This is a genomic window from Sphaerisporangium fuscum (assembly GCF_018531465.1).
Taxonomy (GTDB): Bacteria; Actinomycetota; Actinomycetes; order Streptosporangiales; family Streptosporangiaceae; genus Sphaerisporangium; species Sphaerisporangium fuscum.
Window position 1 is genome coordinate 1 of record NZ_JAHDTF010000015.1, and the last position, 225,419, is coordinate 225,419.

General features: G+C 71.4%; 210 protein-coding genes, 1 tRNA gene, 2 pseudogenes and 1 riboswitch (1 of these 214 running past the window's edge). Of the genes and pseudogenes, 110 read left to right on the forward strand and 103 right to left on the reverse strand.

Features of this window, described 5'->3' with window-relative positions:
• From groL to KIK05_RS19080, 4 genes are all read left to right on the forward strand, one after another.
• Nucleotides 1-1,290: chaperonin GroEL (gene groL, locus KIK05_RS19065; RefSeq protein ID WP_214412104.1), on the forward strand; the 1,290-nt coding region annotated here is incomplete at its 5' end.
• Nucleotides 1,291-1,537: 247 nt separating this feature from the next.
• A complete protein-coding gene (locus tag KIK05_RS19070; protein ID WP_214412105.1) occupies nucleotides 1,538-2,029 on the forward strand; it encodes an Lrp/AsnC family transcriptional regulator in 492 nt (163 codons plus the stop codon).
• Nucleotides 2,030-2,138: 109 nt separating this feature from the next.
• Nucleotides 2,139-3,053, forward strand: coding sequence for a DMT family transporter (locus KIK05_RS19075; protein ID WP_214412106.1), 915 nt, complete (start codon nucleotides 2,139-2,141; stop codon nucleotides 3,051-3,053).
• Between the two features lie 45 nt (nucleotides 3,054-3,098).
• Nucleotides 3,099-3,596, forward strand: a complete 498-nt coding sequence (locus tag KIK05_RS19080) for a tetratricopeptide repeat protein (protein WP_214412107.1) — start codon at nucleotides 3,099-3,101, stop codon at nucleotides 3,594-3,596.
• Between the two features lie 28 nt (nucleotides 3,597-3,624).
• On the opposite strand, the gene KIK05_RS19085 is transcribed toward KIK05_RS19080, so the two are convergent.
• Nucleotides 3,625-4,101: an anthrone oxygenase family protein gene (locus tag KIK05_RS19085; RefSeq protein ID WP_214412108.1), complete on the reverse strand. Its 477-nt coding sequence runs from the start codon at nucleotides 4,099-4,101 to the stop codon at nucleotides 3,625-3,627.
• Nucleotides 4,102-4,212: 111 nt separating this feature from the next.
• Between KIK05_RS19085 and KIK05_RS19090 the strand changes: the two genes are divergently transcribed.
• Entirely contained in the window at nucleotides 4,213-5,214 is a 1,002-nt protein-coding gene (locus KIK05_RS19090; protein ID WP_214412109.1) for an AraC family transcriptional regulator, read from the forward strand.
• Between the two features lie 80 nt (nucleotides 5,215-5,294).
• Here KIK05_RS19090 and KIK05_RS19095 read toward each other — a convergent pair whose 3' ends face one another.
• Both KIK05_RS19095 and KIK05_RS19100 read right to left on the reverse strand, forming a co-directional pair.
• Nucleotides 5,295-5,861 carry an anthrone oxygenase family protein gene (locus KIK05_RS19095; protein WP_250563055.1) on the reverse strand — a complete coding sequence of 189 codons (567 nt, stop codon included), beginning with the start codon at nucleotides 5,859-5,861 and terminating at the stop codon, nucleotides 5,295-5,297.
• 103 nt (nucleotides 5,862-5,964) lie between these two features.
• On the reverse strand, nucleotides 5,965-6,798 hold the full coding sequence (locus KIK05_RS19100) for an NmrA family NAD(P)-binding protein (RefSeq protein WP_214412110.1): 834 nt from the start codon (nucleotides 6,796-6,798) through the stop codon (nucleotides 5,965-5,967).
• 117 nt (nucleotides 6,799-6,915) lie between these two features.
• Between KIK05_RS19100 and KIK05_RS19105 the strand changes: the two genes are divergently transcribed.
• Nucleotides 6,916-7,866, forward strand: coding sequence for an Lrp/AsnC family transcriptional regulator (locus KIK05_RS19105; protein ID WP_214412111.1), 951 nt, complete (start codon nucleotides 6,916-6,918; stop codon nucleotides 7,864-7,866).
• A 99-nt stretch (nucleotides 7,867-7,965) separates the two neighbouring features.
• Here KIK05_RS19105 and KIK05_RS19110 read toward each other — a convergent pair whose 3' ends face one another.
• The gene (locus KIK05_RS19110) at nucleotides 7,966-8,544 is read right to left on the reverse strand and encodes a hypothetical protein (protein WP_214412112.1); all 579 of its coding nucleotides are present in this window, start codon (nucleotides 8,542-8,544) and stop codon (nucleotides 7,966-7,968) included.
• The gene (locus tag KIK05_RS19115) at nucleotides 8,541-10,280 is read right to left on the reverse strand and encodes a PHP domain-containing protein (protein WP_214412113.1); all 1,740 of its coding nucleotides are present in this window, start codon (nucleotides 10,278-10,280) and stop codon (nucleotides 8,541-8,543) included. Before KIK05_RS19115 ends, KIK05_RS19110 begins: the two co-directional genes overlap by 4 nt.
• 207 nt (nucleotides 10,281-10,487) lie before the next feature.
• Here KIK05_RS19115 and KIK05_RS19120 point away from each other — a divergent pair, with 207 nt between their 5' ends.
• The 4 genes from KIK05_RS19120 (at nucleotide 10,488) to KIK05_RS19135 (ending at nucleotide 15,035) form a co-directional block, all read left to right on the forward strand.
• On the forward strand, nucleotides 10,488-11,018 hold the full coding sequence (locus KIK05_RS19120; RefSeq protein WP_308249998.1) for an RNA polymerase sigma factor: 531 nt from the start codon (nucleotides 10,488-10,490) through the stop codon (nucleotides 11,016-11,018).
• Nucleotides 11,015-12,169 carry a CU044_5270 family protein gene (locus KIK05_RS19125; protein ID WP_214412114.1) on the forward strand — a complete coding sequence of 385 codons (1,155 nt, stop codon included), beginning with the start codon at nucleotides 11,015-11,017 and terminating at the stop codon, nucleotides 12,167-12,169. The genes KIK05_RS19120 and KIK05_RS19125 overlap by 4 nt, the downstream gene beginning before the upstream one ends.
• 79 nt (nucleotides 12,170-12,248) lie before the next feature.
• Nucleotides 12,249-12,743, forward strand: coding sequence for a G/U mismatch-specific DNA glycosylase (mug, locus tag KIK05_RS19130; RefSeq protein ID WP_214412115.1), 495 nt, complete (start codon nucleotides 12,249-12,251; stop codon nucleotides 12,741-12,743).
• 267 nt (nucleotides 12,744-13,010) lie between these two features.
• Nucleotides 13,011-15,035, forward strand: a complete 2,025-nt coding sequence (locus KIK05_RS19135) for a glycoside hydrolase family 6 protein (protein ID WP_214412116.1) — start codon at nucleotides 13,011-13,013, stop codon at nucleotides 15,033-15,035.
• Nucleotides 15,036-15,233: 198 nt separating this feature from the next.
• Here the strand turns inward: KIK05_RS19135 and KIK05_RS19140 are convergent.
• Nucleotides 15,234-15,743: pseudogene (locus tag KIK05_RS19140) on the reverse strand (formaldehyde dehydrogenase, glutathione-independent); the annotation flags it as partial.
• Nucleotides 15,744-15,920: 177 nt separating this feature from the next.
• Here KIK05_RS19140 and KIK05_RS19145 point away from each other — a divergent pair.
• Complete coding sequence (locus KIK05_RS19145) at nucleotides 15,921-17,363, forward strand: MFS transporter (RefSeq protein ID WP_214412117.1); 1,443 nt, start codon at nucleotides 15,921-15,923, stop codon at nucleotides 17,361-17,363.
• Nucleotides 17,364-17,604: 241 nt separating this feature from the next.
• Nucleotides 17,605-18,021, forward strand: a complete 417-nt coding sequence (locus KIK05_RS19150; RefSeq protein ID WP_214412118.1) for a MarR family winged helix-turn-helix transcriptional regulator — start codon at nucleotides 17,605-17,607, stop codon at nucleotides 18,019-18,021.
• 18 nt (nucleotides 18,022-18,039) lie between these two features.
• Here the strand turns inward: KIK05_RS19150 and KIK05_RS19155 are convergent, their stop codons facing one another.
• The 3 genes from KIK05_RS19155 to KIK05_RS19165 all read right to left on the reverse strand — a co-directional run bounded on the left by KIK05_RS19155 (nucleotide 18,040) and on the right by KIK05_RS19165 (nucleotide 23,546).
• Nucleotides 18,040-20,379, reverse strand: a complete 2,340-nt coding sequence (locus KIK05_RS19155; RefSeq protein WP_214412119.1) for a M28 family peptidase — start codon at nucleotides 20,377-20,379, stop codon at nucleotides 18,040-18,042.
• 198 nt (nucleotides 20,380-20,577) lie between these two features.
• Nucleotides 20,578-21,822 (reverse strand): family 2 encapsulin nanocompartment cargo protein polyprenyl transferase, encoded by a 1,245-nt coding sequence (locus KIK05_RS47025; protein WP_250563056.1) that lies wholly within the window; start codon nucleotides 21,820-21,822, stop codon nucleotides 20,578-20,580.
• A gap of 314 nt (nucleotides 21,823-22,136) precedes the next feature.
• On the reverse strand, nucleotides 22,137-23,546 hold the full coding sequence (locus KIK05_RS19165) for a family 2B encapsulin nanocompartment shell protein (protein ID WP_308249999.1): 1,410 nt from the start codon (nucleotides 23,544-23,546) through the stop codon (nucleotides 22,137-22,139).
• A gap of 653 nt (nucleotides 23,547-24,199) precedes the next feature.
• Between KIK05_RS19165 and KIK05_RS19170 the strand changes: the two genes are divergently transcribed.
• The 17 genes from KIK05_RS19170 (at nucleotide 24,200) to KIK05_RS19245 (ending at nucleotide 38,015) form a co-directional block, all read left to right on the forward strand.
• The gene (locus KIK05_RS19170) at nucleotides 24,200-26,206 is read left to right on the forward strand and encodes an erythromycin esterase family protein (RefSeq protein ID WP_214412120.1); all 2,007 of its coding nucleotides are present in this window, start codon (nucleotides 24,200-24,202) and stop codon (nucleotides 26,204-26,206) included.
• A 132-nt stretch (nucleotides 26,207-26,338) separates the two neighbouring features.
• On the forward strand, nucleotides 26,339-26,980 hold the full coding sequence (locus tag KIK05_RS19175; RefSeq protein ID WP_214412121.1) for a D-sedoheptulose-7-phosphate isomerase: 642 nt from the start codon (nucleotides 26,339-26,341) through the stop codon (nucleotides 26,978-26,980).
• Nucleotides 26,977-27,210, forward strand: coding sequence for a HypC/HybG/HupF family hydrogenase formation chaperone (locus KIK05_RS19180; protein ID WP_214412122.1), 234 nt, complete (start codon nucleotides 26,977-26,979; stop codon nucleotides 27,208-27,210). Before KIK05_RS19175 ends, KIK05_RS19180 begins: the two co-directional genes overlap by 4 nt.
• A complete protein-coding gene (locus tag KIK05_RS19185) occupies nucleotides 27,197-27,928 on the forward strand; it encodes a D-sedoheptulose-7-phosphate isomerase (protein ID WP_214412123.1) in 732 nt (243 codons plus the stop codon). The genes KIK05_RS19180 and KIK05_RS19185 overlap by 14 nt, the downstream gene beginning before the upstream one ends.
• Nucleotides 27,929-27,995: 67 nt before the next feature.
• Nucleotides 27,996-29,075: an NADH-quinone oxidoreductase subunit B family protein gene (locus tag KIK05_RS19190; RefSeq protein WP_214412124.1), complete on the forward strand. Its 1,080-nt coding sequence runs from the start codon at nucleotides 27,996-27,998 to the stop codon at nucleotides 29,073-29,075.
• A gap of 1 nt (nucleotide 29,076) precedes the next feature.
• On the forward strand, nucleotides 29,077-30,861 hold the full coding sequence (locus tag KIK05_RS19195; protein ID WP_214412125.1) for a nickel-dependent hydrogenase large subunit: 1,785 nt from the start codon (nucleotides 29,077-29,079) through the stop codon (nucleotides 30,859-30,861).
• The gene (locus tag KIK05_RS19200; RefSeq protein ID WP_250563057.1) at nucleotides 30,842-31,423 is read left to right on the forward strand and encodes a NifU family protein; all 582 of its coding nucleotides are present in this window, start codon (nucleotides 30,842-30,844) and stop codon (nucleotides 31,421-31,423) included. The genes KIK05_RS19195 and KIK05_RS19200 overlap by 20 nt, the downstream gene beginning before the upstream one ends.
• Nucleotides 31,420-32,079, forward strand: a complete 660-nt coding sequence (locus tag KIK05_RS19205) for a DUF5947 family protein (RefSeq protein ID WP_214412126.1) — start codon at nucleotides 31,420-31,422, stop codon at nucleotides 32,077-32,079. The genes KIK05_RS19200 and KIK05_RS19205 overlap by 4 nt, the downstream gene beginning before the upstream one ends.
• Nucleotides 32,072-32,704 carry a DUF6084 family protein gene (locus tag KIK05_RS19210; protein WP_214412127.1) on the forward strand — a complete coding sequence of 211 codons (633 nt, stop codon included), beginning with the start codon at nucleotides 32,072-32,074 and terminating at the stop codon, nucleotides 32,702-32,704. The genes KIK05_RS19205 and KIK05_RS19210 overlap by 8 nt, the downstream gene beginning before the upstream one ends.
• On the forward strand, nucleotides 32,701-34,098 hold the full coding sequence (locus tag KIK05_RS19215; protein WP_214412128.1) for a hypothetical protein: 1,398 nt from the start codon (nucleotides 32,701-32,703) through the stop codon (nucleotides 34,096-34,098). The genes KIK05_RS19210 and KIK05_RS19215 overlap by 4 nt, the downstream gene beginning before the upstream one ends.
• On the forward strand, nucleotides 34,095-34,601 hold the full coding sequence (locus KIK05_RS19220; RefSeq protein WP_214412129.1) for a hydrogenase maturation protease: 507 nt from the start codon (nucleotides 34,095-34,097) through the stop codon (nucleotides 34,599-34,601). Before KIK05_RS19215 ends, KIK05_RS19220 begins: the two co-directional genes overlap by 4 nt.
• Nucleotides 34,586-34,690, forward strand: coding sequence for a DUF6893 family small protein (locus tag KIK05_RS49705; protein WP_443729125.1), 105 nt, complete (start codon nucleotides 34,586-34,588; stop codon nucleotides 34,688-34,690). Before KIK05_RS19220 ends, KIK05_RS49705 begins: the two co-directional genes overlap by 16 nt.
• 37 nt (nucleotides 34,691-34,727) lie before the next feature.
• The gene (locus tag KIK05_RS19225; protein WP_214412130.1) at nucleotides 34,728-35,120 is read left to right on the forward strand and encodes a hydrogenase maturation nickel metallochaperone HypA/HybF; all 393 of its coding nucleotides are present in this window, start codon (nucleotides 34,728-34,730) and stop codon (nucleotides 35,118-35,120) included.
• Nucleotides 35,095-35,346 carry a HypC/HybG/HupF family hydrogenase formation chaperone gene (locus KIK05_RS19230; RefSeq protein ID WP_372455600.1) on the forward strand — a complete coding sequence of 84 codons (252 nt, stop codon included), beginning with the start codon at nucleotides 35,095-35,097 and terminating at the stop codon, nucleotides 35,344-35,346. The genes KIK05_RS19225 and KIK05_RS19230 overlap by 26 nt, the downstream gene beginning before the upstream one ends.
• Nucleotides 35,347-35,352: 6 nt before the next feature.
• A complete protein-coding gene (gene hypD / locus KIK05_RS19235; RefSeq protein WP_214412132.1) occupies nucleotides 35,353-36,480 on the forward strand; it encodes a hydrogenase formation protein HypD in 1,128 nt (375 codons plus the stop codon).
• Complete coding sequence (gene hypE, locus KIK05_RS19240) at nucleotides 36,477-37,541, forward strand: hydrogenase expression/formation protein HypE (protein ID WP_308250000.1); 1,065 nt, start codon at nucleotides 36,477-36,479, stop codon at nucleotides 37,539-37,541. The genes hypD and hypE overlap by 4 nt, the downstream gene beginning before the upstream one ends.
• Nucleotides 37,542-37,583: 42 nt before the next feature.
• Nucleotides 37,584-38,015 (forward strand): hypothetical protein, encoded by a 432-nt coding sequence (locus tag KIK05_RS19245; protein ID WP_214412133.1) that lies wholly within the window; start codon nucleotides 37,584-37,586, stop codon nucleotides 38,013-38,015.
• 44 nt (nucleotides 38,016-38,059) lie between these two features.
• Here the strand turns inward: KIK05_RS19245 and KIK05_RS19250 are convergent, their stop codons facing one another.
• On the reverse strand, nucleotides 38,060-38,515 hold the full coding sequence (locus tag KIK05_RS19250; protein ID WP_308250001.1) for an NUDIX hydrolase: 456 nt from the start codon (nucleotides 38,513-38,515) through the stop codon (nucleotides 38,060-38,062).
• Between the two features lie 207 nt (nucleotides 38,516-38,722).
• On the opposite strand from KIK05_RS19250, the gene KIK05_RS19255 reads away from it, so the two are divergent.
• Nucleotides 38,723-39,874 carry an epoxide hydrolase family protein gene (locus KIK05_RS19255; protein WP_214412134.1) on the forward strand — a complete coding sequence of 384 codons (1,152 nt, stop codon included), beginning with the start codon at nucleotides 38,723-38,725 and terminating at the stop codon, nucleotides 39,872-39,874.
• A 78-nt stretch (nucleotides 39,875-39,952) separates the two neighbouring features.
• Here the strand turns inward: KIK05_RS19255 and KIK05_RS19260 are convergent, their stop codons facing one another.
• From KIK05_RS19260 to KIK05_RS19275, 4 genes are all read right to left on the reverse strand, one after another.
• On the reverse strand, nucleotides 39,953-41,323 hold the full coding sequence (locus KIK05_RS19260; RefSeq protein WP_214412135.1) for an aspartyl protease family protein: 1,371 nt from the start codon (nucleotides 41,321-41,323) through the stop codon (nucleotides 39,953-39,955).
• 148 nt (nucleotides 41,324-41,471) lie between these two features.
• Complete coding sequence (locus KIK05_RS19265) at nucleotides 41,472-41,966, reverse strand: GerMN domain-containing protein (protein WP_214412136.1); 495 nt, start codon at nucleotides 41,964-41,966, stop codon at nucleotides 41,472-41,474.
• Complete coding sequence (locus tag KIK05_RS19270) at nucleotides 41,963-43,465, reverse strand: ATP-binding protein (protein ID WP_214412137.1); 1,503 nt, start codon at nucleotides 43,463-43,465, stop codon at nucleotides 41,963-41,965. Before KIK05_RS19270 ends, KIK05_RS19265 begins: the two co-directional genes overlap by 4 nt.
• Nucleotides 43,466-43,472: 7 nt before the next feature.
• Complete coding sequence (locus tag KIK05_RS19275; protein ID WP_214412138.1) at nucleotides 43,473-44,195, reverse strand: response regulator; 723 nt, start codon at nucleotides 44,193-44,195, stop codon at nucleotides 43,473-43,475.
• A 139-nt stretch (nucleotides 44,196-44,334) separates the two neighbouring features.
• Here KIK05_RS19275 and vanY-N point away from each other — a divergent pair, with 139 nt between their 5' ends.
• The 7 genes from vanY-N to KIK05_RS19310 all read left to right on the forward strand — a co-directional run bounded on the left by vanY-N (nucleotide 44,335) and on the right by KIK05_RS19310 (nucleotide 51,049).
• Nucleotides 44,335-45,132 (forward strand): D,D-peptidase/D,D-carboxypeptidase VanY-N, encoded by a 798-nt coding sequence (gene vanY-N / locus KIK05_RS19280; protein ID WP_250563058.1) that lies wholly within the window; start codon nucleotides 44,335-44,337, stop codon nucleotides 45,130-45,132.
• A gap of 30 nt (nucleotides 45,133-45,162) precedes the next feature.
• Entirely contained in the window at nucleotides 45,163-46,320 is a 1,158-nt protein-coding gene (locus tag KIK05_RS19285; protein ID WP_308250002.1) for a sensor histidine kinase, read from the forward strand.
• Complete coding sequence (locus tag KIK05_RS48915) at nucleotides 46,317-46,970, forward strand: response regulator (RefSeq protein WP_214412139.1); 654 nt, start codon at nucleotides 46,317-46,319, stop codon at nucleotides 46,968-46,970. Before KIK05_RS19285 ends, KIK05_RS48915 begins: the two co-directional genes overlap by 4 nt.
• 75 nt (nucleotides 46,971-47,045) lie before the next feature.
• On the forward strand, nucleotides 47,046-48,257 hold the full coding sequence (locus KIK05_RS47030) for a sensor histidine kinase (protein ID WP_214412140.1): 1,212 nt from the start codon (nucleotides 47,046-47,048) through the stop codon (nucleotides 48,255-48,257).
• Nucleotides 48,254-48,907: a response regulator transcription factor gene (locus tag KIK05_RS19300; protein WP_308250003.1), complete on the forward strand. Its 654-nt coding sequence runs from the start codon at nucleotides 48,254-48,256 to the stop codon at nucleotides 48,905-48,907. Before KIK05_RS47030 ends, KIK05_RS19300 begins: the two co-directional genes overlap by 4 nt.
• Before the next feature lie 62 nt (nucleotides 48,908-48,969).
• Entirely contained in the window at nucleotides 48,970-49,992 is a 1,023-nt protein-coding gene (locus KIK05_RS19305; RefSeq protein ID WP_214412142.1) for an LLM class flavin-dependent oxidoreductase, read from the forward strand.
• 391 nt (nucleotides 49,993-50,383) lie between these two features.
• On the forward strand, nucleotides 50,384-51,049 hold the full coding sequence (locus tag KIK05_RS19310; protein WP_214412143.1) for a DUF4328 domain-containing protein: 666 nt from the start codon (nucleotides 50,384-50,386) through the stop codon (nucleotides 51,047-51,049).
• 123 nt (nucleotides 51,050-51,172) lie between these two features.
• Here KIK05_RS19310 and KIK05_RS19315 read toward each other — a convergent pair whose 3' ends face one another.
• From KIK05_RS19315 to KIK05_RS19340, 6 genes are all read right to left on the reverse strand, one after another.
• Nucleotides 51,173-51,544, reverse strand: coding sequence for a hypothetical protein (locus tag KIK05_RS19315; RefSeq protein ID WP_214412144.1), 372 nt, complete (start codon nucleotides 51,542-51,544; stop codon nucleotides 51,173-51,175).
• 16 nt (nucleotides 51,545-51,560) lie between these two features.
• On the reverse strand, nucleotides 51,561-51,962 hold the full coding sequence (locus tag KIK05_RS19320) for a roadblock/LC7 domain-containing protein (protein WP_214412145.1): 402 nt from the start codon (nucleotides 51,960-51,962) through the stop codon (nucleotides 51,561-51,563).
• Nucleotides 51,963-52,020: 58 nt separating this feature from the next.
• The gene (locus tag KIK05_RS19325; protein WP_214412146.1) at nucleotides 52,021-52,866 is read right to left on the reverse strand and encodes a hypothetical protein; all 846 of its coding nucleotides are present in this window, start codon (nucleotides 52,864-52,866) and stop codon (nucleotides 52,021-52,023) included.
• A gap of 3 nt (nucleotides 52,867-52,869) precedes the next feature.
• Nucleotides 52,870-53,250 carry a roadblock/LC7 domain-containing protein gene (locus KIK05_RS19330; protein WP_214412147.1) on the reverse strand — a complete coding sequence of 127 codons (381 nt, stop codon included), beginning with the start codon at nucleotides 53,248-53,250 and terminating at the stop codon, nucleotides 52,870-52,872.
• A gap of 338 nt (nucleotides 53,251-53,588) precedes the next feature.
• Nucleotides 53,589-55,949: a transglycosylase domain-containing protein gene (locus tag KIK05_RS19335; RefSeq protein WP_214412148.1), complete on the reverse strand. Its 2,361-nt coding sequence runs from the start codon at nucleotides 55,947-55,949 to the stop codon at nucleotides 53,589-53,591.
• 51 nt (nucleotides 55,950-56,000) lie between these two features.
• Nucleotides 56,001-56,981 (reverse strand): TetR/AcrR family transcriptional regulator C-terminal domain-containing protein, encoded by a 981-nt coding sequence (locus KIK05_RS19340; protein ID WP_308250004.1) that lies wholly within the window; start codon nucleotides 56,979-56,981, stop codon nucleotides 56,001-56,003.
• Nucleotides 56,982-57,135: 154 nt separating this feature from the next.
• On the opposite strand from KIK05_RS19340, the gene KIK05_RS19345 reads away from it, so the two are divergent.
• Both KIK05_RS19345 and KIK05_RS19350 read left to right on the forward strand, forming a co-directional pair.
• A complete protein-coding gene (locus KIK05_RS19345; RefSeq protein WP_214412150.1) occupies nucleotides 57,136-58,239 on the forward strand; it encodes an FAD-dependent monooxygenase in 1,104 nt (367 codons plus the stop codon).
• A gap of 55 nt (nucleotides 58,240-58,294) precedes the next feature.
• Complete coding sequence (locus KIK05_RS19350; protein WP_214412151.1) at nucleotides 58,295-58,798, forward strand: 2-thiouracil desulfurase family protein; 504 nt, start codon at nucleotides 58,295-58,297, stop codon at nucleotides 58,796-58,798.
• A 3-nt stretch (nucleotides 58,799-58,801) separates the two neighbouring features.
• Here KIK05_RS19350 and KIK05_RS19355 read toward each other — a convergent pair whose 3' ends face one another.
• Both KIK05_RS19355 and KIK05_RS19360 read right to left on the reverse strand, forming a co-directional pair.
• Nucleotides 58,802-59,392: a hypothetical protein gene (locus KIK05_RS19355; protein WP_214412152.1), complete on the reverse strand. Its 591-nt coding sequence runs from the start codon at nucleotides 59,390-59,392 to the stop codon at nucleotides 58,802-58,804.
• 46 nt (nucleotides 59,393-59,438) lie between these two features.
• Nucleotides 59,439-60,659, reverse strand: a complete 1,221-nt coding sequence (locus tag KIK05_RS19360; RefSeq protein WP_250563059.1) for a DUF4032 domain-containing protein — start codon at nucleotides 60,657-60,659, stop codon at nucleotides 59,439-59,441.
• Between the two features lie 476 nt (nucleotides 60,660-61,135).
• On the opposite strand from KIK05_RS19360, the gene ngcE reads away from it, so the two are divergent.
• From ngcE to KIK05_RS19390, 6 genes are all read left to right on the forward strand, one after another.
• Nucleotides 61,136-62,584: an N-acetylglucosamine/diacetylchitobiose ABC transporter substrate-binding protein gene (gene ngcE, locus KIK05_RS19365; RefSeq protein ID WP_214412154.1), complete on the forward strand. Its 1,449-nt coding sequence runs from the start codon at nucleotides 61,136-61,138 to the stop codon at nucleotides 62,582-62,584.
• A gap of 6 nt (nucleotides 62,585-62,590) precedes the next feature.
• Nucleotides 62,591-63,544, forward strand: coding sequence for a carbohydrate ABC transporter permease (locus KIK05_RS19370; protein ID WP_250563060.1), 954 nt, complete (start codon nucleotides 62,591-62,593; stop codon nucleotides 63,542-63,544).
• Between the two features lie 3 nt (nucleotides 63,545-63,547).
• The gene (locus tag KIK05_RS19375) at nucleotides 63,548-64,450 is read left to right on the forward strand and encodes a carbohydrate ABC transporter permease (protein WP_214412155.1); all 903 of its coding nucleotides are present in this window, start codon (nucleotides 63,548-63,550) and stop codon (nucleotides 64,448-64,450) included.
• Nucleotides 64,451-64,595: 145 nt separating this feature from the next.
• Nucleotides 64,596-66,734 carry a M6 family metalloprotease domain-containing protein gene (locus KIK05_RS19380; protein ID WP_308250005.1) on the forward strand — a complete coding sequence of 713 codons (2,139 nt, stop codon included), beginning with the start codon at nucleotides 64,596-64,598 and terminating at the stop codon, nucleotides 66,732-66,734.
• Between the two features lie 98 nt (nucleotides 66,735-66,832).
• On the forward strand, nucleotides 66,833-67,378 hold the full coding sequence (locus KIK05_RS19385) for a carboxymuconolactone decarboxylase family protein (RefSeq protein ID WP_214412156.1): 546 nt from the start codon (nucleotides 66,833-66,835) through the stop codon (nucleotides 67,376-67,378).
• A 105-nt stretch (nucleotides 67,379-67,483) separates the two neighbouring features.
• Nucleotides 67,484-67,777: a 4a-hydroxytetrahydrobiopterin dehydratase gene (locus KIK05_RS19390; protein ID WP_214412157.1), complete on the forward strand. Its 294-nt coding sequence runs from the start codon at nucleotides 67,484-67,486 to the stop codon at nucleotides 67,775-67,777.
• 77 nt (nucleotides 67,778-67,854) lie between these two features.
• On the opposite strand, the gene KIK05_RS19395 is transcribed toward KIK05_RS19390, so the two are convergent.
• The gene (locus KIK05_RS19395) at nucleotides 67,855-68,373 is read right to left on the reverse strand and encodes a GNAT family N-acetyltransferase (protein WP_214412158.1); all 519 of its coding nucleotides are present in this window, start codon (nucleotides 68,371-68,373) and stop codon (nucleotides 67,855-67,857) included.
• 133 nt (nucleotides 68,374-68,506) lie between these two features.
• Here KIK05_RS19395 and KIK05_RS19400 point away from each other — a divergent pair, with 133 nt between their 5' ends.
• On the forward strand, nucleotides 68,507-68,881 hold the full coding sequence (locus tag KIK05_RS19400) for a VOC family protein (RefSeq protein ID WP_250563098.1): 375 nt from the start codon (nucleotides 68,507-68,509) through the stop codon (nucleotides 68,879-68,881).
• 133 nt (nucleotides 68,882-69,014) lie between these two features.
• Here KIK05_RS19400 and KIK05_RS19405 read toward each other — a convergent pair whose 3' ends face one another.
• Complete coding sequence (locus KIK05_RS19405; protein ID WP_214412160.1) at nucleotides 69,015-69,584, reverse strand: hypothetical protein; 570 nt, start codon at nucleotides 69,582-69,584, stop codon at nucleotides 69,015-69,017.
• A 556-nt stretch (nucleotides 69,585-70,140) separates the two neighbouring features.
• On the opposite strand from KIK05_RS19405, the gene KIK05_RS19410 reads away from it, so the two are divergent.
• Nucleotides 70,141-70,932, forward strand: a complete 792-nt coding sequence (locus tag KIK05_RS19410) for a class II aldolase/adducin family protein (protein ID WP_214412161.1) — start codon at nucleotides 70,141-70,143, stop codon at nucleotides 70,930-70,932.
• Nucleotides 70,933-70,940: 8 nt separating this feature from the next.
• On the opposite strand, the gene KIK05_RS19415 is transcribed toward KIK05_RS19410, so the two are convergent.
• Nucleotides 70,941-71,792, reverse strand: coding sequence for a spermidine synthase (locus KIK05_RS19415; RefSeq protein WP_308250006.1), 852 nt, complete (start codon nucleotides 71,790-71,792; stop codon nucleotides 70,941-70,943).
• A 62-nt stretch (nucleotides 71,793-71,854) separates the two neighbouring features.
• On the opposite strand from KIK05_RS19415, the gene KIK05_RS19420 reads away from it, so the two are divergent.
• The gene (locus tag KIK05_RS19420) at nucleotides 71,855-73,189 is read left to right on the forward strand and encodes an NTF2-like N-terminal transpeptidase domain-containing protein (RefSeq protein WP_214412162.1); all 1,335 of its coding nucleotides are present in this window, start codon (nucleotides 71,855-71,857) and stop codon (nucleotides 73,187-73,189) included.
• Nucleotides 73,190-73,436: 247 nt separating this feature from the next.
• On the opposite strand, the gene KIK05_RS19425 is transcribed toward KIK05_RS19420, so the two are convergent.
• Together KIK05_RS19425 and KIK05_RS19430 are read right to left on the reverse strand one after the other, a co-directional pair.
• Nucleotides 73,437-73,898 (reverse strand): hypothetical protein, encoded by a 462-nt coding sequence (locus KIK05_RS19425; RefSeq protein ID WP_214412163.1) that lies wholly within the window; start codon nucleotides 73,896-73,898, stop codon nucleotides 73,437-73,439.
• A complete protein-coding gene (locus KIK05_RS19430; protein ID WP_214412164.1) occupies nucleotides 73,895-74,185 on the reverse strand; it encodes a hypothetical protein in 291 nt (96 codons plus the stop codon). The genes KIK05_RS19425 and KIK05_RS19430 overlap by 4 nt, the downstream gene beginning before the upstream one ends.
• 402 nt (nucleotides 74,186-74,587) lie before the next feature.
• Between KIK05_RS19430 and KIK05_RS19435 the strand changes: the two genes are divergently transcribed.
• The gene (locus KIK05_RS19435; protein WP_308250024.1) at nucleotides 74,588-75,832 is read left to right on the forward strand and encodes a helix-turn-helix domain-containing protein; all 1,245 of its coding nucleotides are present in this window, start codon (nucleotides 74,588-74,590) and stop codon (nucleotides 75,830-75,832) included.
• Between the two features lie 9 nt (nucleotides 75,833-75,841).
• On the opposite strand, the gene KIK05_RS19440 is transcribed toward KIK05_RS19435, so the two are convergent.
• Entirely contained in the window at nucleotides 75,842-77,053 is a 1,212-nt protein-coding gene (locus KIK05_RS19440) for a M20 metallopeptidase family protein (RefSeq protein WP_214412166.1), read from the reverse strand.
• A 225-nt stretch (nucleotides 77,054-77,278) separates the two neighbouring features.
• On the opposite strand from KIK05_RS19440, the gene KIK05_RS19445 reads away from it, so the two are divergent.
• Complete coding sequence (locus tag KIK05_RS19445) at nucleotides 77,279-77,869, forward strand: HdeD family acid-resistance protein (protein ID WP_250563062.1); 591 nt, start codon at nucleotides 77,279-77,281, stop codon at nucleotides 77,867-77,869.
• 349 nt (nucleotides 77,870-78,218) lie between these two features.
• Complete coding sequence (gene lat, locus KIK05_RS19450) at nucleotides 78,219-79,547, forward strand: L-lysine 6-transaminase (protein ID WP_214412167.1); 1,329 nt, start codon at nucleotides 78,219-78,221, stop codon at nucleotides 79,545-79,547.
• A 262-nt stretch (nucleotides 79,548-79,809) separates the two neighbouring features.
• On the opposite strand, the gene KIK05_RS19455 is transcribed toward lat, so the two are convergent.
• The 3 genes from KIK05_RS19455 to KIK05_RS19465 form a co-directional block, all read right to left on the reverse strand.
• Nucleotides 79,810-80,052, reverse strand: a complete 243-nt coding sequence (locus tag KIK05_RS19455; protein WP_214412168.1) for a helix-turn-helix domain-containing protein — start codon at nucleotides 80,050-80,052, stop codon at nucleotides 79,810-79,812.
• Nucleotides 80,053-80,230: 178 nt separating this feature from the next.
• Entirely contained in the window at nucleotides 80,231-80,656 is a 426-nt protein-coding gene (locus KIK05_RS19460) for a MarR family winged helix-turn-helix transcriptional regulator (RefSeq protein WP_214412169.1), read from the reverse strand.
• A 105-nt stretch (nucleotides 80,657-80,761) separates the two neighbouring features.
• A complete protein-coding gene (locus tag KIK05_RS19465) occupies nucleotides 80,762-81,649 on the reverse strand; it encodes an NmrA/HSCARG family protein (RefSeq protein WP_214412170.1) in 888 nt (295 codons plus the stop codon).
• A 106-nt stretch (nucleotides 81,650-81,755) separates the two neighbouring features.
• Between KIK05_RS19465 and KIK05_RS19470 the strand changes: the two genes are divergently transcribed.
• Complete coding sequence (locus tag KIK05_RS19470) at nucleotides 81,756-82,235, forward strand: MarR family winged helix-turn-helix transcriptional regulator (protein ID WP_214412171.1); 480 nt, start codon at nucleotides 81,756-81,758, stop codon at nucleotides 82,233-82,235.
• A 238-nt stretch (nucleotides 82,236-82,473) separates the two neighbouring features.
• Here the strand turns inward: KIK05_RS19470 and KIK05_RS19475 are convergent, their stop codons facing one another.
• From KIK05_RS19475 to KIK05_RS19500, 6 genes are all read right to left on the reverse strand, one after another.
• Nucleotides 82,474-83,517: a CU044_5270 family protein gene (locus KIK05_RS19475; RefSeq protein WP_214412172.1), complete on the reverse strand. Its 1,044-nt coding sequence runs from the start codon at nucleotides 83,515-83,517 to the stop codon at nucleotides 82,474-82,476.
• Complete coding sequence (locus KIK05_RS19480; protein ID WP_214412173.1) at nucleotides 83,510-84,076, reverse strand: RNA polymerase sigma factor; 567 nt, start codon at nucleotides 84,074-84,076, stop codon at nucleotides 83,510-83,512. The genes KIK05_RS19475 and KIK05_RS19480 overlap by 8 nt, the downstream gene beginning before the upstream one ends.
• Nucleotides 84,077-84,235: 159 nt before the next feature.
• The gene (locus tag KIK05_RS19485) at nucleotides 84,236-84,730 is read right to left on the reverse strand and encodes a GNAT family N-acetyltransferase (RefSeq protein ID WP_214412174.1); all 495 of its coding nucleotides are present in this window, start codon (nucleotides 84,728-84,730) and stop codon (nucleotides 84,236-84,238) included.
• 212 nt (nucleotides 84,731-84,942) lie between these two features.
• Nucleotides 84,943-85,018 (reverse strand) — tRNA-His (locus KIK05_RS19490).
• A 73-nt stretch (nucleotides 85,019-85,091) separates the two neighbouring features.
• Entirely contained in the window at nucleotides 85,092-85,688 is a 597-nt protein-coding gene (gene orn, locus KIK05_RS19495; protein ID WP_214412175.1) for an oligoribonuclease, read from the reverse strand.
• Between the two features lie 21 nt (nucleotides 85,689-85,709).
• Nucleotides 85,710-87,302, reverse strand: coding sequence for a DUF2510 domain-containing protein (locus KIK05_RS19500; RefSeq protein WP_214412176.1), 1,593 nt, complete (start codon nucleotides 87,300-87,302; stop codon nucleotides 85,710-85,712).
• A gap of 365 nt (nucleotides 87,303-87,667) precedes the next feature.
• On the opposite strand from KIK05_RS19500, the gene KIK05_RS19505 reads away from it, so the two are divergent.
• Entirely contained in the window at nucleotides 87,668-88,462 is a 795-nt protein-coding gene (locus KIK05_RS19505; protein ID WP_214412177.1) for a hypothetical protein, read from the forward strand.
• Between the two features lie 92 nt (nucleotides 88,463-88,554).
• Nucleotides 88,555-89,187: a hypothetical protein gene (locus KIK05_RS19510; protein WP_214412178.1), complete on the forward strand. Its 633-nt coding sequence runs from the start codon at nucleotides 88,555-88,557 to the stop codon at nucleotides 89,185-89,187.
• A 28-nt stretch (nucleotides 89,188-89,215) separates the two neighbouring features.
• On the opposite strand, the gene KIK05_RS19515 is transcribed toward KIK05_RS19510, so the two are convergent.
• The 3 genes from KIK05_RS19515 to KIK05_RS19525 all read right to left on the reverse strand — a co-directional run bounded on the left by KIK05_RS19515 (nucleotide 89,216) and on the right by KIK05_RS19525 (nucleotide 93,126).
• Nucleotides 89,216-90,673, reverse strand: a complete 1,458-nt coding sequence (locus KIK05_RS19515) for a protein kinase family protein (protein WP_214412179.1) — start codon at nucleotides 90,671-90,673, stop codon at nucleotides 89,216-89,218.
• Nucleotides 90,674-92,302 (reverse strand): serine/threonine-protein kinase, encoded by a 1,629-nt coding sequence (locus KIK05_RS19520; protein WP_214412180.1) that lies wholly within the window; start codon nucleotides 92,300-92,302, stop codon nucleotides 90,674-90,676.
• Nucleotides 92,303-92,481: 179 nt separating this feature from the next.
• Nucleotides 92,482-93,126: a pyridoxamine 5'-phosphate oxidase family protein gene (locus KIK05_RS19525; protein WP_214412181.1), complete on the reverse strand. Its 645-nt coding sequence runs from the start codon at nucleotides 93,124-93,126 to the stop codon at nucleotides 92,482-92,484.
• A 67-nt stretch (nucleotides 93,127-93,193) separates the two neighbouring features.
• On the opposite strand from KIK05_RS19525, the gene pdxR reads away from it, so the two are divergent.
• Complete coding sequence (gene pdxR / locus KIK05_RS19530) at nucleotides 93,194-94,588, forward strand: MocR-like pyridoxine biosynthesis transcription factor PdxR (protein WP_214412182.1); 1,395 nt, start codon at nucleotides 93,194-93,196, stop codon at nucleotides 94,586-94,588.
• Nucleotides 94,589-94,673: 85 nt separating this feature from the next.
• Here pdxR and KIK05_RS19535 read toward each other — a convergent pair whose 3' ends face one another.
• The 3 genes from KIK05_RS19535 to KIK05_RS19545 all read right to left on the reverse strand — a co-directional run bounded on the left by KIK05_RS19535 (nucleotide 94,674) and on the right by KIK05_RS19545 (nucleotide 97,615).
• Complete coding sequence (locus KIK05_RS19535) at nucleotides 94,674-95,828, reverse strand: DegT/DnrJ/EryC1/StrS family aminotransferase (protein WP_214412183.1); 1,155 nt, start codon at nucleotides 95,826-95,828, stop codon at nucleotides 94,674-94,676.
• Nucleotides 95,829-95,891: 63 nt separating this feature from the next.
• Nucleotides 95,892-96,974, reverse strand: coding sequence for a GNAT family N-acetyltransferase (locus KIK05_RS19540; RefSeq protein ID WP_214412184.1), 1,083 nt, complete (start codon nucleotides 96,972-96,974; stop codon nucleotides 95,892-95,894).
• A gap of 116 nt (nucleotides 96,975-97,090) precedes the next feature.
• Complete coding sequence (locus tag KIK05_RS19545) at nucleotides 97,091-97,615, reverse strand: hypothetical protein (RefSeq protein ID WP_308250007.1); 525 nt, start codon at nucleotides 97,613-97,615, stop codon at nucleotides 97,091-97,093.
• A 314-nt stretch (nucleotides 97,616-97,929) separates the two neighbouring features.
• On the opposite strand from KIK05_RS19545, the gene KIK05_RS19550 reads away from it, so the two are divergent.
• A complete protein-coding gene (locus tag KIK05_RS19550) occupies nucleotides 97,930-99,315 on the forward strand; it encodes a GH39 family glycosyl hydrolase (protein WP_308250008.1) in 1,386 nt (461 codons plus the stop codon).
• Between the two features lie 3 nt (nucleotides 99,316-99,318).
• Here KIK05_RS19550 and KIK05_RS19555 read toward each other — a convergent pair whose 3' ends face one another.
• The 11 genes from KIK05_RS19555 to KIK05_RS19605 form a co-directional block, all read right to left on the reverse strand.
• Nucleotides 99,319-99,897 carry a TetR/AcrR family transcriptional regulator gene (locus tag KIK05_RS19555; RefSeq protein WP_214412186.1) on the reverse strand — a complete coding sequence of 193 codons (579 nt, stop codon included), beginning with the start codon at nucleotides 99,895-99,897 and terminating at the stop codon, nucleotides 99,319-99,321.
• 52 nt (nucleotides 99,898-99,949) lie between these two features.
• On the reverse strand, nucleotides 99,950-100,315 hold the full coding sequence (locus tag KIK05_RS19560) for a hypothetical protein (protein WP_214412187.1): 366 nt from the start codon (nucleotides 100,313-100,315) through the stop codon (nucleotides 99,950-99,952).
• Nucleotides 100,316-100,401: 86 nt separating this feature from the next.
• Complete coding sequence (locus KIK05_RS19565; protein WP_214412188.1) at nucleotides 100,402-103,212, reverse strand: hypothetical protein; 2,811 nt, start codon at nucleotides 103,210-103,212, stop codon at nucleotides 100,402-100,404.
• Nucleotides 103,209-104,597, reverse strand: a complete 1,389-nt coding sequence (locus KIK05_RS19570) for a lipopolysaccharide biosynthesis protein (protein ID WP_214412189.1) — start codon at nucleotides 104,595-104,597, stop codon at nucleotides 103,209-103,211. The genes KIK05_RS19565 and KIK05_RS19570 overlap by 4 nt, the downstream gene beginning before the upstream one ends.
• A gap of 48 nt (nucleotides 104,598-104,645) precedes the next feature.
• The gene (locus KIK05_RS19575; RefSeq protein WP_214412190.1) at nucleotides 104,646-105,446 is read right to left on the reverse strand and encodes a polysaccharide deacetylase family protein; all 801 of its coding nucleotides are present in this window, start codon (nucleotides 105,444-105,446) and stop codon (nucleotides 104,646-104,648) included.
• A 4-nt stretch (nucleotides 105,447-105,450) separates the two neighbouring features.
• Nucleotides 105,451-106,425: a glycosyltransferase family 2 protein gene (locus KIK05_RS19580; protein WP_214412191.1), complete on the reverse strand. Its 975-nt coding sequence runs from the start codon at nucleotides 106,423-106,425 to the stop codon at nucleotides 105,451-105,453.
• 5 nt (nucleotides 106,426-106,430) lie between these two features.
• Complete coding sequence (locus tag KIK05_RS19585; RefSeq protein ID WP_214412192.1) at nucleotides 106,431-107,279, reverse strand: glycosyltransferase family 2 protein; 849 nt, start codon at nucleotides 107,277-107,279, stop codon at nucleotides 106,431-106,433.
• A 137-nt stretch (nucleotides 107,280-107,416) separates the two neighbouring features.
• Nucleotides 107,417-108,391 carry a GNAT family N-acetyltransferase gene (locus KIK05_RS19590; protein ID WP_308250009.1) on the reverse strand — a complete coding sequence of 325 codons (975 nt, stop codon included), beginning with the start codon at nucleotides 108,389-108,391 and terminating at the stop codon, nucleotides 107,417-107,419.
• A gap of 774 nt (nucleotides 108,392-109,165) precedes the next feature.
• Nucleotides 109,166-110,896, reverse strand: coding sequence for an RNA polymerase sigma factor (locus tag KIK05_RS19595; protein WP_214412194.1), 1,731 nt, complete (start codon nucleotides 110,894-110,896; stop codon nucleotides 109,166-109,168).
• Between the two features lie 351 nt (nucleotides 110,897-111,247).
• Nucleotides 111,248-113,047: a substrate-binding and VWA domain-containing protein gene (locus KIK05_RS19600; protein WP_214412195.1), complete on the reverse strand. Its 1,800-nt coding sequence runs from the start codon at nucleotides 113,045-113,047 to the stop codon at nucleotides 111,248-111,250.
• A 439-nt stretch (nucleotides 113,048-113,486) separates the two neighbouring features.
• Complete coding sequence (locus KIK05_RS19605; RefSeq protein WP_214412196.1) at nucleotides 113,487-114,128, reverse strand: cation diffusion facilitator family transporter; 642 nt, start codon at nucleotides 114,126-114,128, stop codon at nucleotides 113,487-113,489.
• A 438-nt stretch (nucleotides 114,129-114,566) separates the two neighbouring features.
• On the opposite strand from KIK05_RS19605, the gene KIK05_RS19610 reads away from it, so the two are divergent.
• Both KIK05_RS19610 and KIK05_RS19615 read left to right on the forward strand, forming a co-directional pair.
• Nucleotides 114,567-115,379: a DUF4184 family protein gene (locus tag KIK05_RS19610; protein WP_214412197.1), complete on the forward strand. Its 813-nt coding sequence runs from the start codon at nucleotides 114,567-114,569 to the stop codon at nucleotides 115,377-115,379.
• A complete protein-coding gene (locus KIK05_RS19615) occupies nucleotides 115,372-116,235 on the forward strand; it encodes a TrmH family RNA methyltransferase (RefSeq protein ID WP_214412198.1) in 864 nt (287 codons plus the stop codon). Before KIK05_RS19610 ends, KIK05_RS19615 begins: the two co-directional genes overlap by 8 nt.
• Nucleotides 116,236-116,424: 189 nt before the next feature.
• Here the strand turns inward: KIK05_RS19615 and KIK05_RS19620 are convergent, their stop codons facing one another.
• On the reverse strand, nucleotides 116,425-117,246 hold the full coding sequence (locus KIK05_RS19620; RefSeq protein ID WP_250563065.1) for a D-alanyl-D-alanine carboxypeptidase family protein: 822 nt from the start codon (nucleotides 117,244-117,246) through the stop codon (nucleotides 116,425-116,427).
• 174 nt (nucleotides 117,247-117,420) lie between these two features.
• Here KIK05_RS19620 and KIK05_RS19625 point away from each other — a divergent pair, with 174 nt between their 5' ends.
• Nucleotides 117,421-117,714, forward strand: coding sequence for a hypothetical protein (locus KIK05_RS19625; RefSeq protein WP_214412199.1), 294 nt, complete (start codon nucleotides 117,421-117,423; stop codon nucleotides 117,712-117,714).
• Here KIK05_RS19625 and KIK05_RS19630 read toward each other — a convergent pair.
• The 3 genes from KIK05_RS19630 to KIK05_RS19640 all read right to left on the reverse strand — a co-directional run bounded on the left by KIK05_RS19630 (nucleotide 117,683) and on the right by KIK05_RS19640 (nucleotide 123,346).
• On the reverse strand, nucleotides 117,683-121,048 hold the full coding sequence (locus KIK05_RS19630) for an ATP-binding protein (RefSeq protein WP_214412200.1): 3,366 nt from the start codon (nucleotides 121,046-121,048) through the stop codon (nucleotides 117,683-117,685). The two genes, KIK05_RS19625 and KIK05_RS19630, sit on opposite strands and share 32 nt — an antisense overlap.
• Nucleotides 121,049-121,225: 177 nt before the next feature.
• Complete coding sequence (locus KIK05_RS19635) at nucleotides 121,226-122,287, reverse strand: lysylphosphatidylglycerol synthase domain-containing protein (RefSeq protein WP_214412201.1); 1,062 nt, start codon at nucleotides 122,285-122,287, stop codon at nucleotides 121,226-121,228.
• Between the two features lie 234 nt (nucleotides 122,288-122,521).
• A complete protein-coding gene (locus KIK05_RS19640; RefSeq protein WP_308250010.1) occupies nucleotides 122,522-123,346 on the reverse strand; it encodes a PIG-L deacetylase family protein in 825 nt (274 codons plus the stop codon).
• Nucleotides 123,347-123,530: 184 nt separating this feature from the next.
• On the opposite strand from KIK05_RS19640, the gene KIK05_RS19645 reads away from it, so the two are divergent.
• Complete coding sequence (locus tag KIK05_RS19645) at nucleotides 123,531-124,634, forward strand: glycosyltransferase family 4 protein (protein WP_214412202.1); 1,104 nt, start codon at nucleotides 123,531-123,533, stop codon at nucleotides 124,632-124,634.
• A gap of 98 nt (nucleotides 124,635-124,732) precedes the next feature.
• Here the strand turns inward: KIK05_RS19645 and KIK05_RS19650 are convergent, their stop codons facing one another.
• From KIK05_RS19650 to KIK05_RS19660, 3 genes are all read right to left on the reverse strand, one after another.
• Nucleotides 124,733-125,119 carry a DUF8711 family protein gene (locus KIK05_RS19650; RefSeq protein ID WP_214412203.1) on the reverse strand — a complete coding sequence of 129 codons (387 nt, stop codon included), beginning with the start codon at nucleotides 125,117-125,119 and terminating at the stop codon, nucleotides 124,733-124,735.
• A 609-nt stretch (nucleotides 125,120-125,728) separates the two neighbouring features.
• Nucleotides 125,729-126,286 (reverse strand): Pycsar system effector family protein, encoded by a 558-nt coding sequence (locus KIK05_RS19655; protein ID WP_214412204.1) that lies wholly within the window; start codon nucleotides 126,284-126,286, stop codon nucleotides 125,729-125,731.
• A 123-nt stretch (nucleotides 126,287-126,409) separates the two neighbouring features.
• Nucleotides 126,410-127,291 carry an NAD(P)-dependent oxidoreductase gene (locus tag KIK05_RS19660; protein ID WP_214412205.1) on the reverse strand — a complete coding sequence of 294 codons (882 nt, stop codon included), beginning with the start codon at nucleotides 127,289-127,291 and terminating at the stop codon, nucleotides 126,410-126,412.
• A gap of 97 nt (nucleotides 127,292-127,388) precedes the next feature.
• Between KIK05_RS19660 and KIK05_RS19665 the strand changes: the two genes are divergently transcribed.
• The 3 genes from KIK05_RS19665 to KIK05_RS19675 all read left to right on the forward strand — a co-directional run bounded on the left by KIK05_RS19665 (nucleotide 127,389) and on the right by KIK05_RS19675 (nucleotide 129,743).
• Nucleotides 127,389-127,736: a winged helix-turn-helix transcriptional regulator gene (locus KIK05_RS19665; RefSeq protein ID WP_214412206.1), complete on the forward strand. Its 348-nt coding sequence runs from the start codon at nucleotides 127,389-127,391 to the stop codon at nucleotides 127,734-127,736.
• 54 nt (nucleotides 127,737-127,790) lie between these two features.
• Nucleotides 127,791-129,152: a hypothetical protein gene (locus tag KIK05_RS19670; protein WP_214412207.1), complete on the forward strand. Its 1,362-nt coding sequence runs from the start codon at nucleotides 127,791-127,793 to the stop codon at nucleotides 129,150-129,152.
• Nucleotides 129,153-129,257: 105 nt separating this feature from the next.
• Nucleotides 129,258-129,743 (forward strand): protein kinase domain-containing protein, encoded by a 486-nt coding sequence (locus KIK05_RS19675; protein ID WP_214412208.1) that lies wholly within the window; start codon nucleotides 129,258-129,260, stop codon nucleotides 129,741-129,743.
• Between the two features lie 14 nt (nucleotides 129,744-129,757).
• Here the strand turns inward: KIK05_RS19675 and KIK05_RS19680 are convergent, their stop codons facing one another.
• From KIK05_RS19680 to KIK05_RS19695, 4 genes are all read right to left on the reverse strand, one after another.
• Nucleotides 129,758-130,975, reverse strand: a complete 1,218-nt coding sequence (locus KIK05_RS19680; RefSeq protein WP_214412209.1) for a hypothetical protein — start codon at nucleotides 130,973-130,975, stop codon at nucleotides 129,758-129,760.
• Nucleotides 130,976-131,029: 54 nt separating this feature from the next.
• On the reverse strand, nucleotides 131,030-131,968 hold the full coding sequence (locus KIK05_RS19685) for a nucleoside hydrolase (RefSeq protein WP_214412210.1): 939 nt from the start codon (nucleotides 131,966-131,968) through the stop codon (nucleotides 131,030-131,032).
• Between the two features lie 104 nt (nucleotides 131,969-132,072).
• Nucleotides 132,073-132,492, reverse strand: coding sequence for a type II toxin-antitoxin system VapC family toxin (locus KIK05_RS19690; RefSeq protein ID WP_214412211.1), 420 nt, complete (start codon nucleotides 132,490-132,492; stop codon nucleotides 132,073-132,075).
• Nucleotides 132,492-132,743, reverse strand: coding sequence for a type II toxin-antitoxin system Phd/YefM family antitoxin (locus KIK05_RS19695; protein ID WP_214412212.1), 252 nt, complete (start codon nucleotides 132,741-132,743; stop codon nucleotides 132,492-132,494). Before KIK05_RS19695 ends, KIK05_RS19690 begins: the two co-directional genes overlap by 1 nt.
• Before the next feature lie 119 nt (nucleotides 132,744-132,862).
• Between KIK05_RS19695 and KIK05_RS19700 the strand changes: the two genes are divergently transcribed.
• The gene (locus KIK05_RS19700) at nucleotides 132,863-133,594 is read left to right on the forward strand and encodes a DUF427 domain-containing protein (RefSeq protein WP_214412213.1); all 732 of its coding nucleotides are present in this window, start codon (nucleotides 132,863-132,865) and stop codon (nucleotides 133,592-133,594) included.
• Between the two features lie 97 nt (nucleotides 133,595-133,691).
• Here the strand turns inward: KIK05_RS19700 and KIK05_RS19705 are convergent, their stop codons facing one another.
• Nucleotides 133,692-133,991 carry a hypothetical protein gene (locus KIK05_RS19705; RefSeq protein ID WP_214412214.1) on the reverse strand — a complete coding sequence of 100 codons (300 nt, stop codon included), beginning with the start codon at nucleotides 133,989-133,991 and terminating at the stop codon, nucleotides 133,692-133,694.
• Nucleotides 133,992-134,231: 240 nt separating this feature from the next.
• Between KIK05_RS19705 and KIK05_RS19710 the strand changes: the two genes are divergently transcribed.
• The 5 genes and pseudogenes from KIK05_RS19710 to KIK05_RS49430 all read left to right on the forward strand — a co-directional run.
• Nucleotides 134,232-135,707: a helix-turn-helix domain-containing protein gene (locus KIK05_RS19710; protein WP_214412215.1), complete on the forward strand. Its 1,476-nt coding sequence runs from the start codon at nucleotides 134,232-134,234 to the stop codon at nucleotides 135,705-135,707.
• Nucleotides 135,704-136,600 carry a phosphotransferase enzyme family protein gene (locus KIK05_RS19715; protein WP_214412216.1) on the forward strand — a complete coding sequence of 299 codons (897 nt, stop codon included), beginning with the start codon at nucleotides 135,704-135,706 and terminating at the stop codon, nucleotides 136,598-136,600. The genes KIK05_RS19710 and KIK05_RS19715 overlap by 4 nt, the downstream gene beginning before the upstream one ends.
• 272 nt (nucleotides 136,601-136,872) lie before the next feature.
• On the forward strand, nucleotides 136,873-137,076 hold the full coding sequence (locus KIK05_RS19720) for a cold-shock protein (RefSeq protein WP_214412336.1): 204 nt from the start codon (nucleotides 136,873-136,875) through the stop codon (nucleotides 137,074-137,076).
• 129 nt (nucleotides 137,077-137,205) lie between these two features.
• Nucleotides 137,206-138,936, forward strand: coding sequence for an alpha-amylase family protein (locus tag KIK05_RS19725; protein ID WP_308250011.1), 1,731 nt, complete (start codon nucleotides 137,206-137,208; stop codon nucleotides 138,934-138,936).
• A gap of 378 nt (nucleotides 138,937-139,314) precedes the next feature.
• A pseudogene (locus KIK05_RS49430) lies at nucleotides 139,315-139,746 on the forward strand (DUF998 domain-containing protein); the annotation flags it as partial.
• A gap of 60 nt (nucleotides 139,747-139,806) precedes the next feature.
• Here KIK05_RS49430 and KIK05_RS47045 read toward each other — a convergent pair.
• The 3 genes from KIK05_RS47045 to KIK05_RS19740 all read right to left on the reverse strand — a co-directional run bounded on the left by KIK05_RS47045 (nucleotide 139,807) and on the right by KIK05_RS19740 (nucleotide 144,538).
• Nucleotides 139,807-140,811, reverse strand: a complete 1,005-nt coding sequence (locus KIK05_RS47045) for a WD40 repeat domain-containing protein (RefSeq protein ID WP_250563070.1) — start codon at nucleotides 140,809-140,811, stop codon at nucleotides 139,807-139,809.
• Nucleotides 140,812-140,944: 133 nt separating this feature from the next.
• Complete coding sequence (locus KIK05_RS19735) at nucleotides 140,945-141,931, reverse strand: malate dehydrogenase (RefSeq protein ID WP_214412219.1); 987 nt, start codon at nucleotides 141,929-141,931, stop codon at nucleotides 140,945-140,947.
• Nucleotides 141,932-142,180: 249 nt separating this feature from the next.
• On the reverse strand, nucleotides 142,181-144,538 hold the full coding sequence (locus KIK05_RS19740) for a Tex family protein (protein WP_214412220.1): 2,358 nt from the start codon (nucleotides 144,536-144,538) through the stop codon (nucleotides 142,181-142,183).
• 208 nt (nucleotides 144,539-144,746) lie between these two features.
• Between KIK05_RS19740 and KIK05_RS19745 the strand changes: the two genes are divergently transcribed.
• Nucleotides 144,747-144,947 carry an SHOCT domain-containing protein gene (locus tag KIK05_RS19745; RefSeq protein WP_214412221.1) on the forward strand — a complete coding sequence of 67 codons (201 nt, stop codon included), beginning with the start codon at nucleotides 144,747-144,749 and terminating at the stop codon, nucleotides 144,945-144,947.
• A gap of 118 nt (nucleotides 144,948-145,065) precedes the next feature.
• On the opposite strand, the gene KIK05_RS19750 is transcribed toward KIK05_RS19745, so the two are convergent.
• Nucleotides 145,066-147,042, reverse strand: a complete 1,977-nt coding sequence (locus KIK05_RS19750; protein WP_214412222.1) for a glycosyl hydrolase family 18 protein — start codon at nucleotides 147,040-147,042, stop codon at nucleotides 145,066-145,068.
• A 492-nt stretch (nucleotides 147,043-147,534) separates the two neighbouring features.
• On the opposite strand from KIK05_RS19750, the gene KIK05_RS19755 reads away from it, so the two are divergent.
• On the forward strand, nucleotides 147,535-148,362 hold the full coding sequence (locus KIK05_RS19755) for an alpha/beta fold hydrolase (RefSeq protein WP_214412223.1): 828 nt from the start codon (nucleotides 147,535-147,537) through the stop codon (nucleotides 148,360-148,362).
• 38 nt (nucleotides 148,363-148,400) lie between these two features.
• On the opposite strand, the gene rbsD is transcribed toward KIK05_RS19755, so the two are convergent.
• Genes rbsD through KIK05_RS19780 form a run of 6 tightly spaced genes read right to left on the reverse strand, consistent with a single transcriptional unit; the run spans nucleotide 148,401 to nucleotide 154,346 of the window.
• Nucleotides 148,401-148,790, reverse strand: coding sequence for a D-ribose pyranase (rbsD, locus tag KIK05_RS19760; RefSeq protein WP_214412224.1), 390 nt, complete (start codon nucleotides 148,788-148,790; stop codon nucleotides 148,401-148,403).
• A 52-nt stretch (nucleotides 148,791-148,842) separates the two neighbouring features.
• Nucleotides 148,843-149,835: a ribokinase gene (locus tag KIK05_RS19765; RefSeq protein WP_214412225.1), complete on the reverse strand. Its 993-nt coding sequence runs from the start codon at nucleotides 149,833-149,835 to the stop codon at nucleotides 148,843-148,845.
• 20 nt (nucleotides 149,836-149,855) lie between these two features.
• Entirely contained in the window at nucleotides 149,856-150,818 is a 963-nt protein-coding gene (locus KIK05_RS48920) for a substrate-binding domain-containing protein (RefSeq protein WP_308250012.1), read from the reverse strand.
• 42 nt (nucleotides 150,819-150,860) lie between these two features.
• Nucleotides 150,861-151,829, reverse strand: coding sequence for an ABC transporter permease (locus KIK05_RS48925; RefSeq protein WP_308250013.1), 969 nt, complete (start codon nucleotides 151,827-151,829; stop codon nucleotides 150,861-150,863).
• Nucleotides 151,813-153,321, reverse strand: coding sequence for a sugar ABC transporter ATP-binding protein (locus tag KIK05_RS19775; protein WP_214412226.1), 1,509 nt, complete (start codon nucleotides 153,319-153,321; stop codon nucleotides 151,813-151,815). Before KIK05_RS19775 ends, KIK05_RS48925 begins: the two co-directional genes overlap by 17 nt.
• Nucleotides 153,318-154,346 carry a LacI family DNA-binding transcriptional regulator gene (locus KIK05_RS19780; protein WP_214412227.1) on the reverse strand — a complete coding sequence of 343 codons (1,029 nt, stop codon included), beginning with the start codon at nucleotides 154,344-154,346 and terminating at the stop codon, nucleotides 153,318-153,320. Before KIK05_RS19780 ends, KIK05_RS19775 begins: the two co-directional genes overlap by 4 nt.
• 124 nt (nucleotides 154,347-154,470) lie before the next feature.
• Between KIK05_RS19780 and KIK05_RS19785 the strand changes: the two genes are divergently transcribed.
• Complete coding sequence (locus KIK05_RS19785) at nucleotides 154,471-155,625, forward strand: M20 family metallopeptidase (RefSeq protein ID WP_214412228.1); 1,155 nt, start codon at nucleotides 154,471-154,473, stop codon at nucleotides 155,623-155,625.
• Here KIK05_RS19785 and KIK05_RS19790 read toward each other — a convergent pair.
• From KIK05_RS19790 to KIK05_RS19810, 5 genes are all read right to left on the reverse strand, one after another.
• Nucleotides 155,619-155,804 (reverse strand): hypothetical protein, encoded by a 186-nt coding sequence (locus KIK05_RS19790; RefSeq protein ID WP_214412229.1) that lies wholly within the window; start codon nucleotides 155,802-155,804, stop codon nucleotides 155,619-155,621. The genes KIK05_RS19785 and KIK05_RS19790 overlap by 7 nt on opposite strands.
• Nucleotides 155,805-155,844: 40 nt before the next feature.
• Complete coding sequence (locus KIK05_RS19795) at nucleotides 155,845-156,750, reverse strand: hypothetical protein (protein ID WP_214412230.1); 906 nt, start codon at nucleotides 156,748-156,750, stop codon at nucleotides 155,845-155,847.
• A gap of 39 nt (nucleotides 156,751-156,789) precedes the next feature.
• A complete protein-coding gene (locus KIK05_RS19800) occupies nucleotides 156,790-157,377 on the reverse strand; it encodes a hypothetical protein (RefSeq protein WP_214412231.1) in 588 nt (195 codons plus the stop codon).
• Between the two features lie 63 nt (nucleotides 157,378-157,440).
• A complete protein-coding gene (locus tag KIK05_RS19805; protein ID WP_214412232.1) occupies nucleotides 157,441-158,574 on the reverse strand; it encodes a hypothetical protein in 1,134 nt (377 codons plus the stop codon).
• Nucleotides 158,564-159,148, reverse strand: a complete 585-nt coding sequence (locus KIK05_RS19810; RefSeq protein ID WP_214412233.1) for a hypothetical protein — start codon at nucleotides 159,146-159,148, stop codon at nucleotides 158,564-158,566. The genes KIK05_RS19805 and KIK05_RS19810 overlap by 11 nt, the downstream gene beginning before the upstream one ends.
• A 238-nt stretch (nucleotides 159,149-159,386) precedes the next feature.
• Between KIK05_RS19810 and KIK05_RS19815 the strand changes: the two genes are divergently transcribed.
• A complete protein-coding gene (locus tag KIK05_RS19815) occupies nucleotides 159,387-160,631 on the forward strand; it encodes a serine hydrolase domain-containing protein (RefSeq protein WP_250563071.1) in 1,245 nt (414 codons plus the stop codon).
• Nucleotides 160,632-160,704: 73 nt separating this feature from the next.
• On the opposite strand, the gene KIK05_RS19820 is transcribed toward KIK05_RS19815, so the two are convergent.
• Nucleotides 160,705-161,376 (reverse strand): restriction endonuclease, encoded by a 672-nt coding sequence (locus KIK05_RS19820; protein ID WP_214412234.1) that lies wholly within the window; start codon nucleotides 161,374-161,376, stop codon nucleotides 160,705-160,707.
• Nucleotides 161,377-161,471: 95 nt separating this feature from the next.
• Here KIK05_RS19820 and KIK05_RS19825 point away from each other — a divergent pair, with 95 nt between their 5' ends.
• Nucleotides 161,472-161,795, forward strand: a complete 324-nt coding sequence (locus KIK05_RS19825; RefSeq protein WP_214412235.1) for a YciI family protein — start codon at nucleotides 161,472-161,474, stop codon at nucleotides 161,793-161,795.
• A 13-nt stretch (nucleotides 161,796-161,808) separates the two neighbouring features.
• Here KIK05_RS19825 and KIK05_RS19830 read toward each other — a convergent pair whose 3' ends face one another.
• The 4 genes from KIK05_RS19830 to KIK05_RS48930 form a co-directional block, all read right to left on the reverse strand.
• Entirely contained in the window at nucleotides 161,809-162,564 is a 756-nt protein-coding gene (locus KIK05_RS19830) for a maleylpyruvate isomerase N-terminal domain-containing protein (RefSeq protein WP_214412236.1), read from the reverse strand.
• Between the two features lie 153 nt (nucleotides 162,565-162,717).
• Nucleotides 162,718-163,071, reverse strand: a complete 354-nt coding sequence (locus KIK05_RS19835) for an MmcQ/YjbR family DNA-binding protein (RefSeq protein ID WP_214412237.1) — start codon at nucleotides 163,069-163,071, stop codon at nucleotides 162,718-162,720.
• Nucleotides 163,071-163,235, reverse strand: a complete 165-nt coding sequence (locus KIK05_RS19840; protein ID WP_214412238.1) for a hypothetical protein — start codon at nucleotides 163,233-163,235, stop codon at nucleotides 163,071-163,073. Before KIK05_RS19840 ends, KIK05_RS19835 begins: the two co-directional genes overlap by 1 nt.
• A gap of 51 nt (nucleotides 163,236-163,286) precedes the next feature.
• Entirely contained in the window at nucleotides 163,287-164,999 is a 1,713-nt protein-coding gene (locus tag KIK05_RS48930) for a SpoIIE family protein phosphatase (protein WP_214412239.1), read from the reverse strand.
• Between the two features lie 433 nt (nucleotides 165,000-165,432).
• On the opposite strand from KIK05_RS48930, the gene KIK05_RS19850 reads away from it, so the two are divergent.
• From KIK05_RS19850 to KIK05_RS19860, 3 genes are all read left to right on the forward strand, one after another.
• Nucleotides 165,433-166,392, forward strand: coding sequence for a methionine ABC transporter ATP-binding protein (locus KIK05_RS19850; RefSeq protein WP_214412240.1), 960 nt, complete (start codon nucleotides 165,433-165,435; stop codon nucleotides 166,390-166,392).
• Nucleotides 166,389-167,045: a methionine ABC transporter permease gene (locus KIK05_RS19855; RefSeq protein WP_214412241.1), complete on the forward strand. Its 657-nt coding sequence runs from the start codon at nucleotides 166,389-166,391 to the stop codon at nucleotides 167,043-167,045. Before KIK05_RS19850 ends, KIK05_RS19855 begins: the two co-directional genes overlap by 4 nt.
• 80 nt (nucleotides 167,046-167,125) lie before the next feature.
• Nucleotides 167,126-167,959, forward strand: a complete 834-nt coding sequence (locus KIK05_RS19860; protein WP_214412242.1) for a MetQ/NlpA family ABC transporter substrate-binding protein — start codon at nucleotides 167,126-167,128, stop codon at nucleotides 167,957-167,959.
• A 148-nt stretch (nucleotides 167,960-168,107) separates the two neighbouring features.
• Here KIK05_RS19860 and KIK05_RS19865 read toward each other — a convergent pair whose 3' ends face one another.
• Both KIK05_RS19865 and paaK read right to left on the reverse strand, forming a co-directional pair.
• On the reverse strand, nucleotides 168,108-168,725 hold the full coding sequence (locus tag KIK05_RS19865) for a TetR/AcrR family transcriptional regulator (RefSeq protein ID WP_308250014.1): 618 nt from the start codon (nucleotides 168,723-168,725) through the stop codon (nucleotides 168,108-168,110).
• A gap of 47 nt (nucleotides 168,726-168,772) precedes the next feature.
• Nucleotides 168,773-170,095 (reverse strand): phenylacetate--CoA ligase PaaK, encoded by a 1,323-nt coding sequence (gene paaK / locus KIK05_RS19870; RefSeq protein ID WP_214412243.1) that lies wholly within the window; start codon nucleotides 170,093-170,095, stop codon nucleotides 168,773-168,775.
• A gap of 239 nt (nucleotides 170,096-170,334) precedes the next feature.
• Here paaK and paaZ point away from each other — a divergent pair, with 239 nt between their 5' ends.
• From paaZ to paaE, 6 genes are all read left to right on the forward strand, one after another.
• Entirely contained in the window at nucleotides 170,335-172,368 is a 2,034-nt protein-coding gene (paaZ, locus tag KIK05_RS19875; RefSeq protein WP_214412244.1) for a phenylacetic acid degradation bifunctional protein PaaZ, read from the forward strand.
• An 86-nt stretch (nucleotides 172,369-172,454) separates the two neighbouring features.
• Nucleotides 172,455-173,402 (forward strand): 1,2-phenylacetyl-CoA epoxidase subunit PaaA, encoded by a 948-nt coding sequence (gene paaA / locus KIK05_RS19880; RefSeq protein ID WP_214412245.1) that lies wholly within the window; start codon nucleotides 172,455-172,457, stop codon nucleotides 173,400-173,402.
• Nucleotides 173,399-173,680 carry a 1,2-phenylacetyl-CoA epoxidase subunit PaaB gene (gene paaB, locus KIK05_RS19885; protein ID WP_214412246.1) on the forward strand — a complete coding sequence of 94 codons (282 nt, stop codon included), beginning with the start codon at nucleotides 173,399-173,401 and terminating at the stop codon, nucleotides 173,678-173,680. Before paaA ends, paaB begins: the two co-directional genes overlap by 4 nt.
• 7 nt (nucleotides 173,681-173,687) lie before the next feature.
• Nucleotides 173,688-174,572 carry a 1,2-phenylacetyl-CoA epoxidase subunit PaaC gene (paaC, locus tag KIK05_RS19890; protein ID WP_214412247.1) on the forward strand — a complete coding sequence of 295 codons (885 nt, stop codon included), beginning with the start codon at nucleotides 173,688-173,690 and terminating at the stop codon, nucleotides 174,570-174,572.
• 5 nt (nucleotides 174,573-174,577) lie between these two features.
• Nucleotides 174,578-175,069: a 1,2-phenylacetyl-CoA epoxidase subunit PaaD gene (gene paaD, locus KIK05_RS19895; RefSeq protein ID WP_250563072.1), complete on the forward strand. Its 492-nt coding sequence runs from the start codon at nucleotides 174,578-174,580 to the stop codon at nucleotides 175,067-175,069.
• 36 nt (nucleotides 175,070-175,105) lie between these two features.
• Complete coding sequence (gene paaE, locus KIK05_RS19900; RefSeq protein ID WP_214412249.1) at nucleotides 175,106-176,188, forward strand: 1,2-phenylacetyl-CoA epoxidase subunit PaaE; 1,083 nt, start codon at nucleotides 175,106-175,108, stop codon at nucleotides 176,186-176,188.
• A gap of 34 nt (nucleotides 176,189-176,222) precedes the next feature.
• Here the strand turns inward: paaE and KIK05_RS19905 are convergent, their stop codons facing one another.
• Complete coding sequence (locus KIK05_RS19905; protein ID WP_308250015.1) at nucleotides 176,223-176,861, reverse strand: histidine phosphatase family protein; 639 nt, start codon at nucleotides 176,859-176,861, stop codon at nucleotides 176,223-176,225.
• Nucleotides 176,862-177,090: 229 nt separating this feature from the next.
• Between KIK05_RS19905 and KIK05_RS19910 the strand changes: the two genes are divergently transcribed.
• From KIK05_RS19910 to KIK05_RS19950, 9 genes are all read left to right on the forward strand, one after another.
• Nucleotides 177,091-177,303 (forward strand): CbtB domain-containing protein, encoded by a 213-nt coding sequence (locus KIK05_RS19910; protein ID WP_214412251.1) that lies wholly within the window; start codon nucleotides 177,091-177,093, stop codon nucleotides 177,301-177,303.
• Between the two features lie 17 nt (nucleotides 177,304-177,320).
• Nucleotides 177,321-178,097, forward strand: a complete 777-nt coding sequence (locus KIK05_RS19915) for a CbtA family protein (protein ID WP_214412252.1) — start codon at nucleotides 177,321-177,323, stop codon at nucleotides 178,095-178,097.
• Nucleotides 178,098-178,149: 52 nt separating this feature from the next.
• A complete protein-coding gene (locus KIK05_RS19920; RefSeq protein ID WP_214412253.1) occupies nucleotides 178,150-180,297 on the forward strand; it encodes a putative cobaltochelatase in 2,148 nt (715 codons plus the stop codon).
• Nucleotide 180,298: 1 nt separating this feature from the next.
• Nucleotides 180,299-180,901, forward strand: coding sequence for a cob(I)yrinic acid a,c-diamide adenosyltransferase (gene cobO, locus KIK05_RS19925; protein ID WP_214412254.1), 603 nt, complete (start codon nucleotides 180,299-180,301; stop codon nucleotides 180,899-180,901).
• 360 nt (nucleotides 180,902-181,261) lie between these two features.
• Complete coding sequence (locus tag KIK05_RS19930; RefSeq protein ID WP_308250016.1) at nucleotides 181,262-182,620, forward strand: cobyrinic acid a,c-diamide synthase CobB; 1,359 nt, start codon at nucleotides 181,262-181,264, stop codon at nucleotides 182,618-182,620.
• Between the two features lie 10 nt (nucleotides 182,621-182,630).
• Nucleotides 182,631-183,821 (forward strand): precorrin-6y C5,15-methyltransferase (decarboxylating) subunit CbiE, encoded by a 1,191-nt coding sequence (gene cbiE / locus KIK05_RS19935; protein WP_214412255.1) that lies wholly within the window; start codon nucleotides 182,631-182,633, stop codon nucleotides 183,819-183,821.
• Between the two features lie 462 nt (nucleotides 183,822-184,283).
• Nucleotides 184,284-185,030, forward strand: a complete 747-nt coding sequence (gene cobM, locus KIK05_RS19940) for a precorrin-4 C(11)-methyltransferase (RefSeq protein WP_214412256.1) — start codon at nucleotides 184,284-184,286, stop codon at nucleotides 185,028-185,030.
• A 46-nt stretch (nucleotides 185,031-185,076) separates the two neighbouring features.
• Complete coding sequence (locus KIK05_RS19945) at nucleotides 185,077-185,703, forward strand: precorrin-8X methylmutase (protein ID WP_214412257.1); 627 nt, start codon at nucleotides 185,077-185,079, stop codon at nucleotides 185,701-185,703.
• A gap of 8 nt (nucleotides 185,704-185,711) precedes the next feature.
• Nucleotides 185,712-187,469, forward strand: a complete 1,758-nt coding sequence (locus tag KIK05_RS19950) for a precorrin-2 C(20)-methyltransferase (protein ID WP_250563073.1) — start codon at nucleotides 185,712-185,714, stop codon at nucleotides 187,467-187,469.
• Here the strand turns inward: KIK05_RS19950 and KIK05_RS19955 are convergent.
• Nucleotides 187,457-188,212, reverse strand: a complete 756-nt coding sequence (locus KIK05_RS19955) for a cobalt-precorrin-6A reductase (protein WP_214412258.1) — start codon at nucleotides 188,210-188,212, stop codon at nucleotides 187,457-187,459. The two genes, KIK05_RS19950 and KIK05_RS19955, sit on opposite strands and share 13 nt — an antisense overlap.
• 47 nt (nucleotides 188,213-188,259) lie before the next feature.
• Here KIK05_RS19955 and KIK05_RS19960 point away from each other — a divergent pair, with 47 nt between their 5' ends.
• Nucleotides 188,260-189,336 carry a cobalt-precorrin-5B (C(1))-methyltransferase gene (locus tag KIK05_RS19960; RefSeq protein WP_214412259.1) on the forward strand — a complete coding sequence of 359 codons (1,077 nt, stop codon included), beginning with the start codon at nucleotides 188,260-188,262 and terminating at the stop codon, nucleotides 189,334-189,336.
• A gap of 32 nt (nucleotides 189,337-189,368) precedes the next feature.
• Here KIK05_RS19960 and KIK05_RS19965 read toward each other — a convergent pair whose 3' ends face one another.
• Nucleotides 189,369-190,724 (reverse strand): glutamine synthetase family protein, encoded by a 1,356-nt coding sequence (locus KIK05_RS19965; RefSeq protein WP_214412260.1) that lies wholly within the window; start codon nucleotides 190,722-190,724, stop codon nucleotides 189,369-189,371.
• A gap of 330 nt (nucleotides 190,725-191,054) precedes the next feature.
• Between KIK05_RS19965 and KIK05_RS19970 the strand changes: the two genes are divergently transcribed.
• The 8 genes from KIK05_RS19970 to xynA all read left to right on the forward strand — a co-directional run bounded on the left by KIK05_RS19970 (nucleotide 191,055) and on the right by xynA (nucleotide 200,401).
• Nucleotides 191,055-191,855 (forward strand): acetoacetate decarboxylase family protein, encoded by an 801-nt coding sequence (locus KIK05_RS19970; RefSeq protein WP_214412261.1) that lies wholly within the window; start codon nucleotides 191,055-191,057, stop codon nucleotides 191,853-191,855.
• Nucleotides 191,852-193,324: an aldehyde dehydrogenase gene (locus tag KIK05_RS19975; protein ID WP_214412262.1), complete on the forward strand. Its 1,473-nt coding sequence runs from the start codon at nucleotides 191,852-191,854 to the stop codon at nucleotides 193,322-193,324. The genes KIK05_RS19970 and KIK05_RS19975 overlap by 4 nt, the downstream gene beginning before the upstream one ends.
• Nucleotides 193,317-194,234, forward strand: a complete 918-nt coding sequence (locus KIK05_RS19980; protein ID WP_214412263.1) for a 3,4-dihydroxyphenylacetate 2,3-dioxygenase — start codon at nucleotides 193,317-193,319, stop codon at nucleotides 194,232-194,234. The genes KIK05_RS19975 and KIK05_RS19980 overlap by 8 nt, the downstream gene beginning before the upstream one ends.
• Nucleotides 194,227-195,078, forward strand: coding sequence for a fumarylacetoacetate hydrolase family protein (locus KIK05_RS19985; RefSeq protein WP_214412264.1), 852 nt, complete (start codon nucleotides 194,227-194,229; stop codon nucleotides 195,076-195,078). The genes KIK05_RS19980 and KIK05_RS19985 overlap by 8 nt, the downstream gene beginning before the upstream one ends.
• Before the next feature lie 10 nt (nucleotides 195,079-195,088).
• A complete protein-coding gene (locus KIK05_RS19990; protein ID WP_214412265.1) occupies nucleotides 195,089-196,582 on the forward strand; it encodes an aldehyde dehydrogenase in 1,494 nt (497 codons plus the stop codon).
• Complete coding sequence (locus tag KIK05_RS19995) at nucleotides 196,579-197,304, forward strand: gamma-glutamyl-gamma-aminobutyrate hydrolase family protein (protein ID WP_308250017.1); 726 nt, start codon at nucleotides 196,579-196,581, stop codon at nucleotides 197,302-197,304. The genes KIK05_RS19990 and KIK05_RS19995 overlap by 4 nt, the downstream gene beginning before the upstream one ends.
• Nucleotides 197,305-197,411: 107 nt before the next feature.
• Nucleotides 197,412-199,100, forward strand: a complete 1,689-nt coding sequence (locus KIK05_RS20000) for an amidohydrolase (RefSeq protein WP_214412267.1) — start codon at nucleotides 197,412-197,414, stop codon at nucleotides 199,098-199,100.
• Between the two features lie 311 nt (nucleotides 199,101-199,411).
• On the forward strand, nucleotides 199,412-200,401 hold the full coding sequence (gene xynA, locus KIK05_RS20005) for an endo-1,4-beta-xylanase XynA (RefSeq protein ID WP_214412268.1): 990 nt from the start codon (nucleotides 199,412-199,414) through the stop codon (nucleotides 200,399-200,401).
• 104 nt (nucleotides 200,402-200,505) lie between these two features.
• Here xynA and KIK05_RS20010 read toward each other — a convergent pair whose 3' ends face one another.
• A complete protein-coding gene (locus KIK05_RS20010; protein ID WP_214412269.1) occupies nucleotides 200,506-201,285 on the reverse strand; it encodes an alpha/beta fold hydrolase in 780 nt (259 codons plus the stop codon).
• 82 nt (nucleotides 201,286-201,367) lie between these two features.
• On the opposite strand from KIK05_RS20010, the gene KIK05_RS20015 reads away from it, so the two are divergent.
• Nucleotides 201,368-201,901, forward strand: coding sequence for a PadR family transcriptional regulator (locus KIK05_RS20015; protein WP_214412270.1), 534 nt, complete (start codon nucleotides 201,368-201,370; stop codon nucleotides 201,899-201,901).
• A gap of 34 nt (nucleotides 201,902-201,935) precedes the next feature.
• Here the strand turns inward: KIK05_RS20015 and KIK05_RS20020 are convergent, their stop codons facing one another.
• Entirely contained in the window at nucleotides 201,936-203,612 is a 1,677-nt protein-coding gene (locus KIK05_RS20020; RefSeq protein WP_284681373.1) for a ferredoxin-like domain-containing protein, read from the reverse strand.
• Nucleotides 203,613-203,873: 261 nt separating this feature from the next.
• Nucleotides 203,874-204,072, forward strand: a riboswitch (cobalamin riboswitch).
• A gap of 49 nt (nucleotides 204,073-204,121) precedes the next feature.
• Between KIK05_RS20020 and cobN the strand changes: the two genes are divergently transcribed.
• Complete coding sequence (gene cobN / locus KIK05_RS20025; protein WP_214412341.1) at nucleotides 204,122-207,745, forward strand: cobaltochelatase subunit CobN; 3,624 nt, start codon at nucleotides 204,122-204,124, stop codon at nucleotides 207,743-207,745.
• A gap of 78 nt (nucleotides 207,746-207,823) precedes the next feature.
• The gene (locus KIK05_RS20030; protein ID WP_214412272.1) at nucleotides 207,824-208,444 is read left to right on the forward strand and encodes a nucleotidyltransferase domain-containing protein; all 621 of its coding nucleotides are present in this window, start codon (nucleotides 207,824-207,826) and stop codon (nucleotides 208,442-208,444) included.
• 6 nt (nucleotides 208,445-208,450) lie between these two features.
• Here the strand turns inward: KIK05_RS20030 and KIK05_RS20035 are convergent, their stop codons facing one another.
• Entirely contained in the window at nucleotides 208,451-209,728 is a 1,278-nt protein-coding gene (locus tag KIK05_RS20035; protein ID WP_214412273.1) for an MFS transporter, read from the reverse strand.
• An 81-nt stretch (nucleotides 209,729-209,809) separates the two neighbouring features.
• Here KIK05_RS20035 and KIK05_RS20040 point away from each other — a divergent pair, with 81 nt between their 5' ends.
• Nucleotides 209,810-210,745, forward strand: coding sequence for a LysR family transcriptional regulator (locus KIK05_RS20040; protein WP_214412274.1), 936 nt, complete (start codon nucleotides 209,810-209,812; stop codon nucleotides 210,743-210,745).
• 3 nt (nucleotides 210,746-210,748) lie between these two features.
• The gene (locus KIK05_RS20045) at nucleotides 210,749-211,627 is read left to right on the forward strand and encodes an alpha/beta fold hydrolase (RefSeq protein WP_214412275.1); all 879 of its coding nucleotides are present in this window, start codon (nucleotides 210,749-210,751) and stop codon (nucleotides 211,625-211,627) included.
• 28 nt (nucleotides 211,628-211,655) lie between these two features.
• On the opposite strand, the gene KIK05_RS20050 is transcribed toward KIK05_RS20045, so the two are convergent.
• The 5 genes from KIK05_RS20050 to KIK05_RS20070 form a co-directional block, all read right to left on the reverse strand.
• Nucleotides 211,656-212,570: a transglutaminase-like domain-containing protein gene (locus KIK05_RS20050; protein WP_214412276.1), complete on the reverse strand. Its 915-nt coding sequence runs from the start codon at nucleotides 212,568-212,570 to the stop codon at nucleotides 211,656-211,658.
• 101 nt (nucleotides 212,571-212,671) lie between these two features.
• Nucleotides 212,672-213,742, reverse strand: a complete 1,071-nt coding sequence (locus KIK05_RS20055) for a cation diffusion facilitator family transporter (RefSeq protein WP_250563074.1) — start codon at nucleotides 213,740-213,742, stop codon at nucleotides 212,672-212,674.
• Nucleotides 213,735-214,139: an ArsR/SmtB family transcription factor gene (locus KIK05_RS20060; protein WP_250563075.1), complete on the reverse strand. Its 405-nt coding sequence runs from the start codon at nucleotides 214,137-214,139 to the stop codon at nucleotides 213,735-213,737. Before KIK05_RS20060 ends, KIK05_RS20055 begins: the two co-directional genes overlap by 8 nt.
• 122 nt (nucleotides 214,140-214,261) lie before the next feature.
• Nucleotides 214,262-214,846, reverse strand: a complete 585-nt coding sequence (locus KIK05_RS20065; protein WP_214412277.1) for a carbonic anhydrase — start codon at nucleotides 214,844-214,846, stop codon at nucleotides 214,262-214,264.
• Between the two features lie 192 nt (nucleotides 214,847-215,038).
• Nucleotides 215,039-215,386, reverse strand: a complete 348-nt coding sequence (locus KIK05_RS20070) for a hypothetical protein (protein WP_214412278.1) — start codon at nucleotides 215,384-215,386, stop codon at nucleotides 215,039-215,041.
• Between the two features lie 315 nt (nucleotides 215,387-215,701).
• Between KIK05_RS20070 and KIK05_RS20075 the strand changes: the two genes are divergently transcribed.
• Complete coding sequence (locus KIK05_RS20075) at nucleotides 215,702-216,913, forward strand: esterase-like activity of phytase family protein (protein ID WP_250563076.1); 1,212 nt, start codon at nucleotides 215,702-215,704, stop codon at nucleotides 216,911-216,913.
• Nucleotides 216,914-216,960: 47 nt separating this feature from the next.
• Here KIK05_RS20075 and KIK05_RS20080 read toward each other — a convergent pair whose 3' ends face one another.
• The gene (locus KIK05_RS20080; RefSeq protein WP_214412279.1) at nucleotides 216,961-219,321 is read right to left on the reverse strand and encodes a sialidase family protein; all 2,361 of its coding nucleotides are present in this window, start codon (nucleotides 219,319-219,321) and stop codon (nucleotides 216,961-216,963) included.
• A 207-nt stretch (nucleotides 219,322-219,528) separates the two neighbouring features.
• Between KIK05_RS20080 and KIK05_RS20085 the strand changes: the two genes are divergently transcribed.
• Nucleotides 219,529-220,542, forward strand: coding sequence for an AF_0692 family protein (locus tag KIK05_RS20085; RefSeq protein WP_214412280.1), 1,014 nt, complete (start codon nucleotides 219,529-219,531; stop codon nucleotides 220,540-220,542).
• A gap of 75 nt (nucleotides 220,543-220,617) precedes the next feature.
• On the opposite strand, the gene KIK05_RS20090 is transcribed toward KIK05_RS20085, so the two are convergent.
• Nucleotides 220,618-221,685 (reverse strand): lytic polysaccharide monooxygenase auxiliary activity family 9 protein, encoded by a 1,068-nt coding sequence (locus tag KIK05_RS20090; RefSeq protein ID WP_308250019.1) that lies wholly within the window; start codon nucleotides 221,683-221,685, stop codon nucleotides 220,618-220,620.
• A gap of 230 nt (nucleotides 221,686-221,915) precedes the next feature.
• Between KIK05_RS20090 and KIK05_RS20095 the strand changes: the two genes are divergently transcribed.
• Both KIK05_RS20095 and asnB read left to right on the forward strand, forming a co-directional pair.
• Nucleotides 221,916-222,545: a nucleoside/nucleotide kinase family protein gene (locus KIK05_RS20095; RefSeq protein WP_214412281.1), complete on the forward strand. Its 630-nt coding sequence runs from the start codon at nucleotides 221,916-221,918 to the stop codon at nucleotides 222,543-222,545.
• Nucleotides 222,546-222,650: 105 nt separating this feature from the next.
• On the forward strand, nucleotides 222,651-224,510 hold the full coding sequence (gene asnB / locus KIK05_RS20100; protein ID WP_214412282.1) for an asparagine synthase (glutamine-hydrolyzing): 1,860 nt from the start codon (nucleotides 222,651-222,653) through the stop codon (nucleotides 224,508-224,510).
• Between the two features lie 77 nt (nucleotides 224,511-224,587).
• Here the strand turns inward: asnB and KIK05_RS20105 are convergent, their stop codons facing one another.
• The gene (locus KIK05_RS20105) at nucleotides 224,588-225,031 is read right to left on the reverse strand and encodes a hypothetical protein (protein WP_214412283.1); all 444 of its coding nucleotides are present in this window, start codon (nucleotides 225,029-225,031) and stop codon (nucleotides 224,588-224,590) included.
• 61 nt (nucleotides 225,032-225,092) lie between these two features.
• On the reverse strand, nucleotides 225,093-225,419 hold the 3' portion of the coding sequence (locus tag KIK05_RS20110) for a Fur family transcriptional regulator (RefSeq protein ID WP_214412284.1). The gene runs 123 nt beyond the window's last position; only the last 327 of its 450 coding nucleotides appear in the window; its start codon lies beyond the right edge, outside the window — the gene reads right to left on this strand; its stop codon occupies nucleotides 225,093-225,095.

The window sequence follows — 225,419 nt, forward strand, 5'->3', positions numbered from 1 at the left end:
CCGATGTCGCTGAAGCGGGGCATCGAGGCGGCGGTGGAGCGCGTGAGCGAGGAGCTCTCCAAGATCGCCAAGGATGTGGAGACGAAGGAGCAGATCGCTTCGACCGCCTCCATTTCCGCTGGTGACACCCAGATCGGCGAGATGATCGCCGAGGCCATGGACAAGGTGGGCAAGGAAGGCGTCATCACGGTCGAGGAGAGCAACGCCTTCGGGCTGGAGCTCGAGCTCACCGAGGGCATGCGCTTCGACAAGGGCTACATCGCCCCGCAGTTCATGACCGACCCCGACCGGCTCGAAGCCGTGCTGGAGGACCCGTACATCCTGCTGACCGCGGCCAAGGTCTCGGCGGCCAAGGACCTGCTGCCGGTCCTGGAGGCGGTGATGCAGACGAGCCGGCCACTGCTGATCATCGCCGAGGACGTCGAGACCGAGGCTCTCGCCACCCTGCTGCTCAACAAGGTCCGGGGCATCTTCAAGTCCGTCGCGGTCAAGGCCCCCGGCTTCGGCGACCGGCGCAAGGCGATGCTGCAGGACATCGCCGCGCTGACCGGCGGCCAGGTCATCGCGGAGGAGCTCGGCCTCAGGCTGGAGAACGCCCGGCTCGACCTGCTCGGCCGCGCCCGGAAGGTCGTGGTCACCAAGGACGAGACCACCATCGTGGACGGCGCCGGTGACCCCGGGCAGATCGCGGGCCGGGTCAACCAGATCCGTGCCGAGATCGAGAACACCGACTCCGACTACGACCGCGAGAAGCTGCAGGAGCGCATGGCGAAGCTGGCCGGCGGCGTGGCCGTCATCAAGGCCGGCGCGGCCACCGAGGTCGAGCTCAAGGAGCGCAAGCACCGCATCGAGGACGCCGTCCGCAACGCCAAGGCGGCCGTCGAGGAGGGCATCGTCCCCGGCGGTGGCGTGGCCCTGATCCAGGCCGGCGCCAGGGCCTTCGGCACGCTGGAGCTGGCGGGCGACGAGGCCACCGGCGCGAACATCGTCAGGCGCGCGCTGGAGGAGCCGCTGAAGCAGATCGCCGTCAACGCCGGCCTCGAGGGCGGCGTCGTGGTCGAGCGGGTCCGCAACCTCGAGGTGGGTGTCGGCCTCAACGCCGCCACCGGCGAGTACGTCGACATGCTCGAGGCGGGCATCATCGACCCCGCCAAGGTGACGCGCTCTGCGCTGCAGAACGCCGCCTCCATCGCGGCCCTGTTCCTCACCACCGAGGCCGTCATCGCCGAGAAGCCCGAGAGGACCCCTGCCGCTCCCGCCATGCCCGGCGGCGGCGACATGGACTTCTGACCCTGCGCGCGGCCTGCCGGGGGCCGTCCCGGCGGGCACCGGGGTACGAGCCGCCCCCGTCCCAGGTGCCCTGACCCCGGGCGCGGGGCCGCTCGTCCGGCTGGCGCCGGTGACCGAGGCTCCGCCACCACGCACGCTCTCGCCCGGTTCCGGCCTCTGAGGTTCGGCGAATAAAATTCGGCGAACAGGTCGGATCGGCGACGGGACGCGTACGGTGTTCGTCTCGCCGGAGAGGAGGGGGCCTCGCGTGGACGCGATCGATCAGGCGATCCTGCGACGGTTGCAGCGGGACGGGCGGCAGACCAATCGAGAGCTGGCCGAGGCGGTGGGGATCGCGCCCTCGACCGCCCTCGAACGCACCCGGGCCCTGCGCACCCGCGGAGTGATCACCGGCTTCCACGCCGCGGTGGATCCGGAGACCCTGGGACGTGGCGTGCAGGCCCTGATCTCGATCCGGATCCGGCCGCAGTCGCGGGAGGCCATCGAGTCGACGCGCGACAGCATGGCGGCGCTCCCCGAGACGCTCGGCGTGTTCGTCGTGACGGGCAACGAGGACATCCTGGTCCACGTCGCCGTCCCCAGCACCCAGTACCTTCGTGACTTCGTCCTCGACCGCCTGGCCCGACGCAAGGAGTTCGTGGACGTGCGCACCACCGTGGTGTTCGACTACGTGCAGCCGGTGGAACAGGGCGAACTTCCTACGGCCGAACGCCGCGACCGCCGAACGCCGTACGTCTGACCCGCTCTGGCGCGCGCTGCTGTCGAACGGTCAGCGGTTCGACAGCCGGGAGGCGAACCATCTTCGGTCAAGCGACGGAAACATCGCACGACCGCCTAGCTTTCCGGCCATGAGCCAACCGAAGAACCTCTCCGGCAACCTGAGCGTGCTCGGAGCCGGCGTGCTGTGGGGGACGGTCGGTCCCGCCCAGGTCCTGACCCACTCGTCCGCGGCGCCCGTGACGATCGGCGCGGCGCGGATCCTGTTCGGCGGCGCGCTCCTGGCGGCGTTCGTCCTGCTCGCCGACCGGGCCGCTTTCAGGTCCCTGACCCGCCGCGCCTGGCCGCCGCTGCTGGCCGCGGCCGCTGCCACCGGGATCTTCCAGGCGGCGTTCATGACGTCGGTCTCCCGCACCGGGGCCGCGGTGGCGACCGCCCTGACGTTCGGCATCGCACCGGTCTCCACCGGCCTGTGCCAGCGCGTGGTCCTGAAGGTCCCGCTCACCCGTATGTGGGCCGCCGGCACCGCCGCCGCGGTGACCGGGGTCGCGCTCATGAGCGTGCCGGGCGGCTCCGCGCACGCCGACCCGCTCGGGCTGGCCCTGGGCATCGTCGCGGGCGGATGCTTCGGCGTCTACACCGTCTCGGCCAAGCGGCTCGTCGACGACCGTGTGCCGATGCCCGCGGCGGTGTCGCTGACGTTGCTGGTGGGCTCGCTGATCCTGCTTCCCTGGTTCCTCGCCGGGGCGGCCGGCCTCGCCGAGCCGCGTACGGCCGGCCTGGTCGCCTGGCTCGCCGGGGCCACGACCGCGCTGGCGTACATGCTCTTCGTGACCGGCCTGCGCCGTACGACCGCCGCCACCGCCGCGACGCTCAGCCTCGCCGAGCCGCTCGTGGCGTGCCTGCTGGGTGTCCTGATCCTCGGTGAGCGGATGTCCCCGCCGGTCACCGCGGGCGCGCTGGTCCTGCTCGGCGGGCTCGTCCTCGTCTCCGTCCCCTTCGAGCGCGTGCGCCCCCGGCGGGCCCGCCTGCTGCGCCAGTCGTGACCGGCCGCGTTGCGAGGGGCTTTCCGGCCAGACCAGAATGGCGAAATGGTCGACGACGAGCGTGATGTGGCCCTGGCGCGGGCCGTGCGGCTGCGTGAGGACGGCAGGCGGGAGGAGGCGCGGGAGCGGCTGCTCGACCTGGCGGAGCGGTACCCCGGCGACGCCGAGGTGGCCTACCAGACCGCATGGGTGCACGACACACTGGGCCTGGAGGCCGAGGCGGTGCCGTTCTACGAACGGGCGCTTGCCGGACGCGGGCTGTCGGACGAGGACCGGCTCGGCGCGTTCCACGGCCTGGGGAGCACCTACCGGGTGCTGGGCAGATACCAGGACGCGCTGAAGACCTTCGAGCAGGGGTTGCGGGAGTTTCCCGGCGACCGGGGCCTTCGGGCGTTCCAGGCGATGGCGCTCTACAACGTGGGAGACGCCCGCGAGGCGGTGGCCGGGCTGCTGAAGCTGCTGGTGGAGGGCGAGGTCGTGCCCCAGTACAGCCGGGCGATCTCCTACTACGCCGACAATCTGGACGAGACCGTCCAGCGGTAGGCGCCGCCGGCGGCGGTTCGCCCCTGCCTCAGGCGGAGAGCAGGCCCCAGGACAGGCAGGCGAAGGAGGCCAGGGTGACGAGGCCGCGGATGGTGTTCCAGCGGACCCAGCGGGGTTCGAAGCCGCGGCGGACGGCGGCCGGGTCGGCGATGCCGTCCGGGCTGCCGGCGGCGTCCAGCCGGTTGTTGAGCGGGATGTTGACGCCGAAGGTGATGACCAGCTGCAGCACGTAGAGCGCGAACCCGGCGGCGACCTCCAGCGCGATGCCGTTCCCGCTGCGCAGTTCCGCCACCATCGCGATGACGGCGAAGACGGGGGCGCCGAGGAAGGCGAGCGCGAACCAGCCGTTCTGGATGGAGGTGTTGATCCGCTGCATCACCTCGATGAAGGTGCGATCGCCCGCCTGGCGCAGCGCGAGCATGACGCAGATCGTGAAGCCGTAGAACAGCCCGGCGATCAGCCCCGTGGTGATCGTGGCGAGCACCAGGGTGATGGTGTGCAGCATTTCCAATTCCTTCCGCGCAAGATCGCCTATAGCCACACAATAGGGGCGGTCCTCTAAGACTTTCCATAGTCGAGAAGCTGCGATCCATACGCGGACGTCTAAACTCGGGTCATGAGAACCCTCACCGACGACACGCTGACAGGCATGCTGGAGAGGCCGCGGGCACGTGGCGCGTTCCTGCTCCGCACCGTCCTCAACCCGCCGTGGTCGCTCCGCATCGAGGACCGCGCGCCGCTCTCCCTCGCCACCATGATCTGCGGTGACGCCTGGGTGGTGCCCGACGACGGCGACCCCATCCCGATGCGCCCAGGAGACGTCGCGATCCTGCGCGGCCCCGATCCGTACACCATCGCCGACTCGCCCGACACCCCGCCGCGGATCGTGATCCACCCCGGCCAGCACTGCACCACCCTGGAGGGCGAGCCCCTCGAGGAGGCGATGCACCTCGGCGTCCGCACCTGGGGGGACAGGCCGGACGGCTCGGCCGTCATGCTGAGCGGCACCTACCAGATGCACAGCGAGATCGGCAGGCGGCTGCTCGGCGCGCTGCCCCCGGTGCTGGTCAGGCCGACCGGCGACGGCGACAGCTCGCTCATCGCGCTGCTCGCCGAGGAGACCGGCAAGGCCGAGCCGGGGCAGGAGCTCGTGCTCGACCGCATCCTCGACCTGCTCCTGGTCAGGGTGCTGCGATCCTGGTTCGCCAGTCCCGGCACGGGCGCGCCGGCGTGGTACCGCGCCCAGCACGACCCCGTCGTCGGCTCCGCCCTGCGCATGCTGCACGGCGACCCCGCCCGGCCCTGGACGGTGGCGGAACTGGCCGCCAGGACCGGGGTCTCCCGGGCCGGGCTCGCGCGCCGCTTCACCGAGCTGGTCGGGGAGCCGCCGATGAGCTACCTCACGGGCTGGCGCCTCGCCCTGGCCGCCGACCTGCTGTGCGAGCCCGACACGACGATCGGCACGGTCGCCCGGAAGGTCGGGTACAGCAGCTCGTTCGCCCTGAGCGCCGCCTTCAAGCGGGTGCGCGGGATCAGCCCCCAGGAGTACCGCCGCAACGCCGCCACCTCCGCGCGCAAGCTGGGCGGCGTGCCCGGCATGGCGATGGCCTTCGCCTGAGCCGCGGCCGGGGGCGCGCGTGAAGGGAGCGCGCATGGGTGACCATGGCGCTCCCTCCGCCTCGCCCGCGGGCCCTCCGATCACGCGACCTCGCCCTTGCCCTGGAGCGACAGCGAGCGGCCGAGGCAGGCCAGCGCCAGCGTGCAGGCCAGGGCGCGCACGCCGTTGGTGGTCACCCACACTCCTTCGAAGGCGTCGCGCACCGCGGCCAGGTCGTGGATGTGGTCGACCTTCCCGGCGGCGGCCAGCTTGTTGTTCAGCGGCACGTTGACGCCCATCGTGATGGCGAGGGCCACGATGTAGAGCGCGAGGGCGGCCACCGTCCACCACATGGCGTCGCGCAGGCCCATGCGGTACTGCACGAAGGCCGCCGCGCCGGTGAACACCAACGCGCCGAAGAACGTCCCGAAGAAGACCGGGTTCTCGATCACCTGGTTGATCCGCTGCATGGCGAACACGAACGTGCGGTCGTCCGTACGGGCCAGACCCGGCATGACGGACACGGAGAACGCGTAGAACAGCCCGGCCATCAGGCCCATCGTCACCATGGCGAGCCACAGCACGGGGGTGGCCCACCAGGGGGCCCGGGGACGGAGGGAGCCGGTCAGGACGGGACGCCGGCCGGAGTGCTCGCGGGCGTAAGACATGATCTTTCCTTTTTCTGTCGAGATTTTCGGTAACGCGGCGGGGGGAGGCGCCGGGTCCCGGTACGAGCCCGTGACGACGCGAGCGCCTCCCCGTGGTGGGCCGTCAGCCTGTCCACACGCCGCTCGCCGCCGTCTCCCGGGCGTAGTCGGCGAAGTCGCGAGGTTCCCGGCCCAGGGCTCGCCGCACGCCGTCGCTCAGATAGGCGTTCCGGCCGTCGAGCACCTCGGCGACGAGCTCGGCGAACTCCACCGGGCCGCCGTTCTCGGCCAGCGCGGCGGCGTACTGCTCGGCGCTGATCGGCACGTACCGGACGTCGCGGCCGAGGGCCTTGCCGATCTCCATGGCGGCGTCGCCGAAGGTCAGCAGGCGAGGGCCGGACACCTCGTACACCTGGCCGGCGTGCCTGCCGTCCGTGAGCGCCGCGACGGCGACGTCGGCGAGGTCGTCCGCGTCGATGAACGGCTCGGGCGTGTCACCGGCCGGGAAGGCGATCTCGCCCTGGATCACCGCCGGGAGCAGCATGCCCTCGTCGAAGTTCTGGTTGAACCAGCTGGCCCGCACGATCGTCCACTCGGCGCCGGCGTTCCGTACGACCTCCTCCGCGAGGAGGGCCGCCTCCTCGCCTCTGCCGGACAACAGGACCAGCCGCCGTACCCCTTCACGCACGGCCAGGGCCGAGAACGCCTCGACCTTCTCGGTCGCGCCGGGGAATGCCAGGTCCGGGACATAGGTGACGTAAACCGCCTGCACCTCCTGGAGCGCCGGCTGCCAGGTCGTCTCGTCCTGCCAGTCGAAGGGCGGGGTGCCACCGCGGGAACCCACACGCACCGGCAGTCCTCGCGCCGCCAGCCGCTCCACAACCCGGCGCCCGGTCTTACCGGTGCCGCCCAGGACCAACGTCGTCCCGCCTTCAAGCCCCTGCGTGTCATTTCTCATGGCAGCTAGTGAAACGTGAACGGCTGAGAGGATCCATAGTCAGAAAACTCAGCTTCATACGCCATCGTCTAAGCGACCGCAGCGGAGGCGTGGTCGTACGCGCTCTATCGTGTCGGGATGGATTCTGTCGATCGTGGACTGGTCCACGCCCTGCACATCGACGGCCGGGCGCCGTTCCGCGACATCGCCGAGGTGCTCGGGGTGTCGGAGAACACCGTGGCGCGCCGTTACCGCAAGCTGCGCACGGAGGGCCTGCTACGGGTGGTCGGCACGGTCTTCGGCGCCCGGCTGGGGTATGTGCCCTGGACGGTGCGGCTGCGCTGCACCCCCGACGCCGCGGCGGCCGTGGCCAGGGCGCTGGCCGACCGCGAGGACACCTCCTTCGTCTACCTGCTGTCCGGCGGCACGGAGGTGTCGTGCAACGTGCAGGCCCGCAGCGCGCAGGAGCAGGACGTGCTGCTGCTGCACAAGCTGCCCCGTACCAGCCGGGTGGTGTCGGTCTCGGCCCACCTGCTGCTGCGCGGGTTCGCGCTGCCGATGGGGTGGAAGGGCCTGCACTGGCTGACCCCGGAGCAGGCGGCCCGGCTGGCGCCCGAGCCGGTGGAGCAGTCCACCGACCCGGTCGAGCTGGACGAGGGCGACAAGGCGCTCCTGCACGAGCTCAACCGGGACGGCCGCGCCTCCTACGCCGAACTGTCGGCGGTGACCGGCTGGTCGGACTCCACGGTGCGACGGCGCCTGGCCGCGCTGCGCCGTACCGGCGTCCTGCGCTTCCAGCTCGACCTGCCCCCGGCCGTCATCGGCTTCCCCACTGAGGCCCGGCTGTGGATCAACGCCCAGCCCTCCCGGGTCGTCCAGGTCGCCGAGGCCCTGGCCCGGCAGCCAGAGGTCGCCTTCGCCGCCCTCACCACCGGCCCGACGAACCTCGTGGCCGCCGTCAACTGCCGCGACACGGGCGACCTGGGCCACTTCCTGACCGAGCGGATCGCCGCGCTGGAGGGGATCACCTCCATGGAGACGGCCCCGATCATCCGCACCGTCAAGCGCGCGGGGGCGCTCCTGCTGTGACCGGAGCGTCACCCCCCGCGCGTTTCGAACCGGCCGAGTTCGCCGGCGGCCATTTCCCGCCGACCGGGAGCGGCAGTGGAACCCGAGGTGAACGCCGGGTCAGGCGTGATCCTCGCAGCAAGGGGTGGGGTTGGGGACCTCGGCGGGCATGAGACGGCCGCCGGAGGCCGGCATGGTGAGCAGGACCACGCGCCCGCCGCGCCACTGCGGGCGTACGTGCTCGTTGGTCGTGATCGGTGTGCCCGGGGAGGGGTCCTCGGCCTGGGCGAGGACGGCGACCCGGTCGACGGAGCCGAGGGCCAGGAGTTCGGCGACGGTGAGCGTCCCCGTCATCTCGCTCACGCCGGGGTACACCACCAGCCGGCCGCCCGCCCCGGCCGCGTGCTCGGCCGCCGCGAGCGCCGCCCCCTCCGCCAGTTCGCCCGGCCCGCCGCGGCCGTCGCCGAGGGCGACGCCCGCCTCCGTGACCCCCGCCTCGCCGAGCGCCGCGACCACGTCCGAGACCGTCGTCTCCTCGACGGTCAGGGAGCAGGCGACGTGCGGAGCCGAGGTCGCCGTACGGACGAAATGTGTGCAGCCGACGGCCGACGGCGGCAGGCCGAGCGCCTTCACCGCGTGGTGGAGAAGGTGCTCGGCCTCCGTGACCGTCCGCGAGCCCGCGTCGAGTCCGAGGATCATCCGCGCGGCACGATCCAGATCGGGTTGCTGTAGAACCACAGGTCCTTCCAGGGGTCGGCGTCGCCGAAGACGTCGATCCGGGGACCCGCGGGGTCGATCGCCGCGCCGAGCAGGCCGGGGGCGCTGCGGTTGCCGTCGGTGCCGCGCAGCCGCACGTACACCGGACGGTCGACGGCGCCGGCGTCGTAGGTGAAGGTGACGGTGCCGGTGTTCTTGCCCACCTCGAAGGACTTGACGACCTTCGTGGCCGGGGTCGTGAAGACGTCCTTGTCGGCGACGGGACCGGTCACGTCGCCCTGGATGACGTCCACGCGGGCCAGGGTGGGGATGAACTGCGCCCAGTTCGGCTGGTTCGCCAGGGTGATCTCGATGACCACCTCGACCCTCGCGCCCTTGCGGACGTGCAGGGTGTCGCCGAGGGTGACGCCGCGCTGGCCCGTGCCGGACTGGCGGGCGCGCACGACGAGGCCGCTGATCAGGCCGCCGTGGTCCACCCAGACGCGGCCGTTGCGGATGCCGTCCATGACGGAGGTGTAGGAGAAGTTCCGGGCGCCGACGTGGGTGCGGCTGTAGTAGCCGGGCCAGAAGTCGCCGTTGCTCAGGTTGGGGACGCCCTTGTAGATCGGGTCGTTGTACTTGCCGTTGGCGTTGAAGTCGCTTCCCGGCCCGCGGTCGCTGGTGTCGCCGTAGATGGTGTGGGAGTCGGAGTTGGCGGTGATCCACCAGCTCTTGCCCTCCGCCAGGAGGCTGTCCCACAGGCCGCCGACGGTGGCCGTCATCCAGTCGAAGCCGCCGAAGGTCTTGTAGCTCTCCGCCGGGTAGCCGGGGAAGGAGTCGGCGCTCGGGCTGTTGTCGTAGTAGCCCCGGCCCGAGCCCGGTCCGTTCGGCTTGGGGATGCCCGCCGCCTGGTGGCCGGGCGCACCCTCCATGCCGACCGCGATGCCCGGCTGGGCGTCCCGCCAGCCGCGGATCTCGTGGGGGGAGTCGATTCCCTTACGGGCGGGGTGGTTGGCGAGGAACAGCGCGTCCTCGACGCGACGCCTCTTCACCGCGTCCGCGAGGAAGTTGAGGCCGGCGATGGCGAGGGCCTCGTTCTGCGGGGTGCTGCTCGTCGCGTTCTTGACGGCGCCGTCGAAGGAGTTCTCGAACTCCTTGAGCGTGGCGACCTCGTTGCGGCCCGGCGCCACGAACACCGTGCCGTGCTCGGCGGCCGGGATGTTCCACTCCAGGCCCTGGAAGACGAGGGTGTCCTTGACGATCTGCCGCGCGGCGACGATGTCGGGGTTGACCTTCTCCACGCCGATCTTGGCGTGCTGGACGCTGCCGTGGTCGGTGATGACCATCCAGTCGAGGCCGTAGGCGTTGGCGTGCCGGACGTGGTCGCTCACCTTGTACATGCCGTCGGAGCTGTACTGGGTGTGGATGTGGTGGTCACCGGCGAGCCACAGGTAGCCGTCGCGCGGCTCCGAGCCGTGCCTGGCCCGCTGCGCGGACGCGGCGGCCTCGCCCTGGGCGCCGAGCACGCCGGCGGCGGTCAGGCCCGCGCCGAGCAGGCCGGCCCGGCGGAACATCGAACGCCGCGACAGCTGCCCGGGGGACAGTTCGGCGTCGGGGATCGACATGTCGACGACGGGCGCCATGTCGCCCCGGTCGTGCGCGTGCTCGTGGTCGTGAATGTGGGGGTGTGAGTGGTCGTGAGGGTGACCGTGCCCGTGGCCCATTTCTTGCCTTTCCATCCCGCCGGGGGAGATCTTGCTCCGGCTACGTACGGAACCCTGGCAAGAGCGGCTGAACCGGACATGAACGGATCAAGGCCCACAGAGGGCGAAAGATCGGCGATGCCGGTACGGGGATCGGAGGGAGCAGCACCCGGCCGGAGGTGAGTAAGACCGTCCCGCGTCCGGTCACTACCTGGTGAAGGAATCTTTTGAAGGAGAGCCGGGGTGCTGAACGATGAGGAGTTCGCCGAGATGTTCGACACGTACCGCCCTCGCGTGTACGCGTACGCGGTGAGCAGATGCGGCCGCCACCTTGCCGAGGAGGTCGTCAGCGAGACGTTCATGGTCGCGTGGCGGCGGCGGGGCGACCTGCCGGCCAGGGCCGCGCTGCCCTGGCTGCTGGGCGTGGCGCACAACGTGACACGCGAGCTCTATCGGGGCGAGCTGCGTCGGGCCGCGCTCGACGAGGCGCTGCGGATCTGGGCCGACGAAGCCGGCCCGGACGTGGCCGACGAGGTGACCGAGCGGGCCGCCGTGCTGCGGGCGCTGGCCACGCTGAGCGACCCGGACAAGGAGGTGCTGACGCTGGTGGCGTGGCACGGGCTGACCTCGGCACAGGCCGCCAAGGTGGTGGGCGTCACGCGCTCCACCTTCTTCGTCCGGCTGCACCGGGCCCGACGGCGGCTGGAGGCCGCCATGAACGACCTGATGACGGCTGCCCCGCGGCAGGCGCTCGTTCCCGAGGAGGAGCGGTGAAGCGGAAGAACGTGTTGGAAGTCCTGGCCGCGGCCCGTCCCGCCGATCTCGACCCGCCGGGGATGTCCTCGATCCGGGAGTTCCCGCACCAGGTCAGGCGGCGGCGCCGCGGCTGGATCGGTGCGGTCGCGGCGTCGGTGGCGACGGTGTCGGTCATCGGCCTGGCGACGGTGCCCCGTCTGGTGGGAGGCGACGTCTCCACGGGCCGGTTGCTCGGCGGCCCCGCCGCCCACGCGCTGGACGCGGCGGCCGACCGGGCGGCCGCGCAGCCGGCCCGCTCCGGCCGCTACTGGCACACCAGGGGATACATCCTGGACGAGGAGATCATCGGTCCTCCCGGTGGCCGCTACCGCGTCAAGACCCGCGTCGAGGCGAGCCGATGGGCGCCGCGAGATCCGGCGACGGCGCTGGTGCTCGCCGAAAGCGGCCTGCCGACGACACCCGCGTCGGCCGCGGACACCCGGGCATGGCGTCGGGCGGGCAGCCCCAAGCTCTGTGGCGACGACACCGACTGCGGGAACGACACGGCCCCGCTCGGGCGTACCCGGTACATGTTCATGCAGAGCAACTGGCCCTATCGGGAGGAAGGACTCCCCCTTCCGGTGAACGAACTGCTCGCCCTGCCGCAGGACCCGGTCGCGCTGAAGGAACGCCTGCTGTCGTTCTGGCCGGCCTACCACGCGAGCATGGCCGACTGGCCGTCACCGTTCCCCGGCTACTCGCTGCGGCCGCGGAAGGACGACTGGCTCCGGGACCTCTCGCTGGATCTGCTGCAGTACGGGCCCATCTCACCGGGCACCCGCGCCGCCCTCTATCGGCTGGTGGCCGGTTCGCCCGGCACCCGCTTCCTGGGGCAGGTCCGTGACGTGACGGGCCGCCAGGGCGTCGCCGTCGGGTGGACGACGAACGAGGCGGACGGGCAGAGCGAGCGGCAACTCGTCGTGGACGAGTCCGACGGGAGCCTGCTCGCGGTCCAGAACGTCGTTGTGAAGCCGTTGTCGAAGGACCCACAGGGCCAGCCCGGACTGGCGGGCCTGCCCGCGGGAACCGTCTACCATGCGCTCGTCTACGAGCGGTCGGGCTGGACGGAGAGTCCTCCGAAGCTCCCCGCGCGCTGTGACGCGAAGGCCGGCAAGGAATGCGTCGTCTGACCATGCCGGCCCCGGCGCCCGCCAAGGGGGCGAGATGGGCGCGTCCTTCGTGAGGCGCCCGATCGGCTAGCCTCCTGGTGTGGTGGCGGACGTGCTGGGGCCCTCGCTTGAGGTGCTGTTCTGCGGGATCAATCCGGGGCTGATGACGGAGGCCACCGGCCACCATTTCGCCCGGCCCGGCAACCGGTTCTGGCCGGCCCTTCACCTGTCCGGCTTCACCCCGCGCCGGTTCGCCCCCGCCGAGCAGCATCTGCTGCCGTCCCTGGGGCTGGGGATCACCAACGTCGTCGCCCGGCCCAGCGCGAAGGCGTCGGAGCTGACGCGTGAGGAGCTGGTCGAGGGAGGCGTGCGGCTGACCGCCCTGCTGGAGGAGGTCCGCCCCAAGGTGCTGGCGGTGCTCGGCGTCTCGGCCTTCCGCACGGCGTTCGCCGTACGGAAGGCGCAGGTCGGGCCGCAGGAGACCGAGATCGCCGGCACCCGCGTGTGGCTGCTGCCCAACCCGAGCGGGCTGAACGCGCACTGGACGCTCGCCGGGATCGCCGAAGAGATGGGACGGCTGCGCGACTCGCTGTGAGCACGCCGTGCCTGTGCGCGTGGTGATGAATGTTTCATCGGGGTGTCCGGTGGCCTGCCGGGTACGGCCGCGTGTTTGCCGAGGCCAGCGCCCTTTCCGGACGGTGGGGACTTTCGGGCCGGCCTCCGGGGGCGCCACCTGCTGTACATCCCAGCGAAACGAAACCACGATGGGAGCGCTCCCACCGCCGCTTGTCGAGCGGGGCGCTGCTTTGCCGTCTCAAGAAGGCGGCGGACTCATCGGTTTCGTAAGGGAGAGCAACTGACAATGGGACCCCACAAGAGTTCCTGGCGGAGAGCCCTGACGGGGGCGGCGGTCACGCTGCTGGCCTCCGTCGGGCTCGTCGCCGGCCCGAATTCGGCGAACGCCGCGGTCGCCTGCCAGGTCACCTATCAGAAGGCATGGGACGGCGGCGGCGGCTTCGGCGGCAACATCACCATCAAGAACCTCGGCGACGCCCTCAGCAACTGGACGCTGACCTTCGCCTTCCCTGGTAGCCAGAAGGTCACCAACGGCTGGAGTGCCGACTGGTCGCAGTCGGGCGCGAACGTGACGGCGAAGAGCCTTTCGTACAACGGAAGCCAGGCCAGTGGTGCCTCCTGGAGCATCGGCTTCAACGGCAGCTACAGCGGCTCGAACGCCGACCCGACGAGCTTCGCGATCAACGGCACCACCTGTAACGGGCAGGGACCGGGGAACGGCCAGCAGGCCCTGGTGGTCAGCCCCACTTCGGTGACCGTCCCCGAGGGCGGCACGGCGACCTACAACGTGCACCTGGCCGCCCAGCCGACCGCCGCCGTGACCGTCACCTCGGCCGCCGGCACCGGTGACTCCGACATCACCGTCAGCGGCGGCGGGAGCCTGACCTTCACCACGTCCAACTGGAACACCGACCAGAAGGTCACCCTGGCCGCCGCGCAGGACGCCGACACCACCAACGGGTCCCGCACGATCAACGTGACCTCCGCCGGGCTGACCGGCGTGGCCGTGACCGCGACCGAGTCCGACGACGACACCCCCGGCGGCGGTAACCCCGGCCCCCACGTGGACAACCCGTACGTCGGCGCCACCGGGTACGTGAACTCCGACTGGTCGTCCAAGGCCGCCGCCGAGCCGGGCGGCTCGGCCGTCGCGAACGTCTCCACCGGCATCTGGCTGGACCGTATCGCCGCCATCGCCGGCACCTCCAGCGCCAAGGGCCTGCGGGCGCACCTGGACGCGGCCCTGCAGCAGGACGCCGCCAACGGCAGCGCGCCGCTGACGATCCAGTTCGTGATCTACAACCTGCCGAACCGCGACTGCTCGGCCCTGGCCTCCAACGGTGAGCTCAAGGTCTCGGAGAACGGGCTCAACCGCTACAAGACCGAGTACATCGACCCGATCGCCGCGATCATGAGTGATTCCAAGTACTCGCAGCTCCGGATCGTGACGATCGTCGAGCTCGACTCGCTGCCGAACCTCGTCACCAACGCCAGCCTTCCGGCATGCGCGGAGGCCAAGCAGTCCAACGCCTACGTCGAGGGTGTGCAGTACGCCCTCAACAAGCTGCACGCGATCCCGAACGTCTACACCTACATCGACGCCGCCCACCACGGCTGGCTCGGCTGGGACTCCAACTTTGGACCGTCGGCGGACCTGTTCGCCAGCACCGTCCGCGGCACCACCGCCGGCTTCAACAGCGTCGACGGCTTCATCACCAACACCGCGAACTACTCCGCGCTGCGCGAGCCGTACTTCACGATCGGCACCACGGTCAACGGCCAGACGGTGCGCCAGTCGAAGTGGATCGACTGGAACCAGTACGTCGACGAGCTGACCTACGCCCAGGCGTTCCGCCAGAAGCTGGTCAGCGAGGGCTTCAACTCCAACATCGGCATGCTGATCGACACCTCCCGCAACGGCTGGGGCGGCTCGGCCCGTCCGACCAAGGCCAGCACCTCGACCGACGTGAACACCTTCGTCAACGAGTCGCGCGTCGACCGCCGCATCCACGCCGGCAACTGGTGCAACCAGAGCGGGGCGGGCCTCGGCGAGCGGCCGAAGGCGAGCCCCGAGACCGGGATCGACGCCTACGTCTGGATCAAGCCTCCGGGCGAGTCCGACGGGTCGAGCTCGGCCATCCCGAACGACGAGGGCAAGGGCTTCGACCGGATGTGCGACCCCACCTACACCGGTAACGACCGCAACGGCAACAACATGACCGGCGCGCTGCCCAACGCCCCGATCTCCGGCGCGTGGTTCTCCGCGCAGTTCCGTGAGCTGCTGAAGAACGCCTACCCGCCCTTGTCGTAACCCTCCCACCCACCGACTGCGGGCCCCGCCGCTGCTGAATCGACAGCCGGCGCCGGGGCCCGCGTCCATGGCCACGGTCGTGGCCCCGCCCCCGGACAGGGGTCCTCCGGCGCGGGGCCACGACCGAGCGCCGGAACCATCGGGTGGTGGCCGCCTGCGCGGTGCGCGAGGTGAGCGGAACCGTCGGGTGGCGCGTCCCTACGTGGTGCGCGAGGCGAGCAGACCGTGCGGGACCAAAACGAACTTGCGCGCCACGCCCTTGTTGAAGTCGCGGTACCCCTGCGGCGCGGCGTCCAACGGGATCGGCGTCGCGTTCACCGCCTTGGCGATCTGCACCCTGACGTACAGGATCGCCATCATCAACTGGCGGTTGTAGCGCATCACCGGGCACTGGCCGGTGAAGAACGCGTGCGACCTGGCCCAGCCGAGGCCGAACCTGATCGACAGTGACCCCTCTTCGGCGTTCGGGTCGGCCGCGCCCGGGTCACGGGTGACGTACAGGCCAGGGATGCCGATCGCGCCGCCCGCGCGGGTGAGGTCCATGAGGGTGTTCAGCACGGTCGCGGGCCGCTCGACGCCGGCCTCGGCCCCGTGACCGCGAGCCTCGAACCCGACCGCGTCGACGGAGCAGTCGATCTCGACCTTGCCGGGCCCTCCGTACGCCACCGCCTTGGTGCCAGGCATGATCATTCTCCCTCGCCGAAGCCGGGATGGACGGCGAGCGGCGGCTGGACGTAACGGTGCCCGGTGGCGCTTGTGCGGCCCGCGATGCCGTCCTCCAGGGATATAAGCCATATATCCCCAGCTAGCGGGCATAAAGCACCTTACGGGCATTATTCGTTGTACGGTAGTAACGATTGTACGCCTACAACGTTTTGGAGGGTCATGCCAGAGCTGAGCCGCCGGCGGCGGATCGCAGTGTTGTCGATCTGCTGCATGAGCCTGCTCATCGTCGGCCTCGACAACACCATCGTGAACGTCGCCCTGCCGTCCATCGCACGTGATCTTCACGCCCCCGTCTCCGGCATGCAGTGGACCGTCGACGCCTACACCCTCGTGCTCGCCAGCCTGCTGCTCCTGTCCGGCTCGACCGCCGACCGCATCGGGCGCCGCCGCACGTTCCAGACGGGGCTGGTCGTGTTCGCCGTCGGCTCGCTGCTGTGCGGCCTGGCCCCGAGCCTCGGCTGGCTGGTGGTCTTCCGGGTGATGCAGGCCATCGGTGGATCCATGCTCAACCCCGTCGCCATGTCGATCATCACCAACACCTTCACCGACCGGCGGGAACGTGCCCGCGCGATCGGCGTGTGGGGAGGCGTGGTCGGCATCAGCATGGCGCTCGGCCCGGTGGTCGGCGGAGCCCTCGTCGGGTCGGTCGACTGGCGGGCGATCTTCTGGATCAACGTGCCGGTCGCCGTGGCCGCGCTGGTGCTCACCGCGCTGTTCGTCCCGGAGTCGCGCGCACCCCACCCCCGCCGCATCGACCCCGTCGGACAGGTGCTGGTCATCGTGACGCTGGCCTCGCTGACCTACGCCATCATCGAGGTGCCCAGCAAGGGCTGGGGATCGCCGGTGATCATCGGGTTCGCGGTCGCCGCCGTGGCAGCGCTGGCCGCCCTGATCGTCTACGAACCCCGCCGCCGGGAGCCCCTCATCGACGTGCGGTTCTTCCGCAGCGCGCCCTTCTCCGGGGCCTCGCTCATCGCGATGAGCGCGTTCTCCGCCTTCGGCGGGTTCCTGTTCATCAACACCCTGTACCTCCAGGACGTACGGCACCTGTCCCCGTTCCACGCCGGCTTGTGCACGCTGCCCATCGCCGCCATGGCGGTGGTGTTCGCGCCGCTGTCCGGGCGGCTGGTCGGCGAGCGCGGCCCGCGTCCCTCGCTCCTCATCGCCGGAACGACCATCACCCTCAGCGGCCTGATGCTGACGAGGCTGACCGAGGGCACGCCTCTGTTGTGGCTGCTGGTGAGCTACGCCGTCTTCGGGCTCGGGTTCGCCATGGTCAACGCCCCGATCACCAACACCGCCGTCTCCGGCATGCCGATCGCTCAGGCCGGGGTGGCGGCGGCCGTCGCCTCCACCAGCCGGCAGATCGGCCAGTCGCTCGGCGTCGCCATCGCCGGCTCGGTGCTCGCCACAGGGCTCGCCGCCCATCCTGCCGGGGGGTTCGCGCAGGCCAGCCGTGCGGGGTGGTGGATCGTGGTCGGGTACGGGGCGGCCGTGCTCGTCCTCGGCATCCTCACCACCGGCGGCTGGGCGAAGGCCACCGCGGAACGAACCGCCGCCCGCCTGACGTCCGGCGAGACGAAAGTCCCCGTGGCATCTTGATCCCTTCCCTCCACCCCAGCCCTCCCGCAGCCGGGAACCGCGCCCCCGCCGGGCGCTGCCGGGGCGCGTGGCGGGAAGGCCGGTCGCCCGCTTCCGGCCGCCGTCCCTGTTCTGATGCTCGGTCGGCTTGCGGTGGCGCACGGCCTCGTGTCACCTTGATCCTCTCCCGTCGCCCGATTCTCCAGCCGCTGCGGAGGCCGGGCTTCGGGCGTTCCCGCCCACTCGCACCCGGAGGATCTTGATGAGCCAGGATCCCGAGATGGCCGCCCGCGTATGGCATGGCATGCGCACCCTCGTCCTCGACCGGCACGACCGGCGCAAGGAGGTCTGTGAGGCGCTCGACATGAGCTTCATCAGGGCCAAGGCGCTGCGCTACCTGGTGGACCGCCCGATGACCATGAGGCAGCTGGCGGGCACGCTGGCCACGGACCCGCCGTACACCACACTGGTCGTGGACGACCTCGTGCGGCGCGGGCTGGTGGTACGCGAGGTGCACCCCGAGGACCGCCGTCAGAAGATCGTCGCCATCACGCCGGAAGGCGCGCGGGCCGCGGGGCGCGCCGAGGCCATCCTCCGCGAACCACCCCCGCCCCTGCGCGACCTCGACCCCGCCGACCTGGCGACGCTGGACCGCATCATCGCCATGCTCATGACCTGACCGCTCGCCCCGGAGAGGTCACAGCGGGTAGGTGCGGGTGACGGCGACGAGGCCCCCGTCCTCGCGCGTGCCCGCGACCAGGCCCGGCGGCATAGGGACGAAACCGGGCACCCTGGACAGGCCGTCGGTCTCGGAGATCGCCGTGAGGCGGATCCGCCCGGCGCCCGGCACGCGCAGGGTCACCCGGACGCCCCGGGCGGGGATCCCACGGAAGCGGACCTCGGCGGGCCAGGTCGCGACCCGCGTGCCCGTGACCGGCACGCTCGCCGCGCCGACCCCGGCCACCGACGCCGAGGCCCCGGTGATCGGGCGGTCCACCCGTAGCGTCACCGACCGCGCGCCCCGCCCGGCGGTCACGTGGAACTCGACCGTGTCGCCACGGCGCGACAGCACCGAGACCCGCGGGCCGTCCGCCTCGACGGCCGGGGCGGTGCCCGCCCACAGCGTGCCCCGCGCGTAGCCCGGGGGGAGTCCGCCGACGTCGTGGCCGGACACATACCTCCTGGTCCAGGCGTCCGGGTCGGCGTCGGCGCTGACCCAGTGGGCGGCCCGGGTGTCGGCGTCCATGACGTACGCCAGGTGGGTGCGCCGCGGATGGCCGGCGTCGACCCCGTCCAACAGCAGTCCCGCGCCGACCGGCGCCCCGGCCGCCACCAGCGCCACCGCGACCACCCCGACCTTCCGGGACGCACCCTCGGGTCGCCCGCCGGGGGCCTCCGCCTTCCGGCGGACCTCGGGGAGGAGCAGCTCCACCACCGGGAGCACCGTGAGCCCGAAGATCGCCAGCACCAGCGCGCCCGCCCCACCGAGCGCCAGACCCATCCCGTCGAACACGTTCCGCGCCAGATAGGGCAGCAGCGCCGCCGCCATGACCGAACCCACGGTGATCGCGGCGACCTGTCCCCAGGCCGACCCGCGAACCATGAGAGCGACCAGCCCCCCGAGTGCGCACAGCAGCGCGGGCAGGGTGAACATGAAGGCGGCCCCGGGGGCCACCTGGGCGCACAGCAGACCGAGACCGGCGGGCCACACCAGCGCGCCGGCGGCCGGCGCGGCGGGGCCGAGCCTGCGGCGCAGCGGCAGGTACCAGGCCAGCAACGCCAGCCCGGACAGGACGGCGATGGCGGCCTCGAACGCCTCGGGCCGGTGGAGCAGGCCGCCCATCGCGTCGTAGGCGGGACGTATCGCCACGAGCACCTGCCACAGCGCCTGCGCCAGGACCACCGACCCCAGCAGCGGCACCACGGCGGTGACGGCGCCGGCGAGCAGCCTCGGGAAGGTGAGCAGCTCCCTCCTGCGCGCGAGCAGCGCCAGGCCCGCCACGGCGAGCAGGGACAGCATCGCCAGGGGCCGGACCAGCCAGCCGGGATACGTCACCATCACCCCGAAGATCCGGAAATAGGTGACGTCGTCGTCGGAGGTCAGCGTCGGCAGGTCGGCGGCGCCCAGGGCACGGACCAGCGTGAGCATGTTCGTCCCGTGGTGCTGCAGGCTGCCGCGATCGAGGTGGGCGAGGGAGTCGTCGGCGCTGTGATAGTAGGAGGAGCCTTCGAGGTAGGCGAAGTTCATGCCGGTGAACCCGGCCCTGGTCAGCGGGGTGAAATCGGTGTTGTTCGGCAGCAGCCGGTAGAGCTCCGCCATGGTGGAGTCCCCGCGCGGATGCGGCACCGTCCGCGCGAACAGCTCGACCAGTCGGGCGTTGTCCCGGGAGGTCTCGAACATCAGGGAAGGCCCGCTCACCCCGCGGGCCTCCCAGTTCAGCAGCACACCGCCCTTGCGGCCCAGGGGATGTTCCCGGGCGAACGCCTCGGCGCCCAGGACGCCGTCCTCCTCGCCGTCCGACATCAGCAGCACCAGGTCGTTGCGCAGGCGACCGCCCGCGAGCACCGCGCGGGCGGTCTCCACCATGGCGGCCACCGCCGCGCCGTCATCGGAGGCGCCCGGACCCATGGCGGCCGAGTCATAGTGAGCGGCGACCAGCACCGTGCCGGTCGGGTTCGTGCCGGGCAAGGTGGCCACGATGTTCTCCACCAGCCCGAACGACGCCAGCCCCGCCGCCGGATTCACTCCGACGGCACGCTGGACCTCCACGTGGAGCCCCGCCGCGCGCAGCCGCCCCACGAGGTAGTCCCTGGCCCGGTCACCGGCCGCGCTGCCGAGGGGGCGCGGTGCGGCGGCGATCTTCTCGAGGTGGGTCAGGGCGCGACCGGCGCTGAACTCCCGCGCCGGCGCCGAGGCCGGCAACGGCTGCATGGTGCTGTTCGTCATCGCGGTCAGCATGATCACGGCGGCGAGCACGAGCAGGGCCGACACCCCTGCCGGCGTTCGCCGTGGTACATCGATCAACTTTCCCAACATGCCACGAAAGCTAGATCGCCCCCGCCACCCCTCGTAATGAGGAGCACACCCCGCTACACCTGTGGTTTTCCACAGACCACCCACAACGCCGCCGCTCTCACCACGACCTCCACACCCGCTGCCCCTACCGGGACCTTCGTGCCCTGGTGCTTCTACCGGGACCTTGGACCGGATGGACGGCCAGGGGTGACGGGAAGCTCAGTGGTCGCGGTGGGTCACCAGGTGGGCGAGGGCGTGGAGTTCGGCGGCGGCCTGGGGGGACGGGGTGGCGGAGGTCAGGTGGGTGAGGGCCTCCGCCAGCAGATGATCGGCCCGCTCCTGGCTCCACGCGCGGCCTCCCGCGGCGTCGACCAGCGCGGCCGCTCGTTCGAGCTCGGCCCCGGACGGTGCCTGCTCGCGGCCGTACATCGCGGCGAGCTCCTTTCCGGCCGGCGTGCCGGAGGTCAGGGCGGCCACGACGGGCAGGGACTTCTTGCGGTTACGGAGGTCGGAATAGACGGGTTTGCCGGTGACGGCGGGATTTCCCCAGATGCCGAGAAGGTCGTCGACGAGCTGGAACGCCAGCCCTAATCGGTTGCCGAAACCCCGCAGGTGCTCGATGCGCTCGGCGTCGCCGCCCCCGAACAGCGCGCCCAGTGCGCAGGCGGCGCCGAGGAGGGCGCCGGTCTTGCCCTCGGCCATGGTCACGCACTCCGGCAGGGTGACGTCGTCGCGGGTCTCGAACGCGACGTCCGCGCTCTGGCCCTCGACCAGGTCGAGCACCGCCGCGCCGAGGATCCGCGTCGCCTCCGGCGCGGCCGGGTGGCCGGACGCCGCGAGGACGTCCGAGGCCAGCGCCAGCAGGGCGTCGCCGGCGAGGATCGCCCCGCTGACCCCGAACACCCGCCACGCGGTGGGCCGATGCCGACGGGTGCCGTCACCGTCCATGACGTCGTCGTGGAGGAGGGAGAAGTTGTGCACCAACTCCACCGCCACCGCCGCCGCCATCACCCCGGCGGGCCCCGCGCCGCCCGCCGGAATCACCGGGCCGACCGCACCATCAGCCCCTCCGCCGCCCGCCGTCGTGCCGGCCGGCGTCGTGGGGTGGAGGAGGGCCGCCGCAGCGGACGGTGCGGGGGAGAGATCGAGAGGGCCGGCCGTGTCGCTCGGCGTGCCCTGTGTCGATCCGGTCGGCGTCGTACCGGCGACGGACAGGAACGGCCGGTCGGGGTGGGCGCCGACGGCTTCGGCGGCCAGCAGGACGAGGGCGGGACGCAGGGTCTTCCCCAGAGCGCCCTCCCCGGGGGCGCCGTGCTCGTCCAGCCAGCCGAAGTGGTAACCCACGATCCGCCGCATCGACGGCGGTAGCGTCTCGACCGCCGCACGCAGTGCGGGTTCGACGAGATCACGGCTCCAGGCCAGCACCTCACCTGCCGGCCTGCCCGTGGTCATCACCTTCGCCATACGCCACCCCCTTCTCCTCGGGCCCGGCGTGCCGAGGCGCGCCGTACGCCGGGGACGACCTTCATCGACTTCATCACATTTACCGCGAACAATCCCCACTCCGACGACCGGAACCGGGACTTGACGCCGAGACCCGGACCGCGACGTGCCGCCGTAGCGCCGGCTCGTCCCTTGCCGCGGACGTGGAAGCCTGCCTGCCCGCCACGTCAGCCTGCGAGAACGTGGCTCAGCCCCGGCTGCCCATCGCACAGCGGTGCCGATTCCACCGCCCCGGCGCCGGATCAGCAGCACCGGGGCGGTGGTGATGGCCGGGGTCAGTGGCCGATCTCGACGTTCTCGAGGACGCCCAGGGCGTCGGGGACGAGGACGGCGGCCGAGTAGTAGGCGCTGACCAGGTAGGAAATGACGGCGTGCTCGTTGATGCCCATGAAGCGGACGGAGAGGCTGGGCTCGTATTCGTCGGGGATGCCGGTCTGGTGGAGGCCGATTACGCCCTGGTTGTCCTCACCGGTCCGCAGGACGAGGATCGAGCTCGTGCGGGCCTTGCTGATGGGGATCTTGTTGCACGGCAGCAGCGGGACGCCGCGCCAGGCAGGGACGCTGCGGCCGTTGATCTCGGTGGTGAGGGGGTAGATGCCCCGGCGGCTGCATTCGCGGCCGAACGCCGCGATGGTCTGCGGGTGGGCGAGGAAGAAGTTGGAGTCACGCCGCCGGCACAGGAGCTCGTCGAGGTCGTCGGGGGTGGGCGGGCCGACACGGGTCTGGATGCGCTGCTTGAGGTCGGCGTTGTTGAGCAGCCCGAACGCCGGGTTGTTGATCAGCTCGTGTTCCTGCCGCTCGCGCAGGGCCTCGATGGTGAGCCGGAGCTGCTGCTGGGTCTGGTTCATCGGCTGGTTGTAGAGGTCGGCGACGCGGGTGTGGACGCGCAGGATGGTCTGGGCGACGCTGAGCTCGTACTCGCGGGGACTGGTCTCGTAGTCGACGAAGGTCGTGGGCAGCAGCGGCTCTCCGAAGTGCCCGGAGGTGATGTCGATGCTGGCTTCGCCGTATTTGTTCTGCGAGGGACGGTCGTCGGACTGCCGGCCTTCCAGGTGCGTGCGGAGCGCCTGTGACTGGGCGAGGAGCTCCTGGAAGATCTGCCGGGGGAGCGACAGGGTGATCGTCGGGGTGACGGCGGTGAGGGTGTGCTCCCAGGTGGGCGCCGAGGTCGCTGTCAGGGCCTGGTCGCCGTAGTAGTCGCCGTCGGCCATGACGGAGAGGATCGCCTGCTCGCCGTACTGGCCGACCCCGGTCTTGTTGACCTTGCCGTGGGCGATGAGGATCAGCCGGTCGGCGGGCTGGCCCACCTGGACGATGGCGTCGCCCGGCTCGTGCTGCTGCTGGGTGAAGCGGTTGGCCAGCGCCTCGAGGACGCCGTCGTCGTCGAAGTCGCGCAGCAGGGGAAGCTCGCGGAGCTCCGGCGGGATCACCCGGATGTCGTTGCCCTGGCTGGTGAAGCTCAGCCGTCCGTCGCCGATGGCGTAGCTGAGGCGCCGGTTGACGCGGTAGGCGCCGCCGGGGACGTCGACCCAGGGCAGCATGCGGAGCAGCCATCGAGAGGAGATGTTCTGCATCTGCGGCTGCGACTTGGTCGTCGTGGCCAGATTGCGCGCCGCCGATGTGTCGAGGCTCTGCTGTGGCCGGCCGTTCGCCAAGGCCGTAATCGCGTCGGTTGTCTCGGTCACAACCCACACCACCAATCCCTATAGCGCTGAAGGGGGAACAAGGGCTTACTCCGGCGACTGCCGGTTCGGTGCCGCGCGCAGTGAAGTCGGTGTATCGGGTTCGGTATCGCTGCTCGTCTGTCGGCGATTTCGGGCAAGCGTCACCGAGGCCGGTGAACGGTGAAAGGAAATCGTCTGGAAAAGAGGAATGTCTGCGTCGACGCTGATCGGGGGTATCGGGGGATTCGGATATCGCTGACCGGCGGAGCGGGGCGGCGGCTCCGCCTTCTGAAGTTTTCACGGCCTCTGGACTGGAGCAATTATGGAGGGCCGATCTTGGTGTGTCAATTCCGAGTAATACTCGGGCTCATCTCGGCAAAACAATTCGCCGGAAACGGCGATGGACGTCAGATATTTCGGTACAGCGTGGCATTGTCGCTAATCGCGACTAATAGGTGTTGTTCGCCCTGATTTGCCGGGCTGTGCACACCGCCCGCGGCGATCTCCGTACCACACGTAGCTCCAGAAGCGGGTCAGACCCGTCCAAAGAGCGCGAACAACGGGCAGGCGTAGGCTCAGGGGTAACGGCCCAGGCCCGTCCGTGGTCCGTGCCGGCGGCGGCGTCACCGGTTTCGGCGAGGGCGGTCCATCTCCGAGCACGTTAGGGGGCCGCTGTGTCCGAGTGTCTGTTCCGCGACCGCAGAGACGCCGGTCGTGCGCTCGCCGCCCTGCTCGACCACTACCGGGGCCGGGACGACGTCGTGGTGCTCGCCCTGCCGCGAGGCGGCGTCCCCATCGGCTACGAGGTGGCCAAGGCCCTCGGCGCCCCCCTCGACGTCCAGGTCGTGCGCAACCTCGGCGTCCCCGGGCAGGAAGATCTCGCGATGGGCGCGGTGGCCGCCGACGGCGCCATCGCGCTCAACGACGACGTCGTCAGAGGGCTCGCGATCCCGCCCGAGGTGGTGGAGCACGTCGCCGACTGGGAGGGACGCGAGATCCTCCACTGGGAGCGGCGCTACCGCCCGGACGGCCCGGGGCGGCCGGTCGAGGGCAAGGTGGCGATCCTCGTGGACGACGGGCTGTCGACCGGGGCGGCCATACGGGCGGCGGTCAAGGCCGTGCGCCGCCGGCACCCGGCCCGCGTCGTGATCGCCCTGCCGGCCGCGCCCGAGCCCACGTGCGAGGAGATGGAGAGCGAGGTGGACGAGGTCGTCTCGGCCACCACTCCCTCGGCGTACTTCGCGGTCGACCCGTCCTATTGGGACTACACCGAGGTCACCGTCGACGACGTCCGCGACCTGCTGACCGCGTCCGCCACCTCGATGCCGGCCAAGGCGATCGGGCTGCCCCAGGCGGAGGTCGCGGCCCTGCGGGCCGAGGTGATGCCCGCGGACGACGGCCTGCCGACGCCGGAGGCGCTGTCCGACCTCGTGGGCGACGCACGCCTGGTGCTCATCGGCGGGGCCTCGCACGGCACGCACGAGTTCTACGAGGCCCGCGCGGCGATGACGCGGCAGCTCATCGAGGAGAAGGGCTTCCAGGCCGTCGCCGTGCAGGCCGACTGGCCCGACGCCTACCGCGTCAACCGGTACGTCCAGGGGTACGGCGAGGACGTCACCGCCGAGGAGGCCCTGCGGGGCTTCCAGCGGTTCCCCGCGTGGATGTGGCGCAACACGGTGGTGCTCGACTTCGTGTCGTGGCTGCGCGAGCACAACGACCGGCTGCCGGGGCCGGACGCGGGCAAGGCCGGGTTCTACGGGCTCGACCTGTACGGCGCCCACCGGGCGATGCGCGAGGTGATCACGTGCCTGGAACGCGCCGACCTGACCGCCGCCGCGTGCGCCCGTGAGCACTACGCCTGCTTCGATCATCTGGGAGGCGAGGTCGAGACGCACGGCGTCAAGCCGGCCTGCGGGGTCGGCGAGGCGTGCGAGGGCGAGATCGTCGAGCGGCTCGTCGGCCTGCTGCGGCACGCGGTGGAGGACGCCAGGAAGGAAGGGCTGCTCCCCGAGGACGAGCTCTTCTACGCCCAGCTGAACGCGCGGGCCCTGAAGAAGGCGCGCGAGCACTACCGTTCGATGTTCTGTGGCCGCATCGCGTCCTGGAACATGCGCGACCGGCACATGGCCGACACTTTGGACGCGCTGGCCGACCACCTGGGCGGTCCCGGCGGACCGGCGAAGATGGTCGTGTGGGCCCACAACGCCCATGTGGGCGACTCCAGGGCGACGGAGGCCGCCTGCCGCGGCGAGGTCGACCTCGGCGGGCTCGTGCGTGAGCGCCACGAGGCGGTCTGCCGTCTCATCGGCTTCACCACCTGCACCGGCACGGTCACCGCCGCCCACCACTGGGAGGGGACGGCCGAACGCAAGTGGCTGAGGCCCGCCATGCCCGGCAGCGTCGAGGAACTGTTCCACGAGGTGGAGGTGAAGGCGTTCTTCGTGCCGTTCCAGGGCGCCCCGAGGACGGCGGACATCCTGCGCTCGGCGCGCCTGGAACGGCTGGTCGGCGCGGTGTACCGGCCGGAGTCGGAGCGGCGCAGCCACTACTTCCGGGCACGGCTGAGAGACCAGTTCGACGCGGTGGTCCACATCGACGAGACGCGCGCGCTGGAGCCGCTGGACCCCGGCGACCGCTGGCTGCGGGGCGAGATCCCCGAAACCTCCCCGGTCGCGCACTGAGAGCGCGCGAAACAGGCAAAGCTGGAGCTACCCCCCACGATCAAGCCTTTACTCCTGGTTGTCCCGCCTAGGGTTCGGTTCACCCCGTACGCACCGTAGCCTGTCGACTACGGTACATAACGGAGCGTGCACATGCCTGTGACACCCACCACCCGCCTGGCGGTCGGCGAGGCCTTCGCGCGGCGGGACGACGCGGGCCGCGGCCTCGCGGAGGATTCCGCGCGCATCGCGCAAGCCTGCCGCGACATGGCCGCGCGGTTCCACCGCGGCGGGAAGCTGATCGTCTTCGGCAACGGGGGCGCGGGCACCGACGCCTCGCACGTCGCCGTCGAGTTCATGCATCCGGTGATCGTGGGCAAGCGGGCGCTCCCGGCGATGGCGCTGAGCAACGACGCCGCGACGGTCACCGGTGTGGGCACGCGCGAAGGCCTGGAGGAGGTCTTCGCCCATCAGGTGCGCCACTGGGCGAATCCGGCCGACATCGCCCTCGGCATCTCTCCCGACGGCTGGTGCGCCAACGTCATCCGCGGGCTGGAGACGGCCCGCGGGCTGGGCCTGTACACCATGGCGCTGGTGGGCGGCGACGGTGGGGCCGTAGCGAGCGGCGCGGTGGCCGACCAGGTGCTGATCGCGCGCTCCGCCGATCCCGCCGTGGTCAAGGAGATCCATGTGACGACCTACCACGTGCTGTGGGAGCTGGTGCACGTCTTCTTCGCCCAGACCGGCCCCTGCGGCGTGCCGCAGGAGGCCGTGCGCGAGGAGGCCGCGACGTGAACGACACCCCCGGCTGCACCGCCGGCCACTGCGTGACCTGCTCGGACGAGGCCCTGCCCGCGCGCGTGGTCCGCCTGCTCGGCCGCGACCTCGCGCTGGTCCAGGTGGGCGACGCCCGCGAGGAGGTCAGCGTCGCGCTGGTCGAGGCCGAGGCCGGCGACACCGTGCTCGTGCACGCCAAGGAGGCCATCGCGGTCGTCACGAGAGGGAGCGGCCATGGGCACGCCTGAGGAGACGCCGCCGGAGGGGGCGGGCGCCCCGTCCCCCGAGGCCGAAGGGATCCGGCACCTGTATCCCTTCCTCTACTCGGGCCCCACCGGCCGCGCCGACGACCGCCGGATCATCTGGTCCACCGAGACCAAGGCGGCGGAGATCGTACGGCTGCGCGAGCGCGTGGCCGAGCTGTACGCCGACCGGATCGCCGGGTGCGCGGAGGCGATGGCGGCGCGGTTCGCCGCCGGGGGCCGGCTGTTCACGTTCGGCAACGGCGGGAGCAGCACCGACGCCCAGGAGGTGGCCACGGCCTTCCTCGCCCCCCGCCACGGCACGCCGCTCCCGGCCCTCTCCCTCACCACGGACGTCGCCCTGGTGACCGCCCTGTCCAACGACGCGGGCTTCGAGGTGGTCTTCGCCCGGCAGATCGCCGCGCTCGGCCGGCCGGGCGACATCGCCCTCGGCCTGTCGACCAGCGGCGGCTCCGCCAACCTCGTCCAGGCCTTCGAGGAGGCCGGACGCCGGGGCATGCTCACCGTCGGCCTGGCCGGCTACCAGGGCGGCAGGCTCACCGAGCTCGCGGAGCGCGGCCTTCTGGACCACCTGTTCGTCATCCCGTCGTCGTCGGTGCACCGCATCCAGGAGGCGCAGACGACGCTCTACCACGTGCTGTGGGAGGTCACCCAGTACGCCATGGGTGCCTCGCCGCGCGCGCCCGCCCGAACGGGCGGGTGACGCGGCCTCACGAAGGGAGTGGGGCCGGGCGTCCATCGACGAGCGAACCACCAGCGGGGAGGCGGTTATGTCCACGACGGAAGATCAGGCGGCAGGCGCCGCGGCACTGGGACAGGCGGAGCCGGTCATCCACATTCTGTGGATCAACGCCGGCATGAGCTGTGACGGCGACTCGGTCTCGCTGACCGCGGCGACGCAGCCGCCGATCGAGGACATCGTCCTCGGCGGGCTGCCGGGACTGCCCAAGGTCGACGTGCACTGGCCGCTGATCGACTACCACAGCGGCCCGATGCAGGGCAGCGACGCCATGATCGAGTGGTACTTCCTGGCCGAGGCCGGCGCGCTGGAGCCGTTCGTGCTGGTCGTCGAGGGGTCGGTGCCCAACGAGTCGATCAAGCAGGAGGGCTACTGGTCGGGGTTCGGCAACAACCCGGACACCGGTCAGCCGATCACCCTGCCCGAGTGGATCGACCGGCTGGCGCCCAAGGCGACGGCCGTGATCGCGGCCGGCACCTGCGCGACGTACGGCGGCATCCACGCCATGGCGGGCAATCCGACCGGCTGCATGGGCGTGGCCGACTACCTCGGCTGGGACTGGCGGTCCAAGGCCGGAGTGCCGATCGTCAACGTGCCCGGCTGCCCCATCCAGCCGGACAACATGTCGGAGACCCTCGTCTACCTCCTCTACCAGCTGTCGGGACAGGCTCCGATGATCCCGCTGGACCAGGCGCTGCGTCCCACCTGGCTGTTCGGCCAGACCGTGCACGAGGGGTGCGACCGGGCCGGCTACTACGAGCAGGGGCAGTTCGCCGTCGAGTACGGATCTCCGAAGTGCCTGGTCAAGATCGGGTGCTGGGGGCCCGTCGTCAAGTGCAACGTGCCGAAACGGGGCTGGATGATGGGCCTCGGCGGCTGCCCGAACGTCGGCGGCATCTGCATCGCCTGCACGATGCCCGGCTTCCCGGACAAGTTCATGCCCTTCATGGACGAGCCGCCGGGCGCCCACGTGTCCTCCACCGCCATCTCGGCGTACGGCGCGGTCATCCGCGCGCTGCGGAACATCACCCTCAAGACCGTCGACAAGGAACCCAAGTGGCACGCCAAGGGCCGCGCGCTGCTGACCGGATACAAGGCGCCCTGGAGCTGACATGACGACCTCGAAGGAGCACAACCCCGACCTGGTCGAGATGGCCTGGGACCCGATCACCCGGATCGTCGGCAGCCTGGGCATCTACGCCAAGATCGACTTCGCGAAGAGGGAGGTCGCGGAGTGCTACAGCACGTCCTCGATCTTCCGCGGCTACGCCATCTTCATGAAGGGCAAGGACCCGCGCGACGCGCACTTCATCACCAGCCGCATCTGCGGGATCTGCGGCGACAACCACGCCACCTGCTCGGTCTACAACCAGAACATGGCCTACGGCGTCGCGCCGCCGGCCTTGGCCGAGTGGATCATCAACTGCGGCGAGGCCGCCGAGTACATGTTCGACCACAACATCTACCAGGAGAACCTGGTCGGGGTCGACTACTGCGAGAAGATGGTGCGCGAGACCAACCCGGGCGTGCTGGACCTCGCCGAGCGCACCGAATGCCGACACGCCGGCGAGCACGGCTACCGCACGATCGCCGACATCATGCGCTCGCTCAACCCGATGGAGGGCGAGTTCTACCGCGAGGCGCTGGTGATCAGCCGCCTGGCGCGCGAGATGTTCTGCCTGATGGAAGGCAGGCACGTCCACCCCTCGACGCTGTACCCGGGCGGGGTCGGCACGGTGGCCACGGTGCAGCTGTTCACCGACTACCTGACCCGGCTGATGCGCTACGTCGAGTTCATGAAGAAGGTCGTGCCGATGCACGACGACCTGTTCGACTTCTTCTACGAGGCGCTGCCGGGGTACGAGCAGGTCGGGCGGCGGCGGGTCATGCTGGGCTGCTGGGGCGCGCTCAACGACCCGGAGTACTGCGACTTCACCTACGAGAACATGGACTCCTGGGGTCAGAAGATGTTCATCACCCCGGGCATCATCGTCGACGGGAACCTCGTCACCAACAACCTCGTCGACATCAACCTCGGCATGCGGATCCTGCTCGGCAGCTCCTACTACGACGACTGGGAGGGCCAGGAGCGGTTCGTCACCCACGACCCGCTGGGCAACCCCGTCGACGTCCGCCACCCCTGGAACCAGCACACGATCCCGCGGCCGCAGAAGCGCGACTTCAACGACAAGTACAGCTGGGTGATGTCGCCCCGCTGGTTCGACGGCAAGGACCACCTGCCGCTGGACACCGGCGGCGGCCCTCTCGCCCGGCTGTGGTCCACGGCGCTGTCGCGCAAGGTCGACATCGGGTACGTCCGGTCCACGGGCGACGGCGTCGTCATCAACCTCCCGAAGACCTCCATGACGCCGGAGAAGACGTTCGAGTGGAAGATCCCGCACCACAACGGCGAGCCGCTGTCCAACGCGCTGGAGCGCAACCGGGCCCGTACCTACTTCCAGGCGTACGCGGCCGCGTGCGCGGTGTACTTCGCCGAGCGGGGGCTGGACGAGGTCCGCAACGGCCGCACGCAGACCTGGGAGCCGTTCGAGGTGCCGGACGAGGCCATCAGCTGCGGGTTCACCGAGGCGGTGCGCGGCCTGCTGTCCCACCACATGGTGATCAGGAACGGCAAGATCGCCAACTACCATCCGTACCCGCCGACGCCGTGGAACGCCAGCGTCCGCGACAGCTACGGCACGCCGGGCCCGTACGAGGACGCGGTGATGAACACGCCCATCTTCGAGGAGAACCCTCCGGACAGGTTCAAGGGCATCGACATCATGCGGACCGTCCGCAGCTTCGACCCGTGCCTGCCGTGCGGGGTGCACATGTACCTCGGCCAGGGCAAGGAACTCCGCAAGGTGCACACTCCTCATGCGTTCACCACAGCCTGAGACCCCGCCCGCCCACGACGTGCAGGCGGTCGGCGAACGCGTCGAGGCGCTGATCGGCGACCTCGGCGCGCTCGCCGACCCGAACGCCCGCGCCAAGGCCGAGGAGCTCGTACGCGCCCTGGTCGACCTGTACGGCGCGGGGCTGGAGCGCGTCATGCGGGCCGTGGTCGAGAGCGACGCGGCCGAGGTGCTGCGCCGGCTCGCCGCCGACGAGGTGGTCTCCGGCCTGCTCGTCCTGCACGACCTGCACCCGCTCGGTACGGCCGAGCGGGTCCGCGCGGCGCTCGACACCGTCCGTCCCTACCTCGACCTGCACGAGGGCGGGGTCGAACTGGTCGGCGTGGACGACGACGGGGTCGTGCGGCTGCGCCTGTCGGGCGGCTGCCACGGGTGCGCCTCCTCGCGGGTCACGGTGAACGACACCATCGAGCGGGCGGTGCGCAGGGCCGCCCCCGAGGTCACACGGGTCGAGGTCGACGGGGTGGCGGAGGAGCCCGAACTCCTGCAGATCGGGCGCCGCCCGCCCGGCCCGTGCCCGGTGCCGCAGGAGGCGGCCACATGATCACGGGCAGGCGGTCGACGGGGTTGCGGCGCTTCAGGGAGCCGCCGAGGCCGCGGGCGGAGCGGTGCGAGATGTGCGACGAGCCGCTCGACGAGCGCCACGGCCACGTCGTGAACACCGGCGACCGCGCGCTGCTGTGCACCTGCCGGGGCTGCCACCTGCTGCTGTCCCGGGGGGAGGGGGCGCAGGGGAGGTATCGGGCGGTGCCGGAGCGCTACCTGTACTTCCCCTCGATGCGGCTCGACGAGGCGGACTGGGAGGAGCTCCAGATCCCGGTGCGCACGGCGTTCTTCTTCCGGAACTCCGCGCTCGACCGGTACGTGGCCTTCTATCCCAGCCCGGCCGGGGCGACCGAGTCGCAGCTCCCCCTCGCGTCCTGGGACCGGGTGCTCGCCGCCAACCCCGAGCTGGCGGGCGCGCAGCCGGACGTCGAGGCGTACCTCGTCGACCGCCGGCCGGAGGGATTCGCCTGCCACCTGGTGCCGATCGACGCCTGCTACACGCTGGTCGGGCTCGTGCGCACGCACTGGAAGGGCTTCCACGGGGGTGAGGAGGCGTGGACGGCCATCGACGGCTTCTTCGCCGACCTGCGCCGCCGCAGCGAGCTCGTCCCGAGGGCCGCCGGCACCGCGGAGGAGGGCGGGCACGGTGGCTGACATCCGTTTCGAGTGCCTCGGCGTGCGGGCCGAGCCGTACGCCGTCTTCCCGACGCTCGCCTTCCGCCTGCGCGTCACCGAGCCCGAGGGCCAGGCCGTGCACGCCGTCGCACTGCGCTGCCAGATCCGCGTCGAGCCGCGGCGGCGGTCGTACGGCCCGAGCGAGACCGAGCTGCTCGCCGACCTGTTCGGCCACCCCTCCCGCTGGGGCGAGACCGTGCACCCCCTGCAGTTCGCCAACGTCTCGATGATCGTCCCCCGGTTCGCCGGTTCCACCGAGGTCGACCTGCAGGTGCAGTGCGGCTACGACCTGGAGGTGGCCGCGGGGAAGTACTTCGCCTCGCTGGACGACGGCGAGATCCCGTTGCTGCTGCTGTTCAGCGGCACGGTCTTCGCCAAGGCGGGCGAGGGGTTCACGGTGCGGCCGGTGCCCTGGCACTGCGAGGCCCGCTGCCCGCTACCGGTCGCCGTGTGGCGGGAGATGATCGACCGCTACTTCCCCGGAAGCGGCTGGCTGCGGCTGCACCGCGACACCCTCCGCGCGCTGCAGCGCTTCAAGTCCGAGCACGCCCTGGCCACCTGGGACGAGACCGTGGAGGCGCTGCTGAAGGAGGCACGCCGATGAACCTGGCCATGGACACGGCACGCGAGGTGGCCGACGCCGTGCTGTACGAGGGGTACCTGCTGTACCCCTACCGCGCCTCGGCGGCCAAGAACCGGGTGCGCTGGCAGTTCGGGGTGCTCGTGCCTCCCGGCTACAAGGCCACCGCCGAGCCGTCGGCCAGCGTGACCGAGTGCCTCCTCGAAGGCGCCGCGAACGCGCTGGTACGCCTGCGCCTGCGGTTCCTCCACGTCAAGGAGCGCCGTGTGGAGGAACGGGCGGACGGCGGCGGCTACCGGCCGGTGCGCGAGCTGAGGATCGGCGAGCGGGCCTACCTGACGTTCGACGAGGCCACCCAGCGCGAGGTGGAGGCCGTCCTCGCCATGCCGGCCGTCCTCCGTGGGGAGCGGACGATCGCGCTGACCGTTCCCGGGGACCGCGCCGAGGAGCCCATCCTGGCCGGGGGCGGGGAGCCCCTCGGGCGCGTCGTCGCCGAGCACCGGCCGGTGCACGCGGTGCTGCGCGTCCACGCCGAGCCGTGCCGGGGGACGCGCCCGCTGCTGAAACTGCGCGTCCAGGTGGAGAACGCCGATGACTGGGCGGAGGCGGACGCGCCGCGCGAGCGGGCGTTGCGGCACTCGCTGGTCGCCGCCCACCTGCTCATCGGGGTCACGGCCGGAGGCTTCGTCTCCCTGACCGACCCGCCGGAGTGGGCGCGCCCCGCCGCCGGGACCTGCCACAACGAGAACACCTGGCCGGTGCTGGTCGGCCGGCCCGGGCAGCGCACCGTGGTGCTGTCGTCGCCGATCATCCTGTACGACCACCCTGACATCGCCCCCGAGAGCCCCGGCGACCTGTTCGACGCGACCGAGATAGACGAGCTCCTCCACCTGCGCACCCACACCTTGACGGAGGAGGAGAAACGGGAGGCCCGCGCCACCGACCCGAGGGCCCGCGAGATCATCGACCGGGCCGGTGACCTGCCGCCCGAACTGCTCGAACGCCTCCACGGCGCCGTCCGCCACTTCGGCCGCCCCGCCCGCCGCACGACCCCGCCCGAGGCGGTGGCGGAGGAGCCCGCGCCGGGGGAGGGCGAGGCGCTTCCGACGCCGTGGTGGGACCCGGCGGCCGAGGAGGTGCCGCCGGACCACGGCAGCGTGACCGTGGCGGGCGTCGAGGTCGCCAAGGGCAGCCGTGTGCGGCTGACGCCGGGCAGGCGGCGCGCCGACCCGTACGACATGTTCCTCGCCGGCCGCGCCGCCCGGGTGGAGGCCGTGCTGCTGGACGTCGACGGCGCGCGGTACCTCGCCGTCACCCTGGAGGACGACCAGGCGGCCGACCTGCACCGGTCCCACGGGCGGTTCCTGTACTTCGCGCCGGACGAGGTCGAGCCGCTCGGCGGAGGGGAGGCGCCGTGAGGATCCTGGTCGCGGGTGTCGGGAACGTCTTCCTTGGTGACGACGGCTTCGGCGTGGCCGTCGCGCGGCGCCTGGCCAGGAGGGAGCTGCCCGACGGCGTGGTGGTCACCGACTTCGGCATCCGGGGGGTCCATCTCGCCTACGAGATCGCGGGCGGGGAGTACTCCTGCACGATCATGGTCGACGCGGTGTCACGCGACGGCCCGCCCGGCACCCTGTACGTCCTGCGGCCCTCGCCGGGTGACACCCTCGGCACGTTCGTCGACGCCCACGACATGACGCCCGACGCGGTGCTGGCCTTCGCGAGCACCCTCGGCGGGAACGCCGGTCCGGTCCTGCTCGTCGGCTGCGAGGCCGCCGACGTCTCGCCCGGCATGGAGCTGAGCCCGCCCGTCGCCGAGGCCGTCGGCCGGGCCGAGGAACTCGTCCTCGAACTCATCCGCGAGCGGTGGCCGGCCGCCACCGACCAACAGCAGGAGGGAACAGCATGCTCAAGCGCCTGATCACGCTCGGCATCTTGGTGGCAGTGGGCGTCATGATCTACCAGTCCATACCTGAGCTGCGGAAATACATGTTGATCAGAAAGATGTGACCCCCGGCGCGACACAAGCGGAAGTGAGGTGGGAATGATGCACGAATTCGGGATCGCCGAGTCGATCCTGGCGGCGGTGGAGGGGCGTGCGGACGGCCGGCGGGTACGGCGGGCGCGCGTGCAGGTGGGCGCGCTGCTCCGCGTCGCCGAGCCCTCGATCAACGACGCGTGGGCCATGGTCGCCGAGGGAACGGTGGCCGAGGGCGCGCGCCTCGACCTCGTCACCCTCCCCGTACGGCTCATCTGCCGGGCCTGCGGGAAGACGGCCACCTCGGTGGACCCGTACGCGGTGTGCCCGAGCTGCGGGGCCGCAGATGTCGACAGCGAGGGCGGCGACGATCTCGTCCTCGAATCCATCCAACTGGCGGAGGCGAGTCATGTGCCTGGGGATTCCCGGGGAGATCGTGGAGATTCTCCAGGACCGTCCTGACCTGGCGAAGGTCGACGTGAGCGGCGTCCGCCGCGCCGTCAACATCGGCCTGCTGGAAGGCGAGGAGCTCGCCCCGGGCGACTGGATCCTCATCCACGTGGGCTTCGCCCTGTCCAAGATCGACGAGGTGGAGGCCAGGGCGGCGCTCGACTTCCTCGAGAGCATCGGGCAGGCGTACGAGGACGAGATCGCCGCCCTTCGCGAGTCGATGATCGAACAGGGGTGATGGGCGGTGCGTTTCGTCGACGAGTACCGCGACGCGGCCAAGGCACGGGCGATGGCCGCCCGGATCGCCGGGCTGTGCGAGCCGGGGCGTGTGTACAAGTTCATGGAGGTGTGCGGGGGACACACCCACACGATCTACAAGCACGGCCTGGAGGACCACCTGCCGTCCTCGGTAACGCTGGTGCACGGCCCCGGCTGCCCGGTGTGCGTGATCCCGATGGGGAGGGTGGACGACGCCGTCCACATCGCCGAGCGGCCTGATGTGATCATGACGTCGTTCGGCGACATGATGCGCGTGCCCGGAGGCAGGGGGTCCTTCCTGGACGCCAAGGCCAGGGGCGCGGACATCCGCATGGTGTACTCGCCGCTGGACGCCCTGAAGATCGCTCGGGACAATCCGGACAGGCGGGTCGTCTTCCTGGCCATCGGGTTCGAGACGACCGCGCCTTCCACGGCCATGACGGTGCTGCGGGCGGAGGCCGAGGGGATCACCAACTTCTCGGTCTTCTGCAATCACGTGACGATCATCCCCGCGATCAAGGCGATCCTCGACTCCCCGGACCTGCGGCTCGACGGGTTCATCGGGCCGGGGCACGTGTCGGCGGTCATCGGCTGCCGGCCGTACGAGTTCATCTCCAGGGAGTACGGCAAGCCGCTGGTCGTGGCGGGGTTCGAGCCGCTCGACGTGCTGCACTCGGTGTACCGCAACCTCGTCCAGCTGTCCGAGGGGCGGGCGGCCGTGGAGAACCAGTACGCCCGCGTGGTGCCGTGGGACGGCAACGCCAAGGCGCTGACCGTCATCAACCAGGTGATGGAGCTGCGCCCGCACTTCGAGTGGCGCGGGCTCGGCTTCATCTCGCACTCGGCCCTCGGCATGCGCGAGCGCTACGCGGCCTTCGACGCCGAGCGGATCTTCGACATCCCGGGCGGGCGGGTCGCCGACCCGCAGGCGTGCCAGTGCGGTGAGGTGCTCAAGGGCGTGCTCAAGCCCTGGGAGTGCAAGGTGTTCGGGACGGCCTGCACCCCGGAGACCCCGATCGGCACCTGCATGGTCTCCTCGGAGGGGGCCTGCGCCGCGTACTACAACTTCGGCCGCTTCTCCCGGCCCCAGGTGAGAGAGGCGACCCGCACGTGAACCGTGAGGAGCAGGTGCTGGAGCGGATCGAGCGGGCCCGGCGGCGCAAGGCCAGGGTGCGGGAGGAACTGGTCACCCTCGCGCACGGGGCCGGCGGCAAGGCCGGCCGGACGCTGATCGAGGCGGTGTTCCTGGAGGCGTTCCGCAACCCGCTGCTGGAGCCGCTCGCCGACGGCGCGGTCGCGGGCGGGCTCGCCTTCACCACCGACTCCTACGTGGTCACGCCGCTGTTCTTCCCCGGTGGTGACATCGGTGACCTGGCGGTGAACGGCACGGTGAACGACCTGGCGATGTGCGGGGCGCGGCCGCTGCACCTCTCGGCCGCGTTCATCCTCGAGGAGGGCTTCCCGGTGGCCGACCTGCGCCGTGTCACCGAGACGATGGCGGCGGCGGCGCGCGCGGCGGGCGTGAGCATCGTCACCGGCGACACCAAGGTCGTCCAGAAGGGGAAGGCCGACGGCTGCTACATCACCACGGCGGGCGTCGGCAGCGTCGATCCGGGGGTGAGGCTGGGGGCGCCCCTGACCAGGCCCGGAGACGCGATCATCGTGTCGGGGCCGATCGGGGAGCACGGCGTCACGGTCATGCTGGCACGTGGGGAGCTCGACATCGAGGCCGACCTCGTCTCCGACACCGCGCCGCTGAACGGCCTGGTCGCCCGGCTGCTGGAGGCGTGCGAGCCCGGAGGGGTGCGCTGCCTGCGGGACGCCACCCGGGGCGGGGTCGCCACGGTGCTCAACGAGATCGCCGAGACGTCGGGCACGGCGGTCGTCCTGGACGAGGAGGCGGTCCCCGTACGGCCGGAGGTGCGCGGGGCCTGCGAACTGCTCGGCATCGACCCGCTGTACGTCGCCTGCGAGGGCCGGATGGTCGCGGTGGTGGACGGACGCTCCGCCGGCGCGGCCCTGGACGCGCTCCGGGCACACCCCCTGGGCGCGGGCGCGGCCGTCGTCGGGCGGGTCGCCGAGGATCCGCCCGGCCTGGTCCTGCTGAGGACGGCCTCCGGCGGCACCAGGATCGTGGACGTCCTCGTCGGCGACCCGTTGCCGCGTATTTGCTGAAAAGCCTGGTAAGAGCACTTTGTCCGGGTAGGAGTTCTGTCGATGGCCGTCCGACGGGGGGATGTCATGCCGAAGGCCGCTCAGCCGCGAACAGGGAGCCGTGGCGCCGATCTGGAGCAGATCCGCGCACGGGTCCACCAGCAGGTCGTCCAGGCGGGGAACCGCGCCTTCGACAGCCCCCCGAGAGGTGGCGCGCGGCCGCCGCGCGTGGTCTCCGACGCGGAACGGCACGGCGTGCCCTCCACCGACACCGAAGCCCGGTCACCGCTGGGCGTCGGCGCGAGCCTCACCGGGCGCGCCGAGAAGATGGCCCAGCAGAAGGAAGAGCCCGGACGCCGCAGGAGGGTCGGCGAGGAACACCCCGCCCGCCGCCCGTACGGCGTCTCCGAACCGCACGACGCGACGGGAGTCGGCGATCACCGCCCCATCCACGAGGAAAGCCCCGTCATGCCGAGCGGAGACCAGGGCGGCTGACCACCGGCGGCTGGTCACCGCGGAGAGCGACGTCCTCCGCGGCGCTAGGAAGGCGACCGGCCCTCGATCAGGAGGCGGTGGCCTTCCTGCAGGCCGTCGGGGAGGGCGTCGGGGGAGAACCACCCGGCCTCCAGGATCTCGAAGCGGTCCGGCTCGATGGTCCCCGCGGCGTACTCGGCCTCGTAGGCCGCCTCCACCCGCAGCCGGAAGCCGCTCCGCAGATACACGAGCCCGCGCACGCGCACGTCCAGGCCCGTCTCCTCGCGCACCTCGCGGACGACCGTGTCCTCGAAGGTCTCCCCCTTGTTCGCGTAGCCGGAGGGCAGCCCCCACTGCCGGCCCTCCGGCCAGAAGCGGTGCTTGAGCAGGAGCACGTTGCCGTCGCCGTCGCGGACGATCCCGGTGACGCCGACCATGAACTTCGCGTGACGCAACCACAGGACCCGCCACTGCATCGGCCCCTTGATCATCCGCCACAGCCTCACGGCGAGCCTCTTCACACACCCCTCCAACAGCCCGGATCGCGGTCGCGCACTCGACACAGATCGACCGCGAGATCATGCCGTGTATAGTGAACCGCGAACCACGATGCGAGGAGGTGAGCCCGATGACGACGACCGGTCCTGCTTTCCGGGCACTCCTCGCCGCCGCCCGCGTCTGAGCGCGTCCAGGAGTGCCGTGATCGCACACTCCTGAACGAAGGAAAGATGACAGCGACTCCTTTCACCGTTTCCGTGTCCGACGACGTCCTGGACGACCTGCGCGACCGTCTCCGCCGCACCCGCTTCACCTCGGCGTCCGACGCCGCGTACTGGGCGGCCGGTGTCGACCCCGGCTACCTTCGCGAACTCGTCGCCTACTGGGCCGACGGGTTCGACTGGCGGGCGGCCGAGACGGCCCTCAACGACTTCCCCCACTTCCTCGCGGAGGTGGACGGACGGCGGGTGCACTTCGTCCACCTCCGGGGCAGGCGCCCCGAAGGCGCGCCCGCGCCGTTGCCCCTGGTCCTCACCCACGGGTGGCCGAGCAGCTTCGTGGAGATGCTGCGCGTCGCCCGGCCGCTCGCCGACCCGGCCGCCTACGGCGGCGACCCCGCCGACGCCTTCGACGTGGTCATCCCCTCGCTCCCCGGCTTCCTGTACTCCGAGCCGCCGGACGGGCCGTTCACCCGCAGGCGGGTCGCCGAGACCTGGCACGAACTGATGACCCGGACCCTCGGCTACCGCCGGTTCGGAGCCTTCGGCGGCGACATCGGCGGCGGCGTCACCCAGTGGCTCGGCGCCCTGTATCCCGGGGAGGTCGCCGGCGTCCACGTGACGTCCGCCGTGATCACCTCGGACTTCACCGAGCGTCCCCCGACCGAGCAGGAGCAGGCGTACCTCGACGCCCTGCGCGCCTACGACGAGCGGGACCAGGGATACAGCGAGATCATGTGGACCCGGCCGGACACCCTCGCCGCCGCGCTGACCGACTCGCCGGCCGGGCTCCTCGCCTGGATCATCGACAAGTACCGCGACTGGAGCGACTGCGGCGGCGACCTTCAGTCCCGCTGGGATCGGGACACGATGCTCACCGTCGCGACGCTCTACTGGGCGACCGGCGCCATCGGCTCGTCCTTCCGGCAGTACTACGACTACCCGCACAACCGGCCGGTTCCGCTGATCACCGTCCCCGCGGCGGTCACGCTGAGCCACGAGCCGGCGTTCGCCGGCTTCCCGAGGAGCCTCGCCGAACGGGTGTACGCCGACCTGCGGCACTGGAGCACGCCGGGACGCGGCGGGCACTTCATGGCGCACGAGGAGCCGGAGCAGGTGGTGGACGAGCTGCGGATGTTCTTCCGCCCGCTCAGAACCCCCTAGGCCTGTCACTCGGGTGACGTGATTCCACTGCGGGGCCGGCGCCGGGCGGCTCCCGTGACGCCCGTGCGGTCGCCCTGATCAGGCGGCCTTGCCGCGGGCGATGTAGAGGTTCATGTCGGTGAAGTCGAGGGTGACATTGTAGGGCTTGAAGAAGCAGTGGAAGAAGGCGGTCGGCACGTCGAACCCCAGGGGGGCGAGCTCGGCCTGCGGGTGCGTCTCGCAGTAGATCTCCTTGGCGCCGGCGTCGCCAAGGCGGATCTCCTTCGGGTAGCAGGGGTAGGTGACGGCTGGGTGGCTATGGGCGAAGGTCCCGATCGGGCGGTCGTGATCGCTGCGGATCCCCAACCGCCCGGCCGTGTCCCCGAACACGACCGCGGCCATCTCGCCCCTTCCGCCGAAGTTCACGCCCACCACCCCTGTGGCGGAGCCGGCGACGCCGGCGATGCCGCCCCTGCTGTGCAGGTACTGCTCACGGGCCAGCCACAGCGGCAGGGGCTCCGCGCCCGCCCGCGCGGCGGTGGCGCGTGCCTTCCTGGCCGTTTCAGGGGTTCTGCGGCGCAGGATCAGCGACCGGCCCGCGTAGTCGAAGGTGGTCAGCAAGTGGTAGAAGACCCACGTGCCGATCAGTCCGTCGCTGTCGGTGTCGACATCTTCGCCCGACTCCGTCGACGACCAGCCCACGGGGACGTTGCGCAGTTCGATGCCGCCCAGCTTGAAGGAGTCGAGTATCCCGTAGTACGCCCATATGACGCCGTTCTCGTACTCGATCTTCTGGCTGGTGACGGCGCTCAGCCCGGCCTCCTTGGCCACCGACGCGCGCATGCTCAGACTCGGGGCGCCGGTGTAGAACGTGAAGCGCTTGGGTGGTCCGCCGTTCACCGAGGCCTCAACCAGCGGGATCGGGTCCATCTGCTGGAAAGGCACACGCGCGATGTCGCCGTGGATCTGATAGGGCTCGCCGCGGACGGCCGCGAACCATTTGGCGTAGGCTTCCTCGCCGGCCGCTTTCCAGTGTGGTGCGGCAAGGGAGAATTCGTCCTGCCGGATGTAACAGTCGGCCAGGAAGTAGTTGGCGTCCTTGTCGTCGGGCGCCAGCCTGATCGCCATCTTGAGGTATTTCTCGGCGTCGGGGAACTGGTTGGCCAGCAGCCCGACAAAGCCGCGCCGGCGGGCCGCGTGCAGGTTCTTGGGGTCCGTTTTCAGGATCTGCTCGTACGCGTCGCCGGCCTGCTCGAACTTGCCGGCCTTGAACAGCGCGTCCGCGTCACCGCTGCCGGCCTGCGCCGTGGCCGTCCCGCCCAACAGCGGCGCCGTCGCGGCCGCACCGGCCAGCACCGCGGCGCCCCGCAACACCGAACGCCGATCCCATTCTCGGTCATTCACCAACGCCTGCTCCTTTTCGTGATCGCCTTCGCCGGGAACCCACCCGCGGTTCGCCCGCTGACCCATCCACTGTCGACCGGCCTCGTCCCCGCCTCGTCCCCGCCGTGTCATGGTCGTGTCACAGCCGCGACCACGGTCGCAGCGGAGCTGGAGCGGCGGCTCCGCTGAATCTGGTGGAGAGCACGGCGATCCGCCGGAAGTAGCGGATCGGTCGCTACCGTCGCGCCGGGCAGTTCCGGGGGCCGACGCTCTGCCCGGCACCGACGACGGTGACCTGGACAGGGCGTTCCGGCGTCGTGGCGGCGGCCGTGCACACGATCTGCTCGACGGCCAGTGCGGACAGGTCGCCGGCCGCGGTGGACAGGGTCACCACCAAGTGGCCTGTCGGCTCGGCGGTCACCGAGAACGGGCCGGCTTCGGATGGGACGTCGGTGGTGAGCCCGTGCGCCTGTTCCTCGGGGACGGGGCCGGTCGCCAGCAGCGCGAGCCTGTCCGCCGGGAACAGTGGATGGCCACTGGACCGCCGCGTCACCGCGCTGAGCCGGCCGTCCTTCACGAAGTAGAGGGTGATGGTCGTGGGGGGTGCGACGGGTCCGCTCGGCGGGTCGCCGGCGGGGATGGCGTCGCTGGGGCGCACCCCGCAGCCGGTCACGGCGATGAGCGATACGAGGGCCGCGGCGAGCACGCGGCGGGCGAGTCCGGTCCTCACTCGGGGCCTCCGTCCGGATCATGTGCCCGGCGTGGCAGGCGCAGCGTGAAGATGGCGCCCCCATCCGGGGCGTTGGTGACGGTGAGGTCGCCTCGGTGCAGGTGCGCGTTCTCCCTGGCGATGGCGAGGCCGAGGCCGCTGCCCTGGGACCTGGCCCTGGCCGCGTTGGCCTTGTAGAACCGGTCGAACACCTGCGGCAGCACCGCTTCGTCCAGCCCAGGTCCGTGGTCGCGGACCTCGACAGTGATCCGGTCCGGGTCGGCGGACAGCCGTACCGACACCGGCGGCTCGCCGTGCCGCAGGGCGTTGCCGACCAGGTTCGCGACGATGACGTCCACTCGACGCGGGTCCAGTCGTGCCGTCACCGCAGCCGCGAGCTCGGTGTGCACCAGCTCTGACCAGCCCCGGACACGCAGGGTCGCGCGCACCAGCTCGGCCACGTCGACCTCGTTCAACGCAAGGGTCGCGACGCCGGCGTCGAACCTGCTGATCTCGATAAGATCGTTCACCAGCCGTGTGAGGTTGAGCGTCTCCTGGCTGACCAGCCTCGCGGCCCTGCCGGCGGGCTCTGGCAGCCGGGCCGCCTCCTCGTCCAGGACGTCGGCGACCGCGGTCAGCGCGGCCAGCGGGGTGCGCAGCTCGTGGGACACATCGGCCACGAACCGGCGGGCGTCGGCCTCCATCGCACGCAGCTGCTTGACGTGCCGTTCCAGCTCCGCGGCGGTGTCGTTGAACGTGCGCGCCACGTCGGCCAACTCGTCGGAGCCGCGAACCGCGACCCTGGTCCGCAGCTCGCCCTCGCCCAGCAGGCGTGCCGCCCGACCGAGCTCGCGTACCGGGCGCAGTACGCCACGGGTGGCCAGCAACGCCAGGACGACCGCGAACACCAGGGCCGCCCCGCCGATGAGCCAGGCGCGTACGGTGAGCCGGTCGATGCTGGTCTGTTCGGGACGCAGGCTGCGCACGGTGTAGACCTCGATGCCGGACACCCGGGTCGTCCCGTCCCGCTCCACGATCAGCAACGGCGCGCCGATGATCAGGTAGGGCCCGCCCTGCCACACCACGCGTTGCCATGCGATGACGCCGCCGGCCACCACCCGCCGCAGCTCATTCGGAATCGCCCCGGGACCCGGGATCTGGGGTGGAATCACCCAGGAATCCGGGATCGGCGCGTTCCCGTCCGGTCTCGGGTGCCCCGGCGCCGGTCGGATCGGCGAGTGCACCCCGTGGTAGACGGCGATCGCGCGGCTGTTCCCGTCGGTCATGATGCCGGCGATCCTGTCGAGCTCGTCCGGGCCCGGCGTCGCACTCCGCAACGGGAAGAGCGCCTCCATGCGGCTTCTCATCGCCTGCACCGCGGCGTTCTGGGTTCGCTCCAGGATGTAGGTGCGCGCCTGCACGTACATCCCGCCCGCCACCGCCGCCGCCGTGACCACGGACAGCAGTGCGAACGCCAGCAACAGCCGGGCACGCAGCCCCAGGCTCGGCCGAGGTGCCACCGGCGGCTCAAACCGGCCCGAAGCGGTACCCGAACCCGCGCACCGTCTGCACGTAGACGGGCGCCGCGGAGTCGTCCTCGATCTTCGCGCGCAACCGCTGCACGCACGCGTCCACCAGACGCGAGTCACCGAAATACCCGTGCTCCCACACCGACTCCAGCAGCTGCTGACGGCTGTGCACCCGGCCAGGCGTGCCGGACAGCTCGAGCAGCAGGCGCAGCTCGGTCGGGGCGAGGCCGACCGGCACCCCGCTCTTGGCGACCACCAGCCCGGCCCGATCGATGGTCAGGTCCCCGTGCCGCTCCAGCTCCGCCTGGTCCCGGCCGATCCGCCGGAGCACCGCGCGAATGCGTGCCTCGAGCACCCTGGGCTGCACCGGCTTGACCACGTAGTCGTCGGCGCCCGCCTCCAACCCGGCCACCACGTCCATGTCGTCGCCGCGTGCCGTCACCATGATGATCGGCACCTCCCGGGCGGCCCGAATGCGCCGGCAGACCTCGAACCCATCCATGCCGGGCAACATCAGATCGAGCACGACGACGTCGGGAGGGTCCGCACGCAGCCGCTCCAGCCCCTGCTCGCCGGACTCCACCGCGCGCACCCGGTGCCCATGCAGGGACAGGGCCAGCTCAAGGCCCTCCCGCACGGCCGGGTCATCCTCGATCAACAACACTCGCGACCCGCCGAGTTTCACCGCACGCTCCGTAGCTCGCCCGCCGGTCAACCTCATCCATTGTGGGCCGGCCGTGTCCCCGCCCCGTCAGTACCGTGTCATGGTTGTGTCACGGCGGCCCTGGAGGTGGCCGCCGTCGACAAACGGTGAAATGTGGCGGACAACGCGCGCACATTGGGCGCCGATCGTATTCGTCATGAACGAACCACGCACCGTCCCCCTTCGGCCCCGCGACCGGCTTTACGCCACGGTCACGCTGGTGCTCGCCGTGCTCCTCCTGCCCGCGGCGTTCGTCCGCCGCCCCGGCCGCGCGCGCGAACTGGCCTGCCGCTGGGCGTTGCGGATGCGATTCCCCGCCGAAGACCTCACCGGGCTCACCGACGGCGCCAAGGCGGCGTTCACCGCGGCGCGCACCGAGGCGCTATGGCGTCACGGCCAGCTCATCGGCCTCACCTCGGGATACCGCGATCCCCATGTCCAGCAGCGGATGTTCGACGAGGAGGTGCGCCGCTCCGGCTCCCCGGCCTCGGCGCGCATGCTCGTGTTACCACCGGCGGAATCCAACCACGTCAAGGGCATCGCGCTGGACGTGCGCCCCCACGAAGGCGCCCGCTGGCTGGAGGACCACGGCGCCCGCTACCACCTCTACCGCATCTACGACAACGAGTGGTGGCACTTCGAGTACCGGCCGGACAGCCGCGGCACGCCACCACCGCGGCGACCTCACCCCGGCGTGGGCCACGATTCCACCCTTTGTCCACCCCCGCGTCCACCCTGGAGTGGTGCCGCTCCACCTGGGCTGATTCCTAACGTTCGAGCCATGGACAACAACGAGCTGTTCAGGTTCGTGGCCGGCAAGGCCCAGGAGTCGCTTCGCGGAGGGAAGATGAACGGCAAGGGATTGGCCACGATCGTCGTGGCCGGGATCGTCGTCCTGCTGGGGTTCGTCGCCTACCGGCTCATCCTCATCGAGCTCATCACCCGGCTGCGGTGATCCGGCGGGTGCTCGGGAAGCTGATCGGGTGTGGAAGTGACGGACATGTACGCACGCGGGCGACGGCGGTGGCCGCTGCCGGACACCATCGCGCCCGGCTGGCTGGTCGTGCAGGTCTTCGGCACGCTGTTCATCGCGGCCACCCTGGTCACCGCCCGGGAGCGTTCGGGGTGGGTCTGGGCGCTGTACGGCGCCAGTGCCGCCTGCTGGCTGGTGTTCCTGGCGCTCGACCGCCGCCCGGAGGCGGCGGCCCGGTGGGCCGCGGCCTCGGCGCTGCTCGCGGCCGCGGCCCTGCCGTACGCCGGTGACTCCTCCGCCATCCTCCTCACCGCGATCATCCTCGGACGGTTCTCCGCGCTCGCGGCGCCGTCGGTGCCCTCGATCATGCTGGTCAGCGGGGCCGCGATGGCGCTGTCGACGCTGTCCTGGCCGCTGCGGGGCGACTCTCCGGCCGACACGCTCGGCCAGGCGGCGCTCCTGCTGGCCCTCACGATGATCGGGATCAACCACCGTCAGCACGTGGTGCGGTCCAGGCAGGCCGAACTGCTGCTCCAGCAGACCCGGCTCGCCCAGGCCGAGCACGCGCGGGCCGTGGCCCTGGAGGAACGCGCGCGGATCGCCCGGGAGATCCACGACGTCCTCGCGCACTCACTCGGCGCGCTCGGGGTCCAGCTGGAACTGGCCGAGGCGGTGCTCGCGGAGCGGGCCGACGTGAACGGCGCGCTGCTGACGGTCCGCCGGGCGCGAAGGCTCGCCGTGGACGGTCTCGTCGAGGCCCGGAACGCGGTCGCGGCGCTGCGCCAGGACGTCCCTCCGCTACCGGAGGCGCTGGAGGCGCTGGCGGAGGAGCACCGAAGCCATCACCGGTGCGCGGTGGACTTCCGCGCCGAGGGAGTCCCGCGGCGGGTGTCGTCCGCCGCCACGGTGTCCCTGGCCGGCACCGCCCGGGAGGCGCTGACGAACGCGGCCAAGCACGCGCCCGGCGAGCCGGTGCGGATGTCGCTGGAGTTCGCCGCCGGCGTCGTCCGGCTGCGGGTCCGCAACCGGCTGCGGGACGAGGCCGGTGACGCCGGCCCCGCCGGGTACGGACTGACCGGAATGCGTGAGCGCCTGGCGCTCATCGGTGGCACGCTGACCGCCGGACGGGAGGACGGACGGTGGCAGGTGATCGCGGAGGTGCCGGAGTGATCAAGGTGGTCGTGGTCGACGACCAGCAGGTCGTGCGCGAGGGACTGGCCGCGCTGCTCGGCCTGCTGGAGGACGTCGAGGTGCTCGGCACGGCCGCGGACGGGCGAGAGGCCCTCGACGTCCTCGCCGCCGGTCCCGCCGACGTGGTGCTCATGGACCTGCGGATGCCCGTCATGGACGGCGTCGAGGCGACCAGGCTGATCACGCGCCGGCACCCCGGCACCGCGATCGTCGTGCTCACCACCTACACCGACGACGAGTCGATCGCCGGAGCCCTCAGGGCCGGCGCGCGCGGCTACCTCACCAAGGACGCGGGCCGCACCGAGATCGAGGCGGCCCTCCGCTCGGCCGTCGCGGGACAGTCGACCTTCGACGCCAAGGTCGCGGGCCGGCTGGTGGCCGCGCTGACGGAGGAACGTCCGGTGGCTCGCGCGGGGGCCGAGCTGCCGGACGGGCTGACGGCGCGGGAGGCCGAGGTGCTGGGCCTCATAGCGAGCGGCCTGAGCAACCCGGAGATCGCCGCGAAGCTGTTCATCGGCCACGCGACGGTGAAGACCCACATCAACAACGTCTTCGCGAAGATCGATGCCCGCACGCGCGCCCAGGCCGTCCAGTACGCCTACCGCCACGACCTCGGGGCCCCCGAGTAGCCGGGCGACCTCACGGACGACCTCCTCCTGCGCCGGGAGGAGGTCCCGTACAAGGGGCCCGCCTACCATGGCACCGTGGTGCGACGATGGATCGGGCGGGTCTTCGAGCAGGGGTTCGCGCTGGCGCGGCTCGGGGTGCTCCTGGCCTGCATGGTGGGTGACCTGCTGTTCCTGCACGCGCCGGCGTCCCCGTTCGACTGGGCTCTCGCGCTGTGCGCGCTCGCCGTGAGCGTGGCCGTCCGATGGTCGCCGCTCGGCGTGGTGGTGACCCTGGTCGCGTTCATCGGCGTCGCCGATCTGTACCACTCCAACGCGGTCATCTCGCTCAAGGTGCTGACCTGCGTGACGTTGTTCGAAGTCACCATGCGCGGCTCGCGGCGGCAGATCGCGCTGGGCGCGGGCGCCCTCGCGGCCGTGGTGTGCTTCAACGTGTTCGACACCCTCCCCGCCGCGCTGCCGTCCGTACTGTTCCGGGTGGCGGTCATGGTGGGCGTACCGCTGCTGCTCGGCAGCTACATCAGGCTGCTGCACGAGACCGCCGTGCGCGACCGCGAGCGCGCCGAGGAGCGCCTGCGCGTGGCGCGGGCCGCCGAGCGCACGGTCATCGCCCGCGAGCTGCACGATCTGGTGGCCCACCATGTCTCCTCGATGGTCCTGCGCGTCGGCGTCGCGCGGCACGTGCTGCCCGGCGACGACCCGCGCGTGGGCGAACTGCTGGACGACCTGCACAGCTGCGGCACCGCCGCCATGGCGGACCTGCGCAAGCTCGTTTCCGTCCTGCGGGACCCGGCCAAGGTCGGCGACGACCCCGGCACCTCCTTCGTGGAACCGCAGGGCCTGCCCGCCGCGCTGGAGACGGTCGTGGAGCGGGGCCGCGCCACCGGCATGCGGGTCGACTCCTCGGTGGACGCCGCCGTGGGCGGGCTCGACGCCGTGCGGGGCATCACCGTGCTGCGGCTCGTCCAGGAGGGCCTGGCCAACGCCGCGCGCCACGCCGGTCCGCGGGCCCGGGTCCGGCTCGCCGTGACGGTGGGCGGCGACGGAGCCGTACGGCTGACGATCGAGGACGACGGCGGCTCCGCCCCGCCCGCCGGTCGCGGCGCCACGGCCGGCCGAGGGCCGTCCGCGCCGAACGGTTCCGCTGGAGGCGGCCACGGGCTGGCCGGGATGCGGGAACGGGTCGCGATCCTCGGCGGATCGCTCGAGGCCGGACCGGCCGGTTCCGGATGGCGGCTGTCGGCCCGCCTGCCCGTCTCGCCCCCGGTCACGATGGAGCTGGTCGCGTGATCCGCGTCCTCCTCGTCGACGACCAGCATCTGGTACGGATGGGCCTGCGCATGCTGTGCGAGTCGGCGCCCGACATGCAGATCGTGGGAGAGGCGCCGGGCGGCGCCGAGGCGGTGCGGCTGGTCGAGAGCGAACTGCCGGACGTCGTCCTGATGGACCTTCGCAGGCCCGGCCTGGACGGCATCGCCGCCACCCGCCGCATCCTCGCCTCCAGGCCCTCGACCCGGGTGCTGGCGCTCACCACCTTCGACGACGACGACCACCTCTACCCGGCGCTCGCGGCGGGGGTCTGCGGGTTCCTCGTCAAGGACACCCCGCCCGGTGAGCTGCTGGAGGCGATCCGCATGGCGACCGGCGGCGACCGGGCCTTCAGCCAGGCCGTGCTGGGCCGCCTGGTGGAGCGGGCCGTGCACAGTCACGGCCGCCAGGCGCCCCCCGCCGCCCCTGAGCCGGACGGTCTCACTCCGCGCGAACGGGAGGTGTTCGTCCTGGTGGGGGAGGGGTTGTCCAACAAGCAGATCGCCGACCGGCTCCACCTCGGGGTGACCACGGTGAAGACGCACGTCGCCGGCGCGATGGCCAAGACCGGCTGCGCCAGCCGCATCCACCTCGCCCTGCTCGCCGCCCGTCAGGCGGCCCCGCCCGCCTGACCTGCGCCGCCGCCGCGCGTGTGAGCCGCCTTCCGCCGGCGGGGGCTGGCAGAGTGGGGCGCGTGGGTGACGAGGTACGGATCGGGGTGTTCCTGCCGGCGGCCGGGTTTCCCGGACGGGACCACGGCGAGGTGCTGACGGGGGCCGTGGCGGCGGCGGTGGCCGCCGAGCGGGCCGGGTTCGACGATGTGTGGATGGCCGAGCACCATTTCATGTCCTACGGCATGTGCCCGTCGGCGGTGACGCTCGCCGGGTACGTGCTCGGCCGCACCGAGCGCATCGAGGTCGGCACGGCCGTGAGCGTGCTGTCGTCGCAGCACCCGGTCGCGCTGGCGGAGCAGGCCGCCCTGCTCGACCAGGTGTCCGGCGGCCGCTTCCGCCTGGGCGTCGGGCGTGGCGGCCCCTGGATCGAGCTGGAGGTGTTCGGCACCGGGCTCGACCGCTACGAGCACGGCTTCGCCGAGAGTCTCGACCTGCTGCTCGCCGCCCTGACCAGGGAACGCGTCTCGGCGGACGGCGCGGTCTTCCGGTTCCGAGAGGTGGAGATGGTGCCGCGACCGGGACGGCCGCTGCGCCCGGTGGTCGCGGCCACCTCGCCGGACACCGTCCGGCTCGCGGCGGCACGGGGGCTTCCGCTGATGCTCGGCATGCACGTCGGCGACGCGGACAAGGCCGCGCTGGCGGAGGAGTACGCCCGCGGCGCCGCCGCCCACGGGCACGACCCGGCGGCCGTCGCCCACGTCGCGGCGGGGGTCGCCTACGTCGCCGACACGACGTCCGCCGCCGTCGCCACGATGAAGGAGTCGCTGCCGAGATGGCTCACGCCGGGCCTCGCCGGCTACCGGCCGGTGGACGGCCGGGCGTACGTGCCCAGGGACGCCGGCGACTACGCCGATCTCCTGTGCCGCCTGCACCCCGTGGGCTCGCCCGAGCACTGCGCCGCGACGATGCTGGCCACGATCGAACGCACGGGGATCCGCCACCTGATCTTCATGGTGGAAGGCGCCGGAGACCCCGCCCTCACCCTGCGGAACATCGCCCGCCTGGGCGCCGAAGTGCTACCGACGGTCCGCGGCTCCGCGTGAGGGTGCTTTCCGGGTCGGCATATTTCCGTTCAGCACGCTCACTGACAGGTACGGCCGGGGTTTGCCGTGAATGAACAATTTCGGGCTATAAGTGAGGTGACGGATCGCTCTGCCGCTGATTACCATTGGGCGCCCCCTTTTCTCCTCCCCTATCGGAGTGCCTGTGGCCTGTCCGCGTTGCGGATTCGCGTTGCCGTCCGACCTGCGGCGATGCCCCACCTGTGGACTGCCCGCAGAGGAGAACAGGCCCGGTCCGGCCGAGGCGGTGACCGAGGCCGGCGAGGAGGACGACGGACGCCCCCGCTACTGGAACGGCCGCGAGCAGTGGCACGCCGCGTACTCGACCGCCATCCGCACCCCGAAGCGGGTCCGCGTGCGTCCTGTGCGGATCATGGCCGTCACGGTGGTCGCCCTGCTCGGCGTCTGGGCGGTGGCGGAAGCGTACTTCGCCTGGTGGACCTTCGACGGGCTCGGAGGGATGGATCTCTTCGCCAAGGATGGCGACACGCCGGCCTTCGACGACCTCGCCGACGCGGAAAGCCCCTTCGCCCTCGTGGTGTTCGCCATCCTCGCGACGGGCGTCGCGTTCGTCGTCTGGCTGTTCCGGGTGCGGGCGAACGCCGAAGCGCTCAGCTGGCGCGTACAACGCAACGGGAGGCTCTGGCTCGTCATCGGCTGGCTGGTCCCGATCGGGAACTGGTTCATTCCCAAGCAGATCGTCGATGACGTGTGGCTGGCGAGCAGGCCGGCGGGCGCGGCGGCGTCGCGGAAGGAGCACCGGCCCGTGCTGGTGTACCTCTGGTGGGCCTGCTACCTGCTGTACTTCTGGGGCGTCCGGCTGGTGGAGCATGCGATCGAGCGGCGGTATCGCGGTGAGGTCGCGCCGGGACGGGTGTCGGCGCTGATGGATCTCGTCCAGGCGCCGTTCGGTTTCGCGGCCGCGGCTCTCGCCGTAGCGGTGGTCTGGCGTGTCAGCGGTTTCCAGAAGTGGGGCCTGGCCGTGCCTGATGCTTCCGCATCCAGCGAATCTGCCGATTCTCCTGCATCCGTGGCGTGACAGGTCTCGCTCGTCCCGATACCCGCTGTGGTGCTGAAATTTCACGTGGTCATTCCCGAAAGGTGCATGAGCGCCGCCGCAGCCGCCTCCGTCGCCCGGGACGGAGGCGGCTCGCGCCGCCGGTCACACCTCCAGCTTCTCCTCGATGGCGCGCAGCGAATGCCGGGCCAGGGCCAGGTTGCCGCGGTTGCGGTCGAGCGCGAGGTACAGGAACAGTCCCTTGCCTCCCCGCCCGGTGAGAGGGCGGATGATGTGGTACTGGGAGCCGAGGGTGATGAGGATGTCCTCGATACCGTCGTTGAGCTGCAGCGCCTCCATCGTGCGCAGCTTGGCCTTGATCACCTCGGTGTTGCCGGCGGCCGCCACCTGCAGATCGAGGTCCTTGCCGCCGCCCATCGTGCCGAGCGCCATGCCGCTGCTGTAGTCGACCACGGCGGCTCCGATCGCGCCGTCGACGGCCATCATCTCCTTGAGCGAGACGTCAATGCTGGCCATGTTCTTCCTTCCATGGTCACGGGCGAGCCGGGGGCGCCTGGTCGGCGGCCGACGCGCGTCCGACGATGGCGGCGAGTCTCACCGCCGTTCTCCGTCCCTCCATCCGCAGCAGCCCGAGGTTGGCGCCTCTGGCGGCCAGGACGGTGAGGACGAGCTTGGGGCCGGCGGCGTAGCACGCCGCGTGGCCGCCGGCGCCGGAGATGAGCGTCTCCTCCAGGGCGCCGATCTGGGCCAGTTCGGTCATCCGGCGGCTCATGGCGTGGAGGGCCGAGCTCAGCGCGGCGGTCTGCTCGGCGCCGGAGCGGATGTCCGAGGTCACCAGCATCCCGTCCACCGTGCACACCAGCGCACCGGTCACCTCGTCCATGCGCTTCATGAGCAGGAGCATCTCTTCGTGCACCTCGCGGCGCAGGTCCATCGGCAACCTCCTTCCGGCTCTCCTGAGTGACCGCAATCTCATGGCGTCGCGGCCGGGTTCACAGCAGCCTCTCCAGCGCGTCGCGCAGCCTGATGAGCACCCCGACATCGGTGGCGTCCCCGCTCACCTGCGGGAACGCGGGCGTGACCGTCCGCGCGGCCCCGGCCTCCCGTACGGCGGGTCCCGGTTCTGTCCGCGCGGTGCGCTTGGGCAGCGGGGGAGGGGGCGTGGCGGGTACGGCCTCCGGCGCGGCCGGGGGGTCGAGCAGGAGCCCCGCCGCGCCGAGCTGGCGGACGGCGAGCAGGATGGAGTACGCCGGGCGGCCCAGCCTGCGCGCCAGGTCGAGCGGGGTGGCGGTCGCGTCGGCGCTGACGAGCACCTCCCACTGCACGGCCGTGAGCACGACGCGCTGGGCGGTGATGCGCGGGGCGACGACGACGGGCAGGGAGTCCAGTTCGGGGTGCGGGCACACGCGGTCCAATTCAGCCCTCCTGCGACGGCACTCTCGGACGAGGCAGGACACCTCGAAGTAGCCCTGGTCCCCGAGCCAGTGCCGGTCCCCTTCCTTGAACCTCGGACGGCTCCCGGTCGCGGCGAGCACGAAGAACGCGGCGTCGAGGGTCGCGCCCAGCACGCAGAGCTGCAGCTCGCCGAGGGTGAGCAGTCCCTGCCGTACCAGCGCGTCGGGGGTGGCGGACTGCCGGGCGCCGCGCAACGTGGCGGCGGCGACGCGGCCGGAGCAGGTGAGGATCTCCTCCGCGCCGGGGCTGCTCGGGCTCTCCACGTAGGTCACCCGTCCCTTGGAGAGGTAGACACTGCCCGCGCGGCCGACCCTGAGCGAGCCGGTCGCGCCGTCCTCGGCCAGGCCGGCGAGGACGGCGTCCAGGCGCTGGGTGGGGGACATGGTTCACGCGCTGGTGAGCCGGCCGGAGACGGTACGGAGGCGGTGGCGCGCGAGCGCGAGGTTCGAACGCTCCAGGTCGAGCCGCAGGTACAGCAGGACCGGCCCGGTGAGGGGCGTCTCCAGCGGCCTCAGCAGGTGATGGCCCTTGTCGGAGGTGATGATGATGTCGTCGACCCGGACGGTGCCGTCGGGCGAGGCGAACGCCAGCCCGTCGAGGGTGGCCCGCAGGGCTCGGCTGAGGGCGGCGGCGGACTCCTGCGGGTCGAGGTGCGGCGCGGTCCTGCCGACGGCCAGGGCGGCCCCGCCGGTCTCCTCGATCACGAGCGCGTCGAGTGCGCCGGGAATGGCCAGGATATCGGTGAGACAGTCTTCGATATCGAACACGGTCAGCTCCTCGCCGGACGGTGGTCCCTTCCGTACCTGGCGGCCAACTTTAGAGAGAGCACGGCGAAGGCCGATTAGCTGGTATTCATCCTGAAAGCAGTGAGATATAAGGATCTTTCACCAGGTAGAAGGATTCGCCGACCGGATGCCAAACCGGGTGTAGAACGCAGTTCGGTGCGGCCGGACAACAAACGTCTCGGCCCCGCAAAAGCGGAGCAGTCGTACAAACCGCCTTAACTACGAGAAAAAGCTGGGAACAACGCGCGCCCGGACATGCGACAGCCGGCCCGCCGAATACTGTGGCGGACCGGCTGCGGTGGTCGCGACGAGCCGGGGGATCAGCGGGTGTGCCCGCGAGCCCCCGTGGTCCTGGGCGTGCCCGTGGTCTTCGGCTTCCCTGTGGTGCCGGGAGTGTCGGTGGTCTTCGGGGTCCCCGTGGTGTCGGGGGCGTCCGTTCCCGTCGCCTTCGTCGTGCCGGGTGTGACGCCGCCGTAGCCGCCGTCGTTGTTGCCCGTCTGGTCGCCCCCGCCGTTGTGGTCCTCGCGGGCCGGCGGCCTGGGCGCGCAGTCCGCGCCGCACCCGCCGAAGCGCGAGGTGTTGATCGGCTCGAACTTCGTCTCCTTGGTGCCCTTGAGGGCCGCGATCATGGTGTCCTTCCAGATCGGGCCCGGGATGGTGGCGCCGAAGACCGAGCCGTAGGTCGTGCCGCCGATGCTCACGCCGCTGAGCTTGTGCTGGATGGCGCCGCGCGGGTCACCGATGCTGACCGCCGCGGACAGGTCGGGGGTGAACCCGGCGAACCAGGCGGTGGAGTAGTCGTCGGTGGTGCCGGTCTTGCCCGCCGCGTCCCGTCCGATGCCGCCCACGCCGCTCATCGTGCCCTTGGTCAGCACGCCCGACAGGATGTGGGCCGTGGTGTCGGCGACCTCGGGGTCGATCGCCTGGTGGCACTGCGGCTTGAAGTCGGTCACCTTGCCCTTCTGGTCGGTGATCTGCGTGATGGCCATCGGGGCGCAGTACTTGCCGCGCGCGCCGATGGCGGCGTAGGCGTTGGCGACGGTGACCGGATCCATCTCGTTGATACCGAGGGTGAAGGTCTCGAACTCCTTCAGCGGCGCGCCGTCGGCGCGCTTGATGCCGAGCGACTTGGCGGTCTGGACCGTCTCGCACAGGCCGACGCGCTGCTCCAGCTGGAGGAAGAACGTGTTCACCGAGTGCCAGGTGCCGGTCTGCAGGGTCTCGAAACCGCCGCCCGGCTCGTCGTTACTGATGACGTCGCCAGGGGAGCCGATGGGCTGGCCCTTGCAGTTCTTGAACGCGGAGTAGCTGGGGGCGCGGTAGGAGCTGCCGGCGTTGATGCCGTCGTTGATCTTCATGCCCTTGGTGAGGGCCGTGATCAGAGTGAAGGTCTTGAACGTCGAGCCGGCCTGGAAGCCGCCCAGGCCGCCGTGGGCGTTGTCGGCCACGATGTTGTAGGAGATCGAGTTGCTCTTGCTCTTGCCGCTGTCGTACTTGCGGCTGGCCGCCATGGCCTTGATCATGCCGGTGCCGGGCTGTACCAGGGCCTCCGAGGCGACCGGGTTGTCGGAGGCGAAGACGCGCTTCTCGATGGCCTTGTCGGCCGCCGCCTGCATCTTGGGGTCGATCGTCGTCTTGATCGTCAGGCCGCCGCGGTAGAGGAACCGGGCGCGGTCCTCGGCCGTCTTGCCGAAGGCCCGGTTGCCGAGGATCTCGTCGCGGACGTAGACGCAGAAGTACGGATAGGGGCTGTCCTGGCAGTTGCCGTGCAGGCCCGTGCCCTTGTAGCCCAGCTTGTGGGCCTTGGCCGCAGCGGCCTGCTGTGGAGTGATCTTGCCGAGATTCCGCATGCGGTCGAGCACGACGTTGCGCCGGGCGAGCAGCCGCTGGCGGTTCTTGCGGCCGCCCTCGGGGTCGGTGGCGACGGGCAGCTGCACGGCGCCCGCCAGCGTCGCGGCCTGCCAGAGGTTCAACTGGGAGGCGTGCACGCCGAAGAACCGCTTCGCCGCGGCCTCCACGCCGTTGGCGCCGGCGCCGAAGTAGGCGATGTTGAGGTACTTCTCGAGGATCTGGTCCTTGGTGTACTTCTGCTCGACGCCCATCGCGTAGCGCAGCTCGTTCAGCTTGCGCCCATAGCTGGGGGCCAGGGCCTTCTGCTTCTCCTCTTTGGTGACCGCCATGTTGTAGATCACCTGCTTGACGTACTGCTGGGTGATGCTGGAGCCGCCCTGGCTCACCCCGCCCGACTGCAGGTTGCGCGCCAGCGCCCGCATGGTGCCTTCGAGGTCGATCGCGCCGTGCTCGTAGAAGCGGTAGTCCTCGATCGCCACGATCGCGGTCTTCATCACGTCGGAGATCTGGTCGAACGGCACGACCTCGCGGTTGACGTCCCAGAACTGCGCGATCTGGTGGCCCTTGGCGTCCAGGACGGTGGTCTTCTCAGGTAGCGGGACGTCCGGCAGGTCGGTCGGCTTCAGGTCGAGGTCGTCGGTCGCGGTGACGATCGCCGCGCCCGCGCCCCCGACGGCCGGCATCGCGATCCCTGCGGCCAGCACCCCGGCCGCCACGGCGGCCACGGCCAGCCGCGCCAGTTTGGTGCCGGTGGACGATCGGGCCTCCACCTGGCTCGGGCCGCCTCCGCGCCCTGCGGTGTCGTCCCCCGGTTCGTCGAAGAGGTTCATGCCCCGCCCCTGTTTCGAACAAAAAAGTCTCCCCCAAGCCTATAGGGAAGATCAAGGGTGACTTTCCGGCTTCGGGCCATCGGAATGACCCTCGATGAGGAGGGCCAGGGCGTCCAGCATCGGTTCGAGGCCGAACTCGAAGAGGTCGTCGAGGCGCAGATCATAGCCGCCTTCGAGGGAGCCGATGATCCTGGTGAAGGTGGGGTAGCGGCCGGAGGAGGTGATGGCCTCCAGCATCGGCGTCTGCCTCTCCATCCACTCGTCCTCCGACAGGCCCGTGGTCGCCTCGGCCTGCACCGCCCATTCGAGGTTCACCGCGATGCTCTGCACGTAGCTGTAGAACAGGACGTGCACGTCGAGGGCCGTCTTCGGGTCGAGGCCCTGGCCGTCGAGGACGCGCAGCGCCCATTCGGCGTACACCATCAGGTTCGGCAGCAGCAGCGGGCGGGTGAGCGGGGTGACCTGGGCCAGCCATGGATGCCTTCGGTGCACCGCCCACAGTTTGCGCGCCGCCAGCGCCAGGCTCTCCCGCCAGCCGTGGGGAGGGTCGTCGGGGTAGGACTCCTCGCCGTAGGCGGCGTCGGCCATCAGCAGGACCAGCTCGTCCTTGCCGTCGACGTACCGGTACGGCGTCATGGCGGCGACGCCGAGCCGCGCCGCGACCCCCCGCATGGACAGCGCCGCGAGCCCCTCCGCGTCCGCGATCTCGGTGGCGGCCCGCACCACGCGCTCGCGGGTCAGCTCCTGGTGCTCGGCGGGCCGGGCGGGGCCGACCAGTGCGGAGGTCGTACGGCGCCGGGTGCCCTCCGCGGGCCCGGTCACCACGGTGCCGACGCGGGGCACGGCCTGCACGAGCCCCTGGTGGCGCAGGACGGACAGCGCCTTGGTGGCGGTGGCGAGCGCGACGTCCCACTCGCGGGCGATGCGGCGTGTGGAGGGGACCGGGTCGCCGGGGGCGAGCTCGCCGCTCGCGATGCGCCGCCGGATGTCGTCGACGATGCGCAGATATGGCGGATCGATTTTCTCGGCCACGGACGTCCCTTTCTCCTGTACTAGTACAGAGCTTAGCGGCGACGACGGTGATCGAGACCCTACTGTGCTAGTACAGCCGGGCATTTCCCTGCAGTTGGCAGCCTTGTGCATACGCTGTACATTCAGCCGCGTACAACGTATTCAAGGAGGTTCCGTGAAGACCGTACTGATCTCGGGCGCCGGTGTCGCGGGATGCGCGCTCGCCTACTGGCTCCACCGCCACGGCTTCGCCCCGACCGTGGTGGAGCGGGCGTCCGGCCTCCGGCCTGGCGGGCAGGCGATCGACGTGCGCGGCGTCGCGCTGCGGGTCGTCGACGAGATGGGCGTCGGGAGCGAGATGCGCGCGCTGCGCACCAGGATGCGCGGCATGTCGATGCTCGACGGCGACGGCAACGAGGTCATGCGCACGACGGAGATGACCTACAGCGCCGGCCGCCTCGACGGTGAGGACGTCGAACTGCTCCGCGACGACCTCGTGCGGCTCCTGCACGAGCACACCCGCGAGGCCGTCGAGTACGTCTTCGGCGACTCCATCGTCTCCCTGGAGGAGGACGGCGCCGGTGTGCGGGCCGGGTTCGAGCGTGGCGCGCCCCGCACGTTCGACCTCGTCGTCGGCGCCGACGGACTGCACTCGGCGGTGCGCCGCCTCGTCTTCGGCGAGGAGGGCCGCTTCAGCCGTCCCCTCGGCATGGCCCTTGGCGTCTTCGCCACCGAGAACTTCCTCGGCCTGGAGGACTGGCAGATGTGGCTGCGGGAGGGCGAGGCCGGGTACGGCATCTTCCCCGTGCGCGACAACACCGAGCTGCGGGTCGCGTTCGGCTTCGCGGCCGAGCCGCCCGGTCACGACTACGGCGACGCCGAACGGCAGAAGACACTGGCCGCCGAGCGGCTCGCGGGACTGCGCTGGGAGACGCCGCGGCTGCTCAAGGCCATGCGGGAGGCCTCCGACTTCTACTTCGACGCCATGGCCCAGATCCACATGGACCGCTGGACGCGGGGGAGGGTGGCGCTGGTCGGCGACGCCGGGTACTGCGCGTCGCCGCTGTCGGGCCAGGGCACCAGTCTCGCGCTGGTGGGAGCGTACGTGCTCGCGCGCGAGCTCGGCGCGGCGGGGGACGACCACGGCGCCGCGTTCGCGCGGTACGAGGAGCGCATGCGCCCGTTCGTCGAGGCCAACCAGGCGCTCGCCCTGGAGAACCCCGGTGGGCCGGCCTCCGAGGAGTCGGTCGGGCGCGCGAAGAACGCCATCACCCTCTGAACCCGCGGCCGCCCCGGTCCGGACCGCCTCCCGCGCCGGCCGCTACGGTGAAGGCATGGAGAGGATCCTCGTCAGCTCGTGCCTGCTCGGACGGCCGGTGCGCTACGACGGCCGGGCCAAGACCGTCGACGACGCGCTGCTCGCCCGCTGGCGTGACGAGGGCCGGCTGGTGCCCTTCTGCCCCGAGGTCACGGGCGGGCTGCCGGTGCCGAGGCCGCCGGCGGAGATCGAGGGCGGCGCGGGCGGGGCGGCCGTGCTGGCGGGCGCCGCGCGCATCCTGACGCCCGCCGAGGACGACGTGACGCCCCAGTTCCTCGCCGGAGCCCGGGCCGCGCTCGCCATGGCCGAGTCCAGGGGCGTCCGGATCGCCCTGCTGAAGGAGGGCAGCCCCTCCTGCGGCAGCCTCCAGGTCCACGACGGCACGTTCTCCGGCGGGCGGCTCCCGGGGGCGGGAGTGACGACGGCCCTGCTCGAGGCGCACGGCATCCGCGTCTTCGGCGAGGACCGCATCCCCGACGCGGCCGCGTACCTCGACCGGCTCGAAGCCGCCGGCCGCTAGCCGTCAGAGGCGGGTGAAGCGGAGGTCGGCGACGGTGGTCCAGGGGCCGTTCTTGCGCCTGTCGACCATCGTCAGCGTGGGGCCGGCGCAGGTGAAGGCGGCGTTCTGGACGAGCGGCCCGTCGTAGTACCCCTGCGCCAGGCGCGACCGGACCGTACCGGACGGGCCCTTGACGTAGGGGTCGGTGTAGGTGGTCGCCTCCTTGGCGTCGCCGGTGGCGCCCGTCCGGGAGACGGCGATCCGGCCCTGGCGGTCGCCGGTCACCTTCGCCCGTGCCTTCAGCGCGCCGCTGTACTGGTCCCAGCCGGTGGTGTTGTCGCTCTGCAGTTTGAAGACGACCTTCTTCGAGCCGGTGAAGTCGTAGGTGGCCCCGGTCGCGGTGAGTGTCAGCCTGGTGCCGGCGCCGCCCTTGAGGACGTCGGTGGCGGCCGAGCTCTCCACGGTCGCCCCCTTGGAGACGATCTTCATGGCGGTCAGCTTCCAGGCCCCCTGGTAGCACGCGGCCCTGACCGAGGCCTGGGCCGGAGCGGCGACGGCCGCCGTCCCGGCGATGAGCGCCGTCGCCAGGCCGAGCCCCACAGTCGTACGCAACATGACAAATTCCCCTGATCCACCAGAATCATGATCGTGCGCGGAGAACCTATCGCACGGCATCCTCGGCGGAATCGTCACCGATGACGGCCTTCTCGTCGGGCTTGAAGACCAGCACGTTGTCGATGTACGACCGCAGCGCGGCGTCCAGGCCGACGTCGCGGCCCGCGGCCTCGGACATGAACCAGCGGTGGTCGAGCACCTCGTGGAACAGCTGCGCCGGCTCCAGCTTGCCGCGCAGCTCCGGCGGGATCGCGTTGACGGTCGGCTGGAAGCTCTCGGCGAGCCAGCGGTGGGCGACGATGGCCTCGTCCTCGTGGCGCAGTCCCTTGGCGACCCGGAAGGAGTCGAGGTCGTTGAGCAGGCGCCGTGCCTGGTTCTCCTCGACGTCGAGGCCGGTGAGGCGCAGCAGGCGCCGCTGGTGGTGCCCGGCGTCCACGACCTTCGGCCGGACGATCAGGCGTGCCGTGCCGGCCTTGCGGCGGACCATCATCTCGGCGACGTCGAATCCCAGGTTGTTGAGCCGGCGGATCCGCTGGTCGATGAGGTGCCACTCGACGTCCTCGACGATCTCCTCCTCGGTGAGCTCCTTCCACAGCCGGTGGTAGCGGGCGACGAGCTCCTCGGCGAAGGCGAGGGGGTCGATCGACGGGTGCAGGAAGCCGCCGGCCTCCAGGTCCAGCATCTCGCCGTAGATGTTGACGTGGGCGACCTCGATGTCCTGGCCGCGCTGGCCCTCGCTGAGCACCGGGTGCAGCTCGCCGGTCTCCGCGTCGACGAGGTAGGCCGCGAACGCGCCCGCGTCGCGCCGGAACAGGGTGTTGCTCAGCGAGCAGTCGCCCCAGTAGAACCCGGCCAGGTGCAGGCGCACCAGCAGCACGGCGAGGGCGTCGAGCAGGCGGATGAGCGTGTCGGGCCGCAGCGTGCCCGACAGCATCGCCCGGTACGGCAGCGAGAACTGCAGGTGCCGTGTGATCAGGGCCGAGTCCAGCCGCTCGCCGTCCGCCGTCGTCCGTCCGGTCACCACCGCCACCGGCTCGACCGAGGGGGTGTCGTGGCGCATCAGGTCCCACAGGAGCTGGTACTCCCGCTTGGCGTACCGCTCGCTGATCTCCTTGATGGCGTACACCCGTCCCGACAGCCGGGCGAACCGCACGATGTGCCGGGAGATGCCGCGGGGGAGGCGTACGAGGTGGTGCTCGGGCCAGTCCTCCAGGGGGAGGTCCCAGGGCAGGCGGATGAGGTCCGGATCGCTGGGAGCGCCAGTCATCTGCAGCGGCAACCCTTTGCTCCTCGCAAGTCGGGGATGTTGGTTCCGACGCTAGCCGGTTCGTGCCTTCGACGGCAGCGGGGTCCGCTTGGTGGACGTTCGAGGGGTCTGTTCGGTCATGACCGGGTTTCCGGTGTAAGGCGGCAGAGGTGGAAAGTGACGCCCTTCGTACGAGAACCGACCGGACCTGAGGCGTCACCTGGGAAGGCTCGCGATGGGCTGGTCTAGACCGGCTCAAGGGGGTGTTGTTTTCCCCTCAAGGTGTGCCATAGTCGGCCTGTGACCTGTGATGTTGTTAGGTTACGGAGGGGTCTCCCGAGGTGCCGGTTCCGGCCGTGGGTCGCGGTCTGTTTGCCGATCGGCCACAGGTCGATCACGGGATGGCCCATACCACTTGACGGTGCACGGCGATGGACGTACGTTCCTCGAACATTTAGGAAACTTTCCTGATTGATTCGCCCCACCTGGAGGGTTGCATGTCCAACTCCGCCGGCACGCCGAGAGACATCACCCGGCGGCAGATGCTCCGCCGGATCGGACTCACCGCGCTCGTCGCGGGACCCGCGGCGAACGTCCTCGCCGCCTGCGCGACCAGCGGAGGAGGTTCCGCCTCGTCCCCCACCGCCTCGGCGGCCGCCCCCACCTCGGCGGCCAACCCCTTCGGCGTCAAGGCGGACGCCCCCCTCGAAGTCGTGATCTTCAAGGGTGGTCTCGGTGACGGCTACGCCACCGACGTGCACGAGCCGATGTACAAGAAGGAGTTCCCGAAGGCCTCGGTCAAGCACGTCGCCACCCAGCAGATCTCGCAGACCCTGCAGCCCCGCTTCGCCAGCGGCGACGTCCCCGACTTCATCGCCAACTCCGGCTCCGACCTGATGGACAACGGCGCCCTGCAGAGCGAGGGGCAGCTGCTCGACCTGACCACGCTGTTCGACGCGCCCTCCATCGACGACCCGAGCAAGAAGGTCCGGGACACGCTGATGCCCGGCACCGTCGAGTCCGGCCTGATCGCGGGCAAGCCCTACATCCTGAACTACGTGTTCAGCGGGTACGGCCTGTGGTACAACGCCAAGCTCTTCAAGGAGAAGGGCTGGGCGCCGCCGAAGACGTTCGACGAGTTCAAGACGCTGTGCGAGACCATCAAGAAGGCCGGCATCACGCCGTACGCCTACGCCGGCAAGAACGCGTCGTACTACCAGTACTGGATGATCCTCATCACCGCCGCCAAGGTCGAGGGCAACCAGCTTCTGATCGACATCGACAACCTGGTCGACGGGGTCTGGAAGCGCGACTCGGTCAAGCAGGCCGCCGCGGCGTGGGCCGAGATCGGCAAGTTCATGGACAAGAGCTACGAGGGCCTGATCCACACCGAGGTGCAGACCCGGCAGAACCAGGACAAGGTGGCGCTGTACCCGTCGGGTTCCTGGCTGGAGAACGAGCAGAAGTCCAACACGCCGGGCACCTTCGAGTACGCGGTCACGCCGACCCCCAGCCTGACCTCCTCCGACAAGCTGCCGTTCGAGGCGATCCGCGCCACCGCCGGCGAGCCGTACATCATCCCCGCCAAGGCCAAGAACACCGCCGGCGCCCTCGAGTACGCCCGCATCATGCTCTCCAAGGAAGGCGCGAAGGGCTTCACCGAGAAGTCCGGCAGCCTCACCGTGGTCGTCGGCGGCGCCGAAGGGCTCACGCTCAGCCCGGGCCTGAAGAGCATCAACGACGCCAAGGACGCCGCGGGCAGCAACATCGTCACCTACAGCAGCTTCGAGAACTGGTACAAGGAGCTGGAGACCGAGCTGCGTAAGCAGACCAACTCCCTGATGTTCGGCCGCATCTCCGCCGACGAGTTCTGCGCCAACATGCAGAAGAAGGCCGACGCGGTCAAGGCCGACTCCTCCACCACCAAGCAGAACCGGACGGTGTAGTAGATCATGCGGCATGGCGACGGCGCGGTCACCGCGGGGCGGGTCCCGGCCAAGTTGCGGATGTACGGGTTCGTCCTCTCGTTCCTGGCGATCCCGCTGATCCTCTACGTGGTCTTCGTGATCAGCCCGTACCTACAGGCGTTCTACATCTCGCTGACCAACTGGCGGGGCTTCTCGGCCTCGCCCCAGTTCATCGGGCTGGAGAACTTCGGCCGGCTGCTCGGCGACGACGTGTTCTGGGCGGCGGTCCGCCACCACGTGTTCCTGTTGATCGCCATGCCGCTGATCACCATCGCGATCGCGCTGTTCTTCGCGTTCCTGCTCAACGTCGGCGGCGGCAGCAGCGGCGGGAGGATGACGGGCGTCCGCGGGTCGAAGTTCTACCGCGTGGTCTACTTCTTCCCGCAGGTCCTGGCCGTGGCGGTGGTCGGCGTGCTGTTCCAGGCGATCTACCGCCCCGACGACACCGGTGTGATCAACGGGCTGCTCAAGCTCGTCGGCGTCCAGCCGGTGGGCTGGCTCACCAACACCGATCTGGCCCTGTGGTCGATCATGGCGGTGATCATCTGGCAGTCGGTCGGGTTCTACGTCGTGCTGTTCTCGGCCGGCATGTCCGCCGTCCCGAAGGACGTCTTCGAGGCGGCGGCGCTGGACGGCGCGGGCCGGTTCCGGCTGTTCTTCAGCATCACCCTGCCGCTGATCTGGGACACCATCCAGGTCGGCTGGGTCTATCTCGGCATCGCCGCGTTCGACGGTTTCGCCCTGGTCCAGGTGCTCTCGGTGGACCGCGGCGGGCCCGACAACGCCACCACGGTGCTGCCGCTGGAGATCTGGCGCACGGCCTTCACCTTCTCCAAGTTCGGTTACGCCTCGGCGATGGGTGTGGCCCTGTTCTTCCTGACCATCACGTTCGCGGCGCTGAGCCTGCGCGTGACGCGGCGCGAGAGGATCGAGCTCTAGACCATGGCGACGCAAACCGAAACGCTCCGGGTGGCGAAGGCCCCCGGCGCCGCCGCCCGCGGCAGGAAGAGCGGCGCGGGGCCGTTCACCGCCCTCTCGCACCTGGCTCTCGTCGTCTGGACGATCCTGGTCGTCGGGCCGATCCTGTGGACGTTCCTGGCCTCCTTCAAGACCAACCCCGAGATCGTCGGTGACACGCCCCTGGCGCTGCCGCACAGCTTCAGCTGGGCGGCCTGGGGACGCGCCTGGGACAAGGCCCACATCGGCAGGTACATGCTCAACACGGTGTACGTCGTCGCGGTCAGCACGTTCCTGACGATGCTGTTCGGGTCGATGGCGGCGTACGTGCTGGCCAGGTACCGCTTCTTCGGCAACCGGGTCATCTACTACCTGTTCGTCTCGGGCCTGGCCTTCCCGGTGTTCCTCGCGCTGGTGCCGCTGTTCTTCGTGGTGAAGAACTTCGGCCTGATCGACACCCACGTCGGCGTGATCCTCGTGTACGTGGCGTACTCGCTGCCGTTCACGGTGTTCTTCCTGGCGGCGTTCTTCAAGACGCTGCCCACCTCGGTGGCCGAGGCCGCCCTGATGGACGGCGCGTCGCACACCCGCACGTTCTTCCAGATCATGATGCCGATGGCCCGGCCCGGCCTGATCAGCATCACGATCTTCAACATCCTGGGCCAGTGGAACCAGTACCTGCTCCCGATTGTGCTGCTGTCGGGCAGCGTCGAGGACAAGTGGCTGCTCACCCAGGGCATCGCCAACATCAACGTCAACGCGGGCTACGAGGCCGACTGGCCGGGGCTGTTCGCCGCGCTCAGCATGGCGATCATCCCCATGCTGTTCGTCTACATCATCTTCCAGCGCCAGATCCAGTCGGGCCTGACCGCCGGAGCCGTCAAGTAGCCGCGGGGCCTCCCCGCGACGGGGAGGCCCGTACGTACCACCGCATGGCCGGTCGATCTCTTGACGGAGATCAACGATCAGTTATAGGCAACTCTTGCATGCGTTCGCCCCACAAGGGGGAAGCCGCTGTAGGAAGGGTGATGCCGTGACCGCGCCGTCGGTTCACCGCAGCGAGATCCACCGCACGAAGATCCACCGCAGGAAGCGAACGCTGACCCTGCTCATCGTCGCCGCCGTGCTCGGTCCCCTCGGACTGACCCAGGCCCCGGCCTCGGCCGAACCGCCGCCGCAACCGGCGAACCCCTGGCAGGCCGACCACTGGCCCCAGCGCCAGCCCTGGCAGGAGTCCGAGGGCGCCGCGACCCTCAAGGCCAGGCCGGGGGCGCCGACCCCCATAGACCCGCAGAACTGGAAGAACCCCGACCACATGACGTGGGCGGACTACAAGGCCGTCCCCGGCACCACCTGGGCGGACCCGTCGAAGAAGGGCTCCAAGCGCACCTTCAAGGGCGCGCTCGTCCTGCTCGACTACCCCAACCAGCCGTTCGTGGTGACCCAGCCCGCGCATTCGACCGTCTTCGGCAACCCGAGCGCGCAGGCCCACGACATCCCGCGTGAGCAGGTCGCCCAGTTCTACAAGGACTTCCTCAACACTCCCGGCCCGCTGAACAGCGGCCACACCATCCACGAGTACTGGATGGAGGACTCCGGCGGCAGGTACGGCGTCGACCTGACCGCCTTCGGCCCCTACCGGATGCCGGGCAAGTCGCACGAGTACGCCATGGAGTTCCAGGGCGGCACCGGCTGCCCGGCGGGCGACACGTGCAACCGCAACATCCGCACCGACGGCCGCGCCGCCTGGGCCGCCGACGCCGGCGAGGACACCCTGTCCAAGTTCGACTTCGTCTTCTACCTCAGCGCCGGTCAGGACGAGTCGTCCACCTGGCAGGAGTTCGGGCCCATCAAGTTCCCGACCAAGGAGAACGTCACCGACGCCTTCGGGCCGCCGGACCCGAGCCTGCCCAACTGGGCCAAGACGAGGTACGTCGACTGGACCTCCTGGGCCTCGGCGTCCACCATCTGGCCCAACGCCGGAGGCGGCTCGTCCACCCAGGCCGAGAGCAGCGGCCAGGGCGTGTACGCCCACGAGTTCAGCCACATCCTCGGCATCGGCGACAACTACAACAATCCCTTCGGCGTCCCGCCGCGCCGCGCGTACACCGGCATCTGGGAGATGCTGAGCCGCGGCAGCTTCAACGGCCCCGGCGGCCCGCACAGCCGATGGGTCATCCCGCCGACGGGCGGCGGCTCGATGGGCGCCCAGCACATGCTGCGCAACAAGATCAAGCTGGAGATGGTCGACGAGGCGAACGTCCTGCGGCTCTCGCGGGAGGCGCTCGCCCAGTCGGGCCTGGTCGTGGCGCGGGTCAAGGCGCGGGAGGCGCAGCCCGGCGCGAGCGAGCTGTCGGGAGTGAACATCACGCTCGGCACCGGCGACCTCAGCCCGAAGTGCGACATCCAGACCGACCCGTTCTGTGACGGCGGCGGCTACCAGAACTACACCGTCGAGGTCGTGGACCGCATGGGCTCCGACTCCTTCACCCCCGACGCCGGCGTGCTGCTCGCCAAGACCAAGAACCAGGACCAGGCGCCGTTCGAATGGGTCATCGACGCCAACCCGCAGGACATCGGCATGACCGACTACGTCCTGCCTGACGGCACCCGCGTCCCCATCACCATCGGCGACTACCGGCAGCTGTCGGACGCCCTCTTCCACGCGGGCACCGACTCCGGCAGCGAGGACGAGTACGTCGACCAGGCCAACCGCCTGCACTTCTACATCCTCGACAAGCACCGCGACAAGGCGGGCGTGCTGTCGTACACCGTGGCCGTCCGCTCCCTGGACGGCGCGGGCCCGCAGCGGCGCGGCGTCAAGGTGCTGCCCAGCGCGGCGCTCGCCAAGGGCACCGAATGGGCCACCTGCCGCTTCCCGCTCGCCAACACCGGCAAGGCCGCCACGCCCCAGGGGCAGCACCCCGAGGACGTGAGCGCGTACCTGAAGTCGGACGTCTACCGTCTCACCGCGAGCGTGGACGGCAAGGGCTGGACGACCTGGCTGCCCAACCAGCTGTCCGCCGTGGAGTTCGGCAAGAGCACGCTCGTCCCGGTGTACGCCCAGCGGTCCCAGGGCGGCGACCACGTGGCCAAGCTGAAGCTCACGGCGACCTCCGAGAGCGACCCGACCAAGAAGTCCACCGCGACCTGTCAGCTGGCAGGCATCTGACACCCGTCCACCCGGGTCCGGGCGGCGCCCCGCCGCCCGGACCCGTTCCTTCCTCGCCCGCACGGCTCGCCGCTCCACCCCGTCAATTGGAGGACGCCATGGCGTACATCGAGTTAGGCAACGACGACCCCGGCATCAGGGGCCTGATGCGGTACCGCCCGGAGACGGCGAAGCCGCTCAACGCACTCGCCGAGGTCCTGCTCCGCGGTGACAACACCCTCTCGCGGGGGGAACGCGAGCTCATCGCGTCCTACGTCTCCACCCTCAACCAGTGCAAGTTCTGCTCGGCGTCGCACAAGGCGTTCGCCGCCGCCCAGCTGCCCGGCGGCGCCGACCTCGTCGCCCACGCCTGCGCCGACCCCGACAGCGCCGACATATCCGACAAGCTCAAGGCGCTGCTGCGCGTCGCCGCCGCGGTCCAGCAGAGCGGGCGCGCCGTGACCGAGAAGGACGTCGCCACCGCCCGCGAGGCCGGGGCCACCGACGCCGAGATCCACGACACCGTGCTGATCGCGGCGGCCTTCTGCATGTACAACCGCTACGTCGACGGCCTCGGCACCTTCGCCCCGGACGCCCCGGAGGCCTACACCCGGATGGCCGACCTCATCGTCACCCACGGCTACGGGGCGAGCCTGACGCGGTAGCACCGGCCGTCACCGGCGGACGCGCCCGCCGAGGGGAGCGGGCGCCGACCGTTCCGGCCTTTTCGGTTGGGCGACAATCAGGGCCGCGCGTGGAAAACTGATCGTATGGAGAAGCTGGACGACGCCGCGATATCCACCCGGCTCGCCGAGGTGCCCGATTGGCGGCGCGAGGGCGACGAGATCCGGCGTACGATCGAGGCCCCCGACTTCCGCACTGCCATCGCCATCGTCAACGACGTCGCGGAGCAGGCCGAGCACCTCGACCACCACCCCGACATCGACATCCGCTGGCGACGCCTGCACTTCGTCCTCACCACCCACGCCGCCGGCGGCCTCACCGACCTCGACTTCAGGCTCGCCGCCCGTATCGACGCCATAGCCGCCGACCACACCGCCTGACCACTTCCGCCGCCCGGCGGTGGGGCGGTGGTGCCGGCGCCGTCGTACGGCGGGGAGCCGCTCCTGCCCGCTTGCTCTCAGACCGGCTTCTTCCGGTCCCCGATCTCGGTGCGGTACGGACGGAAACCCCGCCGTTCGTAGTTCGGCAGGGCGTTCGGATGGTCCATCGAAGAGGTGTGCAGCCAGACGCGGCGTACCGGCTCACCGTCCGGACGCGGGAATCGCCAGGCCTGCTGGATGGCGAGGGTGAGGGCGTACCCGCCCAGTCCGCGGCCCACGTACTCCGGCGCCAGCCCGAACGTCGTGATCTCCACTTCACCGCCCGGATGGGGTTCTATGTCGACGATCCCGGCGTCATCCGTGCCGTGCTTGATCAGCCAGTACTTGCGGAGCGGATGCGAAAGCCATTCCGCCCACTCCTCCTCCGACCGCGAGGCGCTCTTCCATCCGTACGGCGCCCCGATCCGGGCCAGCATCACCGGGATCGCCGGGGAGTCCCGATCGACCCACTCCAAGCTCACGCCGTCGACGGCAGGCACCGTCCGCAGCTGTGCAGGGTCGGTCATTTCCAGATAGGTGACGATTTCTTCTTCCACGGCAGCACGTTACGACACCAGGCTGGTCTGCCAGACCTTGCTGGCAGAACTACGCTCACTCTAGGATTCGAACGCAAGTTCGTCTCAAGCCCGGCCGAGGTCGGCCGACCAGGGAGAGGTGCCCGCCGTGGAGATGAAGCTCGAACTCGTGCCGGTCCCGGTCTCGGACGTCGACCGAGCCAAGGACTTCTACGCGAACAAGCTCGGGTTCAACGTCGACCTCGACGAGCGGTTCAGTGAGAAGCTGCGCGTCGTCCAGCTGACGCCTCCGGGGTCGGCGTGCTCGATCTGCATCGGAGAGGGCATCGTCCAGACCTCGCCCGGCTCGGTCCAGGGCCTGCACCTGGTCGTCTCGGACATCCACGCCGCCCGCGCCGAGCTCGTCGAACGCGGCGTCGAGATCCAGCCTGTGGAGGAGCTGACGGCTCCGGGCAAGCCCTCCGTCGCCTACGCCCACTTCGCCGACCCCGACGGCAACACCTGGACCCTCCAGAAGCTGCCCTACTGACCAAGGCGTTCCGCCACTCGCATCGAAAGGTGACGCTCCGCGTGCGCGGAAGTAGGGAGTGCCTTAGGCTCTACGGACGCCGTTCCGGGCGGTTGTTGGAGGCCGCCCGGATGGCGTGCCGGCTTGGTGGTGTTCAGCAGCTCTTGCCAGGACCTCGTTGAACGTCCACCGGGTCTGATATCGCACTACCGGGGGGCATCGTCGGCGATATCCAACTGGATCCGCCGATGGCGCCCCCCACCGATTCCAGGTATTCGGTCAGTTCGGTGGGCAGCACCACCGACCGGATGCGGAACCAGCTGTACTGTGGCCCGTCGAGCGGAACGCTCACGTGCCACTCGTCGCCGACGATCCGTATGTCCGCGAAGAACCTGATCACGGTGTCGGGCCCGTCGATCCGCTGTACCGCGATCACCTGCCTGGCGCCGGCCCCCGCGATGCCGTGCCCTTCCACCCGCAGGCACGGGGCGGCGTCCGCGTGCGACCCCTGTTTCGGCGCGTCGATCGTTATCCGGTCGGCGCTCGACGAAGGTATCCCGACCAGTTGAAGGATCAGGGGCGTCGCCACGGCCACGACGACCGCGCTGGCGATGAGGTGGACCTGCTTCAGGGCCCCTTTCGTGACGCGTTTCCACAGCGGTGCCGGCGGGACGGGCGAAGCCCCCTCCTCGTCGTCGTCCCCGCTCGCTTCGCTCTGCACCATAGCGGATAACTCCCTCCTTTATGGGTGAATATCTCCCCCCTCGATCTTGCGCACAGCGTAGGGCATGGCGGCCTGCTGTACGAACCAAGTCGGTGTTTTCCTGAAAGATCATCTAATTGTGGCTTTGAGCTGGATAGACAGACTGGAACTGGATTCTGGAATGTTGTTCTCGCGTCCCCCTCGAGGCGTCATGTGGCGTTTTGTGGTGATTCGTCGGGTCGGCTCTGATCAGCGGTGACGCGGGCCGTGCCGGCTTCTCGTCGGGCGGTGCATCTGTCGCTGCAAATGCACGTGCAGACGTACGTGACAGCGGCGGTTCTCCGGATCGATTCACCGGAGGCGAATTCTCCGGTTAATTCGCGCCATCCAGAGAAACGGTTCGATAGGATGTTCCGACTGGGTTGAGTCTGGAAAGCCCGCTTACCAGATTGGTCACCCAACCGGGTTTTCCCCTCGGAGCCGTGGATGCCGGTGTGGACGGGTGCTTCCCGGCCGAGGGCTCCGCCGTGCATACTCATCGGTAACCGACAAAAGTTCGGCGATGAGGAGATCCCCCATGAGCCTCTCGGACCTGCGGCCCGTGCCGAAGGACCAACTGGCCTTCCGCCTTCCCCAGAAGTTCGAGGACGTCGCGGACGAGCGGCGTCACCGTCAGGAGCGGCTGGTCGCGGCACTGCGGCTGTTCGGCCGGTTCGGCTTCGAGGAAGGCGTGGCCGGGCACATCACCGCCCGCGACCCCGAACACACCGACCACTTCTGGGTCAACCCGTTCGGCATGAGCTTCAAGCACATCAAGGTGAGCAACCTGATCCTCGTGAACCACGAGGGCGAGGTGGTCGAGGGGCGCTACCACGTCAACCAGGCGGCGTTCGCGATCCACTCGATGGTCCACCAGGCCCGGCCCGACGTCGTGGCCGCCGCGCACAGCCACTCGGTGTACGGCAAGGCGCTGTCGTCACTCGGCCGACCGCTGGAGCCGCTCACCCAGGACGCCTGCGCGTTCTACGAGGACCACGGCCTGTTCGACGACTACACGGGCGTGGTCGTCGAGACCGAGGAGGGCCGCAGGATCGCCCGGGCGCTCGGCTCCCACAAGGCGGTGATCCTGCGCAACCACGGCCTGCTGACCGTCGGCGACTCGGTGGACGCCGCCGCCTGGTGGTTCATCACGATGGAGCGCTCCTGCCAGGCGCAGCTGCTCGCCAAGGCGGCCGGCCAGGTCGTGCCCATCACCCACGAGAACGCCAAGCTCACCCACGGCCAGATCGGCAACGACCTCGTGGGCTGGATCAACTTCCAGCCGCTGTACGACCAGATCACCCGCTCCGAACCCGACCTGTTCGACTGACCCCGCGGCTACTCGAACAGGTCGGGCGGCGGGACGGGCGCGAGGACCGCGTCGCCGTCCTTGATCGGAGCCGCCCCCGCGACGAACTTCTCGAGCTGCTCCTCGTAGACGCACCGCGCCTGGGTCAGCCCGCCCGCCGCCCTCCGGGTGAGGTCCTGCAGGGGCAGCGGCGCGGGCGAGGCGGCGACGATCAGGTTGCCGAACCGGCGCCCGCGCATGATGCCCGGCTCGGCCAGCAGTGCCACGTGCGGGAACGCGCGGCGTACGGTCGCGATGACGCGGCGCGCGAAGGCCAGCCCCTTGCCGTCGGCGATGTTGATCAGCAGGGTGCCGGAGGCCTTCAGGACGCGGGCGACCTCCCCCAGGTACTCGGCGGTGGCGAGCTCCAGCGGCATCGTCGCGCCGCTGAAGGCGTCCAGCACGAACAGGTCGGCCGAGTCGTCCCGCAGCTCCGCGACCCCGCTGCGCCCGTCGGCGATGCGCACCTTCAGCTTCGGCACCGACTTCAGCCGGAGCTGGTCCCGCACGAGCTGCACCAGAGCGGCGTCCGGCTCGACCACGATGTGGCGGGAGCCGGGCCGGGTCGCCGAGATGTACCGGGGGAGGGTGCACGCGCCACCGCCCACGTGGACCGCGTCCAGCGGCCCGTCCTCGATCACGTCGATCACCTCCGCCATCAGGCGGACGTACTCGAAGTCGAGGTAGGTCGGGTCGTCCAGATCGACGTACGACTGAGGGACTCCCGCCATGCTCAGCAGCCAACCGGTGGGCCGGTCAAGATCGCGCAGGAGTTCCACCTCGCCCGAGTCCACCTTGTAGCGGCCCGGCATGGGTGTCTCCTCGGACTTGCGCTTGCCCACACGGCCTCCCCTTGTTCTGGTATATCCGGAGGTGCCCTGCCCGGCACTCCTGGGAGAACCGTATGCGTCGTCGAGGACTGCTCGCTCTCGTCGTGGTGAGCGTCCTCGTCGTCGCCGCGGCACTGACCGCCCTCGCGGTGGAAGCCCGCCGGGTGTCCGGCAGCGCCGAACAGACGGCCACGGCGTACCTCGACGCGTGGGAGGGACAGAACCTCACCGAGATGCGCAAGCTGGTCGCCGCCCCGCCCGCCGACTTCATGGACCAGCACCGCCGTCTCAGCACCGACCTGCAGGTCTTGTCGATCAGGCTGACGCCGGGGAAGGTCGTACGCCGGGGTGAGCGGGCCGCGGACATGCCGTTCGAGGGGGTCAGGCAGATCGGGGAACTCGGCGAGTGGAAGTTCTCCGCCGTGCTGCACCTCGCCGTCCGGGACGGCGCCTGGAAGGTGGTCTGGACCCCCGAGACCCTCCACCCTGGTCTGGCCGCGGGGGAGCGGCTGCGCCTGGCCGAGATCTCCGTGCCCGGCACCGACCTGCTGACCCGGCAGGGGAAGCCGCTTCCGCGCGACAGCGGGGCCGAGGCGTACGTCAAGGCCCTCACCGGCAAGATCGACGAGCTCGGCGGCGCCTCGGCGGGCTGGGCCGTCGAAGCCGTCTCCCCCAACAGGGTACGGAGGCTCGTGGTGTTCCGGCGGCCCGTCGAGCGGACCTACCGCACGACGATCGACTGGTGGACGGAGGCGGCCGCGGCCCGCGCGCTGGACGGCACGGCCCTGCCCGCCGCGATCGTGGCCGTACGGCCGTCGACCGGGGAGGTGCTCGCGGTGGCCGACCGGCTGCCCGGACAGGGCGCCTTCTACACGCCGTACCCACCCGGCTCGGCGTTCAGGATCGTGACGACCGCCGCCCGGCTGTCGAACGGCGGGCTCCGCCAGGAGGCCAAGGAGTTCGGCTTCGGCAAGAGTCTGAAATCCGGCCTCGGCGGCGTGTGCGGGTCGATAGGGAAGCCCCGGGCGGGCTCGGTGGAGGCCACTCCGTTGTGCATGGCGCTCGCCGCGGCGGCCGTCCAGAACGGCACATGGCGGTCACCGCGCCTGATGTCGGAGAAAGCCGTCAAGCGCCTGGAAGGTGGCAAGCTCCCCCCGCCGAGGAAACTGGCCCCGGCGGTGGTGTCAGGCCTCCGGTCGATGATGTCGCCCCAAGGTGGGGACCGGTCGCCGTCCGGCCTCCACAAGGGGATGTCCGGCGAGCCGGGTACGGCCCGGGCCGGCTCCGGCGTCGACCACGCCTGGTACGTGGGCTACCGGGGCGACCTCGCCTTCGCCGTCTTCGTCGAACACGGCGCCACGGCCACAGCGGCCGTCCCCCTCGCAACCCGCTTCCTCGCCGCCCTGTAGAAGAGCGCGCGCTCTGGAAAATGGTGCCTTCGGCGCCGTTTTTTGAGGGCGACGCTCGCCTGGCGGGGCACTCTTCGTTGCGCGGGTGGTCGGCCGGTTGGGTTGGGTGCGGTGGCTCTTTGCTATTGCGCGAACGCCGATCTCACCCGCTCGATCCGGCGCCTTCCCACCGGCGCCGGGTCGGTGGGAGGAAGTACGGCGATATCGGCGCCGCCGTACGGCGGGTGACCGGTCGACGCAGAGGATGTCAGGCACCTCTGCCGCCGGTCTGGTCGCGTAGGGTGATTTTGCCGTCTCGGTCGCGGCGGGCCTGCAGCACAAGGGCTCCGTACTCGTAGCTGGGGTAGGGGTGGGTGTTTCCGTCGAGCCGGGCCTGCCAGACGGCGCCTTTCCCGCTGTCGTACATCCCGCCCATGGCGTCCAGCAGCCGCCTGCGCGCGGTGCCGAGGCCATCCGTTACCCCGCAGGCGCCACGACCACCACCGTCGTCGACGGCGGTCCAGACGTACAGGGTCGGCTCACCAGGACGGTCGGCGAGTCCTGGCAGGTCGCCGCTTACGGAGATTTCCCCTACGGGAGGGGAGGCGTACGGACGGCGAAGTGGAGCGTTGTGCGCGGCAGGGACCGGGTTGTTGGTGACGGTGGCCGCGGGGCGTTCATCCCTGCTCGTGCCGCCGGAGGGACCTGAGGGCTGCTCGTTCGTGTTCACGCCGACCTCACAGCCTGCCAGGCGAACGCCGTGACCAGGCCCAGTTCGGCCTCCCGCATCGATTCCCGCAGCTCTTCCACCGTGCCGGCTTCGAGCAGGATCGGTCGGGGAGCGTTCCAGAGCGCGAACGCGAAGAACCGCCGGCTGCCGATGCCGTAGGTGACCTGCCACGCCGGCTCCATCTGGTCCAACTGCGCCGCCGCGGCCCGCTTCCCCATGTCCCACCGTCGCCGTCCGACCGGCTCGACCGGCGCCCCGGCCCGATGCTTCCCGGATCCTCCGCTCATTCCGCCACCTTCTGCCGGTACGGGGACTTCGCGTGCCACGAGCAGCCCGTCGACGGTGACGTGTGGCCGGCTTGCGATCGAATCCTGATCATCCGGCTGGCTCTGCCCTGAGTCATAGGTCAGGAGGGCCTTCCTGATCGAGGGGCCCGTACGGCGTTTCCGCGCATGCGGGCCCCGTTTTCTTGTATATCACCTTTAACTTCCGGACATGGCAGCATCGCCCGAGATTCGAAAGTCGGCGCTGGATGACTTTGTGACTGGAGTTATCACCGCCGACTCCTGATCCTGCGTCGTTGACCTGCCGCCTTTGTCGCGTCACCATGGTCAGCGTCCGTGTGCGTTCAGTCACTGTTGCGTCGTCGCCGCAATGGTGTTGCCGCAACAGGAAGGGTCTTCTCCGAGGTGATAACGGGTCAGGACTTACGAATGTCACGTCTGAGCCGGGGGGTGAGCCTGGACGGACTGGCGAAGAGCACGGGCATGTCAAAAGGGCATCTCAGCCGTGTGGAGCGCGGCCAGCGGGAAGTCACCCCCGCTGTGGTCCGGAGTTACCAGGAGGCACTGGGTGTTGTCGTTGCGGCAACCCATTGTGTTGCGGCAACGAATACGGAGAGCGGCTTGCCGTCCAATATGGAAGATATGAAGCGCAGGAGCCTCCTTGGGATCATCGCGGCTGCCTCCGTTGGGGCCGCCGCGATGGAACCGCTTTCCCGGCTTTTGGATGGTTTCGAGGGCCGAGGACTGTCTCGCGTCGGTATCGCCGAGGTCCAGGCCATAGAGGCAGCCGCCGATCTCTACACCCGGATGGATCTCGCTCACGGTGGTGGCATGGCGGTAGCCATGGCCCGCGGCTCGCTGGAGTGGGGCCTTGACCTGCTCGACAAGCCGATGAACCAGCCCATCCGTGAGCGCCTGTCGTCGGCGATCGGTCTGCTGGCCGACCGCTTCGGGTGGGCGATCTACGATGCGGGCGACATGTCCACAGCGACGAAGGTTCTCGCTCTCGCGCTGGACAACTCCGCACGAGGCGCTGACCGTGATCTTCGTGCGCACGTCATGCTCGACCTGTCCACCGTCACCACGGACAGCGGCCGTCCGGCTGACGGCGTCGAGATTCTCCGCATGGCGTTGGGCGACGAGCGGGTCAGCTCCGTCGAACGCGCCAACCTTCACGCCGTCGCGGCACGGCACTGCGCCGCCGCTCACGACCGGCGAGCAGGACTACGGCATGTCGAGTTGGCCGAGGAAGCACTGAGCAGGCCTCAGCAGGCCGCAGCGCCCGAGTGGGCACGACGGATCACCGTTTCGCCCGGCCACCACGACAGTGCTCTGGGACTGGCGCTCTTCGCCCTCGATGAGGACCGCCGGGCGCACGAGCGGCTGTCGTCCGCGCTCGCTCGACTCGACACCGGACGCACACGGACCGGACTGCGCTGCCGCACCCGCCTTGCCATCCTGAACATGCGAGCGGGCGACCGGGAGGGCGGCGAGCGGGAATCACGCCGAGCGGTGCAGGACGCCATGGGTGTGCGGTCACGCCGCGTGTCGAGCGACCTGGCGACGATGGTCGAGTGTGCCCGCACTCACGGCATGGGAGAGCTGGCCGACGAACTGGCCCGATCACTGGCCCAGCAGGCGGCGGCTTGAACGAGGTGCTCACGGACTTTGGGGCGTGGGCTCCTGGGTGAGGCGGCGTTCGGCGAGTTCGGCGTACAGGGCGGCTCCGTCGGCCAGGACGGCGTCGTCGAAGGCCGCCTGCGGGGAGTGGTTGTAGGCCGCGCTGGACGGGTCGAGGTCGGCGGGGCAGGCGCCGAGGGCGAGGAACGCCGACGGCACCTCGTCGCAGATGAACGAGAAGTCCTCCGCGCCGGTGAACGGCTGGGGTGCCTTGACGAAGCGGTGCTCGTCGAACACCTCGCGCACGGTCTCACCGGCGAACTCCGCCTCGACGGCGCTGTTCACCGTGACCGGGTAGCTGACGTCGTACTTCGCGTCGACCTCCAGGCCGTGCGCGGCGGCTATGCCGTCGAGGAGCTTCAGGATGCGCTCCTGGACGCGCTCGTGCGCCGAGTGGGAGAACGAGCGTATCGTCGCCTCGAACCGGGCCTCGTCCGGGATGATGTTGTCCGCCGTGCCGGCGTGGAAGCTTCCCACGGTCACCACGACCGGGTCGAAGACGTCGAATCCCCGGGTCACCATGGTCTGCAGCGCGGTCACCATCTCGCACGCGGCCGTGATCGGATCGCGGGCCAGGTGCGGGGTCGAGCCGTGCCCGCCAGCCCCGCGCACGGTGACGAGCAGCCGGTCGGCCGCCGCCATGATGGGGCCGCTGCGGGTGACGAAGACGCCGCGCGGGAGCAGCGAGCTGATCACGTGCAGCGCGTACGCGGCCACGGGGCGCCGCCCGGACGCGTCCAGCACCCCTTCCTCGATCATGATCTTGGCGCCGCCGGCGCCCTCCTCGCCGGGCTGGAACATGAAGACGACGTCGCCGGCGAGCCGGTCGCGCCGGGCGGCGAGCAGGTGGGCGGCTCCGGCCAGCATGGTGGTGTGCAGGTCGTGCCCGCAGGCGTGCATGAGGCCCGGGGACTGCGAGACGACGGGGCCGGTGCCGCGCTCGGTCACCGGGAGCGCGTCCATGTCGCCGCGCAGCAGCACGGTGGGACCGGGGCGCGCGCCGCGCAGAACGGCGGTGACGGAGCTCAGCCGCTTACCGGTGGAGATCTCCAGCGGCAGGCCCTCCAACGCGGTGAGCACCTTCTCCTGGGTCCTCGGGAGGTCCAGTCCCAGCTCGGGTTCCCGGTGCAGCGCGTGGCGCAGCCGTACGAGCTCCTCGCTGATGTCGCGGGCGGCTTCGCGAAGGGACACCGGGCTCCACCTCCAGGTCTGGGTGCCGTTCATGTGTCGATTCACACGATATTGAGGGACTTGATGGGAGACGGCAAGTATTTGACCGTCATGTGGTCTGTTACCAGGTCCTTTCCGGAAAGGAACCGAATCGTGGGGCAGGGGGCGTACGACGGCGGCCGGGTGCCGTGCCGATGGCGCATGTCCTCCTCGTCCCGGATTCCAACCTAGGGGGATGAGGACGACATGCAAGAGCACATGCAGGCCCTGCGCCAGGAAGTGGGCCGTCACTGGTGGGTGCTCGCGATACGGGGCGTCGTCGCGATCGTGTTCGGCGTCCTGGCTCTCGCCTGGCCGCTGATCACGCTTCTCGCGCTGGTGGTCCTGTTCGGGGCCTGGGCGATCGTCAGCGGGATCTTCACGCTGATCGGCGCCTTTCGTGGCGCTCACTCGGCCGAGTTCAGGGCCTGGATGATCGTGTCCGGCGTCCTCGGGATCGTGGCGGGCCTGATCGCGTGGGCCTGGCCGGGGATCACCGCTCTCGCGCTCCTCATGCTCATCGCCGCCTACGCCGTCATCATCGGCGCTGTGGAGATCATCGCCACGGTGCGCAGGCACAGGGCCGGGGAGACCGATTGGATGTACCTCGCCAGCGGAGTGCTCGCCGTGATCTTCGGAATCCTGCTGTTCATCTGGCCCGCGAAGGGCGCACTCGCGGTCACCTGGCTGATCGGCGTCTTCGCGATCGTGTACGGCGTGTCGCTGCTGGTGCTGGCCTACCGCGTCCGCGAGATCGCCCACCGCGGCCCGGCCGGCACGGCGGCCCACGCCGTCTAGCCGCACTCTGGTCGCCATTCGGCCCGGCCGCCGAACGAGGCCCTCTCGGCGAGCGCAGCCGGCTGGGACGGCGACCCCTGACCGCCGGGCTACGCCGCGACGAGGGGCCCTTGGCGTCGGGCGCTGGAAGTCGTCACGGGCCGGTGAGGCGATCGGGCTCGCGGCCCGTCTCCCCGGCCCGGGCGGGTCGATGTGCGGCGAAGCCGGCGGGCGGGTCGCGGCGCTGTCAACCCCTGATGGGGCATAAAAAATCGCGCGGTAAGGGGATACTGCCGAAAGATATCCTATTCTGCGGCCTTGTTTCCGGGAATACTATGGCAGGGAGCGTCTGACTCTACCTGGAGGGCCCATGAGCGTGCTCGACCGTCTCTCCCGTCATCTGCTCGTCGACGGTTTCCGGCTGGAGCTCGACCTGGAACGCAGTCGTGGGTGCTGGATCGTGGACGCGGGATCGGGCCGCCGTTACCTCGACTTCTACTCCTTCTTCGCCTCGGCCCCGCTGGGGCTGAACCCCTTCGACGACGATCCGGACTTCCTGGCCCTGCTCGGCCGGGTCGCCGCCAACAAGCCGGCGAACTCCGACCTGTACACGCGCCACCTCGCCGACTTCGCCGACACCTTCGCCCGCGTGCTCGGCGACCCCGAGCTGCCTCACCTGTTCTTCGTCGAGGGCGGGGCCCTCGCCGTCGAGAACGCTCTGAAGTGCGCCTTCGACTGGAAGAGCCGCCACAACGAGCAGCACGGCCGTCCCCGCGAGCTCGGCACCAAGGTGCTGCACCTCACCAGGGCCTTCCACGGCCGCAGCGGGTACACCCTTTCCCTGACCAACACCGAGCCCGTCAAGACCGACCGCTTCCCGGTCTTCGGCTGGCCGAGGATCGACGTGCCCGCCATCCACTTCGGCGACGTCGAGGCGGCGGAGGAGAGGGCGCTGGCCCAGGCGGCCGCCGCGTTCGACCGCCACCCGCACGACATCGCCTGCTTCATCGCCGAGCCCATCCAGGGGGAGGGCGGCGACAACCACATGCGTCCCGAGTTCCTGCAGGCCGTGCAGCGCCTGTGCCACGAACGGGACGCGCTGTTCGTCATGGACGAGGTGCAGACCGGCGTCGGCCTCACCGGCACCCCGTGGGCGTACCAGCAGCTCGGCCTCGCCCCCGACATCGTGGCCTTCGCCAAGAAGGTGCAGGTCGGCGGCATCATGGCGGGGCGCAGGGTCGACGACGTCCGGGGCAACGTCTTCGAGGTCAGCGGAAGGATCAACTCCACCTGGGGTGGCGGGCTGGTGGACATGGTGCGGTCCCGCCGCATGCTGGAGATCATCGAGCGGGACGGGCTGATACCGCGGGCCGCCGCGCTCGGCGAGACCCTGCTCGCCGGACTGCGTCAGTTGGAGGACGCCTTCCCGGAGCTGGTGAGCAACGCGAGGGGCCGGGGCCTGATGTGCGCCTTCGACGTCGCCCACGGCCGGGACCGCCTGATCGCGTCCCTGCGTGACGATGAGGGCGTGCTCGTCCTGCCGTGCGGCGAACGGTCCGTACGGCTCCGTCCCGCGCTCTCGGTCACGCTGGAGGAGATCCAGATGGGTCTGACGGCCCTGTCGCGCGGTCTGTCCGCTCTCCAGGAATCCCGGGTCTCCCGCTCCGCCGAGACCTCCAAGGCCGCCCAGCCCGCCTGACCCGCCACGGACGATTTCTCCGGACGCCCGCCCATCCGACCGCCGCACGAGCGCGCCGGTCCGGCCGTACGGGGTGCTCGCCGCCGCGGCGCCGGCCGGCCGGCCGGCGTGGTGAGCCGCCGTACGCGGTGCTCGCCCTCGCGGCGCCGGGTGGGGGCCGGGCGGTCGTGGGCGGGCGGCCGGGCGGCGTGGTGAACCGCCGTACGGTGGGGGCGGCTTCGCCGTACGGTCGCGGGACCGGGGAGGAGGCGGCTGGGATGGGTCAGGAGCTCTGCTCTCCGGATGTGCCTGACCTCCACATGCCGATGGCGGTCATCCGGCAGTCGGCGCCCAGCTTGGAGTAGATGCGGTTGACGTGGTTCTTCACGGTCTTCTCGCTCAGGAACAGCCGTTGCGCGATCTCACCGTTGGAGTGACCGGTCGCGATCAGCTCCATGACCTCGGCCTCGCGTTTGCTCAGCCCTGTGTGCGCGTGCTCGTTCCATGTGGCGTCTTCGACACTCATCCGGCCTCCGGTGGCACGAATCATTGTCAGATCGCCGAGCCCCCCGCGCTGGCGGCGTAGCGGTTCTGTGCGAGCATAGCCCGCCGTTTCCGTCTTTGGGGTGCCTGCTCCACGAGAAAGACTCGCATTCAGTGGAAATGTGGGTGGAACGGCGGCGTCGGGGCCGTCCCGGGAGTGGTCATGGGACGGGGTGGGGGGCCGTGGCCGGTTCGAGGTTGCGGGTCATGCGTTCGAGGACGCTGACGGCCGTGCGGTACTCCTCCGGGGAGATGCCGGTCATGGAGAGCTCCCGGAAGGCGCCGACGCGCTGGGCGACCTCGCTCAGGTGCTCGATGCCCTGCGGGGTGAGGGTGAGCCGGGCGGGCGCGGGCCGGGTCGCCCAGCCGGCGGCGAGCACGGCGTCGATGGCGGCGGTCAGGGTGGAGGCGTCGGCGTTGGCGGCGAGGACGGCAAGGACTTCGGCGTCGGTGACATCGGGGGTGTCCTGGACGACGTTGAGGACCTGCCAGGCAAGCCGGGTGAGCCCGAATTCCTGCAGCATGTCGTTCATGTAGCGGGTGAGGGCGTGGTCGGCGCGGTTGAGCCAGTAGCCGATCGGCTTCATCGTGGGTGTTCTCCTGAGCATGGTGGCGGTCCAGGCGGACCGGATCGACGGTGCTTCGACGTCGAGAGGCGGTACGACGGCCGTTCGCGTGTGAGGCGGACGCCTTCAGTGGTGGGCGTTCGCGGTCGTGGCGGTGAGTAGTGCGGACCAGTCCTGGGCGGTGGCCCAGTCGGCGAAGCTCGTCCAGGCGATCTCGGGGTGGTCGCGGCGCAGCGCGGCCACGTCGACGTCGAGGCCGACGGCGGTGAAGTAGCCGAACATGGCCGCCAGGTCCGCCGACCGGCTGCGCACGTACGCCAGGGGCACCTCCTGGTGGGCGATCGGACGGCCGATGGCGGAGGCGAGGATCCGCGCGATCTCGCCGGGCGTGCGCTCGTCGGAGGCGATGTCGATGCGACGGCCGGCGAATCGGTCGCGGTGGTGGAGGGCCAGGGCGGCGAAAGCGCCGATGTCGGCGGCGGGGATGAGGGTGAGCGGCTGGTCGGCGGGCATGGGCCAGGCGAACGTGCCGGTACGCAGGCCGTCGAGGGTCCAGCCACCGGCGTAGTTGTCCATGAACGCCGCCGGCGCGATCACCGTCCACGGCACGCCGGACCCGGCCAGATGCCGCTCGATCAGGTGCTTGCTCTCGTAGTGGGGGACGCCGGTGTCGCGGTCGGCGTGGGCGGCGGAGGTGAACACGATGTGCCCGACGCGGGCGGCCGCCGCGGCGTCGACGAGGGCTTTGCCCTGGCGGACCTCGGTGGCGATGTCGGTGCCGAACGGTGTGGTGACCGCGAACAGGGAGTCGGCGCCGGCGAGCGCGTCATCGAGTGAGGCGCGGTCGTCGAAATCGGCGTGACGCACCTCGGCTCCGAGCTCGCGCAGGGTGCCGGCGGCGGGCGAGCCGGGGTGGCGGGTGAGGGCGCGCACGTGGTGGCCGGCGGCCAGCAGGGCGCGGGCGGTGGCGCCACCCTGGGCTCCGGTGGCTCCGGTGACGGCGACGGTCAGCATGGTCTTCTCCTGCAGCTGTAGTATTGCTGTATGGCGCATTAGTTGCGCCATGCAGAAGACTAGCAGAGGATTGCTGCGCCACGCAGCAATTGGGAGCGTGAGCACGATGACAGGCATGCGTCGGGGCCGGCTGTACGAGGAACTGTCGATGGCGTCGCGCCGCTATCTGGCGTCGTACGTGCTCTTCAACCAGGCCGTCGCCGACCACCTCGGGCTGCACCCGACCGACGTGCAGTTCCTGAGCCTGCTCACGGCCGCGCCCGGGCCGCTGACGGTCAAGCAGATCGCCGAGATGACGGGCCTCACCACGGGCTCGGCGACCCGCCTGGTGGACCGGCTGGAGCGCGGGGGCTACGTGACCCGCACGCCGGACCGGGAGGATCGCCGCCGGGTACTGGTCGCCCCGGTGCCCGAGCGCGTCGCCCGCGTCACCGCGGTGTGGGACGACCTCGGCCAGGGCTGGCAGGCGCTCTACGCCGAGCACTCCGACGAGGAGCTCGAGGTGATCGTCCGGCACATGCGCCGCGCGTACGACCTCAGCCACGACCAGATGGACCGCCTGCGATCCCGGCCGAAACCGGAGTGAGCCCGAACGGGGTCCACGCCTTTTTGAAGCTGTAGCGGCAGGTGGGAGAGGTTTCAGCCGCCGCCTGACCGACTCTCGCGGCGTTCTGCCGTGAACCGCCGCTCCCAGATCCCGCCGCCGCGCGACCTCCGCCCGGGTCCGCTCCAGCGCGATCGCCGCTCTGCTCCTTCACTTGGGCATGCGCAACAGCGGCATGCGGAACAGGACCCCCGGCCGAAAGGCCGGATCGGGGGGAGTCTCAGCAGGGGATCCGCATGCGGGACGCGTTCGGCGACACCTCGGGCAGGCTGGGGACGACGTCGACGGTGAGCACCGCGGTGCCGTTGGTCTTGCCCTTCCTCTCGATGACCTCGCCGAAGGGCAATTTCGCCGTTCTGTCCCTGGTGTTCACCGTGCGCTCGCCCAGGTAGCGATAGGTGTGCTTGTCGAAGATCAGGTCCGAGCGAGTGCCGTCGCCCCGGTCCATCCCGACGGCCAGGCCGGGCCGGCCGGCGACGTCCGCGGTGTCGGGGATGAGCACGATGCCGTCCAGCCCCGCGGCCACCTGGTAGAGCGCGGCGCTCAGGGTGGGGCGAACCACCGACTCGGCGACCAGGCCCTGGAGGGAGGACCACATGCGCAGCGGATCCGGGCCCGTGCCGGCCAAGATCTTCGCGCGCACCTGCGCGGGGTCCGTGGGCCAGCTGCCCAGCCGGGCGTAGGCCGGTTGGCCGGGGCAGGCCGCGGGCTCGTACACGGTGTCCTCGACGCCGTGGTCCCAGCGGTCGCGGGGCGCCGGTCCCGTGGCCGACACGGCCTGCTCGCGGCTCAGCCAGGGCTTGCCGACGTCGGCGGCCTCCCAGCGTTCCTCGTTGACCAGCAGCTCGGTGTACTGCTGCCGCGTGCCGGCCTCGTCCGCCGTGAACAGGCTGCTCTGGACCAGCATTCTGGTGTGCACGTACTGGCCGCGGGCCGGCACCGTGTCCGGCTGCTCGGCGGCGGCCCGCGCGGCCAGCTTGAGCAGCGTCTGAGCGTCGGCGGGAGGCGCGGCGAGCGGGTTGCCCGGATCGGAGCCGCCCAGGCCCACCTGGGTGGCGAGGATGCCGACGGTGAGCGCCGCCGCCATGGCGCCGGCCAGGGCGACTCGCCTGGTACGCAGGAAGGCGCCGGGACGGGCGAGCACTCCCCGTCCGCCGGGACGGGCGATCGTGGACATCAGGGCGGCCCGGGAGGCCGCCAGGTCGTGCGCGCTCGGCTCGGGTGTGTCGGCCCACACGCGGCCGAGCTCCTCCATTTCATTCATGGTCTGTCCCCTCCAGAGCCAGCCGGATCTTCTTGCGCGCCCGGTTGAGCCGGGAGCGGACAGTCCCGACCCGGACGTCCAGCGCCTCGGCCACCTCCTCGTACGTCAGCCCCGCCCACGCCACCAGCAGCAGCGTGTCCCGGTCGCGGGCGCCCAACCCGGCCAGGGCCGCCACCAGCGGCTTGTTCACCGCGAGCGTGTTCACGCCGTCCTCCACCAGCCCGCCGCCGATCTCCGCCGGGTGTACGCCACCACGCACGTACGCCCGGTAACGGGCCGCCTCGCGCCTGCGCCTCTTGCTGATCACGTTCGAGGCGATGCCGTACAACCAGGGCCGGGCGTCGGCCCGGCAGGACTGGTAGCGGTGCCGGTGCTCGAACGCCGCCAGGAACGTCTCGGACACCACGTCCTCGGCCCCTTCCGGACCGAGCCTGCGCGCCGCGTAACGGTGCAGGGCGGGAGCATGCCGGTCGAACAGCGCGGCGAATGCCTGCGGCTCCCGCAGGGAGCGGCGGATCAGATCGGTGTCGGCGGCCTCGGCTGTCGCCGGTTCGGCCATGAACGATTCAGCTCCTTCGCGCGGGTGCGGCAGATTCGCCTGTTATTACCGCTGCTCCGCCGAAGAGTTCACGCCGAGGCCCTGCGATTTCTGCTCCGAGGAAGGCGTGGGCGAGCATGGCCAGGGTGACCCCAGCCGACCCACGAGCAAGATCAAGCTCTATCGCTGGAGGTCGCGCTGGTACCACGTGCCCGACTTGCCGCCGAGATCGGCCGGGGTGGCAGGGCCGACCGGGACGAACCCCGCCTTGGCCAAGACTCTCTGGGACGCGATGTTGTCGTGGGAGGTGGCCGCCCGCAGTGTGCGCAGGCCGTGCATCGCTGTCGCCGTCCGGCACAGCTCCCGGACGGTCGCGGTCGCCACGCCGCGGCCGGCGACCCGCTCCGCGACCCGGTAGCCGAGCCTGGCAGTGCCGTCCTCCAGGTCGTACAGGTTGAACCTGCCGAGTACCGAGCCGTCCTCGGCGACGAGCACGTAGAAGGCACAGATGCCGGCCTCCTGCTCGGCCAGCGAGTCGTTGTACCGGTCGGTGAACCGGTCGAAGAAGTCGTCGCCGCGGTCGGAGATCGAGGCGGCGAAGTAGGTGCGGTTCGCGAGCTCGAAGGCCAGGACCGCCGAGGCGTGACCGGCATGCAGCCGCTTCAGCTCGGGCATTGCCCGACTCTATCCAGATCGTGCGCGGAGGCCACCTGAGTTTCCGCCAGTGGCGGACAGCCCCAAGACCAGGGCCCACAACGATCTACGCCTGGAGTACTGAGATCCGGGCTCCGCTCCCAGGATGGGACATTCTGCCCTCGGTGTGCGTCAGGAAACCAGGAAGGCCCCGGTCATCTCGCCGATGACCAGGGCCTTCCTGGTTTCCCACATGGGGTGAGTGAAGGGACTTGAACCCTCGACATCCAGGACCACAACCTGGCGCTCTGCCAACTGAGCTACACCCACCACGCCCCGCGGTCAGCACCGCGGCACAGGGAAAAGTGTAGCGGTCTTTCAGGGGTTGTGACGCCGTGGCCGGTCAAGATCCGGTGATGGCTTCCGCGACCTCGCGCGCGGTGGCCGAATCGGGGCCCGGCTGCGGCACGAAGACGGCGGCACGGTAGTACTTCATCTCCTGCACGCTCTCGGTGATGTCGGCCAGCGCGCGGTGCCCGCCCTGCTTGGCCGGAGAGGCGAAGTAGACCCGGGGGTACCAGCGGCGGACCAGTTCCTTGACGGAGGAGACGTCGACCATGCGGTAGTGGAGGTACGCGTCGACGGCGGGCATGTCACGCGCGAGGAAGGACCGGTCGGTGGAGATGGAGTTCCCGCACAGCGGAGCCTTCTTGGGCTCCGGAATGTGCCGGCGGATGTACTCCAGGACGACGGACTCGGCCTCGGCGAGTGTCACGCCCGTCTCGAGGGCGGTGAGCAGGCCGGAAGCCGTGTGCATCTGCCGCACGACCTCCGACATCTGCTCCAGCGCCTCCCTGGGCGGCTTGATGACGATGTCCACACCTTCGTCGAGCTGGTTCAGCTCGCCGTCGGTCACCAGGCATGCCACCTCGACGAGCGCGTCACGGCCGAGATCGAGCCCGGTCATCTCACAGTCGATCCAGACCAACAGGTCACTCATAATGCTCAGCGTAGTGCCCGGTCATGAAGCCTTGAGAGAGTCCAGTACGCGATCGATCACCTTAGTGTCGAGATTGTCCGGTACGGAGACGTAAAGCAGGGTAGGTCGCTGCCCCGAGCCCTGGTCGATGACGGCGATCAGGCCCTGCTCCTTCTTGAACTTCCAGCCCGCCTGCTTGGCCGCGGCGGTGAAGTCCATCTCGTACCGGAGCATCCACGCCTTCTTCCCGTCGACCTCGAAGGCCGCGTCCTTCAGGGCCTTCTTCTGGTGGGGAGGGCTGTACCAAATCTTCTCGTAGTTCAGCAGGACCTCGCCGGTCGTCTTGCGGAGATCCTGCGGGCCGGAGTAGTCGAAGACCTCGGGCAGCCTGGCGGTGGACACGGTGCCGATCCAGTCGTGCCCCTGGCCGTCGTAGTTCTTCTGCGAGACGGTCTGCGCGGTGCTCGTCCACGTCGGGAAACGCGGGTCGGGCATGCCCTGGCCGTTCACCTCCTGCCAGCTCGGCACCGTCCAGTCGCCGCCGGGGAAGGTGTACGAGACGCCGGTGCGCGGGTCGGTGATCACACTGCCCTTGGGCTGCGGCAGCTCGGCAGGGAAGTCGGTGGACGAGCTCGGCTGGGGCGTGGGCGACTCGAGCGGCGGGGTGATCTGCGGGTCGGACGGCTCCGACGGCTCGATGGTGTAGCTGGGCAGCGGCGACTGCGCGGCCGTCGGGGTGTCGTCGCGGTTGACCACGCTCAGGCCGATGACCAGGGCGACCACGAGCAGCACGGCCACCGCGCCGCCTCCGAGCACCCACGGCAGCGGGCTGCGCTTCTTCGGCGGCGCCCCGAAGTCGGGCACCGGGAGCTGGGCGGTGGCGCCGGGCTGGTTGCCCCACGGCTGGGGACCCGTCGGGCCGCCGTAGGGCCCCGTCGGCGCTCCCGGCCCGCCGTACGGCCCGCCGGGCCCGCCTGGGGCGGCGTACGGCCCTGTCGGCCCGCCGTACGGAGCGGCGCCGGGCCCGCCGTAGGAGCCGGCCGGCTGGGCGAACTGACCGGTCGGCCCCTGGCCGCCGGGCGGCGCGAACTGGCCGGGAGCGGGCCGGCCGGGACCCGGCTGCGGGTACGGCCCGGTGCCGGGCGGGGGAGCCGGTTGCGGGTAGGGGCCGGTGCCCTGCGGGGGAGCAGGGTGCGGCCCGGTGCCGGGCTGCGCCTGGGGTCCGGTGCCGGGCGCGGCCTGGGGGGCGCCCGGCTGCGGGTGCTCACCCGTGGGGGGCTGGAAGGCGGGGGCGTCGCCGCGGGGCTGCGCTTCCTCGTCCGTGCTCTGGTCCTGGGGAGAGCCGCCGGTCTCGGACGGCGAGGCGGTGCCGGGCTGCCCTTGGGGACCGGTGCCCTGCTGATCCGTGCCGGGCCGCGGCTGCTGGTCCGTGCCGGGCTGCGGCTGCGGGCCCGTCGTCTGCTGGGCCTGCGATCCGGGGCCGGGCTGCGCCCACTGACCGGTGGTGACCGGACCGGCCTGCCCGGCGGAACTCTCCAGGGGGTGGGTGGCATCGGTCCACTGCGTGCCGTCCCACCAACGCAATTGGGGGGTTCCGTATGGGTCCGGGTACCAGCCGGCGGGGGTCTGCGTCATGCCCGCCAGGATAGTGACATCCCCTTTATCGCGCATTTGGCAGCGCATGGCGGACATCTGACCATGAACGGCTTGCCCTCGGCGCGAAGAGCCGTGTGGACCACCCGCTGCCGGCCGGGCCGCCCGTGCCCGCCGGGGGCGAGAAGATCACTGCTTCCCCGCGATCCGGCGGGCATCCGCGTCCGCATATTCCAGCCAATCCGAAAAGAGCCGCAAATCAACATCTGATCTGCAAACGCGGTTGATTAAACATTGATCCCCCTATGTCACTCTTTCCCGACATGGGGAAATCGCGCCGGAGGGGGCCGGCGGGGTTCTCGAAACAACGGGGCCCGCACGTGCGGGGGACGGAAAGAGGCGGCGGCATGGCGCAGAAGAACGTGACCTTCAACGACTTCCAGGAGCTGGTCATCGACCGCCAGAAGGCGGCCCTGCGGCTCAACGGCGGGGTCACGATCACGAACTTCAAGAAGATCCCCAACACCTTCATCAGCGTCGGCCTGAGCGGCACCACCGTGGCGGCCGACCACAACGGCGAGATGACCTACGACAGCGACGACAAGAAGGGCTACTACCTCGACCGCTTCGAGGTGAACGTCCTGCTCGACTCCCCGGACTACTACGTCTCCACCGACGCGCCGACCACCACGATGGGATCCGGCGCCACCACCAGCAGCGCCCAGCTCGCCCTCAACCTCTCGGCGGGGACCTTCGGCCCGGTGCCGACGACCGGGATCGGCGAAGGAGTCGCCATCGGTGAATCCTTCACCGCCAACCTCACCGACTGGCGGGTCGAGAACCACTCCGAGAACAACGCCGTCCGGCACGTCTACTACATGGCGGCCTGCGGTGGCGGGGCCCACGCCTACAACCGGCCCGAGGACCTGGTGGACACCAGCTTCGAGGGCGGCTTCAAGGGCGCCCCGCTGCTCGCCGTCCCCCACCTCTCGATCGCCAACATGCCGCTGATCGACACCGGCATCTTCGTCAGCCGCGAGCAGCAGCTGTCGGACGTGACCCTCCGCATCGTGATGAGGGCCCACTTCGTCTACGTCGAGAAGACCTTCGAGCTGTTCGTCGTGAAGATCGACACCAAGGGCCGGACCTGGACCTACGAGTACGACGTCAAGCTTCCCGTGTCGCAGGTCGTGCCCGACTGAGAACCGGCGCACCCGGATTCGCCGGCGGGGCGTACGGCACTCCGCCCCACCGGCCGACGAAACAGACTCGCCACGCCAGGAAAGGCACGACAATGCCCGAAGGAACGGAATTAGAGGCTCTTCCCGACGCGCTGTTCTACGAGATCGCCGAGTTGATCCCCATCAGGTCGGTGATCGACTTCGGCGGCCGCTCGATGACATTCTTCAGGAAGGTCAACGGATACATCGAATGGCTGATCGGCTCCGGAAATCTCCTGAAGATCGAATACAGCGGCGACCCGACGCGGCTGCCCACGGGGGAGCCCGTCCCTCCCATCTGGAAGGAGAACGGGGTGGACGTCGCCACGGCCGTCGAGGGGATACGGTCGGGTGATTTCGTGCGGCGCAACACCCCGATGTCCGTCGAGGAGAAGATCAGGGTCTACGACAAGGCGATCTGGACCCTGATCCGGGCCACCCCTGAGGAGAGGACGGACCTGCCCCTCGACTGCGCTTTCATGGACGCCCAGCGCCAGGCCCTCGCGGCCGCCCAGTACGACGACGACGATCTCGCCCTCCGGCAGAACCTCTACGACTACGTGAGTCACTGCCTGAAAGAGATGAAGCTGGTCTACCGGGACGAGGACTGGCACGTCTGGCCGGAGCAGGACGTCGACGAGACGATCGCGGACTGGGCTTCGGGCAAGATCCAGTACGACGCGCAGCAGGTGCCCGAGTCGGTGTGAAGCCGGGCCGTCCCTGAGGACTCCGGCTTCAGCACTTGTAGGTGAACGACGCCTTGTCCTCCAGCGGGGTGCCCGGCGCGGTGGGGGACAGGACGCGCAACCGGGCGGTGAGCTTCCGCGTCCCCTTGCCGTGCACCTCCCACTTCAGGCTGACCTGGTGGGACGACTCGCCCGAGGCGATCGGCTCGGTGTGCTTGACCGGCTGCTCGCCGCTCGGCAGCCACTCGTAGGACACCTCGCCGGCGCCGCCGTTGGTCGTGATGACGCCGATGACGTTCACCGTGGTGTCGCAGCCCTTGACCTTGGGCGCCTTGACGTCGACGGCGGTGACCGACAGCGGTGCGCCGCGCTGGAGCCTCCAGGCGGCCAGCGCGACGGCGAGGATCAGCAGGAAGAGCACGCCGGTCCACAGCCCGCCGCGGCGCCGCCGTCGCCGCGCCGGGCCCCGGCCCAGCCGGTCCTTGGCGGGGACGGTGAGCTGCTGCTCGCGCCCGGCCCGCCAGATCTGCGCGGCCGTCGTGTCCACCGGGACGCCGGGCCCGAAGCGCACCTCACCGCTCGGCGAGGTGCCGGGCCCACCGTTCGGTGCGCCACCCGCCGGCCAGGCCCCGGCCGCCGCCGCGTACGGCATGCCGCCACCGGCCGCCGTACCGGAGACCGGGCCGGAACCGGGGGGGTAGAGCAGGGTGACGACCTCGCCCTCGTCCCCCTGGGCGGGCCTGGCGGGCGGCGGTGCGCCGGTCGGGACGTCGGCGGCCGACCACCACTGGATGGTCCGCACGAGCCGCTCCCGCGTCGCGAACCCCGCGGGCAGCAGCTCGCGCCCCTCGACGAGCACGTCGCGTGCGGCGCCCAACCCCTGGGTGGCCGCCGTGGTCGCCGCCCTTTCGAACAGCCCGGCCGCGCCCAGGTCGCCCGCGGCCCAGGCGGCGGCGAGGCCGCGCGCCAGCGCCGCCCACGCCGCGAGGTCACGTTCGGGGGAGGCGGCGTCGCCGCGCAGGGCCGTGGCCAGCCCGCGCTCGGCCAGCAACGCCGTGCCGTCCTCGCCGATCACCACCGTGCCGGCGTGGAGGGAGCCGTGGGCGAGGCCCGCCGCGTGCACGGCGAGCAGGGTCTGGGCCGTCTCGACCAGGACGGTGGCCGCGCTCCCGGCGTCCGGGGGCTGCGCCTGGGGCCGCCCGTCCATCAGCTCGGCCAGGGACGGCGTCGCGGGGCGGGCCGTCAGCAGCCAGACCTCGCCGCGCGCGGCCACCAGGTCGGTGACGGGCATCAGGCCGGTCAGGCCGCTCTGCGACAGCCGGCGGTCGGCCGTCACCGCCGCGACGAGCCGTTCGCGGGCGCCGGGGTCGGCGAGTGAGTGCGGGTCGAACCTCAGCGCCCCGCCGCGCGTGCCGTCGGGCCCGACGACGTCGGTCCAGGTGCCCATCTCGCTCGCCCGGGACCGGCCCGTGAGCAGGTGTCCCGCGATGCTGCCGCCCTCTGGCATCTACCGCCGCCTCCGGTGCCGTCCCGTCATCCGCTTCCGCAGGACCAGTGTGGCGGGAACCAGCCCGGCCGTCACCAGGCCGAGGGCGAGCGTGCCCGCCGGCGCCTGCGGCGAGGGGCTCTCGGGCGCGGGGGTGTCGCCCCTTCCCCTCGGCGGCGACTCCTCGGACGAGGGCGACGGTGAGCTGGTCACCGGGCTGGGGGAGGCGCTGGTGGGCGTCGGTGTGGGGGTCGGCTTCGGCTTGCCCTGGGGCAGGGTGTTGTCGGCGTCGGGCGCCGATTCCTCGGAGTCCGACGGCGAGGGGCTGGGGGAACCGGAGCCGGTGGCCTTGGGACTCTTGGACGCCTTCTTGCTCGGCGTCGGCTTCGGCGTGGGGCTCTTCTTGGCGGGCTGCGGTGTGGCGGTCGGGACGGCGGCGGCGGATTTCGTCGGGGCCGGGGTGGTGGTGGCCGGTTCCGCGGTCGGGCTCGTGGTGGAGTGGTCCGGAGTGGTCTCGACGGCGGGCTGGCTGGGGGCCTCGGTCTGGTCGATGGCCGGTTCCTCCGAGCCGCCTCCCGAGGGCGTCGCGACCGTCGTCTGGGCCTGCAGCTTGGTGTCCCCCAGCGAGCCCACCAGGACGGCCGTCAGCGCGGCGACGACCGCCAGGCCGACCGCCCCCACCGCGATCTTGAGGCCGAGCTTCGTCGCGCCCCGGCCTCCCCGGCCGAGCCCCGTCTCGGCGAGCGACGTGCCCGCCTGCGGGGTCTCCTCGGCGAGGGGGAACATCAGCGCGAGCAGCCCGGCGAGGCCGGCGAGCCTGCGGCGGCCGCGCTCCTCCCAGTCGGGCCCGTAGGCGTCGAGGGCGACCGCTTCCAGTTCGGCGAGGAAGATGTCGGCGGACGCCGGCCGGTCGGCCGGGTGCTTGGCCATGCCCCGCTCGACCAGGCTCCGCAGCGGCGCCGGGACCTGCTCCACCGGAGGCGGCGTCGCCTGGTGCTGGCGGGCCAGCGCCGCGATGTGCTGGGCCTGGAACGGCCGGGTGCCGGTGAGGCACTCGAAGAAGACGATGGTCGCCGCGTAGACGTCGGTGGTCGCGCCGGCCGGGGCCCCCGCCCACTGCTCGGGCGCCATGTACGGCGGGGTGCCCGCGCCGCTCACGCCCTCGCCCGACCGGACGGCGATGCCGAAGTCGACGAGCTTGCTGTGGCCGGTGCCCTCGATGATGATGTTCTCGGGCTTGAAGTCGCGGTGCACGATGCCGTTGGCGTGCGCGGTGGCGAGGCCCAGCAACGAGCCCTTCAGCAGGACGAGCGCCGCCTCGGCGCCGGTCGGCCCCTCCGAGCGGAGCATCGTGCGCAGCGAGACGCCGTCGACCAGTTCCATGACGATCGCGGCGCCGCCGCCGTTCTCGACGTATTCGTAGAATCGCGCGGCGTAAGGAGTGTCGAGCAGCTCCAGCAGGCGCGCTTCGTGCCGGAAACGGATCACGAATCCCGGATCGGCGCACAGCTCCGCCGACAGATATTTGATCGCGACGAATGACCGGTCGGCATCGTGGCGTGCCATGACGACACGCCCCGAGGCGCCGGTGCCGAGATCGCGGATCTCGGTATATCCGGGGACTCGCCATGCCCCCGTGTGGCCGTCCATGCGTTCTCCTTATGTGGCACCGGGCCCCCACCCATGACCGAGAACGAAGCTTAACGGCGGCTTATGGGATACGTGATGTCTAAATACACATTTGGCATCTTGTCGGATCGATTGTCAGCATTTCCGGTCCGGGGGTTTTCGGGCTCCGCGGCTCCGCCACCAGCGAGGATGCCGTCCGGTCACCGCCCCGGCGCGCGCCGTTCGGTGATGTGGGCCGGAACCGGGATGCCCGGGGGGAGGACGGGGTCCGGCTCGGGGGCGCCCCAGGTCTGCCGGAGGGGCAGCACGCCCGCCCAGACGGGCAGCGCGTAGTCCTCCTCCTCGTCCTCCGGCGGCCCCTGCCGCACCTTCACCGACGCCTCCTCGAGGGAGAGCGCCAGTACGGCCGTCGCCGCCAGCTCCTTCTTGGTCGGCTGGCGCACGGCGTCCCACTGGCCGGGAGCGAGCTGCTCGGTGAGCGCCCGCAGGCCCGCGATCCGCTCGCCGGCGTCCTCGACGATCCGGGCGACGCCGTAGATCATGGCCGACCGGTAGTTGATGGAGTGGTTGAAGGACGACCTGGCCAGCACGATGCCGTCGAGGTGCGTCACGGTCACGCAGACCTCGCCCGCGGTCCGCAGCGACCTCGCGCCGGTCGAGCCGTGCAGATACAGCGTGTCCCCGACCCGGCCGTACCCGGTGGGGACCACCATGGGATGCCCGTTCACCACCACGCCCAGGTGGCAGACCAGGCCGGCGTCGAGGATCTCGTAGAGCTCGGAACGGTCGGTGCGGCCGCGATGCTTCTCGCGGTTGAGGGTGGTCCGGGAAGTCGAGGACAGCATGCCGCTACGGTATGGAGTGAGTGGACTGGCGGCGTATGTCCACTCTTGAGCATTTTCGGGAGACCACTTGCGCGGCCATGTCGACCTTCCCCTCGTCCTCGACCGCGAGGCCTCCCGGCCGCTCGTCGTGCAGCTCGGCGACCAGTTGCGGGACGGCGTGCGGGCCGGCGCGCTCAAGCCCGGTGAGCGCCTGCCCTCCAGCCGGGCCCTCGCGCGGCTGCTGGGCGTCAGCCGCACCGTCGTGACCGAGGCCTTCCAGCAGCTGTACGCCGAGGGATGGCTGGAGGGACGGCACGGTTCGGGCACCTACGTCGCCGACCTGGCACACCTCACCCCCCGCAGGAGCGCTCCACAGCCCGCCGCCGCGGACCCCCGCACCAGCGACGATCTGTGGTGGGACGAGTGGGAACGCCCGTGCCACGACATGATCGACCTGCGTCCCGGCAGCCCGTGGGTGCTCGACTACGACAAGGCGGCGTGGCGGCGCGCCTGGCGCCTGGCGGCCGACCGTCCGCCGTCCGACGACGTGGACCCCTACGGCCTCCCGCACCTGCGCGCGCTGCTGGCCGACCACCTGCGCCGGGCGCGGGCCGTACCCGTGGGTCCGGAGAACGTGATGGTGACGCGGGGGACCGGCCACGGCCTGGACCTGGTGGCCGCCACCCTCCTGCGCTTCGGGGACGGCGCGGGGGTGGAGGAGCCCGGCTACCGGGTGGCCCGCGGGGTCTTCGCCGCGCGCGGCGGCCGCATCGTGCCGTGCCCGGTCGACGACCAGGGCGTCGTCCCCGCCGAACTGCCCGACGACCTGCGCCTGCTCTACACCACCCCCGCCCACCAGTGGCCGCTCGGCGGCAGGCTGCCGATCGCCCGCAGGGAGCGGCTGCTCGACTGGGCCCGCCGCACGGGCGCCGTGGTCGTGGAGGACGACTACGACGCCGAGTTCCGCTACGACGTCGCGCCGCTGGCGGCCCTGTACGGCCTCGACCCCGAACGCGTCGTGCTGCTCGGCACACTGTCGAAGTCGCTCGCGCCCGACGTCGGGATCGGCTGGCTGGTCGCCCCGCCCGCGCTGCTCGCGCGCGTCGCGCGCACCCGCGAGCTGCTCGCCGACCGCACCTCCGGACCCGTCCAGCAGGCGGTCTCGGTGCTGCTGGAGCGGGGAGACCTGGACCGGCACCTGCGGCGCATGCGCCTGGAGTACGCCCGTCGCCGGGCCGCCGTCGTCGAGATCCTCGGCGGCCGGGTGAGCGGCGACTCGGCCGGGCTGCACGTCTTCCTGCGGCTGGCGCGGGAGGAGGTCGCCCCGCTGGTCACGGCGTCGGCCGAGCGCGGGGTGCTGCTCGACACGACCGAACGGCACCACCACGGCCCGGTACGCGTCCCCGGCCTGGTCATCGGGTACGGTTCGGCGTCCCTGGCCGACGTGCGGAAGGCCTGCGAGATCATCGCGGGCCTTCTGTAGGCCTGTTTTCCCTGGTCGGGCGATATACGCGGTCCGGTACCGGCAGTGATCAGCTCGGGCCGGTGCACGGAAGACGGGTCCGGGGTCAGGCCGCCCGGTCGAGCAGGTGGTCGCCCGGTGGGGGCGGCGCGGGGCGCAGCGACTCGACCACCGGCAGTGCCCGGTGCGCGTACAGCGGGTCGACCGGCAGCACGTGCCGCGCCCACCAGCGCGCCGTCTCGCGGTCGGGCGACGGTTCCACAAAGGGTTCGGCGTAGTCGTCGTACGGCGGGTCGTACAGGTAGCCGGTCGGGACGCCCCGCCGGGCCAGTTGCGCGATGGCCTGGTCGCGGTCGGCCACCAGGAGCGGCACCCGGAACAGCGGCTGGTCGAGGTGGTGCGGCACACCGCCCGCCACGGTCGGCAGCTCGGCGAGCCTGGCGACGCCCGCCAGCCTCCGGGCGCGCTCGCGGGGGAGCCGCGCGAACCGGCGGCCCTGGTACCACCGTGCGACACCGCCGCGCGCCGCGCGGTAGTCGTGCAGGTCGGCCTGTACCCAGGCGTCGAGCGCCGGGAGGCCGGGCGCCCGCGCCAGTGCCGCCCGCAGTTCCTCGGGCCGCAGCGCGATGCGGTACCCCTCCCGCTGCTCCTGGAGTCCCAGGGCGCGGGCCAGTCGCATCGCCGGACGGGCCATGTCGAACTTCAGGGCCAGGTGGCGCAGGGCCGAGGTGGCGACGCCGAGGAGGTCGCGGCGCAGGGCGCCGGGCTGGAGCAGCAGGTCGCGCTCGCGTTCGAGCACGCGCCGGTCGGCGGCGCTCTCCACGGCGAGCACGCCCCCGGAGCCCGCGCCGGCGTGCTTGGAGAGACTGAACACCCCGGCGACGCCGAACGTGCCGAGGGGGCGGCCGTTCACCGAGGTCTCGGCCGCGTGGGCGACGTCCTCGATCAGGACGGTGCCGGACAGGGCGAGCACGTCGTCCGGCAGGCCGTACAGGTTCGTGGTGAGCACCGCGTCCACGGCGGCGAGCAGCGTGCGGGCGACCTCGATGTTGCCGTCGAGGACGGAGACCGGGGCGATCACCGGGACGAGGCCGGCGGCGAGGACGAGGAAGAGGATCTCGTCGGCCGAGATCGGCGACATCAGCAGCCGCTGCCCCGGTGTGCACCAGTGGCGTAGCGCGAGGTAGAGGCCCAGACGGTTCGAGGGCAGGTAGACGCACTCACGCCCGGTACGGGCCGCGATGATCTTCTCCGGGCTCACGTGCCGCCTCTTTCCCCCCGCGTGGTCCTCCCAGAAGAACCGTAGCGGATGGGAATGGTCCGACTACGCCCCGATTGAGGTACGAATCCTGCCGTATGTCTTCAGGGCCAGGTCGGCGGTCTCACGGAGCATGGAATTGGCCAGGACCGTTCCACGGGCCTTGCGGACCGGGACGCGGACCAGCCAGTGCACCCCGGCCCCCGGCGTCGGCCGCGCGATGCGGCCCTCGGCGACCCAGAGCTCCCCGGTCTTGAGCTTGTCCTTGTACTCCTTCTCGCCGCGGCCCATGTCGATGAGCTGGATGCCCGACTCCGCGGCCTTCTCGGCCATGGCCAGGTGGTGGATCAGGCCGGGGGAGTACTTGGCGAAAGCGGGGTCGTAGGCGGGGAACCAGCCCGCGAGGGTCGTCCGGGTGCGCAGCCCGAAGTGCCCCGCCACCGGGCGGTCGCCGACGTAGATCATGTCCAGCGACCCGGCGAAGTGCTCGGTGTTCGACTGGAGGAGGTTCTCGACCAGCCGCAGGATCCACGGCCGGGCGAACCGGTCGGTGCGTCCGGTGCGGCGGTACTGGTCGGTCTTCCAGTCGATGAGGGTGCGCAGCACGGCCTCGTCGGTGGTGGCGTACTCGTGGCGCAGCTCGCCGAAGTCGCGCTGGAGCTTGCGGCTCTTGTACGCGGTCGACTTGTAGGTCTTGCCGGACACGCGCTTGAGCACCTCGACGTACGCCTCGTAGCCGTCGGACAGGTCGATGACCGGCGACGGATGGCGGGTGTGCTTGGCGGGGACCAGCGGCTGCCCGGCCTGGAGGTGGTCGAACTCGAACACCGCCAGGCCGCACGCCTTCATCAGCTCCTGCGGATCGAACTCGATGTCCTTGGCGTGCACCATGCCCTGGGCGTCGGTCAGCCCCGCCGCGATGGGCATGCCGATGCCGAGCTGGTGGCGCTCGAAGGGGAAGAACCCCACGATGTCGGGACCGTCGCTGAGCACGGCCACCCGCGCCTGCTCCCGCACGCGACCCGTCTCGATCGTGAACTCGGGCGACAGGAATGGGCTGTCCAGCGAGGGGGCGTCGTTCTGGAGCACCCGCCACCGGGCAGTCTCGGAGGGGCCGAGCTCGCGAGGGTGAACGACGGAGATTCGCATGGCTCCTACTGGGTCGTGCGGAGCGGAGATGGTAAGTCTCCCCCTTTTACCCAGCTTGGGGCCTGGGATGTAATACCGTGATAAAGATCAGATCACGGTATGTGAGGGCCGATGGTCTAGCTGTCCACCGTGCATCCCTGGTCCATCTCCTCGCGGGGTCGTGGAACCTCCAGCGAGGGCGTGTTCCCGCCGACGATGCGGTGCACGTCGATGGGACCCGGATCCCCCTCGGAGGTGCCCGGCACCTGGGAGTTGCCGAAATGCCCGCCCCTCGCCCACATCCGCAGGCTGCCCTTGGCCGCCAGCGAGTGCGGATAGGGGAGCGGAGGGCCGGCGGGCCAGCACCTCGGCACCTCCCACGAGTCCAGCCAGGCCAGGATCTCGTCCAGCCCGTCCATCTTGCTCTCGGTGAAGGGTTCCTCCACCGAGCCCAGGACGCGGATCTGGACGCACACGCGGCCGTGCCGGTTGAGGTCACCGGGCAGGCCGCTCGCCGCCCGGGTGGGGGGCAGCGACTGGATGATCTGGCCGGTTACGGGATTCCAGACCAGATGCGCGGGACGGTCGATCTGTACGAGCCGCTGGGCCACCGACTTGGCGGACACCCGTTGGGGATCGGTCGGCCAGATGAACCAGACCACGCGGGGGGCGCCTCCCCCCATGGGGCCTGAGTCCTCGAGAGCGGGAATTCGACTGGCGATGGGCAACCATGCCTGGGCCACTGTGCCCCCTCAAATCCTCGGTCGCGCGGTTTATACCCCTTTCCCCAAGCGGTTGACACCTGATGATCTTTGATTATTAATAAACCGCCCAAGATGTGACTTGCGTTCTTCGTGGGGCATTGTCCAGGCTGTTATGTGCATGTTGGGGCCTGTGGGGGCAGGGGCACCGGCGAACGCATGGGCAGTCGCGACAATTCAAGGGTTCTGCAAGCGTGAGCGGATACGGTGACCAAGTGGTGGACAACAGTGGCCGGCATGCCAAGCGTCGCTACCTGCCCCGCGGCCCGATCGCCATAGGCGCGGGAGTGGTGGCCCTCGCCCTCGTCGCGGGGCTCCTCGCCGTCGCCGCTCGCCGCGGCGCCGACCGTCCCGACGGGGTGGCCGCCACGATCCTCGCCTCCCCCGAGCCGCCGCCCACACTCGAACAGCCGCCCGTCGTCCAGAGCTGGCCGCGCTGGGGGGTGACCCACACCCAGTACAGCCTCGACAACGAGACACCCGAGGTGCGCGCCCGGGCGTCCGACCTGTTCAGCAGGGTGCCCATGCTGCAGAACCAGCACATCATGGGCTGGGGGGCGGGCAACCCCGAGCCCGCGCCGGGCAAGTACGACTTCCGCGACCTCGACCGCCGCGTCAAGCTAATGGCCACCACCAGGGCCCAGCCCGTGCTGACGCTCTGTTGCGCCCCCGACTGGATGAAGGGCGGCTCCGAGGGACGCACCAGCTGGAGCAAGATCGAGGTGGCGCCGCGGCGCGACCACTTCGACGACTTCGCCGAGCTGGCCGCCACCGTCGCCAAGCGCTACCCGACCGTCACCCACTTCATGGTGTGGAACGAGTTCAAGGGCTTCTGGGACGAGGCGCACAACAACTGGGACGTCGAGGCGTACACCGACCTGTACAACCGGGTCTACGACGCGCTGAAGAAGGTCAACCCCAAGATCCAGGTGGGCGGCCCGTACATCCCGGTCGACAGCCACGTCTCCACCGCCAACGCCTCGGAGCTGAAGGGGCCGTGGGGGGTCGTCGACCGCAGGGTGCTCGACAGCGTCGACTACTGGCTCCAGCACAAGAAGGGCGCCGACTTCATCGTCGTCGACGGGTACTCCGTGAGCAGCGACAGGGGCGTCGTCCCCGACGAGTTCACCGCGCTGAAGAAGTTCTCCACGGTCACCGCCTGGCTGCGCCAGGCCAGTGGCGACCTGCCGGTGTGGTGGGCCGAATGGTACGTCGCGCCCGACAACGCCGACTGGGACGAGCAGCACTACACGGCCGTCAAGACGGTGGCCATGATGGAGTTCGCCAGGAGCGGGGCCGCGACGGCGCTGTACTGGAGCCCCCAGCGCAAGGGCGGCGGCGACTGCCCCGGCTGCCTCTGGTCGCCCGCGGACGGCCAGGAGATGCCGATGGCGGGCGTGCTCAGCGGCTTCACCCGGTGGTTCCCCGCCGGCGCCCAGCTGGTCGACGTCCGGGTCTCCGATCCCCGCGTCCAGGTGCTCGCCGTCGACAAGCAGATGATTATGGTCAACACCGCCTCCACCCCTCTGTCGGTGGACGTCGACGGCCGCCGCTTCCAGCTCAACCCCTACGACGTCAAGTGGGCCGACAGAGGTCAGTAGGGGTCACGAGCCGAAACCCCGGCGGAGCGCCGCCAGACCGGCGTCGAACCAGGCGTCGTAGTAGTCGTCGCCCGCCTCCTGGGGGGAGGTGCCGGACGGCGGGGTGCCCACCTGCGCCAGGGCGTGCCCGAGGGTGAACACGGCCACCGACTGGAAGGCGAAGTGGACCTGGCCGAGGTCGTCGGCGTCCAGGTCGACGGGGGTGAGGATCGCGCCGAGCAGCTGCTCGGCGATCTCGGGGCTGACCGGATGGGTCGCGAGCAGGGGCACCGCGGCCGGGTGGGCGAGCAGGACCTGCCGGTAGCGGCGCCCGAACGACTCCAGGGCCTGCGTCCAGGGGCCGCCCGCCGGGGGCTCCAGGGCGGCCTGCGCGGCCAGGTGGTCGACGACGCCGGCGAGCATGGCGGCCTTGTTGGGCACGTACCGGTACAGGGCCATCGCCTCGACGCCGAGTCGCTCGCCGACCTTGCGCATGGAGAGCGCGTCGAGGCCCTCGGCGTCGATCACCGCGAGGGCGGCTCTGATGATCTTGTCTTTGCTCAGTACGGCGGGTCGCCCGCCTCGTGATCGCCCTGTGCTCACCCGCCAAGGGTAGTGAAACCCACGCTGACCAGCATGACCAGGATCAGCACGCCTACCACCATGTGCTGGACGTCGATGACCACGTCCGGCCCTCCGTAGGCAGAATCTTCCAGGTGCGGGAGTATTCCCGCTGGTACGCCGCGCGCTGGGCCGCGAAGCTGAACCCGAAGTAGGGCAGCCACCAGCTGATCACGTGGCCGATCACGGTCAGCACGGTGAGGATCAGCGCGACGACGTCGGCGCCCAGCGCCACCGCCACGGAGATCGCCGCGAATATCGGATAGTTGATCGCGGCCAGCCCGAGCCTTTCCCGCACCGGCTGGCCCTCCAGGTCGTTGAAGGGGAACATCGGGATCCATTCGGTGACCGCCAGATAGATGACCATGACGATCGGGGTGACGAGGGCAAGAGTGTGCATCGTCGTGCCTCCAGTTTGTTTATGACGTAAGCTTACATCCTAAACAAACTGGGTGCGCGAACGGTGAGAAGTGGGCTCGTGTCGATTCAGCCGCCGGTCAGGGTGAGGAAACGCTCGACGATGACGGCCAGGGCGGCGACCGTCATGACCAGGCCGAAGACGTAAAGCCTGCGCCGGACGCGCGTCGTCCGCTCCGGGGCCCGCAACCTGGCCAGCTCCGCCCCGAACAGGGCGGCCACGGCGAGGGCCAGCGCGACCAGTCCGAAGGGCGTCCACGGCGTCGAGCGGTCGCCGACGCTGGTCAGCGGCAGCGGCGGCGGGATCTCCGAGCCCTTGGGGTAGGAGCGCAGTGTGTAGAGCGCCGCGTCGCCGTTGGAGTAGACGCGCTTGAGGGACGACGAGGAGTCGAGCGCCGCGCGGAAACGCCGCCCCCAGTCGGCCCCGAAGCCCTGGTTCAGCTCGAGGTAGGCCGCCTGGCCGCGCGTCATGATGACGAAGGTGTTGCGGGCCTTGCCGCGCAGCGCCGTCAGCACCCCGCTGAGGTCGTTCGGGTCCTTGGTGACGAGCGCCTGGTCGTACTCCACCCGGTCGATGTCGCGCTCGCGCCAGGGGATCGTGGGCGTCACCTCCTCACCGAGGACGGGAACCAGGTACAGCAGGCGGGCGCTCGGCCGGTCATGGGCGTAGACGTACTCCATGGCGGCGGCCTCGCCGGTGGTGACCCGCTCGAACTTCTCGTTGCCGTACCGCGCGACCAGGAACGCCACCGACAGCACCAGCGCCGTGCCGCCCGCGAGGACGGCCGAGACGCGCCGTGTCGTGCCGGGGTTCAGACGTAGCCTGCGCCGGGCCGGCTGCGTCTCGCCCTCGCGGGCGCCGCCGGTGTGCGCGGGAAGGTTGGGAAAGAAGGCGTACGCGCCGAGGACGCAGGCGGCGGGCAGCGCGAACATGTACACACGCAGGCCGATCTCACCGCCGTAGCTCTGCAGCCCCAGGGCCAGCACCGGGATGCACAGCAGCACCGCCGCGGCACGGTCGCCCACCCCGCGCCGCAGCCGCCGCAGCAGGCCGACGGCGGCGAACAGGAGGATCACGCCGCAGATGGCGAGCCGGATCTTCAGCACGATCGCGTGCTGCGGGTCGGTGCCGACCAGCCGGTCGCCGGTGTTCTCCTGCAGGTTGGCGAAGATCTTGCCGATGCCGCCGAACAGCTCGTTGATCCGGCCGCTCCAGAACGGCGTGGCCTGGTAGTTGACCCAGGCGACCACGATCAGCCCGAGGAACACCGGCAGGGCGAGCGTCAGGGTGCTGCGCCGCAGCACGATCAGCCCCGTCAGGGCTCCGAGCATCATGAACGGCGTGATCTGGTGGGTCGCCGTGGTGGCGACGAACAGGCCGACCAGCAGCGTCAGCAGCACCACCCGGTCGGTCACGGTCGTCGGCCTGGCCGGCAGCTCGCCGGGGGTCAGCCGGTCGAGCCGGGCGAGCAGGCGCCGCAGGACGCCCTTGGCGGGCAGCGGCGCCGTCCTCGGCTCGGCGCGGCCGAACCAGCGCATCAGGATCGCGACGAAGACGAGGTACAGCGCGTAGGTGAAGCCCTGCGGCGAGAAGTAGTCCTGACCGATCCACTGCACCAGCACGAACAGCAGCGCGGCGAACCAGCGCGCCCGCGTCGTGGCCACCAGCTGCCGCAGGATCAGCACGAACGGCAGCAGGTAGAGCAGGTTCGAGACGAACGGCGTCCACTGCAGGATCGGCGAGGGGTCGTGGATCCCGGCGGCGCGCAGCACGAACCCGAACAGCGCGAAGAAACCGGGCCAGGCGAAACGCGCGTCGAGACCCGGCAGCGCCTCGCCGGCCCGCCCGATGTACTCGGCGAAGCCCGCGTGCACCCACGCCGTGTGGAAGCGCGGCTCGGTCTCGACGAGCGCGGCGGCGCCGTGCAGGGTGAACGTGACCGCCGCCAGCTGGAACAGCAGCACTCCCTTGCGGTCGGTGTTCTGCGTCAGCGTCACGAAGAACGAGACGATGATCAGGCCGATGGCGGCGAAGGCCGTGATCGGGAGCACGGAGATCAGCCCGAGCCCGTTGATCTGGGCGAGGTCGACGCCCCGCATGGGGCCGTACGGCACGCGCAGCGCCAGCACGTACATGACCAGGCCCTCGAGGGTCAGCAGCGGCGGCAGCCACCCGGCCGCGCTCGCCGCGATCCGCGTGACCAGCGACGGCCTGGCCTCGGACTCGGCGGACACCTCCGCCGCCGCCCCGGGCTCCTCCGGAACCCCGGCCTTCCCGGGGCCCGCCTGGCCGGCGTTCTCCTCCGGGGCGGCCTCGGCCTCCGGCTCCGCCGGGGCGGCGGGCTCGCCGAGGTCGTCCCGTCGGATCACCGGAGTCGGGTCGTCGAGCTCCAGCGGCTCCTCGGCCGGGGCGGGCTGGACGGCCGGGGCGACCGCGCCGTCGCGGGCGGTCGGCGGCAGCGGGATGACCTGGGTGACGTCGTCGTCCTCCGGTTCGTCGGCCGCGACCGCTCCGGCGGACGCGTCCTCCACCTCGGCGGACGCGCCCTCCACCTCGGCGGCCTCGCCGGACGGTGATTCCGCGCCCAAGCTCTTGTCCGCCGGCTCTCCGTCCGCCGGCTCTCCGTCCGCCTGCTCTTGCTCCGCGGGCTCTTGCTCCGCGGGCTCGATCTCGTCCTCGGAGGTGGCGGGCTCGACCTCGATCTCGTCCTCGGACGGTTGCTCGTCGCTCAGACCGGTGTCGGGGTCGGGGGCGGGGTCCGATGGTAGTGGGGCGGGGCGGGGGAGCCGGGAGGTGGCGTCGCCGTCCACGTCCGTGCCGTCGCCGGCGATCTTCGTCGCCGTCTCCTCTTTCACCTCATTGCCCGTCCGTTGCCTCACGTAGACCATGATGCGGCCTCGGACCCCTCCCGCGCGCCCGCCGCCTGCGGCGTTTCCCCGGCGTTCAGGATCTTGCGCAGACCCCCGAAGATCAGCAGAGCCACCAGGGTCTCGCTGAACAGCAGTCCGTACCCGACCGCGGTGATGCCCGTGATGGGCAGCAGGATGACCGACGACGAGAGCACCAGCACCGCGAGGCCGATCTGCACCAGGGCCAGCGTGCGCGCCTGGCTGCGGGCCCGCAGCGCGCTCAGGTAGATCTCGATGAGCACGCGGGGCAGCACCGCCAGCGCCATGAGCCGCAGCAGCGGCGTGCCGTGCTCGGCGAAAGCGGGCCCGAACACCGAGAGGATCGGCGGGGCGGCGAGGATCGTGACGGCGACCACGGGCCCGATGATGAGGTACGCGCGCCGTAACGCCTGACGGCAGTTGGCGGCCAGCCGCGTCCGGTCTGACGACCCCTCGACCGTGAGGGACGTCGCCATGTTGATCGCCAGTAGCTCGATCATGGCTCCCAGGGTCTGTGGCATCGAGAAGTACCCGAACATCTCGCCGCTCACCTTGGAGGCGACGTACACCGGGAGGAAGTAGACGATGGCGAGCACCGAGAAGGCGCCGGGGTAGTCGCCGGCCAGGAACCGGCCGATCTCCCGCAGCCGGGGCGGCCGGGAGCCGGTGGGCGCCTGCCGCGCGTGGCGGGGCACGAGGACGCCGAAGATGAAGATGCTGATCGGGATCAGCGCCACGGCGGTCGGGACGATCCACGACACGTAGATGCCGTCGTCGGGCAGGGCCCCGGCGACCGCGACGAGCAGCCCCATCTTGACCAGGCCGAAGCACAGGCTGTTCACCGGCACCCACACGGCCTTGCGCATGCCGGCCAGCGCGACGTCCTGAAGGGTGAACACCGACCAGATCGCCACGGAGGCCAGGAAGAACAGGCCGGGCCCCAGTCCGGCCAGCGTGCTGTAGTTCTCGCCCCACACCGGCAGCGTGAGGAGGAACCCCGCCGCCGCGACGACCGCCGTGAGCGTCGCGATGAGGTAACCGCGGCGGATGAACTCGCCCGTACGCCTGCCCGCGACCGGGATGAACCGGGCGAGCGCGCCGGTGAGGCCGAGCGCCGTGAGCCCGGCGAACAGCCGCATCGCGGTGATCAGCGCCTGGCTGCGCCCGAAGTCGGCGGGGGAGTACAGCCGGGCGGCGAGCAGCCAGTAGCCCATGCCGAGCACCGCCGTGATGCCGGTGTTGGCCATCAGCGCGTAGCCGTTGAGGAACAGCGGGTTCCTGAGGTCGGTCAGGAGGCGCCGCCAGAGGACGGCCACCCTGCCGGCGCTCTTCCCGGGATCGTGCCGGTCCGGACCGCCGGCCACGGTGGTGCTCATGGTCGCGTCACCCCCTCTTCGACGCGAGGCGTGCTGCCCGCGGTTACGTCATTCACGCCCGACCACTTGGCGCAGGCCGTACCGCGTGCGGCGCACGACGGCGTAACCCTTGGTCAGCGCGTGTTCCTTCAGATAGATGATCGGGACGCCCCGCCCTTCGACCGCCCGCCGGAAGCGGTTCATGGTCGTGGAACGGCTCACGGTGAGCCGGGGCAGTGCCATCACGTCGTCGGCGTCGCCCGCCAGCGCGTTGGCCACGGCGCAGGCCGCCCAGTAGCCGGCCTTGCGCACCTCCCGGCGCACCCGGGCGCTGGAGTAGCCGTACGGGTAGGCCATCGTGGCGACCGGGCGCCCCACCTTGTCCTCCAGCAGGGCCTTGTTGCGGCGCAACTCCTGGCGCAGCGCCGCGTCGGGTAACTGGTCGAGCTGCGGATGGCTGTGGCTGTGGCCGGCGATCTCGATTCCGCAGGAGGCGGCCTCGCGTGCCTGGCTCCAGCTCAGCATGCGGTCGAGCGGGCGGCCCGCGGCGTCGGAGCCCGCGTCGCTCACCCAGCCGCTGGTCAGGAACACCGTGGCAGGGAAGCCGAGCTGTTCGAGGACGGGCAGCGCCTCGGAGTGGAAGTCGGCGTACCCGTCGTCGAAGGTGATCACGATCGGCCGCTCCGGCATCGGCGCGCCACCCGTGCCGTACAGGGTGGCGACCATGTCGCCCAGTGTGAAGGGGGTGAACCCGCGGTCCTTCAGATAGGTCATCTGGGACTCGAACACCGAGGGGCGCACCGCCAGCGGCCGCGTGGCGCCGTTCGGGCGGTCGGTGACGGAGTGGTACATCAGGATCGGGACACGCATGCCGTTACCGTTCGTTCTCGATGGTTCGCCCGGCACGGGCGCCGCGCACGCGCAGCCGCAGGGCGCCCACGGCGTATCCCCACGTCGTCCAGGCGAGGCCGACGACGATGGCCCCCGCGCGGGCGAGCCCGGCGGGGTCGCCGCGCAGCGTCGCGGCGACCCCGCGCAGGACGCCCAGCGGCAGTGTCCGCGCGACGTAGCTGCGCTCGCTGGACAGCCCGTCGCCGGCACCGACACTCTGCGCGACCAGGGCCTTGGACAGGCCCTCGGCGTAGCATCGGGATCGGAAGTAGCGGAACGTGGCCCGCGAGGCGGGCACACGGTGGCCGATCATCGCGTCCGGCTCGAACATCATGAGCGAACCGGGCCTGCGCTGCGAGAGCCTGATGCAGAACTCGGTCTCCTCGCAGCCGAGGGGGCGGCTCTTGCGTCCCTGGACGCTTCGGCCGATGCCGGAATGGAAGCCACCGACCTGGCCGACGACCTCCCTGCGGAAGGCGGCGTTGCCTCCCATCACGTTGCGGATGGGCCTGCGCTCGGCCGGAAGGCCGCGATAGGTGCATCCGACGGTCCAGTCGAACTCGTCGGGGAACCACCGCGGCCTGCGGCCGGTGTCCCACATCGGTCTGGTCAACCCGCCGACCCCCACGACGGCCGGGGTGCCATCCATCGCCTCCTCGAACGCCTCGAGCCAGCCGGCGTCCGCCACCGCGTCGTCGTCCAGGAAGGCCACGACGTCACCGGTGGCGGTGGCCACGCCGGTGTTCTTGCCGCCGGACAGTCCCCGTTCGTGGGTGTTCTCCACGACGATCGCGTCGGTGTACTCCCGTTTGAGCCGCAGGTGCAGCTCGGGGTTGTGGTCGACGACGAGGATCAGTTCGTGCGGCTGACGCCTCTGGCCGCGCACCGATTCCACGGCGGCCCTGATGTCGTCCCACCGCTCCTCGGTGTAGACGCAGATGACGACGGAGATCTTCATTTCGGCTAGGCCGCGCCCTGGTCGGCGGTGGCCTGGTCGTCGGCCGCCTGGGCGGAGGGTGCCGGCGCGATCTCCACGGTGGGACGCCGCCACTCGCGCAGGATCGTCTTGAGCACACGCCAGCCGTCACGGACGACGCGCAGGTTGCTCTCGCCGTGGATGCGGCAGCGCTCGTGGCTCGGCACCTCGTGGACCTTCAGCCCGGCCTTGGCGGCGCGGATGTTCAGCACCGTCTCGACCTCGAAACCTTCGCAGTCGAGGTCGAGGACCTGCAGGTGGCGGGCCCAGAAGGCGTTGTAGCCGTAGCAGAGGTCGGTGTACTGCGTGCCGTAGATCCAGTTGACCAGCGAGCGCAGGACGCTGTTGCCCAGGCGGCGGCTGAAGGTGAGGTCGTCGCTGCCACCGCCGCTGGCGTACCGGGAGCCCTTGACGAAGTCGGCCCCGGTGACCAGGGCGCCGACGAAGTGGATGATCTCGCGCCCGTCGGTGGAGCCGTCGGCGTCGATCATGACGATGATGTCGCCGGTGCAGGCGGCGAATCCTTCACGCAGGGCGTCCCCCTTGCCCTTGCCGCGCTGCTGGACGACGCGGAGGTTCGGGCGCAGGCGACGGGCGACCGCCACGGTGTCGTCGGCGGAGTTGCCGTCGACCAGGACGATCTCGTGGATCCAGTGCGGCAGCGTGGCGAAGACGTGCGGAAGGTTCTCCGCTTCGTTCATGGCCGGGATGACCACGCTGACGGTCGGGGAAATGGCCAGGTGAGAGGTGAGGGGGGTGAAACGGTCCACTGTGGGCAGTGGCCTCAGGTTGTGAAGCTGAGTTTTCCCGTTGTGCTTGGTGATCTCGGGACTCATTCGAGGGATGTCCTTCCGGGCGGTCTGACATCGGCGGCGACTGCCAACAGGACCGGCGCGACTGGACGGAGAAGGGAATCTCCGTCCCGGTCAGAGCAGCAGAGGGTGTGGGCTCTTCGCAGATCTCGGGGGAGCTTTCAGCGCACCCCCGATGGTTCCTTTTCGACTGTTTCGGGCTGGAGAGAAGTGCGGACTCGGCCGAAGCCTTTCAGCAGCCGATCGGCCAGCCGGTACAGCGAGGGCCGATCGACGACGATGCTCCGTGCCTTGTTCACGGGGGTGCGTCCCATCCAGTGCACGGCGGCGGTCGCCGACGGACGGGAGACCCGGCCCTCGGTGACGTGGGTGACGCTGTTCTTCAGCCAGCTCTTGTACTCCCGGCCTCCCTTGCCCATGTCGACCTGACCCAGGCCGTGGGAGGCGGCCTGCTCGGCCATGTGTAAGTGGTGCATGATCCCGGGGGAGTACCGGGCGAACTCGGGGTCGTAGGCGGGAAACCATCCGACCAGGGTGTGGTGGGTGCGCAGGCCGAAGTGGCCGGCGACCGGGGTGTCTCCGGCGTACAGCATGGTGAGGACACCGCCGAAGTACGGGGAGTCGCAGGCGTGCATCTCGTCGAGCAGCTCGACGATCCACGGCTGGGCGAACCGGTCGACCCGGCCCGTGCGGCGGTACTGGTCGGACTTCCATCCGGTCAGCATCCGCATCGTCGCGGGGTCGGTGGCGCGCCACTCGAGGCGGATCTCGCCCTGCTCGCGGGCGAGCTTGCGTTCCTTGTAGCGAACGGTCTTGTAGTTCTTGGGGGAGTTGGCGCGGACGTAGTCGACGTACGCCTCGAAGCCCTCGGTGAGGTCCATCATCGGCACCGGGCGCACGGCCGACTCGTGGGCGGCCCAGGTGGGCTGGCCGGCGACCATGTGGTCGAAGTCGAACACCGAAAGGCCGCAGGCGCGGATGAGGTCGCGGGCGGGAAGCCTCAGGTCGGTGGAGGCGATGAGGCCGTGGCAGGTGGTGAGCCAGCTGCCGAGGGGCTTGCCGATGCCGAAGGCGTGCTTCTCGAAGGGCAGGAATCCGACCGTCTTACCGCCGTCCTCGATCACCGCGACGCGCACGTAGGACCGTAGCCTGCCGAGGGCGAGAGTGAATTCGACGGATAGGAAAGGATTGTCCAATGTGCTAGTCGCCTGCTGAAGCTCGCGCCATCGGGACAGCTCGGGCTTGCCGAGCTCCCCGGGCCGAACGACCGTGACTTTCACCTTGAACCGGCCCCCTGTTCGGTGTGCACGCTGCCGTTCCCCCGGTACAAAGACCGAAGCACCCACATAAAGCCACCGAGAACCGCGACGGTGGCCACTCCCGCGCGGGGGGACCAGGCGTCGAACAACAGCATCGCCTCGGCCAGCAAAACGTTTATAACGAGACTGGCCGCAGCGCCGACAGTTAAAGCAGCAAGAGGGTCACGATCACGCAACAGTCCTACGACCGATGCCCCGGGCACTACCAAAAGGAACAAAGGGGTAAGAATCAGGCGTGCCGGAGTCTGAATGTCGGCGAGTGCGATTACCGCGCCTGCGGCGCACGCGACCGCCAGCACCCAAGTGAGCGCTGTCCTGTTCGTACGCATCTCTCCTGGCTCCGCTGGTCAAGGCCGATTCATGACCTGGTTGATCGCTCTTCTCATAGGACCAACCACGCTATGCGATCGTCAATGCCGACGCCCTACCCCGGTCAACGGTTTACAGCCCTCATGGCAAGAACCGTTGTGTGGACCGCGGGGTCACCCCCCCGGCGGCCATTGATGCCGGTGGTGCCACTGGGACGCCAGAGACCGAAAGCTGTTCACCAACGTACCCCCCGAAGACGGCAAAAACCGACACGGCGCGCGGTCAGGTGGCGTCCACACTCGACTGCTCACTCGCCTGAGGGGTCGAAGTCGCCGAGTCGGACGGGCCCGGCGTGGGGTCGGGATCCCGAGGCGGATCGGAGCCGGCGGGCGGGTCGTCCTGGCCGTCCCACGAGATCGCGCAGGAGGGGCCGCCGGTCGCGGAACGCAAGGTCACCGTGGCCTTCCCGGGTTCCTCGGGCGCCGAGACGATCACGGTCAGCCGCGCTTTGACACCCGGCTTCAGCACCCCGCTCGCGGGGGTCACCGTCACCCCCGCGGTGGCGTTCGCCGACCACGCGACGGTCGCGTTCCTCGCCGAGACGAGGATCACACCCGAGCCTTCTCCGCCCAGCGGGCCGGGACAGGAGACCACGAGCTTCCCGGCGGGGGCCTGAGCCGGACGGCTGGGGGTGCGGGTCGCCGTCGGGAGCGACTGCCTCGGCCTCGCGCCGCCGGGCGACGGGGACGCGCCGGCCGTCCGCGCCGGCGTGGCGGACGGCGGCGGCGTGGCGGACGGCGCGGGCGTCTCCGTCTCCGCCGGCGCGTCCGAGGGCTGAGGGGCGTAGCTGATCTGCAGCTCGCCGGGGGTGTGACTGGGGAAGCGCAGCGTCTGCGTCGCGCCGCCGGGCGGCGAGCCGTCCCGTCCGCTCGCCACCACCATCGCGCCGGTCGCCACCAGGACACAGGCGACGGCGGCGAACACGGGGGCCGACCTGCGGGAAGCCTTGCGCGCCGCCTTCGCGGCCCGCTTGCCCGTCCCCGCCCGCCGGCCGCCCCGCCCGTCCGGGGACGGGTACGCGAGCGTGATCTCGGCGCGCTCCTGCCCGGCCCGGCGCTCGGCGACCACGCCGCGTTCCGGCGTGCGCCCGTGCCCGCCGCGGCGCTCGGCGGCGGCCACCGGGGGGAAGCCCTCCTTGTCGAACACGCCGGACGCCGCCATGATCGCCGTCCGGTCCGGGCCGCGCTCGGGCTGGGCGCAGGTCTCGGCGATCCTCCGGCGCAGTGACAGGGGAGGGAAGGCCACGGGCACGATGTCGAGCAGCCGCTCGGCCGACACCCGTCGGTGCCGGCCCTCCGTGCACTCCTTGCAGCCGATGATGTGCCGGGTCAGGCGGCGGCGCAACGCCTGGGGGAGCGGCCCCTCGATGGAGTCGAGCAGCGCCGAGAGGTCGGGGCAGTGCGCCCGTCCGGTCCTCGCGAGGATCACGGCGGCGGCGGCGTTCTCCAGATGGTCCCGGGCGCGGGCGAGCCGGCTCCCCGTCTGACGCGAAGTCAGGCCGAGCACCGTGCCGATCTCCGCGGGGGTGAGCTCGTGGCGCAGGGCCAGGAGCAGCACCTCCCGATCCTTCTGCCCGAGCTCGGCCAGGGCCTCCCGCACGATCGCGGCGAGTTCCGGGTCGTCCTCGTTCCCTTCGAGGAACGGCTCGGCCGCCATGCCGGCCGCCGGCGTACGGCCCTGGCGGGACGCGCACTGGAAGCGCGTCAGCGCGTACAACCAGGCGCGCAGCCGGGACGGCTCGCGTAACTCACCGGCCCGGCCGGTGGCGGTGACGAGCGCGTCGTGGACGGAGTCGGCGGCGGCGTCGGTGTCCCCGAGCACCGAACAGGCGTAGTCATTGAGTCGGTCGGCGTATGCGTCGTAGAGGCCGTCCGCCGCGCGGCTCTCCGCACGGCACAGGGCCTCGACCAGTCGTTGATCGTCGGCACGGCCGACGCTCGGCCATCCGGGCACGAATCTTCCTCCCCGCAGGACGGGTACCTGGCTTTCCGGTCGCGTACTTCGCGAGAATTTCCCCTGCCCGCGCCAGGCCCCACACGCGTAGGACGCCCGTTACCCGGGACTGGTTCACCCCGAATTATTTGATAATCAGCAGGTATGAGCTGGGAAAATGGCGTTTTTAGGGGTTCCTGGGACTGCTGTTTCGAGACATCACTGATGAGGTGAGGACCGGTCACGCGGTCGTGCCGACGCGGTGACGCTCCGCGATCGATCCGCCGCCCGGACCCGCAAAGTCGAAAGGCGCCCGATCCCGGACCCGCGGGGGACCGGGATCGGGCGCCTAAGCCCGGGCCGTCGCCGGTGCTAGCTCGCACTGGCCTTGCACTTCGGGGCGCAGATGCGGCGGGAGATGCCCTCGAGGAAGACCTTGCGGATCTCCAGCGCGGTGTTCGGGAAGAACGCCTGCCCCTGCGTCGCCTTGGCGATCGCCTGCATCTGCCGCCGGCCGGCCGCGTCGTCGGCGCCGAGCGCGACGATGATGATGCTGATCGGCTGGGCCGGGTCGAACTCCTGGCGGAGCTTCTTCAGGATCGCGGCGTTGGAGATGCCGCCCTCGGGATCGTCGTTGCCGACACCGTCGGTGAACACCAGGATCGTGTTGATCTTGTCGGCCTCGTACTCCGCCTTCATCTTGTCGTAGGCGGCGGCCAGGGTGTCGTTCAGGCCGGTGTCACCGGTGGCCTTCGCCCTGATGGCGGCGAGCTGCCGGATGACCGCCTCCCGGCGGGTGACACCGCCGAGCTTCGCGCCGATCGGACCGATCGGCACCGCCTCGCGGTAGTCGACGCCCTTGCCGTCGAGGTTGGTCGAGAAGATCCAGGTGCCGAGCTCGGTCTTGTCCGGGAACAGCTTCAGTCCCTCGGTGGCCGTCTGCGCGATCAGATGCATGCGGTCCCCGGGAACGCCGACGGCGGGCAGCGCCATGGTGCCCGAGATGTCGAGCAGGGCCAGGATGCGGCTGCCGAGCCTGAGCCGGGACCACGCCTGCGACAGCTTCGTCACCGAGGAGGCCTGCGGGGTCTTCAGGGCGCGGGGCGTGGCCGGCTGCAGCCCGTTGGCCGGGCTGAGCGCGCCGCCCCCCTTGCCGTCGGGGGTGCGGAAGCCGTACTCGCGGACCGTCTGCTGCCCCTGCGTGGTGGACAGCGCGGCGGCGAAGTCCTTCGCGGCGTCCTGGGTGGCCTTGTCCTTGGCGGTCACCACGACCGGGTAGTCGAGGCTGATCGTGCCCTCCGCAGGGTAGAGCGCGACGATCTGCCCGGGCTTGCCCTTGGCGTTGTACGCCCAGATCGCCTGCTCGGAGGCGATGCCGATCGGGGCGCGCGAGGACTGCTTGGCCATGCTCGCGAACATGTTGCCCGGGGTGGTCACGGCGCTCTCCGACAACTGCCGCAGCACGCCCACGAGCTGCTCCTCGCCGGAGCCCGACGCCTGGAGCACGCTCGAACCCGCCAGCAGGGCGCTCAGCCCGGCCGCGTTGACCGTCGGGTCCAGCGGCAGGACGCGGATCTTACGTCCCAGGCCGTCGGGGGTGGCGGCGTTCGCGGCCGACATCAGGCCGCTCCAGCTCGCCTCGCCGAACGCGCTGCGCAGCCTCTCGACCACGGTCTTCGGCGCGGCGAGGACCACCGGTGAGCGGGCCACCGAGCCGACCGGCGCCGGCAGGCCCGCGGCCTTCTGGCCCGAGCTCAGCTTGGCCAGCCAGAGGCTGGAGTCGGGGATCCAGACGTCGGCGTCGAACTTGCCGCTCGTCACACCGGACCCGGCGATGGCACTGGTGACGCCCGCCGGATCGGCGGCCTTCACCGAGGCCGCGACGCACCTGCCGTCCACGGTCGCGCCGGACTTGTTGTAGGCCTCCGCGAACTTGGTCATGGCGGGCTCGATGTCGGGGGAGGCGACCACGCGCAGCGCGAGTTTGCCGCCGCCGCAACCCTCGTCGCGGGTCACGATCACGTACGCGGCGACGCCCAGCAGCACGGCGAGCGCGACTGCTCCGGCCAGGGGTACCAGCACCTTGCCCCGGCTCGCGCGGCGACGGCCTGTCGGCTGCTGATAAGGGTTGTAGCCGCCTTCCAGCTCGTCTGTACGGTGACGTCCGCCCACGGTGGCCTCTTAAAGGTCGATCTTTTCCCGGCATCGCGCGCTTTCCAGCGACCATATAGGGAGATCGCGGGTAATGCTTACGGAACCATAGCGTTAGGGGTTATTGGCGCAAAACCGATCATTTCCAGGTGTGATTACCCTCAGCACCCGGATCCGGCGAACCACGTGACACCGTTCCGGGAGTGTTTCCGCAGGTCCGTCCGAGAGATCCGCCTCTCGGCCGCGCGCCCCGGCGCCGGTCGGCGCGCTGACGGTTCCCCAGGGGCTTCGGCGGGGAATGTGGGCCGCGGGGTGCTCTGGGACGCGTGGCGGGGTACGGGTCAGATGGTTCCGTGGGATCCATGTCAGGGGTCGGTGGTGGTTCGCCGAGACCTTCGGCAGGGTGCGGCGGCGGTTGCCCGGGTCCTTGGCTACCCCCTCGCCGGTGGGCGAGCGGGCTTCAGTGGGAGCAGGAGTGGCCGCGCCAGGCCCGGCACCCCTCCTGGACGGCCACCACCGCGAGCATGATCGCGACGAGCGGGTCGAGCCACCACAGGCCGAACGAGGTCGCGGTGAGCCCGGCCAGGACGCAGCCGGCGACGATGGCGCACAGAAGGTTCTGCGTGCCCTCGCCCCTGGTCGCCGCCGAGCCGAGCCGGGCGCCGAGCCGGCGTTTGGCCAGGCCGAGCGCCGGCATGCTCACCAGGCTGACCGCCGTGACGACGATGCCCAGCGCGGTCGGCGCCGAACGCTCGCCCGCCACCAGGTCGTAGCTCACGTGCAGCACGAGATAGGGCGCGAGCAGCCAGAAACTGACCGCCACCGCCCTGCAGGCCCGCCGCTCGGCGGTGCCGGAGTGGAGCCGGCGCCCGGTGAAACGCCAGATCACGATCAGGCTGGCCAGCGCCTCGACCAGCGAGGACCACCCCCACCCGATGAGCGCGACGGAATGGGCCGCCAGCCCTGCCGCCAGCCCGAGCGAACTCTCGGCGCCCAGCCACATCAGGGTGGCGACCGACAGGGCCCTCGCCGTGCGCGCGTCACGCAGCCACGACGCCGCCGGGGCCGAGGGCGGCGCCTGCGTATGCTGATCTGGCACCATCGCCCCCGATCGTCGGAACCGGCCGTACACAGCGCTTCGTAGTCTAGCGATTACCTTCTGTGTCGAACGGCTCGTCCGGCAGCCTGTGGACAACCGGACCTTGCCCGGCCGTTGCCGAGCATCTGATGAGCCGTGTCGGTGGGGCGGTGGGAGGCGAGGGCGTCTTCTCCGGCATTTCCCTTTCACGCCGATGGTGTGGTCGTAACGGGTGTACGGCTGTTGTCGGGTGCCTGATGGTTCGCGCCGGTGTGAGTGACAGGTGGGGGGTTCTGGGTCCCGGTATTTGGTGGCCCGTGCCGATATGCGGGGGTGAGGTCACTGGTCTGGTGGGTGGCGCCACCGTCCGGTGTCCGTGCTGGTGTGAGCCCGAGTGTCAATCTTGTCCGGACGGCGGTGGCCGTGGGACCGTTCCAGGGCCGTCTTCACAGAGGAGAGCCAGTGCCCTTCACGCCGAGCCATGTCGCCGCGGTGATCCCGCTCGTCTCCTCGCGTGCGACGCGCCGGGTGCTCGACCCGTGGGCGCTGGCCGTGGGGTCGATGGTGCCCGACCTGCCGATGTTCCTGCCCTACCTCACGGACTACACCGGGTGGCACTCACCCAAGGGGGTCGTCACCACCGACGTGGTGGCGGTCATGGTGCTGCTGGCGCTCTTCGAGTTCGTCTTCCGTGACCCGCTCACCGCGCTGTCCCCCGCTCCGATCGCGGCACGCGTCGCCGCGCTGCCCGGGCCGTCCTGGCGCAGGTTCCCCACCATCGTCCTGGGGGCCGCGGTCGGGGCGGCCACCCACGTGTTCTGGGATTCCTTCACCCACAGCTGGGGTGCCGAGTTCTGGGGATGGAGCTGGATGACCGCCCCGGTGTTCGGCTGGCTCACCGGGTTCCGCCTGATGCAGTACGCCTCCTCGGTCGCCGGGCTGGCCGTGGTCGCCTGGTGGGCGGCCCGCGCCCTGCGCTCGCCGGCCGCCGCACCCGGCACCAACGGCGCGCGCGGCCGTGGCGGGGACGGCGGCGAGGTCTCCCGGCCGGTGCTGCCGGTCGTCGTACGGCGTGGCGTGCTGGCCGGCACGGCCGTGACGGCGTGCCTCGCCTCGGGGTTGTGGACCCTGGTCGACCCGCCCAACCCGGCCTTCGGCTGGGCCGGGGTGATCACCAAGACCGGGGTCGGCCTGCTGGTCGGCACCTGCGGGGCGCTCACCGTGTACGTCCTGCTGTGGCAGCTCGCGCGGGCCATACGCTTGTCTCGTGCCTGAGCTCATACCGGTGGAAGACGCCGCCGACCCCCGGCTGGCCGATTACGTACGGCTGCGCGACGTCGAGCTGCGCAAGAGCCTGGAGGCCGAGCGAGGCCTTTTCATGGCCGAGGGCGAGAAGGTCATCAGGCGGGCCGTCGCCGCCGGGTACCCCATCCGGTCGGTGCTGACGACGCCCCGATGGCTGCCCGGGCTGGCCGACGTGCTCGGCGAGGCGCGCGTCTACCTGGTCTCCGACGAGGTGATGGAGGGCATCGCCGGATTCGCCGTGCACAGGGGCGCGCTCGCCTCCATGGCCCGGCTGGAACTGCCGCCGGTCCGCGATCTCCTGGCCGGCGAGCCGGGGCCCGATCCCCGCTTCGGCCCCCGCGCCGGCGGCCCGCCCCGGCGCGTCCTCGTCCTGGAGGACCTGGTCGACCACGGCAACGTCGGCGCGATCTTCCGCTGTGCCGCCGCTCTCGGTGTCGAGGCCGTCGTCCTGTCGCCGCGCTGCGCCGACCCGCTGTACCGCAGGTCGGTGAAGGTGTCGATGGGCGCGGTGTTCGCCGTGCCGTACTCCCGGATGACCGACTGGCACCACGGTCTGGACGACCTGCGGGCCTGTGGGTTCCAGCTCCTCGCCCTGACCCCGGACCAGTCGGCCGTGCCCATCGACAAGGTGCCGAGGGGGGAGCGGGTCGCCCTCATGCTCGGCTCCGAGGGCGACGGCCTGTCCTCCCGCTGGCTCCGCGAGGCCGACCAGCCGGTGTGCATCCCGATGAGCTCCGCCGCGATGGAGCTCGGTGTCGACTCCCTGAACGTGGTCGCCGCCGCCGCCATCGCCTGCCATGGCCTGATGCGCGGGCAGGACGCCTGATCGCCGCGCCTGCACTCATGGTCTCGCTCCGCTCGGCGGGCTCGGTGCCTGCTTGAGGGGGCGAGCTCTGTTCGATGGTCTCGCTCCGCTCGGCGGGCTCGGGGCCTGCTTGAGGCGGCGGCTTTCGTCGTCGTCCGGGCTCGTCCCTCACCCTCCCTCCTCCTCAAGCCACCGCCGGCCCCGAGCCGGTCAGGCGTCGGTGGCGGTGTCCAGGAGGTTGCGGGCGGTGCGGTAGCGCGCCGCGTCGCTCTTCTCGCCGAGGAGCGCGCCGACGAGGGTGTGGCCCTCCCGCTCGGCGACGAACATCAGGCAGAACCCGGCCTTCTTGGTGTAACCGGTCTTCATGCCCTCCGCCTCGTCGGGCAGCAGGCGGTTGCTGTTGTGCCAGGTGTGGGCCCGGTGCGCCGCGGTCTTGCCGACGCGGTACTTCTCGGTGCGGGCGATCGTCGCGATGACGGGGTCCTTGAGGGCGGCCTCGGCGAGGGTGACCTGGTCCTTGGCCGTGGAGTAGTCACCGCCGGTCTGCGGGAGACCGTCGGGGTTGGTGTAGTTGGTGTCGGCCATGCCGAGGGCACGGGCGGTGCTGTTCATCTTCGCCACGAACGCCTTCTCGCCCGGCCCGTACCGCCGGGCCAGGGCGCCCGCCGCGTCCGCGCCCGAGGGGAGCAGCAGGCCGTACAGCAGGTCGCGCACGGTCAGGCGTTCGCCGCCCCGCAGCCCCGCGGCGGTGGCTCCGCTCTCGGCCGCGTGCCGGACGTCGGCCTTGGAGACCGTCACCACGTCGTCGAGCGAGGCGGCGCGGCGCACGACGTAGGCAGTCATGATCTTGGTCAGGCTCGCCACGGGCACCCGGCGCGTCTCTCGCTTGGCGAAACGGACCGTTCCCGTCGTGGCGTCGACCAGGTAGACCTCCTTGGCGGTGACCTGGGGAGCGGACCGGGCGAGAGCCGGGTCGACCAGGCCGACGGCCGCCAGGGTGGCGGCGAGGAGGGAGAGAACCACCATGCGCATCCGGTAATGATCGCACGTCTGCGGACATACCGGCCCCGGGTCTGTCCCGGTGTCTCCTCCGGAGGCTGCAAGCCGACGGCAAGTAGGAGGCAACCCCCGCCCGCTACACCTTTGAATGGACGAAAGGGGAGGGACATGGGAGCGCGCGGCGGCCGAAGGCCTGCGGGCGGAGCGGTGTCGGTCATCACGGGCGGGGCGGCCACCATCGCGAAGCTGCTGGTCGCGTGCCTCGCCTTCGCCGGGGCGTACCTCGGCGCGACGGCGGAGGAGCGAGACGCCGGAGCCGCGGCCACCGCGACCGTGATCCTCACCGCACCCGCCACGGTGATCGGCCCCGCCGACACCGCTCACCCCGGTCGTGGGGCCGGCAGGGGCGGGCCCGCGGGCCGTGCCGGAAGGACCGGCCATCACGCCGACCGCCACCTGAAACGCGAAGTCAGAGTTCGAGGGATGTACGGGCGGCGGTGACCCAGCGGGGGACGCCCACCCGTTCCGCCACTGCCAGGGCCTTCTCGTAGTGCTTTCGGGCCTCCTCGGGCTGGCCGAGGTGGCGGGCGAGGTCACCGAGGGTCTGGGCGACCGGCCACAGTGCCACCACGCCCGTGCCCGCCCCCGCGATGCGGTCGTCGAACGGGCCCAGCGTGGAGTAGGCGTCCTGCATGCGGTCGCGGTCGCCGAGCAGCATGCCCGCCAGCGCACGCCAGGTCATCGCCAGCTCGTACAGGAAGTCGGGCCGCACGGCCGTCCTGGTGGCGGCCACCGCGCGGGCGTCCTTGATGTGCCCCGCCGAGGCGAGGGCGACGGCGTAGGCGTCGAGGGTCCACTTGGCCCCCCGCCGGTGGGCCTCCTCCAGCGGATCGACCATGTCGGCCGCGTTGCCGTCGACCAGGCGCAGGCAGAAGGTGGTGATCAGCGGGAGGTCCTGCCGTCCTTCGAGCATGCCGGCGCGGGCGGTCAGGCGGGCGGCGTCGCGGTACGCCCGCTCGGCCCCGGCGTAGTCGCCGGCGATCATCAGGCGCTGCCCGGCGTACCAGGCCCCGACGGCCGACGCCGACGGCAGGTCGTACCGCCTGGCCAGCCGCTCGGCCGCGCTGATCTGCGCGTCGGCCTCGGCGAAGTCGCCGCGCGCCGCCGCGCACTCCATCAGCACCAGGTGGGCGAGCGCCTGGACCGCGATCTGCCCGGAGGCGGCCCCGACCTCCAGCAGCTCGCGCCCGATGGCCTCGCGCTCGTCGACGACCGTGATCGCGTACGACTGCCTAAGCCGTCCGCTCAGCGCGACGGCCAGCAGCGCCGGGTCGCCGCTCTGGCGGGCGAGCTCCTCCGCCTCGAGCGACGCCTCGTACCCCCGCCCGGTCGCCGAGCCCTCGAGCTCCAGCGCCAGCGTCGCCAGCAGGCTGGCCCGCAGGGACTGCTCGCCCGGCGGCAGCTCGATGAGCGCCCGCTCGGTGACGTCGACGATCTCCCACGCCGTGCGGGTGAGATCGCGGGCGATGCCCTTGTACGGCACGGCCACCGACGCAGCGACGCGGGCGGTCAGCTCCAGGTCGCCGAGGGGCAGCGCCGCCTCCATCGCCTCGCGGCGGCGGGCGCGGGCGGCCGTCATGTCGCCGCACAGCGCCAGCGCCTTGATCAGGCGCAGTTGCAGCAGCAGCCGGTCCTTGGGAGGGCCGCCCACCGGGTGGGCGCGGTCGAACGCCGCGATGGCGCGCTCCCACAACGTCGCGGCCTCACGATGGGCGAAGCGGCGTTCGGCCTGCTCGGCGGCGAGGCCGGCGTAACGCCCGGCCTTGGACGCGGTCTCGGCGGTGCCCGCCGCGTCGTAGTGGTGGGCCAGGGCCGCGACGTCGGACGGCGACAGGCTCTCGATGACCGAGGCCACCGCGGCGTGCAGGCGTGACCGGCGTAGCCGCGAGGCGTCGGAGTACAGCGTGTCGCGCACCAGGTCGTGGTCGAAGCGCAGCCGCCCGGGACCCGGCTCGGTGACGAGCCCGGCCAGCAGCCCGGCCTCCACGGCGTCCACGACGGCGTCCTCGTCGCCCGAGACGTCCACCAGCACGTCGATGTCGACGTCACGCCCGATCACGGCCGCCTGCAGCAGGATCTGCTGGGCGGTGACCGGCAGCCGCGCGATGCGGCGGCGCAGCACGTCGCGCACGCCCGAGGGCACCTCGGAGATCACCTCGGCGGCGGTGGCCCGGCCCCCGGTGGCCTCGGAATCGAGCAGCCGCACCGTCTCGCGGACGAAGAACGGGTTCCCGCCGGTGCGCTCGATGATCGTGCTGACGGCGTCCTCGTCGACCTCGCGGACGCACGTCGCCCGTACGAGCTCGGCCACCGCCTCCTGGTCGAGCCCTTCGAGCCCGACCCGCACGGGACCGAGCCGGGCGAGCGCCGCCAGCACGTCGGACTGCTGGTCGTCGAGCTCGCCGTCGCGGCAGGTCACCACCAGCAGCACCCGGCTGGTGGCGAGCAGGCTCGGCAGGGCGCGCAGCAGGGCGAGGGTCTGGTCGTCGGCCCAGTGGAGGTCCTCCAGGACGATCAGCACCGGGGCCTCGCGGGCGATGCCGGCGATGTAGCCGCCGACCGCCCGGTGCAGGCGGAAGCCGCCGGACGCCTGGTCGTCCTCGTCGGCGGGGGCGGCGTCGTCGAGGAGCGGCGCGAGCAGCGGGCCGTACTCTCCGGTCCCCCGGACGGCGACGAGCGCGCGCAGGACCTCGACCCAGGCCCAGCCGGGCGGGGTGGCGCTGCTGTCGGGGCAGCCGCCGAAGGCGGTGATCCAGCCCTGCCGGGCGAGCGCGAGGCCGACCTGGCGCACGAGGGTGGTCTTGCCCGCGCCGGGGTCGCCGCCGACGACGGCGGCGGTGAAGCGCCCGGCGAGCGCGTGCGGCGCGGCGCCGGTCAGGCGGGCCAGCTCGGCGTCGCGGCCGACGAACGGCTCGGGCTCCAGCGGGGGCAGGTCGGCGGCGTGGCTCTCGGGGCGCGGCGGCCAGGTGCCGACGGCCTCGGCGAAGCGGGGCCGCTGCGGCACCACGAGGTCGAGGCCGGCGTCCTGGGAGAGGATGTCGGACTCCATCTTCCGCAGGGCGGGCCCGGGGTCGATGCCCAGTTCGTCGGCCAGGGTCGTCCGGGCGCGGCGCAGCGCGGCCAGCGCGTCGCCCTGCCTGCCGCAGCGGTAGAGGCCGAGGGCGAGCAGCCGCCAGCCCTCCTCGCGCAGCGGGTGCTCGCCGGTGAGGGCCTCCAGGTCGGGAACGGTCTCGGCGTGCAGGCCGAGGCGCAGCCCCGCGTCGGCGTGGCGTTCGCGGGCGACCAGTCTCAGCTCGGCCAGCCGGCTGACCTCGGCCTCCGCCCAGGCCTGCTCGGCGAAGTCGGAGTACGGGGTGCCGAGCCAGAGCCCGAGCGCGGTCTCCAGGCTCGCGCGGGCCCGCTCGGGGTCGTCGTTCTCGAGGTATTTGCCCGCCGACCTGACCATGCCTTCGAAGCGGATCGCGTCGACCTGCTCGGGCGCGGTGCGCAGGGCGTAACCCGAGGCCACCGTGACCAGCAGCCGGTTCGGGCCCCCGCGTGGGCGTCCCGGCTCCAGGACGCGGCGCAGACGGGAGATGTAGACCTGCAGCCCCGACTGGGCGCCCTTGGCCCCCTCGTCGGTCCACAGGTCGAACAGCAGCGTGTCGACCGGCACGACCTGGCCGCGCGCGACCAGTAAGCGCGCGAGCACAGCGCGTTGCCGTAGCCCGCCGAGGTCGACCTCGCCGTCGTCGTCGTACGCCTCGACCGGTCCAAGTACCCGGAACGTCACCATGTCAGTCGCCACGCTATGCGGGCCCGCCGAGCACGACAAGGCATTCGCCTGGGCCCGCCTTCCTACTCCTGCCCGCCTGCGACGGGAACCTCGACAGATCAGGGTGTCACGAGGCTACAGGTGACCGACGGTGTCCGACGACGGGTGCGCCGCGAGCGATCTGGAGGAGCGGCGCGGTCAGGCGCGGGAGGCCGGTTCGGGCGATCGGTCGTCGACGGGGTTGCGGCGGCGCAGCAGCGACCACGCCCCGAGCGCGAGGCCGCCCCAGGGGATCTCGATCGTGTAGGTCCAGAAGCCGAACAGGATCGCGGCGGCGGTGGCGGCCCCGGCGGGCTGGCCGAAGGCGATCAGCGTCAGGGCGGTGCCGCCCTCCATGATGCCGGCGCCGCTCGGGGTGATCAGCGCGCTGGTGAGCACCCGGCTGATCGCGAACACCGCCACGGTCTCGGCCGGGCCGGGGTAGGAGCCGGTGGCCACCTCGCAGGCCGCCATGATCAGGCACTGCAGGGCCAGGAACGCGATCATGCCGAACGACAGGCCCGCCCAGCGGCGGCGGACGATCTCGGCGGTGTCGGCGCGCAACCGGTGGATGGCGTCGGAGGCGGCGTGCTCGGCGGGACGGATCCGGCGGGGCAGCAGGCCGATGAGCTTGTCGAGCACGCGGCCGAGGAGGTCGGCGGCGGGCTTCCAGTACAGCGCGGCGGCGACCACGGCGACCAGCACCAGGATGGAAACCGCCCCGCCCCACGCGGCGCTGGTCAGCCGGGCGCTCGGGATGCGGCCGGCCATGAGCAGGGCGATGATGCCGACCGCGGGCAGGATGAACCGGAACAAGGTGTTCCAGATGCCGGTGACCACCGTGTAGACCACGACGGGCCGTGTGGTGAAGCCCCAGCCCCTGGTCATCCCGAACGTCAGCGCCACCCCGGCGGCCCCGCCGAACGGCAGCAGGTTGCTCACCGCGCTTCCGGCGGCGTTGAGGGTCAGGGCCTGCAGGTGCGTGAGGCCGGGCAGCGCGGAGGTCATCACGAACGTGTAGGCGTAAAGGCTGGCGAGCCACAGCACCGTCATCAGGAGGATCATCTGCCAGCTCATCCGGCCGAACAGCGCGCCGATCTCGTGCCAGCTGACGTTCGCCCCCGTGAGGCCGTGCACCAGCTGTGGCAGGAACACCACGAGCAGGACGGCAAGGGCCAGGGAGACGGCCGACAGGCCTGCCTGGACCCACTTCTTCCTCATCAGGGTGCCCCCATCGATCGATGTCGTGCCGCCGTCCGCCCCGCCGTACGGCCGCGCGCCTCCCAGTCTGCCCGCGCCCCCGCACCCGGGATCTCCTCCTCCAGAAGGAAATCTCCCTGACCTCGGACGGACATGTCCCACCCCGTGATGGAAAAGGCTGTTCCCTCCAGAGAGGGCCTTTTTCACCAGCAAGTATCCCGGGAGGAGGATCCTCATCCCGCGGCGGGAAGACCGCTACCCGGCGTCGTCCGGCAGGTCGTCGAACGGGTGCGTCAGCCGCGTGCCCGGCGGCAGGTCGCGCCGCACGTACCACTCGGTGCCGAAGATCAGGCGGTACAACGGACCCGGGATCTTCAGCATCACCCCGAGTGTACGGTCGCCGTCGCCGCCCGTCGCCTGCGTGGCGTGCGCGGCCATGCTGGCCCGCTTGACCTTGGTGAACTTGCGGACGTTGACCCGGTGGGTGATGACCTCGCCGGGGGAGTAGGCCCGCTCGAAGGAACGGACGTCGAACTCCGGGGGGAAGCGGTAGAACCGCTGCGCCAGCCGTAGCCCCCTCAGCAGGGGATCGCGGTTCACCGTGGCCTCCAGCAGGATCGGCGTGCCCGCGATGCCCGCCGCCCGCTGCCCCACCCGGTAGACCTGCACGTGGTCGGGGTGACCGTAGCCGCCGGCGGGATCGTAGATCGTGAGCAGGTCGGCGCTCTCCTCCTTGAGCACCGCCGCCAGGCGCTGGGCCGCCTCCTCGATGTCGGCGTCGATGAAGGCGTTGTCGGGGCGGTCGTCACCAGTGCCGCCGTCGTCGCCGAGCCCCGAGTCGCCGTAGCCGAGCAGCACCACGCGCGCCACGCCGAGCACGGCGGCGGAGGCGTACAGCTCGGCGGTGCGCGCCTCGGCCAGCTCGTCGCCGTGGGGGAGGTCGGCCAGGCCGCGTTCGCCTGCGGTCGCCACGACGAGGACGACCCGATGGCCCTCGGCCGCCAGCATCGCCATGGTCCCGGCCGTCAGCAGAGCCTCGTCGTCGGGATGGGCGTGGAAGAACACCGCGGTACGTGCCACGCCGCCATGATTCCATGACCGGCCCGCCGAGGTCCCGGGTGCCTCCCCGGGACGCGTCCCCGAACCGTTCAAGAACGTTTCCGGAAATCTCCGTGATCGCGGGACGGCGGGTCATCCCGCAGGAGGAGGCGGACCGTCCCCGGGGCCGTTTGAAGCGGCTCCCGGGCTCTGCAAGGCTGGCGGGGTGCGGATCCTCCACATCAGTGACTGTTATCTGCCCCGGCTCGGGGGCATCGAGGTGCAGGTTGCCGATCTGGTACGGGCGCAGTCCGACGCCGGCCACGAGGTCGAGGTGGCCACCGCGACCCCAGGCGAACGCCTCACCGGCGTGCACCGGATCACCGCCCCGCTGCCGTTCGACCTGCCGGTCCACCCCCGTGGCGGCCGGCACCTGCGCCGCCTGATGGCCGCGCGGCGCCCCGACGTCGTCCACGTCCACGCGGGGGCGGTCTCGCCGTTCGCCTGGATGGGCGTGCGCTCCGCCGTGCGTGCCGGGCTGCCGGTGGTGGTGACCGTGCACAGCATGTGGGATCCCGTGACGCGCGCCCTGTACCGCGGGCTCGACGCGCTGTACGGATGGACCCGCTGGCCCATCGTGGCCACGACGGTGAGCAACGCCGCCGCCCGTCCCATCCGCGCCGTCGTGGGCGGGCGCGTGCCCGTCGACGTGGTGTCCAACGGCCTCGACGTCTCCGCGTGGCGGCCCACCGGGGAGCCGCGCGCCGGCGACCCTGACCGGATCCACATCGTGGCCGTGGGGCGCCTCGCCCCGCGCAAGCAGCCGGTGCGGCTGCTCAAGCTCCTGCTGGCGGCGAGACGCCGCGTGCCCCGGCGCGTCGCGATGCGGGCCACCCTGGTCGGGGACGGGCCCGCGCGCGGCTCGATGGAGCGGTTCCTGCGCTCCCACGGCATGGAGGGCTGGGTCTCGCTGCCCGGGCGCTACACGCGCGAGCAGATCCGCGAGCTGCTCGCCTCGGCCGACGTCTTCGTGGCGCCCGCGCCCAGGGAGTCGTTCGGGATCGCGGCCCTGGAGGCGCGGGCTGCCGGGCTGCCGGTGGTGGCCAGGGCGCAGAGCGGGGTCGCCGACTTCGTACGGCCGGGCAAGGAGGGGCTGCTCGGGCGTACCTTCGACGAGCTCGCGGGGTCGGTGGCGCGGCTCGCGCGTGATCACGAGCTACGCGAGCTCATCGCCCTGCACAACAGGGAGACCGAGCTGACCCGCTGCACCTGGCCGGCCGTCCTGGAAGGGTTCGAGCGCTCCTACCGGCTGGCGGCCACCAGGGCTTAGGCCTGTTTTCCGCACGAGCCCGGATCTCCCCGGTCAGACGCTATATGCGGTCCGGCACCGTCAGTGATCAACCTAGGGCGATGTGCGGAAAACGGGGCTCAGGCGCAGGCGGTCCCCAGCTTCGTGGAGGCCGCGGCGGCCTCGTTGGCGGCCTTCTGCAGGTCACCCGCCGCTGCGCCCGGGTTCTTGGCGTCGACCTTGAGCGAGCCCCACGAGGAGGCCATGTCGCTGAGCGTGCTCTTGAGGTCGCCGTCCGCCTTGCCGGACAGGTCCTTCAGCTTGGCGCCCAGGTCCGCGCTCGCCTGGTTGAACTTGTCGAAGTCGCCGGCGGTGGACGCCACCTGCGAGCTGTAGTCGCGGAGCGCCTGTAGGGCGTCGTTGCAGACGGCCTTGTCGCCGCTGCCACCGCAGGCCGCGGCGCTCAGGGAGAGGAACAGGGACGCCGTGGTGACGGCGAGGACGCGGCGGGAAACGGTGATGCTCATTATGTGCCCTTCCTAGTGATCTTCGTGGTCGACGAGCTAGGCATCCTAGTGATTCGTCGCGACACAAAAGGTAGGAATGACACCTTGCGGATCGCTTACAACCCGCCTGCACGACGGGGTCGTCCACATCGCCCTGTGTTATCGGGGCAGGTCTTCGAAGCGGAGGCGCTAGAAGGGGAGCACCCGGCCTGAGGGGCTGCGAAGATCAAGGGGGCTGGGTCGGCGCGGTGGTCTCGGCCGTGGTGTGATGAGAATCCGCTTCACGTGCGTCTCCTTAGGTACGGGCTCACACTTCCCTCGTCGCTAGTCGGCGGACAGGTCCCTTTCCTCACGGGGCGGTACCGCGGTCGGGCGAGGTGCGTGGACCCGACCTCACCTCCTGTTTACCCCTTATTGGGCCGCCGCAGACGCTTTCGAGGCCAGTTTCTCCGATCTTGTCGGAGCTTGTAACCCCTAGCGTCCCCCTGGCAGGGCGGCCGCGCCGCGCGCCGCCGCCGCGTCTGGCATTCGCATAACCGCAGGTTAAGAACGCTGTGTTCCCGGCGAAGCCGCGCTTTGTCCCGCCCGGGTGCCCGTCGGCGGCCCGGTGCTCCGCCGTCGCCGGCAGGGTCACCGCAGGACCAGGTCGAGCAGGACCGAGACGATGGTGGACCCGACCGCCGCCGACAGCAGCCAGAAGCCCCACCGGATCAGCCGGTACTTGCGATCGACGATGCGGCTCAGCCTGCGGACCTGGTCGGCGACGCCTCGCAGATCGGGCCGCGCGGTCCTGACCAGCGCGTTCACCAGCGCCTGCACCGAGTCGAGCCGCACCACGTCGCCGTAGTACGCCACGGTCCTCGGATCGCCGATCTCCGAGACGCCCGTGCGGGGATAGACCGCCCCCGCCAGACACGCCAGCGAGGCCAGCGCCGCCACCGCCCCCGTCCACCAGAGCCACTCCACCGAATCGGCCAGCCTGAACGGTGTCCAGCTGCCCGCGATCAGCCCGCCGGTCACCGCCCCCAGGCCGACCCCGGCGATGCCGAGGAGCACCTGGGCCTTGGCGTCGGCCTTGTTGACCTCCTCGCGCGTCTCGGCGAGGAGCCTGGTCGCGTAGGCGTAGGCCGCCGCCTCGGCCTCGGCCCTCGCCTCGGGCCGGGGGATCCTCCCCAGTCGACGTAGCACGCTCAGATCCCGTCCTCCGCTCAGGTACGTGACTGCCGGGAGCATGCCACGAGCCCCCGACAGGCGTACAGGCAGAAATACCGGTTGGGCGCCACCCCTGGGGTGAGTGAGCGGCCGGCGGGGTCAGCGGGCGAGCAGGTCGATCACCCCCGTCGTCCCCTCGTCGCCGTGGCCGCCGGCGAGGCGGCGCTCCATGAGGGCCATGAAGGGGGTCAGCAGCTCGGGGCTGACACCCTGCTCCTCGGCGGTGCGGAGCAGGGTGGCGTTGCCCTCCACCATCATCGCGAGGTTGGAGGTCACGCCCCTGGTGTAGTCGCCGCTCTCCAGCTGCTCGGCGATGCCGTAGGCGTAGCCCGCCATCGCGTTCAGCCACGAGACGAGCAGCGGCGCGAAGTCCTTCGGCGCGATGTCCTCCTTGCGGATCAACGCGAAGGCGTGCGCGACGCCGGCGAACATCCCGGTCATCGCGCTCAGCAGCGCCACGTCGTGCAGGGCGGCGTGGCCGGCGTCCTCGCCGACGTAGCGCCGGCCCGCGGGGACGGCGAGGGTGTCCTGGTGGGTGTCGTACGACTCCCGCGACCCACTGTAGAAGATGTACGCGCCGGAGTCCGGGACGCCGATCATCGGCGGGACCGCCATGATGCCGCCGTCCAGGAAACGGGCGCCGCGCCCGCGGGCCCACTCGGCCCGGGCCCGGGACTGGGCGGGGGTGCCGGTGGTCAGGTTGACCAGGTCCTTGCCCGCCAGATCCACCGTCGCCAGGGCCTCCCCGACCGAGGCGTCGTCCAGCAGGCAGACCACGACCAGATCGCTCGCGGCCACCGCCTCCGCCGCCGTCGCGGCGACCCGCGCCCCCTCGGCGGCGAGCGGCTCGGCGCGGCCGGGGGTGCGGTTCCAGACGGTCAGCCGCCGCCCGGCGGCCAGCCAGGCGCGCCCGAGCGCCGTTCCCATGGCGCCGAGTCCGAGAAGGGTGAGGTCCGATTTGTCGGAAATGCTGTTCTCCATGCGGACTAGGCTTGCGGCGGGCTCCGGAAACGCTCAAGTACGCACTTTCAAGTGCGCGCTTACCCGGGGGTTAGCGAGCAGGCAGGAGGGCTGGGCGATGGCGACGGCGCGGAGGCCGGGGACGCACATCTGCGGCATCGACGCGGCGATGGGGCTGATCGGCGGGAAGTGGAAGGTGCTCATCCTCTGGGCGCTGGACAAGAGGCCATGCCGCTTCGGCGAGCTGCGCAGGCTGCTGCCCGGCATCACCGAGAAGGTGCTCGCCTCCCACCTGCGCCAGCTGGAGGACGACGGCATCGTGCACCGCGAGGTGTACGACGAGGTGCCGCCGCACGTCGAATACTCCCTGACCGCGCTCGGCGCCTCCCTCAACCAGGCCCTGGCCCCGCTCGGGGCCTGGGGGCGCGAGAACCTCCTCGGCGGGGTGCCGCACGCCCGCGTGTAGGCGTCCTGGGTAAGGTGCCACCAGGAGTTGATACCAAGCACTTGGTAGGTGGCCGTGGACCCGCGAACCCCGGTACTGGTCGGAGCCGGCACGGCCGGGCAGCGGTGCGATGACCCGCTGGAGGCTCTCGACGTGCTCGGCCTCATGCGCCGCGCGGCCCTGGCGGCGGCCCCGCGAGGCCTGCTGGAGCGGGTGGAACTGGTGCTCGTCCCCCAGGGCACATGGCGGTACGCCGACCCCGGCCGCGCACTGTGCCCGGCGGCGCGCACGGTCGTCGCCCGGATCGGCGTCCTCCAGCAGACCCTGATCACCAGAGCCTGCGCCGGCATCGCGTCCGGCGCCGTGGACGTCGCGCTGGTGGCCGGAGGAGAGGGACGGCACCGGCGGCTGCGGGCGAAGATCGCCGGCACCGCCCTGCCCGAAGAGGAGGCGGGCCCGGCCCCTGACGAGGTGATGGAGCCGGCGCGCGACATCGTCGCCCCGCTGGAGACCGAGCGCGGCCTCGTCCTCCCGGTGCAGCAGTACGCCGTGATGGAGACGGCGCTGCGGGCGGCCGAGGGGCTCTCCCCGGCCGAGCACGAACGGGAACTGGACCGCCTGTGGTCCGGCTTCGAGCGCCTCGCCGCGCACCCCGTTTCCGGCAGGCCCGACATGCTCTCCTACCCCTACCGCAAGTGGCACTGCTCCCAGTGGAACGTCGACCAGGCGGCGGCCCTGCTGCTCTGCTCGGCGGATGCCGCCGCCTCGCTGGGCATCCCGCGGCACGACTGGGTGTTCCCGCTGGCCGCGGCCGAGTCGAACGTCATGGTCCCGGTGACGGCACGGCCGTCCCTGCACCGCTCCCCGGGCTTCGCCGCCGTGGGAACGGCCCTCGCCCGGCTCTCCGGCGTCGCGCCCGCCGACGCCGGTCACCTCGACCTGTACAGCTGCTTCCCCTCCGCAGTCCGGATCCAGGCCCGTGAGCTCGGCCTCACCGGCCGCGACGACCTGACCGTCACCGGCGGGATGCCGTTCGCGGGCGGCCCGCTGAACAACTACGTGCTCCAGGCGACCGCCGAGATGGCCCGGGTGCTCCGCGAGGACCCCGGCGCCACTGGCCTGGTCACCTCGGTCTCCGGCATGCTCACCAAGCAGGGCGCCGCGCTGTGGTCCACCGGCCCGCCCGCCGCCGGCTTCCGCTGCGAGGACGTCCCGGCGGACCCGGCGGCGCTCCCGCTCGACCCGGGCCATACGGGCGAGGCGGTCGTCGAGGGCTACACGGTCACCTACCAGGGCGAGAGGCCATCCCGAGCCTTCGCCGTCCTGTCCACCCCCACCGCCAGGACCCTGGCCACCTCCACAGAGTCCCTCGACTCCATGACCGAGGAGGAATGGACCGGCCGCCGCGTCACCGTGAGGGACGGCCGGTTCCGCTGACCGGTGCCCTTCCGCCCCTCCCCGCGCGGGTTCGGTGGACGCCTGCCTGGTGACCTTGGTGTGGCTAGAGTTCTGATCAGATGGCCCGTATCCCCCGGAGAACGCATGCCGCAAGCCCAGCCCCTGGAGACAGGCGACCCCGCACGCCTCGGCGCTTACCGGATCACCGGGAGGATCGGCGAGGGCGGGCAGGGGGTCGTCTATCTCGGTGAGGCGGACTCCGGCGGTTTCGTGGCCGCCAAGCTCTTCCACGCCCGTCTCGGGCAGGATCCCGTCTTCCGCGACGGCTTCATGCGCGAGCTCGACGTCGCCAAGCGCGTGGCCCGCTTCTGCACGGCGCAGGTCCTCGACTCCGGCATGGAGGGCAACCGGCCGTACATGGTGAGCGAGTACGTCGAAGGGCCGTCGCTGCAGCAGGTGGTGAGCAGTGAGGGGCCGCGCGGGGGCAGCGCCCTCGAACGCCTCGCCATCGGCACGGCCACCGCGCTGGTCGCCCTGCACGACGCCGGGGTCGTCCACCGCGACACCGTCGCTCCGCCGACATCCGCGACGTCCCGTCCCGTCCAGCACCACTGCTACACCCGCCGCTGACCATCCGTGGACGATCAGTTCCTGCGGAGGATGAAGGGGGCTTCGTCGTCGCCCTCGCCGACGGAGCCGACGGACCACAGGGTGGAGGTGCCGGGGACGCGGGCGATGCCGGTGCGGGCGATGTCGTCGGACGTGGGGTACTGCTGATCCTCCGCCTCGGCGCGGAGCAGCGGGCCGTACGACCGCGTCCACGTGCGGCCGTCGAAGTGCAGGAACAGCGACTGACCCGAATGGTCGGCGTCGACGCCGCTGATCCAGACGTCGCCGGCCGCGAGAGCCGTGACCCCTTCGAGCCGCCCGCGTGGGATCGGCACCTCCACCCGGGACCACTGACCGCCGTCCCAGTGCAGGACGAGGGGGGTCTCCGAGCCGTCGGCACGGGCCGAGACGGCGCCCACCGCCCACACGTCCGACGGTGTGATCATCCAGACCCGGCGGAGCACCCCACCCGGGATCTGCGGTGTCCGGCCGCGTTGCCACGAGCGGATGAGCGGCCCCGAGACGGCCGTGCCGTGCCAGATCATCGGAGTGCCGGAGGCGCCACCCTCGGAGGCGGGCGCGTCGGTGCCCACCGCCCACACGTGGCCCCGCTTCGCCGTGACGGCGGTGAAGTAGCCGTCGGCGCGCAGGGCGTTGCGGAACTCTTGGCCGGTCCACTCGGTGATCACGCCCTGGGTGAGATTCCTGCCCACGAGCCACGCGTGCCCCCCGGTGGCGGCGACGTCGGCGAGCAGGTAGTCCTCCGCGACGCCGTAGGGGTGGAAGCCGGTCCAGCGGGTGCCGTCGTAATGGGTGGCGAAGGGGCTTTCGCCGTTCCCGACGGCCCACACGTCGTCCGGCCCGCCCGCGCTGACGCCGACCAGGTGCCAGACGTCCTCGTCGTCGACGGGGACCTCGCTCCACCGCGTGCCGTCCCAGCGTTCGAGGGCCGGCATGCCCTCCTCGTCCTCGGCGCCCGCCTTGTAGCCGACCGCCCAGGCGTCACGCCCGCCGGTCGCGGCGACGTCGAGCAGGGCGGCGTTCCCGGCCAGCTTCGCGCCCGCCACCGGCCGCCAGTCGGGTGAGACGGTCGTCCTTCCCGTGGCGGTGGCGCCGGGGACGGCCGGCGTGCTCCCGGGGACGGACGGCGAGGCCGGACGTGCCGTCGGCGTGGCGGCGTGGCCGCCCCCGGTGCAGCCCGTCACCAGAGCCAGACACGTGATCGCGATGGGCCACCGGCGCTGTTTCCCCATGGAACGGCATGCTTCCAGGAGCGTCAGGTGGCCGCCACCGATCTGACCCGTCCCTTAGACGACGCCGATGCGGCGGGCGACGTCCTCGTACACGCCGAGGACGAGGTCCCAGAATCGGGGGACGTCGAGTGTGGTGCCGACCAGGGCGTTCGGCACCCGGTCACCGAGGTCGAAATGGGTCACGGTCATCCCCGAGGTGAACCGGCCGGCCGTCTCCACCTCGACCACCGCGGGCTCCACCGCGATCAGCGTGGGGTCGATGAGGTACGCGATCGCGCACGCGTCGTGGATGGCGGGCCCCTCCTCGGCGGTCACCATGCCGTAGAACTCGACGCAGGGGACGAGCAGGTCCGTGCCGAGCCTGCCCATTCCGCGCATGCGGTCGACCACCTTGCCGACGGCGAGGGCCTGGCGGCTGACGTCCAGGCCGATCATGGTGACCGTCCAGCCGGCGCCGAAGACGATGGCGGCGGCCTCCGGGTCGGCGGCGATGTTGAACTCCGCCGCCGGGGAGAAGTTGCCCCGGGTGTAGGAGCCGCCGAGGATGGCGAACTCGCGCGCCCAGCCGACGATCCGGGGCTCCTTCAGCAGGGCGAGGGCGATGTTGGTCAGCGGCCCGATCGCGACCAGGGTGATCTCGCCGGGGGCCGCCTTGAGCGTCTCGATGATGAAGTCGGCGGCGTGCCCAGCGCGGACCGGGAGCGTGGCCTCGGGCAGCCGGGCCTCGCCGAGGCCGAGGTCCCCGTGCACCCCGGCGGCGTTCACCCGGCTGCGCAGAAGGGCGCCCTCGCTGCCGGCCGTGATCGGGACCTCGGGGAGGCCGAGGAACTCCCGCAGGCGCAGGGCGTTGTCGGTGGTGTAGGCCAGGTCGACGTTGCCGCCGACCGTGGTGATGCCGACGATGTCGAGCTCGGGGCTCCCGTGAGCCAGCGTGATGGCGAGCGCGTCGTCGATGCCGGGGTCGCAGTCAATGATGATCTTCTTGGGAGCCACCCTTGCAGCTTGGACGATTCCGGACATATCGGCAACTGGGAATAGTGGCCGGCGGCCGGGTTCCCTGGCTGCGGGAGCGGCGGGGGCTGTCGCCTCGTCTCGACCTAGAGTGCTTCGAAGGGGTTCACGACCGACACCCCTGTGCCGGTGAAATCCTTCACGTTCCTCGTCACGAGCGTCCAGCCGTTGACTCTGGCCGTGGCGGCGATCAGGCCGTCCATCGTGGGCAGAATGCGCGCCGCCTGGAGTCGCCCCCATTCTTCCGCGATCTCCGAGGTCACGGGAGCGATCCGGTCGCCGAACTGACGGTGAAGGGCGTGCAGCCAGCGTTCGAGGACGGTCGCCTGCGCCGGATCCTTGCGTCTGCGGATCTCCACGCCTCGACGGATCTCCCCGATGGTCAGCGTGCTGAGATAGAGGGCGGGCCCGTACGCCTCGCTGATCCACGTCCTGACCAGAGGGTTCGCATCGCGTCTCCTGGTTTCGGAGACGACATTCGTATCGAGCAGGTAGCCGGCGCCCATCAGTCGAAATCGATCTCTCGAGGAAGGTCCCGGTTCCGTGGGAAGTCGAGATCGCCGTCCACGTATGGCCCAGACAGGAGGAACCTGACGAAGTCGCCGCCCTCGCCCTTGAGCCGACGATATTCGGCGATGTCGATCACGACGGCGACCTCTTCGCCGTGCCGGGTCACGACCTGGGGGCCCTCGTTCACCGCGCGGCGCACAACCTCGCTGAAGCGTTGTTTCGCTTCTTGGAGCTGCCATCCACTCATGAGGGCCCCTCTGTCTAGTCTGTCTAGACCGAGAATAACCCGCAGAACGGGTCCGCGTCGGCTTCGGGAGCCGATCACACGCGGGGAATAGTGTCCGGCGGGGCCGGGTTGCGGCGGTCATGGAGCTGACCAAGCGGGGACGGGTGCGGATCGAGCGCACCGCCAAGCGCGTCCGCGCGTACGCGGAAGGGCGGCCGGTGGCCGACACCGCGAACGCGCTGCTGGTGTGGGAGGTCCCGTACTACCCGACCTATTACTTCCCGGCGGAGGACGTCGACATGGAGCGGCTCACCGCCAACGGGCGGACGAACCACTCCCCGAGCCGGGGTGACGGCGAGCTGTACGACATCGACGGCCGCGCCGACGCCGCCACCGTCTACACCGACTCGCCCATCGAGGAGCTCAAGGGCAGGGTGCGGTTCGAATGGGGCGCCATGGACGCCTGGTTCGAGGAGGACGAAGAGGTCTTCGTCCACGCACGGGACCCGTACACGAGGGTGGACATCCTCGCCAGCTCGCGGCACGTGCGCGTGGAGGTGGACGGCGTCACCGTGGCCGACTCGCGCAGCCCCCGCATCCTCTTCGAGACCGGGCTGCCGCCGCGGTACTACCTGCCGAAGACCGACGTCCGCCTCGACCTGCTCCGCCGCACCGACACGGTCACGCACTGCCCGTACAAGGGATCGGCGGAATACTGGTCGGTCGGCGATCACGAAGACATCGTGTGGTCCTACCGCACGCCCCTGCCGGAGTCGCAGAAGATCGCCGGCCTCGTCTCCTTCTACAACGAGAAGGTCGACATCTACGTGGACGACGTCCTTCAGGACCGCCCGAACTCGAAATTCGCCTGACCGAAATGGGAAACGGCCGGCGGTGTCCGGTGAATTGATTTCCCGGGGTGCCGGGACCGGCTCGCGCCTCCCCTGACGCGAGCCGCTCCCGTCGTGGTCAGCGGCGGATGACGTGCAGGACGCTCGCGATGCGTTCCGCCGCGGTGACGATGTCGGAGGCCTGGCCGATGCGGCCCGCCCAGGAGAGCCAGAACCACCATTCGCCGTCGGCTTCGTTGGCGGCGAGAACGTCCTCGGTGACGGCCGGGGCCATCGGGTTGATCACGCGCAGCCGTGGATACAGGCCGGTGCGTGCGGTCAGGCGCACCTTGAAGGCGTGGGCCTCCAGTTGCGCGGCGAGTCGCTCCAGGTGGTCGATGGCCTCGACCGACTGGGTGCCGGATTCTGCCGTCTTCATCAAGGTCTCCAGCGGTGACATGAGGACCGGATGGGGACCAGAGTGGACCGGGGTACCCCTATCGGCAATCGGAGCAAATCCACTGATTCGTGGAATACCGGCGGGTAGAGCAGGGGTTTACGTGGAAACCACGCGGGTGTCCAGACATCGTTCGCGTAACAGTGCGAAGCTTTAGGTGCCGTCTGGTTAACATCGGGGAAACAACCCTAAGGCCGAAGACTCCAGTGGCGGGGGGCGAAAATGGCCCGTGGAGAGCACTCGCCGGCGTGCGCGCGACGCTGGCGTGAGCAGGCCGTGACCCGGCAGTGGACTCTATGGCAGACCGCCCAGGCCATCCATGGCTGCTGCGGGGTAAGCCTGCTGAAGGCCCACAGGCTGGCGCGCGGCTGGTCGGCGCGGCAGGCCATCGAGGAGCTCGAACGCCTCTGCGAGATCCACTCCCTCGGCTCCCCGCGCGCCAGCATCGACCTGCTGAACGCCTGGGAGAACAACCGGGCCCGCCCCAGGCCGCAGACCATCGACCAGATCGCCCGGCTGTACTCCGCCAACGCCGTCCGCCTCGGCCTCGCCGCCGACTACTGCGACGACGGCGACGCCCCCGACATCGTGGTCGTCTCGCCCGCCCACCCCGTCCAGGCCGAGGAGCCCGCCCCGCCGCGCCCGTCCAGCGGGACCGCCGACGACGACGCCGAGCGCCGCGCGCTGTTCCACCACGCGCTGCTGGCCTCGGCCCCGCCGCTGAACGGCCGCCTGCTCGCCGAGGTCGAGCGCACCCGCCAGGACATCGACCGCACCCTCGCCTCCGCCACCGTCAGCGAGGACCAGCTCGACCGGCTCGACGAGCAGGTCCTCCGCTACCGGCGCGAATACATCAAGAGCGCCCCGCTGCCGATGCTGTACCGGCTGATGCTCGAGATCTCCGACGTGCGCAGGCTGGTCGCCGCCCGCCAGCCCGCCGCCACGCAGCGCCGCCTGCTCAACGCCACCACGATGCTCGCCCTGCTCTCGGCCGACGCGCTGATGAAGCTCGGCGACACCCGGCAGGCCCACGCGTGGTACGGCACGGCGCGCGCGGCCTCCGACGACGTCGGCGAGGTCAGGCTGCGCGCGTTGGTGCGGGCGCAGGAGGCCATGCTCCCGTACTACTACGGCGACCTCAACGAGACCGTAAGGCTGGCGCGCGAGGCGCGGATGCTGGCCGGAAGCGCTCCGAGCTCGCCGGCCGCCCTCGGTGCCGCCGCCGAGGCGCGGGCGCTGGCCCGCATGGGCGAGCACCAGGCCGCCCGCGCCGCCCTCGCCGAGGCCGAGCGCATCTTCTCCCGCATGCCCCGCGAGGGGGCCGACCACCTGGCGTTCCGTTTCTCCGAGCGGCGGCTGCAGTTCTACCGCATGGGCACGCTCATCGAGCTGGGCGAGGCCGCGCAGGTGCAGGAGTGGATCTCCCGTTCCTCCAGCCCCTACACCATCGACCCGGCGCTGGTGCTGCTCGACCAGGCGGCGCACGTCGCCCGCGCGGGCGGGTACGACGAGGCGTGCCGGCTCGCCGAGCAGGCCCTGTCGCAGGTGCCGCCCGAACACCGCACCACGATCGTGGTCAACCGCGCCCGCACCCTGCTGTCGACGATCCCCCGCGTCCACCGCAGGACCCCCGCCGCGCGACATCTGCACGACCTGCTGGCCGAGGCGGGCCCGCAGCCGGCCCTGGACCGCCCATGAGCATGCTGGCGGACGAGGCCACCGCGATCCTGCGCGACGTGTGCGCAAGCGTGGGGCTCGACGCCCGGGACGCGCGGCTGCTGCGGGTGCGGAGCAACGCGGTGTTCAAGCTCAGGGACGAGATCGTCGTACGCATCGCCACCGCGCCGGACGCCCTCACCCGGCTGCCGGTCGTGCTCGCCGTGGCCCGGTGGCTGGCCGATCAGGGATTCCCCACGGTGCGCCCGGCCGACGAGCTGTGCGACCAGCCCCTGGTGTACGACGGGCGCGTGGTCACCTTCTGGCACTACGTGCCGGCGAGCGGCCGGCCGACCACCCGCCAGCTCGGCAGGATCCTGCGCACCCTCCACCTGCTGCCGGTGCCGCCGTTCCCGCTGAAGCGGCTCGCCGACCCGCTGGCCGAGGTGCGCGATTCGGTGGAGCACCGCAAGGAGGTGCTGACGCCGTGCCAGCGGGCCTGGTTGCGCGACCGGGTCGCCGAGCTCACCGCCCGGTGGGAGGCGCTCGACACCGAGGGGCCTCCGGTGCTGCTGCACGGCGACGCCTGGATCGACAACCTCCTGCGCTGCCAGGACGGCCATGCCGTGCTGTGCGACTGGGACGGCGTCGCCGTCGGCCCGCGCGAATGGGATCTCGTGCACACCTACCACGGGCAGCGCCGTTTCGGGCTGACGACGGCGGACGTCGACGACTTCGCCGGGGCGTACGGCTCCGACCTGCGCCGGTGGAACGGTTACCCGACCCTGATGGAGGTCCGGGACATGTACGCCGTCGGCATCCACATCCGCAACGCGGCCCGCGACCCGTTCTCCCGCAAGGAGCTTCCCCGCCGCCTCGACTCGCTCACCCGTGGCGACGGGCACGCCCGCTGGTATCTCGCCGAACCCGCCTGAAGTCGCAAAAGCCTAAATTAACGGACGAACGGGAACGGTCGCGCCGCGACACGCGTGATGCCTTGTAATCGGCCTGGGCGCTCGATAAAGTCACCGTCGTTGCAGTCGTGCATTCCTCGAACGTCTTTTTCATCGAAAGCGCCCGCGGGAAGTTTAGTGACGGCGGTCGTTTCTGCTTTTCCTGCGGTCTCCGCGGATGCAGGTCCGGTCCGCCACGCAGCCCCGAGCCGCCGACCCGGCGGCCCGGTGAAGCTCCTACCTGGGAGAAGCAGTTGTCTGAAGGTACAGTCAAGTGGTTCAACGCCGAAAAGGGCTTTGGCTTCATCGCCCCGGACGACGGAAGTGCCGACGTGTTCGTGCACTACTCGGCCATCACCTCCGGCGGCTACCGCAGCCTGGATGAGAACCAGCGGGTCACTTTCGTGACCGTGCAGGGCGCCAAGGGTCCTCAGGCCGAACAGGTCACCGTCATCTGAGGTCGATGATTCTCATCTGGGCCCGTACCGCGCGCGGTACGGGCCCTCAAGACGTCCGCCACCGGCGATAACGCAAAAACCTCGTCGAGATTCTTTGCCGTTCCTTGGGGTAGTGGCGGGCGTGTGAGAGTGACCTATACCTCAGACGTCTGGTGGAAGAACGCCGTCGTCTACTGCCTGGACGTGGAGACGTTCGCCGACGGCAACGGCGACGGCATCGGCGACTTCCGCGGTGCCGCCGAGCACATCGATCACCTGGAACGGCTCGGCGTGACGTGCATCTGGCTGATGCCGTTCTTCCCGAGTCCCGACCGCGACGACGGGTACGACATCAGCGACTTCTACGGTGTCGACCCGCGGCTCGGCACGCTGGGGGAGTTCGTGGAGTTCATGCGGACCGCCCGCGACCGGGGCATCCGGGTGATCGCCGACCTGGTCGTCAACCACACCTCCGACGAGCACCCGTGGTTCAAGGAGGCCAGGTCGAGCCGCCACTCCCGCTACCGCGACTGGTACATCTGGTCGGACACGCCCGAGCCCGACGACCCCAACGGCGTGGTCTTCCCCGACAAGGAGCACAGCCTCTGGGAGTACGACGAGGGCAGCGGCCAGTACTACTTCCACCGCTTCTACCGATTCCAGCCCGACCTCAACACCGCCAACCCCGAGGTGCGTGACGAGATCTCGCGGATCCTCGGCTTCTGGATGGAACTCGGCCTGTCGGGATTCCGGGTCGACGCGGTGCCGTTCCTGATGGAGAACCTCTCCAAGGACGGCGACCGGTCCAAGGGCGGGGACAAGCTGCCCGACGTGCACGAGTTCCTGCGCGACATGCGGGCCTTCATGAACCGCCGGGACGGCAGCGCCATGCTCCTCGGCGAGGTCAACCTGGAGTACCCCGACCTGCTGAAGTTCTTCGGCAGCAACCTCGGCGACCAGGTCACCATGTGCTTCGACTTCATCGGGATGCAGCGCATGTACCTCTCGCTGGCCAGAGGCGAGGCCCGCCCGCTGGCGGAGGCGCTGCGCGAACGGCCGGCTCCGCCGAGGGACTGCCACTGGGCGACGTTCGTCCGCAACCACGACGAGCTCACCCTCGACAAACTGAGCGAGTCCGAACGCCAGGAGGTCTTCGCGGCGTTCGGCCCCGACAAGAACATGCAGCTGTACGGCCGGGGGCTGCGCCGCCGCCTGCCGACCATGCTGGGCGGCGACCTGCGCCGGATCAAGATGGTCTACAGCCTGCTGTTCTCCCTGCCCGGCACCCCCGTGCTGTTCTACGGCGAGGAGATCGGCATGGGGGAGAACCTCAGCATCGAGGGCCGCGAAGCTGTACGAACCCCTATGCAGTGGACACCACACAGGAACGGCGGCTTCTCCACGGCGGAGCCGGAGAAGTTCCGCAACCCGATGGTCGAGGGGAAGTACGGGCCCGAGCACATCAACGTCAGCGCCCAGCGGCGCGACCCCGACTCGCTGCTGATGTGGATCACCAAGCTGACCGAGCAGTACCGCGGGTGCCCGGAGCTGGCGTGGGGCGACTACCAGGTGCTGGACACCGGGGAGGACGCCGTCCTCGCCGTGCGCGCCGACCTCGACGGGGGGACGGTGCTCGCGCTGCACAACTTCACCGACGCGGAGGTCGCCCTGGAGGTCACGCTCGACGGCCTGGACGACGACAAGGTGCTCACCGACCTGCTGGTCGACGGGACCGTGAAGATCTCCGCCGAGGGCCGCGCCGAGATCCAGCTGGACGCCTACGGCTGCCGCTGGCTGCGCGCCTCGGAGCCGGAGCTGGCGCCCGCCGACGCAGGGGACATCGCCGAGTCCGAGGCACGCCGCAAAGGCCTCGCCGACTGACCCGAGCGGAGCGAGGCCGTCGAGCACCGCGAGGGGCGCGGCGGTGGTCTGAGGAGGAGGGAGGGTGAGGGACGAGCCCGGACGACGACGAAGGCCGCCGCCTCAAGAAGCGCCCCGAGCCGCCGAGCGGAGCGAGGCCATGGGCACAGTCTCGGGAGGTTTGCGCTGGTAGATATGGATCAACCCTGACCTGTCCCTGGGCTGGAGCCCGGGGAGGTCGGGGTCGGCTCGGGGACGCGCCAGGGCTCGATCCGGCCGATCTCCGGATGTCCGGACACCCCGCCGGCCGCGACAGTCAGGTGCATGACGAGTCGATTGACGGTTGGCGGGTTCGCGGCCCTCGCCGGGGGCGTCGCGGCCATGGTGACGCTGCACGTGATGTCCGATCTGGACCCGCTCTGGGGGATGATCAGCGAGTACGCGTTCCACCCGTACGGGTGGCTGCTGGCCGCCTCGTTGACGCTGCTCGCGGTGGGGGCGGCCCTGTTCGCCGTCGAGATGTCGCGGCGGGGGATGCCGCCGGCCGTCGTCGCACTGGTGGGCGTGTGGGGCAGCTGCATGGTGATGATCGCGGCGTTTCCCACCGACCGGCCGGGGATGTCCCTGTCGATGTCCGGCGGCATCCACCGGTACGCGGCGTTCGCCGCCTTCCTCGCCATGCCGGCCGCGGGATTCCTGCTGGCGGCGCGCGGCGGCCGTCACGCCCGGCCGCTGCGCTGGCTGAGCTTCGCCTCCGCCTGGTTCCTGCTCCTGGTGCTCGTGCCGTACGGCGTCCGCATGGTCGGCCTCGACCCCGGTGTCGTCCCCGCCGGGCTCACCCAGCGTCTGGTGGTCGTCACCGAGGTCGCCGTCCTCACGCTGATCGGGCTGTCAGCCGCCACAGGCCGCGTAGCTGAACGCGTTCTTGATCCGGTAGGAGTCACGGAGCTTCTTGGCGCCGGTCCGCGGGTCGATCTGGAAGATGCGCATGTGCACCGTCGAGCCGTTGCCCGTGGGGGCGTGCACCGTGACCTCGTGGTCGCCGGTCCAGTCGATCATCTCGGGGGCGTCGTCGCCCGGGAATCGCACCTTGACGCTGGACACGATGGTCTGGGAGTCCAGGTCGTAGACCTTCAGGGTGTGGCTGCCGGATGAGTAGAGCGCGACGGAGCTGCCGTCGGCGTTCAGCGCGAGCGGGTTCTGCTGCGCGACCACCTGCGGCGGCTCCTGCCGCTTCACCTGGTGCCCCTCCAGGTCGTAGGTGACCAGCTCGGTGGTGTTCTCGTTGGTGTCGCGGGTGGTGAGCACCTCGTCCTCGTCACCGCTGAACCCCACGAAGGAGCCGTGCTTCCGGACGGTGCCGAGCTGCTTCCCTGAGGCCACGTCGAACAGCCGCAGCCACCCCTGGTCGCCGCTCGCCACGGCGAGAACGGCCCCCTTGAGCGACAGGTTGAACGACAGGTCGGCCGTGCTGGTGTGCCGGGGGATGGCGGTCGCGGGCATGACGTGGACCTTCCCGGTGAGCTCCCGTACCACCAGGCGATCGTCCCGCTGCCGGAGGTAGGCGATGTACTCGCCGTCGCCGCTCACGGCCGTGGGGGAGGGCAGGTCCTTCATGACCTTGCCCTTGGCGTCGTGCGGGAACACCCGCGCGTCGCGCAGGGTCTTCTTCTTGCCGCTGTGCAGGTACAGCTGCCAGGGGCCGCAGGCGACGTTGTCGCCGTGCTTGTCCTTGCAGCTCTTCAGCGAGGCGTAGCGGACGGAGTCGGCGTGCATGCCGTGCTCGGCGTGGGCCGCGTGCTGGACGCGGGTGGTGTGCGCGGTGGTCGCGGCGGTGGCCGGTACGACCGTCGCCATGGCGGCCGCGAAGAGCGCACCCACTGTGAGAAACCTCATGATGTCTCCTTTCACCGGGTTAGACCATCGAAAGGAGAAGGAGGTTCGTGCCGTTACCGAGGGGTTACCTCGACGGCCCGGCCCCGGTTCACCGTACGGGAACCGGGGCCGTGGATCAGCGGACGACGCGGGCTCAGATCAGCCCGAGCTGCTTGACCGCCTCGCGCTCCTCGCCCAGCTCCGCGACGGAGGCGTCGATGCGCTCACGGGAGAACGCGTTGACCGGCACTCCCTGGACGATCTCCCACCGGCCGCCGCGCGAGACCGCCGGGAAGGAGGAGATGAGGCCCTCCGGCACGCCGTACGAGCCGTCGGACGGGAGCGCGACCGACGTCCAGTCGCCCTCGGCGGTGCCGTTCACCCAGTCGTACACGTGGTCGATGGCGGCGTTGGCCGCGGAGGCCGCCGAGGAGGCGCCGCGGGCCTCGATGATGGCGGCGCCGCGCTTGGCGACGGTCGGGATGAAGGTGTCGCGCAGCCAGGCCTCGTCGACCTGCTCGGCCGCGATCTTGCCGTTGACCTCGGCGTTGTACAGGTCGGGGTACTGCGTGGCGGAGTGGTTGCCCCAGATGGTCATCTTCTTGATGGCCGTCACCGGGACCTCGAGCTTGGCCGCGAGCTGCGAGAGCGCGCGGTTGTGGTCGAGCCGCGTCATCGCGGTGAACCGCTCGGCGGGCACGTCCGGGGCGTGCGACCGGGCGATCAGGGCGTTGGTGTTGGCGGGGTTGCCGACCACCAGCACGCGTACGTCGTCGGCGGCGTGGTCGTTGATCGCCTTGCCCTGCGGGCCGAAGATGCCGCCGTTGGCCTGCAGCAGGTCGCCGCGCTCCATGCCGGCGGTGCGGGGGCGGGCGCCCACCAGCAGCGCGACGTTGGCGCCGTCGAACGCCTTGTTGACGTCGTCGCTGATGTCGATGCCCTGGAGCAGCGGGAAGGCGCAGTCGTCGAGCTCCATGGCCGTGCCCTCGGCGGCCTTCACGGCCTGCGGGATCTCCAGCAGGCTGAGCCGCACCGGCACGTCCGGGCCGAGCAGGTGGCCTGAGGCGATGCGGAAGAGCAGCGCGTAGCCGATCTGACCGGCGGCGCCGGTGACGGTGACCTTGACGGGAGCCTGCGTCATGACTGTCCCCTACGTGGGCGGTTGAAGGTTATCCGAACAGCCGAAGGGTATCCGCTCGTTTCCCCACCCCTCACAGCCAGGTCCACCGAAGCCGGACCGGCAGCAGATGAACGAGGGGTGGATCCCGCCCTCATGCCCGGTCTGGCATGGTTCCCGCCGACGCCACCCCGGCCGCCCCCGGCGCCGACGCGGCCGGAGGTGGTGCGGCGGGGTCGGCGCCGATGACGGCGGGTGAGCCGGTGAGCCTTCCTACTTGAGGCCCTTGTCGAGGCCGGCCTTGCGGAGGGCCTCGGCGAGGGCGCCGGTGGGGGCGGGGCGCTCCTGGCGCTGCCGGCCGCCGCCGCGCTGGGCGCCGCCCTTGGCGCCGCCACCCTTGCGGTCGCGGTTCCCGCCCCCGGTGGACGGCGCGGACCGGCCGTCGTCCCGGCCGGTGGCCTCGTCGTCGAGGCGGAGCGTCAGCGAGATCCGCTTGCGGGGGATGTCGACGTCGAGCACCTTCACGCGCACGATGTCGCCGGGCTTGACGACCTCCCGGGGGTCCTTCACGAAGGTCTTCGACATGGCCGAGACGTGGACCAGGCCGTCCTGGTGCACGCCGACGTCGACGAACGCCCCGAACGCGGCCACGTTGGTGACGACGCCCTCGAGGAGCATGCCCGGCTTGAGGTCGGACAGGGTCTCCACGCCTTCTTTGAAGGTGGCGGCCTTGAAGGCGGGACGCGGGTCGCGGCCCGGCTTCTCGAGCTCCTTCAGGATGTCGGTCACGGTCGGCAGACCGAAGGTGTCGTCGGCGAACTCCGACGGCTTCAGCGACCGGAGCACCGCCGTGTTGCCGATCAGCGACTTGATCTCGCTGCTGGTGGCGTCGAGGATGCGCCGCACCACCGGGTACGACTCGGGGTGCACGCTGGAGGCGTCGAGCGGGTCGTCGCCGCCCGGGATGCGCAGGAAGCCCGCGCACTGCTCGAACGCCTTCGGGCCGAGCCGCGGCACCTCCTTGAGGGCCTGGCGCGACCTGAACGGGCCGTTGGCGTCGCGGTGCTGCACGATGTTCTCGGCCAGGCCCGACCCGATGCCCGACACGCGGGTGAGCAGCGGGGCGGAGGCGGTGTTGACGTCGACGCCGACGGCGTTCACGCAGTCCTCGACGACCGCGTCGAGCGAGCGGGACAGCTTGGTCTCCGCCAGGTCGTGCTGGTACTGCCCCACGCCGATCGACTTGGGGTCGATCTTGACCAGCTCGGCGAGCGGGTCCTGGAGCCGGCGCGCGATGGAGACCGCGCCGCGCAGCGAGACGTCGAGGCCGGGCAGCTCCTGGGAGGCGTAGGCCGAGGCGGAGTACACCGACGCGCCCGCCTCCGACACCACGATCTTGGTGAGCTTGAGCTCGGGGTGCCGCTTGATCAGGTCCCCGGCGAGCTTGTCGGTCTCGCGGGACGCCGTGCCGTTGCCGATCGCGATCAGCTCGACGGCGTGCTGCTGGGCGAGGCGGGCGAGGACCGCGATCGACTCGTCCCACCGGCGCCTCGGCTCGTGCGGGTAGATCGTCTCGGTGGCCACGACCTTGCCGGTGGCGTCGACCACGGCGACCTTCACACCCGTACGCAGGCCGGGGTCGAGCCCCATGGTGGGACGCGTGCCGGCCGGCGCGGCGAGCAGGAGGTCGCGGAGGTTGGTGGCGAACACGCGCACCGCCTCGTCCTCGGCGGCCTGCCACAGGCGCATCCGCAGGTCGATGCCCAGGTGGACGAGGATGCGGGTGCGCCAGGCCCAGCGCACGGTGTCGGCCAGCCAGCGGTCGGCGGGCCTGCCCTGGTCGGCGATGCCGAAGTGGCGGGCGATGCGCTCCTCGTAGAAGCCGGGGCCGTCCTCGGCGGGGGCCTCGTCGGGCTCCATGGTGAGGGTGAGGATCTCTTCCTTCTCACCGCGGAACATCGCGAGGATGCGGTGGGACGGCAGCTTGGTGTACGGCTCGGCGAAGTCGAAGTAGTCGGCGAACTTCGCCCCGGCCTCCTGCTTGTCCTCGCGGACGCGGGCGACCAGGCGGCCCCGCGACCACATCTGCTCGCGCAGGCCGCCGATGAGGTCGGCGTCCTCGGCGAAGCGCTCGATCAGGATGGCCCGGGCGCCTTCGAGGGCGGCGCCGGTGTCGGCGACGCCCTTGTCGGCGTCGACGAAGGCCGTGGCGGCCTCCAGCGGGTCGCGTGAGGGGTCGCCGAGGAGCTCGTCGGCGAGCGGCTCCAGCCCTGCCTCGCGGGCGATCTGGGCCTTGGTGCGGCGCTTCGGCTTGTAGGGAAGGTAGATGTCCTCCAGCCGGGCCTTGGAGTCGGCGGCCATGATCTGGGCTTCCAGGGCCTCGTCGAGCTTGCCCTGGGAGCGGATCGACTCCAGGATCGCGGCGCGCCGCTCCTCCAGCTCGCGCAGGTAGCGCAGCCGTTCTTCGAGCGTGCGCAGCTGCGCGTCGTCGAGGCTCTCGGTCGCCTCCTTGCGGTAGCGGGCGATGAACGGCACGGTCGCGCCGCCGTCGAGCAGCTCGACGGCGGCCTTCACCTGCCGCTCACGCACGCCGAGCTCTTCGGCGATCCGCTGATGAATGGAGATCGTCACGATCCTGGTCCGCCTTCGCTTTGGGTTCGGGGAAGATTCTGCATGCTCCGGGCCCCGATTGTCGCCTTGGGCGGTTCGGGCTCGCGGGGGAGCGCGGTGCTCGGTACCACCCTTACCCTCGGTGGGAAGAAGCTGCGACACTGGGCACTGCCGCCGCCGGGGAGGCGCGCCGGCGGTCCCCACGGCCGGGGAGAAAGCGGAGGTGGGCATGAGATACCTGCTGGTGCTCGTCGCGCTGATCGTGGTCGTCTCCTGCGTGCTCATCCTGGTCCGCTCCTGGACGTCCAGCCGTCCGGCCGTGCCGGCCCGGGAGAGTCCGAAGGAGATCCTCAAGCGCCGCTACGCCGCGGGCGAGATCGACGAGGACGAATACCTGCGGCGGATGTCCGGCCTCTCGCAGGACTGGTAGCGGCCGGCCGTCCCGGGCCCGCGAACGTGTGAAGGCCGGGGCCGGGTCCTCTTTCGGATCCCGTGCCCCGGCCTGGTTCCACGTCCGGGGGCGGGTCACGCCCCCGGACCGCGATCCGTCAGCCGAGCCCGCTCCTCATCGCGGTGATGAGCTCGCCGTTGGTGGTGTCGCCGCTGAGCTCCCAGAAGAAGGAACCGCCGAGACCCTGGTTCTTGGAGTAGCTCATCTTCCCCGCGATGGTGCTCGGGGTGTCGTAGCTCCACCACTGGCCGCCGCAGAAGGCGTACGCCGTGCCGGCGACGGTGCCGGTCGTGGGGCACCTGCCCTTGATGACCTTGTAGTCCTCGATGCCCTGCTCGTAGGTGCCGGGCGCGGGACCGGTGGCCGTGCCGCCCGGGGCGCTCTGGGTGACGCCGGTCCACCCGCGGCCGTAGAAGCCGATGCCGAGCAGCAGCTTGCTCGCCGGGACGCCCTTGCTCTTGAGCTTCTGGATCGCCGCGTCGGTGTAGAAGCCCTCGGTCGGGATGCCCGAGTAGGAGGTCAGCGGCGAGTGCGGCGCGGTCGGGCCCTGGGCCGCCCAGGCGCCGAAGAAGTCGTAGGTCATGACGTTGTACCAGTCGACGTACTGGGACGCGCCGGCGTAGTCGGTCGCGTCGATCTTGCCGCCGTTGGTGCCGTCCGCGGTGATCGCGGCGGTGATCAGGTAGTTCTGCCCGAAGCGCGAGCGCAGGGCCGACATGAGGTTCTTGAACGCGTTCGGGCCGCTGGTGTCACAGGTCAGGCCGCAGGCGTTGGGGTATTCCCAGTCGATGTCGATGCCGTCGAACACGTCGGCCCAGCGCGGGTCCTCCACCAGCTTGTAGCAGGAGTCGGCGAACGCCGCCGGGTTGGCCGCGGCCTGCGGGAAGCCGCCGGACCAGGTCCAGCCGCCGAAGGAGTAGATCACCTTCAGGCCCGGGTACTTGGCCTTGAGCTTGCGCAGCTGGTTGAAGCTGCCGCGCAGTGCCCCGTTGTCCCAGGTGTCGGACTGGCCGTCGACGCTCTCGCCCGCGTTGTAGAAGCGGTCGTAGTCGGCGTAGCTGTCGCCGATGGCGCACTGCCCGTTGGTCACGTTGCCGAAGGCGAAGTTGATGTAGCCGAGCTTGGCGGCCGAGCCGCTGGTGTCGATGTTCTTGACGTGGTAGTTGCGCTGGTAGACGCCCCAGTCGACGAAGTAGCCGAGCAGCTTGTTGCCGCCGTTCCCGCCTCCGCCCGGCTGGGTGGTGACGTTGAGGGTGTTGCTGGCGGTGGAGAGGTTGCCGGCGGCGTCGCGGGCCTTGACGGTGTAGCTGTAGGCGGTGTTGGCGGTCAGGCCGCTGTCGGTGTAGCTGGTGCCGGTGGCGGTGGTGACGAGGGTGGCGCCCCGGTAGACGTTGTAGCCGGTGACGCCGACGTTGTCGGTGGAGGCGTCCCACGCCAGCGAGACGCTGGAGGAGCTCGTCCCGGTCGACCTCAGGTTGCCCGGCGTGCTCGGCGGCGTCGTGTCGGTCCCGCCTCCGCCGGGCTGGGTGGTGACGTTGAGGGTGTTGCTGGCGGTGGAGAGGTTGCCGGCGGCGTCGCGGGCCTTGACGGTGTAGCTGTAGGCGGTGTTGGCGGTCAGGCCGCTGTCGGTGTAGCTGGTGCCGGTGGCGGTGGTGACGAGGGTGGTGCCCCGGTAGACGTTGTAGCCGGTGACGCCGACGTTGTCGGTGGAGGCGTCCCACGCCAGCGAGACGCTGGAGGACGTCGTGGCCGTGGAGCGCAGGTTGCCGGGCGCGCTCGGCGCGGTGGTGTCACTGCCACCGCCGGTCGTCGGCTGCCAGAGCGCCGGAACGTTCGGCGGCTCCCAGCCGGGGAGGGAGGTGTGGCTCTGGAGGCACTTGTAGTCGACGCCGTTGTAGGAGACGACCTGGCCCGCGGTGTAGGCCGTGTTCGGGGCCCAGGCGGGGGCCGCCAGGGCGACGCTGCGGGAAACGGCGACGGTGGCCGACGCGCTCGGGCCGACCGCCACCGCGGTGCCGAGCGGCAGGAGCAGCGCCCCCGCGGCCACCAAGACTTTGGCGAACTTGTGTTTCATGTGGTGCTCCACGTCCATCGGGCGGATGCGAGAGGGGGGTCGTTGTGGACGTCGTGCGGAGCCTTTTGCCGGCCGGAGAGAGCAGAGGCGCGGCACCGCACCGTTCGTGGGCGAACCTGAAACCGGAGGGATCAAACAAAGGACGGCGGTGATCGCGACATGACGGCGACCTTCCTACCTCGGGATACCGAGTTTATTTATAGGAAGCTTTCCTTTTTATTTACGCGAACGCTACCCCGGCCCGGCGTGGGTCGTCAACGTCTCTGACGAACCGAGTCGGGATCCGGCCGCCCCTCCCTTGTTGCAACTAGTTGTTGCAGTTGGCGCTCTCCTGCCCCATACTCACTCCTAGCGCTACATCAGGTTGCGTTAAGCGTGACGTGACCATCGATCTCTTGTGAGAGCGGTGCTCTTGACAAGTTCGCGGACTTCCGGTTCATTGATCTCTTGTGAGAGCACCGCTCTCGCAATCACTGCCGGAAGGATCGCCCGGTGAAGGAGAAGCCCATGCGCACCCTGTTCCTGGAGACGGCGGACGGCCGTATCGCCTACGAGACGAGCGGCCCGGTCGACGGCCCGCTCGCCGTCCTCGTCCACGGCATGGGAGACACCCGCGCCACCTACCGTTTCCTCGCCCGCCGCCTCGCCGGGGCCGGGTTCCGGGTCGCGGCGATGGACGTACGCGGGTACGGCGAGTCGAGCACCGGGTGGCCGGACCACGACGTGGCCTCCGTCGGCGCGGACCTGCTGGCGCTCGTCCGCCACCTCGGCGGCCCCGCCCTGCTGGTCGGCCACTCCATCGGCTGCGCCTCTGCCGTATGGGTGGCGGCGGAGGCGCCCGCGGAGGTGACCGAGCTGGTGCTGATCGGCTCGTTCTCGGGCGAGGGCCGGATCAAGGCCTGGATGAAGGCCCTGTCACGGGCGGTCGGGCGCAGCGCCTTCCTGTGGGCGATGTTCGTGCGCTCCTCCTACCCGACGGCCAAGCCGGACGACTTCGGGTCCTACCTGAAGGAGCTCAAGGCGAACCTCCGCGAACCCGGACGGGCGGCGGCGCTGCGCGCGCAGATAGAGCTCTCCTTGTCCGGCGTCGTGACCCGGTACTCGGAGGTCACGTGTCCCACCGTGGTCGTGATGGGCACCAAGGACCAGGACTTCCCCGACGCGACGGCCGAAGCCCACCTCATCGCGTCCAAGCTCGGCGGCCCCGTCGAAGTCGTCCTGGTCGAAGGCGCGGGCCACTACCCTCACGCGGAGATGCCCGGCGACACCGCCGACCGCGTCCTCCGCGCCCTCACCCTCCACCCGGCCCCTTCCCTCTGATCTTGGTGCCGGCCGGTGCCCGGCGGGCCGGGCGGGGATCAGAAGGGGACGCCGCAGCGGAGGATCACGTTGGCGTACGGGTGGGCCTCGCCGGTGCGGACGATCAGTTTGCTGGTGTGACTTCGGCGTTTGAGCTGTTCGTGGGGCACGTAGGCCAACCCGGGCAGGTGGGCGTTCAGCAAGGCGTCGCAGGAGGGGTTGGCGGCGCGGACCTCCTCGGCGGCCGTGGCGCCCTCCACGACGATCTCCCGCAGGATGCCTTCCAGCACGTCGGCGAACGCGGGTATCCCCGGCAGGAACGCCAGGTCGACGACCTCGGCTCCCTGCGGCAACGGCATCCCGCTGTCGCAGATCAGCAGCTCGTCGGTGTGCCCGAGCCGGGCGATGGCGCCGGACAGGGCCGCGTTCAGGATCCCTGACCGCTTCACAGGTTCCCCACCTCCGCGGGCGCGGTCACAGGTTCTCCGCCTTCGACAGGCGTCACAGGCCTTCCACCTCCGCGAGGGTCGGGTACGAACTCTGGGCGCCCGGCCGCCGTACCGTCGCCGCCCCGACCCGCGCCGCGAAGGCCGCCGCCTCGGCGAGGGTGTCGCCCCGGGCGAGGCGCCAGGCGAGTGCGCCGGTGAAGGCGTCGCCCGCTCCCGTCGTGTCGACGGCCTCGACCCTGGGGCTGGGGACGGTGGTGACGCCGTCGGGCCCGGCGACGAGCGCGCCGTTCGCCCCGAGGGTGATCACCACCGATCGCGGGCCGAGGGCGAGCAGCGCCTCGGCCTGCTCGGCCGGGGTGGCGACCTCCGCAGCGGCCCCGGGTGCGGAGCCGGCGGTCTCACCGGTCGATGAGGGGGCGTGCTCGCCTCCGTCCGCCCGGTGAGCGGCGGTCCGGAGGATGAACGACGCCTCGTGCTCGTTGACGACCAGCGGATCGCAGAGGGACAGCAGCTCGGCGGGTACCGGGGCCGGGGGCGAGAGGTTGAACACGACCCGGCGCGCCGCCCGCGCCGCCGCCAGCACGGTGGGGAGCGGGGTCTCCAACTGCATGGACACCACCCGGGCCGAGCCGATCAGGCCGGCGGCAGCGGCGACGTCCTCCTCGCTGAGGTGCGCGTTCGCGCCGGGGGAGACGATGATGCTGTTGTCGCCCTCCGGCCCGACCGAGATCAGCGCGACCCCGGTCGGCGTGGAACTCTCGTGCAGGTGGCCCAGATCGACCCCGTCGCGGTCGAGCGACTCCCGCAGGAGCCGGCCGTGCGCGTCGGCGCCGACCCTTCCCAGCAGGGACACCCGTGCGCCGAGGCGGGCCGCCGCGACGGCCTGGTTCGCCCCCTTGCCGCCGGAATAGGTGGCGAGGTCGGAGCCGAGCACGGTCTCGCCCGGGCCGGGGCGCCGGTCGACGCGGACGACGAGGTCCGCGTTGACCGACCCCACGACCACCACGTCGTACGGCTCGATCTCCCGAGTGCCGAGATCGTTCATCGTTTCGTTCCCGGATGCGATCAGGAGGCGGAGAACTCGGAGACGTTGTCCTTGGTGGCGATCTTCACCGGTACGTCCAGCTTGGCGGTGAGCTTCTCGCCGCCCGCGGCCTTGACCGCGTTCTGGACGGCCTGCTGGCCGAGGAGGGCGGGCTGCTGGGCGACGCTGGCGGCCAGCGTGCCGGCCTGGATGGCCTTCAGGCCGTCCGGGGTGCCGTCGAAGCCGACGACCTTGACCTCCTTGCCGGCCTTGGCGCCGAGAGCCTTGATCGCACCGAGCGCCATCTCGTCGTTCTCGGCGAAGACGCCCACGATGTCGGGGTTCGACTGCAGCAGGTTGGTCATGACGTCCAGGCCCTTGGTGCGGTCGAAGTCGGCGGGCTGCTGGGCGACGACCTGGATGTTCGGGTACGCCTTGATGCCGTCGGTGAAGCCCTGGCCGCGGTCGCGGGCGGCGGAGGTGCCGGCCACGCCCTGCAGGACGACGACCTTGCCCTTCTCGGAGATCTGCTTGGCCAGCTCCTGGGCGGCCAGCTTGCCGCCGGCGACGTTGTCGGAGGCGACGGTCTGCGCCACCTGGGCGTTGTTGACGCCCCGGTCGACGGCCAGGACGGGGATGCTGGAGCGTTCCGCGACCTTCACGGCCGGAGCGGCGGCGTCGGAGTCCACCGGGTTGAGGATGATGGCCTTCATGCTCTGGCTGGTGAAGTTCTGAACCTGGTTCACCTGCTGGGAGGCGTCGTTCTGCGCGTCGGTGACGGTCAGCGTGGCGCCCAGCTTCTTGGCCTCGGCCTCGGCGCCCTGGCGCAGCTGCACGAAGTACGGGTTGTTCAGCGTGGAGATCGACATGCCGATCTTGACGCCGCTCCCGGACCCGCCGGAGGACGACCCGGAGCCGGAGCCGCCGGAGGACGAGCCGGATCCGCAGGCGGTCAGGCCGAGGGCGAGGGCGGCGCCTGCCGCGACGAGGGCGGGGATTCGCATGATGGTGTACCTCATTGGTCTAGCCGGGGACTTGCGATGGGTCTAGCGGGAGCCACGGCGGCGGAGCGTGTCGAGCAGGACCGCCAGCGCGATCACGACTCCGATCACGACCTGCTGCCAGAAGGCGGAGACGGAGAGCAGGTTGAGGCCGTTGCGCAGCACGGCGAGGATGAGGGCGCCGACGAGCGTGCCGAACGCCCGTCCCTTCCCTCCGGACAGGCTCGCCCCGCCGATCACGACGGCGGCGATGGCGTCCAGCTCGTATCCCGAGGCGGCCTGCGGCTGCGCGGAGGCCAGGCGGCTGGCCAGGACGACCCCGGCGACCGCCGCGAACGCCCCCGACAGGGCGTAGGTGACGAGCTTCTGCCGGTTGACCTTGATGCCGGACAGCCGGGCGGCCTCCTCGTTGCCGCCGAGCGCGTACATCGCCCGCCCGGCGTAGGTGCGGTTGAGGACCACCGCGGTGATCACGCCCATGAGGGCCATGACGAGGACCGGCACCGGCAGGTATCCGCCGATCGTGTCGCCGAGGTGGGACACCGCGTCCGGCATCGCGATCGGGCTGCCCTGCGAGACGACCAGGGCGAGGCCGCGCGCCACACCGAGCATGGCGAGGGTGGCGATGAACGGCGGCAGCTTGCCGTAGGCGATCAGCGCGGCGTTGACCAGGCCACAGGCCAGGCCGACGACCAGCGCGATCAGCGTCGCCACCGGCCAGGGGAGGCCGGAGTCGGTCGCCGTCCAGGCGAGCACGATCGCCGACAGCGCGGCGACGGCACCCACGGACAGGTCGATGCCGCCCGTGATGATCACGAACGTCGAGCCGAACGCGAGGATCGCGGTGACGGCCGCCTGGACGCCCACGTTGAGCAGGTTGGTGACGGTCAGGAAGTCGCCGGACAGCAGCGTGAGCGCGATGGCGAGCACGACGAGCGCGGCGAGCGAGCCGTTCTCTCCCAGCCAGGCCCTGGTGGCCGGGCGCCTGGTGAGCACGTCAGTGGACACGAGCATCCTCCACCTCGGTGACCGCGAGCGCCATCACCGAGTCCTGTGTCGCTTCGGCCGCGTCGAGTTCGCCGACGAGCCGGCCTCTCGCCATAACGAGGACGCGGTCGCTCATGCCGAGGATCTCGGGGAGATCGCTGGAGATCATGAGCACCGCGTGCCCGGAGGCGGTGAGCGAGTTGATCAACTGGTAGATCTCGACCTTGGCGCCGACGTCGATGCCGCGCGTGGGCTCGTCGAGAATGAGCACTTTGGCGTCGGCCAGCAGCCACTTGCCGATCACGATCTTCTGCTGGTTGCCGCCGGACAGGGTGCGGACCTCCTGGCCGAGGCCGCTCATCCGCACCCCGAGTTGGCCGGCCACGCGGGCGGCGGCCGTGCGCTGCCCCTTGCGGTCGACGAAGCCGCCCCGGCTGGCGCGGCGCAGGGTGACCAGGCCGAGGTTCTCGGCGATGTCGGCGCCGAGCACCAGGCCCTGGCCCTTGCGGTCCTCGGGGACCAGGCCGAGCCCGGCCTCCATGGCGGCGTTGACGTCCCCGCCGGGCAGTGGGCGGCCGTCCATCAGCACCTCGCCCGAGTCGTACGGGTCGGCGCCGAACACCGCCCGGACCACCTCCGTACGTCCCGCGCCGACCAGCCCGGCCAGGCCGACGACCTCCCCGGCGCGTACCTCGAAGGAGACGCCCGCGAAGGCGCCCGCCCGGGTCAGGCCGGTGACCTTGAGCAGGGGCGCGCCCGGCGAGGACGTCTCGCGTGGGTACTGCTGGTCGATGGGGCGCCCGACCATCAGGCGGACGAGCTCCTCCTCCGGCGTGGTGGCCGGCACCTCCTGCACCGAGCGGCCGTCGCGCAGGACGGTCACCCGGTCGCCGATCTGGGCGATCTCCTCCAGGTGGTGGGTGATGAAGACGATGGCCACCCCCTGGTCGCGCAATTGCCGGACGATGGTGAACAGCCGCTGGACCTCGCTGGTGGTGAGCACGGCGGTCGGCTCGTCCATGATCAGCACGCGGGCGTCCAGGGCGAGCGCCTTGGCGATCTCGACCATCTGCATGCGCGCGATGCCCAGGTCGGCCACCTTGGTGCGCGGATCGACGTCGATGCCGACCCGTCGCAGCAGCTCGCGGGCCTGCTCGTGCATCCGCTTGGTGTCCACCAGGCCGAACCGGCGCGGCGGGCGGCCGAGGGCGAGGTTCTCGCCGACGGTCAGCTGCGGGACGAGGTTGAACTCCTGGTAGATGGTCGCGATGCCCAGCCGCTGGGCGTCCCCGGCCGTACGGATCTCGACGGGCTCGCCGTCGACGAGGATGCGGCCGGTGTCGGGGTGGTAGGCCCCGGAGAGCATCTTGATCAGCGTGCTCTTGCCCGCGCCGTTCTCGCCCAGAAGGACGTGCACCTCGCCGGCCCTGAGGCTGAAGTCGACCCCGTCCAGCGCCACGACGCCGGGGAACCGCTTGCCCAGCTTCTCGACCCGGAGGATCTCCCGCGTCTCGCTCACGACGTGGACCTTCCTGTTTCTCCTGCTTGTGTTCCGGCTTCTCCGCACGATCCACGGACCACCAGCGCGGCCGGCAGCACGACCGACTCCGCGCTCCCGCCGCGCAGCATGCCGAGGATCACCCGTACGGCCCGTCTGCCCAGCTCCGCGGTCGGCTGGCTGATCGCGGTGATCGGCGGGTCGATGTGGGTGAACCACGGCACGTCGTCGAAGGAGACGACGGCGACGTCGCCGGGGATCCGGAGCCCCCGCTTCCGGATCTCGTCCAGCGCGCCGAGGGCCATGAGGTTGTCGCCCAGGAAGATGACCTGCGGCGGGCGGGGGAGGTCCAGGAGCCTGGCGGTGAGCGCCTGGCCGCTGCCCGCCCGGAAGTCGCCCAGCTGGACGTACTCCTCCGGGACCGCGAGGCCGTTCTCCGCCGCCGCCGACAGGAAGGCTTCGGTGCGTTCCCTGCCGGTGGACAGCGTTCCGGGGCCGGAGACGAAGGCTATCCGCTCGTGGCCGAGAATCCGCAGGTGGCGGACCAGTTCCCTGATCGCCTCGGCGCCGTCCGCGCGGACCGACGGTACCTCCAGCCCGGGGAGCGTCCGGTCGAGGAACACCAGCGGGCGGCTGCCCCGGGCCACCTCCTCGATCAGCGGAGTGATCTCGGCGGTCGGGCAGATCAGCAGGCCGTCGACGCGCTGTTCGAGCAGGGTCCGCACGTAGTGGTCCTGTTGGTCGGCGCGCTCGTCGGCGTTGCCGATGATGACGGTGTATCCCGCTTCGCGTGCCTCGTCCTCCACGGCCCGGGCGAGCTCGGTGAAGAACGGGTTGAGGATGTCGCCGATGATCAGGCCCAGGGTCCTGGTCGCCTCGGTGCGCAGCGAGCGTGCGACGGCGTTCGGCACGTAGTTCAGCGCGGCCATCGCCTCGTACACACGGTTCCGCGTCTCCTCGGTCACCGAGGGGTTGTCGTTGAGCACGCGGGAGACCGTGGCGACGGACACACCCGCGTGCGCGGCGACGTCCTTGATACGAGCCACCCGTTCCTCCCATGTAATCGGTTACATGAGAGTAGGTAATCGATTACATCGGTGTAAACCGGCCATCGTGTGACTTGCATCACAGTTTTCGGACGCTGTCGTGATCCGGACGGACGATGGGGCCATGGAGCCCGACGACTTCGCCGCCGGGGTACGGCCGTCCGCCGAGCGGGAGCCGATACCCGAGGACCTCCTCGCCGCCGTCGAGGAGCTGCTCGCCGTGCCCTCCACGGCGGACCGCCCGCGCGAGCTGCGCCGGGCGCTCGACCTCGTCGTGGACGTCGCCGGCCGGGGAGCCACCGTCGAGCGGTTCGAGTCGAACGGCAAGCCGAGCGCGCTGCTCTACCACGGGGCGGCGCGGCCCCGGTTCCCCGTGATCCTCAACGCCCACCTCGACGTCGTGCCGGCCCCGCCCCACCAGTTCCGCCCGCGTCGCGAGGGCGACCGGCTGTACGCCCGGGGCGCGCAGGACATGAAGATCTCCGCCATGGTGCTGGCGCGGGTCTTCGCGGAACTGGCCGCCGGCCTGCCCTACCCCGTCGCGCTGCAACTGGTCACCGACGAGGAGACCGGCGGGCGCGACGGCACCCTGCACCAGCTGGAGCAGGGGGTCACCGGTGATTTCGTCGTCATCGGCGAGCACAGCGGGCTGCGCATCGTCACCGACTCCAAGGGCATGGTCACCGTCACCCTCAAGGCCACCGGCCACGCCGCCCACAGCGCCTACCAGTGGCTCGGGGACAACGCCCTGATCAAGCTGCAGCGCAGCCTCGACAAGCTGCTGGCCCGCTACCCCGTGCCCGACGAGGAGGTCTGGGCCACCACCGTCAACCTCGCGCGGATCGAGACCTCCAACACGGCCCGCAACCTCGTCCCCGCCGACGCCGAGGCCTGGCTGGACATGCGCTTCGTCCCCGGAGACCCCGACCTCGACGGCAGGAGCGCCCAGGAGATCGCGTCATACCTGGCGACCTTCTGCGAACCCGGCGTCACGCCGTACGTCGGGCACGCCGACCCGCCCCACCACGCCGACCGGGACCGCCCGGAGGTGCGGGCGCTGCGGCGGGCCGCCCGCGGGCAGGGGTACCGCGCCGAGTTCCTGCGCAAGCACGGCGCCGCCGACAGCCGGTTCTACCACCAGCGAGGCATCGACGCCGTGATCTTCGGCATCGGCGGGGACGGCCAGCACGGGCCCGACGAGTACGCCGACCTGACCACGGTCATGCCGTACTACCGGGCGTTGCGGGAGTTCCTGAGCACCCCCGCCGCCGATCAGTAGGCCTGGCCGACGTAGACGCCCCAGCGGAAGGGCGGGTCGGGGACGATCTCGTGCTGCGGGCCGTCGCTCTTGACCTCCTCGACCATTTCGCTGGGGAGGACGCGAGGCGGCAGCTGGCCGAACCTCGCGAAACGGAGGAAGGCGTACTCCTCGTCGGTGAACCGCTCCGTCTCAGGCATGGCCGACCTCCTTGTTCCGAATCTGATTCTCCTTGGCGGATCAGCGTCTCGCAACGCCCTCAACGGGCGGAGGGAGAAGGTGGTTCCACCGCGGCCCGAGGGCGTGGACGTACGCGGCGCGTTCGTGGGCCAGCTCGTCCCAGCTCTCGGGCTTCTCCGCCACCGCAAGGCACTCGCTGTCGTGCAGGCCCCACACCTCGGCCTCCACCCAGCAGAGCCGGCGGTACTTCCTCGGCGCGACTACCTGGGAACCGAAGTCCCAGCCCACCGCCGAGACCGGCTTCCCCGAGAACTGCCTGGCCGCCCTTTCCACGTATTCGCGCCTGGTCACCGTCTCGGGGTGCAGGAAGGAGAGGTCGAATCCGTTCGCGCCGAGCCCGAAGGCCGCCAGGCCGTACAGGAACGTCGCCTCGATCCCCCTGGCCCGGCAGAAGGCGGCGATCCGCCGCGCCCCGCCGAGCGTGCCGGCGAACGACAGGACGTACAGCCGCCGCAGGGTGTGGTCCTCCAGGTAGCGGCCGAGGGCCGCGACGATCGTCGCCCCCGACGCCACGGTGTCCCCCACCAGCAACGTCCGCGCCGGCGCCTCCAGTTGCGCGTACGAGACGGCGACCCGCGCCGACTCCGCGGCCACCGCCACCCGGGAGGTCGCGACGAGGTTCACCGGCAGGTTGCCGCCGCCGCCGCGCAGGACGGCCTCGCCGAGCTGGTACACCAGCCCCTTGCTCAGAATGGTCAGCTCGGCGCTCTCGCCCGGGGCGTACTCGTCGGCCAGATGGGCGACGAAACGGCGGCTCGACTCCAGGCAGGCGCGGCGGAAATCCGCTCCGATGAGGTTACGGTCGAAAAGCAGGCGTTCGAGGACGGGATTGCGCACCAGGTACAAGCGGGAGGTTCCGGTCCGCGCCATCAGTTCCGCGGTGCTGTCTTCCGCATCGAGGATCACCTGGTCCTCCTAATCTGTGCCGTCAGACGGGCAGGGGCATCACCCGGGTATCCGATCGAGCCGGCGCAGCGCCTCCAGCATCGGGACGTCTCCCGCGAGCACGTTGTCGCGGTATTCGCCGATCGCCCTTTCGAGCCACCCGGGCACATCGGTCTTCTCCGGCAGGGTCCCGGCCGTCACGAGCTCCGCGAGTGCCTCGCCCGCGGCCAGGAAGTCGTCGACGATGGCCGCCGACAGCGCCGCGACGTGCGGATGGACGTAGTCGTGCACGGTGACCCCGCGATATTCGAGCAGGTCGGCCCGGTACTTGGAGTTCGGCGGCGCCACCACGATGACCGGCGTGCCGAACGTCCCCGCGGCCGCCATCTCGACCCCGATGCCGAGGCCTCGCTTCTCGCGCGCGTCCACGACGACGGCCGTGGCCACCATCACCTGGTACATGTCGCGCCCGAACTGGCCGAGCGTGTTCCGCGGGTCGGTGATGGGGTCGTCGGGATTCAGGAATACGACGTCATGCGGCTCGGCTCCCTTCGCGACCTCCATCCGCTCCGTGTCCGACCAGGTGAGCTTCCTGACGTCGGAAACGCCCTTGGCGATCGAACCAGAGCAGTACACCGAGACCTTCATTGGTGTTCCCTCGCCACGTCCGTTCCGCCCGCGAGGAATCCCCGCGCGGGATGACGGGAACGGTCAGCCGAGCATCGGCGTCAGGTGGTCCGCCACGACCGCCAGGTTGGACAACGCATCCCCACAGGTGACGGCCGTGTCGAAGTGCCGCGACCTACTGGCGCCGATGATCGCGAGCCGGAAGGCGTCCGCCGAGCCGTTCCCGAACAGCATCGACGTAATCATGCCGAACTCAGGGCTGGATCTCAGAAGAATGAGCTCCTTCCAACTGGCCCCACAACGGACGAAATGGTCGATCCGCAGCCATCTCAGCGCGAGATCGAGGCGGCGGGAGGACAGGACCCGCCCTTTCATGTCCTCCGCCGAGCCGTCCAGAGTGCAGGAGAGCGGCCCGATCGGAAGGTCGGTGAGAATCGTGGTGTCCAGCTCGCGCACGTAGCAGCGCAGGTAGGCGGCCGACAGGAACAGCCCGAGGAGACTGCCCGCGTCGCCCGGCAGCGGCCCGGGCAGCGTCCGCTCCACGAACCTCTTGACGAACGCCTGCCCCTCCAGCCGTTCCGGCGACTTCGCCAGCACGCCCTCCACCCGCCGGTACGGCCGCCGCGTCGCCCGCACGACCGCGTGCACCACCCCCGACAGCCCGCCGTCCGGGACGAGCGCCTCGCGCCACAGCTCGGCGATGCCGGCGGCGGTCGGCCTGCCGGAACGGGGATGCCAGGCGAGGTCGGGCAGCACCTGCCGAGGTGAGGGCGCAGAGTAGGGGTTCCGCTCGTCCCTGCGGTACTCCGAGGCCTTGATGTCGCGGTAGGCGGTCAGCTCCGGCGTGGGCGAGGTGTGGCGCACCAGGCCCTCGTGGACCAGCGGCTCGATGCGGCCGAGGAACACGTCGAACCACGGCAGCTCGAAGATGTACGACGACGGGAAGATCAGATAGGCGTCGGTCACCAGAACGGCCAGGCGGGTCGCCTGGAGCGCCTGCTCCAGTATCCGCCCGGCGTCGTCCCTGGTGACGTCCTTGCCGTAGCACGCCAGGATCTCCGGGTTGATGTACTGGAGGAACACCGACCGCTCGCGCCGGTAGGCCTGGCCGTCGTCCGGGCGGGCCGGCCAGGTGACGTTGACGTGCAGGTCGCGCCCGGCCACGTACGCGTCCCGGCGGGCCGCCACGTGCTGCACCCAGGGCTGGTCAGGGTCCATCGTCGTCCGTGCCGCGTGGCTCGATGCGTGGTGATTCGTGCACGTCCACGCCGGGAGATTCAGCGGGGGATTCGTACACGCGCGGCGGCATGCCTTCGTACACGTGCCGGCGCGGCAGGTCGTCCACCCGCCACGTCTCCTCGTCGTCGCCGGAGAACCCGCACCGGTCCACGTTCTGAAACACGTGCTGGTCCCGCCCGGCGGCGTACGCGTCCCGTCCGGCGGTGATCTCCTGGACGACGCTGAAGGAGTCGCGGGCGGCGAGCTGCCGCACCTCGCGGACGAATTCCCGCAGCTCCGGGGCGGCTTCGCGGTGCTCGGCCAGGAAATCGGCCAGCAGGCCCGCCCAGCGCCGCAGCTCGTCCGCCGGCACGTTTCCGGAGGGCTCCTCGGGCGACCGTAGCCGTTCGTCGGCGGCGTCGAGCTCCTCGATGAGCAGGCTCTCGTCGTCGCGGCGATGCCGGTTGAAGATGGCGGAGAGTTTCGCCTTGGCCGTCTCCCAGCTGTCTCTCGCCATGGCCTGCACGAGCGCGGTGCCGGCTGCGGCGGCGAGGCCGGCCAGGGCGGGGTCCATCGCTGCTCCTTCGTCTGCGATGCGTTCCCCACTTGACGGCTTACAGTCAGGCCAGTATGCCGCGCCCGATGGCGGTTTTCCAGGCCTTTCGAACACGTATCTCGCCAATTTGTGCGGGTGGCGATAGGTTCGGCTTTCTGCCGGATAGATCCGTTCTGGGTAGTTTCTTCCGCACGGCAAGGTCGACTTCCCGTAAACTCCCACCCCTGTCATGGCTCCTGCATGATCGGGGATAGAGATGCTCACTCGGAGGGACACGCTCCGGCTGCTGGCCGGTGCGGCCGCCGTCGGCGCGGCAGGCACGCAGGCCGTCCCGGCGCTCGCCGCCGGCCGCGTGTGGAAGGTCACGGGCGCGAGCGGCGCCGGCCTCTCGTCGTTCGACACCACCCTCAAGACCTTCATGCAGGCGCGCTCCATTTCGCACGCCTCCCTGGCCGTGGTGCGCAAGGGCAAGCTTGTGCTGGCCCGCGGCTACAACTGGACCGCGGACACCTCGTTCCAGGCCGGCCCCACCTCGCTGTTCCGCGTGGCCAGCGTGAGCAAGCCGGTCACCGCGACCGCCGTGATGAAGCTGGTGCAGGACGGCAAGCTCAGCCTGTCGGCCAAGGTCGCCCCGCTGCTCGGCCTGAGCACCGCCGGTGACCCGCGCCTGGCGAACGTCACCGTGCTTCACCTGCTGCAGCACCTCGGCGGCTGGGACCGCGACGTGTCGGCGGACCCGATGTTCCAGGACCGCGCGGTGGCGGGCGCGCTCGGCGTCTCGCTGCCGGTGAGCCAGGCCGACATCATGCGGTACACCTCCAAGCGCGCGCTCGACTCCGCCCCCGGCTCGAAGTACGCCTACTCCAACTACGGCTACATGCTGCTCGGCAAGATCATCGAAAAGGTCAGCGGCATGTCGTACAGCGCCTACGTGCAGCAGAAGGTGCTCGCGCCGGTGAAGATCAAGCGGATGGTGCTCGGCCGGTCGGCCAAGAGCCTGCGCCGGGCCACCGAGGTGCCGTACTTCTCGCAGAACACCGGCACCACCGTGCTCGACACCTCCGGCACCGTGGTGCCCGCGCCGTACGGGGCCTTCAACATCGAGAACATGGCGGCGCACGGCGGGTGGCTGTCGTCGGCCGTCGACATGGCGAAGTTCACCACGATCTTCGACGCCGCCGGGGTGCTGACCTCGACGTCGATCTCCAAGATGTTCGCCAAGCCGTCCATCGGCGTCAACGCCGACGGGTGGTACTACGGCCTCGGCTGGATGGTGCGCCCGGTCACCGGGGGCAGGAACACCTGGCACGACGGTTCGCTGCCCGGCACCTCGACCCTTATGGTGCGACGGTTCGACGGACTGAGCTGGGTGGTGCTGTTCGACCAGCGCGACGACGCCTCCAAGCTGAACTACAGCGACATCGACCCCGCCCTGCACAGGGCGGCCGACGCGGTCAAGACCTGGCCCACGACCAACCTGTGGACGACCTACGGCCTGTGAACCCGTCCGCGGGCCGGCCCGCGGACGGTGAACCCGCCGCCGTCCACTCGGGGCCGCCGGCCCACTCGCGGAGCTACTGCCCGTGACCGCCCGTTCCCGCCTTGACGGCTGAGCGGGGGCGGGCCAGGAGCGCCGGCAGGGGCGTGCCGAGCGCCCACTCGGCCAGGCCGCCGCGGTCGATCATCGACAGCCCGGCGGCCCGGCCCTCCCTCAGGGCGGGCGGGGTGAACCCGCTGGAGGTCACCAGGACGCCGGTGTGACCGGCGTAGGCGTGAGCGAGCGCGCCGAGGAAGTTGCGCACGTGCGGCGAGCCGAGGTTGTTCGACCAGCGTTTGCACTGCACGGCGAACCGGCCGCCGTCAGGGGCGGTGGCGACGACGTCGACCCCGCCGTCGCCCGCCTTCCCGATCACCGAGACCTTGCGGAACCCGTCGCGCCGCAGCAACTCGGCGACCAGGTGCTCGAACCGCTCGCCGGTCATCTCGTCGATCGCCTCCAGCCGGGCGTTGGCCCGCAGGAAGTGGTCGCGCTGCCGCCGCGCCCGCCGGGCCGCCAGCAGGGCCACGCCGATCACCACGGCGGCCGCGGCGAGCGTCGCGGCCAGGAGCCATGGCCAGGACGTGCGCACGAACCCCACCGCCGCGTTCGCCAGCGGAACCGCCACGACCAGGCCGACGATCAGTGGAAAGACGCCGTCGCCACCGGAGCGGCGCCCTCGGCGCCGGGTCGACCGCCGTCGCGTCATCGGGTACCTCCTTGTCACGAGGTGGTCACACCGACGAGTGTGAACCCGCCCACCGACAAAACCGCGGGGGCGGTGGAGTTGGCCAGAATGGTGCCGTGCTTCATGTTCTTGTCGTGCGTTACACCGCCCCGATGGACCGGGTCGCCCCCGTCGTCCCCGGCCACGTCGACTATCTCGACCGATGGCATTCCTACGGCGTCTTCCTGGCTTCCGGGCAGACCGAACCGGAGGAGATCGGCGGGGTGATCCTGGCGGCGGGCCCGCGCGAGCTCGTCGAGAAGGTCGCCGCCGAGGACCCCTTCGTGCTGGCGGACGTGGCGGCCTACGAGATCATCAGCGTGAACGTCGCCCGGGCCCACCCCGAGCTCGGCGCGCTCCTGGAGTCCCTGGGCGAGCCCGAGCGGGCCGGCGACCGCTGACGGCCGCCCTCGGTCACTGGGTGACGGCGGTCCGCAGGGCGTGGAACTGCTCGAGCAGGGCGCGGTCGCCGTCGAGACGGACGGCGTCGTCGTCGGCGCGGTTCCACAGCCACAGCAGCAGCGGGCCGGGCTCCCCGCTGATCAGGGCGTCGGCGTCGAATCCGGAGGCGGCGTCGCTCACCTCGACCCCGGCGGGGGTGGCCACGACCCTCCAGGCGTGGTGCCCGGTGAAGACCGAGAGGGGACGCTCGTCGGGCTTGTCGAGCAGCGTGCCCATGTCGTCCTTCCAGTGAGCGCTGCCGTAGCCGAGGAACAGCTTGAGGACCTCGTCGATGCCGTCGATCGCGAGATCGGCCGGGATGGGTGAGACCGGACGCCCGGCGACGAGCTCGGCGTCGACGCGGTGGATCACGGTCTCCTGCGCCATGCGGCGGATCCAGAAGCCGACGGTCTGGTCGGGCTCGTGCCAGGTGGCGGCGTGGTCGGCGGGGGAGTGGGCGGCGAACTGCCCGGTCAGCGCGGCGTGGCACCGGTCGAGGGAGACCAGCGGATCGGCGTCGAGCACGCCCGGCGGATACTCCTCGGGGAACGCGCCGAGCCGGATGCACTCGGTCTTGTGGAGGTAGACCTTGGCGACGTGGTCGGCCAGGTCGGCCGCCGTCCAATCCGGGCACGAGGGCACCCGCGCCGCGGGATCGGCCTCGGCCACGGCGGCCCGGAGCAGGGCGAAATCGTCCTCGAGACGGCTCAGAAGGCGAGATGTTTCCATGCCCACCATCGAAGCAGCTCCGCACCGCCACCCACACCTTGATTCCTCCCGCTCCGGCCTCGGGGACCTGCCCGCTCGATGCGCCGGGAACGGTCGCTCCGGCTCGGTCGCCCGCGTCCCCGGCCGCCTGGCGTGCCGGGAACGGCGACCGGGCTACCTCGCGGCCTCACCCCGGTCGTAGGCGGCGGCGACGCGTTTGGGGACGCACATGCGCCACGCGTCGGTGACCAGCTCGCGCATCTCGGCCTGGTCGATGGCGGCGAGCCTGACGCGGACCCAGTTGTAGCGCTCGTCGGACGGGATCGGCATGAGGAACTTGTCGGGCTCCGAGGCGACGAGCGCCGCGCGCTCCTCCTTGGGAAAGCCGAACCCCATCAGCGTCTCGTCGGGGGATATCGCGGCGTAGACGATGCGCCCCACGCGGAACTTGACCCGGTCGCGGATCAGCTTCTCTTCGGTGCGGGGAAGCGAGAGGGCGACCTGGCGCACGTCGTCGAGCGTGACCATCACGCACCGCCCTCGAGCCGGACGCCCACGACGACGTCGCCCGGGGCGGCGCGGAAGCGGGGTGACCGGCTGTCGGGGGTGGCGGGCTCGGCCGAGGCCGGGCGGCGGACCGTGCGCGCCGTGAACGGGCGGGGGACGGGGAGGGGAACATCAGGGGTCGTCACAGCCGCAGGCTAGCCACCCGCACCGACATTTCCGTCCCGCCACCAGGGGGATCAGGGAGTGGTGCGGGTGAGCAGGAGGGCGACGTCGTCGTACTGCCGGGGGAGGGCGTCGATGATGCTGTCGCAGGTGGACTGGAGTGTGTCGCGGGAGGAGCTGAGGGACTCGCGCAGGGCGGCGATGCCCGTGTCGATGTCCTGCTCGCGGCTCTCGACGAGACCGTCGGTGTAGAAGGCGAGGGTGCTGCCCACCGGCATGTCGACACAGGCGGTGGAGAAGGCTCCGGAGAAGGACGGGTCGCCGAGGCCGAGCGCCAGCCCGGAAGGCAGTTCGAGCACGGACGCGGTGCCGTCGGGGCGCAGGAGGATGGGCGGCGGATGGCCCGCCCGCGCGAGGGAACAGGTGCGCGTGTCGAGGTCGATGACGGCGTACAGGCACGTGGCGCACTGGATGGAGTCGACGTCCTCGGCCATCTTGTCGAGCTGGCGCAGCACCTCGTCGGGCGGGAAATCGCAGGTCGCGAAGGCGCGTACGGCCGCTCGCAGATGGCACATGCCGCCGGCCGCCGCCGCGCCGTGCCCCATGGCGTCGCCGATCACCAGGGCGATGCGCGTCTCGGACAGGGAGATCACGTCGTACCAGTCGCCGCCCACCCGCGAATCGCTCGTGGGAAGGTAGCGGTGGGCGATCTCGAGGCCGGGCGGGACGGTGAGCGTGCGCGGCGCGAGGTTCTGCTGGAGGTCCTGCGCGGTGCGGCTCTGGCGGGAGTAGAGGCGGGCGTTGTCGATGCACATGGCGGCCCGCGTGGCGAGGTCCTCGGCGAGGGTGGTGTCGTGCTCGTCGAAGCAGGGGCGGTCGGAGAGCCGGGTGAGCGAGATGAAGCCGAGCTTGGTGCCGCGGGCGGTCAGCGGGGCGTTGAGGAACGAGCAGCCGTCGAGGACGTTCGGCGTGCGGTCGCCCAGCACGCCGCTGATCTTGTCGAGCTCGCGGAACTCCAGCTCGGCGGAGCTGAAGATGACGGGGGAGCCCTCGGACATGCAGCGCGCGGAGGGGTGGTGCGGGCCGTAGGTGACGACCTCGCGGGTGGGGAAGGCGGCGGCCCAGTCACGCTCGTCGGTGGCCCGAGCTCCGATCTTGAAGGCGAGCCGGCGGACCGAGATCGATCCGTCGGCGGCGGGGTCGGGATGGCGGTCGTCGCGCATGAGGCCCTCGACGACGTACAGCATCGCGGTGTCGGCCAGCCGCGGCACGGCGATGTCGACGAACTCCTCGGCGGCCTGACTCGGGTCGAGCGTGCCGCCGATGCGGCTGCTCACCTCGTTCAGCAGGGCGAGCCGCTGCCGGGCCGAGACGTCGGCCTCGGTGCCGGCCGCCTGGAACAGCGTGGCGGCGTCGGTAGCGGTCACCAGCACCGAGCTCGCCACCCCCGGCATCACGAGCGGTTCCCAGCTGAACGCGACGTCGCGGATCTGCCCGTCGGAGCACTCGGCGGGCAGGATGTCGCTCCAGCGCCCGCCGGCCATCACGACGTCGAGGGCGTGGCGCACGGTGGAGCGCCGCGTGCCGCGGAACAGCAGGGCGCAGATCTCGTGGCCGAGGGCGCGTTCGCGTGGGCGGCCGAACAGCCGCGCCGCCCCGTCACCCCAGTGGGTGACGCACCCCTGCCTGTCGAGCACCAGGGCGGCGAAACCCGCCAGGTGCGCCGTCACGGGCCGGGAAAAGCGGACGTCGCTCATCGCCGACCCTGTTTTCACCGCACGCGTCACCAGACCTCCTGAGAAAGAGAGGGGACATCGTGTCCGGGACCGCGTGGAGCGCGGGAGGTGCCTGCCACCAGGCCGGGCACCGTCCGCGACTACCGTGAGTAAAGTAGCATCCACTGTGCGCCGTCCTTCGGGAAACCTCCGCAACCCGAAGCGTCTGACAACCGTGTGGTTGTGGAATGTCGCTTGGTCGGGGCCTGCCCGGCCTCGTTTGACGGCGTCCGAAGGAGTGGCAGGCATCACACCTCCGGTAGGGAATTGTGGGAACACCGGTGGTGGTTGGCCAGAGCGTGACGCATGACCTGCCCTTGAACGCCCCGTTGCCCTCGTGCGGGGACTCGTCCGGCATGTGTTGTCGTCGTTCCTGAACCGGGGCGTCTGATCACCCCGTTCGTCGCGTGTCGTACCCGCCTTCTATTTCGGATATAACCTACCTGTGATACGTGTTTCCGGCCTGCGTAAGGTCTACGGCACCGGCGTCGTCGCGCTCGACGGAGTCGATCTCGACGTGCGCGAGGGCGAGATCTTCGGCGTGCTCGGGCAGAGCGGCGCCGGCAAGAGCACGCTGCTGCGCTGCGTCAACCTCCTCGAACGACCCACCAGCGGCACCGTGACCGTCGCCGGGCAGGAGCTCACCGCCCTCGACCTCGCCGGCCTGCGGCGCGCCAGGCAGCGGATCGGCATGATCCACCAGCACTTCGCCCTGCTGTCGTCCCGCACCGTCGCCGGGAACGTCGCCTTCCCTCTCGAGGTCGCCGGCGTGCCGCGCGCCGAGCGCGGCAAGCGTGTGGCCGAGCTCCTGGAGCTGGTCGGTCTCGACGGCAAGGCCTCCGCCTACCCGGCGCAGCTGTCCGGCGGCCAGAAGCAGCGCGTCGGCATCGCCCGCGCCCTCGCCGCCCGTCCCAAGGTGCTGCTGTCGGACGAGGCGACCAGCGCGCTCGACCCGGCGACGACGCAGTCGATCCTCGCCCTGCTCAAGCGGCTCAACGCCGAGCTGGGCCTGACGATCCTGCTCATCACCCACGAGATGCACGTCATCAAGAGCGTCTGCGACTCCGTCGCGATCATGCGGGACGGGCGCGTCGCCGAGGCCGGTACGCTCGCCGAGCTCGTCGCCAGGCCCGGCTCGCTGCTCACCCGGGAGATCTTCCCGCTTCCCGAGCCCGCTCCCGCCGGCAGCGTCACGGTCACCTTCGCCGGGCAGGCGGACGAGCCGGTGATGTCGAGCCTGGTCCGCAAGTTCGACGTGGACGTCAACATCCTCGGCGGGTCGCTGGAGGACCTGGGCGGCGTGCCGGCGGGACGCCTGCGGGTGCGCCTGGAAGGCAGGAACGCCGCCGGCGCCCTCGACTACCTGCGGCAGCGCGACGGCCTGATCCTGGAGGAGGCCCCATGAGCGGGGACGAACTGCTCGACGCGCTGGCGCAGGCCACCGGCGAGACCGCGCAGATGGTGTTCTGGTCGGCCCTGCTCACGCTGGTCCTCGGCCTGCCGCTCGGCGTGCTGCTCGTCGCCACCGACCGCGGCGGTCTCGTTCCCGCCCCCGCCGTCAAGGCCGTGCTCGGCGGGATCGTGAACGTCGGCCGCTCGCTGCCGTTCATCGTGCTGATGGTCGCGATCCTGCCGTTCACCCGCCTGGTCACCGGCACCACGATCGGGACGACCGCCGCGATCGTCCCCCTGACGCTCGGCGCCGTCCCGTTCTACGCCCGGCTGGTGGAGACCGCGCTGCGCGGCGTCGAGCGCGAGGTGGTCGAGGCGGCCCAGGCGATGGGGGCGAGCCGCAGGAGGGTGGTGGCCAGGGTGCTGCTGCCCGAGGCGCTGCCGGGGCTCGTGGCCGGGCTGACGGTGACGGTCGTCGCGCTGATCGGCTACTCGGCCATGGCCGGGGCGATCGGGGGCGGCGGTCTCGGCGACCTCGCCATCAGGTACGGCTACCAGCGCTTCGACACGGCCGTGATGATCGTCACCGTGGTGCTGCTCGTCGTGGTCGTGCAGCTCGTCCAGAGCCTCGGGGATCTCGTGGCCCGGAGGCTGTCCCGCAAGTAGCCCCTCACGACCCGGCCGTTCTGCCTGAGGCACGGCCTGACGCTTGAACATTTGAACAAATGAGATGAAGGAGATGCAAGGTGCGTAAGCTGATCGGCGCCGTGGCCGCCGCCGCGCTGGCGTTGGTGCTCGCGGGGTGCGGAGGGTCCGGCGGGTCCGGCTCGGACACGGCCGCGGCCAAGGACGGCGTGCTCAAGGTCGGGGTCAGTCCCGTGCCGCACGGGGAGATCCTGAAGTTCGTCAAGGACAAGCTGGCGGCCTCCGCCGGGCTGAAGCTGGACATCGTCGAGTTCACCGACTACGTGCAGCCGAACGTGCAGCTCCAGGAGGGCCAGCTGGACGCCAACTACTTCCAGCACCGCCCCTACCTCGCCGACTTCCAGAAGTCCAAGGGCGGCAAGGAGATGACGTTCGTCCAGGCCGTGCACCTGGAGCCGCTCGGCCTGTACTCCAAGAAGGTCAAGTCGGCCGGCGAGCTCGCCAGCGGCGCCACCGTGGCCGTCCCGAACGACGCCACCAACCTCGGCCGTGCCCTCAAGCTGCTCGAGGACAACGGCGTGATCAAGCTCAAGCCCGGCGTCGGCACGGCCGCCACCGAGCGTGACGTCGCGGAGAACCCGAAGAACCTGCAGTTCAAGCCGCTGGAGGCCGCGCAGCTGCCGCGCTCGCTGGAGGACGTGGACGCCGCCGTCATCAACGGCAACTACGCCCTGGAGGCCAAGCTCAAGCCGGCCACCGACGCTCTGGTGCTGGAGAAGGCCGAGGGCAACCCCTACGCCAACGGCCTGGTGACCCTCAAGGGCCACGAGAACGACCCCAACATCAAGAAGCTGGCCCAGCTCCTGGCCGGCCCCGAGGTCAAGAAGTTCATCGAGGACACCTACCAGGGCTCGGTCATCTCCGCGACCTCCTGAGGCCGGGGCCCACGGGAAGTCCGGCCGCCCGCCGTGACCCGGCGCCGTCTTCGCCGTTCGGCTTCTCGCCGTCGCGGCGCCGGGTATGGCGGTGGCCAGGACGGGCCGCCGGTCCGGACGCGGTGCCCGTCCCCGGAGAATCGCGCGTTCACGTCTCCGACGGCGGGCGGCGCAGGCCGTTGAAGGCCATCTCGCAGACGGCGTCGGCGAGGGTGTCGGCGTTCATGCCGCCGCGCGGCCGGTACCACTCGGTCAGGGAGTTGACCAGCCCGAACAGCATGCGGCCGGCGACCGCGGGGTCGATTCCGGGGCGGACGTCGCCCTCGGCCCCGGCCAGCTGCACCAGCTCGCCGACCATGTGGTCGAACTCGCGGCGCCGGGCGAGCGCCTGGCGCTCCACCTTGGTGTTCCCCCGCACCCGCAGCAGGAGGGTGACGAACGGGAGCCGCTCCACCAGCACCCGCACGCTGCTCCGTACGAGGCGCTCCAGCTTGTCGATCGCCCGGCCCTCCATCTCCGTGACCTCGGCGGCCGCCTCGAACAGGCCGTCGAGTGCGCGGTCGACGGCCAGGCGCAGCAGTTCGTCCTTGCTGGTGACGTGGTAGTAGATCGCCGACTTGGTGATGCCGAGCCGGCGCGAGAGATCCTCCATGCTCGTCGCCTCGTAGCCGCGCTCGTTGAACACCTTCACCGCGACGGCGAGCAGGGACTCCAGGTCGTAGCCGGGTCGGCCTCGACGGGACGGGGTGGCGCGGGCGGTGGTCACCTCAGGAGTATCGCAACCCGCCGCTCACCTGCGCCCGTGGAGGGGGCTCAGCGGGCGCCGGAGGCGCGGCGGTCCACCAGGCGGCGGAGTTTGCCGACCGAGCGTTCCAGGGTCTCGGGGTCGACGACCGAACATTCGACGGTGACGCCGATCGTCTCCTTGACCGCCTCGACCAGCTCGCCCGCCGCGAGGGCGCGGCGTTCGGCGGGGCAGCCGGGACGGGCCTCCACCTGGACGGTCATGTGGTCCAGGCGGCCGGGCCGGGTGAGCACGAGCTGGAAGTGCGGGGAGAGCCCCGGGGTGCGCAGGACGATCTCCTCGATCTGGGTGGGGAAGACGTTCACGCCCCGCAAAATGATCATGTCGTCGCTGCGCCCGGTGACCTTCTCCATGCGGCGGAAGGGCCGCGCCGTGCCCGGCAGCAATCGGGTCAGGTCGCGCGTGCGGTACCGGATGACCGGAAGGGCCTCCTTGGTCAGCGAGGTGAACAGCAGCTCGCCCTTCTCGCCCTCCGGCAGCGGCTCGCCGGTCAACGGGTCGACGACCTCCGGGTAGAAATGGTCCTCCCAGATGTGCAGGCCGTCCTTGGTCTCGGCGCACTCCTGAGAGACGCCGGGCCCCATGACCTCCGACAGGCCGTAGATGTCGAGGGCGTCGATGCCGAGGCGCTCCTCGATCTCCTCGCGCATCCCCTCCGTCCACGGCTCGGCGCCGAAGATCCCGATGCGCAGTGACGTCGAGCGCGGGTCGACGCCCTGCCGTTCGAACTCGTCGACCAGCGCGAGCATGTAGCTCGGCGTGATCATGATGATGTCCGGCCGGAAGTCCTGGATCAGCTGCACCTGCCGGGCCGTCATGCCGCCCGACACCGGGACCACGGTGCAGCCGAGGCGCTCGGCGCCGTAGTGGGCGCCGAGCCCGCCGGTGAACAGGCCGTAGCCGTAGGCGATGTGCACGATGTCGCCCGGGCGGCCCCCGGCGGCCCTGATCGAGCGGGCCATGAGGTCGGCCCAGGTCGACAGGTCGCGCTCGGTGTACCCGACGACGGTGGGACGGCCGGTGGTGCCGCTCGAGGCGTGCACGCGGCGGACGCGCTCGCGCGGGACGGCGAACATGCCGAACGGGTAGCCGGCCCGCAGGTCGTCCTTGGTGGTCATGGGGAAGCGTGCGAGGTCGGCGAGGGTGCGGCAGTCGTCGGGCCGCACGCCGGCCTCGTCGAACGAACGACGGTAGAACGGCACGTTCTCGTAGGCGTGGCGCAGCGTCCACCGGAGACGTTCGAGCTGGAGGGCGCGGAGCTCCTCGGGGCCGATCTTCTCCTCGGGGTCGAGCCGGGAGGGGTCCGCCGTGGTGTTCCCGAGGCCGCTCACAGGCTTCCCCTCCGTCCGTCCCGGCCGCGGCGCAGGGGCGTTCGCCCGCGACCGGCCGGGGATGATCCGTCGCCAGTTAATGGTCGCCGCTCCTCGGCTGTCAAGGGTGCCCGGGTCGCGCCGCCCCGCAGCGGGTAGGACGCGGGATGGCCGCCGCGCCACGGCGGCGCCGTCCCGCCGGCCGGGGTTAATATCCGAACGAACGGCCGGTAAGTGAATCCTCGATGGGGAGGTCCTCGATGGCCCCGCTCAGCAGCTACGTCACCGGTTCCTGGCACGTCCCCCGCGATGAGGGGCTCCCGCTTCACGACGCCGTCACGGGGGAGGAGGTCGCGCGGATCTCCTCGGCGGGGGTCGACTTCGGGGCCGCGCTGTCGTACGGACGCCGGGTGGGCGGCCCGGCCCTGCGCGAGCTGACCTTCCACCAGCGTGCCGCGCTGCTGAAGGCGCTGGCCTCTCACCTGCTCGAACACCGCGACGAGCTGTACGAGTTGTCGCTGCGCACCGGCGCGACCCTCGGCGACTCCAAGTTCGACGTCGACGGCGGGATCGGCGTGCTGTTCTCCTTCTCCAGCAAGGGCAGGCGCGAGCTGCCGAACGACCGGGTCCACCTCGACGGCGGCGTGGAGCCGCTCGGCAAGGGCGGCACCTTCGTCGCGCAGCACGTCCACACCCCCCTGCGCGGCGTCGCCGTGCAGATCAACGCGTTCAACTTCCCCGTCTGGGGGCCGCTGGAGAAGCTCGCGCCCGCCTTCGTGGCCGGGGTGCCGTCGCTGATCAAGCCGGCGGGCCAGACGGCGTACGTCACCGCCCGCCTGGTCGAGCTGATCATCGGCTCCGGCATCCTGCCCGAGGGCTCGCTGCAGCTGGTCTGCGGGAGCGCGGGCGACCTGTTCGAGCATCTCACCGAGCAGGACCTGGTGGCCTTCACCGGCTCGGCGTCCACGGCGCAGAAGCTGCGCACGCACCCGGTCGTCGCCGCCCGGTCGGTGCGGTTCAACGCCGAGGCCGACTCCCTCAACTGCTCGATCCTCGGCCCGGACGCCGTGCCCGGCACCCCGGAGTTCGACCTGTTCGTCAAGCAGCTGGTGACCGAGATGACGGTCAAGGCGGGGCAGAAGTGCACGGCGATCCGGCGGGCGTTCGTCCCGGCGGAGCTGATCGGCGAGGTCGCCGAGGCCGCCGCCGCCCGGCTGGCGAAGGTCACTGTGGGCAACCCCGCCGACCCGTCGGTGCGCATGGGCGCGCTGGCGAGCCTCGGCCAGCGCGAGGAGGTCCGCCGGGCGCTCAAGGCGCTGATCCAGGCGGGTTCGGTGGTGTACGGCGACCCCGAGCGCGTGGAGGTCGTGGGCGCCGACGCCGAGCGGGGCGCGTTCATCTCGCCCGTGCTGCTGCGCGTGGACGACCCCGACCGTCCCGAGCCGCACGAGGTCGAGGCGTTCGGGCCGGTCAGCACGCTGATGCCGTACACCTCCGGCGACCAGGTGGTCGAGCTGGCCGCCCGGGGCCAGGGCAGCCTGGTCGGGTCGGTGGTGACCGGCGACCGCGACTTCGCCCGCGACGTCGTGCTCGGCGTCGCGCCGTGGCACGGCCGTCTCCTCGTGCTCGACCGGGAGTGCGCCAAGGAGTCCACCGGGCACGGCTCCCCGCTGCCCGTCCTGGTGCACGGCGGGCCGGGCCGGGCCGGCGGCGGCGAGGAGATGGGCGGGATCCGGGGCGTGCTGCACCACATGAACCGCACGGCCGTGCAGGGGTCCCCGGCGGTACTGGCGGCGGTCACCGGACGCTGGGTCTCCGGCGCCGAGCGTGCCGTCACCGACGTCCACCCCTTCCGCAAGCACCTGGAGGAGCTCCGGGTGGGCGACACGGTGGTCGCCGGGCCGCGCGCGGTGACCCTGGACGACATCGAGCACTTCGCCGAGTTCACCGGCGACACCTTCTACGCCCACATGGACGAGGAGGCCGCGCGGGCGAACCCGTTCTTCGACGGCAGGGTCGCCCATGGCTACCTGATCGTCTCGCTGGCGGCCGGGCTGTTCGTCGACCCCGACCCGGGGCCGGTGCTGGCCAACTACGGCCTGGAGAACCTCCGCTTCCTCACGCCCGTCTACCCCGGCGACGAGCTGACGGTCACGCTGACCGCCAAGCAGATCGACCCGCGCGAGGGCGCGTCGTACGGCGAGGTCCGCTGGGACACCGACGTCACCAAGCAGGACGGCTCCTCGGTGGCGAAGTACGACGTGCTCACCCTGGTGGCCAAGCGCGAGGGCTGATCGGCCCGGGTCCCGGGTTGCGCCGGGGCCCGGCCCTGGGCCAGACTGATAACTGACCGAATGTTCGGTAAAAGGGGTGGCGGGTCGTGGCTGACCTCCAGGAGCACTTCGACCGTACGATCGACAAGGACCAGCGCATCGAGCCGCGCGACTGGATGCCCGAGGGCTACCGCGCCACGATGGTGCGGCAGATCGCGCAGCACGCGCACTCGGAGATCATCGGCATGCAGCCCGAAGGCGCGTGGATCACCCGCGCCCCGTCGCTGCGCCGCAAGGCGATCCTGCTGGCCAAGGTGCAGGACGAGGCCGGGCACGGCCTGTACCTCTACTCCGCGGCCGAGACGCTGGGCGCCGACCGCGCCGAGCTGACGGAGAAGCTCATCGCGGGACGGCAGAAATACTCGTCGATCTTCAACTACCCGACGCTCGGCTATGCCGACGTCGGGGTGATCGGCTGGCTGGTCGACGGGGCCGCGATCTGCAACCAGGTGCCGCTGTGCCGCAGCTCCTACGGGCCGTACGCCCGCGCGATGATCCGTATCTGCAAGGAGGAGTCCTTCCACCAGAGGCAGGGGTACGAGCTGCTGATGACCATGATGAAGGGCACCGAGGCGCAGCGCGCCATGGTCCAGGACGCCGTGGACCGCTGGTGGTGGCCCTCGCTCATGATGTTCGGCCCGCCCGACGACGCCTCCCCGAACACCGCCAGATCGATGGCCTGGAAGATCAAGCGGCACACCAACGACGAACTGCGGCAGCGGTTCGTCGACATGACCGTCCCGCAGGCCGAGGCGCTCGGCGTGACCCTCCCCGACCCCGACCTGACCTGGAACGCCGAGCGGGGCCACTACGACTTCGGCGAGATCGACTGGTCGGAGCTCCAGCGGGTGATCAGTGGGGACGGCCCGTGCAACGCCCAGCGGATGGCCGTGCGCCGCGCCGCGCACGAGGACGGCGCCTGGGTCCGCGAGGCGGCGCTGGCACACGCGGGCAAGCGGATCCGTACGGACGAGGCGGCGGAGGTGGTCGCGTGACCGGCTGGCCGTTGTACGAGGTGTTCGTGCGCAGCAAGCGCGGGCTCAACCACGTGCACGTCGGCTCGCTGCACGCGGCCGACGACGAGACCGCGCTGCGGCACGCCCGCGACCTGTACACCCGGCGCAACGAGGGCGTGAGCATCTGGGTGGTGCGCTCCGACCACATCGCCGCCAGCAGCCCGGACGAGAAGGACCCGTTCTTCGCCCCGAGCGGCGACAAGGTGTACCGGCACCCCACCTTCTACTCCATCCCCGACGACGTCCCGCACATGTGAGGCAGCCATGTCGAGCGAGCACGTCCACGGCAACGCATACGAGGGGCTCAACGAGGGCGACGACCCGCGCTGGGCGTATGGCACCGGGTTCGCCGACCCGCTCGCCGGCGTCGACACGCGCGTGCCCGGCGGAGTGGACGGGGCCGACCTCGCGGCCTACTGCCTGATGCTCGGCGACGACGCGCTGATCATGTCGCACCGCCTGCAGGAATGGTGCACGCACGCCCCCGAGCTGGAGGAGGAGGTGGCCCTCGCCAACATCGCGCTCGACCTGCTCGGGCAGGCCCGGCTGCTGCTCACCCGCGCCGGTACGGCCGACGGCTCCGGCCGCGACGAGGACGCCCTGGCGTTCCTGCGGGAGCCGGGGGAGTTCCGCAACGTGCGGCTGGCCGAGGTCGAGAACGGCGACTTCGGCCACACCATGGCGCGCCTGCTGGTCTTCTCCATCTGGCGGCTCGCCCTGCTCGACCGGCTGACCTGCTCACGCGACCCGGTCGTGGCGGCGGTGGCCGCGAAGGGGGTGAAGGAGGTCGCCTACCACCGCGACTACGCGGCGGGCTGGGTGGTGCGCCTCGGGGACGGGACGGCGTACTCCCGTGAGCGGATGGCGGCGGGGCTCCAAGCGGTGTGGCCGTTCGTGCCGGAGCTGTTCACCCCGCACGAGGCCGAGCTGCGCCTCGCCGAGGCGGGGGTCGCCGTGGACCCGCGCCACCTGCGTGAGGAGTTCGACTCCGTGCTCGACCAGGTCCTGTCCGCCGCCACGCTCACCCGGCCGCCGGACGTCCGCGCCGAGGCGGGGGGCGGCCGGGAAGGGTCGCACACCCCCGCGATGACCGCGCTCCTGGCGGAGCTGCAGAGCGTCGCCCGCGCCCATCCGGGGGCGACATGGTGACGCGGATGGGCGCGCGGGCCGTGGCCGAGGCCGTGGCCGATCCGGAGCTGCCCATGCTGACCCTGGCCGACCTCGGCATCCTGCGCGACGTCGAGGAGGACGCCGGGGGCCGCGTCGTGGTGACGATCACCCCGACGTACAGCGGCTGCCCGGCGATGGCGGCCATCCGCGCCGACCTCTCCGCCGCGCTGCGCACCGCCGGGTACGCCGACGTGGAGGTCCGCACCGTCCTGACACCCGCCTGGACGACCGACTGGATCAGCGAGAGCGGCAAACGGAAGCTGGCCGAGGCCGGGATCGCCCCGCCCGGGCCCGCCCCCGCGCGCCGGCGCGGCCCCGTGCCGCTGACCCTCGGCATGCCGGGCCGCCGGGTGGTCTGCCCGGTGTGCCGTTCGGACGACACCGAGGAGCTGTCGGCGTTCGGCGCCACCGCCTGCAAGGCGCTGTGGCGCTGCCGTGCCTGCGGGGAGCCGTTCGAGCGCGTCAAGGAGATCTGAAGTGGCCGTCCGAGCGAGATCCGGGGTGAGCCGAGCATGACCATAGCGGGCGTACGGGACAGGCGCCGCGCCGGTTTCGCCACGCTGACCGTGGCGCGGGTCGAGCCGTTGTGCGAGGACGCCGCCGCGATCACCTTCGACGTCCCGGCCGAGCTCGCCGCCGACTTCGCCTTCCTGCCGGGCCAGTCCTTGACGCTGCGCAGGATGGCCGGCGGGCGTGAGGAGCGGCGTTCGTACTCCATCTGCTCACCGGCGGACGGCCCGCTGCGCATCGGCGTCCGGGAGATCCCCGACGGGCTGTTCTCCACCTGGCTGGTCCGCCGCCTCCGGCCCGGGGACCGCGTGGAGGTGCTGCCTCCCAGCGGCGGCTTCACCGCCGATCTCGACCGCCCGGCCCACCATGTGTTCGTCGCGGCCGGGTCGGGCATCACGCCCGTGTTGTCGATCGCCGCCACCGCCCTGCGCGCCCCCGGCAGCCGTGTCACCCTCTTCTACGGCAACCGCACCACGCGCAGTGTCATGTTCGCCGAGGAACTGGCGGACCTGAAGGACCTCGCGCCCGCCCGGGTCGAGCTGGTGCACGTGCTGTCCAGGGAGCCGCGCGAGCCCGAGCTGTTCACCGGCCGGCTCGACGCCGCCAAGCTCCGCGTGCTGCTGCCCGCGCTGACACCTGTCGCCGACGTCGGCCACTGGTGGCTGTGCGGGCCGTACGGGCTGGTGAGCGACGCGCGGCAGGTGCTGGCGGAGCTGGGGGTGGCCGGTGAGCGCGTCCACCGGGAGCTGTTCTACGTGGACGAGCCGCCGCCCGCTCCGGCACGCCGCGCGGAGGGGCCGGGGGAGGCGGCGGCGAAGGTCACCGTGACCCTGGACGGCCGGACGACGACGGTGGCGCTGCCACGTGACGTGACCGTGCTGGAGGGCGCCCAGCGGGTACGACCCGACCTGCCCTTCGCCTGCAAGGGAGGCGTGTGCGGCACCTGCCGGGCACGTGTCGTCGAGGGCGAGGTGGAGATGCGCCGCAACTTCGCCCTGGAACCGGCCGAGGTCGAGGCCGGCTACGTCCTGACCTGCCAGTCCCTGCCCGCCTCGGACGCGGTGACGGTCGACTTCGACACCTGACCCGCCTGCGCCGGCGGCGGCTGGTTCGATCCGTTCAGGCGTGGAGGGCCGGGGAGGAGGGGCCGGGGAAGCGCAGGCGCCAGCGGGCGCCGTGGGCGGTGAGCGAGAGCTGGGAGAGCGGCTCCACGTCGATGTTCCAGAACGCCTCGGCCGGAGCGCCGACGGCGTGGACGGCGGCGGCTCTCATGACGGCGGGGTGGGTGATCGCGAGCAGCCTGCCGCCCTGGTCGCTCCGGGCCCGCAACCAGGTGGCCACTCGCCCGATCAGGGCGATCACCGATTCGCCGCCGTGCGGGGCCGCGGCCGGGTCGGCCAGCCATGCGGCCAGGCCGTCGGGGTCGTCCGCCTGGACGTCGGTCAGCGTGCGTCCCGCCCAGCGGCCGAAGTCGCAGTCGCGCAGCCCGTCGTCGGGCGTGGCGTCCAGGCCCAGGCCGGACGCGGTCTGCAGGCAGCGTGCGGACGGTCCGCACAGGACGGCCGGACGTGGCGGCGCGGTGCCGGGAGAGGCGCTCTCGCCGCGCCGGCTCGCGAGGGTGGGGAAGTGGGCGAACAGGTGGCCGGCGCCGGCCGCCTCCCGTCTGCCCCGGGCGTCGAGGCCTTCGTCGGACGGGAAGGCGGACTGCTGCAAGGCATCGGTCGAACCATGGCAGACCATGACAATCCTGACCGTCACTCGCGTCCCTTCCGTGGGGTAAACGCGGTAATTGTCTCCCTTCGCGCCCATTGACGCGCCCGCCGTCCACACCGTACCGTCCAAACGACATTGTTGACGGTGTGGGGAAGCCAGCGAGACTCTGGCACGGCCGCGCCACTGTGACCGGCCCTCCGGGGACGGGAGTCAGACCCTCCGTCGTCACCGCCACCCCCTATGGGACGCGTGATCCCCGAGGAGGCACCTTTCCATGGCCCAAGCCGCCGTTCCCCAGTCCCGGCCCGCCCCCATCGGCATCCCCGTACGAGACCTGCTGCCGTGGGCGATCTTCGCCGGTGTTCTCGCCCTCGTCCTCATCTACTTCGTCGGCGCGGAGCAGGGCGCCACCTCCCTGATCTCCGGCAACGTCGTCCACGAGTTCGTGCACGACGGACGCCACCTGCTCGGCTTCCCCTGCCACTGACGGGGGCCCACCGCAGCATGGTGAGAAACCTGCTGGTCCGCGGCATGCTCGCGGGCCTGTTCGCCGCTGCCCTGGCCCTGGTCCTCGCCTGGGCCTACGGGGAGCCACAGGTCGCCACGGCGATCTCGCTGGAGGACCACGCGGGGCATGCCTCGCACGCCGCCGAGCACCTCGCGGGAGCGGCCGCCGGTCACGGGCATGAGCACGAGTCCGAGCCGGTCAGCCGTGGGGTGCAGTCGACCCTCGGGCTCGCCACGGCGATCGGCGTGTACGGCGTCGCGATCGGAGGCGTCTTCGCGATCGTGTTCGCCTTCGCGTACGGGCGGCTCGGGGCCTTCGGGGCCCGCGCCACCTCCGCCCTGCTCGCCCTGGGGGCGTTCGTCACCGTCCAGCTGGTGCCGTTCCTGAAGTACCCGGCGAATCCCCCCGCCGTGGGCGACCCGTCCACCATCGGACGCCGTACCGGCCTCTACCTGGCGATCCTCCTGATCAGCGTCCTGCTCGCCGTGGTGGCGCTCCTCCTCGGCCGCAGGCTGGCGCCCCGTCACGGCGACTGGAACGCGTCGGTGCTCGCCGGCGCCGCGTTCCTCGCCGCCGTGGTCGTGGTGTTCCTGCTCATGCCCTCGGTCGACGAGGTGCCGCCGGACTTCCCCGCCGCGCTGCTGTGGCGGTTCCGGGTCGCCTCGCTCGGCACGCAGGCCGTCCTGTGGGGCACCCTCGGGCTGGTCTTCGGCCCGCTGGCCGAGCGGGCGCTGAACCCGGACCGTACCCCGTCGCCGATCCCGGCCGCCTGAACGCGGCCGGGCGCACCCGTGGCGGCCGGCCGCCGCGAAAGGACATCACGACATGCTCGCTCGGCCCGTGGCGGCCGTACGGCCTCACTACCCGTTCACCGCGGTGGTGGGGCTCGACGATCTCAAGCTCGCGCTCATACTCAACGCCGTGTCCCCCCGTACGGGCGGCGTCCTCATCCGCGGGGAGAAAGGGACGGCGAAATCGACCATCGTCCGTGCGCTGGCGGCGCTCCTGCCGCCCGTCGCGGTCGTCCCCGGTTGCCGCTTCTCCTGCGACCCCGCCGCCCCCGACCCGGACTGTCCCGACGGACCCCACGAGCCTGCCGGGGAAGACGGCCGGCCGGACGCCGCCGAACGGCCGGCGCGGCTGGTGGAGCTGCCGGTCGGGGCCTCCGAAGATCGCCTGGTCGGATCCCTCGACCTGGAGCGCGCCCTCACCGAGGGCGTCAAGGCGTTCGATCCGGGCCTCCTGGCCGCCGCCCACCGGGGCGTGCTGTACGTGGACGAGGTCAACCTGCTGCACGACCACCTGGTCGACCTGCTCCTCGACGCCGCCGCCCTCGGCACCTGCTACGTGGAGCGGGACGCGGTGTCCGTCCGCCACGCCGCCCGGTTCCTGCTGGCCGGCACGATGAACCCCGAGGAAGGCGAGCTGCGGCCCCAGCTGCTCGACCGCTTCGGCCTCACGGTCGAGGTAACGGCGTCACGCGATCCGGCGGCGCGGGCCGAGGTCGTACGGCGCAGGCTGGCGTTCGAGGACGACCCCGAGGGCTTCGCGGCCGCGTGGGAGGCGGAGGAGCGTTCGCTCGCCCAGCGCATAGCGGAGGCGCGCCGCCGTCTGCGCCAGGTCACGCTGCCGGAGACCGCGCTGCGGCGGATCGCCACGGTGTGCGCGGCGTTCGGCGTGGACGGCATGCGGGCCGACCTCATCACCGCCCACGCGGCCGTGGCGCACGCGGCCTGGCGCGGAGGTACGGAGGTCACGGCCGAGGACATCCGGGAGGCGGCCCGCCTGGCGCTGCCGCACCGCCGCCGGCGCGACCCGTTCGACGCGCCCGGCCTGGACGAGTCGGAACTGGACGACCTGCTGCGCACCGCCGGACCCGGCCCGGAGGGCGACGACCCGGACCCTGACCCGGGCGGCGCGCCCTCCGGGAACGAGGCCCGGGACGGCTCCTCGCCGGCTCCCGGTGCTCCCGAACAGGGCAGAGACGCACAGGACGGCACCGCGCCCTCCGCGCGGGACGCCACCGCACCTGCCGGCCAGGACGGCACAGCATCTTCCGGGCAGGACGGCACAGCATCTTCCGGGCAGGACGGCGCCGCACCTGCCGGGCGGCGCGGCGGCACACGGGACGACTCCACGGCGGCCGCGGCCGGGGGGACGCAGGCCGCGGCCGAGCCCGGCAATCCGTACCGGGTCCGCCCGCTGGCCGTCCCGGGGGTCGGCGACGGCAGCCCGGGACGGCGCTCGCGTTCCCGTACCTCCTACGGCCGGATCTCCGGCGCGCGGCCACCGCGGGGACGCCTCACCCGGCCGCACCTGACCGCGACGCTCCTCGCCGCCGCCCCCCACCAGCGTGAACGCGGCCGCGGCGGCCCCGGCCTCATCGTGCGCGCGCCCGACCTGCGCGAGGCGGTCCGCGAGGGCCGCGAGGGCAACCTCGTCCTCTTCCTGGTGGACGCCAGCGGATCCATGGCGGCCCGCCGCCGCATCAGCGCGGTCAAGGGAGCCGTACTCAGCCTCCTGCTGGACGCCTACCAGCGCCGCGACAAGATCGGCCTGGTGACCTTCCGGGGGGCCGCGGCGGAGCTGGTCCTGCCGCCGACCTCGTCGGTGGAGGCCGGGGCCGCGCGCCTGCGGCTGCTGCCGACCGGCGGGCGGACGCCGCTCGCGGCCGGCCTGCGCCGCGCCGCCGAGGTCCTCCGCGTCGAACGGCTCCGCGACCCCTCACGCCGGCCGCTGCTGGTCGTGGTGACCGACGGACGGGCCACCGCGGGCACGGAGACGGACGTCCGCCGGGCGGCCGCGCTGCTCTCAGGGGTGGCCGCCGTGGTCGTCGACTGCGAGAACGGCCCGGTCCGGCTCGGACTCGCCAGCACTCTCGCGGCCCGGCTGGGCGGTGAGGCCGTACGGCTGGAGCACCTCGCCGCCGGCGGCCTGCACGACCTCGTCCGCGACCACAGGAAGGCGGCCTGACATGCCCCAAGGAAAGCCGGCGGTGGTGCCGGACGACGGCCTGACCACCCGGCAGCGGCGCGGCCGGCCGCTCCTGCTCGTCCACACGGGGCCGGGCAAGGGGAAGTCGACGGCGGCGTTCGGCCTCGCGCTGCGCGCCTGGAACCAGGGCTGGCCGGTCGGGGTGTTCCAGTTCGTCAAGTCGGCCAAATGGCGGGTCGGTGAGGAACGCGCCCTGAAGGTGCTCGGCGAATCCGGCGAAGGCGGCACGGTGGCCTGGCACAAGATGGGCGAGGGCTGGTCGTGGATCAAGAAGTCCGGCACCGAGGCCGACCACGCCGCCGACGCCCGCGAGGGATGGGCACAGATCAGGCGCGACCTGGCAGCGGAGACGTACCGGCTGTACGTACTGGACGAGTTCACCTATCCCCTCAAATGGGGCTGGATCGATGTCGGCGAGGTCGTGGACACGCTGGCCGGCCGCCCCGGCAACCAGCATGTCGTGATCACCGGCAGGGAGGCTCCACCGGCTCTCCTGGAGGTCGCCGACCTGATCACCGAGATGACCAAGGTCAGGCACCCCATGGACACAGGCCAAAAGGGCCAGAAGGGCATCGAATGGTAACCCACCAACCGCCCCCCGCCCCTACCGCTTCGGTCCGTGTCGTGGGTGGGACTCTTGAGGGCGCCGGGTCGGCGGGATGTGGTGCGGCGGGGGCGGTGCCTGGTGCGGTGGTTCCGGGGTCTCCGGTCGCCGCACTTGCCGCTTCGGTCCGTGTCGTGGGCGGGTTTCTTGAGGGCGCCGGGTCGGCGGGATGTGGTGTGGCGGGGGCGGTGCCTGGTGCGGTGGTTCCGGGGTCTCCGGTCGCCGCACTTGCCGCTTCGGTCCGTGTCGTGGGCGGGTTTCTTGAGGGCGCCGGGTCGGCGGGGTGTGGTGCGGCGAAGTCGGCGCCCGTGTACGGCGTGTACCGGATGAGGGGGTGCGGTGGCTGAGGTTCCGCGTCTGGTGATCGCGGCGCCGTCCTCCGGGGCCGGCAAGACCACGGTGGCGACCGGGCTGATGGCGGCGCTCGCGGGCAAGGGGTTCACGGTGTCGCCCCACAAGGTGGGGCCCGACTACATCGACCCCGGCTACCACGCGCTCGCCGCCGGGCGTCCCGGACGCAACCTCGACCCCTGGCTCGTCGGCGAGCGGCTGATCGGTCCCCTGTTCGCGCACGGGGCCGCCGGTGCCGACATAGCGGTCATCGAGGGCGTGATGGGGCTCTTCGACGGGGCCACCCCCACCGACCCCGCTGACTCGGCGGCCGCCGGCGACCTCGCGTCGACCGCTCACGTCGCGCGGCTGCTCGACGCGCCGGTCGTGCTGGTCGTGGACGTCTCGGGCCAGGGCCGGTCCGTCGCGGCGCTGGTCCACGGGTTCATGTCGTACGACACCCGGGTCCGCGTCGGCGGCGTGATCCTCAACCGGGTCGGCTCCCCCCGGCACGAACGGATCTGCCGCGAAGCGCTCGCGGAGACGGGGATCCAGGTGTTCGGCGCCATCCCGCGCACCGGCGTCGTCGCGACCCCGTCCCGCCATCTCGGCCTCATACCTCCCGCCGAACGCAGCGCCGAGGCCGTCACCGCCGTGTCCGGCATGGGGGAGCTGGTGGCGTCCACCTGCGACCTGGAGGCCCTCGTCCGTCTGGCCCGCACGGCCTCCCCTCTCGCCGGCGCCGCCTGGAGCCCGTATGAGGCGGTGGGGGGCACGCCGGCCGGGACGGACCACGTCGTCGCGGTCGCCGGCGGGAAGGCGTTCACGTTCGGGTACGCCGAACAGGCCGAGCTGATCGAGGCGGCGGGGGGCACGGTCGTCACGTTCGACCCGCTCACCGACGAGCGGCTCCCTGTGGGCACGCGGGCGCTGCTGCTGCCCGGCGGGTTCCCGGAGGTGTACGCGGCGGACCTGTCGGCCAACCAACCCCTGCGCCGCGAAGTGGCCGCCTTCGACGGCCCCGTCGCCGCCGAGTGCGCGGGCCTGTTGTACCTGTGCCGGGAGCTGGACGGCCGCCCGATGTGCGGCGTCCTGGACGCGACGGCCGCGATGACCGACCGCCTCACACTGGGCTACCGCAGCGCCGTGGCGGTCCGCGACTCCGTCCTGACCAGGGAAGGCGAGCGGTACCAGGGGCACGAGTTCCACCGCACCCGCATCGTCACCTCCGCCGCCTCCGGGCCGCTGTACAGGTGGCGGGGCGGCGCCGACGGGTACGGCGGACCGTCACTGGCCGCTTCGTACCTCCACCTGCACTGGGCCGGCAGTCCTCGGCTGGCGGCGAGGCTGGTGTCCCGTGCCGCCTGAAGGCTCCGTGATGGTCGTCGGGATCGGGGCCGACGGATGGGCCGGCTTGCCCGTGGACGCGCAGAAGGAGATCGCGGCGGCCGAGGTGCTGATGGGAAGCGTTCGCCAGCTCGCACTCGTGCCGGACACCGGGGCCGAACGGATCGCCTGGCCGTCACCGCTGCTGCCGGCGCTGCGCGGGCTGCTCGCCGAACACCGGGACAGGACCGTGTGCGTGCTGGCCAGCGGCGACCCGATGTTCCACGGCATCGGTACGACGCTGGCGAGGATCCTCGGTCCCGGCAGGGTCCGGGTGCTGCCGCATCCTTCGTCGGTCTCGCTGGCCTGCGCCCGCCTGGGCTGGCCGGTCGAGGACACCACCGTCGTCAGCCTGGTCGGACGGCCACCGGATCTGCTGAACCGGATCCTCCAGCCCGCACGCCGCGCCGTCGTGCTCAGCGCGGACGCCGGCACGCCGCGCCGGATCGCCGAGCTCCTGGTGGCGAAGGGGTACGGCGGCAGCGCGATGACGGTGCTGCAGCGGCTCGGCGGCCCCGACGAGCGGATCACGACCGGGCACGCGTCCTCGCGGTGGCCGGACCTGGATCCGCTGAACGTCGTGGCCGTGGAGTTCCGGGCCGACGCGGGCGTCGTGCCGCTCTCCAGCGTGGCCGGCCTGCCTGACGAGGCGTTCGAGCATGACGGGCAGCTCACCAAGCGCGAGGTGCGCGCGGTGACCATGTCCCGGCTGGCGCCCCGGCCCGGGGAACTGCTGTGGGACGTCGGGGCGGGGGCGGGCAGCATCGGCATCGAGTGGATGCGCGCCGATCCGGCGTGCCGGGCGGTCGCCGTCGAGTCCCGTCCCGAGCGGGCGGCACGGATCCGGCGCAACGCCGCGGCCCTCGGTGTGCCCGGCCTGGAAGTGGTCACCGGATCGGCCCCGGCCGCCCTGGCGGGCCTGCAACGGCCTGACGCGATCTTCATCGGGGGCGGCTGCACGGCCGACGGCATGGTCGAGACCTGCGTGAACGCTTTGAGCCCCGGCGGACGGCTCGTGGTCAACGCGGTGACGGTCGAATCGGAGGCCGTCGTGGCGGCCTGGCACGCGCGCCTCGGCGGCGACCTCCTGCGCATCGCCGTCCACCGGGCCGGTCCGGTCGGCGGCTACACGGCATGGCATCCGGCGATGCCGGTCACGATCTGGACGGCGGTCCGCGAATGACACACCGGAAGAGCGAGGGCCACCGGCCGGCCGCCGTCGACCGGCGCCGGATTCACCGCCCACTTCCCACCGCCTCGGCGCCGCGAGAACACCCGCGACGGGACCGGAGCGGGTGAGGCCGCGTGGTGGGGCGAGTGGCGCGCTGGGTCGGAGGGGGGCCGCGTGGTGGGCCAGTGGCGTCGGGGTCAGACAGGGCGGAGTTGCGCGCAGCACATCGGGCCGCGTCCGGTGAGCGGCGGTGAGCGTCCGATCACCTGTGGTGGCCGGGGCCGGAGTGGGTGGGGCCGCGTGTGGTGGGGCGAGTGGCGCTGGTCCGGAGCGGCTGGGGCTGTGTGGGGCTGATCCGGAGTGGGTGGGGGTTGTGCGTGGTGTGGTGAGCGGCGGTGGCGTTCGCTCGTGTGGTCGTGGGTGTCGTGTGAAGGCCGTATGTGGCGGTGGTTGCTGGATGAAGGAGGAAATCGTATGGCGGTGCATTTCATCGGGGCGGGGCCGGGGGCGGCCGATCTCATCACCGTGCGCGGGCGCGACCTGATCGCCGCCTCCCCGGTCTGCCTGTACGCGGGCTCGCTCGTCCCGAAGGAGCTTCTCGACCACACGCCGCCCGGGGCGAGGCTGGTCGACACGGCGCACATGAACCTGGACGAGATCGTCGCGGAGATGGTCACCGCCCACACGGCCGGGCACGACGTGGCACGGCTGCACTCTGGGGACCCGTCCATCTTCAGCGCCATGGCCGAACAGATGCGCCGCCTGGACGCCGCCGGGGTGCCGTACGACGTGACGCCCGGCGTCCCGGCGTTCGCCGCGGCGGCCGCCTCGCTGGGGCGGGAGCTGACCGTTCCGGGGGTCGGGCAGACGGTCGTGCTCACCCGGACGTCGGCGCGGTCCACACCCATGCCGGAGGGCGAGGACCTCGGCACGCTGGGCCGCAGCCGTTCCACGCTGGTGCTGCACCTCGCCGTGCAGCGGATCGAGGCGGTGGTGGAGGAGCTGAAGCCGAACTACGGCGAGGACTGCCCGGTCGCGGTCGTGGCCCGTGCGAGCAGGGACGACGAGGTGATCCTGCGCGGCAGGCTCGGCGACATCGTCCGGCAGGTCAAGGAGGCCGGCGTCGTCCGGACCGCCGTGATCGTCGTCGGCGCGGTGCTGGCGGCCTCCGAGTTCCCCGACAGCCACCTCTACTCGGCGGCCCGCGACCGTGGCCGCTGACGGCGGCGCGGCCCGCGAGGCGCAGGGGGATTGGGGCGGTGGTGGGGTGATCGACTACATCCGGGACGGGGCGGAGATCTATCGTCGTTCGTTCGCGACCATCCGCGCCGAGGCCGATCTGGCCGGCCTGCCGGACGACATCGCCCAGGTGGCGGTCCGGATGATCCACGCCTGCGGCATGGTGGACCTCGTCGCCGATCTCGGCTGGTCCGCCGGGGTGGTGGGCGCCGCCAGGGCCGCGCTCCGGGCCGGGGCGCCCGTCCTGTGCGACGCCGCGATGGTCGCCTCGGGCGTCACTCGAAGGCGGCTTCCCGTCGGCAACGAGGTGCTGTGCACCCTCGGCGACCCGCGTGTGCCGGAGCTGGCCCGTGCGCTCGGCACCACCCGCAGCGCGGCGGCGCTGGAGCTCTGGCGCGACCGGCTCGACGGTGCCGTCGTCGCCGTCGGCAACGCGCCCACGGCCCTGTTCCGGCTCCTGGAGCTGCTGGAGGGGGGAGCGGGGCGGCCGGCGGCCGTGCTCGGCGTACCGGTGGGGTTCATCGGGGCCGCCGAGTCGAAGCAGGCCCTCGCCGGGTTCGGCGGCGGCATCGAATACCTGGTCGTGCACGGCCGCCGGGGCGGCAGCGCGATGGCCGCCGCGGCCGTGAACGCGATCGCCTGCGAGGAGGAGTGAGCAAGAGCATGAGCGAGTTCGCCGCCCGAGACGGGAACGCGGACCGGCCGGCCGGCCGCGGCGCGAGCGGGCGCGGCCTGGAGGGGGACGGTGGTGGTGTGACCGCGTCCGCTGGTGGTGGCGCCCGCGGGTTCGGGGTGGGCGGTGGTGGTGTCACTGCGGCCGTTGGTGGTGGGGTGGGCGGGTTCGCGGTCGGCGGTGGCGAGGGGGATGTGTCCGCCGATGCCGCGGTGGTGGACGGTTGTGCGGGGCGTTTGTGGGGGGTGGGGCTGGGGCCGGGGGATCCGGAGCTGGTCACCGTGAAGGCGGCCCGTCTCGTCCGGGAGGCGGACGTGGTGGCCTACCACAGTGCCCGGCACGGCAGGAGCATCGCCCGGTCGGTCGCCGAGCCGTATCTGCGTGGCGACCAGATCGAGGAAGCCCTGATCTACCCCGTCACCACCGAGACCACCGACCACCCGGGCGGGTACCGAGGGGCGATCGAGGAGTTCTACGCCACCTGCGCCGAACGGCTCGCGGCGCACCTGGACGCCGGGCGGGACGTGGTGGTGCTGTGCGAGGGCGACCCGCTCTTCTACGGCTCGTACATGCACATCCACAAGCGGCTCGCCCACCGCTACCGCACGGAGGTCGTCCCGGGGGTGACCTCGGTGAGCGCCGCCTCGGCGGTCGTGGCACGGCCGCTGGTCGAGCGGGACGAGACCTTGACGATCCTGCCCGGCACGCTCCCGGCCGAGACCCTGGCCGCCCGGCTGGCGGAGACCGACTCGGCCGCGATTCTCAAGCTCGGCCGCACCTTCACCTCCGTCCGGGAGGCGCTGGAGCGCGCGGGGCGTCTGGAGGAGGCCTGGTACGTCGAGCGCGCGACCACCGGGCGGCAGCGGGTGGCGCCGCTCGCGGACGTCGCCGCCGAGGACGTCCCCTACTTCTCTCTGGCGATCCTGCCCAGCCGCCTGACGCCCCCGCATGCCATGCCCGGGGCCGAGGTGACCGCGACGGGTGGGAACCCGGATCGCGGGCCGGGGGGCGAGGTCGTCGTCGTGGGGCTGGGGCCGGCGGGACGGCCGTGGCTGACGCCCGAGGCGCAGGACGCGCTGGCGACGGCGGACGATCTCGTCGGGTACGGTCCCTATCTCGCCCGGGTGCCGCCGAACCCCCGTCAGCGGCGGCACGCCACCGACAACCGGGTGGAGGCCGAGCGGGCGGCGCACGCGCTCGAACTCGCCCGCGCCGGCTCCCGGGTCGCCGTGGTCTCTTCGGGTGATCCCGGGGTGTTCGCGATGGCGAGCGCGGTGCTGGAGGTGGCGTGCGAGCCGAGGTTCGCGGACGTACCGGTGCGCGTGCTGCCCGGCCTCACCGCCGCCCAGGCCGTCGCGGCCAGGGCGGGAGCGCCGCTGGGGCACGATTATTGCGTGCTCTCGCTCTCCGACCGGCTCAAGCCCTGGGACGTGATCGCCGAGCGTCTCGCGGCGGCGGCGCGCGCCGACCTCGTGCTCGCGATCTACAACCCGGCCTCGCGGAGCCGTACGTGGCAGGTCGCCGCCGCGCGGGACCTGCTGCTCGGGCTCCGCGCCCCGGACACACCGGTCGTCATCGGACGGGACGTCGGCGGGCCGGCCGAGAGCGTGCGGGTGACGACGCTCGCCAAGCTCGATCCCGCCGAGGTCGACATGCGCTGCCTGCTGGTGGTGGGGTCGTCCATGACCCGCGTCCATGAGCGGAGCGGCGGTGCCACGGTCTTCACGCCGCGCCGCTATCCGGCATGACGCGGGAGATCCGTCCCCAGCCAGGCCAGCGCCTCCTCCACGGTCTCCACCATGGGCGCGTCCGGGAGGGGAGGGCGCCGTACGACGACGACCGGGAGGCCGAGCCGCCGGGCCGCGGCGAGCTTGGCCACGGTCATCGTCCCGCCGCTGTCCTTGGTGACGAGCGTGTCGACGCGGTGCTCGCGCATCAGCGCCAGTTCGCCGTCCGGCGTGTACGGACCCCGGTCGAGCAGGAGGTGGTGCCGGCGCGGCAGGGGCGGCTGCGGCGGGTCGACCGTCCGGATGAGGAACCACAGGTCGTCCAGGTGGGCGAAGGCGGGCAGCCCCTGACGCCCGGAGGTGAGGAACACGCGGCGGCCGAGGCCGGGGAGCAGGGCTGCGGCCTCCTCCAGGGAGGAGGTCCAGTGCCAGCGGTCCCCGTCGCCCTGCCGCCATCCGGGGCGCCGGAGCACCAGCAGGGGGACGCCCGCGGCGGTGGTCGCGGTGACCGCCGAGGCGGTGATCCGTTCCGCGAACGGGTGGGTGGCGTCGACCACCGCGCGGATGCCCTCCTCGCGCAGCCACAGCGCGAGCCGGTCGGGGCCGCCGAAGCCGCCGACGCGCACCTCGCCCTCGGGGAGCCGCGGGGCGCTCACCCGGCCCGCCAGCGACGAGACCACGCGTACCTCGGGGCGGCGGGTGAGCTCGGCCGCCAGCTTGCGCGCCTCGCCGGTCCCGCCGAGCACCAGTACGGCCGCTTTCATGCCGTTCTCCCTCCCCTGCACCTTTCGCCGCTTCACATCCTTGTGGCATGAGCACCGGTCTGCGACACGGCTGGACCACCGGCGCCTGTGCCACGGCGGCCACCACGGCGGCGTACACGGCGCTGCTCACCGGCTCCTTCCCCGACCCCGTGGAGATCGTCCTGCCGCGCGGGCAGCGTCCGGCGTTCGCGCTCGCCATGGAGGAGCTGGCCCCGGGGGATCGGGCGCGGGCGGGGATCGTCAAGGACGCCGGGGACGATCCGGACGTCACGCACGGCGCGTTGATCTACGCCACCGTCCGGCACGGCGCGCCCGGAACGGGCGTCGTCTTCCGCGCGGGTCCCGGCGTGGGCACGGTGACCAAGCCGGGGCTGCCACTGGAGGTGGGCGAGCCGGCGATCAACCCGGTACCGCGCCGGATGATGGGTGAGCACGTCGAACACGTCGCCGCGAAGTACGGCGGCAGCGGCGACGTCGTCGTGGAGATCTCCGTCGAGAACGGCGAGGAGCTCGCCCGCCGCACCTGGAATCCCCGCCTCGGCATCCTCGGCGGCCTGTCCATCCTCGGCACCACCGGCATCGTGGTGCCCTATTCGTGCTCGGCGTGGATCGACAGCATCCGGCGCGGCGTGGACGTGGCCCGCGCCGCCGGGCGGCGGCACGTCGCCGCCTGCACGGGCAGCACCTCCGAGTCCGTCGCCGCCGCGCTGTACGGGTTGCCGGAGGACGCGCTGCTCGACATGGGGGACTTCGCCGGGGCCGTGCTGAAGTACCTTCGGCGGCATCCCGTCCCCCGGCTCACCGTGGCCGGCGGGATAGGCAAGCTGTCGAAGCTGGCCGACGGGCACCTCGACCTGCATTCGGGACGGTCGCAGGTCAGCATGGCGGCGCTCGCCGAGCTGGTGCGGGCCTCGGGCGGCGGCCCTGAGCTGGCCGGCTCCGTCCTGACCGCGAACACCGCCCTGCAGGCCCTGCGGCTCTGCGAGCAGGCGGCCCTGCCCCTCGGGGACCTGGTCGCCGAGCGGGCGAGACGCGTCGCGCTCGACGTGCTGCGCGGCGCCCCGGTCGAGGTGGACGTCGTCGTCATCGACCGCGCCGGGACGATCGTCGGCCGCGCCTGGTGATCCCGCCCGCCTGGGCGGGAATCGTGATCACGTCACAGGTGGTAGGCGTACTCGGTGAACTCCCAGTCGGTGACATGCCGCTGGAAGCGTTCGACCTCGTTGCGCTTGTAGGCGAGGTAGGAGGTGACGAAACCCTTGCCGAGCAGGGCGGTCAGCTCGGCGTCGGCCTCGAAGGCGTCGAGCGCGTGGGTGAGCGTCATCGGCAGCACGGCGGCGCGCGAGGTGTCGTAGCCGTAGCCCTCCAGCGGCGCGGGCGGCTCCTGCCCGGCGCGCACGCCGAGCAGCGCGGCGGCGATCGTGCCGGCCAGCAGCAGGTACGGGTTGGCGCTGGCGTCGCCGAGGCGCAGCTCGAAGCGGGTGCCGGAGCCGCGCTCGGGCGGGACGCGCACCATGGCGCTGCGGTTGTCCAGGCCCCAGTCGACCAGCCAGGGGGCGAGCGTGTCGGGGCCGAAGCGCTTGTAGGAGTTGATGGTCGGATTGGCCAGCGCGGCCAGCGCGGGGGCGTGGGCGAGCACGCCGGCGATGGCGTGCCGGGCGGTGGCCGACAGGCCGTACGGCGCGGCCGGGTCGTCGAAGGCGTTGCGGCCGTCGCCGTCGGCGCAGGACAGGTGGAGGTGGAAGCCGGAGCCGCCCTCGTCGTTGAACGGCTTGGCCATGAAGGTCGCCAGGCGGCCCTCGACCCTGGCCAGCTCCTTGATCGCGGACTTGAACAGGAAGGACCGGTCGGCGGCGTCCAGGGCGGCGGAGTGCACCAGGTTGATCTCGAACTGGCCGCTGCCGAACTCGTGGTTGCCCATGCTCACGCCCACGCCGAGATCACGCAGGTGCCGCAGTGTGCGCAGCAGGTGGGCGTCGGGGTCGCCCCGCCGTCCGGCGGTGTAGACGTTCCCGGGGGCCTCGCCGTAGCGCCGCCAGCCGGACGGCGCGGCGGGGTCGGGCTCGCACAGGTAGTACTCCAGTTCGGGGCCGGCCACGGGGGCGAGCCCGTGCTCGGCGGCCCGGTCGAGCACGGCCCGCAGCAGGTCGCGTGGCGACTCGGGGACCGGGGTCCCGGTCGCGGGATCGAGGACCTCGCCGAGGCACCACGCGACGCCGGGCTCCCAGGGCAGCGGCGTGAGCGTGCCGAGGTCGGGCCGCACCAGGATGTCGGGCAGCCCGGCGTCGAGGCCGCCCGCGACGGGCACCACGTCGCCCTGGGGGCTGGTGTGGTAGATGGCGCGGCAGAAGGAGAGCCCGTGCCCGCACGCCCCCGCGAGGTGCTCCACCAGGACGTCCCGGGCCCGGTCGGCGCCGATGAGGTCGGGGTACGTCACGCGGACCACGTCCACCCCCTGAGCGGCCAGGCGGGCCAGGTGCTCCTGGATGTGTGCGGTGTCGTGAGCGCTCATCGGCGTCCCCTCGGGAGGGCGGGTGGAGGCACGGCGGCGTGACCTCGGCTTTGTTTGAAGCCAAACGATAGATTTCGGCGGGCCGCCTCGCAAGGGGGCGGTCCCATCATTTTCGGCGCCTGCGGCTCTTGACCTGGTTCCGGCCACTCCTTATGTTGTTTGAACTCAAACGAGTTTGGAGGTGCGGCTCATGAAGGTCGTCGGGGACATGGACAGGTGCCAGGACCACGGGCAGTGCGTGTTCTCCTCGATCCGTCCCGCTCGGGCGGCCCATGGCCCGGCACGCCCCGCCCGAGCAGCCCGCTCTCACCGCATAAGGAATCGCACCCCATGACCACAGTCCGCGGCTTCCTGTACCCCCGGACCGCGACGGGACGCTCCTCCCTCATCCCGGCGCCGCCGTGGCACTACTCCGGCGACCTGCTCACCGTCGAGTACCGGACGGACCCGGCGCGGGTCTGTGAACTGCTGCCCGAGCCGCTGGAGCTCGCCCCCGAGGACCCCGGCGCGGTCGCGCTGATCTGGGCCGACTGGCAGTCCTGCTCGGCCTCCCGCGAGGAACTGCTCGATCCGGTACGCGCCCAGTACAAGGAGGCGTTCGCGGTCGTGCGCTGCTCCTACAAGGGGCGCACGTACTCCCGCTGCGTCTACATCTGGGTGGACAAGGACTTCGCCGTCGCCCGCGGCGTCCACCAGGGGTACCCGAAGAAGCTCGGCTCCATCCACCTGACCCGCCCCCATCCGTACGGGCCGGCGCCCCGCGTCGAGGCGGGCGCCCGCTTCGGCGCGACGCTGGCCGCCGCCGACCGCCGGCTGGCCCAGGCCGTGGTGACGCTGCGCGAGCCCGCCGAGGGCAACGGCTTCGTCAACGGCCACCCGATGGCGCACCACCGGTGGCTGCCCTCCATCGAGAAGGACGGCGGGCTCGCCCTCGACGAACTGGTCGAATCCGGCGCGGCCGCGTTCGAGGGCGGGACGCCCTGGCGCGGCGAGGCCGACCTGGAACTGTTCGAGGCGCCCACGGAGGAACTGGCCCGGCTGGAGATCCACGAGCCCATCGGGGCGTACTACCGCCAGGTCGGCGTCGTCTGGGACGGCGGCAGGCTGCTCGAAGCGAAGGAGCGCTCATGACCACCCACACCGCGACCGTCGCCGGGGTCGCCGTCGACACCCGGCACTGGATCGGCGGCGCCCGCGTCGCCTCCGCCGCGACCTTCACCGACGAGTCCCCGATCGACGGCCGCGCCCTGGCCGAGATCGCCCGCGGAGGGCGCGCGGAGGCGGACGCGGCCGTCGCCGCCGCGCAGGCGGCCTTCCCCGCCTGGGCGGCCACCCCGCCCGCCGAACGCGCCCGCCTCCTGCGTGCCGTCGCCGACGGCGTGGACAAGCGCCTGGAGGAGCTGGCCATCGTCGAGACCACCGACAACGGCGCGCTGCTGCGCTCCCACCGGCGTGGCGTGATGCCCCGCGTCGCGCACAACTTCCGCTTCTTCGCCGACCGGCTGGAGGAGCTGGGGCACGAGGACTTCGACACGCGCGGCCACACCAACCACGTCTCCTGGGACCCGGCGGGGCCGTGCGTCCTCATCACGCCGTGGAACGCGCCGCTGATGCTGGCCACCTGGAAGGTCGCCCCCGCGCTCGCCGCGGGGAACACCGTGGTGCTCAAACCCGCCGAGTGGTCGCCGCTCACCGCCTCGCTGCTGGCCGACATCGCGGCCGAGGCCGGGCTGCCCGCCGGGGTGCTCAACCTCGTCCAGGGGTACGGCACCGAGGCCGGGGCCGCGCTCGTGGCACACCCCGGCGTGCGCCGGATCAGCTTCACCGGCTCGGTGCCGACCGCCCGGCACATCGCCCGGGCCGCCGCCGCCAACCTCGTCCCCACCAGCTTCGAGCTGGGCGGCAAGTCCCCGCTGCTGGTCTTCGCCGACGCCGACCTCGACCTGGCCGTGGACCTCGCGGTGGAGCAGTACGACAACGCCGGCCAGGTGTGCCTCGCGGGCACCCGGCTCCTCGTGGAGTCCTCGATCGCCGAGGAGTTCACCCGCCGTTTCGTCGCCAGGGCGGAGGCGCTGCGCCAGGGCGACCCCCGTGACGAGGCCACCGACATCGGCCCCAACATCCACGCCCGCCAGCTGGAGAAGATCGACGGCTTCGTCCGCAGGGCGCTGGCGGCCGGGGCGCGCGCCGTCGTCGGCGGCGGCCCCAACACCGACCTCGGCGGCCTCTACTACCGGCCGACGCTGCTCACCGACGTCGCCCAGGACAGCGAGATCGTCCAGGAGGAGGTGTTCGGCCCGGTGCTGACCCTGCAGACCTTCGACACCGAGGACGAGGCGGTCCGGCTGGCCAACGACACCCGCTTCGGCCTGGCCGCCACCCTCGCCACCGGCGACCCGGAACGCGCCGCACGCGTCACCGCCCGGCTCGTCGCGGGGACCGTCTGGGTGAACTGCTTCTTCGTCCGCGACCTGCGGGCGCCCTTCGGCGGCTCGCGGGAGTCCGGCGTCGGGCGCGAGGGCGGCACCTGGAGCTTCGACTTCTACTGCGACGTGAAGAACACGGTCACCGCGCCGCGGGGATGGCGCGGTCATGGGTGAGATCGTCGGGGCGGGCCTGCTCGCGCACGTCCCCACCATCGTGCTCCCCGAGCGGACCCGGCGGGAGCTGAACGAGGGCAAGGAGATCACCCTGGTCACCGGCCTGCGCGAGCTGCGCGCGGACGTCTTCGAGACCCTCGACTACGACACGGTCGTCGTGCTCGACTCGCACTGGGCGACGACCGTGGAGTTCGTGGTCACCGCGCAGGCGCGGCGCGCCGGGCTGTTCACCTCGGAGGAGCTGCCGCGCGGGATGTGCCGCATGCCGTACGACTTCCCCGGCGACCCCGAGCTGGCCCGCAACGTCGCCTCCTTCGCCGGCGCGCACGGCACCTGGATCACCCCGATCGACGACGAGTACCTGCCCATCTACTACGCCACGATCAATCTGTGGAAGTACCTCGGCGAGGGGCTGCCCGACAAGCGGTGGGTGAGCATCGGCGTGTGCCAGACCGGTGACATGGAGGACCACCTGCGTCTGGGCCGCGCCCTGGCCGACGGCATCGCCGCCACTCCCGGCCGCAAGGTGCTGGTCATCGCCTCGGGCGCGCTGTCGCACACCTTCTGGCCCCTCCGGGAGCTGCGCGACCACGAGGCCAGCGACCCGCGCCACATCTTCACCCCCCAGGCCAGGGCGGCCGACCTGGAACGCATCGCCTGGTTCAGGCAGGGCCGCCACGACCGGGTCCTCGCGACCATGCCGGAGTTCTGGAAGTACAAGCCCGAGGCCCGCTTCTCCCACTACCTGATGATGGCCGGCGCCCTGGGCGAGGAGGCGTGCACCGCTCCCGCTCGCCAGTACGGCGAGTACGAGAACTCCGTCGGCACCGGCCAGGCCCATCTCTGGTTCGACCGTCCGCCCGGCGGCTGGACCGCCCCCCGCACCCCCCAGGAGAGCGTCCATGCCTGAGTACCGTCGGATCCTGCTCGACGGCGCCGTCGTCGAGACCGTCCGCGAGGGGGACGAGCTCGTCGCCGGCGACGGCCGGCGCGTCGCGGCCGGCGACGCGCACCACCTGCCGCCGACCGTCCCCACGAAGATCATCGCGGTGCACCTGAACCACCGCAGCCGGGTCCAGGAGTTCCAGATCGCGCTCCCGGCCACCCCGACGTACTTCCACAAGCCCACCTCCTCGCTCAACGCCCACCGAGGGGACGTCGTGCGCCCGGAGGGCTGCAAGTGGCTCAACTACGAGGGCGAGGTGGCCATCGTCATCGGCAGGACCTGCCGCAACGTCTCACCCGCCGACGCGGGGGCGTACATCGCGGGGTACACCGTCGCCAACGACTTCGGGCTGCACGACTTCCGCGACACCGACGCCGGATCCATGCTGCGCGTCAAGGGCTCCGACACTCTCTGCCCGCTCGGCCCCGGCCTGGTCACCGGCTGGGACTTCCACGGCAAGTACCTGCGCACGTACGTCAACGGCTCGCTGGTGCAGGACGGCTCCACCGACGAGATGACGTGGGACATGCACTACCTCGTCGCCGACATCGCCCGCACGATCACCCTCCACCCGGGGGACGTCCTGCTGTCCGGCACGCCCGCCAACTCCCGTCCCGTCCGGCCGGGCGACCTGGTCGAGGTCGAGGTCGAGGGCCTCGGACGGCTGGCCAACCGCGTCGTGACCGGCCCCACGGCCATCCGCGCGGACGTCGGGGCGCAGCCCACCGAGTCGGAGGAGGTCCTGTCCACGGCCCTGGGCGGCGACTGGGAGTTCCGGGGCATCCGCCCGCCCCGGCGGAACCCGTGATGGAGGCACGTTGATCCCCGACATCGGACACGACGGATGGGTCGCCCGCGCCGGACGGCTGGCCCTTCCCGTCCACCACCACATCGCCGGCGCCGACGAACCCGGCGGGGGCGCGACGTTCGAGGTCGTGTCCCCGCGGGACGGCCGGGTCCTGCGCGAGGTCGCCGACGCCGGGCAGGCCGAGGTGGATCTCGCCGTCGCCGCCGCCCGCCGCGCCTTCGACCACGGCCCCTGGCCGCGCCTGGCGCCCGCCGAACGCGGCCGCGCGCTGCTCCGGCTCGCCGACCTCATCGAGGAACGACGCGCGGAGCTGGCGCTGACCATCAGTCTGGAGATGGGCAAACCCATCAAGGACGCCTACGAGATCGAACTGCGCGCCGCCGTCTCCACCTTCCGCTGGTACGGCCAGCTCGCCGACAAGCTCGCCGACGAGTCGCCGCACACCGCGCCCGACGCCCTGGCGCTGGTCACCCGCGAGCCCGCCGGCGTGGTCGGCGCGGTCGTGCCGTGGAACTTCCCGCTCACCATCGCCTCCTGGAAGGTCGCTCCCGCCCTGGCGGCCGGCTGCACGGTCGTGCTCAAGCCCTCGGAGCGGTCGCCGCTGTCGGCGCTCGCGCTGGCCCGGCTGGCGACGGAGGCGGGGCTGCCGCCCGGCGCGCTCAACGTCGTCACCGGGGACGGCCCCGCGGCCGGACGGGCGCTCGGCCTGCACCCGGACGTGGACGTCCTGGCCTTCACCGGATCCACGGCCGTCGGCCGCCACTTCCTGAGGTACTCCGCCGGCTCCAACCTGAAACGGGTCTGGCTGGAGCTCGGCGGCAAGTCGCCGAACATCGTCCTCCCCGACGCCCCCGACCTGGACCGCGCCGCGGCCACCGCCGCCTGGGGCATCTTCTTCAACCAGGGCGAGATGTGCACCGCGCCCTCCCGCCTGCTCGTCCACTCCTCGATCGCCGAACGCGTGACCGAGGCGGTCGTCGCGCGGGCGCGCGAGCTGCGGGTCGGGGACCCGCTCGACCCCGCCACCGAGATGGGCGCGCTCGCCGGCGAGGCCCATCTCGGCCGGGTGCTCGACCACGTCCGTTCCGGAGTCGGCGAAGGGGCCCGGCTGCGTACCGGCGGATCGCGCGCGCTGGGCGGCACCGGCGGCAGCTACCTGGAGCCCACCGTGTTCGACCGGGTCGGGCCGCGGATGCGGCTGGCCCGTGAGGAGATCTTCGGGCCGGTGCTGTCGGTGCTCGCCTTCGACGACCTGGACCAGGCGGTCGCGCTCGCCAACGCCACCGAATACGGCCTGGCCGCCGGGCTGTGGACCTCGGACCTGTCCACCGCCCACAGGATCTCCCGTGCCCTGCGCGCCGGAACGGTCTGGGTGAACTGCTACGAGGAGGGCGATCTGAGCGTGCCGTTCGGCGGGATGAAGCAGTCCGGCAACGGCCGCGACAAGTCCGTCCACGCGCTGGAGAAGTACACCGAGCTCAAGACCACATGGATCCAGCTGTGAGCCGTCGCCCCCTGATCGCCGTCCCCGCCCGCTTCTCGGCCTCGGCCTCGGCACTGCGCTACGCCGCCGAGGTCAACGCCCGCGCCCTGGTCGAGGCCGTGTGGCGGGCGGGCGGGGAGCCGGTCTCGCTCCACCCGCACGCGCCGGGCGGGGTCGCCGACCCCGACGAGGTGGCCGCGCGGCTGGCCCGCTTCGACGCCGTCCTGCTCCCCGGCGGCGGTGACCTCGCGCCGCACCGGTACGGGGAGGCCGCCGCGCACGAGAGCGTCTACGACGTGGACGACGAGCAGGACGGCTTCGACCTGGAGGCCGCCCGCCAGGCGACGGCCGCCGGCCTCCCGCTGCTGGCCGTCTGCCGCGGCCTGCAGGTGCTCAACATCGCGTTCGGCGGCACCCTGGAACAGGACATGGGAGGCCCGGAGCGGGAGCACCGCCATGTCGTCCATCCGGTCGCCCTGCTGCCCGGATCCCTCCTGGAGCGGGTCACCGGGGCGGGGAAGGTGAGCGTGTCGTGCTACCACCACCAGCGGGTGGCCCGGCTCGGTGACGGCCTGACCGTCACCGCCCGGGCCGCCGACGGGACGATCGAGGCGCTCGAAGCGCCCGCGCTGACCTCCTGGCTCGCCGCGGTCCAGTGGCACCCCGAGGACGGCGCCCATGAGGACCCGGCCCAGCAGTCCATCTTCGACGCCTTCGTGACCGCGGCCCGCTCCCGCTCGTGAGGTCCTCGATGCCGCCTCCCAACCGACACAGAACACATAGGTATTGACGGTAGATCGTTTGGATCCGTACGTTTTCATGCCAAGTATCTCCTGGAATGAGGGCTGCAATGTCCCAACCTGCGGACCTGGTCCTTGTCGACGGTGAGGTCATCACCGTCGACGGCGCGTTCACGGTGGCCCAGGCCATGGCCGTGACCGGCGGTTCGATCACGGCGGTCGGCTCGAACGCCGACATCCGCGCGCTCATCGGGCCCCGCACCGAGGTGGTCGACCTTCACGGCCGGACCGCACTGCCCGGCATCAACGACTCCCACCTGCACGCCTGCGCCTTCGGGATCACCCGGCCGCCGCTCGCGCTCGACGCGGGCCACCCGGCCGTCACCTCGATCGCCGACGTCGCGGCGGCCGTCCGGGAGGCCGCCGGCCGCACCCCGCCGGGGGAGTGGATCCGCGGAAACGGCTGGGACCTCGGCTACCTCGCCGAATGCGTGGGCGGCCGCATGCCGAGCCGGCACGACCTCGACGCCGTCGCCCCCGGCCACCCGGTGTGCCTCCAGGACTTCTCCGCCCACATGACCTGGGCGAACACCATGGCACTCCGGCTCGCGGGGATCACCGGCGACACCCCGGTCCCCGAAGGGGGAGTGGTCCACCGGGACGCGGACGGGGAACCCTCCGGCCTGCTCGCCGAGGGCGCCCAGGCGCTGCTGAGCCGGCACCTCCCGCCGTACGGCCGTGGCCAGATCGAACGTGCCATAACGAGTGCGATCGGCATGCTGCACAAGGAGGGGATCACCAGCTACACCGAGCCCGGACTCGGCCCGGGAGGCAGTGAGCTGTTCGGCGGCGCGGCGGGCGCGGAGCCGCTGGACGTGTACGCGGACTTCGCCCGGCGGGGCGAGCTGAAGGCCAGGGTGAGCGTCCTGCTGCTGTTCACCGCCATGGCCGGATCGGCGGCGAGGATCGAGGAGGGGCTGCGGGAGTTCGCCGCCCCCACCGGGCTCGACCCGCGGCTGCTCAGCGTACTCGGCGTGAAGATCTTCGCCGACGGCATCCCGCCGAACAAGACCGCGTGGATGCACCAGGAGTACCTCGGCGGCGGCCTGGGATGCCTGTGCGTGGACGGCGGGGGAGACCTCGAACGCAGCGAGGAACTGGCCGAGATGGTGCGGCTGGCCCACGCCGCCGGACACCAGATCGGCGTGCACGTGACCGGCGACCGCGCCATCGACGCGGTGGTGGGCGCCTTCGTCGCCGCCCAGCGGAAGCATCCGCGCGACGACCCTCGGCACTACCTCATCCACGCCGACTTCGCCCGCCCGGAGACCCTGGCCGAGCTGGCCGCGCACGGATTCGGGGCCAACATGAACCCGGCCATCAAGTGGACCACCGCCGAACTCGTGGAACGCATGCTCGGCCCCGGGCGGGCCGCCTACCAGTGGCCCATGCGCACGGCCCTCCGTGCCGGCGTAAAGGTCACCAGCAGTTCCGACGCGCCCGTCACCTACCCGAACTGGCGCCAGGGCGTGGCCGCCATGCTGCTGCGCGAGTCCAAGATCAGCGGACGGGTGTACGGGCCCGAGGAACGGATCGGCCTGGAGGACGCGATCCGCGCCTACACCGTCAACGCCGCCTGGCAGGACTTCGCGGAGGGGTGGAAGGGCTCCCTGGAGCCGGGCAAGGTCGCCGACGTCACCGTACTGGACGGCACCCTCACGACCCTCGATCCGCACGAACTCCCCGACACTCCCGTCGCCCTGACCATCTTCAACGGCGAAGTCGTCCACAGCATCTGACCCCGCCCGCCGCTCGGCCTTTCAGCGACCCCTGAAAGTTTCAGTCAGGATCCGGTCGTCCGCAGAAGGCTTTCGCCTCCCGATTTCGGAGCGCATCGATGGTGGCCAGGCCATATGCGGGAGGTCGGTCGGGGAGTCGTCCCTGTGGCGTTGGGGGAGCGTTGACAGTCGCCGTGCGTGATTCCGATACTTTCGCCACAGAATCGATAATTTCGTGAGCGGCGCCCCTCGAGCCGCTGTCGATCGGGACGTCTGCCACGACCCGGCTCCCCGATCGCCGACCGCACCTTCACGAGGAAGGAAGCGAGCACATGAACGACGCCCCCGCCCGCCCGAAGGGCCGTGGCCGCGTCAGGGCGCTCTTCACCGGCGCCTGTGCCGTGGCGCTGGTCCTGACCGCGACGCTCCTGCCCGGCACCGCCGGCGCCGACACGACCGTGTCCTCGAACCAGATCGGCACCAACAACGGCTACTTCTATTCGTTCTGGACCGACAGTCCCGGGTCGGTCTCCATGAACCTGGGGTCCGGCGGCAATTACGGCACCTCCTGGCGTAACACCGGGAATTTCGTCGCCGGTAAGGGCTGGAGCACCGGCGGGCGCAGGGCGGTGAGCTACTCGGGCAGCTTCAACCCGTCCGGCAACGCCTATCTGAGCCTCTACGGATGGACGAGAAATCCGCTCGTGGAGTACTACATCGTCGACAACTGGGGCAACTACCGGCCCACGGGAACGTACAAGGGCACGGTCACCAGCGACGGCGGTACGTACGACATCTACGAGACGACGCGATACAACGCCCCCTCCATCGAAGGCACCAGAACGTTCAACCAGTACTGGAGTGTCCGGCAGTCCAAGAGAACGGGCGGGACCATAACCACGGGCAACCATTTCGACGCCTGGGCCCGTTACGGAATGAATTTGGGCAGCCACGATTACATGATCCTGGCCACCGAGGGATATCAGAGCAGCGGAAACTCCAACATAACGCTGGACGGGTCCTCCTCCGGTGGGGGCGGCGGCGGAGGAGGCGGCGGCGGTTGCACCGCGACCCTGTCCGCCGGCCAGCAGTGGAGCGACCGGTACAACCTCAACGTCTCGGTCAGCGGCTCCGGCAACTGGACCGTCACCATGAACGTCCCGTCCCCCGAGAAGATCATCGCGACCTGGAACACCAACGCCACCTGGCCCAGCGCCCAGGTGATGGTGGCCAAGCCGAACGGCAGCGGCAACACCTTCGGTGTGACCATCCAGACCAACGGCAACACGACCTGGCCGACGGTCTCCTGCGCCGCGAGCTGAACCAGGGCACCGCTACCGGGGGTGCGGCGGCCACGGCCGCCGCATTCCCTGCCTTCGGCCGACGACCACCTGCGGTACGCCGTGAACGGGCGCGACGCCCTTCTCTAGGGGCGGGCGGCGTGGTCGAGCAGCCGGGACGTGGCGCGGGCGAACTCTTCGGGATTGTCCAGCATGATGTTGTGCCCGCAGTCGGCGACGGGCACCAGCGGCACACCGGCGGCGCGCAGCCCGTCCGCGCCGGTCGGTGGCCCGTCCTGCTCGGGGTAGAGGAGGCCGCGGCGGATCTCCAGGCGCAGGAGCAGCTCACGCATGGTCGGCAAGGTGCCCCGCGCCAGGTTGACGCCGCTGCGGTACAGGGCGAGGGGATCGGCCAGGCCCATGGTGGACCACCACAGCGGGCCCACCCGGTCCCGTACCTCCTGCCGGCCGTAGCGGAGGAACTCCTCCTCGGTGTAGGTCATGATGCCGCTGCTGCCCGGGGTGCCGCGGTCCGGGGAGACGGGGTCGAGGTTCGGGTCCACCAGGACGAGCGCGGACACCAGGCCGGGGTGCCGCGCGGCCATGACGATGGCGACCGCGCCTCCCATGCTGTGGGCGATCACCTCGGCGCCGACGGCTCCGGCCGATCTCATGGCCTCGGCCAGGGCGTCGGCGTGCTCCTCCAAGGTGTAACCGAAGTCGGCGGGCCGATCGCTCAGGCCGAAACCCAGCAGGTCGACCAGGAGCGACCGGCGGCCCGCGAGCAGCGGATGGGTCGCCACCCCGGCGAAGTACGGAGCCGACATCGCGCCCAGGCCGTGGACGTAGACGCGGGGCGGCTCGGCCCCGGGCAGCTCGATCCACCGCATCCGGGCTCCGTCCGGGTGGACCTGGGCGTCGTGCATCGAATGTCTCCTTCCGGCTGGACTATCGAGAGGAATATACATCGATATCGAGGTATCACGGCAAGGGGGTACGATCGGCGTCATGCTTGAGCTCGCCATCCTCGGTTTCCTTCGCGAACGACCCCTGCACGGGTACGACCTGCGCAAACGTGTCGCCGCGCTCACCGGGCACGTGCGGCCGATCGCCGACGGCACCCTGTACCCGGCCATCAAGCGCATGGAGACGAGAGGCTGGCTGACCCGCGAGACCCAGGCGGGCGCCGCCGCCGCCCCCCGGCACATGCTCCACCTGACCCCGGCGGGTGAACGGGAACTACTGCGCCGGCTGCGTGAGCCGGAGGACCTCGACATCAGCGATGAGAACCGCTGGTTCGTCCTGCTCTCCTTCCTGCGTCACCTCGAGGACGCGCAGGCGCAGGCTCACGTGCTGAGGCGACGCCTGGCGTTTCTGGAAGAGCCGAGCAGCTTCTTCTACGAGGACGGCCGCCCGGTCCGTGCCGAGGAGGTTCCCGACCCGTTCCGTCAGGGCCTGCTGATCATCGCCAGGGCCACCAGCGCGGCCGAGCTGAACTGGCTGCACGCGACGCTCACCACACTGGAGAACGCCGAGCCCTAGTCACTCGGAGGCCATCCGGTCGTGACGACCACCGTCATGTCGTGGCGGCTCTCCTCGCCTCGGCGACCAGGGCGGCCGTTGCCTCCATGTCGCCGTGATGAAGGCCGTGCCCGGGGGCCGCCGGGAATCGCCCCGTCCAGCCGTCCAGGTCGATGCGGTAGCCGCCGTTCCCGGTGGCGATGACCGTCACCACGGTGCCGCCGGGGCGTCCGCATCGGCGTTCACATCCGGCCCAGTGCACGGGGAGCCGTCCGCGGGGCTCCGCGTCCCGGACGGCGGGGCGAGCGGCTTCCATGCGCGCTGTGGCGGACGCCGCGTCGGCTCGGACGTCCGACAGGGACTTGGCGCAGCCGGGGCGTCCCGTGCACGCGGTGACCCCGTTCCACTCGGATTCCGGGTCGCCGACCAGGCCAGCGGCTCCCAACCTGGTCAGCCACGGCGTGACGGCGTCACCGTCGATCCCGGGGACGATGAGTGTGCGCGAAGGGGTCAACCGGATCTCGCCGTCTCCCGCCTCCGCGGCGGCGGCCAGAGCCTGCGCCTGGCCGGCCGTCAACCGGCCGAGGGGCGCCATGACGACGATGGCGTACTTCTCGGGGGGCCACCCAACCGGTGTCTTCTCCTCTGACGACGGCCGACCGGCCCGCCGTACGGCGGCGCCGTCTTCGCCGTACCACTCCTCGCCGCCCCGGCGCCGACAAGAGAACGCACCAAGCCCCGGGAGAGAGGGAAACGCGCCGAGGGGTGGAAGGGCCGGGGGCGCGGCGAGGGGTGGGAGGGCAGAGGGCGAGGTGGGGGTGGGGATGGCCAGGGACGAGGTGGGGGTGGGGAGGGCCGAGGTCGGGGCCAGGGGCGGGAGGGCCGGGGGCGAGGTGGGGGTGGGGAGGGCCGAGGTCGGGGCCAGGGCCGGGAGGGCCGGGGACGAGGTGGGGGTGTAGAGGGTCGAGGTCGGGGCCAGGGCCGGGATGGCGGGGGGCGCGGCGAAGGCCGGAAGGGTGGGGGGTTGGTCCGTTTCTTGGGGTGACGGTTCGTCGGTCTTGGGATGGACGAGGGAGGTCAGGCGGTGGGTGATGCGGGTTGGGCCGTCGTTCAGTTCGGCAAGGCGCCATGCGGTGGAACCTTGGGTGGCGCGTTCGACGAGGAACAGTTCGGCCACGGTCACCATGGCCGGTACGGCGTCCGGCAGGCTGAGGCGTAGCCCGGTGTCGGTGCCCGCGAGCAGCAGCGCGGCCTCGTGGGTGTCCCTGTGCGGTGGCGTCGAGCGGGCGGCACGAAGCGGGAGGAAGGTGACGTCCGGCGCGAGGCGCAGCATGTCGCCTCTGCCGTCGTCGAGGGCGAACAGGAAGCGGCCGGAAAGGCCGGCCAGGGCCGGGCAGGCGCGGAGGGCCTCGTCCAGTTCGCGGACGAGCGGCATGACGTCGAGCAGGCCGTGCCCGTCGAGCCCGGACATCGGGGACGCCAGGATGTTGCGGACGCGTTCGTGGGTGGCCGACGGGAGCAGGCCGGCGGCCGCCATCCGAGCGGCGAACCCGGCCTGCGCCGGGTCGTCGAGGCCTCGCACCTGCACGTTCGCGCGCGAGGTCAGCTCGATCACGCCCGACCCGAGGGTGGCGGCCGCGTCGGCGAGTTCGCGCAGCCCGCGAGCGCTGAGGAGCCCTCCCGGCAATCGGACGCGCGCCACCGCACCGTCCGCGGCGGGGTGGGTCCGCAGCGCCCCCGGACAGGCATCGGGCCGGGAACGCCCGGATGGTTCGGCGGGGTGGGGACGTCCGGGGGGTTCGGTGGAGCAGGGACGCCCGGAGGGTTCGGTGGAGGGGGAACGTCCAGAGGGTTCGGTGGAGCAGGGACGTTCGGAGGGTTCGGTGGAGGGGGAACGTCTGGGGGGTTCGGTGGGGTGGGGACGTTCCGAGGGTTCCGTACGGCGGGAAGGGGTGGGGAACTCCGCAGCGGCCACGTCGAGGATGTTAACCCGACTTATCGCAATAAGCCCGACTCCGTGATCTGATAGAGGGCGACGGCACAAGGAGGAAGCCGGTGTGAATCCGGCGCGGTCCCGCCACTGTCACCGGGGAGCAGACCCCACCGAAAGGCCACGGCCCGGCAACGGGCGGGAAGGCCGGGGTGAGCGTCGATCCGGGAGCCAGGAGACTCCTGGCCGTCGTGTGGACCACTACCCGGGGCGCGGACCCCGAGTGAGGATGTGCCGTGCGCGGTCACTCGATGCTGCTCCTGTCGACCTCCGACACCGACCTTCTGAGCGCCCGCGCGAGCGGCGCCCCGTACCGGCTGGGCAACCCGGCCAGGCTCACCGCCGAGGACCTTCCCCCGCTGCTCGACGGCGTCGAGCTCGTCGTGGTGCGCCTGCTGGGCGGGCGGCGGGTGTGGGAGGAGGGGCTGGACGCCCTGCTGTCCGGACCCCGCCCCGTCGTCGTGCTCGGTGGCGAGCAGGCGCCCGATGCCGAGCTCATGGAGCTGTCCACGGTGCCCGGCGGCGTCTGCGCCGAGGCGCACGCCTACCTCGCGCAGGGTGGACCGGCGAACCTGGCGGAACTGCACCGGTTCCTGTCCGACACCGTCCTGCTGACCGGCCACGGCTTCGCCCCTCCGGTCCCCACGCCCACCTGGGGCGTCCTCGACCGCGAAAGAGCGGCGGCGGCGCCGGGAGGCGGGACCAGGCCGGTCGTGGGGGTCCTGTACTACCGGGCGCACCACGTCGCGGGTAACACCGGCTTCGTCGAGGCGTTGTGTGATGCGATCGAGGACGCCGGCGGGGAGCCGCTGCCCGTCTACTGCGCATCGTTGCGCACCGCGGAGCCCGGGCTGCTCGACCTGCTCGGACGTGTGGACGCGCTCGTCGTCACCGTCCTCGCGGCCGGCGGCACCCGCCCGGCGACCGCCTCGGCCGGCGGTGACGACGAGGCGTGGGACGTGGGCGCGCTCGCCCGGCTCGACGTGCCGATCCTGCAGGGCCTCTGCCTGACGGGCGACCGGGAGACCTGGGCGGCGAGCGACGACGGGCTCTCGCCGCTCGACGCCGCCTCGCAGGTCGCGATCCCGGAGTTCGACGGGCGCATCATCACGGTCCCGTTCTCGTTCAAGGAGGTCGACGAGGACGGGCTCACCGTCTACGCCGCCGACCGTGAACGCGCCGCGCGGGTCGCGGGCATCGCCGTCCGCCATGCCGCCCTCCGCCACGTACCCCCCGCGGACCGGCGGATCGTGATCATGCTCTCGGCCTACCCCACCAAGCACGCGCGCGTGGGCAACGCCGTGGGCCTCGACACGCCCGCCAGCGTCGTACGCCTGCTCGCCGCGCTGCGCGGGCGGGGGTACGACATCGGGCCGGACGGAGAGATCCCCGGCGTGGCCGAGCAGGACGGCGACGCGCTCATCCACGCCCTCATCGCGGCGGGCGGCCAGGACCAGGACTGGCTCACCGAGGAGCAGCTCGCCGGCAACCCGGTGCGCGTACCGGCCCGAAGCTATCGCGCCTGGTACGCCACGCTTCCGCAGGACCTCCGGGGGGAGATGGAACGGCACTGGGGGCCGCCGCCCGGCGAGCTGTTCGTCGACCGGTCCGGCGACCCGGACGGGGAGATCGTCCTGGCCGCGCTGCGGGCCGGGAACGTGGTCGTGATGGTGCAGCCGCCGCGAGGGTTCGGGGAGAACCCGATCGCGATCTACCACGATCCCGACCTCCCGCCGAGCCACCACTACCTGGCCGCCTACCGCTGGCTGGCCGACGGCTTCGGCGCGCACGCCGTCGTCCACGTCGGCAAGCACGGCAACCTGGAGTGGCTGCCCGGCAAGTCCGCCGGGATGTCCGCCTCCTGCGGTCCGGACGCGGCGCTCGGTGACCTGCCGCTGATCTACCCCTTCCTCGTCAACGACCCGGGGGAGGGCACGCAGGCCAAGCGGCGCGCCCACGCCACCCTGGTCGACCATCTGGTGCCGCCCATGGCGCGCGCCGACACCTACGGCGACATGGCCCGCCTGGAGCAGCTCCTCGACGAGCACGCCTCCATCGCCGCGATGGACCCGGCCAAGCTGCCCGCGATCCGCGCCCAGATCTGGACGCTGATCCAGGCGGCCCGGCTCGACCACGACCTCGGGGTCGAGGACCGGCCGCACGACGCCGAGTTCGACGACTTCCTGCTGCACCTCGACGGCTGGCTGTGCGAGGTGAAGGACGTGCAGATCCGCGACGGGCTGCACGTGCTCGGCGAGGCGCCGACCGGGGCCGCCCGGGTGAACCTGGTGCTGGCGATGCTGCGCGCCCGCCAGATATGGGCGGGCGCCGAGGCGCTGCCGGGCCTTCGCGAGGCGCTCGGGCTGGCCGAGGACGGCACGGCCGGGCGGGCGGGCGTCGACGACGCCGAGACGGTGGCGCGGGCCCTCGTCGAGGGCATGGAGGCCCGTGACTGGGACCCGGGCGCGGTGCCCGAGGTCTGCCGGGCCGTACTCGAAGAGGTGCCGGGGCCGGTCGGGGAGATCCTGCGCTTCGCGGCGACGGAGATCGTGCCGAGGCTCGCCGGGACCGCCGGGGAGATCGAGGCGGTGCTGCACGCGCTCGACGGAGGGTACGTGCCGGCGGGCCCCAGCGGGTCACCGCTGCGCGGGCTGGTCAACGTGCTGCCCACGGGCAGGAACTTCTACTCGGTGGACCCCAAGGCCGTCCCGAGCCGGCTGGCCTGGGAGACCGGTCAGGCGATGGCCGATTCCCTGCTCGCCCGCTACCGCGCCGACACGGGGGACTGGCCTCGTTCGGTGGGCCTGTCGATCTGGGGCACCAGCGCCATGCGCACCGCCGGGGACGACGTGGCCGAGGTGCTCGCCCTCCTCGGTGTCCGGCCGGTCTGGGACGAGGCGTCGCGCCGCGTCACCGGGCTGGAGCCGATCCCCCTCGAGGAGCTCGGACGCCCGCGCGTCGATGTCACCGTGCGCATCAGCGGCTTCTTCCGCGACGCGTTCCCGCACGTGGTGGTCATGCTGGACGACGCGGTACGGCTGGCCGCGGGCCTCGCCGAGCCGGAGGAGCTCAACTACGTACGGGCGCACGTGGCGGCCGACCGCGCGGCCCACGGGGACGAGCGGCGGGCCACCATGCGCGTCTTCGGGTCCCGTCCGGGCGCCTACGGGGCGGGGCTGCTGCCGCTCATCGACAGCCGCAACTGGCGCGACGACGCCGACCTGGCCGAGGTGTACGCCGTGTGGGGCGGTTTCGCCTATGGAAGGGACATGGACGGCAGGCCGGCCCGCGCCGACATGGAGGCCGCCTACCGGCGCATCGCCGTCGCGGCGAAGAACATCGACACCCGCGAGCACGACATCGCCGACTCCGACGACTACTTCCAGTACCACGGCGGCATGATCGCCACGGTGCGCGCCCTCACCGGCAGGGCGCCGGCCGCGTACATCGGGGACGGCACCCGCCCGGACGCCGTGCGCACCCGCACCCTCTCGGAGGAGGCGGCGCGGATCTTCCGCGCCCGGGTCGTCAACCCGCGCTGGCTGGCGGCGATGCGCCGCCACGGATACAAGGGCGCCTTCGAGCTCGCCGCCACCGTCGACTACCTGTTCGGGTACGACGCGACCACCGGCGTGGTGGCCGACTGGATGTACGACCGGCTGGCCGCGGCGTACGTCCTGGACCCCGAGAACCAGCGTTTCCTGGCGGAGTCGAACCCGTGGGCGCTGCACGGGATCGCCGAGCGCCTGCTCGAGGCGGCCGACCGGGGGATGTGGCAGCACCCGGACCCGGCGATCCTGCGCGATCTCCAGGAGGCCTACCTCAAGGTCGAGGGTGACATCGAGGGCGGCGGCGACGTCCCCGGCGCTCCGTGACTAAGCCGTGATCCCCAGGACGCCGGCTGTTTCTGGAAGATCCCCACGGGCCCGAGTCCCAGGCGGAAAGATGGCGACATGGCGCGCAGGGATACACCGTGGGGCGCATGGGAGCACGCGCCGCCCTCCGAGGTGGCGGCGTTCTTCTCCGTCCCCCGGGATCCGTGGTGGATCGCCGGAGGCTACGCCATCGAGCTTGCGGTGGGCCGCCGGTTCCGTGAGCACGCCGACATCGACGTGCTGCTGTTGCGGCGTGACCAGCTCGCCGCGCAGCGGGCTCTGGCGGGCTGGGAGTGGTGGGCGGCCGACCCGCCGGGAGTGCTCCGCCCGTGGGTCCTGGACGAGATCCTGCCGGTGACCGTCCACGACATCTGGTGCCGTCCGGGGCCGGAGGAGCCCTGGCGCGTCCAGATCATGCTGGACGAGTCGGACGGCGAGGAGTGGGTCTCGCGGCGCGACGCCCGGGTGCGGCGCCCGATCGACCGTCTCGGCCTGGTCACCGCGGACGGCGTGCCGTACCTCGCGCCCGAGGTCCAGCTGTTCTACAAGGCCAAACGCCCGAGGGGGAAGGACGAGCAGGACTTCACCGAGACGCTGCCCCTGCTGGACGGCGGCCGGCGCCGCTGGCTCGCGCACGCCGTCCGCCTGGTTTACGGCGAACACGCGTGGCTCGACCGGCTGTCCGAAACCCCCGTCTGACCACCGCTACCCGGCCGCGCCGGCGGGGTCGAAGCGGCGGGCGACCAGCACGAGGAGTCCGGCGACGGCGGCGAGGGCCGCCGAGACGGCCGTGACGGCGAGCCATCCGCCCGACTGCCACTGGCGGGTGGCGAGCGCGCCGAACGCGGAGCTGCCGAGGTAGTAGGCCAGCAGGTACAGCCCCGAGGCCTGCCCGACGCCCGCCCCGGCCCGGTGGGCCCGGCCCGCGACCCAGCCGCTGGCCAGCGAATGCGTGCCGAGGAAGGCGAACGTCAGCACGGCGAGCCCGGCCACGACCACCGCGAGCGGGGCCGGGACGGTGAGCAGCACTCCCGCGAGCAGCAGCCCCACGCCGGCCAGGGCCGCGCCGCCCCGGCCCACCCGGCCCGCGAGCCGCCCGGCCGCGTGGGGCGCGAACAGCCCCACCGGGTAGGCGAGGAAGACCAGCACGGCCGCGCCGCCGAGCAGGTAGGGGGCGGCCTCCAGCCGGAAGGCCATGGCGTTGTAGAGCCCGACGAACGCCCCCATGGTGGCCGCGCCGACCAGGCACAGGGCGACCAGCGCCGGGTCCCGTAGGGCCAGCCGGGTGGTGCGCAGGATGTCGGACGGCCGGGGGCTCGACCGTACGAAGCGGCGTGACGGCGGGACCAGGAGCCACAGCCCGGCGGCGGACACCACGGTCAGGACGCCGACGCCCAGCGCCGCGCCCTGCCAGCCCCACAGCGCGTCCAGCGGTCCGGGGAGCAGCCGACCGGCCGCCCCGCCCGCGGCCGTGCCGGTGATGTAGGCGGCGTTGGCCCGCAGGTGGGCGCTGCTGTGGATCTCCTCCCGCAGGTACGCCAGCGCCACCGCCGGCAGGCCGGCCAGCGCGACCCCCTCGGCGGCCCTGATGGCGAGGAGGCTGCTCCAGGTGGGCGCGAACGCGGCGGCGATCCCGAGGACGGCCGAGCCGGCGAGGGAGATCCGCATGATGACCAGACGCCCGGCCACGTCCGAGACCGGGCCGACGAACAGCAGCGCCACCGCCATGGTGATCGTGGACAGCGACAGTACCGCCGCCGACTCCGCCGCCGTCACGTGGAACTCGCGGGTCAGGCCGGGCAGCAGCGGCTGCACGTAGTACAGGGCCAGGAAGTTGGCGAACCCTCCGAGCATCAGCCCGTACATGATCCGCCGGTAGGCGCGGTCACCCGGCCCGTATCCGGCGTGCTCCGCACGGCCCGGGGCCGGGGAAGGAAAGGGACGAGAGGGCGGGGCGGCGTGATCGGGGAGCGTCGAGGTCACGCATCCGATGCTGCTCCCTTTGTCCTGATGCTCAAAATGCATCCTTTGACACTGCTGATGTCGCTCGCGCATCATGCCTGCATGGACGTGCAGACGCTGCGGTGGTTCCTGTCGCTGTGCGACACCGAGAACATGCGGGACACCGCCGCCATGGAGAGGGTCAACCAGTCCACGCTGTCGAGGTCACTGGCGCGGCTGGAGGCCGACCTCGGCGTGGAGCTGTTCCACCGCCACGGGCGGCGCCTGGCCGTCAACCGCTTCGGCGCGCTGTTCCGCGAGCACGCCCGCCGGGCCGTCGCCGACCTCGACGTCGCGCGCCGCCGCATCGACGCCCTCGCCGACCCCGACACCGGCCTCATCCGGCTCGGGTTCCTCCACTCGGTCGGACGCTGGCTCGTCCCGGAGATCCTGCGCGACTACCGCGCCGTCACGGCCGGGATCCGGTTCGAGCTGCACCAGGGTTTCGGGCGTGAGTTGTTCGCCTGGCTGCGCGACGACGACATCGACGTCGCCCTGGTCACCCCGCCCAAAGACGGCGCCGACGTCCGCTGGCACCGCCTGCGCGAACAGCAGTTGTGCCTCGCCCTGCCCGCCGACCACCCGCTCGCCGCCGAACCCGGCCTGGAACTGCGCGACGTGCGGGGCGAGCCGTTCATCGCGTTCGCCCAGACCACCGACCTGCGCCGCGTCATCGACCGGCTCTGCGCGGAGGCCGGCTTCGAGCCCCTGATCGCCTTCGAAAGCGAGGAGATCGCGACGGTGCGGGGCCTCATCGGCGCCGGGCTCGGCGTCGGCATCCTGCCGCGCCCGGCCGTGCTCGAGCACGACGACCCCGTCTACCGGCCGCTCGATCCGCAGCGGCACCGTCCGATCGGGCTCGCCTGGTACGCCACGCCGCCCCCCACCGCGGCGACGGCGAGGTTCATCGAACACCTGCGCCGTACCGGCGGATCAGAGACCAGATCTTGGTCCGAAAATATGCACGTGCACGGCGAGGGGGAAAAAGAGGATGATTAGATCATGAGTTTAGGTATTGTCCCGCCCGTCCGGCTGGGGGAGTCGGCGTTGGCCGACGGGCGGAAGCTCGGCTGGGCCGAGTGGGGGCCGGAGGACGGCGTCCCGGTGCTGCTGTGCCCGGGGGCCGCCACGAGCAGGTGGCTCGGTTTCGGGGGAGACGTCGTCGACGAGCTGGGTGTGCGGCTGGTGTCGGCCGACCGGCCGGGGCTGGGCGCCTCCGACCCGCTGCCCTCCCGAACGCTCGAGGACTGGCCGCGTGACGTGGAGCAGTTGACCAAGCTGCGGGGGCTGGAGGGGCTCGCGGTCGTCGGGTTCTCCGCCGGGGCGCCGTTCGCGCTCGCGTGCGCGGCGGCGGGCATCGTGACCGCGGCGTCGATCGTCTCGGGCGGGGACGAGCTCGCGCACCCCGAGTTCGCGGGCGACCTGCCGCACGAGGTGCGGTTCCTGGTCGACGGCGTGGCGGCCGACCGCGAGAGCGCGGAGGCGTCGATGCGGTCGTTCGCGGACCCCGAGGTGATGACGGCCACGGTCAAGGCCATCAGCTCCCGCGCCGACCGGCAGATCTACGCCGACCCGGAGTTCGCCCCCGCCTTCCGCCGCGCGCTGGAGGAGGGGTTCTCCCAGGGGCACGAGGGGTACGCCCGCGACACGGCGATCGCGCTGAGCCGCTGGCCGTTCGACCCGGCCCACATCTCGGTGCCGGTCGACCTCTGGTACGGCATGCTCGACAGCAGTCCGGTGCACTCGCCCGACCTCGGCGACTTCCTGTCCCGCCGCATCCCCACGGCCACGCGCCACGTCGTCCCGGACACCGGAGGCGCCCTGCTGTGGACCCATGCGGCGGACATCCTGCGCGCCCTGCTCGGACACACCGCCGCGTGACGGATCCGGCCCCCGCCGGGCGGTTCGGTCAGGAGGTGGGGAGGCCGGCGGCGCGCGTGCCCGCGTAGGTGCTGTGCGACCGTACGGCCGGCGGGGTGCGCAGGCCGGGGTTCGACATGAACAGCGTGCGCAGGCGGCCGAAGGGCCCGCCGGCGATCTCGGCGTCGGCCACCTGGTCCAGCAGCCTGGTCTCGTGGCCGCTGAGGTCCCGGTGGACCTTCTCGGCGAGGTCCCAGCCGTCCCAGGGCAGCACCTCCACCTTGTTCAACGCGGCGAGGTCGCGGACGACGTTGCTCTGCACGAAGTCCATGCCGTGCAGGTCGAAGAGCGAAATGCCGAACGTCGCGGCGTCGGCCTCGCCGGCGCGGCACGCCCGCCAGGCGTCCCCCGCCACCAGGAACCGGTCACGCGGCACGTCCATCGGGTCGAAGGGGATCGCGAGCGCGGCCATCATCTCGGGCGCGGGCAGCTGCGCGTCGACCAGCGTCCAGCCGCGTTCTGGGTTCCAGTACTCGGTCACCCAGTGGTCCTCGTTGCGCCCCGGCAGGAAGTACGACGCGAAGCCGCAGCGGATGCGGGCGGGCGTGCCGGTGGTGCGCAGCAGGGAGCACAGCACGAGGGCGAAGTCGCGGCAGGTCCCGGCGAACCTCCTCGCGGGCGGCCGGGCCACGGTGAGGGGCGCGGCGTCGCGCTCGGCGATGATCCGCAGGATGGCGGAGACGTAACGCGTCTCCGCCTCGTTCCTGCGGTTCTCCGGCAGCGTGAAGCCGAAGACGGGCGTCTCCTCCCGGTGGATGAGGAGGTTGCGCACCATCACGGCGAGCTCGGCCGGGTCGGTCGGAATCCCCTCCAGGCGGCTGAGATCCCCCGGATCGCTGTAAACGCTGTGCGTGAGGTAGAAGGCCCGCTCTTCCGCGTCCAGTCCTTGACGTTCGCCGGTCATGGTCCGCCTTCCCTCGCGATGAGATCCGGGTATGAGCGGCCCTAGTTTGGCGGGAATCGGCGGCGAATATCCACGGTATTGATCGAAAACTCAGGAGACTCTCAAGACTCCGGCGTGGCCGTGTCGCCGCGGTGCGCCGGACCGTGCGGGTCCGCGCAGTGCCGGTCGTCGCCGGTGCCGCCGATGCTGAGCAACTGAGGGGTCGCGTGGTCGACCTGCAAGGTGGTGTGGTCGATGCCGTACTCGTCGTGCAGCAGGCGCTCGGTGGCGAGCCGGACGGCGTGGCAGTCGGTCCCCGGATCCACCAGGATGTGGGCGGACAGCGCGGCGTAGCCGGAGGTGACCTCCCAGATGTGCAGGTCGTGCACCTCGACGACGTGGTCCAGCGCCGCGGCCCTCCTGCCGATCTCCGCGGGGTTCATCCCGGCGGGGGCGGCCTCCATGAAGACCCTGCCCGAGTCTCGTACCAGGCCCCAGCCGGCCTTGAGCATCAGCGCGGCGACGACCAGCGCGGCGATCGCGTCGGCGCGGTTCCAGCCGGTCAGCCAGATCACCAGGCCCGCGACGGTGGTGGCGATGAAGGCGTAGAGGTCGCTGAGGATGTGCTGGAAGGCTCCCTCGACGTTCAGGCTCGATCTGTTCGCCCTGCTCAGCAGCCATGTCGCCGCGAGGTTGACCACGATTCCCGCCACGCCGGTGGCGACGACGTACGCCCCCTCGACGCTGGGCGGCCTGAACAGGCGCCAGACCCCTTCGTACACGAAGTAGGCGCTCAGCAGCAGCAGGGTGATGCCGTTGATCTGGGCGGACACGATCTCGGCCCGCTTGAGGCCGTAGGTGAAGCCGCCCCGTGGTGGACGCTGGGCGATGCGCATCGCGACGAGGGCGAAGACGAGGGCGATGGCGTCGGTGAGCATGTGGCCGGCGTCCGTGATCAGCGCGAGGGAGCGCGCCAGGATGCCGACGACCACCTCGACCGCCATGAAACCGACGATCAGCGCGAGCGCGCCGGTCAGCTGGCGGCGATCGGCCTCGGGTGCGAGGGCATGCCCGTGGCCGTGGCCGTGCCCGCGCCCATGGCCCTTGTCGTGCCCTTTCCCGGGTGCGGCGGGCTTGCCGGCTGCGTGTCCCATCTCGTCCCCGTGCCCCGTGGCGCGGCTCGGCTCACCCATCGTTCGGTTCCCCCTCGGTGTGCCTGGCGTGGGTGATGGCCAGGTCGAGCAGCATCCGCACGTGGGAGTCGGCGAGCTGGTAGTAGGCCATGCGTCCCGAACGCCGCACCTTGACGACCCTGCGCATGCGCAGCAGCCGCAGGGCGTGGGAGGCGCCCGACATGCTCTGCCCGGTGGCGGCGGCGAGGTCGCACACGCACATCTCACCGCCCTCGAGCAGGGCGGCCATCATCCGCAGCCTGCCGGGGTCGGCGAGCAGGCCGAAGATCTGGGCGAGATCCTGGACCGTGTCGTCGGAGGGCAGCGCCCGGCGGACCGCCGCGACCCGGTCGGCGTCGACGACCGGCACCGAGCAGGCGTCCGGCTCCATCACCACAACGTTTGAACGATCCTTCATATGTAAAAGTGTAGGGAACGGGCGTCACGGCTGTCGAGGGGCGGCTGTGCCGGCCGGACGGGTGGGGGACGGCACAGCCGAGGGGAAGGACGGTCAGCCGGTCACCGGCGACGGGGGAGCGGTCACAGCGGCGTGAACCCGCGGGCGTCGCGGCGGTAGTTCAGCACCACGCCGGTGTCGACCTCGTAGAACCACCCGTGCAGGCGCAGCCGGCCGGAGCTGAGGCCCCGGGCCACGCGGGGATAGCGGCGGAGCTTGTCGAGCTGCGCGACCAGGTGCGACCGCGCCGCCTCCTCCTCGTCGTCCGGCGGCACGTCCCGCCACCGGTGCGTCTGCAGCAGCCACCACCGCGTGGTCGGAGCCGAGCGCAGCGTCCAGGAGCGGACCCGGCCCTGGACGGCGCCGCAGCGGCTGTGGCCGCAGACGACGAGGTCCTGCACGCCGAGGACGGACACGGCGTACTCGATGGTCGCGGCCTCGGCGGTCAGCCGCCCGAGGCGGTAGGGCGGGATGACGTTGCCGGCGGTGCGCAACTCGAACAGCTCACCGGGCCGCGCCCCCGTGATCAGGGACGGGATGACCTGCGCGTCGGAGCAGGTGATGAACATGGCCTGGGGCGCGACCCCGTCGGGGAGGGGGTCGAGATGCCTCCGGTCACCGCTGAGCCTCTGGTGGAACGTTCGGGCATGATCGATCAACGACTGCATGGACATGGACTCCTTGGTGCTGACGATGGGCATGGAGGACCGGCCGGGCGCGCGGCGGCCACCCCCGCCGGACGCCCGGCGACGGTCATGAACGGCAGGTCGCGCCCCGGTTCCCGCAGGAGGGCACACCGCGTACGCACGGGTGCCCGCGCCGCCGGGCGGAACCCGGATGCGCGCGGGAGAACCTTCTGATCAGCAGCGGAAGACGGGCAGCAGCGGGCCGGTGGGCCGCGTCGATCGCAGGGCGGAGACGTCCGGTCGGGACGTCCGTGCCAGGAGGTCCGCCTCCCCGACGGCCCTCGGCCTGCGCGCGGAGCCGGCGCCATGGCGCGACGCCGGAGGCGGGTGCTTGATCCACCCGGCCGCGAAGGGCTGGTGCAGGGGCTTGGGACACTCGTCGTGGTCGGCGTCGCCGGGGGTGTGCGCGGGAGAGGGGTGCGCCGGCGTGCCGACGGCCGGTTCGGCCTGGACGACCGGCGAGGAGACGTGGTGGTCGTCGTGCGGGATGACGCCGACGGCGAGCAGGATGGAGGCGGCCACGGTCACGAACGTGCGAAGTGCCCCCCACATCACGGATCGCCGTTCTGTCAACGCACCGCCCCACAACTCATAGCGTGCACTTGATTACCGATAGTAGTCGACGGGTCGCGGAACGTACATGGGCTCCTTGGCAAATTCGCTGGTCACCCTATGGGGAAGGGAGATCTGGGCCTTCCCCGTGGCCCGCGGGTGCGGAAGATGACGGCCGGCGAGACCGGGCAGGTCCCGTCGCGGTGAGCGGGGATCACGACACGGGCACTCGGCGGACATCCGGTGTTGTGCGCCGCGTCATCGGGCATGCCTAACGTGGCCGCCATGAAGAGAACCATGATCGGGCTGGGCGCGCTCGTGCTGGCGCTGAGCCTCTCCGCCCCGGCCTTCGCCGACCCCGGCCTCGACCGGCACGACGGCCGCGGCGCGTTCGGCCGCGCCACCCTGACCGGCTTCGCCTCCCTGCCGGCGGAGACGTACGTGCCCGGAAGCGAGCCGTCGGGCGCCAAGCTCGGCACCACCCCGATCAACGGCATCACCCCGCCCTTCCCCGCCCAGCCGGTACAGGGCTTCAGCGGCATCGCCGACCGTCACGACGGCACCTTCGACGTGCTCTCCGACAACGGGTACGGCAGCAAGGCCAACAGCGGCGACTTCCTGCTGCGCGTCCACCGCGTCAAGCCCGACTTCCGCACCGGCACGATCAAGGTCGTCGGGGGTGTGAACCTGAGCGACCCGGACGGCCGCGTGCCGTTCCCGCTGACCCGGGCCGACCGCACGCTGACCGGGGCCGACTTCGACGTCGAGTCGATCGTGCGCGACCACGACGGCACGTACTGGATCGGCGACGAGTTCGGCCCGTTCCTGCTGCACTTCTCCGCCGCCGGCGCCCTTCTGGAGGCCCCGGTCGCGCTGCCCGGCGTCCAGGCGCCGGAGAACCCCTACCTCAACGGTGGGACGCCGAACCTCGGCAGCAGCAAGGGCTTCGAGGGCATGGCGCGTTCGGCCGACGGGCGCAGGCTCTACCCGCTGCTCGAGGGCACCGTCGCCGGGGATCCGGCCGGCACGCTGCGGATGAACGAGTTCGACCTGCGCGAGCGGGCCTATACCGGCCGCCGCTGGGTGTACAAGATGGACGACCCGGCCGACTCCATCGGCGACATGGTGGCGGTGGACCGCCACCGGTTCCTGGTGGTCGAGCGCGACAACCTGCAGGGCGACGCCGCCAAGATCAAGCGGGTCTACCTGGTCGACATCCGGGACCGCGACGGCGACGGCGCGGTGGACAAGACCCTGGTCGCCGACCTGCTCGACCTCGCGAACCCCCGCGGCCTCGGCGGCTTCGGCCCGACCTTCCGCTTCCCGTTCCAGTGCATCGAGGACGTGGTGATCCTCGACGACTCGACGATCGGGCTGCTGGACGACAACAACTTCCCGTTCTCGTCCGGCCGCACCGCCGGCAAGCCGGACAACGACGAGTTCATCACCGTGCGCCTCTCGCGTCCCCTGGGCGCCGACCCGCACGCCTACCGCTGAGCCCCCGGCGGGCCCGCCGGTGTCGGTCCCTGGGCCCGCGGCACCGCTCACCCCGCGGGGGAGGCGCCCGGCGGGGTGGCGGTGACGCGGGTCCAGTCGATCCGGGCCTGCGCGGCGTTGCCGCCCGCGGTGCCGGTCACCCAGTGGGTGACCTGCGGATTCTCCCGGCTGTTCTGCACCGGCCAGGTCACGCCGGTGTCGGCGCCGTCGCGGTGCAGGCGGGCCACCCCGGCGCTGTCGACGGTGACCTTCCAGGTCGACGGCGCCGCCGCGGTGGCCGAGGAGTAGATCTTCTCCCAGACGTTCGAACCCCGCTTCATCGTCCAGACGCCGCTCTTCTGCACCGTCAGCATCAGCCGCGCGTAGCCGTTGGCGACCTTGGTGCCGAGGCTGACGCCGTCGCCGGTGGCGGGGTCGAGGGCGCTGTCGTCGTCGACCCGGCCGCGGAACTCCAGCGTGAAGTCGCAGCCCTTGGCGACGTCGAGCCCGATGGACGCCCTGGACATCCCGCGGCCGGTGCTGCGCAGCAGCAGGCGGCCGCCGGCCACCTCGGCGACGCCGCCCGCGCCGTCGAGCGTCCAGTCGCCGAAGGTGTCCCAGGTGCTGCTCGCGACGTCCTCGACCACCTCGACCAGGTCGACCAGCGCCTCGGCGGGCGCGGCGGGCGTACCCGAGCACCACACGGCCACCTGCGGGGCCTCCGGGGACGCCGCCACCACCCACCGCGCGCCGGTCTCGTCCCCGTCGCGGAACAGGGCGGCGTGCCCGCGCGGGTCGACCGCGACCTGCCACAGGTGGGAGGCCGTGTCGCCGGGCGCGGCGTGGACCCGGGTCCACCCGCTGGTGCCCTCGGCGAAGGAGTACACCCCGTCGGCCTGGAGGGCGAGCATCAGCCTCCTGGTCCCGGTGGCGACCTTCAGGGCCAGGCCGGCGCCCGCCCCCGTGGCCGGGTCCAGGCGGGAGTACGCGGCGACGCGGGCCCCGATCGCGGCCAGGAACCCGCCGGAGGGCCCGTACCGCCGGACGACACCGGAGAAGCCCGCCGCCGGGGCGGCGGCTGTTTCCGGTGAGGGGCCGGTGAGGGCGTCCTGCCGGGGGCCGGAGTCCGCCAGGCGCAGGTGCCCGGCCGGGTCGAGGGCGACGACGCCACCGCCGTTCGTCACCGTCCAGCCGGCCAGGCCGTCCCAGCCGGGGCCGACCCCTGTGAACGCCCGGGAGACGTCCAGCTTCGCCACCGTGATGTCGACCTGGTTGTGCTCCCAGATCACGAAGAACCGGCCCGGCTCGTACTCGTCCGCGCCGGCGTAGACGTCCCAGCCCCGCGCCGCGCCCTTCGTCAGGCGCGGGCCGTCGGCGAACAGCCGGCCGGGGCCCCAGGGGGCGTGCGGCCGCTTGATCTTGTAGCAGAGGACCTCGCGGTACTGGTCGGGCTTGCTCTCGCCGGAGCCGCTGAAGGGCCCGGCGAAGGTGTTGTAGATCGCGAGGTACTGGTCGCCGGCGTCCTTGGTCAGGAACCCTTTGACGTAATAATTCGGGATATTTAGGTCGAGGGTCATCGGGGACCAGGTGAGGCCGCCGTCCTTGCTCGTGGCGGACGCCGCGTACGACGGGTGGGTGCGGTAGAAGGCGTCCTTCTGGGCCGCCGACGTGCCGCCCGTCAGGTTCAGCGTGCGCCCCACCAGCAGCAGCGTGCCCGGGTCCTCGTTCGAGACCACCAGCTGCGGCTCCTCGACCGCGACCCCCGGCGGGTTCGCGGCGAGCGCCCCCGGCGTCCAGGTGACCAGGTCGGCCGAGCGCAGCACCCCCGAGTGCTTGGCGCCCTGGTAGGTCCGCCAGTACGGCAGCAGCCACGTCCCGCCGTACTTCAGCGGCTTGCCCGCCACCACCACGCCGTGACCGTTGGCGGGCACCTCCACCGTGATCGGGAAGTCGGCCCACGTCCGGCCCCCGTCGAGGCTCCTCTTCGCCACCATGGCCACGGGGAAGCCGTTCACGGAGCCCCCGGCGTCGCGGTCGGCGGCGATCGTGATCCGGCCGAGGAACGCGTACAGGACGCCGCCGTCCCTCAGGAAGATCACGTAGTGGTAGCGGTAGGTGGAGCCGGCCGCCGCGAGGGTGCCGGTCGTCCAGGTGGCCCCGCCGTCGGCCGAGCGCGCGTACATGATCGAGCCCTGGTCGGTGGGCGACGGGTCGCGCGCGTCGCGGACGCCCGCCCGCCACCCGGCCACCAGCGTCCGCGCGTCGAGGGCGACGATGTCGGGCACGCGGTTGCCCTCGTGCGCCAGCTCCCCGCGCGCGTCCATCTCCGCCTGCCCGTACACGACGACGGGATCGCTCACCGCCGTGCCGACGACGCCGGCGGGGCGGGTCGGGAGGCGGCCACTGCCGGAGGAGCCGGTCGGGATCATGAGCTCCAGCGAACCCGACCCCCTCGCCGGCCGCAACGAAGTCCACCGCCCTTTCACCCGCTGTTCACGGACGCGGTCCCGGGATGCCGGTCGTCACGGGTTCTCCGAGGACATTTGTCACAGGCAACTCCGGACGAGCTTCACTGCCGCCGGGGGACCGGCCGGTGGAGGCTGAAGGCACCCCCTCGGCAGGAAGGCAGGCACGTCATGTGGCGTCGGGTCGCCCCCGCGACAGGACTCTTCTTTCTCTCTCCTCTGGTCGCCGAGTTCCTGCTCGGCAACATCCCCATCTCCGCCCTGTTCGCGCTCGTCATGCTCGCCCCGATGTACGGGGGCGGGGCGCTGCTGATCCGCGAGGTCGTACGGCGCTCCGGGCGGGGCTGGCCGGCGATCGTGCCGCTCGCGCTGGCCTACGGCGTGCTGGAAGAGGGCGTGACCACCCAGTCGCTGTTCAACCCGGACTACGCCGGGCAGCGGCTGCTGGACGTCACCTACATCCCGGCGCTCGGCATCGGCGCCTGGTGGTCGGTCTTCGTCCTCACCCTGCACACCGTGTGGAGCATCAGCGTCCCCATCGCCGTGATGGAGGGCCTCACCCCCGCGCGGCGGACCACCCCGTGGCTCGGCCGGTTCGGCCTGGGCGTCACCGCCGTGCTGTTCCTGTTCGGCGTGGTGTCCACCACGGTGTTCTCGTTGAGGATCTCGCCGTTCGTCGCCTCCGTGCCGCAGTTCGCGGCTGTGGCCGTCGCCGTCGTGGCCCTCGTCGTCATCGCCTTCGCGCTCGGGCGGCCGGCCCCGGCGTCCGTACCGGCCCCCGGGAGCGCCGCGCCGAACGCCTGGGCGGTCGGCGCGGTCACCCTGGTCGCCTCCTCGGCGTGGTTCCTGCTCGGAGAGGTGGTGCTCGGCTGGGCGACCGTCGCCGGCTACCTGCTGATCTCGGCGCTGGTCGCCTACCTCATCGCGCGGTGGAGCGCGCGGCCGGGCTGGCGGGACACGCACCGGGTGGCCGCGGCGGGCGGGGCCATGCTCACCTACGCCTGGCACGCGTTCCCGCAGGGGCCGATCATGCCGGTCTCGCCGACCGTGGACCTCATCGGCAACGCCGTCTTCGCGGCCGGCGCCGTCGCCCTGCTCTTCCTGGCCGTACGGCGGGCGGGCGGCGCCCCCGTCGCAGACCTCGGCCTGCGGGAAGGGAGCGCCGCCCCGGGCGGTGTCTCGTGATCCTCGAAGGGCAGCCTCTCAGGCCCGTTCTCCGCGCGTCGCCCAGAGAGATCCGGGCTCGCGCGGAAGACGGGCCTAGGGGCTGGTGCAGGTGAGCGACGGACTGCCGGCGCTCCCCGACGCCACGTACCCGAAGGTGGTGGAGCCGCCCGCCGCGAGGTTGCCGTTGTAGTTGGCGTTCTTCACCGCGATGGAGGACCCGCTCACGGTGTAGGTGCCGTTCCACAGGCTGTTGACGGTCGTGCCGCTCGGCAGCGTCCAGCCGACGGTCCAGCCGTTGATCGCGGCGGTGCCGGTGTTCTTCACCGTCACCTCGGCCTGGTAGCCGCCGGACCAGTTGCCGGTGGTCTTGAAGGTCGCCGAGCACGCCCCGTTCCCGGGCGGGGTGGGAGTGGGCGTCGGGGTCGGCGTCGGGCCGGGGCCGCCGCTGCCCGGGCCGACACCGGTGACCTCGCCGTTGCCGCCGTCGAAGACGACGTCCGAGCAGCCGTAGAAGGTCTCCTGGCTGTCGGAGCGGGTCCACACCGAGTAGATGATGTGGCGGCCGCTCTTGTTCGACGGGAGCGTGGCGTTCCAGTAGTAGTAGGCGCTCTCATTGCCCGGCGAGCCGACACTCGGCGGGTCCGGGGCGGTGTAGAACGGGGTGCTCTCCAGGTCGCTCCAGGCCAGCGGGCGCGTCGGGCTCCAGCTGTCCTTGGTGATGTAGGTGCGGAACGACCCGGGGTGGGCGGCCCACTTGTTGTACCTGAACTGGATGTTCGCCCCCGCGGTCAGGTGGGTCACCGGCCAGTCGTTGCGGGCGAGGTCGTAGCCGCTGAAGTCGTACACGACCGCGCCGCCGCTGCACAGTTTCCCGTCGGGGATGAACCCGCTCATGCGCCCCCCGCCGTCGGAGCGCAGCACGGCGAACCAGTTGTACAGGGAGTTGGGCCCGCTCTGCGCGACCGCCGCGGCGCAGGCCGGGTTGTTCGGCTGGATCGCGCCCGTGGAGGTCAGGCCGTCCTTCCAGCACAGGTAGGTGCGGCTGCCCGGCATCATCATCGCCCCGTGCGCCGACGCCTGGCCGGGCAGCAGCACGATCATGAGCAGTGTCGCGATGAAGGCCGCCGTGCCGGCGATCGTGATCTTTCGTCGCTTTCTCACATGGAACACCTTTCGAGGAGGCACGAGGGAACCCGATGCGAAAGCGCTCACGCGAGCAAAACTGTAGGTCGCCGCCCCTGGGCTGTGAATCGGCCGCCGGACGGCTCGGCGGCCGGCGCCGGGCCTGGTCGCTCGCGTCGCAGGTGGAGCCCGTGATCGGCGCTCCGTGCCGCGTCCGCCCGCGGGGAACGGCGTGAAAGTTTCGCGCGGAGATCCGCCAGGATGGACGTGTGGACGCACGCCCTGTCTCCCCCTCCGCGCTGATCGAGGAACTCGCCGACCGCGTGGCCGGGCGGCCCGCCGGCTCCTGGGTGCGGGTCGCGGTCGACGGGGCCCCGGCGGCGCGCCCGGCGGACCTCGCCGACGGCCTCGTCGGCCCGCTGCGCCTGCGCGGGCGGGAGGTCCTGCGCGTCTCGGCGTCCGACTTCCTGCGCCCCGCCTCGCTGCGCTTCGAGTACGGCCGTACCGACCCCGACGCCTTCTACGACGACTGGCTCGACTACGGCGCGCTGGCCCGCGAGGTGCTCGACCCCCTCGACCCGGACGGTTCGGGGAGGGTGCTGCCGAGCCTGTGGGACAGCACCGCCGACCGCGCCACCCGGGCGCCGTACGTCACCCTGCCGCGCGGTGGCGTGCTCCTGATGGACGGGGCGCTGCTGCTCGGCCGGTGGCTGCCGTTCGACGTGGCCGTGCACCTGTGGCTCTCGCCCGGCGCGCTCGCCCGGCGCACTCCGGACGACCAGAAGTGGACCTTGCCGGCCTACGCCCGTTACGAGGAGGAGGGGATGCCGTTCGACGTCGCCGACGTCGTCGTCCGGTGCGACGATCCCCGGCATCCCGCCGTCGTCACCGGCCTGTGAGGGCTCGGGCGGTCGCCGCCCGAAAGATGGTGTTATGTGCCTTTCTGGGCATATATGCGGTGGATAGCCGTTAGTCCTGCTTCCACGAGACACGAGGTCGTCGAGATGTGTGGAATCTGTGGGTGGGCCGACTTCGACCGCGATCTGACCGAGTCCAAGGACACCCTGCGCGACATGACCGAGACCATGGCCTGCCGGGGGCCTGACGACGAAGGGATGTGGATCTGCCCGCACGCCGCCCTGGGGCACCGGCGGCTCGCGATCATCGACATCGAGGGCGGCCGCCAGCCGATGATCGCCGAGGAGGACGGTGAGGTGCTGGCCGTCCTCACCTACAGCGGCGAGGTCTACAACTTCCAGGAGCTGCGCGCCGAGCTGTCCGCGCGGGGGCACAGGTTCCGCACCCGCAGCGACACCGAGGTCGTCCTGCGGGCCTACCTCGAATGGGGCGCCGATCTCGCCGCCCGCCTCAACGGCATGTACGCCTTCGCCATCTGGGACACCCGCACCGAGGAGCTCGTGCTCGTCCGCGACCGGCTCGGCATCAAGCCGCTCTACTACTACCCCACCCCCAGCGGCGTGATCTTCGGGTCGGAGCCGAAGGCGATCCTCGTCAACCCCCTCACCCAGCCCCACGTCGTCGACGCCGAGGGGATGAACGAGCTGATCGCCTTCGTCAAGACCCCCGAGTGCGGCATCTACCGGGGGATGTTCGAGGTCCGCCCCGGGGGCGTCGTGACCGTGAGCCGGCAGGGGGTCGCCAAGGACCGCTACTGGACGCTGGAGGCCCGCGAGCACCCCGACGACGTCGACACCACCGTCGGCACCATCCGGGGACTGCTGGACGACATCGTCCGGCGTCAGCTGATCTCCGACGTGCCGCTGTGCACGCTGCTGTCCGGCGGCCTGGACTCCAGCGCCGTCACCGCGCTGGCCGCCAGGGCCCTGAGCGAGCAGGGCGAGGGCAAGCTGCGCGCGTTCTCGGTCGACTTCGTCGGCTACGCCGAGAACTTCAGCCCCGACGAGATGCGCGACACCCCCGACACGCCGTACGTCCGCGACCTGGTGCGGCACCTGGAGCATCTCGGCGTCGAGCACCACGACATCGTCCTCGACTCGGCCGACCTGATGGACCCCGCCGTACGGGCCGCGGTGCTGCGGGCGCGCGACCTGCCGACCGGCATCGGGGACATGGACACCTCGCTCTACCTGCTGTTCAAGGCGATCCGCGGCCATTCGACCGTGGCCCTGTCGGGGGAGTCGGCCGACGAGGTCTTCGGCGGCTACCGCTGGTTCCACGACCCGGAGGCGGTGAACGCGGGCACCTTCCCGTGGCTGGCCTCGGTGGGCGGCCGGCGGTTCTCCGGCCTGGAGCTGGTCCTCTCCCGGGACGTCGCCCAGCGGCTCGACCTGCCCGGATACCGCGCGCGGCGCTACCACGAGGCTCTGGACGAGGTGCCGCGCCTGCCGGGCGAGAACGGGCACCAGGAGCGGATGCGCGAGGTGAGCTACCTGCATCTCACCCGGTTCGTGCAGATCCTGCTCGACCGCAAGGACCGCATGAGCATGGCCGTCGGCCTCGAGGTGCGGGTGCCGTTCTGCGATCACCGGCTCGTCGAGTACGTGTTCAACACGCCGTGGTCGATGAAGACCTTCGACGGCCGGGAGAAAAGCCTGCTCCGGGCGGCCACGGCCGACGTGCTGCCGCGTTCGGTGCTGGAGCGGCGCAAGAGCCCGTACCCCTCGACGCAGGATCCGGCCTACGAGAAGGCGCTGCGTGACGAGGCCGCCCGCCTGCTGGCCGCCGGGACGCTCGCCGCCGGGCCGTACATCGACCTGCAGAAGGTGCGCACCATGCTCGAACAGACCCAGCCCGGCAGCGACCCCGACGTCCGCAGCGCGCTGGAAGGGCTCCTCCAGTTCAACGCCTGGCTGGAGAAGTATCAGGTGCAGATCAGCCTCTGAAGGGCATCCGTGCCCGCTCGACGCCGATCTCTTCTCGGTGCGGGTGTGATCGCGGAGGCGGCCTGCGGAGAACGGCGCTAGGGAAGCCGGTCAGGGCAGGAGCTGACGCGTTCGAGGGCGTCGGCGATGCCCTTGCGCAGCATGTCGCCGTACGGCCCCTCGGGCAGGGCGCCGACGTGGTCGGCGGCCAGGTTGAAGTAGCGGGCGGCCTCGGGGAGGTCGCCCAGCAGCTCGTGGGACGCGCCCATGTTGAGGTAGAGCGAGGGGTAGAAGCCGCTGACGCGCTCGTCGCCGACGGCGTCGGCGTGGTGCAGGGAGACGGCGTTCCACAGCAGGGTCTCTTCGGCGGAATCCTGCTGGCGGGCGACGTAGTGTGCCGCGACGCAGGCGTCGAGGTCGTCCGTCCGCTCGGCCCACGCCTGGTCGAACAACCGCCGGGCCTCCTGCGGCCTGCCCTCGGCCTCCGCGCGCATGCCCTCGGCGCACAGCCTGACGACGGGGTTGTCGAGATCGAGCTCCACGGCTACCTCCTCTGTCCGGTCCCCAGCAGCCTAGGCCGGAGGACCGACAAACGCCGAGAGATCATTCGCGGGCTTGGGCGGCGCACTCGGGGCAGAGGCCGAACAGCTCCACGGTGTGGTCGACGTCGACGAAGCCCGCCTCGGCCGCGACCCGCTCGGCCCAGCGCTCCACGGCCTTGCCCTCGACCTCGACGCTGCGGCCGCACGACCGGCAGGTCACGTGGTGATGGTGGCTGACGGTCGCGCAGCGGCGGTAGAGGGTCTCCCCGCTCTCGTCGCGGATCGCGTCGACCACCTGGTCCTCGCTGAGCACCTGCAGATGACGGTAGACGGTGGTCAGCCCCACGCGCTCGCCCCGGCGGCGCAGCTCGGCATGGATCTCCTGGGC

Excerpts from the sequence above, each read along its gene's own strand:
- KIK05_RS20040 (WP_214412274.1), top strand. The coding sequence starts at position 209,810 with ATGGACGTGCAGACGCTGCGGTGGTTCCTGTCGCTGTGCGACACCGAG.
- KIK05_RS19580 (WP_214412191.1), bottom strand. The coding sequence starts at position 106,425 with ATGAAGATCTCCGTCGTCATCTGCGTCTACACCGAGGAGCGGTGGGAC.
- KIK05_RS19465 (WP_214412170.1), bottom strand. The coding sequence starts at position 81,649 with ATGCTGACCGTCGCCGTCACCGGAGCCACCGGAGCCCAGGGTGGCGCC.
- KIK05_RS19680 (WP_214412209.1), bottom strand. The coding sequence starts at position 130,975 with ATGGGGAAACAGCGCCGGTGGCCCATCGCGATCACGTGTCTGGCTCTG.
- KIK05_RS47025 (WP_250563056.1), bottom strand. The coding sequence starts at position 21,822 with ATGGCGAAGGTGATGACCACGGGCAGGCCGGCAGGTGAGGTGCTGGCC.
- KIK05_RS19255 (WP_214412134.1), top strand. The coding sequence starts at position 38,723 with ATGACAGCGACTCCTTTCACCGTTTCCGTGTCCGACGACGTCCTGGAC.
- KIK05_RS20075 (WP_250563076.1), top strand. The coding sequence starts at position 215,702 with ATGAAGAGAACCATGATCGGGCTGGGCGCGCTCGTGCTGGCGCTGAGC.
- KIK05_RS19090 (WP_214412109.1), top strand. The coding sequence starts at position 4,213 with ATGAGAACCCTCACCGACGACACGCTGACAGGCATGCTGGAGAGGCCG.
- KIK05_RS19185 (WP_214412123.1), top strand. The coding sequence starts at position 27,197 with ATGGGCACGCCTGAGGAGACGCCGCCGGAGGGGGCGGGCGCCCCGTCC.
- KIK05_RS19405 (WP_214412160.1), bottom strand. The coding sequence starts at position 69,584 with ATGGTGCAGAGCGAAGCGAGCGGGGACGACGACGAGGAGGGGGCTTCG.
- KIK05_RS19335 (WP_214412148.1), bottom strand. The coding sequence starts at position 55,949 with ATGAACCTCTTCGACGAACCGGGGGACGACACCGCAGGGCGCGGAGGC.
- KIK05_RS19320 (WP_214412145.1), bottom strand. The coding sequence starts at position 51,962 with ATGGACCTGCGCCGCGAGGTGCACGAAGAGATGCTCCTGCTCATGAAG.
- cobM (WP_214412256.1), top strand. The coding sequence starts at position 184,284 with ATGGCGGTGCATTTCATCGGGGCGGGGCCGGGGGCGGCCGATCTCATC.
- KIK05_RS19360 (WP_250563059.1), bottom strand. The coding sequence starts at position 60,659 with ATGACTGGCGCTCCCAGCGATCCGGACCTCATCCGCCTGCCCTGGGAC.
- ngcE (WP_214412154.1), top strand. The coding sequence starts at position 61,136 with ATGTCCAACTCCGCCGGCACGCCGAGAGACATCACCCGGCGGCAGATG.
- KIK05_RS19745 (WP_214412221.1), top strand. The coding sequence starts at position 144,747 with ATGAGATACCTGCTGGTGCTCGTCGCGCTGATCGTGGTCGTCTCCTGC.
- KIK05_RS19205 (WP_214412126.1), top strand. The coding sequence starts at position 31,420 with ATGATCACGGGCAGGCGGTCGACGGGGTTGCGGCGCTTCAGGGAGCCG.
- KIK05_RS19980 (WP_214412263.1), top strand. The coding sequence starts at position 193,317 with ATGGGTGAGATCGTCGGGGCGGGCCTGCTCGCGCACGTCCCCACCATC.
- KIK05_RS19920 (WP_214412253.1), top strand. The coding sequence starts at position 178,150 with ATGCTCGCTCGGCCCGTGGCGGCCGTACGGCCTCACTACCCGTTCACC.
- KIK05_RS19475 (WP_214412172.1), bottom strand. The coding sequence starts at position 83,517 with ATGAATGAAATGGAGGAGCTCGGCCGCGTGTGGGCCGACACACCCGAG.
- cobO (WP_214412254.1), top strand. The coding sequence starts at position 180,299 with ATGCCCCAAGGAAAGCCGGCGGTGGTGCCGGACGACGGCCTGACCACC.
- KIK05_RS19665 (WP_214412206.1), top strand. The coding sequence starts at position 127,389 with ATGGCGACGGCGCGGAGGCCGGGGACGCACATCTGCGGCATCGACGCG.
- KIK05_RS47045 (WP_250563070.1), bottom strand. The coding sequence starts at position 140,811 with ATGAGGTTTCTCACAGTGGGTGCGCTCTTCGCGGCCGCCATGGCGACG.
- KIK05_RS19960 (WP_214412259.1), top strand. The coding sequence starts at position 188,260 with ATGAGCACCGGTCTGCGACACGGCTGGACCACCGGCGCCTGTGCCACG.
- KIK05_RS19830 (WP_214412236.1), bottom strand. The coding sequence starts at position 162,564 with ATGGAAACATCTCGCCTTCTGAGCCGTCTCGAGGACGATTTCGCCCTG.
- KIK05_RS20085 (WP_214412280.1), top strand. The coding sequence starts at position 219,529 with ATGTGGCGTCGGGTCGCCCCCGCGACAGGACTCTTCTTTCTCTCTCCT.
- KIK05_RS19200 (WP_250563057.1), top strand. The coding sequence starts at position 30,842 with ATGCGTTCACCACAGCCTGAGACCCCGCCCGCCCACGACGTGCAGGCG.
- KIK05_RS19910 (WP_214412251.1), top strand. The coding sequence starts at position 177,091 with ATGGCCCAAGCCGCCGTTCCCCAGTCCCGGCCCGCCCCCATCGGCATC.
- KIK05_RS19260 (WP_214412135.1), bottom strand. The coding sequence starts at position 41,323 with ATGGGTCAGCGGGCGAACCGCGGGTGGGTTCCCGGCGAAGGCGATCAC.
- KIK05_RS19785 (WP_214412228.1), top strand. The coding sequence starts at position 154,471 with ATGGAGCCCGACGACTTCGCCGCCGGGGTACGGCCGTCCGCCGAGCGG.
- paaZ (WP_214412244.1), top strand. The coding sequence starts at position 170,335 with ATGGCCCCGCTCAGCAGCTACGTCACCGGTTCCTGGCACGTCCCCCGC.
- KIK05_RS19695 (WP_214412212.1), bottom strand. The coding sequence starts at position 132,743 with ATGAGTGGATGGCAGCTCCAAGAAGCGAAACAACGCTTCAGCGAGGTT.
- KIK05_RS19135 (WP_214412116.1), top strand. The coding sequence starts at position 13,011 with ATGGGACCCCACAAGAGTTCCTGGCGGAGAGCCCTGACGGGGGCGGCG.
- KIK05_RS19115 (WP_214412113.1), bottom strand. The coding sequence starts at position 10,280 with ATGGAAAGGCAAGAAATGGGCCACGGGCACGGTCACCCTCACGACCAC.
- KIK05_RS19430 (WP_214412164.1), bottom strand. The coding sequence starts at position 74,185 with ATGAGCGGAGGATCCGGGAAGCATCGGGCCGGGGCGCCGGTCGAGCCG.
- paaD (WP_250563072.1), top strand. The coding sequence starts at position 174,578 with ATGGGCGCGCGGGCCGTGGCCGAGGCCGTGGCCGATCCGGAGCTGCCC.
- KIK05_RS19085 (WP_214412108.1), bottom strand. The coding sequence starts at position 4,101 with ATGCTGCACACCATCACCCTGGTGCTCGCCACGATCACCACGGGGCTG.
- KIK05_RS19375 (WP_214412155.1), top strand. The coding sequence starts at position 63,548 with ATGGCGACGCAAACCGAAACGCTCCGGGTGGCGAAGGCCCCCGGCGCC.
- KIK05_RS19715 (WP_214412216.1), top strand. The coding sequence starts at position 135,704 with ATGAGCATGCTGGCGGACGAGGCCACCGCGATCCTGCGCGACGTGTGC.
- KIK05_RS48925 (WP_308250013.1), bottom strand. The coding sequence starts at position 151,829 with ATGCTCGTGTCCACTGACGTGCTCACCAGGCGCCCGGCCACCAGGGCC.
- vanY-N (WP_250563058.1), top strand. The coding sequence starts at position 44,335 with ATGAACGAACCACGCACCGTCCCCCTTCGGCCCCGCGACCGGCTTTAC.
- KIK05_RS19445 (WP_250563062.1), top strand. The coding sequence starts at position 77,279 with ATGCAAGAGCACATGCAGGCCCTGCGCCAGGAAGTGGGCCGTCACTGG.
- KIK05_RS20010 (WP_214412269.1), bottom strand. The coding sequence starts at position 201,285 with ATGCACGACGCCCAGGTCCACCCGGACGGAGCCCGGATGCGGTGGATC.
- KIK05_RS19370 (WP_250563060.1), top strand. The coding sequence starts at position 62,591 with ATGCGGCATGGCGACGGCGCGGTCACCGCGGGGCGGGTCCCGGCCAAG.
- KIK05_RS19915 (WP_214412252.1), top strand. The coding sequence starts at position 177,321 with ATGGTGAGAAACCTGCTGGTCCGCGGCATGCTCGCGGGCCTGTTCGCC.
- KIK05_RS19390 (WP_214412157.1), top strand. The coding sequence starts at position 67,484 with ATGGAGAAGCTGGACGACGCCGCGATATCCACCCGGCTCGCCGAGGTG.
- KIK05_RS19225 (WP_214412130.1), top strand. The coding sequence starts at position 34,728 with ATGCACGAATTCGGGATCGCCGAGTCGATCCTGGCGGCGGTGGAGGGG.
- KIK05_RS19675 (WP_214412208.1), top strand. The coding sequence starts at position 129,258 with ATGCCGCAAGCCCAGCCCCTGGAGACAGGCGACCCCGCACGCCTCGGC.
- KIK05_RS19400 (WP_250563098.1), top strand. The coding sequence starts at position 68,507 with ATGAAGCTCGAACTCGTGCCGGTCCCGGTCTCGGACGTCGACCGAGCC.
- paaC (WP_214412247.1), top strand. The coding sequence starts at position 173,688 with ATGTCGAGCGAGCACGTCCACGGCAACGCATACGAGGGGCTCAACGAG.
- KIK05_RS19700 (WP_214412213.1), top strand. The coding sequence starts at position 132,863 with ATGGAGCTGACCAAGCGGGGACGGGTGCGGATCGAGCGCACCGCCAAG.
- KIK05_RS19605 (WP_214412196.1), bottom strand. The coding sequence starts at position 114,128 with ATGGTGCCAGATCAGCATACGCAGGCGCCGCCCTCGGCCCCGGCGGCG.
- orn (WP_214412175.1), bottom strand. The coding sequence starts at position 85,688 with ATGAGTGACCTGTTGGTCTGGATCGACTGTGAGATGACCGGGCTCGAT.
- KIK05_RS19540 (WP_214412184.1), bottom strand. The coding sequence starts at position 96,974 with ATGCGAATCTCCGTCGTTCACCCTCGCGAGCTCGGCCCCTCCGAGACT.
- KIK05_RS19660 (WP_214412205.1), bottom strand. The coding sequence starts at position 127,291 with ATGGAGAACAGCATTTCCGACAAATCGGACCTCACCCTTCTCGGACTC.
- KIK05_RS19485 (WP_214412174.1), bottom strand. The coding sequence starts at position 84,730 with ATGCCCGAGCTGAAGCGGCTGCATGCCGGTCACGCCTCGGCGGTCCTG.
- KIK05_RS19420 (WP_214412162.1), top strand. The coding sequence starts at position 71,855 with ATGCGTCGTCGAGGACTGCTCGCTCTCGTCGTGGTGAGCGTCCTCGTC.
- KIK05_RS19690 (WP_214412211.1), bottom strand. The coding sequence starts at position 132,492 with ATGGGCGCCGGCTACCTGCTCGATACGAATGTCGTCTCCGAAACCAGG.
- KIK05_RS19195 (WP_214412125.1), top strand. The coding sequence starts at position 29,077 with ATGACGACCTCGAAGGAGCACAACCCCGACCTGGTCGAGATGGCCTGG.
- cbiE (WP_214412255.1), top strand. The coding sequence starts at position 182,631 with ATGGTCGTCGGGATCGGGGCCGACGGATGGGCCGGCTTGCCCGTGGAC.
- KIK05_RS19975 (WP_214412262.1), top strand. The coding sequence starts at position 191,852 with ATGACCACCCACACCGCGACCGTCGCCGGGGTCGCCGTCGACACCCGG.
- KIK05_RS19750 (WP_214412222.1), bottom strand. The coding sequence starts at position 147,042 with ATGAAACACAAGTTCGCCAAAGTCTTGGTGGCCGCGGGGGCGCTGCTC.
- KIK05_RS19965 (WP_214412260.1), bottom strand. The coding sequence starts at position 190,724 with ATGAGCGCTCACGACACCGCACACATCCAGGAGCACCTGGCCCGCCTG.
- KIK05_RS19075 (WP_214412106.1), top strand. The coding sequence starts at position 2,139 with ATGAGCCAACCGAAGAACCTCTCCGGCAACCTGAGCGTGCTCGGAGCC.
- KIK05_RS20060 (WP_250563075.1), bottom strand. The coding sequence starts at position 214,139 with ATGAAGGATCGTTCAAACGTTGTGGTGATGGAGCCGGACGCCTGCTCG.
- KIK05_RS19855 (WP_214412241.1), top strand. The coding sequence starts at position 166,389 with ATGAGCGGGGACGAACTGCTCGACGCGCTGGCGCAGGCCACCGGCGAG.
- KIK05_RS19355 (WP_214412152.1), bottom strand. The coding sequence starts at position 59,392 with ATGTTGCGTACGACTGTGGGGCTCGGCCTGGCGACGGCGCTCATCGCC.
- KIK05_RS19570 (WP_214412189.1), bottom strand. The coding sequence starts at position 104,597 with ATGAGCACCACCGTGGCCGGCGGTCCGGACCGGCACGATCCCGGGAAG.
- KIK05_RS19790 (WP_214412229.1), bottom strand. The coding sequence starts at position 155,804 with ATGCCTGAGACGGAGCGGTTCACCGACGAGGAGTACGCCTTCCTCCGT.
- KIK05_RS19630 (WP_214412200.1), bottom strand. The coding sequence starts at position 121,048 with ATGGTGACGTTCCGGGTACTTGGACCGGTCGAGGCGTACGACGACGAC.
- KIK05_RS49705 (WP_443729125.1), top strand. The coding sequence starts at position 34,586 with ATGCTCAAGCGCCTGATCACGCTCGGCATCTTGGTGGCAGTGGGCGTC.
- KIK05_RS19385 (WP_214412156.1), top strand. The coding sequence starts at position 66,833 with ATGGCGTACATCGAGTTAGGCAACGACGACCCCGGCATCAGGGGCCTG.
- KIK05_RS19635 (WP_214412201.1), bottom strand. The coding sequence starts at position 122,287 with ATGAGGAAGAAGTGGGTCCAGGCAGGCCTGTCGGCCGTCTCCCTGGCC.
- KIK05_RS19955 (WP_214412258.1), bottom strand. The coding sequence starts at position 188,212 with ATGAAAGCGGCCGTACTGGTGCTCGGCGGGACCGGCGAGGCGCGCAAG.
- KIK05_RS19505 (WP_214412177.1), top strand. The coding sequence starts at position 87,668 with ATGGCGCAGAAGAACGTGACCTTCAACGACTTCCAGGAGCTGGTCATC.
- KIK05_RS19985 (WP_214412264.1), top strand. The coding sequence starts at position 194,227 with ATGCCTGAGTACCGTCGGATCCTGCTCGACGGCGCCGTCGTCGAGACC.
- KIK05_RS19460 (WP_214412169.1), bottom strand. The coding sequence starts at position 80,656 with ATGAAGCCGATCGGCTACTGGCTCAACCGCGCCGACCACGCCCTCACC.
- KIK05_RS19620 (WP_250563065.1), bottom strand. The coding sequence starts at position 117,246 with ATGCGCATGGTGGTTCTCTCCCTCCTCGCCGCCACCCTGGCGGCCGTC.
- KIK05_RS19105 (WP_214412111.1), top strand. The coding sequence starts at position 6,916 with ATGGATTCTGTCGATCGTGGACTGGTCCACGCCCTGCACATCGACGGC.
- KIK05_RS19585 (WP_214412192.1), bottom strand. The coding sequence starts at position 107,279 with ATGAGTCCCGAGATCACCAAGCACAACGGGAAAACTCAGCTTCACAAC.
- KIK05_RS19325 (WP_214412146.1), bottom strand. The coding sequence starts at position 52,866 with ATGTCCCCCACCCAGCGCCTGGACGCCGTCCTCGCCGGCCTGGCCGAG.
- KIK05_RS19810 (WP_214412233.1), bottom strand. The coding sequence starts at position 159,148 with ATGGACCCCGCCCTGGCCGGCCTCGCCGCCGCAGCCGGCACCGCGCTC.
- KIK05_RS19145 (WP_214412117.1), top strand. The coding sequence starts at position 15,921 with ATGCCAGAGCTGAGCCGCCGGCGGCGGATCGCAGTGTTGTCGATCTGC.
- KIK05_RS20000 (WP_214412267.1), top strand. The coding sequence starts at position 197,412 with ATGTCCCAACCTGCGGACCTGGTCCTTGTCGACGGTGAGGTCATCACC.
- KIK05_RS19735 (WP_214412219.1), bottom strand. The coding sequence starts at position 141,931 with ATGACGCAGGCTCCCGTCAAGGTCACCGTCACCGGCGCCGCCGGTCAG.
- KIK05_RS19710 (WP_214412215.1), top strand. The coding sequence starts at position 134,232 with ATGGCCCGTGGAGAGCACTCGCCGGCGTGCGCGCGACGCTGGCGTGAG.
- xynA (WP_214412268.1), top strand. The coding sequence starts at position 199,412 with ATGAACGACGCCCCCGCCCGCCCGAAGGGCCGTGGCCGCGTCAGGGCG.
- KIK05_RS19520 (WP_214412180.1), bottom strand. The coding sequence starts at position 92,302 with ATGGACGGCCACACGGGGGCATGGCGAGTCCCCGGATATACCGAGATC.
- KIK05_RS20050 (WP_214412276.1), bottom strand. The coding sequence starts at position 212,570 with ATGACCGGCGAACGTCAAGGACTGGACGCGGAAGAGCGGGCCTTCTAC.
- KIK05_RS19650 (WP_214412203.1), bottom strand. The coding sequence starts at position 125,119 with ATGAGCATCACCGTTTCCCGCCGCGTCCTCGCCGTCACCACGGCGTCC.
- KIK05_RS19500 (WP_214412176.1), bottom strand. The coding sequence starts at position 87,302 with ATGACGCAGACCCCCGCCGGCTGGTACCCGGACCCATACGGAACCCCC.
- KIK05_RS19815 (WP_250563071.1), top strand. The coding sequence starts at position 159,387 with ATGCTCACTCGGAGGGACACGCTCCGGCTGCTGGCCGGTGCGGCCGCC.
- KIK05_RS19950 (WP_250563073.1), top strand. The coding sequence starts at position 185,712 with ATGAGCGAGTTCGCCGCCCGAGACGGGAACGCGGACCGGCCGGCCGGC.
- KIK05_RS19155 (WP_214412119.1), bottom strand. The coding sequence starts at position 20,379 with ATGTTGGGAAAGTTGATCGATGTACCACGGCGAACGCCGGCAGGGGTG.
- paaE (WP_214412249.1), top strand. The coding sequence starts at position 175,106 with ATGACCATAGCGGGCGTACGGGACAGGCGCCGCGCCGGTTTCGCCACG.
- KIK05_RS19095 (WP_250563055.1), bottom strand. The coding sequence starts at position 5,861 with ATGTCTTACGCCCGCGAGCACTCCGGCCGGCGTCCCGTCCTGACCGGC.
- lat (WP_214412167.1), top strand. The coding sequence starts at position 78,219 with ATGAGCGTGCTCGACCGTCTCTCCCGTCATCTGCTCGTCGACGGTTTC.
- asnB (WP_214412282.1), top strand. The coding sequence starts at position 222,651 with ATGTGTGGAATCTGTGGGTGGGCCGACTTCGACCGCGATCTGACCGAG.
- KIK05_RS19150 (WP_214412118.1), top strand. The coding sequence starts at position 17,605 with ATGAGCCAGGATCCCGAGATGGCCGCCCGCGTATGGCATGGCATGCGC.
- KIK05_RS19835 (WP_214412237.1), bottom strand. The coding sequence starts at position 163,071 with ATGGTCACGCTCGACGACGTGCGCCAGGTCGCCCTCTCGCTTCCCCGC.
- KIK05_RS19410 (WP_214412161.1), top strand. The coding sequence starts at position 70,141 with ATGAGCCTCTCGGACCTGCGGCCCGTGCCGAAGGACCAACTGGCCTTC.
- KIK05_RS19515 (WP_214412179.1), bottom strand. The coding sequence starts at position 90,673 with ATGCCAGAGGGCGGCAGCATCGCGGGACACCTGCTCACGGGCCGGTCC.
- KIK05_RS19575 (WP_214412190.1), bottom strand. The coding sequence starts at position 105,446 with ATGCGTGTCCCGATCCTGATGTACCACTCCGTCACCGACCGCCCGAAC.
- KIK05_RS19190 (WP_214412124.1), top strand. The coding sequence starts at position 27,996 with ATGTCCACGACGGAAGATCAGGCGGCAGGCGCCGCGGCACTGGGACAG.
- KIK05_RS19970 (WP_214412261.1), top strand. The coding sequence starts at position 191,055 with ATGACCACAGTCCGCGGCTTCCTGTACCCCCGGACCGCGACGGGACGC.
- KIK05_RS19100 (WP_214412110.1), bottom strand. The coding sequence starts at position 6,798 with ATGAGAAATGACACGCAGGGGCTTGAAGGCGGGACGACGTTGGTCCTG.
- KIK05_RS19245 (WP_214412133.1), top strand. The coding sequence starts at position 37,584 with ATGGCCGTCCGACGGGGGGATGTCATGCCGAAGGCCGCTCAGCCGCGA.
- KIK05_RS19275 (WP_214412138.1), bottom strand. The coding sequence starts at position 44,195 with ATGAGGTTGACCGGCGGGCGAGCTACGGAGCGTGCGGTGAAACTCGGC.
- KIK05_RS19510 (WP_214412178.1), top strand. The coding sequence starts at position 88,555 with ATGCCCGAAGGAACGGAATTAGAGGCTCTTCCCGACGCGCTGTTCTAC.
- KIK05_RS20030 (WP_214412272.1), top strand. The coding sequence starts at position 207,824 with ATGGCGCGCAGGGATACACCGTGGGGCGCATGGGAGCACGCGCCGCCC.
- KIK05_RS19350 (WP_214412151.1), top strand. The coding sequence starts at position 58,295 with ATGGAGAGGATCCTCGTCAGCTCGTGCCTGCTCGGACGGCCGGTGCGC.
- KIK05_RS19525 (WP_214412181.1), bottom strand. The coding sequence starts at position 93,126 with ATGCTGTCCTCGACTTCCCGGACCACCCTCAACCGCGAGAAGCATCGC.
- KIK05_RS19175 (WP_214412121.1), top strand. The coding sequence starts at position 26,339 with ATGCCTGTGACACCCACCACCCGCCTGGCGGTCGGCGAGGCCTTCGCG.
- KIK05_RS19215 (WP_214412128.1), top strand. The coding sequence starts at position 32,701 with ATGAACCTGGCCATGGACACGGCACGCGAGGTGGCCGACGCCGTGCTG.
- cobN (WP_214412341.1), top strand. The coding sequence starts at position 204,122 with ATGCTGCTCCTGTCGACCTCCGACACCGACCTTCTGAGCGCCCGCGCG.
- KIK05_RS20045 (WP_214412275.1), top strand. The coding sequence starts at position 210,749 with ATGAGTTTAGGTATTGTCCCGCCCGTCCGGCTGGGGGAGTCGGCGTTG.
- KIK05_RS20055 (WP_250563074.1), bottom strand. The coding sequence starts at position 213,742 with ATGGGTGAGCCGAGCCGCGCCACGGGGCACGGGGACGAGATGGGACAC.
- KIK05_RS19765 (WP_214412225.1), bottom strand. The coding sequence starts at position 149,835 with ATGAACGATCTCGGCACTCGGGAGATCGAGCCGTACGACGTGGTGGTC.
- KIK05_RS20080 (WP_214412279.1), bottom strand. The coding sequence starts at position 219,321 with ATGATCCCGACCGGCTCCTCCGGCAGTGGCCGCCTCCCGACCCGCCCC.
- KIK05_RS20015 (WP_214412270.1), top strand. The coding sequence starts at position 201,368 with ATGCTTGAGCTCGCCATCCTCGGTTTCCTTCGCGAACGACCCCTGCAC.
- KIK05_RS19560 (WP_214412187.1), bottom strand. The coding sequence starts at position 100,315 with ATGCACACTCTTGCCCTCGTCACCCCGATCGTCATGGTCATCTATCTG.
- KIK05_RS19805 (WP_214412232.1), bottom strand. The coding sequence starts at position 158,574 with ATGGACCCTGACCAGCCCTGGGTGCAGCACGTGGCGGCCCGCCGGGAC.
- KIK05_RS19470 (WP_214412171.1), top strand. The coding sequence starts at position 81,756 with ATGACAGGCATGCGTCGGGGCCGGCTGTACGAGGAACTGTCGATGGCG.
- KIK05_RS19480 (WP_214412173.1), bottom strand. The coding sequence starts at position 84,076 with ATGGCCGAACCGGCGACAGCCGAGGCCGCCGACACCGATCTGATCCGC.
- KIK05_RS48920 (WP_308250012.1), bottom strand. The coding sequence starts at position 150,818 with ATGCGAATCCCCGCCCTCGTCGCGGCAGGCGCCGCCCTCGCCCTCGGC.
- KIK05_RS19705 (WP_214412214.1), bottom strand. The coding sequence starts at position 133,991 with ATGAAGACGGCAGAATCCGGCACCCAGTCGGTCGAGGCCATCGACCAC.
- KIK05_RS19800 (WP_214412231.1), bottom strand. The coding sequence starts at position 157,377 with ATGAAGGTCTCGGTGTACTGCTCTGGTTCGATCGCCAAGGGCGTTTCC.
- KIK05_RS19315 (WP_214412144.1), bottom strand. The coding sequence starts at position 51,544 with ATGGCCAGCATTGACGTCTCGCTCAAGGAGATGATGGCCGTCGACGGC.
- KIK05_RS19110 (WP_214412112.1), bottom strand. The coding sequence starts at position 8,544 with ATGATCCTCGGACTCGACGCGGGCTCGCGGACGGTCACGGAGGCCGAG.
- KIK05_RS19310 (WP_214412143.1), top strand. The coding sequence starts at position 50,384 with ATGGCCGTCACGGTGGTCGCCCTGCTCGGCGTCTGGGCGGTGGCGGAA.
- KIK05_RS19455 (WP_214412168.1), bottom strand. The coding sequence starts at position 80,052 with ATGAGTGTCGAAGACGCCACATGGAACGAGCACGCGCACACAGGGCTG.
- KIK05_RS20065 (WP_214412277.1), bottom strand. The coding sequence starts at position 214,846 with ATGCAGTCGTTGATCGATCATGCCCGAACGTTCCACCAGAGGCTCAGC.
- KIK05_RS19820 (WP_214412234.1), bottom strand. The coding sequence starts at position 161,376 with ATGACGCGACGGCGGTCGACCCGGCGCCGAGGGCGCCGCTCCGGTGGC.
- KIK05_RS19080 (WP_214412107.1), top strand. The coding sequence starts at position 3,099 with ATGGTCGACGACGAGCGTGATGTGGCCCTGGCGCGGGCCGTGCGGCTG.